The sequence below is a fragment of the Paenibacillus radicis (ex Gao et al. 2016) genome (genome assembly GCF_014641555.1).
GTDB classification, from domain to species: Bacteria; Bacillota; Bacilli; order Paenibacillales; family Paenibacillaceae; genus Pristimantibacillus; species Pristimantibacillus radicis.
Map to the genome: position 1 here is coordinate 1 of NZ_BMHY01000004.1, position 230686 is coordinate 230686.

At 46.7% G+C, this 230686-nt stretch carries 209 protein-coding genes, 5 pseudogenes and 1 other annotated feature (1 of these 215 cut by a window edge); of the genes and pseudogenes, 168 read left to right on the forward strand and 46 right to left on the reverse strand.

Annotation, left to right across the window (positions count from 1 at the left end; genetic code table 11):
* Window positions 1-317: 317 nt before the first annotated feature.
* On the reverse strand, window positions 318-1202 hold the full coding sequence (locus IEX98_RS11565) for an AraC family transcriptional regulator (RefSeq protein WP_194458313.1): 885 nt from the start codon (window positions 1200-1202) through the stop codon (window positions 318-320).
* Between the two features lie 141 nt (window positions 1203-1343).
* Between IEX98_RS11565 and IEX98_RS11570 the strand changes: the two genes are divergently transcribed.
* On the forward strand, window positions 1344-1892 hold the full coding sequence (locus tag IEX98_RS11570) for a hypothetical protein (RefSeq protein ID WP_188889372.1): 549 nt from the start codon (window positions 1344-1346) through the stop codon (window positions 1890-1892).
* A 7-nt stretch (window positions 1893-1899) separates the two neighbouring features.
* On the opposite strand, the gene IEX98_RS11575 is transcribed toward IEX98_RS11570, so the two are convergent.
* The gene (locus tag IEX98_RS11575) at window positions 1900-2604 is read right to left on the reverse strand and encodes a TioE family transcriptional regulator (protein ID WP_188889373.1); all 705 of its coding nucleotides are present in this window, start codon (window positions 2602-2604) and stop codon (window positions 1900-1902) included.
* 289 nt (window positions 2605-2893) lie between these two features.
* Between IEX98_RS11575 and IEX98_RS11580 the strand changes: the two are divergent.
* The 5 genes and pseudogenes from IEX98_RS11580 to IEX98_RS11600 all read left to right on the forward strand — a co-directional run.
* Window positions 2894-3226: pseudogene (locus tag IEX98_RS11580) on the forward strand (GNAT family N-acetyltransferase); the annotation flags it as partial.
* Between the two features lie 332 nt (window positions 3227-3558).
* Entirely contained in the window at window positions 3559-5091 is a 1533-nt protein-coding gene (locus IEX98_RS11585) for an ABC-F family ATP-binding cassette domain-containing protein (protein WP_188889374.1), read from the forward strand.
* A gap of 49 nt (window positions 5092-5140) precedes the next feature.
* Window positions 5141-5989 carry a class I SAM-dependent methyltransferase gene (locus IEX98_RS11590; RefSeq protein ID WP_229692109.1) on the forward strand — a complete coding sequence of 283 codons (849 nt, stop codon included), beginning with the start codon at window positions 5141-5143 and terminating at the stop codon, window positions 5987-5989.
* 125 nt (window positions 5990-6114) lie between these two features.
* Window positions 6115-7002, forward strand: coding sequence for an SDR family oxidoreductase (locus tag IEX98_RS11595; protein ID WP_188889375.1), 888 nt, complete (start codon window positions 6115-6117; stop codon window positions 7000-7002).
* 32 nt (window positions 7003-7034) lie between these two features.
* The gene (locus IEX98_RS11600) at window positions 7035-7544 is read left to right on the forward strand and encodes a GNAT family N-acetyltransferase (protein WP_188889376.1); all 510 of its coding nucleotides are present in this window, start codon (window positions 7035-7037) and stop codon (window positions 7542-7544) included.
* Here the strand turns inward: IEX98_RS11600 and IEX98_RS11605 are convergent, their stop codons facing one another.
* Window positions 7545-8816: a hypothetical protein gene (locus IEX98_RS11605; RefSeq protein ID WP_188889377.1), complete on the reverse strand. Its 1272-nt coding sequence runs from the start codon at window positions 8814-8816 to the stop codon at window positions 7545-7547. It lies immediately after the preceding gene.
* A 281-nt stretch (window positions 8817-9097) separates the two neighbouring features.
* Between IEX98_RS11605 and IEX98_RS11610 the strand changes: the two genes are divergently transcribed.
* From IEX98_RS11610 to IEX98_RS11620, 3 genes are read left to right on the forward strand one after another with little or no spacing between them, the layout of a single operon-like run.
* Window positions 9098-10270 carry a hypothetical protein gene (locus IEX98_RS11610; protein WP_188889378.1) on the forward strand — a complete coding sequence of 391 codons (1173 nt, stop codon included), beginning with the start codon at window positions 9098-9100 and terminating at the stop codon, window positions 10268-10270.
* Between the two features lie 26 nt (window positions 10271-10296).
* Complete coding sequence (locus IEX98_RS11615; protein ID WP_229692110.1) at window positions 10297-11175, forward strand: ABC transporter ATP-binding protein; 879 nt, start codon at window positions 10297-10299, stop codon at window positions 11173-11175.
* Window positions 11172-13577, forward strand: coding sequence for an ABC transporter permease (locus IEX98_RS11620; protein WP_188889379.1), 2406 nt, complete (start codon window positions 11172-11174; stop codon window positions 13575-13577). Before IEX98_RS11615 ends, IEX98_RS11620 begins: the two co-directional genes overlap by 4 nt.
* Window positions 13578-13659: 82 nt before the next feature.
* On the opposite strand, the gene IEX98_RS11625 is transcribed toward IEX98_RS11620, so the two are convergent.
* The gene (locus IEX98_RS11625) at window positions 13660-14199 is read right to left on the reverse strand and encodes an NADPH-dependent FMN reductase (RefSeq protein ID WP_188889380.1); all 540 of its coding nucleotides are present in this window, start codon (window positions 14197-14199) and stop codon (window positions 13660-13662) included.
* A 219-nt stretch (window positions 14200-14418) separates the two neighbouring features.
* Between IEX98_RS11625 and IEX98_RS11630 the strand changes: the two genes are divergently transcribed.
* A complete protein-coding gene (locus IEX98_RS11630) occupies window positions 14419-14634 on the forward strand; it encodes a DNA-directed RNA polymerase subunit alpha C-terminal domain-containing protein (protein ID WP_229692111.1) in 216 nt (71 codons plus the stop codon).
* A 73-nt stretch (window positions 14635-14707) separates the two neighbouring features.
* Here IEX98_RS11630 and IEX98_RS11635 read toward each other — a convergent pair whose 3' ends face one another.
* Window positions 14708-15661: a helix-turn-helix transcriptional regulator gene (locus IEX98_RS11635; protein WP_188889381.1), complete on the reverse strand. Its 954-nt coding sequence runs from the start codon at window positions 15659-15661 to the stop codon at window positions 14708-14710.
* Window positions 15662-15796: 135 nt separating this feature from the next.
* On the opposite strand from IEX98_RS11635, the gene IEX98_RS11640 reads away from it, so the two are divergent.
* On the forward strand, window positions 15797-16690 hold the full coding sequence (locus IEX98_RS11640) for an SDR family oxidoreductase (protein WP_188889382.1): 894 nt from the start codon (window positions 15797-15799) through the stop codon (window positions 16688-16690).
* Window positions 16691-16706: 16 nt separating this feature from the next.
* On the opposite strand, the gene IEX98_RS11645 is transcribed toward IEX98_RS11640, so the two are convergent.
* Window positions 16707-17594, reverse strand: a complete 888-nt coding sequence (locus IEX98_RS11645) for a pentapeptide repeat-containing protein (protein ID WP_188889383.1) — start codon at window positions 17592-17594, stop codon at window positions 16707-16709.
* A 305-nt stretch (window positions 17595-17899) separates the two neighbouring features.
* On the opposite strand from IEX98_RS11645, the gene IEX98_RS11650 reads away from it, so the two are divergent.
* The 3 genes from IEX98_RS11650 to IEX98_RS11660 all read left to right on the forward strand — a co-directional run bounded on the left by IEX98_RS11650 (window position 17900) and on the right by IEX98_RS11660 (window position 20420).
* The gene (locus tag IEX98_RS11650) at window positions 17900-18568 is read left to right on the forward strand and encodes a FusB/FusC family EF-G-binding protein (protein ID WP_188889384.1); all 669 of its coding nucleotides are present in this window, start codon (window positions 17900-17902) and stop codon (window positions 18566-18568) included.
* A gap of 186 nt (window positions 18569-18754) precedes the next feature.
* Window positions 18755-19300 carry an RNA polymerase sigma factor gene (locus tag IEX98_RS11655; protein ID WP_188889385.1) on the forward strand — a complete coding sequence of 182 codons (546 nt, stop codon included), beginning with the start codon at window positions 18755-18757 and terminating at the stop codon, window positions 19298-19300.
* Window positions 19287-20420: a hypothetical protein gene (locus tag IEX98_RS11660; RefSeq protein WP_188889386.1), complete on the forward strand. Its 1134-nt coding sequence runs from the start codon at window positions 19287-19289 to the stop codon at window positions 20418-20420. The genes IEX98_RS11655 and IEX98_RS11660 overlap by 14 nt, the downstream gene beginning before the upstream one ends.
* 51 nt (window positions 20421-20471) lie before the next feature.
* On the opposite strand, the gene IEX98_RS11665 is transcribed toward IEX98_RS11660, so the two are convergent.
* Window positions 20472-21356 carry an SDR family oxidoreductase gene (locus tag IEX98_RS11665; protein ID WP_188889387.1) on the reverse strand — a complete coding sequence of 295 codons (885 nt, stop codon included), beginning with the start codon at window positions 21354-21356 and terminating at the stop codon, window positions 20472-20474.
* Between the two features lie 153 nt (window positions 21357-21509).
* Between IEX98_RS11665 and IEX98_RS11670 the strand changes: the two genes are divergently transcribed.
* The 3 genes from IEX98_RS11670 to IEX98_RS11680 all read left to right on the forward strand — a co-directional run bounded on the left by IEX98_RS11670 (window position 21510) and on the right by IEX98_RS11680 (window position 23349).
* The gene (locus IEX98_RS11670) at window positions 21510-21842 is read left to right on the forward strand and encodes a winged helix-turn-helix transcriptional regulator (RefSeq protein ID WP_188889388.1); all 333 of its coding nucleotides are present in this window, start codon (window positions 21510-21512) and stop codon (window positions 21840-21842) included.
* Between the two features lie 54 nt (window positions 21843-21896).
* On the forward strand, window positions 21897-22475 hold the full coding sequence (locus IEX98_RS11675; protein ID WP_188889389.1) for a TetR/AcrR family transcriptional regulator: 579 nt from the start codon (window positions 21897-21899) through the stop codon (window positions 22473-22475).
* Between the two features lie 106 nt (window positions 22476-22581).
* Complete coding sequence (locus IEX98_RS11680; RefSeq protein ID WP_229692112.1) at window positions 22582-23349, forward strand: SDR family oxidoreductase; 768 nt, start codon at window positions 22582-22584, stop codon at window positions 23347-23349.
* A 135-nt stretch (window positions 23350-23484) separates the two neighbouring features.
* Here IEX98_RS11680 and IEX98_RS11685 read toward each other — a convergent pair whose 3' ends face one another.
* Window positions 23485-24822 carry an alpha-L-fucosidase gene (locus IEX98_RS11685; protein ID WP_188889391.1) on the reverse strand — a complete coding sequence of 446 codons (1338 nt, stop codon included), beginning with the start codon at window positions 24820-24822 and terminating at the stop codon, window positions 23485-23487.
* A gap of 117 nt (window positions 24823-24939) precedes the next feature.
* On the opposite strand from IEX98_RS11685, the gene IEX98_RS11690 reads away from it, so the two are divergent.
* Window positions 24940-25761 carry an AraC family transcriptional regulator gene (locus IEX98_RS11690; protein ID WP_188889392.1) on the forward strand — a complete coding sequence of 274 codons (822 nt, stop codon included), beginning with the start codon at window positions 24940-24942 and terminating at the stop codon, window positions 25759-25761.
* 88 nt (window positions 25762-25849) lie between these two features.
* On the opposite strand, the gene IEX98_RS11695 is transcribed toward IEX98_RS11690, so the two are convergent.
* Window positions 25850-26524 carry a haloacid dehalogenase type II gene (locus IEX98_RS11695; protein WP_188889393.1) on the reverse strand — a complete coding sequence of 225 codons (675 nt, stop codon included), beginning with the start codon at window positions 26522-26524 and terminating at the stop codon, window positions 25850-25852.
* A 146-nt stretch (window positions 26525-26670) separates the two neighbouring features.
* Between IEX98_RS11695 and IEX98_RS11700 the strand changes: the two genes are divergently transcribed.
* The 3 genes from IEX98_RS11700 to IEX98_RS11710 all read left to right on the forward strand — a co-directional run bounded on the left by IEX98_RS11700 (window position 26671) and on the right by IEX98_RS11710 (window position 30539).
* Window positions 26671-27792, forward strand: a complete 1122-nt coding sequence (locus IEX98_RS11700; RefSeq protein WP_188889394.1) for a stalk domain-containing protein — start codon at window positions 26671-26673, stop codon at window positions 27790-27792.
* 126 nt (window positions 27793-27918) lie between these two features.
* Window positions 27919-28169: a binding site (T-box leader), on the forward strand.
* A 66-nt stretch (window positions 28170-28235) separates the two neighbouring features.
* On the forward strand, window positions 28236-29909 hold the full coding sequence (locus tag IEX98_RS11705) for a glutamine--tRNA ligase/YqeY domain fusion protein (protein WP_188889395.1): 1674 nt from the start codon (window positions 28236-28238) through the stop codon (window positions 29907-29909).
* Between the two features lie 351 nt (window positions 29910-30260).
* Complete coding sequence (locus IEX98_RS11710; RefSeq protein WP_188889396.1) at window positions 30261-30539, forward strand: DUF6881 domain-containing protein; 279 nt, start codon at window positions 30261-30263, stop codon at window positions 30537-30539.
* 119 nt (window positions 30540-30658) lie between these two features.
* Here IEX98_RS11710 and IEX98_RS11715 read toward each other — a convergent pair whose 3' ends face one another.
* Both IEX98_RS11715 and IEX98_RS11720 read right to left on the reverse strand, forming a co-directional pair.
* Entirely contained in the window at window positions 30659-31660 is a 1002-nt protein-coding gene (locus tag IEX98_RS11715; RefSeq protein ID WP_188889397.1) for a TIGR03943 family putative permease subunit, read from the reverse strand.
* Window positions 31661-31677: 17 nt separating this feature from the next.
* Window positions 31678-32748: a permease gene (locus tag IEX98_RS11720; protein WP_374705338.1), complete on the reverse strand. Its 1071-nt coding sequence runs from the start codon at window positions 32746-32748 to the stop codon at window positions 31678-31680.
* A gap of 173 nt (window positions 32749-32921) precedes the next feature.
* Between IEX98_RS11720 and IEX98_RS11725 the strand changes: the two genes are divergently transcribed.
* The gene (locus tag IEX98_RS11725; protein WP_188889398.1) at window positions 32922-33269 is read left to right on the forward strand and encodes a hypothetical protein; all 348 of its coding nucleotides are present in this window, start codon (window positions 32922-32924) and stop codon (window positions 33267-33269) included.
* A 97-nt stretch (window positions 33270-33366) separates the two neighbouring features.
* Here IEX98_RS11725 and IEX98_RS11730 read toward each other — a convergent pair whose 3' ends face one another.
* The 3 genes from IEX98_RS11730 to IEX98_RS11740 form a co-directional block, all read right to left on the reverse strand.
* Window positions 33367-34356, reverse strand: a complete 990-nt coding sequence (locus IEX98_RS11730; protein ID WP_188889399.1) for an ABC transporter substrate-binding protein — start codon at window positions 34354-34356, stop codon at window positions 33367-33369.
* Window positions 34357-34464: 108 nt separating this feature from the next.
* Window positions 34465-36054, reverse strand: coding sequence for a helix-turn-helix domain-containing protein (locus IEX98_RS11735; protein ID WP_188889400.1), 1590 nt, complete (start codon window positions 36052-36054; stop codon window positions 34465-34467).
* A 104-nt stretch (window positions 36055-36158) separates the two neighbouring features.
* Window positions 36159-37037, reverse strand: coding sequence for a LysR family transcriptional regulator (locus tag IEX98_RS11740; protein ID WP_188889401.1), 879 nt, complete (start codon window positions 37035-37037; stop codon window positions 36159-36161).
* A 111-nt stretch (window positions 37038-37148) separates the two neighbouring features.
* Here IEX98_RS11740 and IEX98_RS11745 point away from each other — a divergent pair, with 111 nt between their 5' ends.
* Together IEX98_RS11745 and IEX98_RS11750 are read left to right on the forward strand one after the other, a co-directional pair.
* Complete coding sequence (locus IEX98_RS11745) at window positions 37149-37478, forward strand: nuclear transport factor 2 family protein (RefSeq protein ID WP_188889402.1); 330 nt, start codon at window positions 37149-37151, stop codon at window positions 37476-37478.
* Between the two features lie 20 nt (window positions 37479-37498).
* Window positions 37499-38299: an SDR family oxidoreductase gene (locus tag IEX98_RS11750; RefSeq protein ID WP_188889403.1), complete on the forward strand. Its 801-nt coding sequence runs from the start codon at window positions 37499-37501 to the stop codon at window positions 38297-38299.
* 128 nt (window positions 38300-38427) lie between these two features.
* On the opposite strand, the gene IEX98_RS11755 is transcribed toward IEX98_RS11750, so the two are convergent.
* On the reverse strand, window positions 38428-38700 hold the full coding sequence (locus tag IEX98_RS11755; protein WP_188889866.1) for a hypothetical protein: 273 nt from the start codon (window positions 38698-38700) through the stop codon (window positions 38428-38430).
* 166 nt (window positions 38701-38866) lie between these two features.
* Complete coding sequence (msrA, locus tag IEX98_RS11760) at window positions 38867-39385, reverse strand: peptide-methionine (S)-S-oxide reductase MsrA (RefSeq protein WP_188889820.1); 519 nt, start codon at window positions 39383-39385, stop codon at window positions 38867-38869.
* Between the two features lie 132 nt (window positions 39386-39517).
* Here msrA and IEX98_RS11765 point away from each other — a divergent pair, with 132 nt between their 5' ends.
* The 7 genes from IEX98_RS11765 to IEX98_RS11795 all read left to right on the forward strand — a co-directional run bounded on the left by IEX98_RS11765 (window position 39518) and on the right by IEX98_RS11795 (window position 48033).
* Window positions 39518-40144 carry a TetR/AcrR family transcriptional regulator gene (locus tag IEX98_RS11765; RefSeq protein ID WP_188889404.1) on the forward strand — a complete coding sequence of 209 codons (627 nt, stop codon included), beginning with the start codon at window positions 39518-39520 and terminating at the stop codon, window positions 40142-40144.
* Window positions 40145-40511: 367 nt separating this feature from the next.
* The gene (locus IEX98_RS11770; protein WP_229692114.1) at window positions 40512-42176 is read left to right on the forward strand and encodes an ABC transporter substrate-binding protein; all 1665 of its coding nucleotides are present in this window, start codon (window positions 40512-40514) and stop codon (window positions 42174-42176) included.
* Between the two features lie 23 nt (window positions 42177-42199).
* Window positions 42200-43123, forward strand: coding sequence for an ABC transporter permease (locus IEX98_RS11775; protein WP_188889405.1), 924 nt, complete (start codon window positions 42200-42202; stop codon window positions 43121-43123).
* Window positions 43124-43185: 62 nt separating this feature from the next.
* Window positions 43186-44103 carry an ABC transporter permease gene (locus IEX98_RS11780; RefSeq protein ID WP_229692118.1) on the forward strand — a complete coding sequence of 306 codons (918 nt, stop codon included), beginning with the start codon at window positions 43186-43188 and terminating at the stop codon, window positions 44101-44103.
* Complete coding sequence (locus IEX98_RS11785; RefSeq protein ID WP_188889406.1) at window positions 44100-46124, forward strand: ABC transporter ATP-binding protein; 2025 nt, start codon at window positions 44100-44102, stop codon at window positions 46122-46124. The genes IEX98_RS11780 and IEX98_RS11785 overlap by 4 nt, the downstream gene beginning before the upstream one ends.
* Window positions 46125-46169: 45 nt before the next feature.
* Window positions 46170-46721: a GNAT family N-acetyltransferase gene (locus tag IEX98_RS11790; RefSeq protein WP_188889407.1), complete on the forward strand. Its 552-nt coding sequence runs from the start codon at window positions 46170-46172 to the stop codon at window positions 46719-46721.
* Between the two features lies 1 nt (window position 46722).
* Window positions 46723-48033 (forward strand): LLM class flavin-dependent oxidoreductase, encoded by a 1311-nt coding sequence (locus IEX98_RS11795; protein WP_188889408.1) that lies wholly within the window; start codon window positions 46723-46725, stop codon window positions 48031-48033.
* A gap of 211 nt (window positions 48034-48244) precedes the next feature.
* Here the strand turns inward: IEX98_RS11795 and IEX98_RS11800 are convergent, their stop codons facing one another.
* Window positions 48245-48712 (reverse strand): VOC family protein, encoded by a 468-nt coding sequence (locus IEX98_RS11800; protein ID WP_188889409.1) that lies wholly within the window; start codon window positions 48710-48712, stop codon window positions 48245-48247.
* 119 nt (window positions 48713-48831) lie between these two features.
* On the opposite strand from IEX98_RS11800, the gene IEX98_RS11805 reads away from it, so the two are divergent.
* Together IEX98_RS11805 and IEX98_RS11810 are read left to right on the forward strand one after the other, a co-directional pair.
* On the forward strand, window positions 48832-49743 hold the full coding sequence (locus IEX98_RS11805; protein ID WP_188889410.1) for a helix-turn-helix transcriptional regulator: 912 nt from the start codon (window positions 48832-48834) through the stop codon (window positions 49741-49743).
* A 45-nt stretch (window positions 49744-49788) separates the two neighbouring features.
* Entirely contained in the window at window positions 49789-50205 is a 417-nt protein-coding gene (locus tag IEX98_RS11810) for a MerR family transcriptional regulator (protein ID WP_188889411.1), read from the forward strand.
* 79 nt (window positions 50206-50284) lie between these two features.
* Here the strand turns inward: IEX98_RS11810 and IEX98_RS11815 are convergent, their stop codons facing one another.
* Window positions 50285-51094 carry an SDR family NAD(P)-dependent oxidoreductase gene (locus tag IEX98_RS11815; protein ID WP_188889412.1) on the reverse strand — a complete coding sequence of 270 codons (810 nt, stop codon included), beginning with the start codon at window positions 51092-51094 and terminating at the stop codon, window positions 50285-50287.
* 155 nt (window positions 51095-51249) lie between these two features.
* On the opposite strand from IEX98_RS11815, the gene IEX98_RS11820 reads away from it, so the two are divergent.
* Window positions 51250-51630 (forward strand): hypothetical protein, encoded by a 381-nt coding sequence (locus IEX98_RS11820; protein ID WP_229692120.1) that lies wholly within the window; start codon window positions 51250-51252, stop codon window positions 51628-51630.
* Here IEX98_RS11820 and arsC read toward each other — a convergent pair.
* The 4 genes from arsC to IEX98_RS11840 all read right to left on the reverse strand — a co-directional run bounded on the left by arsC (window position 51621) and on the right by IEX98_RS11840 (window position 54785).
* Window positions 51621-52055 carry an arsenate reductase (thioredoxin) gene (gene arsC, locus IEX98_RS11825; RefSeq protein WP_188889413.1) on the reverse strand — a complete coding sequence of 145 codons (435 nt, stop codon included), beginning with the start codon at window positions 52053-52055 and terminating at the stop codon, window positions 51621-51623. The two genes, IEX98_RS11820 and arsC, sit on opposite strands and share 10 nt — an antisense overlap.
* A gap of 24 nt (window positions 52056-52079) precedes the next feature.
* Window positions 52080-53369 carry an arsenic transporter gene (locus tag IEX98_RS11830; protein ID WP_188889414.1) on the reverse strand — a complete coding sequence of 430 codons (1290 nt, stop codon included), beginning with the start codon at window positions 53367-53369 and terminating at the stop codon, window positions 52080-52082.
* A 16-nt stretch (window positions 53370-53385) separates the two neighbouring features.
* Window positions 53386-53670, reverse strand: coding sequence for an ArsR/SmtB family transcription factor (locus IEX98_RS11835; protein ID WP_188889824.1), 285 nt, complete (start codon window positions 53668-53670; stop codon window positions 53386-53388).
* A 236-nt stretch (window positions 53671-53906) separates the two neighbouring features.
* Window positions 53907-54785, reverse strand: a complete 879-nt coding sequence (locus tag IEX98_RS11840; protein ID WP_188889415.1) for a LysR family transcriptional regulator — start codon at window positions 54783-54785, stop codon at window positions 53907-53909.
* Between the two features lie 138 nt (window positions 54786-54923).
* Here IEX98_RS11840 and zwf point away from each other — a divergent pair, with 138 nt between their 5' ends.
* Genes zwf through gndA form a run of 4 tightly spaced genes read left to right on the forward strand, consistent with a single transcriptional unit; the run spans window position 54924 to window position 60591 of the window.
* On the forward strand, window positions 54924-56456 hold the full coding sequence (gene zwf, locus IEX98_RS11845) for a glucose-6-phosphate dehydrogenase (RefSeq protein ID WP_188889416.1): 1533 nt from the start codon (window positions 54924-54926) through the stop codon (window positions 56454-56456).
* The gene (gene tkt, locus IEX98_RS11850; RefSeq protein ID WP_188889417.1) at window positions 56434-58425 is read left to right on the forward strand and encodes a transketolase; all 1992 of its coding nucleotides are present in this window, start codon (window positions 56434-56436) and stop codon (window positions 58423-58425) included. The genes zwf and tkt overlap by 23 nt, the downstream gene beginning before the upstream one ends.
* Window positions 58426-58470: 45 nt before the next feature.
* Window positions 58471-59139: a fructose-6-phosphate aldolase gene (gene fsa, locus IEX98_RS11855; protein WP_188889418.1), complete on the forward strand. Its 669-nt coding sequence runs from the start codon at window positions 58471-58473 to the stop codon at window positions 59137-59139.
* Window positions 59140-59175: 36 nt separating this feature from the next.
* Window positions 59176-60591 carry an NADP-dependent phosphogluconate dehydrogenase gene (gndA, locus tag IEX98_RS11860; protein ID WP_188889419.1) on the forward strand — a complete coding sequence of 472 codons (1416 nt, stop codon included), beginning with the start codon at window positions 59176-59178 and terminating at the stop codon, window positions 60589-60591.
* Between the two features lie 69 nt (window positions 60592-60660).
* Here gndA and IEX98_RS11865 read toward each other — a convergent pair whose 3' ends face one another.
* The 4 genes from IEX98_RS11865 to IEX98_RS11880 form a co-directional block, all read right to left on the reverse strand.
* On the reverse strand, window positions 60661-61557 hold the full coding sequence (locus tag IEX98_RS11865; protein WP_188889420.1) for a sigma-70 family RNA polymerase sigma factor: 897 nt from the start codon (window positions 61555-61557) through the stop codon (window positions 60661-60663).
* A gap of 141 nt (window positions 61558-61698) precedes the next feature.
* Entirely contained in the window at window positions 61699-62148 is a 450-nt protein-coding gene (locus IEX98_RS11870; protein WP_188889421.1) for a carboxymuconolactone decarboxylase family protein, read from the reverse strand.
* Window positions 62149-62756: 608 nt separating this feature from the next.
* A complete protein-coding gene (locus IEX98_RS11875) occupies window positions 62757-63299 on the reverse strand; it encodes a GNAT family N-acetyltransferase (RefSeq protein ID WP_188889422.1) in 543 nt (180 codons plus the stop codon).
* Between the two features lie 108 nt (window positions 63300-63407).
* Window positions 63408-63737: a winged helix-turn-helix transcriptional regulator gene (locus IEX98_RS11880; RefSeq protein ID WP_229692121.1), complete on the reverse strand. Its 330-nt coding sequence runs from the start codon at window positions 63735-63737 to the stop codon at window positions 63408-63410.
* Between the two features lie 198 nt (window positions 63738-63935).
* Between IEX98_RS11880 and IEX98_RS11885 the strand changes: the two genes are divergently transcribed.
* Window positions 63936-65063: a Gfo/Idh/MocA family protein gene (locus tag IEX98_RS11885; RefSeq protein WP_188889423.1), complete on the forward strand. Its 1128-nt coding sequence runs from the start codon at window positions 63936-63938 to the stop codon at window positions 65061-65063.
* A gap of 71 nt (window positions 65064-65134) precedes the next feature.
* On the opposite strand, the gene IEX98_RS11890 is transcribed toward IEX98_RS11885, so the two are convergent.
* Entirely contained in the window at window positions 65135-66916 is a 1782-nt protein-coding gene (locus IEX98_RS11890; RefSeq protein ID WP_188889424.1) for an IucA/IucC family protein, read from the reverse strand.
* A gap of 21 nt (window positions 66917-66937) precedes the next feature.
* Window positions 66938-68173 (reverse strand): MFS transporter, encoded by a 1236-nt coding sequence (locus IEX98_RS11895; protein ID WP_188889425.1) that lies wholly within the window; start codon window positions 68171-68173, stop codon window positions 66938-66940.
* Between the two features lie 234 nt (window positions 68174-68407).
* Here IEX98_RS11895 and sbnA point away from each other — a divergent pair, with 234 nt between their 5' ends.
* From sbnA to IEX98_RS11960, 13 genes are all read left to right on the forward strand, one after another.
* The gene (gene sbnA / locus IEX98_RS11900; protein ID WP_229692122.1) at window positions 68408-69409 is read left to right on the forward strand and encodes a 2,3-diaminopropionate biosynthesis protein SbnA; all 1002 of its coding nucleotides are present in this window, start codon (window positions 68408-68410) and stop codon (window positions 69407-69409) included.
* Between the two features lie 40 nt (window positions 69410-69449).
* Complete coding sequence (sbnB, locus tag IEX98_RS11905) at window positions 69450-70457, forward strand: 2,3-diaminopropionate biosynthesis protein SbnB (protein ID WP_188889827.1); 1008 nt, start codon at window positions 69450-69452, stop codon at window positions 70455-70457.
* A gap of 38 nt (window positions 70458-70495) precedes the next feature.
* On the forward strand, window positions 70496-71701 hold the full coding sequence (locus tag IEX98_RS11910; protein ID WP_229692126.1) for a type III PLP-dependent enzyme: 1206 nt from the start codon (window positions 70496-70498) through the stop codon (window positions 71699-71701).
* Complete coding sequence (locus tag IEX98_RS11915) at window positions 71698-73521, forward strand: IucA/IucC family protein (RefSeq protein ID WP_188889427.1); 1824 nt, start codon at window positions 71698-71700, stop codon at window positions 73519-73521. The genes IEX98_RS11910 and IEX98_RS11915 overlap by 4 nt, the downstream gene beginning before the upstream one ends.
* Window positions 73522-73532: 11 nt before the next feature.
* Complete coding sequence (locus IEX98_RS11920; RefSeq protein ID WP_229692175.1) at window positions 73533-75392, forward strand: IucA/IucC family protein; 1860 nt, start codon at window positions 73533-73535, stop codon at window positions 75390-75392.
* A gap of 133 nt (window positions 75393-75525) precedes the next feature.
* A complete protein-coding gene (locus IEX98_RS11925) occupies window positions 75526-76518 on the forward strand; it encodes an ABC transporter substrate-binding protein (RefSeq protein ID WP_188889428.1) in 993 nt (330 codons plus the stop codon).
* 70 nt (window positions 76519-76588) lie between these two features.
* The gene (locus tag IEX98_RS11930; RefSeq protein WP_229692127.1) at window positions 76589-77578 is read left to right on the forward strand and encodes a FecCD family ABC transporter permease; all 990 of its coding nucleotides are present in this window, start codon (window positions 76589-76591) and stop codon (window positions 77576-77578) included.
* Window positions 77579-77604: 26 nt separating this feature from the next.
* Window positions 77605-78576, forward strand: a complete 972-nt coding sequence (locus tag IEX98_RS11935) for a FecCD family ABC transporter permease (protein ID WP_229692128.1) — start codon at window positions 77605-77607, stop codon at window positions 78574-78576.
* A 25-nt stretch (window positions 78577-78601) separates the two neighbouring features.
* A complete protein-coding gene (locus IEX98_RS11940; protein WP_188889430.1) occupies window positions 78602-80206 on the forward strand; it encodes a helix-turn-helix domain-containing protein in 1605 nt (534 codons plus the stop codon).
* A 356-nt stretch (window positions 80207-80562) separates the two neighbouring features.
* Window positions 80563-81372, forward strand: a complete 810-nt coding sequence (locus tag IEX98_RS11945; RefSeq protein ID WP_188889431.1) for an RNA polymerase sigma factor — start codon at window positions 80563-80565, stop codon at window positions 81370-81372.
* 5 nt (window positions 81373-81377) lie between these two features.
* Window positions 81378-82376: a hypothetical protein gene (locus IEX98_RS11950; protein WP_188889432.1), complete on the forward strand. Its 999-nt coding sequence runs from the start codon at window positions 81378-81380 to the stop codon at window positions 82374-82376.
* Between the two features lie 94 nt (window positions 82377-82470).
* Window positions 82471-82962 carry a GNAT family N-acetyltransferase gene (locus IEX98_RS11955; protein ID WP_229692129.1) on the forward strand — a complete coding sequence of 164 codons (492 nt, stop codon included), beginning with the start codon at window positions 82471-82473 and terminating at the stop codon, window positions 82960-82962.
* Window positions 82963-83195: 233 nt separating this feature from the next.
* Window positions 83196-84635, forward strand: a complete 1440-nt coding sequence (locus IEX98_RS11960) for a hypothetical protein (RefSeq protein ID WP_188889433.1) — start codon at window positions 83196-83198, stop codon at window positions 84633-84635.
* Between the two features lie 20 nt (window positions 84636-84655).
* Here IEX98_RS11960 and IEX98_RS11965 read toward each other — a convergent pair whose 3' ends face one another.
* Window positions 84656-85018: a winged helix-turn-helix transcriptional regulator gene (locus IEX98_RS11965; protein ID WP_188889434.1), complete on the reverse strand. Its 363-nt coding sequence runs from the start codon at window positions 85016-85018 to the stop codon at window positions 84656-84658.
* A gap of 507 nt (window positions 85019-85525) precedes the next feature.
* Here IEX98_RS11965 and IEX98_RS11970 point away from each other — a divergent pair.
* From IEX98_RS11970 to IEX98_RS29130, 4 genes are all read left to right on the forward strand, one after another.
* Window positions 85526-85900, forward strand: coding sequence for a hypothetical protein (locus IEX98_RS11970; RefSeq protein ID WP_188889435.1), 375 nt, complete (start codon window positions 85526-85528; stop codon window positions 85898-85900).
* A complete protein-coding gene (locus tag IEX98_RS11975) occupies window positions 85866-86072 on the forward strand; it encodes a hypothetical protein (protein ID WP_188889436.1) in 207 nt (68 codons plus the stop codon). The genes IEX98_RS11970 and IEX98_RS11975 overlap by 35 nt, the downstream gene beginning before the upstream one ends.
* Window positions 86073-86573: 501 nt before the next feature.
* On the forward strand, window positions 86574-88157 hold the full coding sequence (locus IEX98_RS11980) for a hypothetical protein (RefSeq protein ID WP_188889437.1): 1584 nt from the start codon (window positions 86574-86576) through the stop codon (window positions 88155-88157).
* Window positions 88158-88203: 46 nt separating this feature from the next.
* Complete coding sequence (locus tag IEX98_RS29130; RefSeq protein ID WP_229692131.1) at window positions 88204-88812, forward strand: hypothetical protein; 609 nt, start codon at window positions 88204-88206, stop codon at window positions 88810-88812.
* A 144-nt stretch (window positions 88813-88956) separates the two neighbouring features.
* On the opposite strand, the pseudogene IEX98_RS29135 reads toward IEX98_RS29130, so the two are convergent.
* Window positions 88957-89279, reverse strand: a pseudogene (locus IEX98_RS29135) (endonuclease V); the annotation flags it as partial.
* Between the two features lie 297 nt (window positions 89280-89576).
* Here IEX98_RS29135 and IEX98_RS11990 point away from each other — a divergent pair.
* From IEX98_RS11990 to IEX98_RS12000, 3 genes are read left to right on the forward strand one after another with little or no spacing between them, the layout of a single operon-like run.
* Window positions 89577-91250 (forward strand): Hsp70 family protein, encoded by a 1674-nt coding sequence (locus IEX98_RS11990; protein WP_188889438.1) that lies wholly within the window; start codon window positions 89577-89579, stop codon window positions 91248-91250.
* A complete protein-coding gene (locus IEX98_RS11995) occupies window positions 91247-92611 on the forward strand; it encodes a J domain-containing protein (protein WP_188889439.1) in 1365 nt (454 codons plus the stop codon). Before IEX98_RS11990 ends, IEX98_RS11995 begins: the two co-directional genes overlap by 4 nt.
* A gap of 41 nt (window positions 92612-92652) precedes the next feature.
* Window positions 92653-93324: a DUF1266 domain-containing protein gene (locus tag IEX98_RS12000; protein ID WP_188889440.1), complete on the forward strand. Its 672-nt coding sequence runs from the start codon at window positions 92653-92655 to the stop codon at window positions 93322-93324.
* A 206-nt stretch (window positions 93325-93530) separates the two neighbouring features.
* On the opposite strand, the gene IEX98_RS12005 is transcribed toward IEX98_RS12000, so the two are convergent.
* Window positions 93531-94409: an MBL fold metallo-hydrolase gene (locus IEX98_RS12005; protein WP_188889441.1), complete on the reverse strand. Its 879-nt coding sequence runs from the start codon at window positions 94407-94409 to the stop codon at window positions 93531-93533.
* A 250-nt stretch (window positions 94410-94659) separates the two neighbouring features.
* Here IEX98_RS12005 and IEX98_RS12010 point away from each other — a divergent pair, with 250 nt between their 5' ends.
* The 18 genes and pseudogenes from IEX98_RS12010 (at window position 94660) to IEX98_RS12095 (ending at window position 114247) form a co-directional block, all read left to right on the forward strand.
* Window positions 94660-95232: a TetR/AcrR family transcriptional regulator gene (locus tag IEX98_RS12010; RefSeq protein ID WP_188889442.1), complete on the forward strand. Its 573-nt coding sequence runs from the start codon at window positions 94660-94662 to the stop codon at window positions 95230-95232.
* A 336-nt stretch (window positions 95233-95568) separates the two neighbouring features.
* On the forward strand, window positions 95569-96753 hold the full coding sequence (locus IEX98_RS12015) for a Gfo/Idh/MocA family protein (protein ID WP_229692133.1): 1185 nt from the start codon (window positions 95569-95571) through the stop codon (window positions 96751-96753).
* A gap of 78 nt (window positions 96754-96831) precedes the next feature.
* On the forward strand, window positions 96832-97872 hold the full coding sequence (locus tag IEX98_RS12020) for a TIM barrel protein (protein ID WP_188889443.1): 1041 nt from the start codon (window positions 96832-96834) through the stop codon (window positions 97870-97872).
* Between the two features lie 34 nt (window positions 97873-97906).
* Window positions 97907-99616: an alpha-1,3-galactosidase-related protein gene (locus IEX98_RS12025; RefSeq protein ID WP_188889444.1), complete on the forward strand. Its 1710-nt coding sequence runs from the start codon at window positions 97907-97909 to the stop codon at window positions 99614-99616.
* 53 nt (window positions 99617-99669) lie between these two features.
* Window positions 99670-102003: a glycoside hydrolase family 95 protein gene (locus tag IEX98_RS12030; protein WP_188889445.1), complete on the forward strand. Its 2334-nt coding sequence runs from the start codon at window positions 99670-99672 to the stop codon at window positions 102001-102003.
* A 224-nt stretch (window positions 102004-102227) separates the two neighbouring features.
* Complete coding sequence (locus IEX98_RS12035; RefSeq protein WP_188889446.1) at window positions 102228-103448, forward strand: hypothetical protein; 1221 nt, start codon at window positions 102228-102230, stop codon at window positions 103446-103448.
* A gap of 194 nt (window positions 103449-103642) precedes the next feature.
* Entirely contained in the window at window positions 103643-104188 is a 546-nt protein-coding gene (locus IEX98_RS12040) for an OsmC family protein (protein ID WP_188889447.1), read from the forward strand.
* Window positions 104189-104285: 97 nt separating this feature from the next.
* On the forward strand, window positions 104286-105515 hold the full coding sequence (locus tag IEX98_RS12045; protein ID WP_188889448.1) for an MFS transporter: 1230 nt from the start codon (window positions 104286-104288) through the stop codon (window positions 105513-105515).
* 206 nt (window positions 105516-105721) lie between these two features.
* A pseudogene (locus IEX98_RS12050) lies at window positions 105722-105826 on the forward strand (aldo/keto reductase); the annotation flags it as partial.
* A 596-nt stretch (window positions 105827-106422) separates the two neighbouring features.
* Window positions 106423-107631 (forward strand): aminotransferase-like domain-containing protein, encoded by a 1209-nt coding sequence (locus tag IEX98_RS12055; RefSeq protein WP_188889449.1) that lies wholly within the window; start codon window positions 106423-106425, stop codon window positions 107629-107631.
* A gap of 146 nt (window positions 107632-107777) precedes the next feature.
* Window positions 107778-108887, forward strand: coding sequence for an iron-containing alcohol dehydrogenase family protein (locus IEX98_RS12060; RefSeq protein ID WP_188889450.1), 1110 nt, complete (start codon window positions 107778-107780; stop codon window positions 108885-108887).
* A gap of 24 nt (window positions 108888-108911) precedes the next feature.
* Window positions 108912-109994 (forward strand): ABC transporter substrate-binding protein, encoded by a 1083-nt coding sequence (locus IEX98_RS12065; protein ID WP_229692135.1) that lies wholly within the window; start codon window positions 108912-108914, stop codon window positions 109992-109994.
* 25 nt (window positions 109995-110019) lie between these two features.
* On the forward strand, window positions 110020-110805 hold the full coding sequence (locus IEX98_RS12070) for an ABC transporter permease subunit (RefSeq protein ID WP_229692140.1): 786 nt from the start codon (window positions 110020-110022) through the stop codon (window positions 110803-110805).
* A gap of 15 nt (window positions 110806-110820) precedes the next feature.
* Window positions 110821-111600, forward strand: coding sequence for an ATP-binding cassette domain-containing protein (locus IEX98_RS12075; RefSeq protein ID WP_188889452.1), 780 nt, complete (start codon window positions 110821-110823; stop codon window positions 111598-111600).
* 201 nt (window positions 111601-111801) lie between these two features.
* Window positions 111802-112485, forward strand: a complete 684-nt coding sequence (locus IEX98_RS12080; RefSeq protein ID WP_229692141.1) for a bZIP transcription factor — start codon at window positions 111802-111804, stop codon at window positions 112483-112485.
* Window positions 112486-112656: 171 nt separating this feature from the next.
* Entirely contained in the window at window positions 112657-112998 is a 342-nt protein-coding gene (locus tag IEX98_RS12085; protein ID WP_188889453.1) for a hypothetical protein, read from the forward strand.
* On the forward strand, window positions 112985-113470 hold the full coding sequence (locus IEX98_RS12090; protein ID WP_188889454.1) for a nitroreductase family protein: 486 nt from the start codon (window positions 112985-112987) through the stop codon (window positions 113468-113470). The genes IEX98_RS12085 and IEX98_RS12090 overlap by 14 nt, the downstream gene beginning before the upstream one ends.
* Window positions 113471-113620: 150 nt before the next feature.
* Window positions 113621-114247: a hypothetical protein gene (locus tag IEX98_RS12095; protein WP_188889455.1), complete on the forward strand. Its 627-nt coding sequence runs from the start codon at window positions 113621-113623 to the stop codon at window positions 114245-114247.
* Window positions 114248-114318: 71 nt separating this feature from the next.
* On the opposite strand, the gene IEX98_RS12100 is transcribed toward IEX98_RS12095, so the two are convergent.
* Complete coding sequence (locus IEX98_RS12100; protein WP_188889456.1) at window positions 114319-115206, reverse strand: LysR family transcriptional regulator; 888 nt, start codon at window positions 115204-115206, stop codon at window positions 114319-114321.
* A gap of 197 nt (window positions 115207-115403) precedes the next feature.
* Between IEX98_RS12100 and IEX98_RS12105 the strand changes: the two genes are divergently transcribed.
* From IEX98_RS12105 to IEX98_RS12150, 10 genes are all read left to right on the forward strand, one after another.
* Window positions 115404-116840 (forward strand): DHA2 family efflux MFS transporter permease subunit, encoded by a 1437-nt coding sequence (locus tag IEX98_RS12105; protein ID WP_374705343.1) that lies wholly within the window; start codon window positions 115404-115406, stop codon window positions 116838-116840.
* A gap of 60 nt (window positions 116841-116900) precedes the next feature.
* Entirely contained in the window at window positions 116901-117653 is a 753-nt protein-coding gene (locus IEX98_RS12110) for an SDR family NAD(P)-dependent oxidoreductase (protein ID WP_188889834.1), read from the forward strand.
* Between the two features lie 83 nt (window positions 117654-117736).
* Window positions 117737-118363, forward strand: coding sequence for a YqaA family protein (locus tag IEX98_RS12115; protein WP_188889458.1), 627 nt, complete (start codon window positions 117737-117739; stop codon window positions 118361-118363).
* A 144-nt stretch (window positions 118364-118507) separates the two neighbouring features.
* Window positions 118508-119557 (forward strand): selenide, water dikinase SelD, encoded by a 1050-nt coding sequence (gene selD / locus IEX98_RS12120; protein WP_188889459.1) that lies wholly within the window; start codon window positions 118508-118510, stop codon window positions 119555-119557.
* A gap of 26 nt (window positions 119558-119583) precedes the next feature.
* Window positions 119584-120624 carry a tRNA 2-selenouridine(34) synthase MnmH gene (gene mnmH, locus IEX98_RS12125; RefSeq protein WP_188889460.1) on the forward strand — a complete coding sequence of 347 codons (1041 nt, stop codon included), beginning with the start codon at window positions 119584-119586 and terminating at the stop codon, window positions 120622-120624.
* Between the two features lie 141 nt (window positions 120625-120765).
* Complete coding sequence (locus IEX98_RS12130; protein ID WP_188889461.1) at window positions 120766-121440, forward strand: ArsR/SmtB family transcription factor; 675 nt, start codon at window positions 120766-120768, stop codon at window positions 121438-121440.
* Window positions 121437-122561, forward strand: a complete 1125-nt coding sequence (locus IEX98_RS12135) for a cysteine desulfurase family protein (RefSeq protein ID WP_188889462.1) — start codon at window positions 121437-121439, stop codon at window positions 122559-122561. The genes IEX98_RS12130 and IEX98_RS12135 overlap by 4 nt, the downstream gene beginning before the upstream one ends.
* A gap of 180 nt (window positions 122562-122741) precedes the next feature.
* Window positions 122742-123494 carry an MBL fold metallo-hydrolase gene (locus tag IEX98_RS12140; RefSeq protein WP_188889463.1) on the forward strand — a complete coding sequence of 251 codons (753 nt, stop codon included), beginning with the start codon at window positions 122742-122744 and terminating at the stop codon, window positions 123492-123494.
* Between the two features lies 1 nt (window position 123495).
* Window positions 123496-124737: an MFS transporter gene (locus IEX98_RS12145; RefSeq protein ID WP_188889464.1), complete on the forward strand. Its 1242-nt coding sequence runs from the start codon at window positions 123496-123498 to the stop codon at window positions 124735-124737.
* Window positions 124738-124986: 249 nt separating this feature from the next.
* Entirely contained in the window at window positions 124987-126168 is a 1182-nt protein-coding gene (locus IEX98_RS12150) for a multidrug effflux MFS transporter (RefSeq protein WP_188889465.1), read from the forward strand.
* 98 nt (window positions 126169-126266) lie between these two features.
* On the opposite strand, the gene IEX98_RS12155 is transcribed toward IEX98_RS12150, so the two are convergent.
* Window positions 126267-127175, reverse strand: a complete 909-nt coding sequence (locus IEX98_RS12155) for a LysR family transcriptional regulator (RefSeq protein ID WP_188889466.1) — start codon at window positions 127173-127175, stop codon at window positions 126267-126269.
* Window positions 127176-127324: 149 nt separating this feature from the next.
* Between IEX98_RS12155 and IEX98_RS12160 the strand changes: the two genes are divergently transcribed.
* Window positions 127325-127804 (forward strand): GNAT family N-acetyltransferase, encoded by a 480-nt coding sequence (locus IEX98_RS12160; RefSeq protein ID WP_188889467.1) that lies wholly within the window; start codon window positions 127325-127327, stop codon window positions 127802-127804.
* Window positions 127805-127869: 65 nt separating this feature from the next.
* Here the strand turns inward: IEX98_RS12160 and IEX98_RS12165 are convergent, their stop codons facing one another.
* Entirely contained in the window at window positions 127870-128346 is a 477-nt protein-coding gene (locus IEX98_RS12165) for a small multi-drug export protein (RefSeq protein WP_188889468.1), read from the reverse strand.
* A 447-nt stretch (window positions 128347-128793) separates the two neighbouring features.
* Here IEX98_RS12165 and IEX98_RS12170 point away from each other — a divergent pair, with 447 nt between their 5' ends.
* From IEX98_RS12170 to IEX98_RS12195, 6 genes are all read left to right on the forward strand, one after another.
* On the forward strand, window positions 128794-130272 hold the full coding sequence (locus IEX98_RS12170) for an Lsa family ABC-F type ribosomal protection protein (protein ID WP_188889469.1): 1479 nt from the start codon (window positions 128794-128796) through the stop codon (window positions 130270-130272).
* A 277-nt stretch (window positions 130273-130549) separates the two neighbouring features.
* Window positions 130550-131587 (forward strand): Cfr family 23S rRNA (adenine(2503)-C(8))-methyltransferase, encoded by a 1038-nt coding sequence (locus tag IEX98_RS12175; protein ID WP_188889470.1) that lies wholly within the window; start codon window positions 130550-130552, stop codon window positions 131585-131587.
* A gap of 270 nt (window positions 131588-131857) precedes the next feature.
* Window positions 131858-132124: a CD3324 family protein gene (locus IEX98_RS12180; RefSeq protein ID WP_188889471.1), complete on the forward strand. Its 267-nt coding sequence runs from the start codon at window positions 131858-131860 to the stop codon at window positions 132122-132124.
* Window positions 132125-132274: 150 nt separating this feature from the next.
* A complete protein-coding gene (locus IEX98_RS12185) occupies window positions 132275-133240 on the forward strand; it encodes an SDR family NAD(P)-dependent oxidoreductase (RefSeq protein ID WP_188889472.1) in 966 nt (321 codons plus the stop codon).
* Window positions 133241-133352: 112 nt separating this feature from the next.
* A complete protein-coding gene (locus tag IEX98_RS12190) occupies window positions 133353-133910 on the forward strand; it encodes a TetR/AcrR family transcriptional regulator (protein ID WP_188889835.1) in 558 nt (185 codons plus the stop codon).
* Entirely contained in the window at window positions 133911-134678 is a 768-nt protein-coding gene (locus IEX98_RS12195; protein ID WP_188889473.1) for a (S)-benzoin forming benzil reductase, read from the forward strand. It abuts the gene before it with no gap.
* A 259-nt stretch (window positions 134679-134937) separates the two neighbouring features.
* On the opposite strand, the gene IEX98_RS12200 is transcribed toward IEX98_RS12195, so the two are convergent.
* A complete protein-coding gene (locus IEX98_RS12200) occupies window positions 134938-135318 on the reverse strand; it encodes a VOC family protein (RefSeq protein ID WP_188889474.1) in 381 nt (126 codons plus the stop codon).
* 333 nt (window positions 135319-135651) lie between these two features.
* Between IEX98_RS12200 and IEX98_RS12205 the strand changes: the two genes are divergently transcribed.
* From IEX98_RS12205 to IEX98_RS12260, 12 genes are all read left to right on the forward strand, one after another.
* Complete coding sequence (locus IEX98_RS12205; RefSeq protein ID WP_188889475.1) at window positions 135652-137595, forward strand: AraC family transcriptional regulator; 1944 nt, start codon at window positions 135652-135654, stop codon at window positions 137593-137595.
* A gap of 47 nt (window positions 137596-137642) precedes the next feature.
* Window positions 137643-138668 (forward strand): FecCD family ABC transporter permease, encoded by a 1026-nt coding sequence (locus IEX98_RS12210; RefSeq protein ID WP_188889476.1) that lies wholly within the window; start codon window positions 137643-137645, stop codon window positions 138666-138668.
* On the forward strand, window positions 138665-139678 hold the full coding sequence (locus tag IEX98_RS12215; protein ID WP_188889477.1) for a FecCD family ABC transporter permease: 1014 nt from the start codon (window positions 138665-138667) through the stop codon (window positions 139676-139678). Before IEX98_RS12210 ends, IEX98_RS12215 begins: the two co-directional genes overlap by 4 nt.
* A 107-nt stretch (window positions 139679-139785) precedes the next feature.
* Entirely contained in the window at window positions 139786-141510 is a 1725-nt protein-coding gene (locus IEX98_RS12220) for an ABC transporter ATP-binding protein (RefSeq protein WP_188889478.1), read from the forward strand.
* Window positions 141511-141862: 352 nt separating this feature from the next.
* Window positions 141863-143638: a sensor histidine kinase gene (locus tag IEX98_RS12225; protein WP_188889479.1), complete on the forward strand. Its 1776-nt coding sequence runs from the start codon at window positions 141863-141865 to the stop codon at window positions 143636-143638.
* Window positions 143631-145313 (forward strand): response regulator transcription factor, encoded by a 1683-nt coding sequence (locus IEX98_RS12230; RefSeq protein WP_188889480.1) that lies wholly within the window; start codon window positions 143631-143633, stop codon window positions 145311-145313. The genes IEX98_RS12225 and IEX98_RS12230 overlap by 8 nt, the downstream gene beginning before the upstream one ends.
* Before the next feature lie 137 nt (window positions 145314-145450).
* On the forward strand, window positions 145451-147160 hold the full coding sequence (locus tag IEX98_RS12235) for an extracellular solute-binding protein (protein ID WP_188889481.1): 1710 nt from the start codon (window positions 145451-145453) through the stop codon (window positions 147158-147160).
* 168 nt (window positions 147161-147328) lie between these two features.
* Window positions 147329-148183 carry an ABC transporter permease gene (locus IEX98_RS12240; RefSeq protein ID WP_188889836.1) on the forward strand — a complete coding sequence of 285 codons (855 nt, stop codon included), beginning with the start codon at window positions 147329-147331 and terminating at the stop codon, window positions 148181-148183.
* Between the two features lie 19 nt (window positions 148184-148202).
* Window positions 148203-149093, forward strand: a complete 891-nt coding sequence (locus IEX98_RS12245; RefSeq protein ID WP_188889482.1) for a carbohydrate ABC transporter permease — start codon at window positions 148203-148205, stop codon at window positions 149091-149093.
* A 240-nt stretch (window positions 149094-149333) separates the two neighbouring features.
* Window positions 149334-150074, forward strand: a complete 741-nt coding sequence (locus tag IEX98_RS12250) for a MerR family transcriptional regulator (protein WP_268237831.1) — start codon at window positions 149334-149336, stop codon at window positions 150072-150074.
* 164 nt (window positions 150075-150238) lie between these two features.
* Window positions 150239-151048 (forward strand): CPBP family intramembrane glutamic endopeptidase, encoded by an 810-nt coding sequence (locus IEX98_RS12255; protein WP_188889483.1) that lies wholly within the window; start codon window positions 150239-150241, stop codon window positions 151046-151048.
* A gap of 205 nt (window positions 151049-151253) precedes the next feature.
* Window positions 151254-151490: a DUF3977 family protein gene (locus tag IEX98_RS12260; protein WP_188889484.1), complete on the forward strand. Its 237-nt coding sequence runs from the start codon at window positions 151254-151256 to the stop codon at window positions 151488-151490.
* A gap of 242 nt (window positions 151491-151732) precedes the next feature.
* Here the strand turns inward: IEX98_RS12260 and IEX98_RS12265 are convergent, their stop codons facing one another.
* Window positions 151733-154123 carry a glycosyl hydrolase family 95 catalytic domain-containing protein gene (locus tag IEX98_RS12265; protein ID WP_188889485.1) on the reverse strand — a complete coding sequence of 797 codons (2391 nt, stop codon included), beginning with the start codon at window positions 154121-154123 and terminating at the stop codon, window positions 151733-151735.
* Between the two features lie 425 nt (window positions 154124-154548).
* Here IEX98_RS12265 and IEX98_RS12270 point away from each other — a divergent pair, with 425 nt between their 5' ends.
* The 7 genes from IEX98_RS12270 (at window position 154549) to IEX98_RS12300 (ending at window position 161552) form a co-directional block, all read left to right on the forward strand.
* Complete coding sequence (locus tag IEX98_RS12270; RefSeq protein WP_229692144.1) at window positions 154549-155190, forward strand: helix-turn-helix domain-containing protein; 642 nt, start codon at window positions 154549-154551, stop codon at window positions 155188-155190.
* A gap of 239 nt (window positions 155191-155429) precedes the next feature.
* On the forward strand, window positions 155430-156641 hold the full coding sequence (locus IEX98_RS12275; RefSeq protein WP_188889486.1) for a GNAT family N-acetyltransferase: 1212 nt from the start codon (window positions 155430-155432) through the stop codon (window positions 156639-156641).
* Window positions 156642-156831: 190 nt separating this feature from the next.
* Window positions 156832-157527, forward strand: a complete 696-nt coding sequence (locus tag IEX98_RS12280; protein ID WP_229692146.1) for a FadR/GntR family transcriptional regulator — start codon at window positions 156832-156834, stop codon at window positions 157525-157527.
* 47 nt (window positions 157528-157574) lie between these two features.
* Complete coding sequence (locus IEX98_RS12285) at window positions 157575-158795, forward strand: CynX/NimT family MFS transporter (RefSeq protein ID WP_188889488.1); 1221 nt, start codon at window positions 157575-157577, stop codon at window positions 158793-158795.
* 154 nt (window positions 158796-158949) lie between these two features.
* The gene (locus tag IEX98_RS12290; protein ID WP_188889489.1) at window positions 158950-159513 is read left to right on the forward strand and encodes a TetR/AcrR family transcriptional regulator; all 564 of its coding nucleotides are present in this window, start codon (window positions 158950-158952) and stop codon (window positions 159511-159513) included.
* Window positions 159514-159587: 74 nt separating this feature from the next.
* Entirely contained in the window at window positions 159588-160040 is a 453-nt protein-coding gene (locus tag IEX98_RS12295; RefSeq protein ID WP_188889490.1) for a MarR family winged helix-turn-helix transcriptional regulator, read from the forward strand.
* Between the two features lie 72 nt (window positions 160041-160112).
* Entirely contained in the window at window positions 160113-161552 is a 1440-nt protein-coding gene (locus IEX98_RS12300; protein WP_188889491.1) for an FAD-dependent oxidoreductase, read from the forward strand.
* A 59-nt stretch (window positions 161553-161611) separates the two neighbouring features.
* On the opposite strand, the gene IEX98_RS12305 is transcribed toward IEX98_RS12300, so the two are convergent.
* Window positions 161612-162898, reverse strand: a complete 1287-nt coding sequence (locus IEX98_RS12305; RefSeq protein ID WP_188889492.1) for a DHHW family protein — start codon at window positions 162896-162898, stop codon at window positions 161612-161614.
* A gap of 20 nt (window positions 162899-162918) precedes the next feature.
* Window positions 162919-164328, reverse strand: a complete 1410-nt coding sequence (locus IEX98_RS12310) for an MBOAT family O-acyltransferase (protein ID WP_188889493.1) — start codon at window positions 164326-164328, stop codon at window positions 162919-162921.
* 433 nt (window positions 164329-164761) lie between these two features.
* On the opposite strand from IEX98_RS12310, the gene IEX98_RS12315 reads away from it, so the two are divergent.
* From IEX98_RS12315 to IEX98_RS12325, 3 genes are all read left to right on the forward strand, one after another.
* On the forward strand, window positions 164762-165031 hold the full coding sequence (locus IEX98_RS12315; RefSeq protein WP_188889494.1) for a CD3324 family protein: 270 nt from the start codon (window positions 164762-164764) through the stop codon (window positions 165029-165031).
* A gap of 151 nt (window positions 165032-165182) precedes the next feature.
* The gene (cysC, locus tag IEX98_RS12320) at window positions 165183-165737 is read left to right on the forward strand and encodes an adenylyl-sulfate kinase (protein WP_229692176.1); all 555 of its coding nucleotides are present in this window, start codon (window positions 165183-165185) and stop codon (window positions 165735-165737) included.
* Window positions 165738-165762: 25 nt separating this feature from the next.
* Window positions 165763-166491, forward strand: coding sequence for a Stf0 family sulfotransferase (locus IEX98_RS12325; protein WP_188889496.1), 729 nt, complete (start codon window positions 165763-165765; stop codon window positions 166489-166491).
* 138 nt (window positions 166492-166629) lie between these two features.
* On the opposite strand, the gene IEX98_RS12330 is transcribed toward IEX98_RS12325, so the two are convergent.
* Window positions 166630-167217: a sugar O-acetyltransferase gene (locus tag IEX98_RS12330; protein ID WP_188889497.1), complete on the reverse strand. Its 588-nt coding sequence runs from the start codon at window positions 167215-167217 to the stop codon at window positions 166630-166632.
* Between the two features lie 183 nt (window positions 167218-167400).
* Between IEX98_RS12330 and IEX98_RS12335 the strand changes: the two genes are divergently transcribed.
* From IEX98_RS12335 to IEX98_RS12350, 4 genes are read left to right on the forward strand one after another with little or no spacing between them, the layout of a single operon-like run.
* Window positions 167401-168018, forward strand: coding sequence for a DUF1349 domain-containing protein (locus IEX98_RS12335; RefSeq protein WP_188889498.1), 618 nt, complete (start codon window positions 167401-167403; stop codon window positions 168016-168018).
* Window positions 168015-168581: a flavin reductase family protein gene (locus IEX98_RS12340; RefSeq protein WP_188889499.1), complete on the forward strand. Its 567-nt coding sequence runs from the start codon at window positions 168015-168017 to the stop codon at window positions 168579-168581. Before IEX98_RS12335 ends, IEX98_RS12340 begins: the two co-directional genes overlap by 4 nt.
* 14 nt (window positions 168582-168595) lie before the next feature.
* The gene (locus tag IEX98_RS12345) at window positions 168596-169627 is read left to right on the forward strand and encodes an ROK family protein (RefSeq protein ID WP_188889500.1); all 1032 of its coding nucleotides are present in this window, start codon (window positions 168596-168598) and stop codon (window positions 169625-169627) included.
* 22 nt (window positions 169628-169649) lie between these two features.
* Window positions 169650-170888: an MFS transporter gene (locus IEX98_RS12350; protein WP_188889501.1), complete on the forward strand. Its 1239-nt coding sequence runs from the start codon at window positions 169650-169652 to the stop codon at window positions 170886-170888.
* Between the two features lie 264 nt (window positions 170889-171152).
* Here the strand turns inward: IEX98_RS12350 and IEX98_RS12355 are convergent, their stop codons facing one another.
* Window positions 171153-172655 carry a phytoene desaturase family protein gene (locus tag IEX98_RS12355; protein WP_188889502.1) on the reverse strand — a complete coding sequence of 501 codons (1503 nt, stop codon included), beginning with the start codon at window positions 172653-172655 and terminating at the stop codon, window positions 171153-171155.
* 333 nt (window positions 172656-172988) lie between these two features.
* Between IEX98_RS12355 and IEX98_RS12360 the strand changes: the two genes are divergently transcribed.
* The 15 genes from IEX98_RS12360 to IEX98_RS12430 all read left to right on the forward strand — a co-directional run bounded on the left by IEX98_RS12360 (window position 172989) and on the right by IEX98_RS12430 (window position 191317).
* Window positions 172989-174086 carry a glycosyltransferase gene (locus IEX98_RS12360; protein WP_188889503.1) on the forward strand — a complete coding sequence of 366 codons (1098 nt, stop codon included), beginning with the start codon at window positions 172989-172991 and terminating at the stop codon, window positions 174084-174086.
* Window positions 174083-174577: a glycosyl-4,4'-diaponeurosporenoate acyltransferase CrtO family protein gene (locus tag IEX98_RS12365; RefSeq protein WP_188889504.1), complete on the forward strand. Its 495-nt coding sequence runs from the start codon at window positions 174083-174085 to the stop codon at window positions 174575-174577. Before IEX98_RS12360 ends, IEX98_RS12365 begins: the two co-directional genes overlap by 4 nt.
* Before the next feature lie 66 nt (window positions 174578-174643).
* Window positions 174644-176230: a phytoene desaturase family protein gene (locus IEX98_RS12370; RefSeq protein ID WP_188889505.1), complete on the forward strand. Its 1587-nt coding sequence runs from the start codon at window positions 174644-174646 to the stop codon at window positions 176228-176230.
* A complete protein-coding gene (locus tag IEX98_RS12375; protein ID WP_188889506.1) occupies window positions 176218-177690 on the forward strand; it encodes a phytoene desaturase family protein in 1473 nt (490 codons plus the stop codon). The genes IEX98_RS12370 and IEX98_RS12375 overlap by 13 nt, the downstream gene beginning before the upstream one ends.
* On the forward strand, window positions 177669-178547 hold the full coding sequence (locus IEX98_RS12380) for a phytoene/squalene synthase family protein (RefSeq protein WP_229692148.1): 879 nt from the start codon (window positions 177669-177671) through the stop codon (window positions 178545-178547). The genes IEX98_RS12375 and IEX98_RS12380 overlap by 22 nt, the downstream gene beginning before the upstream one ends.
* Window positions 178544-179266 carry a carotenoid biosynthesis protein gene (locus IEX98_RS12385; protein ID WP_188889507.1) on the forward strand — a complete coding sequence of 241 codons (723 nt, stop codon included), beginning with the start codon at window positions 178544-178546 and terminating at the stop codon, window positions 179264-179266. Before IEX98_RS12380 ends, IEX98_RS12385 begins: the two co-directional genes overlap by 4 nt.
* Window positions 179235-179990: a lysophospholipid acyltransferase family protein gene (locus IEX98_RS12390; protein ID WP_188889508.1), complete on the forward strand. Its 756-nt coding sequence runs from the start codon at window positions 179235-179237 to the stop codon at window positions 179988-179990. Before IEX98_RS12385 ends, IEX98_RS12390 begins: the two co-directional genes overlap by 32 nt.
* The gene (locus IEX98_RS12395) at window positions 179966-181162 is read left to right on the forward strand and encodes a glycosyltransferase (RefSeq protein ID WP_188889509.1); all 1197 of its coding nucleotides are present in this window, start codon (window positions 179966-179968) and stop codon (window positions 181160-181162) included. The genes IEX98_RS12390 and IEX98_RS12395 overlap by 25 nt, the downstream gene beginning before the upstream one ends.
* On the forward strand, window positions 181163-182650 hold the full coding sequence (locus tag IEX98_RS12400; RefSeq protein ID WP_188889510.1) for a phytoene desaturase family protein: 1488 nt from the start codon (window positions 181163-181165) through the stop codon (window positions 182648-182650). It abuts the gene before it with no gap.
* 47 nt (window positions 182651-182697) lie between these two features.
* Window positions 182698-183054, forward strand: coding sequence for a hypothetical protein (locus IEX98_RS12405; protein ID WP_188889511.1), 357 nt, complete (start codon window positions 182698-182700; stop codon window positions 183052-183054).
* A gap of 116 nt (window positions 183055-183170) precedes the next feature.
* The gene (locus tag IEX98_RS12410; protein ID WP_229692149.1) at window positions 183171-187694 is read left to right on the forward strand and encodes an eCIS core domain-containing protein; all 4524 of its coding nucleotides are present in this window, start codon (window positions 183171-183173) and stop codon (window positions 187692-187694) included.
* Window positions 187695-188116: 422 nt separating this feature from the next.
* Window positions 188117-189037, forward strand: coding sequence for a methyl-accepting chemotaxis protein (locus IEX98_RS12415; protein ID WP_374705339.1), 921 nt, complete (start codon window positions 188117-188119; stop codon window positions 189035-189037).
* 65 nt (window positions 189038-189102) lie between these two features.
* Complete coding sequence (locus tag IEX98_RS12420; protein WP_188889512.1) at window positions 189103-189468, forward strand: MerR family transcriptional regulator; 366 nt, start codon at window positions 189103-189105, stop codon at window positions 189466-189468.
* Window positions 189469-189589: 121 nt separating this feature from the next.
* On the forward strand, window positions 189590-190222 hold the full coding sequence (locus tag IEX98_RS12425) for a hypothetical protein (protein WP_188889513.1): 633 nt from the start codon (window positions 189590-189592) through the stop codon (window positions 190220-190222).
* Between the two features lie 114 nt (window positions 190223-190336).
* Window positions 190337-191317: an aldo/keto reductase gene (locus IEX98_RS12430; RefSeq protein ID WP_188889514.1), complete on the forward strand. Its 981-nt coding sequence runs from the start codon at window positions 190337-190339 to the stop codon at window positions 191315-191317.
* 67 nt (window positions 191318-191384) lie between these two features.
* Here the strand turns inward: IEX98_RS12430 and IEX98_RS12435 are convergent, their stop codons facing one another.
* Window positions 191385-192344: a serine hydrolase domain-containing protein gene (locus IEX98_RS12435; protein ID WP_188889515.1), complete on the reverse strand. Its 960-nt coding sequence runs from the start codon at window positions 192342-192344 to the stop codon at window positions 191385-191387.
* Between the two features lie 176 nt (window positions 192345-192520).
* Between IEX98_RS12435 and IEX98_RS12440 the strand changes: the two genes are divergently transcribed.
* A complete protein-coding gene (locus IEX98_RS12440) occupies window positions 192521-193018 on the forward strand; it encodes a 2,4'-dihydroxyacetophenone dioxygenase family protein (protein ID WP_188889516.1) in 498 nt (165 codons plus the stop codon).
* An 82-nt stretch (window positions 193019-193100) separates the two neighbouring features.
* On the opposite strand, the gene IEX98_RS12445 is transcribed toward IEX98_RS12440, so the two are convergent.
* Window positions 193101-195260 (reverse strand): heavy metal translocating P-type ATPase, encoded by a 2160-nt coding sequence (locus IEX98_RS12445; protein WP_188889517.1) that lies wholly within the window; start codon window positions 195258-195260, stop codon window positions 193101-193103.
* Window positions 195261-195679: 419 nt separating this feature from the next.
* Here IEX98_RS12445 and IEX98_RS12450 point away from each other — a divergent pair, with 419 nt between their 5' ends.
* The 9 genes from IEX98_RS12450 to IEX98_RS12490 all read left to right on the forward strand — a co-directional run bounded on the left by IEX98_RS12450 (window position 195680) and on the right by IEX98_RS12490 (window position 206450).
* Window positions 195680-197203 (forward strand): NAD(P)/FAD-dependent oxidoreductase, encoded by a 1524-nt coding sequence (locus tag IEX98_RS12450; protein WP_188889518.1) that lies wholly within the window; start codon window positions 195680-195682, stop codon window positions 197201-197203.
* A gap of 152 nt (window positions 197204-197355) precedes the next feature.
* Window positions 197356-198399 carry a LacI family DNA-binding transcriptional regulator gene (locus tag IEX98_RS12455; protein WP_229692150.1) on the forward strand — a complete coding sequence of 348 codons (1044 nt, stop codon included), beginning with the start codon at window positions 197356-197358 and terminating at the stop codon, window positions 198397-198399.
* Between the two features lie 134 nt (window positions 198400-198533).
* Window positions 198534-199493, forward strand: coding sequence for a carbohydrate kinase family protein (locus IEX98_RS12460; RefSeq protein WP_188889519.1), 960 nt, complete (start codon window positions 198534-198536; stop codon window positions 199491-199493).
* A gap of 32 nt (window positions 199494-199525) precedes the next feature.
* Window positions 199526-200896: a family 4 glycosyl hydrolase gene (locus IEX98_RS12465; RefSeq protein ID WP_188889520.1), complete on the forward strand. Its 1371-nt coding sequence runs from the start codon at window positions 199526-199528 to the stop codon at window positions 200894-200896.
* A 29-nt stretch (window positions 200897-200925) separates the two neighbouring features.
* The gene (locus tag IEX98_RS12470; protein ID WP_188889521.1) at window positions 200926-201858 is read left to right on the forward strand and encodes a sugar phosphate isomerase/epimerase family protein; all 933 of its coding nucleotides are present in this window, start codon (window positions 200926-200928) and stop codon (window positions 201856-201858) included.
* 185 nt (window positions 201859-202043) lie between these two features.
* Entirely contained in the window at window positions 202044-202865 is an 822-nt protein-coding gene (locus IEX98_RS12475; RefSeq protein WP_188889842.1) for a MerR family transcriptional regulator, read from the forward strand.
* Between the two features lie 35 nt (window positions 202866-202900).
* Window positions 202901-203881 carry a serine hydrolase domain-containing protein gene (locus IEX98_RS12480; RefSeq protein ID WP_188889522.1) on the forward strand — a complete coding sequence of 327 codons (981 nt, stop codon included), beginning with the start codon at window positions 202901-202903 and terminating at the stop codon, window positions 203879-203881.
* Between the two features lie 391 nt (window positions 203882-204272).
* Window positions 204273-205769, forward strand: a complete 1497-nt coding sequence (locus tag IEX98_RS12485; RefSeq protein ID WP_188889523.1) for a malate:quinone oxidoreductase — start codon at window positions 204273-204275, stop codon at window positions 205767-205769.
* A 168-nt stretch (window positions 205770-205937) separates the two neighbouring features.
* Window positions 205938-206450, forward strand: a complete 513-nt coding sequence (locus tag IEX98_RS12490; protein WP_188889524.1) for a GNAT family N-acetyltransferase — start codon at window positions 205938-205940, stop codon at window positions 206448-206450.
* A 7-nt stretch (window positions 206451-206457) separates the two neighbouring features.
* Here IEX98_RS12490 and IEX98_RS12495 read toward each other — a convergent pair.
* Window positions 206458-206544 (reverse strand): annotated as a pseudogene (locus IEX98_RS12495) (DUF2332 family protein); the annotation flags it as partial.
* Between the two features lie 374 nt (window positions 206545-206918).
* On the opposite strand from IEX98_RS12495, the gene IEX98_RS12500 reads away from it, so the two are divergent.
* Window positions 206919-208961, forward strand: a complete 2043-nt coding sequence (locus IEX98_RS12500; RefSeq protein WP_374705340.1) for a serine hydrolase domain-containing protein — start codon at window positions 206919-206921, stop codon at window positions 208959-208961.
* 65 nt (window positions 208962-209026) lie between these two features.
* On the opposite strand, the gene IEX98_RS12505 is transcribed toward IEX98_RS12500, so the two are convergent.
* Window positions 209027-210619 (reverse strand): PucR family transcriptional regulator, encoded by a 1593-nt coding sequence (locus IEX98_RS12505; RefSeq protein ID WP_188889525.1) that lies wholly within the window; start codon window positions 210617-210619, stop codon window positions 209027-209029.
* 286 nt (window positions 210620-210905) lie between these two features.
* On the opposite strand from IEX98_RS12505, the gene IEX98_RS12510 reads away from it, so the two are divergent.
* The 9 genes from IEX98_RS12510 to IEX98_RS12550 all read left to right on the forward strand — a co-directional run bounded on the left by IEX98_RS12510 (window position 210906) and on the right by IEX98_RS12550 (window position 218508).
* On the forward strand, window positions 210906-211697 hold the full coding sequence (locus IEX98_RS12510; RefSeq protein ID WP_188889526.1) for an ABC transporter ATP-binding protein: 792 nt from the start codon (window positions 210906-210908) through the stop codon (window positions 211695-211697).
* Between the two features lie 29 nt (window positions 211698-211726).
* Complete coding sequence (locus IEX98_RS12515) at window positions 211727-212605, forward strand: ABC transporter permease (RefSeq protein WP_188889527.1); 879 nt, start codon at window positions 211727-211729, stop codon at window positions 212603-212605.
* A gap of 24 nt (window positions 212606-212629) precedes the next feature.
* Window positions 212630-213658, forward strand: a complete 1029-nt coding sequence (locus IEX98_RS12520) for an ABC transporter substrate-binding protein (protein WP_188889528.1) — start codon at window positions 212630-212632, stop codon at window positions 213656-213658.
* Window positions 213659-213732: 74 nt separating this feature from the next.
* Window positions 213733-214548: a cysteine hydrolase family protein gene (locus IEX98_RS12525; protein ID WP_188889529.1), complete on the forward strand. Its 816-nt coding sequence runs from the start codon at window positions 213733-213735 to the stop codon at window positions 214546-214548.
* A 25-nt stretch (window positions 214549-214573) separates the two neighbouring features.
* Window positions 214574-215752: an amidase gene (locus IEX98_RS12530; RefSeq protein ID WP_188889530.1), complete on the forward strand. Its 1179-nt coding sequence runs from the start codon at window positions 214574-214576 to the stop codon at window positions 215750-215752.
* 68 nt (window positions 215753-215820) lie between these two features.
* Complete coding sequence (locus tag IEX98_RS12535) at window positions 215821-216663, forward strand: creatininase family protein (RefSeq protein WP_188889531.1); 843 nt, start codon at window positions 215821-215823, stop codon at window positions 216661-216663.
* Window positions 216660-217529, forward strand: a complete 870-nt coding sequence (locus tag IEX98_RS12540) for a fumarylacetoacetate hydrolase family protein (RefSeq protein ID WP_188889532.1) — start codon at window positions 216660-216662, stop codon at window positions 217527-217529. Before IEX98_RS12535 ends, IEX98_RS12540 begins: the two co-directional genes overlap by 4 nt.
* A gap of 45 nt (window positions 217530-217574) precedes the next feature.
* Window positions 217575-218018 carry a cupin domain-containing protein gene (locus tag IEX98_RS12545; protein WP_188889533.1) on the forward strand — a complete coding sequence of 148 codons (444 nt, stop codon included), beginning with the start codon at window positions 217575-217577 and terminating at the stop codon, window positions 218016-218018.
* A 238-nt stretch (window positions 218019-218256) separates the two neighbouring features.
* Window positions 218257-218508 carry a YolD-like family protein gene (locus tag IEX98_RS12550; protein ID WP_188889534.1) on the forward strand — a complete coding sequence of 84 codons (252 nt, stop codon included), beginning with the start codon at window positions 218257-218259 and terminating at the stop codon, window positions 218506-218508.
* Here IEX98_RS12550 and IEX98_RS29535 read toward each other — a convergent pair.
* Window positions 218489-218830, reverse strand: a complete 342-nt coding sequence (locus IEX98_RS29535; RefSeq protein WP_374705341.1) for a DUF4177 domain-containing protein — start codon at window positions 218828-218830, stop codon at window positions 218489-218491. The two genes, IEX98_RS12550 and IEX98_RS29535, sit on opposite strands and share 20 nt — an antisense overlap.
* Window positions 218831-219062: 232 nt before the next feature.
* Here IEX98_RS29535 and IEX98_RS12560 point away from each other — a divergent pair, with 232 nt between their 5' ends.
* Window positions 219063-219806: an SDR family NAD(P)-dependent oxidoreductase gene (locus tag IEX98_RS12560; protein WP_188889535.1), complete on the forward strand. Its 744-nt coding sequence runs from the start codon at window positions 219063-219065 to the stop codon at window positions 219804-219806.
* 68 nt (window positions 219807-219874) lie between these two features.
* A complete protein-coding gene (locus IEX98_RS12565; RefSeq protein WP_188889536.1) occupies window positions 219875-220198 on the forward strand; it encodes an NIPSNAP family protein in 324 nt (107 codons plus the stop codon).
* Window positions 220199-220275: 77 nt separating this feature from the next.
* Here IEX98_RS12565 and IEX98_RS12570 read toward each other — a convergent pair.
* Window positions 220276-221135, reverse strand: a pseudogene (locus IEX98_RS12570) (LysR family transcriptional regulator).
* Window positions 221136-221381: 246 nt separating this feature from the next.
* Between IEX98_RS12570 and IEX98_RS12575 the strand changes: the two are divergent.
* From IEX98_RS12575 to IEX98_RS12625, 11 genes are all read left to right on the forward strand, one after another.
* Window positions 221382-221978 carry a hypothetical protein gene (locus IEX98_RS12575; protein ID WP_188889537.1) on the forward strand — a complete coding sequence of 199 codons (597 nt, stop codon included), beginning with the start codon at window positions 221382-221384 and terminating at the stop codon, window positions 221976-221978.
* Between the two features lie 96 nt (window positions 221979-222074).
* The gene (locus IEX98_RS12580) at window positions 222075-222584 is read left to right on the forward strand and encodes a GNAT family N-acetyltransferase (protein WP_188889538.1); all 510 of its coding nucleotides are present in this window, start codon (window positions 222075-222077) and stop codon (window positions 222582-222584) included.
* Between the two features lie 594 nt (window positions 222585-223178).
* Window positions 223179-223607 carry an NUDIX hydrolase gene (locus IEX98_RS12585; RefSeq protein WP_188889539.1) on the forward strand — a complete coding sequence of 143 codons (429 nt, stop codon included), beginning with the start codon at window positions 223179-223181 and terminating at the stop codon, window positions 223605-223607.
* 34 nt (window positions 223608-223641) lie between these two features.
* Window positions 223642-224619 carry an aldo/keto reductase gene (locus tag IEX98_RS12590; protein WP_188889540.1) on the forward strand — a complete coding sequence of 326 codons (978 nt, stop codon included), beginning with the start codon at window positions 223642-223644 and terminating at the stop codon, window positions 224617-224619.
* A gap of 166 nt (window positions 224620-224785) precedes the next feature.
* Window positions 224786-225835: a serine hydrolase domain-containing protein gene (locus tag IEX98_RS12595; protein WP_188889541.1), complete on the forward strand. Its 1050-nt coding sequence runs from the start codon at window positions 224786-224788 to the stop codon at window positions 225833-225835.
* Between the two features lie 172 nt (window positions 225836-226007).
* Window positions 226008-226538, forward strand: coding sequence for a GNAT family N-acetyltransferase (locus tag IEX98_RS12600; RefSeq protein ID WP_188889542.1), 531 nt, complete (start codon window positions 226008-226010; stop codon window positions 226536-226538).
* A 150-nt stretch (window positions 226539-226688) separates the two neighbouring features.
* Window positions 226689-227705 carry an AraC family transcriptional regulator gene (locus IEX98_RS12605; protein ID WP_188889543.1) on the forward strand — a complete coding sequence of 339 codons (1017 nt, stop codon included), beginning with the start codon at window positions 226689-226691 and terminating at the stop codon, window positions 227703-227705.
* Window positions 227706-227851: 146 nt separating this feature from the next.
* On the forward strand, window positions 227852-228643 hold the full coding sequence (locus IEX98_RS12610) for an SDR family NAD(P)-dependent oxidoreductase (protein WP_188889544.1): 792 nt from the start codon (window positions 227852-227854) through the stop codon (window positions 228641-228643).
* A gap of 353 nt (window positions 228644-228996) precedes the next feature.
* Entirely contained in the window at window positions 228997-229767 is a 771-nt protein-coding gene (locus IEX98_RS12615; RefSeq protein ID WP_188889545.1) for an SDR family NAD(P)-dependent oxidoreductase, read from the forward strand.
* Between the two features lie 283 nt (window positions 229768-230050).
* Complete coding sequence (locus tag IEX98_RS12620) at window positions 230051-230614, forward strand: sigma-70 family RNA polymerase sigma factor (RefSeq protein ID WP_188889546.1); 564 nt, start codon at window positions 230051-230053, stop codon at window positions 230612-230614.
* A protein-coding gene (locus IEX98_RS12625; RefSeq protein WP_188889547.1) for a DUF4179 domain-containing protein crosses the window boundary here: on the forward strand, window positions 230580-230686 show its 5' portion. The gene runs 1198 nt beyond the window's last position; the window shows 107 of its 1305 coding nt (coding positions 1-107); the start codon lies at window positions 230580-230582; its stop codon lies off the right edge, out of view. The genes IEX98_RS12620 and IEX98_RS12625 overlap by 35 nt, the downstream gene beginning before the upstream one ends.

The following is a 230686-nucleotide window of genomic DNA, read 5'->3' on the forward strand; positions in this document are numbered from 1 at the left end:
TTCAGTCTTTTGCCACCCATACCGAATCATCTCCCTTTTCTTTATTTTAATTCATTTGGATAGGGAGACTCTAGTTTGTTTAGGGGGCCTTGGAGAAAGTGCAGTTTGAGCAGGCTAAAAAGACTCTTTGGAGTGAAATCGAGCGATTTCAACTGCACTTTTGCATTTTGATCGCTATTTTAGACCATTTGGGACTAAACAAAATGCACTTTTGCATTTTGTTTCCAATTTTGCGCGGGTAGCTAGCATATGTGGATGTTTTCGCATTTGGGTGGCGATCGCTGTACGATGAAATCGGACAGCCCTCCGATGGAGGGCTATTTTTTATGCTGTTTGCGGTATTCAGTTGGCGAGCATTTCATATACCTTCTGAAAATTTCGGCGTAGTAGCTGACGCTGGCAAATCCGACTTGCTCGGAAACCTCGGTAATGTTTGCATCTGGGTCGAGCAGCAGCGGGAGGCTTTTTTGAATGCGATAATGAAGCAAATATTCAAACGGAGATTGCCGGATCATCTTTTTGAAAAAACGGCTGCATTCGCTTTTACTCAAGTTGCAGGCCGCCGCGATCTCCTCTAGGGTCAGCTTGTTTTCGTAATGGCTGTGAATGAATTGAAGCGCTTGTTTCACGCGAAGCACAGAACGGGTAGCTCCCGGCTGAATACGAGGGGAAGAATCTTGAAAGCCTTGGAAAAGAAGCGCCCACAGTTCGCATAATTTGCTTTTAATCAGCAGTTCATAGCAAACCCCGCGCTGTTCGTTTTGTTGATGAATCTCCATTAAAAGCCGGATCGCTTGCTTTTGCCACGCGCTTTCCGGAGTGAGCAGCATAGAAGCAAGGTGCGGCGCCTCCGTAATGGTTTTCACATACTTCTCCTCTATAGCGCTGCGCTCATGGCCAAATACGAGCACGGGATTGAAAATGACTGCAATATAGGTGCAGTCCCGTCCGTTATCATAGGCTCTAGCCGAATGCAGACTGTTCGCATTGGCGAAAAGCCCGCTGCCTTCGCTCAATTCATAAACCGTGTCGTTAACCTGATAAAGCATAGCCCCCTTAAGAACAACAGTAAATTCCACCTCGGGATGCCAGTGGCATTCAAAGAAACCTTGCTCGTATTCGGAAAGTGAATCTTTCGACACCTCGAAGGGAAAACGGTAATCGCCGTGAAGCCGTTCTTCAAACCCTTGATCATTAATCATGATAGACTTTCGCATGAATTCACCAACTTGCGCAATATTGTTATTGAAAAAGGTGTTTTATTGATAGTTTGTTGCAGTTGTTGTATTTATACTTATAGTATAAACAAAGGTTGTGCAGCAAGGCAACGAAAGGGGGGGCACATGACAGCGTCTCAAATGGAATCGATGCTCTATCGTATCGAGGGTGATCAGACCTATGCGGAGAAGAGCATCGTCGACTTTAATGTGTTCAACGCCGAGTATCGGATTTTGCAGGCCAAATGGCTGATGGATTCGGTGGCCTCCGCTGTGGAGGAGCACCGCTATTGTTCACTCATGAAAAGATTGCTTGCCTCCGCTAATGGCGGCAGCGCCTATGATATCGAGCTTGAATTATTGTTTCAGACGATAAAGGATAAGGAAGCCGTACCACCTGAACCCGGTGAGGCAATTGTGCCTATGACCTTTATAGCCTATAAATCCGTATCCAAGCAGATCTATTGCAGCATTGAAAAATTGCTGATTGGCAGCAAGCCTGGAACTGCCGAAGGGATTTGTGCAGGAAGGAATCTCTATATGTCCAATGCGGTGCAAAAACTCCGAAAGCTTAGGGAAGCGAATTACAACGCCGTTGGCGTAATTGGCAAGGGAGATTTTACAGAACCGCTTAAACGAGTTTTTGCCGAAAAGTTTAATTATCAAGTCATGTAAGGAAGAATTAGAGAAGCTTCAGCAGCTGGCATAGCTCAACAAGGCGATGAACGCCGCGAAATTGATGGCGGATGCGCTCATGAATGCTTTGAATGGCGTTCTCCGTCACTTTGCGGGCTTGCTCCAGGTTATGATTATCAAGGGCATCGACGATGTCCTTCATGTTTTGCAGGAAGTAAACCGTTTTTCGCAACGTGCTGATGAGCAGTATTTTTCGTATATGGAGGGGAGTGAACTGCCGGTAGCCATTGTCCTGGTCGCGATCGGGTATCAGCAGCCCTTCTTTCTCCCAGTGACGGATGGCGGATGTTGTCACGCCCGTAAAATCCGCGGCTTCACCAATGGACATGTGTGATTTAAGCTTTTTGCTGGACATGGCCGGAATTTCAAGGTTTTGCAGCAGCTCTAGCGTCTGATCTGCGGCGATTTTCTCCTGCTGCAGAACGGCTTGCTCGCGGTTCACGAGCCAGAAGGCGGTATCCGGCTCTTCGTTTTGGATTTTACGAAGCACCTCACAGGTCAACGCAACTCCGTAGCCGGGGAACATCGCTCGCAGACAGCGGAAATAGGCGAAATGTACTTCCGTATATAAGCGATAGCCGTTATTTCCTCGTTCTGGAGCGGGCACGACGCCCCATGATTCATAATGACGCAAAGCACTTGTACTAATGCCGAGCTCTGTAGCAATTTCGATAGGCTTGAAATAGGCCATTGGCAACTCTCCTTGTACCGATTCGACGCTACTATAACAGATCGGTAGAAGGGTGGCAAATACTATTGTAGAACCTTAAAGCAGCATGATGATGTTAATGATCCATTTCTCTTTTTATTAGAGCCCCATGTTCGATAAACCTTAGCACTTGCATCTATGTAGTAAAGTAGAAGAAAAAGCTGCTGAAGGGACGGGAAATTATGATGAGGATCCATTATGAGGCGCCAAATGAACAAAGCTACATCGAACTGAGAAAAAGGCAGGCCAAGCGGCTGTAGATGAGTCCGTTGCCCGGAGAGCCCTTAGTCGCTCGGACTTCACGGTAGGGGTATGGGACGAGCAAGCCGATCAGCTGGCCGGTATGGGCCGTGTTGTGGGGGATGGTGCTTGTTACTTTCAAGTTGCCGATCTGCTTGTGGACCCGACCTATGCGAACCAGGGCATTGATAAGCTGGTGATGGACGAACTGATTCAGTATTTGAATGAAAATGCCGGCGTCGACGCTTTTGTTGTTGTCATTACGGAGTTAACCCAGATACCGCTATATAAAGCTTATGGCTTCGAATTGACTTATCCGAATGCGTATAGCATGAAGTGGACTCGGAACGAGGGAATCGCCTGATTTCTTCGATAGAAATTGACATCGATCCGGCGGTATGTATACTAGGAAGAGTATCACAAATTTACTTATAAAAGGTGGCTAGGTGTATGTTCTTTTTATCAACTGTTCTTGTTCGGGAATTGGCGTAAACGGGATAAGTCTGCCCATTTACAAGGTTATGCCAACCGAAAGACAGTGATAAAGAACATCATTCCTTTCTTACCTTTTCCCAAAGGGTAAGGCGAGTGTGTTCGCCTTACTCTTTTTTTTGTGCACAAAGAATAGAATAACGTTTCGGAATCAGTCACTGTGCTCTCGGTTGGCTTCATAAGAAGTCAAAGGAGAGATACCAGATGAGTTTATTAATTGTAGATCAAATTTCGCATATGTACACAGATAAAATGATTTTTAATGGGGTAAGCTTCCGGTTGAACCGCGGGGAGCATGCCGGACTAGTAGGGAGCAATGGTAGCGGAAAATCAACGTTGCTGCGGCTATTAGCGGGACAACTGATTGCCGATAGGGGCAATGTTAATTGGCTCCCGGCTATTGCCGTCGGATATTTGCAGCAGCATGCGGTATTAGAGCCTGGAGCAACCATGCTGCAGCTCCTGCAAGGGGCATTCTCCGGACTGTACGCAGTTGAGAGGGAAATGCAGCATATTGCTGAACAGTTAGCAACGGCTTCGGATCATTCGGACCGTTTGCTTGCGAAATACGGCGAGCTCCAGCAGCAGCTTGAACGGTCTGGCTTTTACGAGCTGGATGCGAAAGTGGAGGAGGTTGCGGCAGGCTTAGGCTTGCGCGAGATCGGCCTGCACCGGCACGTTGACCGATTGAGCGGCGGGCAGCGAACGAAGCTGCTGTTAGGCAGGCTGCTGTTAGAGGAGCCTGACGTACTGCTGCTTGACGAGCCAACGAACTTTTTGGATGAGATTCATATCGACTGGCTGATCGGGTATTTGAAGCGCTACGAGAATGCCTATATCGTCGTATCCCACGACGAGTGTTTTCTTCAAGAGGTTACGAGCACGATCTTTCATCTGGAGCATGGCCAGTTAAAACGCTACGCAGGTGATTACCGCTCCTTTCTGCGATTATCCGATCAGAGCAAGCAGCAACAGTTAGTTGCCTATGAGCGGCAAAGCAAGGAAGTCGAGCGGCTGGAAGCCTTTATTCAGAAAAACCGGATTCGCAAAGCGAAGCAAGCGAAAAGCCGGGAAAAAATGCTGGAGCGGTTAGAGCGGATCGACAGGCCAACTTCCGGCCCCAAGCCGAGATTCAAATTCCGGCTTCATTCGGAGCCAGTGCCGCGTATAGTTGAAGCTAGGGGTGTGCAGTTCGGTTACTCGCAGCCGTTGTTTTCGCCGGCGGATTTCGTTATTCACCGAGGTGATAAAATCGCCATCGTAGGAAGCAATGGCATCGGTAAGTCGACGCTACTGCGGACGCTGATGGGGCAGCTCCCGCCTTTGCAAGGAGTGTTAAGCATTGGGGAGCGGGTGCTGCCGGGGTACTATGCGCAGGAGGATCAGCCTTCAGAGGAAACGCCGCTTGATCAATTATGTGCGGCAAGGCCGGACTTGACACAGAAGGATATTCGCTCCTACTTAGCCTTGGCCGGGTTGAAGGAGGAGCATATCCGGCGTCCGCTTCGCTCCTTAAGCGGGGGTGAACAAGCAAAAGTCCGGCTATGTCATTTAATGCTGGGCCGAAGTAATTTTCTTGTGCTTGACGAGCCAACCAATCATTTGGATGTTATCGCCAAGCAAGCATTGGCCGGCGCCCTTGCCGCTTATGAAGGCACAGTACTGATGGTTTCCCATGAGCCTGAGTTTTACGAGAGCTGGGCTTCAGCCGTATGGCAGATGGAAGAGTGGAATTAAGCTTTATTAGGAATAGAGCTTTAATACATGCAGCACAGGAGGGATTATTTTGAATCAAGCCCAACAAGATCTACTTACAGCTTGCATGGCTGTATATGGAGATAGCAGCGACGGCATTCAGCGCGTACAAACGGAGCATCGCTGCAAGCTCGCACAGTTCTGGCAGATACAGAAAGGCGAACGGGTATTGGAAATCGGATGCGGTCAAGGCGATACGACAGTTGTGCTTGCCCAACTGGTAGGGGAAGACGGCTTTGTACACGGCATAGATATCGCTTCGCCGGATTATGGAGCGCCGATGACGTTAGGAGAAGCAGCCGCCGGATTGAGGGCATCGGCTATCGGCAGCTGGATTCAACTGGATTTTGAAATCGATGTATTAGGTATGGAGTTTCCGAATCAATCCTTCGATACGATTGTCATGTCTCATTGCTCATGGTACTTCGCTTCCCGGGAGCAATTGCTGCAGGTGTTGACGAAGGTCCGGAAATGGGGCAAACGGCTCTGCTTCGCTGAATGGGATGCCCGCATAGCGAGCATCGAGCAGTATTCTCATCTATTGGCCGCACTGATACAGGCGCAATATGAGGCATATAAGCGTGTGAGCCAGTCCAACATCCGGACGCTGTTTGCACCTGGAGATTTACTGGAAATTGCTGAAGCAGCAGGCTGGTCAGTGAATAGCGAGGGGACGATCTATTCCCCGGATCTTCAGGATGGCGGCTGGGAGGTCGATTATACCCTTCAATGCTATGAGGAAGAGATGAAGGCGGCAATCGATATTCCGGCAAAATTAACGGCACTTATTGCTTCACAGATCGCAATGCTTACTGAAGCGAAGAGGACTCACGGCATCAAGCCGCTGTCTACCTTTGCTTTTATTGCGGCCAGCGAGTAGTGCTAGCATTCATAACGTTACAATAGAATAATAGAAGCCGTTCTACTGCGGTTTCTATTATTTTCATATGGATTGCCGTTCTTGTATAATAGTAGGAAATAGAAGCAGAAAGAGGTGCAACGAAAATGACCAATGACCAGTTGAACGAGTCACAGCGTATAGCCGTCGTTACAGGGGCGAGTGCAGGGATGGGCAAACAAACGGCAATATTGCTTGCTGCCGAGCACGGAATGAAGGTATATCTGCTCGCGAGAAGCGAAGAAAGAGGGCTTGCTGCAGTTCGGGAAGTGAACGAGAAGAGCGGCCGGACGGATGCCGAGCTAGTGCTTTGTGATTTGGCTTCGATGGCAAGCATACGGGAAGCTTCTGCCAGCCTGTCAGAGCGCTGCGACAAAATTGATGTTCTGGTCAACAATGCGGGCGTTGTGACGACGAAGCGTGAAGTGACGGAAGACGGCTTCGAACGACAGCTTGGCGTCAATCATCTGGGTCATTTTCTGCTGACGGGCTTGCTGCTGCCTTTATTAGAACGAAGCGGTGAAGGCAGAATCGTCGTCGTATCCTCCGGCGCTCATAAAATCGGACGTATGCGTTACGATGATCCGAACATGGAGAAGAGCTTTACGATCTGGGCGGCTTACGGGCGCTCCAAGGTGGCGAATATCTGGTTTGCCAGAGAATTGGCCGAGCGGCTCAAAAAAGCGGGTTCGACGGTTACCGTCAACGCCCTGCACCCTGGTGCGGTAGCTACTCAAATCGGCGTAAACCGGAATACGGGCTTTGGTACGATGCTGCATAAGCTGCTGAAGCCATTTTTCCTGTCAGCGGCGGAAGGCTCCGCTACGGCTGTTTATCTGGCTGCTTCCGATAGTACGGAAGTTAAGAAGACTAGCGGGCAATACTATTATCGCAAGGCACCAGCTCCCATATCCAAGCTTGCGGCTGATCCAAGTGAAGCGAAACGCTTCTGGGAATGGAGCGAGCAGTCTACAAAGTTTCATTATCCAGTTTGAAGGTTTGACGGAGCAGGGGGAGGAGAGAATCGATGACATCGTTGACGATAGAGGAAATAACGTCGATCGTGCAGGATGAGGAAGAACTATCCTCGTTGCTAATCAAGGTTGTAGAGGATGGCGCCTCGATCGGTTTTTTACCGCCGCTTGATCGCGCAGCTGCCTTGCATTATTGGAGAGGAGTACTTGGCGGGGATGACGTCATTTTATTTACAGCGAAGCTGCAAGGCCGTATCGTCGGCAGTATTCAGCTTCAGCTCAGCACAAAGCCTAACGGATCGCACCGGGCAGAAATTGCGAAGCTAATGACGAATCCCGATTATCGGCGCCAAGGAATAGGGCGAGCGTTGATGCAAGCCGCTGAACAGAGGGCAGCGCAAGAGAACCGGACGCTGCTCGTGCTCGACACAAGAGAAGGGGATCCGTCCAATCTCCTTTACTCATCGCTTGAATACATTCAGGCTGGCCGAATACCAGGCTACGCAAGGTCGGCGGACGGCCAGCTGCATGCTACCATCTTTTATTACAAAAAGCTGGGCTAATCATTTCCTCAGTAAAGCATCTTGGCTATTGCCTGTATCTTTACCATCAGCTTTGCCAAACTTGAAATCAGGATCGTAACCATTAACCGTCTTCTTCTTATGCTTCTCAATGGCTTCACGGTCCTCTTTGGGCAAATCGTCCAAGCTGACAGTCGAGCCGTCAGTTGTAATCAGCTTGCCCTCCGAGGTATATGGGAAGGCGCTGATACGGCCGATTGACATGCGGCGGACTTGACTGCTCATTATAGATAGACGGCGAGTAAGTTTAGGCTGTGATGGCGATTTATCGTCTTTCGCATCACCCATCGCTGAAGTATCCGGCTGAGGTTCGCTTACCGTCTCGACATGCATATGCGCATTTTCTTGTACAGGATTGTTGACACCGAAGTGAGGTCCCACATCAGGCACGTTGGCGTGGAAGCTGTTGGCCTGCTTGATGAAGGCTTCAAACTCAGATTTATTGGTCGGACTAGACGCAAACTTGTCCCTTGCTGTAATAAACTGCTGCTGGGATTTTTCCATATCGGCGATTAGCTGCTTAAGCTGGCCGTCGGACTCTTTGCTAATCTGCTCTTTTTTGCGTAGATCGATTTTTTCTTTGCCTGCGGTGATGAAACGGTCCGTCCATCTAATAAAGTCTGAGGCCGTATCCTTACCTTCCTTCAGCTTCAGAGCATTGTTCCGGATATCATTGTATGACATGCGGTGCGGCATGGCACCGTTAATTTCAGTGAGTTCCGGTTTGCGATAATCAGGGATAGTGACGCCGTAACTAGGGTCACGACTTGTTGAGATGAAGGCGGCTCGTTTGGCGACAGTTGTAAAGCTGGGACGTTTGACTTCCCATACAGGAGCCGACACATCTTTAGACACCTCGTCTTTATTGCCTGCTTGTTCATCTGTTCCGAGTTGCACCCATTCAGAACCTGTGGATATGTCAGCTGAGGTTTTTAACTTCTTGATTGGCTGTTCGATCTTCTCTTCTACATCTTTAGCTTGAACTTCTTCCTGAAGACGTTCCTCTTCGTCTATTTCCATATGCTGTTCTTCTTCTTGTTCCTCGCTATCATCCTCTAGTTGTTCGTATATCTCGCGGCCTCTTTTGACGGCTGGTTTAGGTCCCATAAGCTGAAGTACAAATTGATTCCCAACTTGCTGCTGCAGGGAGAGCAGGGAAGGGAGCGAGGTCTGGGAGCCTGCGTTCGTGACAGGCCGAGATGATCCGATTGCAGGCCGCTTTGCGTCTCGCTGTTGTATGTTTTGCTGCTTCAAAGTTTAAAACTCCTTATGTCATTCAGTTACATTAAGTATAACGTGAATGGTTTGGGATCAACAACCATATCATTCCAATATTGAAATTCATATTCCTTCTTACTAACACACAGTAGAAATACACCTAATATTCGTTTGACCACACATGATTCTTAAGGGGGCAAATCTATACATATCTCATTAACAGCCATATAGTAGTAAATATATAAAATAAATCTTGTTCGGAGCAAATCAAGAACTTAGGAAGCCGGGTTGGATCAGGTAATGACGGGGGGAATTCGATGCGGAATAGTCAAACGGGAGTTTTACGCTGCGTGATGATGGTTGTACTAGTCATCATGACAGCATTTCTCGCTTCTTGTTCCGGTGAACGAAGCACATCTGCAACTGCCGTTACGTCTATGTATGCTGGCGGAATGAGCGATCAAGGTTTCGTCCAAGTCATTGACGAGACGGTATGGTACTACGATCTTAAGAGCGGGAATTCGGCAGCACTGTTATGTCAGAACAAATCGGCCTGCAAGGACAATCCATACTATAAATACGACACGGATGGTTATCAAATTGCTGCAACGACCATCTATAAAGATAGCCTTTATACATTTGTTACGACCAGTGTAAACGAAACGGCTTTGTATCGAATGAAGCCGCAAGTAGATGGAAGGGAAACAATTGCTTCTATCCCTTGGCAAATTGCATCCGGAAATGTTCTCATTCAAAATGGAAAAGCCTATTTCTCCGGGGTACAGTACATCGTGGATGAGAATGGAGCAGCCGGGAGCGATAATCAAATTTTGACTATCATTTGTGTAGATTTAGATACCGGCAAGGTTAGTGAATTAGGCGAGAAGCATCATTATGAAGGCGGTTCTTCAATCGATTCCATATCGGTTGCAGAGAATAAGCTGCGCTACCGGTATGTATATGCAGAAATGACGGATGAACAAAGAGAGGCGCTCATAAATGGGCAATTGAAATTCGAAGAAAGCGTACATTTGCTGAAAGCACAGTTTTACGAGATTGAGCTGCCAACGGGTGAAAGCAAGATGATACTGGAAGGGAAGGATTATCCGGGAATTTCTATGGAGGGCGATGAATCCTATGCCTATTTCATAAATGAACAACAAACGAAGGTGTTCCGGATTAGTTTTGAAGACTTTGGGCAGACCGAATTATTTGAAGGTGAAAAAATTAATGCTTTGAATAACGGTCTGTTGCCGGGAGCGGGCTTGTTTTTCTCGCAAGGGTTTACGAATGAAATGAAATATTATTATGATTTTAATAAGAACAAAGTGATCGAAATTGACCTGCAGGATACTTCTTTCCCGATTCTAGCCTTCAACAATTGGCTGGCAGTAGGCAAAATGATAGACGGCCAGTATCAACAAGTATATATGACGATTGAGGATTATGCAGCAGGCAATAATCAGTATATTTCGATGAAAAGGTCCTAACTATAGCGTGTCGGAGGGGGCGTTGAGTGTTGCAACTACAAGTCGATCAGCTGACGAAAACGTATGGATCGAATCTCGCCTTGAACGGCTTTTCGTATACCTTTACCGAGGGAGTCTATGGATTACTAGGGCCAAATGGTGCAGGCAAATCGACGCTCATGAATTTGTTGACGGACAACCTGCTGCCAAGCAGCGGAGTGGTGCGCTATAACGGACAGCCTATAAACAAGCTTGGAAAAAAGTTTTTGAAAGTGTTAGGCTACATGCCTCAGCAGCAAGGGATATATGATACGTTCACAGCGGAACGGTTTCTATATTATATAGCAGCGCTCAAAGGGCTAAAGAAGAAGGAAGCGGATGTGCAAATTCCTCATCTGCTCTCTCTAGTCAATTTGCAGGCAGAGCGATATAAAAAGCTCGGTAATTTCTCTGGCGGAATGAAGCAAAGAATTCTTATTGCCCAGGCGCTCATTGGTGATCCGGAAGTGCTTATATTGGACGAGCCGACCGCAGGCCTTGATCCGAAGGAACGGATTCGCATTCGAAATTTGATCTCCGAAATTAGTTTCAATAAGATCGTTCTCGTTGCGACGCATGTTGTAACCGATATCGAGTATATTGCCAAAGAAGTGCTGCTGCTCAAAAAAGGCAAGTTAATCGATAGCGGTTCGCCTTACAGGCTATCCAATGCATTGCAAGGCGTCGTTTTCGAGCTGCAAACGACTTCGGATCAATTACCTGAGGTGGCTCAGCATTATAAAATAGGCAATATCGCGAAAGATGTCGGCCATATAACGATAAGAATCGTGTCGGACGAGAAGCCGGAGCTTTATACATATAACGAAGTGAAGCCGACGCTTGAGGATCTATATTTATATAGATTTGATACGGAGGATTTGGAGTGAACATTTTCAGATATGAATGGATGAAAATTTTTTACTCTCGAGCGCTCCTGCTTCTCGCTGCGGGTTTGGTCGTACTAAATGGCGTTATACTCTATCTGGACGAATATAATAATCGTCAAGCGGTTCCTTATACTCCAACTGCTTATAATCAACTCTATGAAAGCTATGAAAGATTACCCGGCAAGCAGATCGAATCCATGCTGGAGCGTGCATGCGCGGAATTGCTTGCAATTATAGATCTGGAATCTATGTTAAGCAATTCGGCATATACAAATGAAAGCGTGATTCAAGAGCAACTGGCCGAGCGCTATCCCCATATTGAAATAGAAGCTTTAATCTCCTCTTATACAAGCGGCAGCTATTTGAAGTATACCGATCATTTATATGAAGAGCTCCTGATCACGAAGGATGCACTCGAACAAATAAAAACAATCAATCGCTATGAATCCTTTTTGCAGCAAATAGAAGAGGATGCGAAGGTATTGTCTTCGATCTCTATTTTCGCCAAGGAAGGCTCCTACTCTTCGAAAAATCTTCTAAAAGCAGCAAACGACTATGCCGGGTTAACGGGTGTCGAGCTTTCATTTGAGCGTTCCAAGGGCGTGACGATGGCAACCCAGTTTCTGCCGACGGATCTCATTGCTGTCTTATTTATTCTGGTGGCGGTTGTTGTTATAGTGACAAGGGAAAAGGAACAACAGCTCCTTAGCTTAGTGAAAACGACCTATCAGGGCAGAGCGCCTTTAATTGTAGCCAAGCTGCTAGTACTCGTGACTATATGCGTTGTTATCGAGTTATTGCTGTACGCAACTAATTTTATGATGGCCTTTCAAACCTACGGCTTCGGACAATTAAGCCGAACGATTCAATCGGTGCAGGGCTTCTATGAATCGACGTGGAAACTATCGGTAGGCCAGTATTTTCTACTATTTCTGCTAGCTAAGCTATTCGTTTATATTGTTGTATCTTTTGTCATGATGCTTGTTGCTGTCATTTGCAAAAAATCGGTAACGGTCTATATGACAATTGTTGCGATATTCGGCCTTAGCGCATTCTTTTATTATCTTGTGCCGCCAAGCTCTTTAATGGCCTTCTTGAAGCATATCAATCTCATCAGTTTTTTAAATACGTACACGTTATTCAGCACTTATGTAAATCTGAATATATTCGGACAAGTTATCAATTATCAGGATGGATTTGCAATTGCGGTCGTTACGGCTATTGTTGCCTTGTGTATCATCACTGTTCGTACGTTTTGCAGACAAAAGTCGCATCTGTCCAGATCGGATTGGAGCATGTCCGTTCAAGAGAAATGGGGCAGGATTTTCGGAAAAAGCGCACATGTAAGTCTCTTCCGGCATGAGGCGTATAAAATAGCGATTGCCAATAAAGTGTTAATTATAGTAATCGTATTTATCGGTTTTCAATTCTATAGTTATGAACCGGTAGTCGAACGAATTCAAAGCAAAGATGACTTATACTATAAGCAATATATGCTCAAGCTGGAAGGCGAGCTGACCCCGGATAAGGAACTTTTTCTGCTAGAGGAGCAACAGAAATTCGATTCTGCCATAGCGGAGCTCTCTCAGACCTCCGGCGAGCCTCGAAACACAATGAACGCTATCAAATGGTTGGATAAAAAGAATGCATTCGATAAAGTGATGGCACAGGCTGACTATTTGAGGGATATGAAAAACCAATATGAGATAAACGGCTGGTTCCTTTATGACGCTGGGTATCTTCTGCTAACGGACGGCTCTCAGCAAATTGTAAGCCATGATTTGTATTTAGCGCTGCTGCTCGTCCTTGTGCTGATCGCATCGATTTCACCGATATTTACGTATGATCTTCAAACGAGGATGAATCGCATCGTTTCGCTCACACCGCATGGAAGAGGGAAGCTATTTTCTATTAAAATGACGTTAGCTCTGCTGATTGGAGCTTTCGTATACGCAGTTATATATGGAACGAGGATTGCCAGCGTGCTTAACGGCTACGGAAGCCGGGCGCTGCAAGCACCTGCCTTCAGCATGCAGCATCTTTCGCATATAACGCTGGATATGTCTATTTTGCAATATATAATATGGATTAGCGTTATCCGTTTCGCTGGTATCATCTTGGTCATATTCGCAGTAGGGATGCTTTCTGTCCAATTAAAAAGCCTGATCGCCGTCATGCTCGCTTCAACAGGAGTGCTGGTGCTGCCTATTCTTTTAGGTATCATTGGGGTTAAGCAATTTGATTATTTATTCGTTACGCCATTACTGACGGGGAATGTTTTGTTCAAATCCTATTCATACGTTATGCTTGAAGAGAACCGCACCCTTTATTTGATCGCTCTGACAGCTGCTGTTATGATTATGGCAGTGGTGTCATTTAGGCAAATTCGTAAAAAGGCTTAATGATTAACGTGCTTTGGCGCAGAGAAAAACCCCGCGTTTATTACAACGCAGGGTTTCTTCGCAATCATTTGCTAAGCCTTGATTAACGCAATACTTTCAAAGCGCCGCTCCAGGCAAGCACTTGGTCAAGCATTCCGTTAACGTTCGTCAAATGCAGATCAGCCGGCTTGAATACCGATCCGTTCTCGAAATCTGTGAACAGCGATAGGGCAGGATGAACGCGGACGTCAGCTACGGAGAGCTCGCCCAGAATGCCGCGCAGATGCTCAGCAGCTCGAGCGCCGCCAACGGAGCCGTAGCTCACGATACCCGCTGCTTTGTTGTTCCATGCTTCGCGTGCGAAGTCGAGCGCATTTTTCAATACGCCAGTAATACTATGGTTATATTCTTGAACGATAAATACGAAGCCGTCGAGGCTGTTCAGCTTTTCATTCCAAGCGGCAGCTTGTGCAGTTGCATCTTCTTCACCGAAAAACGGAAGTTTGAAATCCGCGATATCTACGATTTCATAGTTGGCGTCGCCGCGTTTATCCGCCACGCTTTTTACCCATTCGCCAACTTGCGGGCTTACGCGCCCTTGACGTGTGCTGCCCAGAATAATCCCGATATTTAATTTCGACATTCGTATTTCCTCCTTATTTGTCTACCCTTATTTTCCCGATCATCATGCTTTCTTATTCGCTGCGATGAGATGTAGCATTGGGAATATGAGTCAATAATAAGGGAATTGATTAATTAAGTCAAGAAACTTACATAAAGTTTGTAATTTACGAATTAACTAATCGATTGAGAGCAGGATAGGAGTTATTCATCCACTACAATATGAAAGGGTGGTTTTAAAATGGCGGATAAGCAAATCGAGCATACCGAGCTGGATAAACTCGTAAAAATCAGTCAGCCAGCCAGGCGCGCATTACGCGGAGCCGGTATTATGACGCTGGAGCAATTGGCAAAGTGGAGCGAGAAGGAGCTTCTTGGCTTGCATGGTTTGGGACCAAAGGCGATGCCGGAGCTAAGCGCCGCGTTGTCCGCTCAGGGAATGGCCTTCAAGCAATAGCTTGCATATGTAATAAGAAGAGGACAACCTGCATGAGCATTGTTGTCCTCTTTGTTATGTCCCTGCGGCGGCGCTAACGCAAAGTATAAGCAACCCGCATTGCTTCAATCGTTTCGATGAGCTTCGAACGCAGCTCATGGGGAGCAACGGCTGTCACATGCGGTCCAAAGCTAAGCATAATTTGACACGCCGATTCCAGCGTATTAAATTGCACCTCTGCTGAGATAATGCCTTTATGCGGGGGAGAGTGGCTGATCACTTGCAAATAGCGGCGCTGCTTGAATGCATCAAACGCCGTTTCCGCGATTTCAATTGTTGCATGATAACGGGGGAGCTCTCTTATGAACCGCATGGTAGATTGCTCCCAGAAGCGATCCAGCTCAAAGTTGTCCGGAGCCGAGAAGTGCTCATCCAGCTTATCCGCTGTCAACAGCCGGGAAATGCGGTAGCTCTTAACGATATCCTCAGAGGCAGCAACGACATACCAGATGCTCTGTTTGGAAACAAGTCCAAGAGGGTCGATCGTACGGCTTACCGTTTCCGTATCCTTATTGTACGTAATGAGAAGTTTTCTTTCTTCCCAGACCGCCTCCTGAATCGCAGGCAGCAGCGGGAATGTTTCAATTGACTGATGCCAGCCAGCACCGTCGATATGAATTTTTTGCCTAACTGTCTGTGCGTTTAGACGAATGGAATCGGGAGAAGCAGCCAGAAGCTTCTCGAATGCCAGCTCATAATGTTTATGCATCCCCAAATCTTGCAGCAGACCGCCCTGGGAGCTGAAAAACAACGCGGCGAGCTCTTCCGCCTTCATCCCGGTTAATTGTGTCCGATACTGCGGAGAAAGCGTCCAGCCGCCTTGCGGCCCGCGCTCTGCATAAACGGGGACTCCGGCCGCGCTGAGTGCATCCATATCTCTAATAATCGTACGTTTCGTAACCTCTAGCTTCTCAGCTAGCTGACCTGTTGTGAGCTTGCCGTAATTTTGCAGCTGCAGCAAGATGGACAGCAATCTATCGCTTTTCATCGCTTGTTCAAGCCCTTTCTCGAAAAAAAACTATTTATTTCATTGTAGCAAATAATGATGACAGAGGTTGTCATATATGCAGCGGTATGATTAGAACGTGGGCAACAGAATACGACGATGGAAAAGAGGGCTTATATGAAAACATTAGAAGGCAAAATTGCAGTCGTAGCTGGAGCAACCAGGGGAGCAGGCAGAGCGATTGCCGTTGCGCTTGGCGAGGCTGGAGCAACCGTATATTGTACAGGACGAAGCGTGAAAGGGAAGCGTTCGGACCTGAACCGGCCGGAGACCATTGATGAAACGGCGGAAATGGTAACAGCCGCAGGCGGAATTGGCATCGCTGTTCAGGTCGATCATACGGTGGAATCACAGGTGCAAGAACTGTTCAAGCGGATTGGAGAAGAGCAGCAGGGCAGACTTGATATTCTTGTGAACGACATATGGGGCGGAGATCAGCTTATCGATTGGAAAAAGCCGTTCTGGGAGCATTCGCTGGATAAAGGGTTGCTAGTGCAAGACCGGGCGGTCCGCTCCCATATGTATAACAGCTACTATGCGGCTCCGTTGATGGTAGAGAGAGGGAGCGGTCTCATTATCGAAGTGACGGACGGGACCGGTTATAACTACCGGGGAAATCTGTACTATAGCTTGGCGAAAGTATCGGCCATTCATTTGGCAGCGGCGATGGCAACCGATCTGCAAGCTACAGGAGTGACAGCACTATGTGTTACGCCGGGCTTTTTGCGGTCGGAGGAGATGCTGGAGCATTTTAAGGTGACCGAGGCGAACTGGCAGGATGCGGTGCATAGCGGAATTCCCGATGCCGAGCACTTTGGAGAATCGGAAACGCCCTACCTTTTGGCGCGAGGTGTTGCCAAGCTGGCGGCTGACCCGAAGGTCGGTGATAATGCAGGTAAAACACTGGCAAGCTGGGATCTGTCGGAAACCTACGGCTATACCGATGTGGACGGGCGTTCGCCGCATTGGGGCAGATATGCCAAGAAGTTAGGCATCTATCAGGGAGAATAAATAAAGAAAACTACTGTCATCTGGCGACAGTAGTCCAATGGGCAGGCCGCGTTAACGAAGGCGGCAGTTTCGTAGCATGATTTCCTTTGGCAGCGTTAAGCTGGGATTGCGTTAGAAAAATACTGTCGGTCAGGTCGGCACCGCCAAGATCCGTATCCCGGAAATCGGCTCCGATCAGATCGGCGCCGCGCAGATCGGCATTGGCGAAATTAGCGGCGATCAGCAAAGCACCCCGCAAGTTAGCGCCCCGCAAGTCGGCGCCTTTCATATTTGCTCCGATGAGATCGGCCCCGCGGCCGATCTTTTTAGTGCGTTTCCCGCCCTTTGTTTGCGGTGCAGCCTTGGAAGCAGCGGCGCTGCGAACCCCTTCGCTAATCTGAAGCAGCAGCTCATTGACTTCCATTCGATGGGTAATGATGTCGAGCTTCATAACCTCTTCCGGACGTAACAGAGTTAGACGCTCGATCTGATCATACATGTCGCCCAGTTTTTCATGCAGCGAGCGGGCTGCCGGGTAAGTTAACGCTTCGTTGATATACCAGAGCAGCTCCTGCAGCTGCCGCATGACAGGCAGGACATCGAACATCAGCTTCGCTGTATCCGGCGCTTCACGCCAGCTTTTTCCTTTGAAGGTTAAATGGCTAATTTTTTGCCCGGCGCCAAAGCAATCATAGACCGTACAGCCGCGAAAACCCTGGGGGCGAAGACGGTCATGAATACCGCAGCGGAAATTTTGCTGCAAATGATTGCAGGCTTGTCCCGCATGTTTGTCCACGGCGAAGTCGCTCGACGCTCCGAAAGGCAATGCGACGCAGCATAAGCCGAAGCAGTTCTCGCAGTCGCCCTGCAGCACGGCACGACGCTGATCTGTTAGTGTTGAATCGTAACGATTAATGTCAGACATGTTCTAAACTCCCTTTTATGCTCATTCTTACATCCTATTACGGTTGTTCAAGTTCGTCAAATCCATTGGTCGCGGCCTTGCTAGGAAAATGATTGTATTTTATAATGAGGGGTGACAAGGGAGGTCGATAGGGATGGAAAATCTATTTGCTAGTCGAAACTCATGCAGAGCCGAATATTAGGGCGAATACTTTGCATGGGGACCACAATTAAATAGTTGAAATGGTCGCCCTTTGATCGATTCGTTTCTAATAATGGGCTTTGCACCTTATTTGGCAAGTACCTATAAATAAGGAGCTGAAAAGCATGAATACACCATTCATTAGAAACCATCAATTTAATTTTATTAAAAAACAGATTAAAACGCTTCAAAACGCTTGCACGACCGTGTCGGATCCGAAAATCGTAGAGTCTGTTCGTACTGGTGTTTTGACTGCCATTACAGAACTGTTTCCACAAGCAAACGAGCACCAAAGACAACTGCTGGAGCAGTGCTCGACAGCCAAAACGGCAGTCGAATTTCAGTTGTATATACAATCTTTGGAGCCTTATCTTGAGGAATTTACTCCGGTAACGGATCAGCAATTGAAGAAGCTGTTTCCCAAAATAAAGAAGCTTAAGCTTCCGGATTTAAGCCAAGCGGATTACCGTTATACGACGTATCTGGGCTGGAGCGATATCGCGAGCAGCAGACGCTTTCTCGCTTATCATTTGAACGGCAAGCTGGTTGGCGTCGAGGGAAGAATAACGCCGGCAAATAAAAAAACGATTTGCTTCGTTTGCAATCGCTTGGAAGAGGTTGCATTGTTCACGGCAATAACCAAATCCAAACCGGCTAATGCATCTCCAGATTATTACAAAGCTATTGGCCAGTATATGTGCTTAAACAGCGAAACCTGCAACGGCAATGTTACGGATACCACTAAACTTGAGAAGTTTATTGAAGATGTAACGTCTACTGTATATAAAAATTAACTCAAATGGCGGTGCTCAGGATCATACTCCTGGCACCGCCATTTTATGTTGTACGAAACATTTTCCTCACATAACCTTCGCTTCAATAGTACCACATCTTAACTTCTCTTCATGCTTTTCACACTTTTTTTCTTACAGATGGAACAAAATTAGGAAATGATTTGTCTAATCCATGGAGGTGGAATTGTGGAGGAGCAATACTGGAAATACCTGAACGGCATGGATGCCGATCTGCTTCGAGAGCTTATGGAGCAATTCGGCCAGGAAGTTTGGAATTTGGCTTACATTTTAACGAAACGTCATGATCTGGCTGATGATATTACACAAGACGTATTTTTTAATGCCTACCGCAATATCCGATTCTTCAGAGGAGAGTCTTCCATACAAACGTGGTTGCTGTCCATCACACGCAATACATCCATCAATTATTTACGAACGGCTTTTATACGCAAAGTGACGCTGATGGAATGGGTAAGTGACCTTGGAAACAGTCCTTCTGCTGAGAAAGAAGTGTTGGAGCAAACCTTCTCCGACGATATATGGCGGATGGTTATGGAACTCCCTCTTAAATATAGAGAGGTGCTTATTCTATTTGGCAAATACGAGTTATCCATTAAAGAAATTGCAAAGACGCTCAATATTTCGGAAGGGACTGTGAAGTCCAGAATGTCGCGGGCGCGCAAGAAAATGAACAATTGGAATGAAGGGGTGGGAACTTATGAGCGATCCTAATACCGAATGGATGCGAAAGCTGAAGGAAACCGATCCATTGCGGGAAAAAACCTTCACTCCTGAGAAAATGGAGGCCATAGTGATGAAAACGGTTCATTCCAGAAGAAAATCGCCAAGAAACAAGCAAAAGCCGCGGGTGTTTGCCTATACAGCAGCAATAGCAGTCGCCGCTGTGCTCCTCGTTGGAATTTTGCCCTCTGGTCCCTATACGGGATGGCTCCTGAACGCATTCGGCGGGGGTTGGAACGTAGGGGAACAAGCAATGCCGCCTATCTCTTCCGTACCTCCAACTGAAACCGGTCAGCCGGAGACGGAGCCGCCTAGCGAAACCGCATCTCCAACGTTAACCGGTAAACTGAGAGAGCATTTGCCGTTTAGTACGGAGAGCGAGATGACGATTTCGATTCACGACAATCAAAGCGGGGGCGACTATCAAGTACCGGCCGGCCGAAATTATGTGATTTTGCAAAGTCTCAATTGGGTAGATTTAACCTTTGCTAAAGCTCCGAAAGCCGATTCGGAAACAAGCGTATTCCTCCGTTTCACGGTGGATAATCAAAGCTATGAAATTCCGTATCGTCTAGAGACAAATACGGTGGAATGGATGGGGCAGTCGTTTTATATGGATGACGGCACGATGCTGCTCATGCACCGCCTGCTGCAGCCGCAGTCCAAGCTGGGCATCATCGCTCAATTGTTCGAACAGGCGCAGCAGGAGCAGGAGAACGATCAAGTAGAACGGAGCAATGATGTTTACGCATCGGACCGTCTTGAAGTGAACGGGAGAGATTATAACGGTTGGGAGAAGGAGCTTGAGAAGCTTATACCGAAGAGCGAGCAGAACTATTATAATATCCAGACCGAGAAGATGGACAATATTCGGCAATATGAGTCTGGCATCTTGACCTTGAATTTATCCGTCGTATTCGAGGACTCGACCTTCCAGACGAAAGACAACATTCGGGTCGGATCAACAGAAGCGGAAGTCCTCAAAGCGCTTGGCAAGCCAAACCTTAAATCGGCATCGAAATGGAGCTATCAAATCGGCGACTTCAATCGATTCCATCTCTATTTCCAAGACGGAAAGGTCGCATATGTCGTCTTAACCTTGCCGCTGTAATAGAAGAAAGGGTCAGCCCTAAAGGCTGGCCCTCTCTTTAAGTCATTGTTATTACTTGAAAATTCCTTGTTTCACAGCATTCGCAAACCAGGAGGAGGTTGAGGTAAGCTTCAATCCGGCCGCTAGAACAGATTGGCCGGGCTCAGGCAGAAGACGGCTGTTAGCCCCAATCCATTCGTATAATCCCGCCAAACCCGCACTTGTTTCCTCACCAAGCAGCGGACGAAGCGCAGCTTCAAAATCTGTAGTGGCAAGTGAATGGAACGCGACTGGACGGCCGAGTGTTTCACCAAGCTGAGCCGCCAATTGTTGACCGGTTAAGTAATCAGGGCCAATAACCGGTATGGTTTGCCCAGCAAGCTCAGGATGCTGAATCGCATATACGGCATATTGCGCAGCATCATCGATGCTGACCCAAGCAAGCGGCTCTTGCGCCGGAACGGGATAAGCGAGCACTTGATCGTTAAACACGCCGGGAACGAACAGGTTTTCCAAATATAGCGTAGGCTGCAGGAACACAACCGGCAAGCCGCTTTCTTGTGCATCGTTCATTAATTCACGTTTAAATTCAATAGCAACCGCTTCTGTAGTCTGATCTGGAACAAAAACGTTCGTGTTAAGAACCAGCAGCTCAATTTGCGCCGATTTCGCGGCAGCAATGGCATTTCTCAAGTAACCTCTTGCAAGTTCAGGCCGATAATCAACCGGAAGCTGCAAGTAAACGATATCTGCATGTTGATGAGCTTGCAGTAAGCTTTCATAGTCATTCAAATCCCCTTGCTGCGCTTGAATTCCTTTCGATCGCAGCAGTTCTGCTTTTTCTTCCGTTCTGGCGAATGCATGAACCTCGAAGCCTGCTTGCAGCAATTTCTCCGCTACTGCGCCGCCTTGTACGCCCGCTGCTCCATATACTAGAACCCTTTTTGTTGTTGTCATGATGATCATTCCTCCCGATTGTTGTATGGTTATAACCTTGTTAAAGCGCGTTTCTGTATGCTATAACCATAGTAGTGGATAGCCAGCAATTGTGTAAGTACGCACATTTTTTATAGGTAGTATCTTTTTTTATACCGGAGGGAGAAATGCAGGATGGAGAAGTCAGCTGGAGGTTGTCCGGTTGAAGCGGCAGTCAAGCTTATTGGCGGCAAGTGGAAAATCGTCATATTGTATCAATTGGTAACGAATGGGCCGAAGCGCTTCAACGAGCTCAGAAGAATTTTTCCCGAGGTGACGCAGCGTATGCTGACTCTGCAACTGCGTGAGTTGGAGGAAGACGGTTTAATTAACCGCAAGGTGTACCATGAGGTGCCGCCTAAGGTTGAATATTCAGTATCGGAGCTTGGGCAAAGCCTGCATCAGGTTCTGCTGCATATCCAGGATTGGGGATTGTATTATCTGGATCAGAAAGCTGCTAAAAATTAATTATTTACCGATCGTTCTAGTAATGGTATGATGTTTCTGCGGGAGGGAAGACTAATGGCGCGAAGCAAACAATTCGATGAGAGTGAAGTACTGCATAAAGCGATGCAGCTCTTCTGGGAACAAGGCTATGAAAAAACGTCGATGAATGATCTTGTTGAGCATATGGGAATTCATCGCCGAAGCTTATACGATACTTTTGGCGATAAGCGTACATTGTTCCTGAAGGCGCTGGAGCGATACTCGGATATCATGGAAGCCAGACTTAGCAGCGGCGTTGCCCGCAGTGAAAGCGCCATGCAGGCGATCCGATTTTTGTTCGACTTTATGATCGAGGGTTATGATGATAAGCCCTCTGGCTGTCTATTCGTTAATACTGCTGTAGAATTGGGTCCCCGCGATGCGGAAATAGGGGAGAAAGCAGTTCAGGGATTTACGGATACGGAGCAGTTGCTAACCGATATTATTGGCAAAGGCCAACAATCCGGTGAATTTAAAACGAAGCTGGATGCCAGTGAGCTTGCCGAGCATTTGCATAATACACTGCTTGGGTTACGGGTACAGGGGCGTGCTTCTGTGGACAAAGAGAAGCTACATCGTATCGCCCGGTTGTCGCTAACAAGTTTGAATCAATGAGAGCGGCAGCCTCTTTTTTACCCATAATAGAATGATCATTCCCGATAAAAATGTGGCTTCCCCGCATTCCTTCCCTTACTTTAACAATAAAAAGGAGTCGATATACTTGACAGCATTTACTCAGGATTTGACAGGAAAAGTTGCACTCATTACCGGTGCTACGCGAGGAATTGGTTTGGAAACGGCACGCGGTTTAAGCAAGCTAGGCGCCCACGTTATTATTGGCGGCCGAGATCAGCAAAAAGCGGATAATGCTGTAAAGCTGCTGGCTCAAGAAGGTTTGAAAGCTGAAGGCCTGAAGATTGATGTAAATGAGCATGCGGATCATGAGGAAGCTTATGCTTACCTGGAGAAAAAATACGGCAAATTGGATATTCTGATCAACAACGCCGGTATTTTGCGGGATGCAGAGAGTGCTTCGCATCAAATCATTAACCGGACTAGCACGATTTCGGAGGGCGAGCTTCGCGAGACTTTTGATGTGAACTTTTTTGCCCCAATCGTACTGACTCAAACGCTGCTGCCGCTCATCCGCAAATCGGATGCAGGAAGAATCGTCAATTTGTCAAGCGCATTGGGATCACTTCAGCTTCAGGCAGATCCGGCATCACCGTTCTATCCTATGAAAACATTTGCTTACAACGCTTCGAAAGCAGCGCTTAACGCTTTTACAATTCATCTGGCAGCCGAACTGAAGGATACTCCGATTAAAGTGAACTCTATTCATCCAGGGTGGGTTCAAACTGAAATGGGCGGTCAGAATGCGAATGTCGACATTGTAGAAGGAAGCCGCACAAGCATCATCATGGCAACTCTGCCGGCAGACGGACCAACAGGCGGATTCTTCCATCTGGAAAATCCATTGCCTTGGTAATAACCAGCTTATCGGCAATCATTTGTGTGAAAAATGGTTCTTCGCTTTCTCCATTTTATCCGGAGAGAACAGAGAACCATTTTTCTTTTATGCAGAGATATATGTCTAGATCATTAATGAATGATGAATTGCCTATTATTCGGATTTCGTTTCGAGCAGCTCCAGTTCAATAACCGTGTTCCGTGGATCCGGCAATGGGAAAGAAAGAGAATCTTGTCTGGTGAAATTGACGTACGCGTCGTTCACAAATTCTGCTGTATTCCAAGGGCGGCTTAAGATGAGCTCCGAACCGTCAGAGAGCAAACGCGCTGTACGGAGCTTACCTGCAAGTCCAGCGAGATTGATCGGCCCAATACTCTCTTCAAACACATGGGCATACAGCTTGTTTCCGCGCTGCGTATAGCGTCCCCATTCCGGCTTCGGCAATTCGGAGGCGCCGCATCCATAGATGCTGCTGCCGTTGCGGCTCATCCAGTCGCCCACTTCGGATAAAATGTCGAGCGATTCCTTCGGGATGTTGCCTTTCGCATCGGGACCAACATTGAGCAGCATATTGCCGTTTTTACTTACGCATTCGACTAATTTGCGGATGATCGTAGCTGGTTTTTTATAATAATGATCGGCTGCTGCATAGCCCCAGTTGTTGTTGAGCGTAACGCAGGCTTCCCATGGAAGCGGTGTGCCGTCATGCGCCACAATGCCGCCTGGCGGAATAATTTGCTCAGGGGAGGCAAAGTCGCCGGCATAAGTAGTTGGATCATTCGTATACATCGTACCGCCGCCTTCGCTGCTGCCTTCCAAGCGGTTGTCAATGACAATATGCGGCTGCAGCTCACGCATCATCTCCATCAGCTCTGTTGCCCGCCACTTCTCGCCGCGCATCGTATCGTAGGAAAAGTCGAACCACATAATATCGAGCTTGCCGTAATTCGTCAGCAGCTCGCGTATTTGGCCGTGCATATAATCGACATAGCGGCCGAAGTTTTGCGGATCGCGTTTGAAGTTTTCATTGTTCTTCATCGGATGGAACTTGTCGCCGTATGCCGGGTAATCCTCATGATACCAGTCAATGATGGAGTAGTACAAACCAACCTTTAGGCCCTCAGCGCGGAAAGCCTCCAGAAACTCGCTTACAAGATCCCGGCCGGCTTTCGTATTGGTTGATTTATATTCGGTCAGCTTGCTGTCGAAGAGACAGAAGCCTTCATGATGCTTTGCTGTAAGAACGACATATTTCATGCCAGCCTTCTTAGCGGCTTTTGCCCATTCTCTGGGGTTATAGTCTACCGGATCGAACTCGTCGAAATACTTCTGATAATCTTCCACACTAATGTTTTCATTGGAACGAATCCATTCTCCCCGTGCCGGGATTGCGTACAGTCCCCAGTGGATAAACATCCCGAAGCGTTCGTTCAAAAACCATTTGGTCCGTTCCGTTCTTTCTTGAATCAGATCTGCTTTTTGTGTGCTCATTGTATCAACCTCCGTTAGCTGGAATGACTTTGATTTTAGCAAGGTTATGATAGAATAGACAGATAGATGCCTAACCTGTACGGGTACAAAACTAACTATAATCGAGGTTCAGCCGCAATGACCGATAACCGGAATATGGCCATCCAGCAAATGGTCGCGAACATGCAGGTTCACATATGGGAGGCCAGAAAGCAGCAATGCTGGCCCGAATGGCGAGACATCGACTACACCCCTTCCTATAACAAGCTCTATTATATTTTGGAAGGAGAGGGCTGGCTAAAAATCGGAGACCATGAGCTGTATCCGACGCCAGGACAGCTTATTTTAATGCCGGCTCATATTCAGCAATCTTATTCAACGATCAGCGATAAGCCTTTTCTAAAGCATTGGTGCCATTTCTCCGCGACAGTCGGCAACTCGGACGTCTTCCAGTGGCTGGATGTCCCGTATTGCTATGACTCGCTTGACCCGGCAATTATGAAAGAGCTGTTCGGACAGTTGTCGGAGGCGAACATGCAAAGCTCCGTTACAGCGCGGCTAAAAGAAAAATCAGTGCTGCTCGACATTTTATCGCGTATTATCGAATTAGAGCCTATTCATATTTTGCAGAATAAGACGGATGAAATGGAGCGCTTGTCCGTTATTCAGCAGTACATCGAGAATCATCTGCATGAAGAGGTGACGGTTGAACGGATGGCAGCCGTGCTGCATCTGCATCCTAACTATTTTATTAAGTATTTCAAGCGGCATTTTGGCATTCCGCCACTCCGGTATATGAATCTGAAACGGATGGACAAGGCCAAGCTTATGCTGCAGACGACTTCCTCGAGCATTAAGGAAATTGCCCTGTCGACGGGCTTTGACGATGCGAACTATTTCTCGAAAATTTTCAGAAAAGAAGTCGGCTACAGCCCTTCGGAATACCGGTCTCAGCTTTAGGGCGGAAGGGTAAATTGCATATAGAAAAAGAATCGCCTTGCAGAGCTGCTGCAAGGCGATTCTTTATTTTTTGATTGTTTAGAGCTGCTTAATTAGGCGGTGTTGTCGCTGGCAGTACCGCTGCCAGGCTGGGCAGCTCATAATTTGGCGGCTGCTGAAGCTCTTCCTGCGGCTGGCCGTTACGGTTGATCCAAGCGGTACGAAACCCAAAGCTGGCAGCTCCAGAGGTATCCCAGCCATGCGCGGCTATGAATAATACATCTTCACGCCTTAAGCCAGTATGGTCCAGTACTAAACTGTAGGCGGCAGGGGCGGGTTTGTATTGCCTGATTTCGTCCACGCTAATCGCAAGATCGATATAAGGCTCCAGACCGCTGTTGCGGAGCAGGGGAGTGATCATATCGGCAGAGCCGTTCGACAGTATGATTGTTTTGTATCCCTTTTGCTTCAGTTCTTGAAGCAAATAGGCAGAATCGGCAAAGGGAGGGAGATGATTGTAGCCTTCCATCAGCCAGCGTTCGGCATCGGGAGAAAGCTTGATCTGCGCGGCGCCAGCCGCATAACGAAGTGAATCAAGCGCGATTTCGTTAAAGGGCCGATACCGGCCCATGATTTGTCTTAACAGCGTGTATTCATTTTGTTTATCCCGCCAAATGCTTCCAAGCAGCACGCCTCTCCCCGGATACAATTTTTCCGCTGCCCGGTCGATATCATTCTCATTAATAAGTGTTCCGTATAAGTCAAATACGTAAGCTTTGAACATTCGTCTGTTCCTTTCTGCGAGCGTAATCATCTTCACATTCGTATTCGGCTAAAGCCCTTAATAGAACATTTACATTGCCCTTGCTGCAACTTTAAGAGGAGAGCTGCCGTTTAGTAGACATCCCCGAAGAAAAGGATGATGCAACTATGAATAACAAGAAGAAAAAAATAGCGTTAGCCGGATTTGCTGTTGTCATCGGTTTGGTGCCTTTGCTCCATACGGTACCGGTTCAAGCCGCAGGACAGAAAACAGAAGTCAAATTCCAGTTGAATGCGAAATCCTATACGAATAATTCCGGCGTCCATACGCTTGCTGCTGCACCTTACAAATTGCATAATACGACGATGGTGCCTTTAAGGGCGTTGACGGAGTCTTTAGGCGGAACGATTCAATGGAATGAAGCGACCAAAACGGCAACGCTGTCCGGCGGAACATACGGCAAGCTCACGTTCAAGGTGAATGATAGCTGGCTTATCGATAAGCAGGGAAATAAGCAGAAGCTTCCGGAGAAGGTTGTCCAAACGAAAGGAATGATTTTCGTTCCGGTACGGAATTTGGCGCAAGCGATGGGAGCACAAGTGACGTGGAACGAGGCGGCTAAGACGATCGCAATTTCCAGCACGCTGCCGGAAACCGGTTCTAAAACCTACCGTTATGCATTTGATAAAGACCTTGAAGGCTGGTCGGGTAATTTTGCCGATTTACCGGTCAAATATGATCAATCGATTTATGAATTGGCCTTTGCCAGAGAAGCAATTCCGGGTGCAGGAGGCAGCGCAGCGAATTACGGCTTGAAGCTCAAGGGCATGAATCGCAGCGATGATTTGTTTATGTTTTTAACGAAAAAAGTAGACGGACTTGCTAAAAACACGACGTATAACGCTAAGCTGGAGTTCGCGATGTATACGAATGAAGCGGGCGAAATGATGGGCGTCGGGGGAGCTCCTGGCGAATCGGTCTTCATCAAGGCCGGTGTCGTGACAACCGAGCCGAAAGTAGTGCAGATCAATGATACCGGTGATTTATATTACCGGATGAATGTGGATAAAGGCAATCAAGGAACAGAGGGCAAGGATATGAAGCTTGTCGGCAATGCCGTTAAGCCTGATTCCGGCAAAGAAGGCTATCAGCGCAAGACATTCACTTACAATGTCAAAGTGAAATCCGACAGCAATGGGCAGTTGTATATTATTATCGGCAGCGACTCCGGTTACGAGGGCTTGTCCACCCTGTATTTTGACGATATTTCGTTGACGTTGACTCCTTAATCTGCAACTGTGAAATAAAGATGAGCTTGTTCCTATTGAGGACAAGCTCTTTCTTTTTGCAAAGGATCAATATGCGTATAACGGTTTACAAAGGAGGGGAGGATTTGTTAATATGGTTGAAATATTATAAACGCGATGATGAGAAGAGTAAGGCGGACATGTCCTGCACAGAGAGCTCCGGATGCTGAAAAGGAGCCAGGAAGGTTAGTCTGAAACAAGCCTCTGAGCAGCACGCCGGAACTTGAAGGGATGGCGCGACGGGAGCTCCCGTTACAGAGCTAGAGTATAACCATGGCTGAGCCATGCCGTACTTGAAGAGGTTAATATGGCGACATATTAATGAACCTGGGGTGGCACCACGAAATTTCGTCCCCAAGACTTGAAGTCTTGGAGGTGGGATTTTTTTTTGTGTCAAAAAATGCGTTCATTAGGAGGAGTCAGCTATGAATACCGAACAAGATCCACGATCAGACCATTTTTTATATAAAGAAATTCGCGCAGAGCTTCAGACGCTGCCTTTCGGAAGGGTGATGTGCACGCGTTTCCCGCCTGAGCCTAACGGTTATCTTCACATCGGCAGCGCATATGCGATTCATACAAATTATAGGATGGCCCAAAGGTTTAACGGAACCTTTCATTTGCGCTTCGATGATACGAATCCGCTTAAGGAGGACATCCGCTACGTTCAGGCTATTATAGAGGATATGAAGTGGCTGGGCTATGATCCGGAGTCGCATATCTATTACGGCTCGGATTACTCCGAAACCATTTACGATGCGGCCGTTCAATTGATCCGGAAGGGCAAAGCGTATGTCTGCGACTTAACGCCTGAGGAAATGAAGCTGCACCGGGGCACGCTGACGGAGCCAGGTACGGACAGCCCATACCGCAACCGCTCAATAGAGGAAAACCTGGCTTTGTTCCGTAAAATGAAGGAAGGCGAATTTCCCGCCTCATCCAAGGTTCTCCGTGCCAAAATCGATATGAAATCGCCGAATATGACGCTGCGCGATCCTGTTCTTTATCGCATTTTATACGCCGAGCATTACAGAACGGGAACCGAATGGTGCATCTTTCCGATGTATGATTTCGCTCATCCGATTCAGGATGCCATCGAAGGTATTACGTATTCGCTATGCTCGATCGAATTCAAGGAGCATAGACCGCTGTATGAATGGGTTCTAAACGAGCTGGAAACGCCGGAGCCTCCCCGTCAACGGGAGTTTGGCCGGCTTAGTCTGACAGGCGTCGTGACGAGCAAGCGTTTTTTGCGGCAGCTAGTCGAAGGCGGTTATGTAGACGGATGGGATGATCCGAGGCTGCCGACGCTGCGAGGGTTAAGGAGAAGAGGGTATACGCCGGAGAGCATACAGAGCTTCGTAGAAGAGGTAGGCAATATCCGGGCTCATAGCACCGTTGATATATCGCTTCTGGATCAGTTGCTCAGGCAGGATTTGAAGGCGAAGACCGTTAGTGTGATGGCAGTATTGCAGCCATTGAAGGTCGTCATTACAAATTATCCGGAAGGGGAGACCGAGCTGCTTTCTCTGGAGAACAATAGTGAGAATGGAGCACTTGGCACTAGAGAGGTGCCATTCTCCAGTACGATATATATCGAGCGGGAAGACTTTATGGAGCATCCGGTTAAAGGGTTTCATCGCTTGATGCCTCAAGGTGAAGTAAGGCTGAAGGGTGCTTATTTTATCCGTTGCGAGGAAGTAATTAAGGACCCCGTTAGCGGTGAAGTGACCGAGCTTCGCTGTACGTATGATCCGCTTACGAAAAGCGGCAGCGGCTTTGAGGGCCGCAAGGTCAAAGGGACGATTCATTGGGTCTCGGCCAGCCATGCTGTAGAGGCTGATATTCATCTATACGAGCGGCTGCTTCTTGATGACAAACTGCCGGAGGGGGATAACTGGGCGGAAGTCTTGAACCCTAACTCCCGTGTAATCGTATCGAAGGCTTTAATAGAGCCTTATATCGAGACTGCTGCTCCAGAGCAAAAGTTTCAGTTTTTCCGGCATGGTTATTTCGCCGTCGATACCCGTTTGACAACCGATCATCAGCTCGTCTTCAATCGGATCGTTCCGTTAAAGGATAGCTGGAATAAGCGGTGAGCCTTTGAACGATTGATTGCTGGTCCCTTCAGAAGCGAGAAAACGGAAAGGTATAATCCCGGCCCTTTGCGGAAGGAGCAACAAAATGCAAAAGTGCATGCTGATGAGCGTCAAAAGGTCCAAAACAGCGTTCAAAATGTAAAAGTGCATTTGAAATCGCTCGATTTTACTCTATAGGGCTGTTTTGGGCCGATCAAAATGTACATTTGCATTTTGATGCGATAAATCGTCGATAAAACGGCTGACAACATGCAGATTTACATTTTGATCTATATTCGCTGGAGTTTTTAGTACACGCTTCGCAAGAGATTGGTTGAAAATAATCAAATCTTTTGAATAGGAGGGATGTTCTTGCGATATATTTGCTGGGAAATTATAAGTTATGAAGAGAGAGTTCCTCAGACCATTTACTCTGAAATTGATGATTTTGGATATGAAGTTAGGAAAATTGAAAAATATTTCGATGGAACAGTTGGCTATGCCTCTCATGATAGAGAAGAAGGAAAGACACTCTTAGCAGATCAGATGATTCCAACTGTTGATGAATTAAATATGGAAAATGGTATAAGAGCTCGACATTTGACAAGTGATGAATTCAAGAAACTCTGGTTTGAATATACTCAAAAATAAATTAATTGCTTAATGATGGAAGTGGAGTATACGAATGGTTTTTCGCTACGGAAAAACGGTTCCCTGGCGGGGAACCGTTTTTTTATCGCCCATGAAGGAGATAGGGGCATTTCTTCAAATCAAGGATGCTCCTTCTCCTTCTCTGCAAGCATCGCGTCAAAAAACGCGTCATCGGGATAGACGTAAGGCGACTTCGGTTGTTTGATCGTTTTAAGCTCATCGATTTTCAGCTCCATCACTTCATTGCCGAGGTAATGGGTTAAACCGATTGTACCGGTTGCCTGAACCCAAGTGTCATCGGCTAGCTTATTGCCGTCAGGTACAGCCGCCAGAATACCATATGGCTCCGTGTCTGCGGAGCAGCATAACATCGCTAGTCGGGAAATGACGAATTGCCCGTCCTTCATCGTATCCTCACGATACACAAAGCCGCTTATTTCCACCGTTTTGCCGATAAAATTGTCTCTGTACAAATCTAAAGTTGTCAACGTCTCCATAAAGCCGAATTCATTCACGGCGATGGCATCATCGCTCTGATACCACTTCATCCCAAGCCTCGCATGAAGCTCTGTATAGGTGTCAGAAGGAAACAAGGCTTGCAGCGGATCTGTTGCCGGAGGCGGCGGGGTTGTTGTGACCGGCATCATTTCCGCAAGATCCACTTCCTTGATTTTATCCGGTTGAATGCTGGATTCCGGGATAACAGCCGGGCTTGCAACCGCTGAATCCGTTCCTATAACCAGCGCGCTGCTTGTTAGATTCATGCCTTTCAAGGAAGCCATACCGCTTCCGAGCAACGTATCCTGCGTGAACAGTCCAAGCGCTAGCGGCAGTATAAACAAGCTGTATGCTGCAGCATTTTTCCATAAGGAGTTGGAGATCGGATGGTTGCAGCTGCAAGACTCTTTTCTCTTGGCATCATAGGTTTGAAAAGCAATAAAAGCTTGGCAAACTGCGACCAGAAAGAGACCTAAGGCCGCGAGCTTCACGTATAACTCTGTTCGGGGTGCTATGTAGTAATGAAGCCGGCCTTCCTGCACAAGGCGAACGATGAGGCAGGAGAAGCTGCCGAGGATTATGGATCGCAGTAAATAATGAAACAGCATCGTTCGTTGCGGCATGTTAATTGCTCCTCTCTTTATGAAGGCGATAGATAAAAATGTCCGACGATGATGGAACCTGCAAGTACACTCACCGCAATGAGGATGGTAAGCAGCAGTACAAATCGGCTTTTAAAAATGGACAGCAGCATTAGCGTGCTTTTGAAGTCCAGCATCGGTCCAAACACTAGGAAGGTAAGCAGTGACGCTGACGAGAAGGTCGTGACGAAGGAAGACGCGACAAAAGCATCCGATGTCGAACAGAGCGATAATAAATAAGCAAAGCCCATCATGAACAAATGAGAGCTCAACTCTCCTTGTCCAATGCTTGCTAGGCTGGCTCTAGGCAGAAACGTTTGAATAGCTGCGGTTAGAATGGAGCCGATCATAACATATTTGCCCATATCAAAAAATTCGCTGCCCGCATGATCCATCATAGCCAGAAATTTGCCGCCTTCATGCCGGTGCTGGTGACTATGGTGGTGGTGATTGTGATGATGATCGTGGTGATGGCCAATGTGCTGTTCATGATCGGATATAGCCTGGCCTTCTGTTTTCAACGGATTGTAACGGACAAATTTATAAACGATCATACCGATCGTAATTCCAACTAGCAGGGCAAGTCCCAACCGGGAGTAGACCAGTTCAGGCCGGGTGCGGAAAGCCGTATAGGTCGCGGCTATGACGACAGGGTTTACGATGGGGCCAGCCAAAATAAATACGATGCCGATATACAGCGGCATACCTTTGGCGATTAAACGTCTGACGATCGGAATTAATCCGCATTCACACACCGGAAACAGAAAGCCTAGCAAGCAGGCAACCAAAATGCCAAGCAGCGGATTGCGCGGGATCATTTTTCGAATGAGCGACTCTGAAATAAACAGCTGCATGAATGAGGAAACGAATACGCCTAACAGAAGGAACGGAAGCGTTTCGAGTAAAATGCCGAGTAGGATGGTCTTGAATGTTGAGAAAGACTGTACCGAAGGCAAATCCGGCATGGAGATGCGGGTGAATAGACCGGGATCAAAGGCTAGGATAAGGAAGAGTCCGATGATTGCAAGGAAAATGGCATGGATGCCGTAACGATAAAAAAGGGCGCGCAAAGGGAATTCCTCCGTGACCTATTGAAATATGCATTATTAATCGTAATTATTACACATAGATCGTACACAGTGGCAACTTATCTGTCAAGCCTTTCCACTGCCGAAGTATGCCCGAGGATAAAAAAGTTGGCGCCGGTAAACATTAAGTCTAATCAGCAAATATGGAGGATGCCATGTCTTACGTAACGAGTGCGGGGCTGCTGCTCGGTGGATTGTCTATCATAAATATGATTCTGTCGTATCAAAGCAAGCATATCGACCCGCATTTCTGGACTACAGTTAAGTTCCAATTGCTGATGTTGCCGCTTTTTCTGGTCGCGAACATATGTATCGGCTATGGGATTCGAATCGGCTACAAGGCGTCGGGAAATTTAAGCTATATGCTTGTAGCAGCGAAATGTCTCGAAATCTTGATCTCTTTGGCGATGGGCTATTTGTTTATGAAGGAGCTTCCCAATTGGAAAACGTGGGCGGGTATCGTTGTGATCGTCATTGGCGTTCTGTTAGTGAAGCAAAAATAAGAAGAGTATTGGCGGATGCAGTCACAGACGTGCAATTAAACGAACAGCCTGAAGGTTTTAATCCAGGCTGAGCTTGTTATAGGGGCATAGGAAATTATTATTTCACTAGCGCTTTAAGCGTATCTTCCAAGTTCAATTGGTTGGCGATTAGGCCGTTGTTCATCCAGTGATTCCAGCTTATTTCAGTGATACGGCCTTCTTTGACAGCGGGGAGCCCTTGCCATACCGATTTGTTTTGCAGCTCTTTTGCTTCCGTGTCATTATATTGCGTGATGAGAAAAATATGGGCGCTTCCGAGCTCCGGCAATTTTTCCAACGACAAACTTTGGAAGCTTTGACCATGAGCGAGGGATGGCTCGGTTATGCCGAGCTCTTCATACAGCAGCTTGCCGCTGTAATCGAGAGCGCTGAGAAGAAACAAATTTTTTCCGCTTGGCCATAGCAATACGACCTCTTCATCGCCAATGGACTGTTGGATTTGCTGCTTCGCTTCCGCTACTTTAGCGTCGTAATCTTGAATGGATTTTTCTGCCTGATCCGTTTGGCCGAGCAAATCACCCAATGTTCGAAGCGTCTTCCGCCAATCGCTCATCCCGTCTACGAATACATAAGTGGGAGCAATTTTCGAATAGGCCTCGTACATTCCTTTTTCCGCCCAAGATTCAAAGATAAGAATGATTAGGTCAGGGTTATGGGAGGCTGCTTGCTCCGGATCAAGACCGCCGCTTGAAAAGTCGACCTTCGGAATGCCGGCCAGATCAGTTTGAAGATATTGCTGCACAATATCACCGTTCGACCATTGTGCAACCGGCTTGACGCCCAAAACCGTCAGCGGATCTTCCAAATAAGGCGCGAGCACTCTTTGCGGATGGGTTGGAATTTGAAGCACATGTCCAAGGTCGTCGGTTACCGTTCGCAGCTTTTCCTCCGTCGCAGCGCTTGCTTCAGAAGCATTGTCAGCCTGTTGAGAGGCGGGACTATTTTGCGGTTTTTGGCTTGCTTCGTTAGAATTAACCCCGCCGCATGCCGATAGCATAATCGTGCAGAGCAGCACGCTTACCATTGCAACTATTTTGTTTGTTCTCATTTCTGTAAACCGCTCCTTCAATGATATTTATTCTCAATGAAAATCATAAACGTCCTCCTTGTCCGAGAGAATGGACTGTATATCGATTTGTACTTCCGTACGATCAAATTATGAGGATTGCCGGGATTGGATCAGATTTACGGCTTCCTTCAGCTGCTCTGTAATGGCCCGTGGCTCATAAAACTTCCAAAGTGTATCCGATATCCGGCATACGTTTCCGTTCCGCACAGCTTGCAGCTCTTGCCAAGCCGGTTCTGTCATCAGACGCTCTAAATAGGCAAGGGAAGCAGGGTCCTCAGGTACGGATATGAACATCAAGTCCCCCGCAAATGATTTCATTTCTTCGGGACGCAGGTTTAGGGGATTGAAGCTTTTCTGTTCGTCCATCAGTTTTGCTACCGCGGCCGGAGGCTTGAGTCCTAGTGTTTGATAGAGGACATGTCCGAACTCGCGACCACCCCACAGCCCGATTGTTTCACCGGAAATGCGGAACAGCGAGACGCTTTCCTCTTTCCCCATATAAGGCATAACCGCCTCCCGGGCCTGCTCGGCCTGCTCGAAATGCGTGCTAATCCACTTCTCCGCTTCTTTTTCCTTATCGACAATTCCGGCAATGTGTTTGAGATGGCCGAATACATCGTATTGATCCCATGGAATGACGGCAACAGGGGCAATTCGCTTCAATTGCTTATGATATTGCTCAAATTGGGGGACATCTTGCGCTGTCACGATCAAGTCTGGGGCAAGGCTTGCGATAGAGGCCAAGTTCATATGGTAAAAATCTCCTACATCAACAATTCCCGTTTTCAACGGATCAACTGTTTGATTCGCCAAGTGTTGACGGAGTGCGCCCAGCGGCTTTAGCCCAACAGCTAATAGCTGTCCGGTGTAGGTAAGTGAGATTGTTTTCATCGCGCTTTTTCTTATTTGCACATAGGCTGCAGGAGAAACACCGACACGCTGCTTAAAGCGGCGGCTAAAATAATATTCATCCGCAAACCCGACCCTTTGTGCGGTCTCTTTCACATTCAGCCCGTCCGTATGGAGAAATTGCTTGGCTCTGCCGATTCGCAAGTCGGTCAAATAGTCCATTGGCCGATGGCCTGTACGTTTTCGGAAAGCAAAAGAGAAATGAGAGGAGGTCATTCCGGCAATCGTTGACAGCTCGCGATGTTGAATGTTTGCTGAATAAGTTTGCTCCATATAATCGATTACACGGTTAATAGCGGTTGGCATTCCTTTATGATTCCTCTTGCCGTTATCCAATAAGAGCATCAGCCATGCGCGAAGCATCGCTTCTTGCTGCTGTCGGTCTTCGTTCGAAGGAATGCACCACTGCTCGTATAGCGCATTGGCGAAGGCAACCGATTGTTCGTCAGCGGCAGGTACTGCGGGGGACGACTCATCATTCTCGTTTCTGGAGTGAACAACGGAACGATAATGAATTTGCATCCATTGAATACGCTGCATAGAATCTTGCACGTATTCCGCAGTATCGCAGGGCAAACGAAGCCATTTTACGCCAGGCTCCAAAGGATATGTACCTCTCGAAGCATGCAGTGTACCGCTTCCTTCGAGTACGACAAACAGTGTACGTTCCGATATATGCGTAGAATGTTCCAAGAGCTGCCGGGGGGATGAAATGGCGCTCTTGATGACGTTCGTAACGATCCAACCGCTAGGTTCCGATAAATTCATGCTGCACCTCAACTGTCAATAATGATAATTATTATCAATTATATTATATGCAGACGGGCATGTGGTTGCAATCAATCAATTAATTAATCGCGAGCTGCAGTTGATCAAAGGATGGAGGATGAGGAAACAAATTCCATAAACCGTTTAGCTGCCGGGGAGATAAAGCCGTCTTTGCGCCATTTTAAACCGATCTCCCAATTCCAGCCTTCATCGGAGATTGGTATCCATACGAGATCTTCCAGCATAAGGCCTAATGTTTGAGGTAAAACAGAAACGCCGAGTCCGGCTTTAATAAATCCAGCGACAGTGATCAGATCTTCGGCATCGTAAGTGGAAGCCAAATGAAATCCGGTTTCATGAAATCGGGATAGGATAGTCGCCTTTAATCCGCAATTGTTTTTTAAACCAATAAAGGGCTCTCCCGAAAGCTCGATCATCTTAAGAGAACTGCGGCCGGAGTAACGATGGCCGGCAGATACGACAATATATAGCGGCATTCGCTTGATGCAAATCCATTCCTGATCGTCGCTTACCGATTCCTTCGAGGTAATCATGATATCCGCAAAGCCTTGCTCCAGCTGTTCATTAATATCGCCGATATTTCCCTGCGTCAGTTCAAACCGTGCTTTAGGATTGCTCGCCTGATAACATTTCACAAGATTGGGGATCATATCGACGCCGAGAATATTGAGATAGGCAAGTGATATGACGCCAGTCTCCGGGTTAGACCATTCTGCAATTTCCTGCAAGCCGTTCTCAATATTTTGCAAAGCCTGGACGATCCATGAAGAGAACATCGTGCCATAACGATTCAGCTTAATGTTGCGGCCATTACGGTCAAATAAGGGAACACCGATTTCGGTCTCGAGCTTAGCAATGGCATGACTTAAAGCAGGCTGAGTAATACGAAGTGATTCCGAGGCGCGGGTCATATGTTGAAGTCTTGCAACTGCAAGAAAGTATTCTAATTGTGTGAGTTCCATTGCGTACACCTTCTTTATATGAATATTATTCATTGATTTTATTATTTTAATCAATTATACATATCAGAACTACGCGTGTAAAATTCAACCTAAGAAAGGAGTGATCAACTCATGTTGCCTAATAAATGGCCTGAAGCTATTGCCAATTTCGTATCTGCCAGCAATGCGCATCAAACGGATGCCATGCTCGCCGCTTTTGCTGACGATGCGGTTCTGACCGACGATGATCGGATTTTTGAAGGGAAAGCGGCTATTAGAAAATGGAGCGACGACGAGTATATCGGTTCACGGGTAAGCTTGACGATTCTAGACTTCAGTCTTGAAGGCGAAGAAGCAAGTTTAAGGGTTGAAATTAACGGGGATTACCCGAATGGTCCCTATATCTTTAATTTTTCATTCAGGCTCGAAAACGATCACATCAAAAGTCTGTTCATTTCATAAACTTAAGGAGACTAGCTCACATGAATCAATTCCATCATTCGTTTATAAATGCTTCCGAGTTTGAGGGTAAAAAGGTGCTCGTCACTGGCGGTACCAAGGGAATGGGACAAGCTGTCGTTAACAGGCTTGTGCAAGCTGGCGCTGCCGTCATGACGGCAGCAAGATCATTGTCTTCGGATATTCCGGAATCGGTGTTGTTCATTCAGGCGGATCTGGCAGCAAGAGAGGGCGCCGATAAAGTTATTCAAGCTGTAAAGGATGAGTGGGGGAGCATCGACATTGTCGTTCATTGCGTTGGCGGTTCATCTACACCTCCGGGAGGTGCACTCGCTTTGTCGGATGAAGATTGGCTTCATGCATTGAACTGGAATTTGCTGTCTGCTGTCCGGTTGGATTATGGACTAATTCCTCTTATGCTTAAGGGAGGAGCCGGAGCCATTCTCCACTTTACTTCCATTCAACGCAAGCTGCCGTTATACGAGACGACGCTTGCTTATGCCGCTGCGAAAGCGGCACTTGCCAATTACAGCAAAGGCTTGTCCAACGAGTTTTCTCCTCGCGGAATTCGTGTAAACGCGCTTTCTCCAGGTTTCATTCAAACGGAAGCGGCAGATGCTTTGATTGATCGGATTGCGACTTCAACCGGCAGCAGGGACAGTGCGTTGCAGCAATTGATGAATTCACTGGGAGGTATTCCGCTTGGCCGTCCGGGGCTGCCGGAAGAAGTTGCGGAACTGGCTGCTTTTCTTGTATCCGATCGTGCATCTGCAATTACGGGAAGTGAATTCGTCATTGATGGAGGAACGATTCCGACGATTTAACTTCACGTTTGCTGTCGTGAATAGGCCACCTCATAACAGAAGATAAAAAACAAAAGGCCCATCGAGATGGGCCTTTTGCATATTTGTTGAATTACTTTAGAAGTTAATGGCGTGGAGGAAGGTGTGAATTAGTAGTTTTTACCGTAATTTCCAGTACCTACGCCGCCAACATTGTTGCCGTAACCGCCAGTGCTTGCACCAGCGACATTGTTGCCATAACCAGTGCCTACACCGCCGACATTACCGCCGTAGCCGTAACCGCCCGTACCGACGCCGCCAACGTTTCCGTAGCCGCCGCCATAGCCGCCGCCGAAGATTCCACAGCTACAAGCGATAATCACCAATAAAATAAAAAGAACCAAAATGATTCCAACATTATGAGTACCACCAAATCCGGACATTGATTAAAGCACCTCCTGAGTTTTGAGTACTCTTTAAGTTATGTAGCGTTATTCGTCTATGACTGGGTATTTATCTCGCAGGCATTCGTCTATTTCTAGTGGTTAAGCCCCCATATGCATGAAAAAAGCTGCCCATGCATGTTCATGCATAGGCAGCCTTGTTGGTTTATTTGCTCCAGTACTTTTCAATAATGGCATCGCGGCCGGAATAAATTCTGGATTCTTTATAGAACTCCGGATTTTTACGGTGATAGTTCTGATGATACTCTTCCGCCGGATAGAAAACTTCGGCTTCGCGAATGACAGTTGCGATAGGTTTATCGAAACGGCCGCTTTGTCCCAAAGCCTCTTTAGACGCTTCTGCAAGCTGGAGCTGTTCCTCATTATGGTAAAAAATAGCGGTACGGTATTGGCTTTTGCGATCATTGCCTTGGCCTTCGGCATCCGTAGGGTCGATTTGCGGCCAATAAAGCTCGAGCAGCTTCTCATAAGGGAAGATTGAGGAGTCAAACGTAATTTGTACGACTTCCAAATGTCCTGTTTCTCCCGTCAGCACTTGCTCGTAAGTCGGATTTTCCAGCGATCCGCCCATATATCCGGAAATAATGCCGTGAATGCCTGGCTGCTCCTCGAACGGAGTTACCATGCACCAGAAGCATCCTCCAGCGAATGTTGCTTTTTGTATCATATTAATTCCCCATTTCTCGATCAGTAAAGTTGCTCATGTAGTTTCTAATTATAATAGGCATTGGACGAGAAGTCTATCTTGGTTCGTTGTATAATTAACGGTATAGAATGCAATTGAGGGAGATTTAGCATGCCAAGAAATCATGAGAAAGACATGCAGTTTCGCGAGGATAAGAAAAAACATATTTTGAAATCAGCATTGCCGCTTTTTGTAGCGAATGGTCCTCAAGCTACAACGATCAGCGAGATCGCTAAAGCGGCAGGGATGAGTAAAGGTCTTATTTATAACTATTTTGAGTCCAAAGAAGAGTTATACAGTATTCTGGCAGCAGACATATTAGGTATCTCGGAAAAAGACGCACATGACCTCTTGCATGTGACGGAAGGGACGCCATGGGATAGATTGTGTAAAGTAGCTAAAGATGTCGTCATTCGGCGTGTTTCGAAGTTAGCTGGAGATGAAGGAATTGGGATGCAATTCAATTTGGCCTTTTCCATGCAATTTTTAAGCTTTGAACAATTGCCTGAACCTTATAAGAGCAATGTGAATAAGGCCTATGACTTCAACAGACATACAATAGCCCAATTAATTGAACAAGGACAAGCGTGCGGCCAATTGATTGAAGGGCCTTCTTACCAGCTTGCCATTCATTATTCATCTGTCGTTAACGGCATGTTTATGGAGAACATAAGACATGAGGGGCTTTTTGATGAGATAGCTGTAGAAAATGCACTCAAGCTGTTTCTTCGTCAATAAGCTGGGAAAATGTGAAAAACCCGCGGAAACCTTCCTTGTACAAGGCTTGCGCGGGTTCAAGAAAACAATGTCATCGTATAACGATTGCTCGGTAGTGACAGTCCGAGAATCCCTCTAAGCGTATCGCTCTCATACTCCCCCATAGCCCCTTTGTTACTTCCGAAAATTCATCAGCAAATCCATACTTTCTCCAACTGACAATTAGTATGAATACTCCATAAAAAATAAAATTGACAGCAGAGGAGGGACTTAATATAATTGACTACAAGTTGAACGCGCGGTCAACTTGTGGAATAATTCCTTGTATTCCTATGCGATAAAATTATTATGCAAATAGCTTGTGCAAATAAAATGATGAGGTGCAGTAATGAAACGTTCATTTATTAAATGGAAAATGCTCGTTGTGATGACCATCGGGCTTACAGTAATTCTATCGGGGTGCAGCGCTGGGAACACAACTTCCTCCACAGACAAGCCAACAACTAGTGAAGCTGCAAATGCTTCTAAAGAAAACGGCGGGGAGTTAACATTCGCGCTTGCAGGCTCGCCTAATACATTGGACGTAGGGTTAACATCTTCCGATATTGAATTCCGGATTGGCCGCAATATATTTGATAGCTTAGTAGGCGAATTGCCTGATCATACGATTAAGCCTTGGCTTGCACAATCGTGGGAAATTTCGCCGGATCAGAAGAGCTATACGTTCAAGCTCCGGCAAGATGTAACGTTTCATGACGGTACACCATTTAATGCGGCTGCGGTAAAAGCCAATTTCGACCGGAGTGCTGATCCGAAAGGCCAATCCGTCTATGCCAAGCAGCTGCTTGGACCGTATGAATCATCCGAAGTAATCGACGAATTCACGGTGAAAGTGAATTTTAAAGAGGCGTTTACTCCTTTTCTGAGCAATGCTGCAAAATCCACACTGGGGATCCAGTCGCCTGAATCCTTTAAGAAATACGGTGACAAAGTCGGTCAGAATCCGGTAGGAACAGGGCCCTTTAAGTTTGTTTCCTGGGCGCCAAATGCTGAAATCGTGCTGGAGAAAAATGCCGGCTACAATTGGCCTTCACCCGCAGCAGAGCATAGCGGTCCGGCGTATTTGGATAAGCTCGTGCTGAAGCTCATTTCGGAAGAAGCAACACGCGTCAGCAGCTTGCAAAGCGGGCAGGTTCTCGCGGCTGAATCCATACCCGCACAAAATGTTGTGGCATTGAGCAAAGACTCCCGCTACCAAGTGCAGCAAGTTCTGCTCCCTGGCGGTACGTTTGCACTGACCTTCAACAACGAGAAGGCGCCATGGAGTGACGTGCATTTGCGTAAAGCTGTGCAATCGGCAATTGATGTAGATTCCATTGTGAATTCGCTCTATCTGGGTACATTCCCGCGGGCATGGAGCGCATTGTCTCCCTCGACTCTAGGCTATGATTCTTCCCTAGAAAATGGTTATAAAGTGGACGTGGAGAAGGCCAATCAATTACTGGAGGAGGCCGGCTGGAAGGTTGGTGCTGACAGCATTCGAGAGAAAGACGGCAAGCCGCTCACACTCAATTATATTGACCTGACAGGGAACAGAGAAAAGCGTGAGGATATTATTAAGATGGTTCAGCAGCAGCTAAAAGCGATAGGCGTTAAAATGAATATTTCGATTACAGCAGCCGGCCCATATGTAGATGCTCTGAAATCTGGCGGCTATGATCTGGCAGGCTTGAGCTTTGCGGGAGGCGACCCTGACATTCTCAGAACACTATTTTCCAAAGCAAACTGGTCTACGAATGAATTTGCGAACTCCAACTTTGCCCGTTTCTACGATCCTGAGATTGAGAAGCTGTTGAAGGATGCCTATCAGGAAGCCGACCAAGAGAAACGGATAGGAATCTATAAAGAGTTACAGCAATATTTCGTGCAAAATGCAGTGACTATTCCGATGTATGTATATCCCTACACCGTCGCTTCAAGCAAGAATGTAAGCGGGATTGCATTTGACTTTCCGGGGTATCCCGTTTTCTATGATGCAGCGATTTCGAATTAGCAAGCAGGAGGGGGGAGGCAGGTATGCTTAAAGTTATCGTAAACCGGTTGTTGATTTCCATTGTGGTGCTGCTTGGTACGTTAACGCTTGTATTCTCCCTTCTTCATTTACTGCCGGGTGATCCTGTCAATATCAAGGTCGCTGGCAATCCCGTATCCGCTGAGGTTATAGCGAACTTAAGACATGAGTTTGGACTGGACCAGCCGCTGTACAAACAGTACTTTCAGTACATCGGGAAGGTGCTTCACGGGGATTTTGGGAAGTCACTGATTGATAATGAAGACGTTATGGTCAAGCTAATGGCACAGTTCCCTGCAACCATCTCGCTAACTCTGCTCAGTATGGTTATTGCAATAGTATTAGGTGTGCTGCTGGGCGTCTTGTCCGCTGTCTATCGGTATCGCAGCCTTGATCACTTGATTCGGTTAATTAGTTTATTCGGTATTTCGATGCCTACGTTCTGGGTGGCCATCTTATTGGTGCTCATCTTCTCCGTTCATTGGCAGTGGCTTCCGGCCTCAGGTGTTGGCGGCTTCCAGTATGTGATTCTCCCTGCAGCATCGATGGGGATTGTTGGGGCTGGACTTATTGCCCGTATGGTCCGGGGCAGTATGCTAGAGGCCATTCACGAACCGTTTGTCCGCACGCTGCGGGCTAAAGGGCTGCCAGAGCGAACGGTCATTTATCAACATGTGCTGCGGAATGCACTGATTCCGGCGGTGACGATGATTGGCATGCTGCTCGGTGAGCTGTTGGCCGGCGCGGTTGTCATTGAGTCTGTCTTCGCAAGACAAGGCATAGGAAGAGTCATTCTTGATGCAATTATGGCAAAAGATTTGCCTGTTGTTCAAGGCGCGATCCTTCTAACCGCTTCACTCTATATTATCGTTAATCTTCTTGTTGATCTTTCTTATACGATCATTGATCCGAGAGTTCGTGAATCTTAACTAATATCGGAAAAAGCAGTGAAGGCGGGACGCTTTCGGGTCTGCTGTTTTGGAGGCATACAATGACACAAATGGAATCGCCTGCAGTCCCATCCATGTGGCGTGGCAGAAAGCGAAAGACTGTTCGCATGGTAAACGGCAGAAGAAGTTTATTCTCGCGCCTATTGATTGCGGCTTCAGGTCTTCTTCTTGCTTGTCTCATCCTGTTCGCCATTGCGCCGCAATGGTTTGCTCCCTATTCTCCGACCGAAATGAATACATCAGCCATTCTTCAGGCGCCTGGGGAGAGCTATTGGCTCGGAACCGACTATTTCGGCCGCGATATTTTCAGCTTGATTGTATTTGGCAGCAGGGATGCTTTATTGGTCGGAATTTCGGCTGTCCTATTGGGCGGCAGCATTGGCGCATTAATTGGTGCAACTGCTGGATATGCGGGGCGTATGCTCGATTCACTTCTTATGAGGCTGATTGATACGCTGATGACGATACCGGGTATTTTGCTGGCACTTACGATCTCCGCTGTTCTGGGACCAAGCAAATTCAATTTGATTATAGCGGTCAGTGTATCAAGCATACCAGGGTTTGCCCGCGTACTGCGGGGACAAGTGCTTGCGATTAAGAGCCGTCCGTTCATTGAAGCTGCCAGGGCGAACGGAACTTCACATTTCAGCATATTATTTCGCCATATTGCGCCGCACGCATTATCCCCGTTTCTTATTATGGGCACTATGGGCGTTGGCAGCGCAATCTTGATGGGTTCTGGCCTGAGCTTTCTTGGGCTCGGAAGCATCAGTGAAATTCCCGATTGGGGGAGCCTTCTTTCGCAGGGACGAAGCTATATCTCCGTTGCTTGGTGGATTGCCACCTTTCCCGGTCTTGCCATTACGTTATTGGTCGTATCGGTGAATCTGCTTGGGGACGAGCTGCAAGCTGCAGTTGGCCCTCGGAAAGGCTCAACGAAAGGAGGGGATAGCAAATGAACAATGTATTGGATATTGAACAACTGTCTGTCGATTTCATGACGCCCCAAGGACCGCGAAATACGGTCAATGATGTGAATCTGACGATAGCCCCCGGGGAAACTCTATGTCTAGTTGGAGAGTCAGGTAGCGGGAAAACGATTACCTCTCTGTCGGTGATGAGGCTCATTGAATACGATAACGGGCATATCACCAAAGGATCCGTCAATCTGAACGGACTCAACTTGGCAGAGCTGAGTCTCGGCGAGCTTCGAAAGCTGCGGGGCAGAAAAATAGCGATGATCTTTCAGGAGCCCATGACGGCTCTGGACCCTGTATTTACGATCGGACATCAGATGATGGAAATTCTTATTCATCATGGCCTTGCCAAGAAGGAGGAGGCCTGGAACCGGTCGGTGAAACTGCTTGATCGAGTAGGGATCGCCGATGCAGCCATGCGGATGAAGCAGCATCCGCATGAGTTGTCCGGGGGAATGAGGCAGCGCGTCATGATTGCTATGGCACTGGCTTGCGGCCCGGAATTGCTTATTGCAGATGAGCCGACGACAGCACTTGATGTGACGATTCAAGCCCAGATTTTACAGCTTCTAAGAGAGCTGAAAGCGGAGTTCAATATGTCCCTCTTGCTGATTACACATGATTTGGGTGTTGCAGCCGAGATGGCTGACCGGGTAGCCGTGATGTATGCAGGTAAAGTAGTCGAGGTAGCGGAGGTCGGTTCGTTATATGCGAAGCCGCTGCATCCATATACACGCGGCTTGCTGCAATCGATTACGACGTTAGAAAGTGATCGCAGTAAGCCGTTGCATCACATTCCGGGATCTATCCCGAGTCTAGCAGATTTGCCGAAGGGCTGCCGGTTTCATCCGCGCTGTGCCTTTGCGACAGATCGCTGCCGGACGGAGGAACCGCCCGCTGTCCGCATAGACAACGGCATGGTTGCATGCTGGCATGCCGATCAGATGGCGGAGCTTCCACTAGTGAATGAAGAGCGTCTCCATAAGCCGGATAAGGAAGCTTTTGCAGGCTTGAATCAAACGGATGGTAATCCTGAAGTGCTAGTAGAAGCAATAAACGTAACTAAGCATTTCTCGATGAATAACGGCGGATTTCTTGCAAGAAATAAGCGTTCCGTTTACGCCGTGAATGGGGTTTCTCTGCAAATTTATAAAGGGGAAACGATTGGTCTGGTCGGAGAGTCGGGCAGCGGTAAATCTACACTCGGACGCGTGCTTCTTCAATTGGAGAAGGCAACGTCAGGTGAGATCAGATGGGGAGAAATCGATCTGGTTCAGGCAAAGCCAGAGCAAATAAAGAGCTTGCGCCGTGAGATGCAAATGGTGTTTCAAGATCCGCATAGCTCGGTCAATTCGCGTTGGAAAGTTATCGATATCATAGGGGAGCCGCTGCGAGTCCATCTCTCGTTATCTGCGAAAGAGCGGAGAGAGAAGGTCGAAGAGCTTATGCTTCTAGTTGGACTTGATCCTTCCTGGGCCAATCGGTATCCGCATGAATTTTCCGGAGGGCAGCGTCAACGGATTGGCATTGCCCGGGCGATTGCCTTAAATCCGAAATTCATCGTGCTGGACGAAGCAGTGTCTGCCTTGGATGTATCCGTACAAGCTCAAATCATCAATTTGCTCCAGGACCTGCAGCGCAGACTTGGGCTTACTTATTTGTTTATTGCCCATGGTCTGCACGTCGTCCGTCATTTGTCGGACCGAGTCGGAGTGATGTATTTGGGGCAGCTTGTCGAGCTGGCTTCAACAGAAACGTTGTTTGCTTCGCCCGCCCATCCCTATACGCATGCGTTAATGTCTGCTATCCCTAATCCTGATCCTGCTAGAAAAAAAGCATATATGCCGCTGCAAGGTGAAATGCCATCTCAGACACATCGAGCGTCTGGCTGTTCCTTTCATCCGAGATGCCCAGCTGCTACTGAAAAATGCAAAGCAGAAGCACCAGTGTGGCGGAAGATTGGTGCACAGCATTATGTCGCTTGTCACCATCCTAGAGTGTAGTAAAAAGATTGAAGTTGATGTAGTAGAACTAGAGGAGGCCTATTGATGCGTTTATCCAATTATTCGGAGCCGGAGCATCCTATCCGAATTCGCGATGCGGTTATGGATGACTATGATTCCGTCATTCAAGTACTGCAGCATGCATGGGAGAAGTATGCCTTGCTGCACCCGGAAACGAGTGATTTGCTCAAGCAATCCCTGCTTACTTATCTAGAGCCTGGTCCGCAGGAGCGCATTGTTGCGGAGCTGGAAGGCCAAATCGTCGGCACAGCGGAGCTATTTCACACCTCTGCTGGGGCATACGATGGCTACGACGAGGCTATGGCAACGCCAATACTGCGAAGACTAGCTGTATCGCCACAGTGGCAAGGAAAAGGAATTGCGACACGACTGATTCAAGAAAGTGCAAACCGGGCATTACATGCCGGAGCAAGCAGCCTATATCTTCATACCTCGGCGGAAAGCAATCCATCAGCGGTAAGGCTGTATGAACAGTTGGGCTTCACACGCTCAACCGATCAGGACATCCGGCACGGTGTCTATTCGATCGAAGGATATCGGCTTGATTTATCAGTATTCGTACAAGGGGGAAGATGAGATGAGTCACAGAAAAATGAAGCTTGCCGTCAATTTGCGCGGAGCCGGAGGAAGCATGTCGGAATGGAGGCATCCCGATACTCAGGCGGATGCTAGCGTGAATTTTGAGCTTTATAAGCAGTGGGCGCAAAAGGCTGAGGCTGCATTACTCGACGTTATTTTCATCGCGGATGGCTTGTATATTACAGAACAGTCTATGCCGCATTTTCTAAACCGGTTTGAACCTATCTCTTTATTAAGTGCTTTAGCGGCAGTAACTTCTAATATTGGCCTTGTAGGAACATTATCCTCGACCTATAGCGAGCCTTTTACAGTAGCACGTCAATTCGCAACGCTTGATAAAATTAGTGGCGGACGGGCCGGCTGGAATGTCGTCACATCAGGGCTGCTGGATGAAGCTGCAAACAATTATAATGGCAAAAGCATCGAACATGATGCGAAATACAAAATGGCCACCGAATATTTAGAAGTAACGAAGGGACTATGGGATTCATGGGAAGACGATGCTTTTGTGAGGGACAAGCAAACCGGTGTGTTCTTTGATCCAGCGAAGCTTCACACGCTTAATCATAAAGGGGACTATTTCTCCGTCAAAGGTCCGCTCAACATTGATCGTTCTCCGCAAGGGCAGCCTGTTATTTTCCAAGCTGGATTGTCTGAGACTGGCCGAAACTTTGCTGCGCAAGTTGCAGATGCGATCTACGCCATTCCGCAAACCGTGGAAGAGGGTGTTGCATTTAGGGAAGATTTGCGTAGAAGGGCCGTTTCGTTTGGCCGATCAGCCGATGATATACTTGTATTCCCTAACATATCACCAGTAGTGGGGAAAACCGCTGAAGAGGCGGAACAAAAATATCAGTCGATTGCGAGTCTCGTCACGATCGAACATGCCCTAAAATATACAAGCCGCTTCTTTAACCATCATGACCTAATGCAGTATCCGCTGGATGAACCCGCGCTGAATTTGATTGATCTGATACCAGACCAGCAAGGGACATTCAAAAACTTTACAGCTGATCTGCTAAGCGGGAAGACGCTGCGCCAGCTTGCTTTGGAAGCGACAACTCCGCGTAGTCCGTTTATGGGAACGGCTGAACAAGTTGCAGATACGATGCAGCAATGGTTTGAAGCGGGAGCTGCCGACGGTTTTATGCTGGTGCAGTTCGGACCGTTTGGCCTCGACGACTTCTTGGATGGAGTGGTTCCGATTTTGCAAGAACGCGGTTTGTTCCGAACGGAATATGAAAGTTCGACGCTTCGTGGTAATCTTGGCTTGAAGTTTCCAGAAAACCGTTATGTTAAAAAAGCGTAATTTCATGAAAAATTGATTCTAAGAAAAACTGTTACATGCCTAGCTTCTGCTTTGTATGTAACAGTTTTTTGTTGTGGTCTTGAATTATTGGGCCGGTTTAAAATCAGACGGTACGGTGATGGTTGCCAGTGATAATAAATTTGGTCAATGTGAAAGTGACAACGTTAACTTTCCGTTGCCACTTCTCATCAGTCAATACGGTGTGAATTTCTTACTGTTGGCTGTTCGAAGCTATACGATCAAGGAATGTATCGGCGTCACGATTAAACTTCCATGCGACACCAAATTTATCAACCAACATTCCGAAGCACGAGGACCAAGGCGTTTCTGATAATGGCATGATCACATAACCGCCTGCAGACAAATTAGAAAAGTAATTTTCCAATGCCTGTTTATCATCAATTACGATACTAACTAATATATTATTGCCTTTAACCAACTCACCCGTTACTTTCTTCATCGACGGCAGAATATCGGACATCATTAATTTCCCACCGGCGAATTCTAACGACGACTCCATAATCATATTCAACTCATTTTCTGGCAATGGGTAGTTTGGATCCTGCGATAAATCTTTGAATTTCACTTTTTTCACCTTACTTGAATGCAAAGCTTCTGAATAAAACGCTAATACCTGTTCTGTGTTGCCATCAAAGTTTAAATATGCAATAACTGACATGATAAAACCTCCTTCTTGTAATACTTGAAGTATAGGCTATAATAGGTGACAGCTATGTTGTCACCTATTATAGCTTTATTTAAGTTTTTTTTTCATCGGTTCAGGCCGGGAGGGATAAAATGAATAAAATTGAAAGATTAATAGCTATCGTAATGATCTTGCTGCAAAAGAATGTGGTTTCCGCAACCGAATTCGCGCAATTATTCAACGTATCCAAAAGAACGATTTTACGGGATATGGAAACGCTCGGCTTATCTAACATACCTATTTATTCTATAAATGGAGTGCACGGCGGATACGGGATTATGGATGAATACAAATTAGACAAAAGACTTTTAAGCAGTAAAGACTTGGAAAATATTTTAACGGCACTGGGCGGATTGGGACAGGTTATGTTCAGTGATGAGGTAGAACTAACGCTTAAAAAAATTGAATCGATGATAGGCTCAGCAACTTCGAGGGGCTCTATTCAGCTTTCTTTTTATAATTGGGACGGTCGCTCTGAAATTGCCCAAATCTTAAAAACTTGTCAAGAAGCAATCATGCAAGGAAGGTTGCTTACCTTCGATTATATAGATGGAAGTGGAGTCAGGACGACAAGAATGGTGGAGCCATACCAGCTTCATTTCAGTGAAATGAGTTGGTATTTAAAGGGGTATTGTTTAAGTCGAATGGAATATCGAACGTTTAAGTTGTCTAGAACGGATCATCTTAATATCGATAGTAAATCATTTGTTGCTAGAGATTTTATGGCGGAACAACAAACAGAACAACATTACCAGCCGGAATTAACTGCAATTAAAGTATTGATCTCACACCGAATTAAAGATCACTTTATTGAAAGATACGGTCAAAAAAAGATTGAAGCTTATAATTCTGATTTTCTAATAGCCCAAATAGATGTGCCTCAAAACGATTTTGGATTCAAGTTTTTAGTCAGCTTTGGAACGGATTTAGAAATCTTGGAACCTCAAGCCTATGTTGAAGATTTTCGAACGTTTCTTCATGCCATGATAAAGAAATATGTTTAAGTATGATGATATAATAGTAGAGTATGGTGAATTGGAGATGATGGAATGAAAATATCGATAGGTGAAGCTGCTGAACGTTTAGGTTGTCCCGCTCATACGATTCGTTATTATGAGAAGGAGGGCTTGCTTCCTTTTATACAGAGGGACGAGCAGGGTAATCGTATATTTGCCCAATCCGATTTGGATTGGATCAAGTTATTGACTTGTTTTCGGGCTACAGGGATGAAGCTAATCGACCTGAAGAAGATTGTAGATTTAGCTTTAGAGGGGGATGAGACGATCCCGGAGCGGAAATTGATTCTAATGGAGCATCAAAAAGAGCTGCAGAAGAAGCAAAAAGAGCTGGATCAGGCGTTCGCGGCCATTACGCATAAGATAAATTCTTATGATGATATTGAAAGGGAGCGGACAACAACGGTTCAGGGCATCTATATGGAACCAGATTGTGTAAGTAATAATTAATCGGTATTTTCATTATAAAAGAGAGAGGAGCGGCTGAAGGAGCCGCTCCTCTCTTTTTGCTAGAGCTTTTGCTAATGCATTAGTCAGCGCTCGCTGTAACAGATTCCCACTTGTCATATTCCTCAAGCATGGAGTTGAGCTGGGTACGGGCCATAACTAAGCCCATGCTGCCGAGTGCTAGACGTCTTGGGGGATTGTCCGTTCCTGCAATATCGGCAACTGCGGACATCGCCTTGCGCACATTCCCGAAAGGAGCCGTCTGTGCAAGTTCATTCATCCAATCATAGCTGGCTTGATAATCGGCAATCGTACTTGTGATTTCTTGCGTATTCCCTTGGAAACCAGTATGGAAGCCTGCAGGCTCAACCAGTGTAACGTCTATGCCCAGTTGTTTGACCTCGCCGGCAAGGCCGTCACTCAAGTTCTCCAGCGCAGCTTTGGAGCTGCAATAGACGGGAATAGTTGGTAGGCTTTGAACGCCTCCCATGGATGAGATATTGATAATGTGTCCGGAGCGATGCTGTCTCATTTGCGGAAGAACAGCTTGCATAGTACGGATGACTCCAAAAACATTGGTCTCGAATTGCTCTCTTGCCTGAGCGATCGATACTTCTTCTACAGTTCCCATCTGACAGTATCCTGCATTGTTGAGCAGGACATCGATACGGCCATACTGCTGCGTGACTTGTTCAACGACCTCAGTAACCATTGTCTCATGTGTAACATCTAATGCCATTACTTTTATGTTGCTGTACGTGTCGAATTCTGGAATGGCCTTTGATACATTACGCATAGTGGCAATAACGTTCCAGCCTCGCTGGGCGAATTGAAGGGCCAATTCTTTGCCGAAGCCAGTTGACGTCCCTGTGATCAAAATCGTTTTATTCATGTGTATTACCTCCTGTTAGTGGATGGAGCATCGCTCAAGGAGATGATACGACTTAAAGTCGACTTTAAGTCAAATGTTATTTTATTATCGATGATGATTGGGGAATATAACACCAAGTAATTAAGGAAGATTGATATTGCCCAAGAGGAGCGCCAATGATGTCGAATGACTTAGGGGCTAAAGCCCAAAAACCTGCGGCAATCTTGATCACGCAAGTACTGCTGTATCTTGCCGCCATAGTGAATATCGTCAACGGAATATACGCCATTGGCAATGTTGAGAAGGTAAAGGTAGTGTTAGCCGTTGTTATGATCGTTTTCGGCGCTGCAGCCGCTTGGGTCGCTTACCGGTTAAGCCAGCCCGAGGCAAGCAGCCGAAACTATGCTGTTGCGCTTGCCTGGATATTAATCGTATTGCGGTTGATCGAGTATTCCGTCTGGCATAATATCGGGTTTCTGCTGGGCGTCATTTTGCCGATACTCGTCTTATGGCGGTTATATAAAAGGGAGACGAAAGCCTGGTACAATCATTCTTGAGCTTCATGCTCCAGCTTAATAAATTGCTGAATACGGGCTTTAATCGCATCCCGTACGCTGCGGAATTGCGCCATGATTTCCTCTTCCGTACCGGTAGCTTGAGCCGGATCCTCGAAGCCCCAATGCTGCTTGATGACGTTGGGGTTCTGGATGACGGGACAATGTTCATCTGCATGTCCGCATAACGTAATCACATAGTCCGTGCGGTTTAAAATAGCGGGATCAATTACGTTGGAGGTATGACCGCTAATATCGATACCTGCTTCTGTCATCACTTGAATTGCTCTTGGATTTAAGCCGTGCGCCTCCAGACCTGCGCTCTCCACCTCATAGCGCTCACCGCCTAGCTCCTTTAAGAATCCATCCGCTATTTGACTGCGGCAGGAGTTTCCTGTACATAGGAAATATACGCGTATCTTTTCCATTCCATCATCTCTCCTTTAACGATTTCAATGAATAATGGTTAACCATATATAAAGTCCGAATAACGTAATGAACAGAACAGGGAGCGTCAGAACGATTCCCACTTTGAAATAGTAGCCCCAGCTGATTTTCACATCTTTTTTAGCCAAAACATGCAGCCAAAGCAAGGTAGCGAGCGAACCGATTGGCGTAATTTTCGGACCCAAATCGGACCCGATAACGTTGGCGTAAATAAGAGCCTCTCTAATCACCCCGGTCGTATTGGTGCTGTGAATCGCTAAGGCGTCTATCATGACGGTAGGCAAGTTATTCATGATGGAGGATAGAATTGCAGCGATAAAGCCGGTACCGACAGCTGCAACAAACAAGCCTTGATCTGCTGTCCATTGGAATACGTCACTCAATTGATCGGTAAGACCCGCATTTCTTAATCCATAGACAACGACATACATGCCGATGGAGAAAATAACGACGGACCACGGCGCTTCTTTGATAATCGCCCGCGTATGAATGACTGAGCTTTTTCTGGCGGCTAGCATGAAGACGAGGGCAGCGACACCTGCAACAATCGATACCGGAATATGGAGAAACTCGCTGAATAAATAAGCGACAAGCAAAGCCCCTAGAATGATCCATGACAGTTTGAATAAACGCAGGTCCTTAATGGCTTCCTTCGGCTGCTTGAGCGAGTGGACATCATACTGCCGAGGAATTTTTTTGCGAAAAACTAGAAAAAGAACAAGCAAACTGGCTCCGACGGAAAATAGAGTGGGAACGATCATCCTGCCGGCATATTCGGCAAATCCGATTCCAAAAAAGTCGGCGGAGACGATGTTGACTAGATTGCTTATGACAAACGGAAGCGAAGCCGTATCGGATATAAATCCGCTTGCCATAATAAACGGCAAAATCATTCGTACATCGAATTTCAATGCCCGGACCATCGCGAGCACGATGGGGGTTAAGATTAAAGCGGCGCCATCATTGGCGAAAAAGGCAGATACAACTGCGCCCAGCAATATAACGCAGCCAAACATCCGGTAGCCGTTGCCTTTGGCGAAACGGGCTGTATGCAGGGCGGCCCATTCGAAAAATCCAATTTCATCCAAAATTAATGAGATAAGGATAATCGCGACAAAAGCCAGCGTTGCATTCCAGACAATGCCGGTCACGTCCCAGACGTCCTGGAAGCTGACGACGCCCAGCAACAGCGCAATAACTGCTCCGCCCATTGCTGAATAGCCAATGTTTAACCGCTTTGGCTGCCAGATGACAAGAATAATGGTAAAGATAAAAATAAGCGCAGCGACGAGCATGATTTCCTCCTGTTGTTTATTTGCAGCAATCCGGGTTAAGTTTGCCAAGCTTATCTTTCATGGAAGGAAGCTCTTCCAATATGCTGTTTAAGTAAGGTTTATCTGCAACATTCAAAGCATAATAAATCCACTGGCTTTTTCTCGTTTCTTTCACCAAGCCGCCTGTTTTCAGCTTTCTTAAGTGCTGGCTTACATTCGGCTGTGTGGTCTCCAAAACATCTACAATATCGCAAACGCACATTTCTTTTTCTTTCAACAGCGCGATGATCGTCAGTCTTGTCCGGTCGGCAAGCAGCTTCATCGTCTCTGCCAATAGCTCAACAGATTGGTTCAATCCATCACCTCCACAAATGATCCCGATGTCTGAAATCTATAGTACACCCTCAAGGCATATAAGTAAATAATTATATTAGCATTTGATTATATATTAAATGTGAATATCGTAAATTTATAGGACTTAAAAGGAGTGCCATACGTGATATGGCGCTCCTTCTAGGTCATCTTGTCTGTTTGCTTGATAGACTGATAAACGGCCGATTAGCGCACAAGCTCAATGAATTTGCTTGCTGCATTGGTAAGCGGCATATTGCGCATGATCATAATTCCGACATGGGAGGGAGGCAGCGGCACGTCCAGATGGATTTCGAAGAGTGAGCCTTCCTCCAGCTCCTTCGAGACAAATTCTCTCGTTACATAGGAGATGCCGAGTCCTCTGCGAGCAAATTCAATCAGCAGATCCACGCTTCCTACTTCGATTTCAGGCTTCAGCGTATAGCCATAGCTTTGGAACAGCTCTGTAATTGCCATCCTTGCCCGGCTGTTCCGGGAGAACAATATAACGGGATGCTCCAGCAATGAGTCCAGCGATAAGACAGTATCTTTAAGCTCGGCATAGCGGGCGCCTGCCACAAAACAATCCTGCAGCTGAATGCTTTCGCGCACTTCAAGCTGGGAGTCGACAATGGGCATCCGAACGACGCCCAAATCGATGCGGCCTTCTTTCAGAAACGAGATAATTTCCGGTGTCGTTCCGTGATTCAAATGCAGCTTAATGCCGGGATACTTCTGATGAAATTCTTCTAAATACGGCAGCAAATAATGCTTGAACAACGAATCGCTGCCGCCAATGCGCAGTTCGCCGCTGTCCAGATTTTTCAGCGCAGCCATTTTCTCTTCCGCAAGTGAAATGAGAATTTGTGATTTCTCAATGTAGGAATAGAGGACGACGCCTTCTTGTGTGAGCGAAACGCCTTTGGAATTGCGGTAAAACAACGTGATCCCAAAGCTTTCTTCAAGCTGCTTGATGGCATGACTGACGCTTGGCTGAGTGAGATACAGCGCTTTGGCCGCTTGCGTTAAACTGCCTGTTTTGGCTGCCCAATAAAAAACTTTGTATAGCTCATAATTGTTGTTCATAGACGTGGTCTATAGCTCCTGTGAAATATATTAATTACTTGTATAGCTTATAAACGTATTATAGTGGAATTAAGAAAAAGAAACCAGAGCTTGTCACAGCAAGAAATCTATATTTGCTCTGTTGAAAGGAGATTGAACATGGAAGCAACTACATTTGTATTGTTTGGTGCAACAGGGGATTTAGCGAAACGAAAAATTTACCCTGCTCTATATAATTTATTTCTCGATGGAAAGCTGCCGCAATCCTTCACCGTGTTTGGTCTCGGAAGAAGAACATTGACGGACGAAACGTTTCAGGCGAACGTCGAGCAGTCACTTCGTGATTTCTCTAGACGGGAAGCGAGCGACGAGCTGTTAATCAAACGTTTCTCAAGCGCATTCCGCTACAATGTGCTGGATATCGGACATGTAGACGATTATGAGAAGCTGCTGAACCGGATCGAGCAAAGGGAAGCCGAGCTTCAGGCAGCGCCAAACCGCTTGTTCTATTTGTCGGTTGGTCCTGAGTTTTTCGAGACGATCGCCGAACGGATTCAGCAAAGCGGTTTAGGCTCGGCAGACGGCTGGAAGCGCCTCGTCATCGAGAAGCCTTTTGGACATGATTTGCAGTCTGCCCGCGACTTAAATGAGAAGCTCAGCAAATCCTTTGCCGAAGAAGAAGTGTTCCGTATCGACCATTATCTCGGCAAGCCGATGGTACAGCGCCTTGAGGCTTTGCAGCAGGAAAACCCGGTTATTCAAGCCTTGTGGAGCAATCGTTATATTGCCAATGTGCAGATTACAGCGAGTGAAACGGTGGGTGTTGAAGAACGGGCGGGTTATTATGATCAAGCCGGTGCTGTCCGGGATATGTTCCAGAACCATATGCTGCAAATGCTGATGGTGCTTGCCGTTCAACTCCCGCATATCAGTACGTCCGAGAAAGTGCGCTTTAAGAAGAAAATGGTAATGGAGGCGGTGGAGACGCTGCAGAAGCAGGATGTCGCAACCAGCGTCGTTCGCGGCCAGTACAGAGCAGGCAGCATTAATGGTCAACCGGTTGTCGGCTATACGTCGGAGCCTGGAATTGATGCGAGCTCCATGAATGATACGTTTATTGCGGCTCGACTGCAAATTGATGATTTCTTCTGGCGCGGCGTTCCTTTCTATATCCGGACCGGCAAAAGAATGAAGGAAAAGACGACGCGGATCGTCATTGAATTCAAAGAACCGCTGCAGCATCCTTCCTCGGAGCATAAGAAAGGGACGGTACCGAATCTTCTCATCTTCGAGATTAGTCCTAATGAAGGCATTACGCTGCAAATCAATACGAAGGACGCGAAAAATAAAGGCCAGTTCAAGCCTGTTCAAATTGATCTGTTTGCAGGGCAGGAGGATGCTCCAGAAGCTTACGAGAACCTGATATTCGACTCTTTGCACGGAGATCCCACCTTCTTCGCGCATTGGGACGAAGTAGAGCTCGCTTGGCAATGGGTGCAGCCGGTGCTGGAAGCTTTCGAAGAAAACTTAGTTCCTCTTCGTCCTTACGAAGCCGGTTCTTACGGACCTGCCGAAGCTGATGCACTGCTTGCAGCGGATGGCTACCATTGGTGGTTCGATACCAAGCCTGAAACTGAAGTCGAAACTCAACAGAAAGAAGGAGAACAATATGCCTACAACACAAACCATTGATCAATTAGCGATCGATACGATTCGTACATTGTCGATCGACTCCATCAACGCGGCGAACTCCGGTCACCCGGGACTGCCAATGGGAGCTGCGCCGATGGCTTACGCGCTGTGGTCCCAATTTTTGAACCATAATCCGGGCCACTCCACTTGGTTTAACCGCGATCGTTTCGTTTTATCCGCAGGTCACGGATCTGCACTGCTGTACAGTCTGCTGCATTTGTCAGGCTATCAAGTATCACTTGACGATCTGAAGCAATTCCGCAAGCTGAACAGCAAGACGCCGGGTCATCCGGAATACGGTCATACAGATGGCGTTGACGCAACTACGGGGCCGCTTGGCCAAGGACTTGCAATGGCGGTCGGTATGGCAATGGCGGAGGCTCATCTGGCTTCGAAGTACAATCAGGATGGATTCCCGGTTGTGGATCACTATACGTACGCTTTAGTCGGAGACGGCTGCTTAATGGAAGGCATTTCATACGAAGCGATGTCGATGGCAGGGCATATGAAGCTGGGCAAATTAGTTGTGCTTTATGATTCCAACGATATTTCGCTGGATGGCGATCTGAACCTTTCCTTTGGTGAAAATATTCAGAAGCGGGCAGAATCGGCGAATTGGCACTATTTGCGGGTGGAAGACGGCAATGATGTCGCACAAATCGCCAAGGCTATTGCCGCTGCTAAGCAGCATGATTCACAGCCGACGCTTATCGAGGTTCGTACGATCATCGGCTACGGCAGCAAGGCAGCGGGAACGAACAAGGTGCATGGCAATCCGCTGGGCAAGGAAGAAGCAAAAGCAACAAAGGACGTATACGGCTGGAAGTTTGAAGAAGAGTTTACTGTTCCGGGTGAGGTAAAAGCACATTTCGAGCAGCTCAAGCAAAAAGGTGCAGCCAAAGAGGCGGAGTGGAATGGCTTGGTTGCTGCCTATACGGCGCAACATCCGGCCCAGGGCGAGGAACTGAAGCAAGTCATTGAAGGAACCGTAACGATTGACGCTTCGGACATTCTGACTTTCGATAGCTCCAAAACGATTTCTACACGGGTTGCCAGCGGCGAAGCCATCAACCATTATGTGAAAACTGTTCCTTCGATTTTCGGAGGCAGCGCCGATCTGTCGCATTCTACAATGACGGATATTAAAGGCGAGTCAACCTTTGCTGTGGAATCCTACTCCGGGCGAAATGTATACTTCGGCGTTCGCGAGCATGCGATGGGTGCGGCTGGCAACGGCATGGCGCTTCATGGCGGAGTCAAACCATTCGTCAGCACATTCTTCGTATTCAGCGACTACTTGCGCCCGTCGATTCGTCTTGCAGCTCTGCAAAAACTGCCTGTCACATACGTCTTTACGCATGATTCCATCGCGGTGGGCGAAGATGGACCTACGCATGAGCCGGTTGAGCATTTGGCCGCACTTCGTACGATTCCAGGACTGACGGTCATTCGGCCAACTGACGCGAATGAAACGGCAAGTGCATGGGCTTACGCGCTGCAGCAGAAGGAAGGCCCGGTAGCACTGGTGCTTAGCAGACAGAACCTGCCTATTTATGAAGAAACGAAGGGCAATGTCGATACTGTCGCCAAAGGTGCATATATTTTGACCGAAACGAATGATAAACCAGACCTCATCCTGATCGGAACAGGCTCGGAAGTATCACTGGCAGTGACTGCCAAAGCGGTGTTGGAACAAGAGAACCTTTCCGTACGTGTCGTAGCGATGCCAAGCCGGGAACGGTTTGATCGTCAAGATGCTGCCTACAAGCAAAGCGTACTTCCTGACTCCGTAACGAAACGGATTGCAATCGAAGCCGGCATCTCGCTAGGCTGGGACCGTTATGCGGGGCCAACTGGCAAAGTGCTGTCGATCGATACGTTTGGCGCTTCCGGTCCGGGTAACCAAGTGTTGGAATACTTTGGATTCTCCACGGAAAATGTTGTTCGTCTGGCAAAAGAACTGCTGTAATCAAGTTAAGCAATTATATCAACCAATAAATGGAGGTAATGAATCATGAAATTCTTTATCGATACCGCAAATGTGGAAGATATTAAAAAGGCTTATAAAATCGGCGTACTGTCTGGTGTAACGACCAATCCTTCTCTGGTTGCCAAGGAAGGCGTGAAATTCGAGGACCGCATTGAGGAGATTTTGAAGTTAGTACCTGAGGTCGAGTCCGTATCTGCAGAAGTCACGCCAGATGCGATTACGGCTGAAGAGATGATCGCCCAAGCGAATGAGCTGATCAAAATCAACAATTACGATAAAAATATTACGATCAAGCTGCCGATGACACTCGCTGGTTTGGAGGCTTGCCGTTACCTGACTGAAAAAGGCGTGAAAACGAACGTAACGCTTATTTTCACCGTCAATCAGGCATTGCTGGCTGCTCGCGCAGGCGCCACTTACGTATCGCCGTTCCTAGGCCGTCTGGATGATATTTCGGAGGATGGCGTTCAATTGATCGTGAAGGTTGCGGAATTGTTCCGTACGCATAAGCTGGACGCACAAATTATTGCTGCTTCGGTCCGTCACCCGGATCATGTAACTCGTGTTGCAATGGCTGGCGCTCATATTGCGACGATTCCGTTCACCGTCATTGAGCAGATCTCCAAGCATCCGCTGACTGATCAAGGTCTGGAGAAATTCGCTGCCGATTGGAAAAAAACAGCTCAGAACTAATCATAAATGTTCAATTGAGAAAGGGAGGCCGTTACAATGGCAAAACAACAAATCGGCGTGGTAGGCTTGGCCGTCATGGGCAAAAACCTCGCTTTAAATATCGAGAGCAAAGGCTTTTCAGTTGCGCTTTACAATCGTTCCCCGGAGAAAACGAATGAGCTTCTGGAGGAAGCCAAGGGTAAAAACTTTATCGGAGCGTACAGCGTAGAGGAATTCGTTCAATCGCTGGAAGCGCCGCGGAAAATCCTCATTATGGTCAAAGCCGGTCAAGCGACGGATGACACGATCAATCAGCTTGTTCCATACCTTAGCCAAGGCGATATTCTGATCGACGGCGGCAACGCGTACTTCCCGGATACGCAAAGAAGAAACGAAGAGCTGTCAGCCAAAGGCTTCCGCTTTATCGGCGCAGGCGTATCGGGCGGCGAAGAGGGCGCTTTGAAAGGACCTGCGATTATGCCAGGCGGTCAAAGAAGCGCTTATGAGCTAGTCGAGCCTATCCTTACTGCTATATCCGCAAAAGTAAACGGCGATGCTTGCTCCACTTATATCGGCGAAGGCGGAGCCGGGCACTATGTGAAAATGGTGCATAACGGCATCGAGTACGGCGATATGCAGCTGATTGGCGAGGCCTATCATTTGCTCAAGGATGTGCTGAATGTAAGCACGGAAGAGCTGCATTCGATTTTCACCGAATGGAATAATGGCGAGCTGGACAGCTATTTGATCGAGATTACAGCTGATATTTTCTCGAAAACCGATCCGGAGACCGGCAAACCGATGGTGGACGTCATTCTCGATTCCGCTGGGCAAAAAGGAACGGGCAAATGGACGAGCCAAAGCGCCCTCGATCTGGGCGTGCCGCTGTCAATTATTACGGAGTCCGTATTCGCACGGTTTATCTCCGCAATGAAGGAAGAGCGGGTAGCGGCCAGCAAGAAGCTGAGCGGACCAGAAGCAGCCGGCTATGACGGTGACAAACAAGCCTTCATCGAAGCCGTTCGCAAAGCGCTCTTCGCCAGCAAAATCGCTTCCTATGCACAAGGCTTTGCGCAAATGCGCGCCGCTTCGGACGCGTACAACTGGAATTTGAACTATGGCAGCATTGCGATGATTTTCCGCGGCGGATGTATTATCCGCGCCGGTTTCCTGCAAAATATTAAAGACGCCTATGACCGTGATCCAGAACTGAAAAACCTGTTCCTGGACGATTACTTCGGCGGCATCGTGCAGCAATATCAGGATGCATGGAGAAATGTCATTTCCGTTGCCGTTACCCGCGGTATTCCGGTTCCTGCATTTGCTTCTGCGCTGGCGTATTACGACAGCTATCGTACGGAGAGACTGCCGGCTAACTTGCTGCAAGCACAGCGTGATTACTTCGGAGCGCATACGTTCCAGCGTCTGGACCGTGAAGGAAGCTTCCATTTTCAATGGATGGATCAAGCTTAATATAGTTTTATAACAGGATAGACGAAAGGAGCAGCTGCATGTGCAGACTGCTCCTTTTTTTGCGTTCGTTTATGGAGTAATGCGGGTAAGCTTCTCCGGATTTGCGATTAAATAGATGTTTTGAATGGAAGTGAATTCGGCATCCGGCTCCATAACGAGAGCGAGCGTTGGAGCTCCTTCACGTCGAAGCAGCAGCCCGCGCTGGCCGCTAACCGATATGGGAATCCATTCTCCGGCCAGCGAGCCTTTTCCGGCGATTCCTGTAAGGAAGGCTGCAACCCGCTGGCGCCCTTCGATCGGATTGATTGCTGCACGAACGACGCCTCCGCCATCGCTCAGCAGAACTGCATCGTCAGTCAGCAAATGGATAAAGGGCTCGAATCGTCCGCTATCGATCGCTTGGGAAAATGATTGCACGAATTTTTCCATGGATTCGTTCAACGCGATCTTCTCCCCATGCTGAGACTGGCCGATTTTTGCAGAGGCCCGGCTAAATATTTTCCGGCAGGCTGCTTCGGACTTATCCAGCATGGCAGCAATATCGGCATATTCATAACCGAAGGATTCTCGCAGAACGAATACGGCACGTTCCGGTGGCGTACAGGTTTGCAGCAGGACGAGCAGGGCATAGCCGAGCTGTTCATGCTGGATGACCCGCTCAAGCGGAGCATCCTCCCAGCCAAGCTCGATAACGGGCTCCGGAAGCCACTCTCCGGGGTAGCTTTCCCTTTTGCGCGGAGCAGCCTTCATGACGTTGAGAACGCGATTCGTAACGAGCTTCACGAGATAGGCTTTCGGATGCGAGATCGTATTGGCGCCGTTCTTGCTGATCGTGACGAACACGTCTTGAACCGCATCCTCGGCTTCTGCCATCGAACCGAGCATTTTATAAGCAATAGAAGTAAGCAGCGGCTTGAACTCCCGGTATAGCTGTTCGACTTCCTGCGTCATTTCATTCGACGTCACAGGCATATCAACCTCCGTAGTAAGATACATTCATCCTATCAATTCACAGACAAGAAAGCCACCAGTAGGCCCATGTCTTTAAGTGAAAGTACACTTATTGACATGGACCGTCAGGGGTGGTTTTATTGCGCCGCGAACGTATTATTTATCGTAGCAGCCGGGGAACATACCGGTAGAGATTGCGATGCGATTCCAGCTGTTGATGACATTAATCGCCATAATAAGCGAGATAAATTCCGTTTCGCTAAAATGGTTGCGCACTTCGTCGTACAGCTCTTGCGGTACGCCGTCTTTGGAAATTTGAGTAACGGCTTCGGTCAACGCCAATGCCGCACGTTCCTTCTCTGTAAATAACGGTGTTTCACGCCACACGACAATCAGGCTCATCCGCTCTTCGCTTTCACCTAATTTGCGCAAATCTTTCGTGTGCATATCTACGCAAAACGCACAGCCGTTTATTTGTGAGGCACGAATTTTAACCAATTCAAACAATATCGGGTCACCGTTCATTTGTTTGATTGTCTCTTCCAGCTTCATCATCGTTTGATAGGCAGCCGGATTCGCTTTGTGTGCATGCATTCGCAGGTTCATATCGATTCCTCCAAGTGATGTAATGACTTAATGTTATCTAAGACAATTGAGCGGATGTTTTTGTGACAGAGGAATAACTGATTTCATAAAAAAAGACAATAGCGCCCAAATGGAGCTAGAGTGGCTTGAGGGGAGAGAAACTGCGGATTTCTCAACTGGATTTCAATCTATTTGAAATTAAAATGTGGCTGCTGCGATTGCATTGCGCTTTGCCGTTGAGATGTTGTATCGGCTCTTTGGGATAGCTAGCCTCACTGCGCAAAACATGAAACGAAATGCAAAAGTGCAGGCTGATAAGTATCAAAAGCTCCAAAACCTCGCTCAAAATGCAAAAGTACATTTCAAATCGGCTGCTTTCGCTCTAAGGGAGCGATTTAAGCCAACCAACATGCACATTTGCATTTTGATGCGACAAATCGTCGATTTCACGACTTACAACCTGTATGTTTACATTTTGATTAGTTCGGGTACAACCATCAGGGCTAAAAGTGTTAAAAAGCTGCCGAGATTTTCTCGACAGCTTGAGGGACAATAGCATCCAAATAGAGCCTTGTTCTGTATGTTGCTTAGTAGGGGAGAGTAGCAACGCGAGGTTATCAATCAGCGCTTCAAAGAGGCTGCTTGTAGTCCTGTTCCAAAATAGAATATTGATGCGAGTCCACCCATCTGTTGTCTTTGTTGTGCCACATATGCTCTCTAAGATGTCCTTCGTATCGCATGCCAATTTTTTGCATCACTTTGGCAGACCCGATATTGTCTGGACGGCAGGTTGCGAAGATCCGATGAAGCTTAAGCTCGCCGAAGCCGAATGATAGCAGGGCGCTTGCAGCTTCTGAGGCAAAACCTCGTCCCCAGTGATGATCCTGAAAGCAATAACCCAATTCTCCGATTCCAGGGCTGTAGATGTGAATGCCGCTGCCGCCAATCAATTGGCCGCTTTCTTTCAGAATAACGGCTAACTCAAAGCCTTGGCGGGGCGTCTTTTCTTGCATCTCTATGACCGTATTCAAGTAACTCTGGGTCTCGTCTATGGAGTTGGGTCCCCATAGCATGTGCTTTACGACTAATGGATTGGATGCGTACTCATGTATAGCTTCTGAATCCTTGGTTATAAATTCTCTCAGCCGCAATCTCTCTGTTTCAATTACCATGGGAGCCCCCCTTATGAATCGAAGTTTGATATATTTTACCATGACAGATGATTTATCACTACATCCCGTTTATTTCGTATTTGGGGAATATCTCGCAGCGGCCGGTGCCTAACTTAGCCACTTCTGTCCCCACTGTTTCATGGCAGCCAAAACAACCAGCATTTCCAGTCCCTTTGGGGTTAGAGAGTATTGTACAGAAACAGGAACAGTAGGGAAAACTTCACGGTCGATAATTTCATTCTTTTCTAGATGCCTCAACGTATCTGTTAATCCTTTTGTATTCATGTTACCCAGCTGCCTTCTAAGCTCGTTGAAGCGCAGCGGCTGTTTCTTGGACAATTGTGCAAGAACGTGAAAGGTCCATTTGCCTTCCAAAATTTTTAGAACCGACCTTGCCAAAGCTGTATTATCCCCGCACGATGCCATTGTCGAATCCATAGATAGCGCCATCCTCCCTGGAGCATTTCTTTTTTGATCTATGCTACCATAACGGGCCAGAGAGGGACAAATGATTGCATCCATCGTCCAACGCTTTACAATTATAAAGCAGCTGTAGAAAAACTGCCTTCTTACATTTGGGCAAAGGGTGGGCTATAGTTTTAGTTGCTTACACTATATAGAAGGAAGGGTTTCATAATGAGCAGCGTACCCGGCAAACAAATCGGTGTTGGCATCATAGGAGGGTCTGTCAATAATGGATGGGCCAAGCAAACGCATATTCCTGCTATTCAGGAGCTTAAGGAGCTGCAACTAGTTGCAGTAAGCACAAGCAGGAAAGAGAGCGCGGAGCAGAGCGCATTGGAATTCGGTATACCTCACGCGTTTGCAGATGCAAACGAAATGGCGCAGCATCCCGAGGTGGATATGGTAGTCGTAAGTGTCAAGGTTGGCGAACACTACGATGCAGTACATGCCGCTATATCGGCAGGCAAAGCGGTGTATTGTGAATGGCCGTTGGGGAGCAGCACCGCAGAAGCGATTGCGATGCAGCAGCTTGCGGAGGCTAGAGATGTACAAACCGCTATTGGCTTGCAAGCAAGACAGGCCTCTGAAGTTCTATATATGAAGCAATTAATTGAAGATGGATATATCGGTAAAATACGGTCTGTTCATCTGAAGGCATATACCGAGGTAATGGGCGGATTTGGCTATGGCTCTAGTAAATATGTATTTGATAAAACAGCAGGCGGCAATTTGCTAGCCATCTACGGCGGACATTCACTGGATGCGCTCACCTATATTGCAGGCCAATTCATAGAGCTATCCGCTATGATGGAGAATCAATATAAACAAGCAAAGATTATCGGTACGGATGAAATAGTGGAAAAAACATCGGATGATCAAATTTTAATACAGGGCAAGCTGGAGGGGGGAACTGTCGCTAGCGTCCATATTCAAGGGGGCGCACAGCATCCGGGATTGTACTTGGAGGTTAGCGGGGAGAAGGGGACTCTTGTGCTTCAAAATCAGAAAGGCAGCATTCAGATGGGGCCTTACAGCTTGAAAGGCGGCCGCCGGATTGAGGGAGAGCCGCTGGCAGCATTGGATGAGCTCCATGTTCCGGAAAGTTTCGTCCGGGTACCGGCAAGCATCTCTCAACAGGGCGGACCTCTAGTAAATGTAGCCGCGGCCCACCAGCGATTTGCCCAAGATATTCAGAACGGTACTGCTCAAATGCCAGATTTCAAGGCTGCCGTGGACATTCATCATTTATTGGATGCGGTAGCGAAAGCAGCTGATACAGGCGAAAGACAATATTTATAACAGGCATGTCGAAAAGAGGTCTCAGGGAGCAATGTCATTGCTCCTTGGAGATCTCTTTTTTGACTAGCTTTTCAGCAGCTTTTAATCGGATTGGGAATGTTGACATAGAGCGGTGTCTCGCCACGCTTGTGAAAGCGGCTAAGCAAATTCGCTTTGGCAGGAAGATAGTCACTGTTCAACAAATCGTCCAGCAAATTCTGCATAGTTGAACGATCGGATTCTTGTTTCATTTGCTCCAGCGTGAGCTTCACCGTGTGCCAGAATGGCTGTTCGGCTTGACCTGAATGGAAGGCGAGCCGCTGGATCAGATGGCAAAGATGATTCACGAAAAAATAATACTTAAGACGATGGCGGGATTCCGCCTCACTATACAGCACAGGGCTATCCTCTTCAATGAGATGCTGCATCCAATTCTCACGCCTTGCGATCTCTTCATTCACACTAATTCCCTCAAGATCCCGCACATAAAAGACGGCCGGCGTCCCTTTGTCCAAGCTCAGCATCGCGTTCTGAACATGAGCTTCAAGGCTGATTCCGGTTTCTGTATAGAGACGAAGAATCGGCAGCATCGACAATTGCAAATAGCGTTGCAGCCATGCGATCCAATCTGGATCTGGCCCTCCCTCAGGCAGACTTTCACGGACAGCCCGGAACAGCAGCGGCTCTTCTTCGCCGGGAAGCACTTCAAGCAGTGAAGCGAGCACATAGGGAGGCTGATCGGAGGAGCTGCATGCCTTCGGTGCTTCTCTCACAATCATCGAGAAGCTGGCCAACAGATCTTCATTAAGAGAGCTTACGCCAGGAATGCCAACGGTCCGGTAGCCTTCCTCCAGCAGCAACTGAAACTGCTCAGTTGTATACCGCTCTCTCACCGCATGAACGACTTTAGCCGCATCCAGAGTGCGCCGCAGCTGCTCGTAGTTGTTCTCACGAATGAAATTCGTAATTCGGATATGGAGCGACAGCTTGAAGAAGCATTGCTGTTCGGGGCTCCAGACGGTTCGCACCGAGGAGGTGGGATAAACAGTCGGACCAGTCAAGCCCAAATCTATGAGCTGCTTATTATGGATTAACTGCTGCACGGATTCTAGCGAAAGCAAGTAGTTTGCTTGCCACGGATGGCAAGGAAGGATGACGTAGTCCGCATATTCGTCCGAGAGCTTGCTGCGCGCAGCGGCTTTCATCGGCTCGGGAATCCAATTCGCATCTGCTTCGCTGAAGGAATCCATTAGCCAATCCTCGACCACGCAATCCTGCGCCACAGCAAAGCCGTAAAGCGAGAACGCAGTTCCGTATTCGGGAGAATAGACGCGGCTGTCCGTTTCACTAAAGCCCTCCAGACTCTTGGGCGTTGGGTGAAACGGGTGTCCGCTTAAGAGTGATTGCTCGCAAGATCGGAAATCAAGTGCAGGCAAGGGCTGCTGGCTTGCATGACGGAAATACCCTTCCATCCGGCGCGTACTGTTCAGTAACAGTGTTTGCAGCTCCAGCTTTTTCAGCTCCCGAGATTCGGGATCTTTCTCTGCGAAGGACACTTCATCCAGCAACAGGTTAACAATCGTTTCAAAGCCAACCTCTTCTGCATGTGCATGTTCCTCGGTGAAAAACGAATCCCCAAACACATGATGCCCCCCAGCGGAATGATGCCGCAAAGAGCCGTATAGCGTCTTCTGCAATTGCGGCAGAACAACTTTGAGCGTAAGTTCGGGACGCAAGGGACTGCTGTAGCCCGGAAAATGCTGACCGTTCTCCCGAAGGTACGTGTTTAATAACCGGCTTAAACTTTCCTGCTGCGATCTGACGACAGCATCTGCAGCCGGGGATGATGAATCTAGCTTGGTATTTAATTGCATAGCGGGACTCCTTTCAAATTGTCACTCAGACGACAGCTGAACATTTGACCTTTGCGCATGAACAGGAAGCTGCCAGAACAGCAATGAAGCTGCAATCATGACGCCGCACATGACGAAGAAAACGGATGACATCCCCAAGTGAGCACCCAGATACAGTCCAATCGTAGGGCCAGATATTTGGCCAATCATCAGCAGGCTGTTCGTTGCCCCGACCCTGACTCCCCGGTCAGAGCTGGAGGAGGAGCGGAGTACGGCAAGCATTACGGTTTGTAATAAAGCGCTGTAGAAAAAGCCCTGCAGGAAGCGAATGAGAAGCAGCCATACGATGCCTAACGGAACGGTCTGTGCCGCCAAGCATAGAGCGCAAAGCACGCCTGCGATGACGAGATTTCGTTCAAGCCGGTTCCGGTCATTTCTTCTGCCCCACCACGGAGCACCGATGAGTTCGCCAAGAGACGACACGGCGAGCAGCAATCCGACAATCGTTGCACTGCTGGCAGGGGAGTGGAACAGTTCCCTGATAAACGGTGTGAAAATAGCGAATATGGAGAAATCGACCAGCTTGAACAGCATGCCTGCAGCGACAAACCGTCTTACGAGCGGCTGCCGGACAAGGGATAGAAAGGCCGGTATAACGCCGGTGCTTTTGATTGCCGAAGCTTTTGTTCGCTTCTCGTCTTTATCCGTCAGAATGGATGCGGCGATCACGCCAAGCAGTCCCGTCAATGCTGCCGTAATAAACAGCAGAGGACGGCTGCCCCAAGTGCTGACGCATAGACTGCCAAGCAACGGGCCGGCAAGCAGACCGAGGGCCGACGCCCGCTCCAGCCTGCCTAATGCAACCCCTTGCTCTTTATGCGGAGCATGGGTTCCGACAAAGGCGCTGCTGGCGTCCGAGATGCCGCCGAAGGCTCCCTGGCAAAGCCGGAATAGAAAAAACTGAAACGGAGTTTGCGCAACAGCCATTAGAAACATGCTTAAGGCTAGGCCAAGCAAGGCGCGAACGACCATCCACTTCCGGCTCCAACGATCGCCAAGCTTGCCCCAGAAGGGGGTGAGCAAAGCGTAGGACACTGCCGGAGCGGAGAGGGAGAGGCCGGTCCAGAGCAGGATATCTGCAGTCGTTCCGGCCTTCATATTCTCCAGATAGAAGGGGATAAAAGGGCTGATTCCCGTTAATCCCATACTCGTTAAAAATCGGCCTCCCCACAAAATTCGAGCATTTTTTTGCCAGGATGCTAGTTGTGTAATCGTCATGTCACCTGCCTTTGAACCAAATGGAAAGCGATTGCGTGATACAGATTATCAACAATAATAATCATTGTCAATTAGAAAAAAAGAAAAAATATCCACAAAAAAAAGAGCTTGACAGGAAGAAGTTGGGAGTTCCATAATGGGCATGTATTTTGCTCATGAAAACAATAATCATTATCAATTAGCGAAAAAAGCGGCAAAATACCCATTTATCAGGAAGAAAGCTGGTGTGTTCACATGGAAAAATTGCATCTCGCGAAAAAAATGCCCGAAGCGGTGGATGGCATTATCGATTGTATCGGTCAAACGCCATTGGTCCGCTTGAATGCCCTCTTCGCCGCGCCTGGACCTGCGGTATATGCCAAGCTCGAAATGATGAACCCTGGCGGAAGCATGAAAGATCGTCCCGCCCGGTATATCATCGAGCAGGGCTTAAAGGACGGAACGATTACGCCGAACACGCACTTGATCGAAAGTACCTCGGGTAATCTGGGAATTGGGCTTGCGATGGCTGCAAAACGGTACGGATTGAAGTTTACTTGTGTTGTCGATCCGAAGATAACGTCTACCAATCTCCGGCTGATCCGGTATTTGGGTGCTAACGTGGACATGGTGAAAACACCCGATGAGCAAGGGAGTTATTTAAAAAGCCGCATCAGCAGAGTAAAGGAACTAGCGGAGCAGGACCCTAACGCCTATTGGATCAACCAGTATGCGAATCCGTTGAACTGGCAGGCCCATTACCATGGTGCGGGCGAGGAAATCGTCCAGCAGATGGGGGATAAGCTGGATTATCTCGTCTGTGCCGTAAGCACGACGGGCAGCATACTTGGCGTTTCCAGAAGAGTGAAGGAAGCGCATCCGAATGTGAAGGTTATTGCAGTTGACGCCGTAGGCTCTATCATTTTCGGGACACCGTCACGCCAGCGTGAGCTGCCGGGCATTGGTGCGAACCGGGTGCCGGAATTGTTCATGCCGGATGAAATCGATCAAGTGATCCATGTCGACGACCGGGATTCTGTGGCCGGATGCCTGATGCTGATGGAGCGGGAAGGAATATTTGCTGGCGGTTCCTCGGGTTCAATTATTGCCGCGCTGCAAAGGCTGCTGCCGACGATCCCGGCCTCTTCCTCCGTCGTCACGATATTGCCAGACCGCGGAGAACGCTATTTGGACAGCGTTTACGACGAGAAATGGGTTAATGCTTTGCCGCAGCACCATGTTGAAGTCATTCAATAGCCAATCTGAAAAGGGAGTGAATCGTAAATTGGAAACGACGATGGAGCATCAAATTTTATATTTAAGCAAGCAGGATCTTATCGAGCTGGGAGGGGCTCATTCCGATCCTTATGTTGCTGCAGTTAGCCGTGCGCTTGAACTGCATAGCGCGGGAGATTATGTGCAGCCGCTTAAGCCATACTTGCGGGCAGCGGGAGAGAACGGCCATATTGCCGACCGGATTATTGCAATGCCCGCCTATGTCGGAGGGGAAACCGCGATCAGCGGACTGAAATGGATCGGCAGCAAGCATGATAACCCGGCGAAACGGAATAAAGAGCGGGCAAGCGCATTAATCATTTTGAACGATCCCGAGACGAATTACCCCGTTGCCGTCATGGAGGGAAGTCTGATCAGCAGTATGCGCACTGCTGCGGTTACGGTTATCGGAGCGCGTCATTTGGCCAAGGAGGGTTTCGAAGCTGTCTCTGTCATTGGCTGCGGCTTGATTGCAAAGATGCAGATTATATCCCTGTTGGAGCAGTTCGGCACTATCAAGACGGTTCGCTTATTCGACTTGAATCCGGAAGCCGCCGGACGGCTGGCGGAAGAGATACAGCTTCGTTATGTTCACATCGAGGTCATCGTAGAAGAGACTTCGGAGCAAGCGGTCCGTCAGGCAGAGGTGCTCGTTACAGCTACGGTCGCATCTGCTCCGCATATTCCGTACGAATGGCTAGCTAAGGGGACGTTTGTCAGCAATATTTCGATTATGGATTTGCATAAAGATGTATTCATTCAGGCGGACAAAGTGATAGTGGATGATTGGGACCAATCGAACCGGGAGAAGAAAATTATTAACCAGCTGGTGCTGGAGGGCAAGTTCTCACGGGAGCAGCTGCATGCCGAGCTAGGCGAAATTCTAATCGGACGCAAGCCCGGCCGGGAGTCGGACGATGAAATCATCGTCTTGAATCCGATGGGCATGGCGGTGGAGGATATCGCTAGTGCGGCCGAGCTGTACCGCCGGGCACTGTCGGCAGGAAAGGGAACGGTACTATGGCTGTAGTGCTTACGGGACAGCATTTACACAAGGAGCTCCACCGCATGGCGGAGGTCGTTCAGGAGCGGAAGCAGCGGCAAAACGAACCGTTTTGCGCCTATCTGCATGATCTAGACGCTTTGAAAGTGCAGACGGCAAGCCGGGCGAGCTCCTTACCCGAGTTTTTCAAGCTGTTTTATGCGATTAAAGCGAACTCGGAAGAAGCAATTTTACGGGCGCTTGCCCCTGTCGTGCACGGCTTTGAAGTAGCATCGCTAGGGGAAATCAAGAAGGTTCGCCAAGTATCGGCCGATATTCCAATTCTGTTCGGAGGGCCTGGTAAAACAGAGGCGGAGCTGGAAGGCGCTTTGCAGCATAACGTGCATCTGATCCATGTCGAAAGCGTTCATGAGATGAACAAGCTGAATGCTATAGCGGGCCGGCATAACAAAAAAGTGTCCGTCCTGCTGCGGATTAACTTGAAAGGTCCGCTGCCCCAAGCCAAATTAGCGATGGGCGGCCGCCCTACACAGTTTGGCATTGAGGAGGAGCAGCTGCCTCAAGCGATGGAGCAGCTTCAACAGCTGCCGAATTTACAGGTGGAGGGTTTTCATTTTCATTCCTTGTCCAACAATCTGGACGCCGAGGCACATGCTCAATTAGTGCGCTACTATTGCTCCTTGGCAAGGCGTTGGGCAGAGACTTACGGCTTATCGCTCCGTTATCTGAATGCCGGCGGCGGCTTAGGTGTGAACTACGCGGAATTGGAGCAGCAATTCGACTGGAATCATTTTGTGAATCAATTAGGCAGCTTGGTAAAGGAAGCGGCTAGCCCGGACATGATGATCTACTTCGAGTGCGGCCGTTATATAACGGCATCGACGGGTTATTATGCGGCGGAGGTGCTCGACATTAAGCGCAATCACGGCAAGTATTATGCCGTAGTTCGAGGAGGAACGCATCATTTCCGTCTGCCGTCGTCATGGCAGCACAGCCATCCGTTTCAGGTTATTACCGTTGATGAATGGCCTCATCCTTACGAGCGGCCTTCGCTCGATGATGAAAAGGTTTCCGTCGTCGGCCAATTATGTACGCCAAAGGATGTTCTGGCTCAGGACGTGCAGATTGACCAGGTGCGGGTGGGGGATATTTTGTTATTCCCTTATGCGGGAGCGTACGGCTGGGCGATCTCGCATCATGATTTTTTAAGTCATCCTCATCCTGAGCACATCTATTTGGAGTCCAATGCAGAAATTGGAGGTGGCGTATGAGCGAGTCCGTATGGTCCATCGTACAGTCCAAGGAGTTAGCTATCGTGAGAAGGCGCATCTTCCGGCAATTAATCGAGTCCTTCTTGTATGAGCGGATATTAACAGAGCCTATTGTTCAGGGGGAGTCCGAAGCTGAATATAGTCTGCACGGTCAAAGCGAAACCGGAGAAGCCGTTCAATACCGGTTCACTGCTTCCCAGAAATGGAGTTTTGGACGAATCCGTCTTTCGGAAAAGCCTGTTGTGCGTATCGCGGAGGGAGAAATCCGAGAAGCGGAATCGCTTCCCCAGTTTATACTGGAAATCTCGTCTTCGCTTAACGCGAAAGTAGAGAGAATATCATCGTTCATCGATGAGATTCAACAGACGCTCCTGAAGGATACGATGTCGGTGCTGCATCACCGGAAGCAAGCATCGGCTTCATCCGCTTCAATGACGGCAGTTTACGATGAGTGGGAGGGTGATCTCATCGAGGGACATCCCTATCATCCTTGCTATAAATCGCGAATCGGATTCACGCTCCGCGACAATGAAGCGTATGGGCCGGAATTCAAGCCGGATCTCCGTCTGATCTGGGTAGCCGTTCATCGTTCTTCTGCAAAGCTGTCCATATCCCGCGACTTGGATGATACCGCTTTTATGCGGCAAGAGCTGGGTGAGGACTACGGCAGATTTGCCGCCATCCTTGAACAATACGGCAAACAGCCGGGAGACTATATTCTAATGCCTGTACATCCTTGGCAGTGGGATCGGGTTATTGCGCCGGAGTTCGCCGAGCAGTTACGCACAGATGAGTTGATCTATCTCGGTTGCGGATCGGAAGTTTACCGGCCTCAGCAATCCATCCGGACGCTGGCGAATACGAGCGATCGCAGCAAAGCCTATGTCAAGCTGCCTATGAATATCACGAATACATCATCAGGACGAATTCTAGCGCAGCATACGATTATGAACGCAGCTCGCATCTCGGACTGGCTTGGCAGCATCGTAGCGGAGGATACTTTTTTACACAAGCAGGTTATCTTGCTGAAAGAGGTGCTGGGGGTATCCTATCACCATCAGAAGCTTCCCAATGTGCTGGAGCAAAAGGTATACGGCTCGCTTGGTGCGATATGGAGAGAGAGTCTGCATGGTTTCCTTCTCGAGGGTGAAGAAGCTTATCCGTTTAACGCATTGGTTCATACAGGCGACGACGGACAGCCGCTTATTCATCCATGGATTGAAGAGTACGGCTTGGAGGAATGGCTGCAAACGCTGCTTCGGGTGTCGCTTGTCCCCTTGGTCCATCTCTTGTATGCACATGGCGCGGCGCTGGAATCGCATGGGCAAAATATGATTATCGTGATGGAGCGGGGCAGGCCACGGCGCATTGCCTTGAAGGACTTTCACGATGGCGTCCGTTATTCGCTTAGCGTGGAGCAGCCCCGGGAATATCCGAATATCGAATATCCGCCGGCGAATCATCAGCGCCCCAATCGGAATTCGTTTATCGAGAAGGAGAAGGCGGGGGAGTTAACCGATTTCTTGCTGGACGCACTGCTGCTTATCAATCTGGCGGAGCTCGCCTTCTTTCTGGAAAAGCATTACGGCTTATCGGAACGCCGCTTTTGGCAAATAACGGCCAGCGTCATTCAGAATTATCAAAAACAATTCCCGGAGCTGCAAAGCCGATTTGACCTCTTTGACGTGTTTAAGGCAGAAGTCGAGGTCGAGCAGTTAACGAAGCGCCGGATTGATGATGGAACAATAGACTGTGTGCACTGGGTAAGCAATCCGCTCCATGCTTACGCACCGGAGCGCTATTCATACTACGGGGAGTGAGCCATGTGCGTATGGTGAAGGTGAACGGGAAGGCAGAATCCGGTGCAAAGCCGGATGGAATGCAATCATTTGAATTTTATCGCGAAGCTATGCAGTCCCCGCATTATGTTGCCGTAAGGAGAAGAATTTTTCGCCAATTGGTGGAGTCCATGCTGTTTGAGGGACTGATCTCGTATCACACGGAGGGTGAAGAAACCCGCATTGACGGGGTTGGCCTGGACGGACTACCGATTGCTTATCTGTTCGGAAGCGAACGCCGCTATACCTTTGGGCGAATCCGGCTAAGCCAAGAGCCGGTCAGAAGAAGAGCCGGAACTAGCGAATCGGAGGCCGATTCTATCGCGCTTTTTTTGCTGGAGGTTGCTGCTGGAGCTGGAGCGGAGGAAAAGAAGGTGCTTCATTTCATTCAGGAACTGGAGCAGACGTTAATCAACGATACTCTAGCGCAATATAAGCGACACAAGGACAATAATGATCTGCATGACTTGTCCGACGAGGATTGGGAGAATGGCATAATGGACGGTCATCCCTATCATCCGAGCTACAAGTCGCGCATTGGCTTCGATATTGCGGATCAGCAGCAGTACGGTCCCGAATTCGCCGAATCGATTCATCCTGTTTGGGTTGCCGTTCATCGCAGCCGGGCAAAGCTCAGTCATTCCGCTCTGCTTCCTGAACCAGGTTCATCCAATTGGCTGAAGGAGCAGCTAGGGGAGAAGGAGCTGAAGCGGTTTGTGAATGGTATTCGGGATGCCGGAGCTAATCCTAGTGATTATGTTATGCTGCCCGTCCATCCTTGGCAATGGCGAACGACGATATCGTCGGTGCTTGCTGCCGATATACGAAGCAAGCATATTTTGCCGCTTGGCAGTACAGAAGAGGCGTACACGGCGCAGCAGTCTATTCGCACGCTGGTGAACCGCACACGTCCAAGCAAACCTTATCTCAAACTGTCGCTGAGCATTTTGAATACTTCGACTGGCCGCATACTAGCTCCCCATACGGTAGAAAATGCGCCCGTCATTTCGGATTGGCTCAAACGGATCGCTGCAGGGGATACCTACCTGCGCGATGAGCTGCGACTGATCCTGCTTGGTGAAGTTGCAGGTATCGCTTACGAGAATAGTCACATGCTTGCTCCCTTGCAGTCCAAATCCTATGGCACGCTGTCATGCATCTGGAGAGAAAGCTTGCCGATGCATTTGGATAAGAGCGAGACAGCTGTTCCGTTTAATGCGTTATGCGCCGTAGATCCCGCTGGCAAGCCATATGTTGGGCCATGGATCGAGCGGTTTGGTCTGGAGTATTGGCTGAATGAGCTCCTGAAGACAAGCGTGAACCCGATTATTCATTTCCTGTATGCGCATGGCATCGCGCTGGAGTCCCATGCTCAAAATATGGTGCTTGTGCTGCGCGAAGGGCTCCCGGTCCGAATTGCATTAAAGGATTTTCACGACGGCATCCGGTTTGCCAGGGAAGGGCTAGCGAATCCGGAGGATTGTCCAGATTTGGCGCAAACGCCGGCGTATCATCAGCGGGTGAACCGGAATTCGTTTCTGGAGACCAGCGATCTCGAAGCGGTGCGGGATTTTGTACATGATGCCTTTTTCTTTATTAACCTCGGGGAGCTGGCGATCTTCCTTCAAGATCATTTTGGCATGGAGGAGAGGATGTTTTGGAGCAAGGTACGCGGTGTGATCGAACAGTATCAACAACGATTCCCTGAGCATAGAGAGAGGTTCCGACAGTTTTCCCTATTTGAGCCCCTTATCGGAGTGGAGCAATTGACGGCGAGACGGTTATTTCCGGATACGGAGCTGCGTATGCATCAAGTCTTTAATCCGTTATCTCATGATGATAAATTGGATTAATTTGGATATTTATGCTGAGTGTTAAAAAAAGTACATGAGATGAATAAGTTTCTGCATGGACACTTTTTGAGGTTATACGTTATCTTATTAATAATGGTTATCATTCTTAATTAGACACAGGAGGAATTTAGGCATGTTGGCAAGCAAACGGGTAAGCGGTTTGAAACGATGGGGATCATTATCTCTTATCGCATTGGTGATTCTGATCCTCTCCGCTTGCGGAAATACGGGATCGAACAAAGAAAATACAGAAGCTGCGGGGGCAGTCAAAGAAAATCCGCCTGCGGCGACGACGGAGACGAGCGCGGAGCGGACGGTAAAAGACGCGTACGGAGACGTGAAGATTCCGGCTAATCCTTCCAAAATCGTCGTGCTGGATATCGGCGCACTGGATAACTTGCTGGAGCTCGGCATTAAACCAATCGGCGCGCCATCGATTTTGGCTGCGGGCGATCCTTATCCGGCTTACTTGAAGGGGACGGAAGGCATTCAGAATATCGGTTCTGTCAATGAACCGAATCTGGAAGCGATCGATGCCTTGAAGCCCGATCTGATTATCGGCAACAAAGATACGCATGATGCGATATACAGCCAGCTGGGGCAAATTGCTCCAACAGTGTTTGTTGAAACATTAGGCGTTACGTGGAAAAACAATCTTCAGCTTCATGCCGAAGCGGTAAACAAATCGGAGGAAGGGAAACAACTGCTGGATGCTTATCAAGCGCGCATCGATCAGTTTAAAACCGATTTGGCAGCCCAAGACGTGAAGAAGGTATCGCTGTTCCGGCCGCGTGCGGATAAGATTCAAATTTATTTGAAGGATACGTTCGCTGGCACGATTATGACAGACGCTGGCGTACAGCGTGTTGATTCGCAAAATGTGGAAGGCTTCTCGAAGGATGTAACGGAAGAGCAGATGACAGAGCTGGACGGCGATGTTATTCTCTGGTTCAACAGAGAGCCGGATGCTTTCGCCAAGCTGGAGAAAAGTCCGCTGTGGACTTCCTTGCCGGGCGTTCAGAACAAGCAGGTTAAACCTGTCGACTGGGAATATTGGATGAGCGGACTCGGAATTCAAGCAGTAAATAAAGTGGTTTACGATCTGCACTCCTTTTTGCTGAAATAATGATAAGATTGGGTCGTCCTATCGACGGCCCAATCTTTCTTCATTTCTTTTACAATTAGGAGGTATGGGTGTGACGTATAGATGGACCGGATTCATCTTTCTATTTGTCTTAGTCGGCTTTGCGTTGATCGCAAGTATTGCCTTTGGTGTCGTTCAAATTTCTGTTTCTTCTATTATAAATGCGATCTGGTCGTTTGACGGAGCTTACGATCAATTGATTATCCGTTCCGTCCGGCTGCCTCGGGCTTTGATCGCTGCAGCAGTAGGCGGATCACTGGCAGTCGCCGGTTGTCTCATGCAAGCACTTAGCAGGAACGGTCTTGCCGGACCGGAAATATTCGGTGTTAACAACGGGGCGGCTTTGGCGGTAGTTATCGTCTCGATCGTATTGCATTCCACCTCGCTTGCCGTTTTTACATGGGCGGCGATGGCAGGTGCTGCAATAGCGGGTGCAACAGTATTTCTGTTAGGTTCAATAGGGAGACAGTCCTTGACCTCGATTAAGCTTATTTTAGCCGGAGCAACCATTAATCTGTTATTCGCATCCCTTACGCAAGGGATACTCATTCTAAACGAACAGTCTTTGGACACGATGCGCTTTTGGCTTGCCGGATCGCTTACAGGCAGAGATTTGCAGCTGTTTCTCCAAGTAGTTCCTTATATGATCGCAGGTTTGGCTGCGGCGTTCGTTCTAAGCCATCATATGAATGTGATTGGCTTGGGGGAGGAAATGGCTCAAGGATTAGGCCAACGCATAGTTTTGATTAAAGTGCTTTGCATTGTGGTCAGTGTATTGCTTGCCGGCAGCGCTGTTGCGATCGCGGGTCCTATCGCGTTTATTGGCCTTGCTATTCCGCATATTGCGCGTGCCCTCGTTGGGAGTGACTACCGTTGGGTTATCCCTTATTCCGCTTTGCTTGGTGCGTTGCTATTACTAATTGCAGACATTGGTGCACGATTCGTGCTTCCGGCGCAAGAGGTCCCCGCGGGTATCGTAACAGCCTTCTTTGGTGCGCCGTTTCTTATCTATTTGGCACAGCGAAGGGGGAGGACGAAATAATTCCTTCTATTATAAAGGACCGCTGGTTGAGGGTCGTAATTGGCTTGCTTCTATTAAATATACTTGTACTGTTGCTGAGCATCGTTATCGGCGAAAGAACGGTCCCAATAGGGGAAGCTCTTCGAACGGCCATTGAACTCGGCGGCAACGAATATGCTTTCACTGTCCGCCAAGTGCGGATGCCGCGCGTACTGGTCGGTTTTTTGGCAGGCTGCGGGCTGGCATTGTCCGGAAGTATTCTGCAAATCATCACCCGCAACCCGCTGGCTTCTCCTGGCGTCATCGGTCTAAACTCGGGAGCCGCTGCCGCTGTGGTGGCCGTGCTCGTTCTGACGCCAGGTTTATCGATGAGTCATTTGCCTTGGATTGCTTTTGCTGGCGCATTGGTTACGGCTTTAGCGATCTATCAGCTATCCTGGAAAAAGGGCAGCTCAACCGAACGAATGCTTTTGGTCGGGATTGGGATATCCGCTATGGCAGGTGCACTCATAACTTATTTATTGACAGTGGGTAAAATCTTTAGAGTATCCCAAGCGTTTACTTGGATGGCCGGAAGTTTGTACGGAAGAACCTGGGAACATTTCTGGCCGCTTTTGCCGTGGATTATTGTTCTGTTCATCGTGCTGCTATTTTTTAATCGTCACCTTGATTTAATGCAGTTGAGCGACGGATCGGCAGTTGGGATGGGCCTTCGGTTGGAATGGACGAGATTTGCCCTAATATTGTTAAGTGTAGGATTGGCAGGGTCCGCCGTAGCGATGGCCGGCACGATTGCATTTGTCGGATTGATGGCGCCGCATATGGCTTCCCACCTGGCTGGTACCCGGAGTATAAAACGATTGCCTGTTGCGGCGTTAATAGGCGGGTTGATCGTGATGCTGGCTGATTTGCTTGGACGAACGATTTTTACGCCGTATGAAATTCCAGTAGGGTTAATTACGGCATTGATCGGGGCGCCATATATGATTGCTTTGCTCATTCGCCGGAGAGCTATATAATTAGAAGAAACACGATGATTGTTCTATGAAAGGCAGGTGCCTGATGCTGTCTCACGTTAGCCAGACGCACGCTCATTCGCTATACCTGTTCTCGTCCGTGCGAAAAAGAAGGTTTACAGGCAGGTCCGGGGTCCGAACCTACCGTATTCCTGCTTATGTACTGTGCTTTATTACAGAAGGCGAAGGTGTCGTTCTCATGGACGGCATGCTTTGTGATATTAAACCGTTCGAGCTCTATTTGCTTGTGCCTGGCATGATTGTCGAGCTATCAGAACGAACGGGCGGATTTTCCTATTACGGTGTATTTTTTCGCCCTGTAACATTAACGAAGACAAAAGGTGGGATGAGCTCGTCGAGCTCACTTGCTTTGTCAGGTCCGTTTCGTCCGGGACGCATACCGGTTGTTCATCCGCAGCAGATTTTACAGCGGATTCTTCAGATGTACGAAGACAGCAGAAATGAAGGGGAATATGACCAGTTGTCACTTCGGCTGCAGTTGGAGCAATTCATTCACGGGATTATGATGAGCACGCCAGAATCAGGTCAGCAGAAAGACGAGAGGCTGGACCGGAGCATTGCCTTTATGGAGCAGCATTATATCGATAAGATTAGCATCGGGAGATTGGCAGAGGAAGCGGGGATGACTCCCGCGGCATACTCCCGTCTTTTTCTGAAAGTAACGGGGTCGACACCTGTTGAGTACTTGGGCATGATCCGGATGAATAAAGCGAAGGAACTGTTGAATAAAAGCCACAGCCGCGTTAAAGAGGTGGCGGCAAGCGTCGGCTTTCGAAGCGAGTTTTATTTCAGTCGAATGTTTCAACGTACCGTTGGCGTTCCTCCTACTATATATATGAAGCGCCAATCCTTGCGGGTCGCGGTGGCCTCATCGCTTGGGTTTCAGCAATATTTGCAATCCATCGGAATTGAGCCTGCCTACTCGCTTGATCTGTTTCATTATCCCGGAGTCAATGAAAGTGAATATGCACAGCGGTTTCACTGCCAGATGGAGGAACTGAAGCAGTCCGCTCCCGATCTTATTATTGCGGATCATTATCATACCGATTTTAAGGATAACTTTAAAGAAATTGCCCTTCCGGTTATTCTCGATTTGTCATTATGGGATTGGAAATTGAATTTCATCAAAATTGCGGAGCTGCTCGGCCGGGAGAGCGAGGCAGATCAAGCGATTGCCCGTCTAGAATTACGTGCTTCAGAAGTAAAGCGGGCTTTGCAGATAAAGTTGGGCAAAAGACGTGTAACTCTTATGCAGGCCAGCCATCGCACCGTCGGTATTCAGGGTACCGGAGGACATCCTTTAAATGAATTGCTCTATCGTGATCTTGGACTCGAGCCGGGTATTCCGGTAATCGGTGATATTTGGAGACAAGAGATGCCGCCTGAAGCGTTACCAATGTTAGAAACCGAGCATCTCTTCATACATAAGCATCATGTATTGGCCGGCAGCGAACTGATGTACCAGCGATTGATTCACAACGATGTCTGGCATCGGATTCCTGCGGTAAAAAAAGACAAGGTCACCCTCATCGATAATTGGTTTGCGATGAGCTGGACGCCTATAGGCAGGCGGTCGATTATGGATCATTTGCTGAAGTATGAGCCGGAATAATTGGGTTTTAATATTCCTTCCGTGGTATATTGTTTGCAGAGCAGTTCATCCTTAAATAGAAAAACAGAGGAATCAAGTTTGCTCAAAGGCGATTTAGCCGAGGAGAGAAGGACGGCCAGTGATGGTTCGTCCTTTTTCGTGTTCGGAATACCGATCTATTAGCGATATAGAATAGGATTTTACTAACGCTTGCAGCGCTGGAAGCACATCGGGTACGATAGTGACAGGACTTTCCATTCTTATATATAACCGTCTCATGAAGATTAAATGGCTTATCATAATTTTTTTCTGAATAGATGATAGATTCGTTAGCGCTTTGGCATCAATAGAGATGGAGAGGCGAAGGGAGCTTAGCGATGAGGGGAAAGGCTGATGAGGCTGCGGGTATGAATGAATATGCGGATTCTTATATCGATTTAAGTGTCGAGTCCAAAAGCATGGCGACAGAAAATAGACTTGAATCGATGTCGGAAGAGCAGCTCACAGCGATGGCTACAGAAGGGAATAATCAAGCTTTCGGGGAGCTTGTCCGGAGAAATCGGGCAAATATGTATAAATGGGCTCGCTCGTTAACGCAAGATCATCATGTCGCAGAGGATGTCGTCCAAGAAGCGCTGGTCCAGGCGTTTCTGCAGGTAGGCCGATTGGCCGACCAGAACCGGTTTGCTGCTTGGCTCGCGCGAATCGTTCGCAATCAAGCTTATATGAAGCTTCGAAGAGGCGGGCTGTATGCGAAAGAGCAACCGTTCACCGGAATTACTTCAGCCGGAACGATTAGTCATGGGCAAGATATCGACCGCGTCTTATTCCAGCTTAGCCGCCGTTATGAGGAGGATGCCTCAAGGCATACGAGTGATCCTGCTGCCAATTTGCTCCGGAAGGAGCTCGTGGATGGCATACGGCAACTCTTTTCTTGCTTGAGTCCGAGGGAGAAGGATATATTCGAAGCGCATTTTTTCCGTCAGGTCTCACCGCATGAAATTGCCATCGTCCTCGATACTTCGGTAGCGAACGTCTATAACAGCATCTCCCGCGCACGCGGCAAGCTTCAACGCGAACGGCTTCGGCTTCAGATCAGTTTGTATGTGAAGCAGCGGCGAGATACCGGCAAGCCGAAGGCAAAGCTTCTTGCACCTCCGATACTTTATAATCCGAAGGAGTGTTAGTTTTTATGGGGAATCGTCCTGATTACACAAGCAACTATACGCATACGAATCTGACCGATACAGGCTCTATTTACTCGATTTTGCAATATACAGAGCGCAAAAATCTTTCGTTAGTCGAGGTTGCCGGCTATACAGCCAACGCATTCCGCATTATTATCGATAGGGAGCGGGTTAATGTTGCGGGATATTCAGCCTTCGAGTGGCCGCTTCATCATCAAGAGCAGTTTGCCAACTTAGGTTTTCAAACTCGCTATGCAGGCGGTCCAACTGAAATTCCTCCAACACCGGAAGAGCTGGAGCAAGCTCTTGAACTGGTACAATGGAGCTTGGACAGAGGCATTCCCGTTCTTGCCTGGGATTTATTCGTACCGGAGTTTGGTGTAATCTACGGATATGACGATGATTCACGTATGCTGCGCTGCCGCGATATTACACAGGACGGCGAATTGCCTTACGAGAAGCTCGGGCGCGGTCAGGTGCATGAGCTGTATGTGATGGCAGTGACGGCTTTCACTCCGGTGGCTAAAACAGAAATGCTGCGGGGGGCGCTTCAATTAGCCGTTATTCATGCGCGCACGCAGGGCTATAAGAGGGAAGATTCGCAATACCGCAACGGACTTGAAGGTTATGACGCATGGATTGAAGCACTTGGCAGAGGTGAAGTAGATGTGTACGGAAATGCCTTGCACGGCTTGTATGTATACGACCAGCGGCTGTTTGCTGCACAGTTTTTGAAGCATATCGCAGAGGAGCAGCAGTCGCTGCCGGATGCCAATGAACGGCTGGTTACCGCAGCCAAGCAAGCGGCTATTCATTATGACAAAGTTGCCGATGCGCTTGCTGAATACTGCCTGCTGTTTCCTTTTCCAAAGGGTGGTGACCCTAATGCATCCGATCAAGCAGAGACGGGGATCCGGTACTTATCGGAAGCCAGAGCTGCAGAGGCGCAGGGTGTAACTTATCTGGAGGAAATGCTGGCGGTGCTGGAAGAACAGCTGGTATAACAGGGAGGCTGGACATTGGAGAGCTATGACTCCCTGTATAGGAGACAATGAAGCATGACATAAGGGAGGTCATCTTATCCAAATCAGAAAAGCAGTGTTAGCGGATGCAGCAGGAATTGCCCGCGTTCATGTCGATAGCTGGCGAACCACATACGCCAACATCATTCCGGATGACTATATGAAAGCCCGATCGTATGAAAGTAGAGAACAGTTATGGATAGAAGTGATCCCCCGGAATATCGTAATTGTTGCGGAAAATGAGGAAGGAAATATAGTCGGCTTCTCCGATGGCGGAGAAGAAAGAAGCGGTAAGTATCCGCAATACGACGGCCAGCTAAACGCAATCTATCTTTTGAAGGCGTATCAAGGGCAAGGTTTGGGGAAGAGGCTCGTACAATCCGTTGTTCATGAGATGAAGCAGCTCGGAATGAATTCGATGCTTGTTCACGTATTGGAAGCAAATCCTTCCCGTTTGTTCTATGAGGGGCTTGGCGGGAAGCTAATCGATTCGTTTGAAGCAGAGTTTGCTGGAGAGAAATTAACAGAGCTCGTGTTAGGCTGGGATGATATTGATTCCATACAATAAACGTACGCAATAAAATTATAGCGAAATAGTTGACGGCAAAGCCTATGATGATGGCTTTGTCGTCATTTTTTTGCCGTATCAAAAATGATCCTATGGCACAAAAGTAATCTTAAGCTACAAAAAAGTGCGTACTATTCAGTCACTTAATTACTTGATATTCTACATACACGGTACCGTTGATACCATGAAATTGCCGCTTTGAAAGATAGAAACTTAGAAACGAGGTGTGATGGATGTCGGAATATCAGCTTACTTTGAATGACAAGCGTATTGCTTGGGGAGCTTTGCTAGATGTTGAGCCGCTGATCGGCAGCTTTAATGATGATGAGGACGCAATTAGAAAAGGAACGAGCACAGTACTGGATTGGAATCTGCCGAGTGGTATATACCGGGCTAAAGATGCAGTTATTGGGTTAGATAAGTTATTGGAGGCCATGCTTGTACAGCTTGGCGAACCGATAAATAGCGATCCGACTGTGCTACTGGACAGCCTGCAGGCTAATCTTGCAGTCTCGGGACGCGAATCATCCTTACCGCTTGGTCCCTTGGCTTTCGAGGATTGGCCCGGCAAGGAGCTTACCGGTCAGGCTAAACGCATAGGTGAGCAATTAGTCAACTGGGCACGAGAGATCAACTCACAAAAAAGAGCTCTGTCACAATATGGCGAAGAGACGCTTGAAGAACTGGAATTTAGAAGCCACTGCTATCATCATAAATTAACACCAGATGCTGTTGCGCAGGTTTTTGGACCATCAGGCGGCTCGCGAGTTATGCAGCTATACAACGAATATATCCATCAATTTGTTTTGCTAAGGGATGCTTTGCTTCCGTTCTCTAATTGGGAGGAAGTTCCATTTGAGATCAAGGAGCATACTGAGTATAAAGGACTGAGGTTCATAGAAGCTGCCCGCAAAGCCTTTTTAACTCAGTTGCTTGGAAGGGATCTGTCACACAAATCGATTGTTCAATATGCACAGCATGTTGTCTGTTCAGATCTGTCCAAAGCGGGGTATGGCTTTCAATACCGTTTGGGAACTATTTTGCCAGCAAGCTTGGGAGTCTCTGCTCTGGACGCACCACGTTATCTCTTGAAGTGGCATCCGGTACAAACCATCAAGCTTGATGAAGCAGCCGAGCTGACCGCTGTTTCATTCGAATATGCATATGAAGATTACTATGCAGCACCTCGCAGCGAAGCAGGGAGTGGTACAACGGAGAAGGCTGACGTTCTTGTTCTTTCGGATTCGAGCGGGCTTTATGCTTGGCAGCCTTCAAAAGCGCGTTTGTCTCCACATACAGATGCGGACCGGACAAAGCTGAATTTCATTATAGAAAAGGATGGCCGTGAGTATGCAGTAGATCTTGGGCAAATGTTTAGAGGTCATCGCTTTTCATATCGGCCTCTAGGAAGCGAGAATAGGGAGATCTCTTCTGATAAGCTGCCAAGGTTAAGCTATCATCATGCTATAGACATTTTGTCACATCCTGGATTAGTTACGAATACCGAAGGGGTTCATTTCATTCATACAGGGACCAATGAGCTTGTCTCATGGGCGGTCTTAGGCAAGCTGTACCCGGAAAATGTAATTCTATTGGATAAGGCTGATCGTGAGGAACTATCGGCAGCTCATGCCGCAGGTAAAGGATATGGTGCCAAGTTCTTCGTCCTATAAATTTTTCTCAACTATCTTATTCAGGCATGCTTGTTACTCGATTGCGATGATTCATTGGTGAAGTTATTTATGTAGGTGGTGCCGAATTGACATAACATATTGAGCATAGGGGTCATTTCTTCGCCTAGTTCGGATAAGTAATATTCTACTTTCGGCGGAGCAACGGGATAAACTTTTCGAACAACAAGACCGTCACCTTCAAGCATCCTTAATTGCATGGTCAGCATGCGTTGGGTTGCCTCAGGGAGAAGCCGCTGCAGCTCATTAAAACGCAACGACCCCTTCGATAAATGATTTAAAATCGATATTTTCCATTTGCCGCTAACCAAGTTCAATACAATTTCCGAGGTACATCGATAGCTTTTGTCTCTAAAATTTATCATGAATGACACATCGCTTTCGTTGGATAGTGAGAATAAGTTACTTCCTTGATCAATTCCGTGTAAATCAATGAAATTAGTGGTTAAAACTATTATCTTCTATATGATATGTTGAAGTCAAAAATAAAAGATAGGAGCAGCGATAAGCTGCTCTTTTTTTATGACCTGGGAATTTTGGCATATGTAAAAAGTCTCATTTTATATCCTTTTAATTGAAATTAAGGATTATATATTAATATTAGAGGTGAAAGTGGTAACCCATTCTCATGCGATGGATCTCCGCAGCGAGACGCGTTCCTATCAGAATGTAGATTTATCAATCCCGGATGTCATGCAGAGAGATACAATTCGCGGCTCGTTGGCGCATCGATCACCGGAACGATAATGGGTGTTGTGAGGGATGAGGTTCAGCTTCAGCTGAATTGCGACCAGAAATGGAGCATTGGGACATCTCATCTGTTTCCTTATTCAACTATGTATGCTTCAGATGATCAGACCGGATGGTACTGCATGCCTGAAAAGGATGACAGCGCCCGTCTTTACTTTCCTAATGCCAAGGAAGCAGAAGGTATCGCGTTAAGCTCTGTTCGTAAAAAATTACCCGAGGCGGCACGATCAGCCCCACCGGCATCTTCAAATGGTACCGTCGCTGGAGGGACTACTACGGTTGTACAGCAGGAGCAGCTTCAGCCGATTATAAATTACGATAAGGACTTGAAGGAAGAACTGATGGCGAATCCCAATACGAAGTTATTGCTTACGCCAACCGGGCAAAAGATTACCTTCGAGGAGGACAAGATTACGATTACCGGAGCAACCGGGGGGAGCTACGGCAACGGAGGTCTGACGATTGTATCAAACGAAGCTGTGGCAGCAGTTTCTTGAGCATGAAGTGCTGCCGCTTCGCAATGCCAAAATACGTGAGCTGCCTTCTTTCTATACCAGTAATACGAGGGAGATAGCAGACGGTATTGTCTCCTTGTTTGATGTTTTATGTAAACAGATCAAGCTAGAACAGGAACGGGGAGAGCTTTCGGCATACAGTTCAATGTACTAGTCCTTGATGCGTACAAGACTAATGCAAGATGACCCTGCTTATTTGCTGCATTTGAGTGACCAGCACAAAAGAACTAATTCTCCTATCAACGGCAACATGTATGATGCGGGCTGGATTTTTCAATATATGGATCAGTGGTTTGAGGAATGTAAGATTGGCCGAAGGCGATACATGAACAGGATTGATCGTGCAGAACTTCAGGTATGGTTAACCAGTTAGCTGTATCCTTTTCATGTCTACATGGTTCATTTTATTTGTCGAATTTGATAGAATTATATTAATTCGCTACTTACTAGTTAATTAAACTTATCCCTAAATAATAATTTAGTTTCGAGCAGTGAACGGAAAATAATTAATAATATACTCCATGGAACGGAAATCAACATGCAAAGATATGATATATTATGGAAGCATGAAAGTTATTGCAGTACGGATTCGCAGTTGTACATACCCAGACAGACAAATTTGAATCATTATCAGAAACTTCAGGAGGCTATTATCATGAAAGTAATAAAAATTATTATGCTGGTCCTAATAATGAGCTCACTAATTCCATCAGTTTCTTACAGTAATGTTGAATCAAATCAAGAGAACAATTCATTAGATATTAATCAAAATAATAATTTGAATTTATTACATAATCCTAGTTTTGAGATGGCTGGAACTAATGGAGTTGGAGAGGGATGGCAATATTGGAGAGGAGAAGAAGCTGAAGCCGATATTACACTCGTTAATAGTCTGGTTTCAAGCGGATTACAAGCACAGAGAATATCGGCTTCAATTTTAAAGAAAGATAGTTTCGTTGCCTTGACCCAACTCATACCAGTAAGCCCGAATAAGCCATTTTATTTAGGCGGAAGATTTAATATTGAACAACTGAATAATGCTAAAATCCAATTATATGCAGATTTTTTAACCGCAGATTCGTCATTTATTACATCAGTAATATTTGAATTAAGAAATGATCTAAAGGGGACTTATATCACTCTCTCTGGAAATAATATTGTCCCTCAAGAAGCAGCATCGGTGAGGATATTTGCACTAATTCGAGCTACTTCAGATATTGGTTCAGGAATCATATACGTTGATGATCTTAATTTCAAGTATACCTCGGAATCTAATTTAGTTATGAATGCAGATTTTGACCAAGTTGAAAATCAAAACGCAATAGCAGATTCATGGTTCCCGATTGTAGGTGGCAAAACTAGTTTGTCCGTAGTTACTTCCCCAATTTCTAGTGGAGGAACTGTACAACGAGTTACGTCTTCAGAATTGCCGTTACATCAAATCGGAGGAATTTATCAAATATTGAAAGTTGATCCCAATAGGGAATTTCGAATAAGTGTAAGGGTTAGAGTGGATAGCTTGAAGGATTCAAAAATTCAGTTATATGCTGACTTTTCTGATGCTACTTCACTCCTCCAAACTAACATAGTTGATATATCGACAGTAACCAATGGTGATTTTATTACTATCAGTGGGAAAGGTAAGACCCCCGACAAAGCAAAACATCTTGCCTTATACACATTGATAAGAAGCTTAAGTGATTCTGGAGCTGGAGATATTTATGTTGATTCTATGAGTTTTAGCTATCAATTGGAAGAGGAATCATTTGATAACGCAAGCTTTGAATCATTTGAGGGATCCGGTATTGCGAAAGGATGGAGTTATACAGGTATTAGTAGTTTTATTCAAAAAGAAAATATAAGAGTTTCCGATGGAAAATATGCTCAAAAAATAAATACGTCTAACCTCCTGAAAAACCAATTTACAGGAATAAGTCAAAGCATCATAGTTCAACCAAATAAAGATTACACAATAAGCGGAAGAATACTAGTTGATTCTCTACAAAATGCAAATATGTACTTGCAAACAGATTTTTATGGACAAAACGGTATTATTGCTAACAAATCCAATATAGTAGAATTATCACGAACAACTTTTGGAGGTTACATTACCATTTCAGGCATGGGAACTGTTCCAGAGGATGCGCATTATGCTAAAGTTCAAGTTATTATTAAAGCTAAAGAAAATAGTGGTGCAGGTGTTTTCTTTATTGATGATATGAGTTTCCAATATAACTAATTTATTGAAGAATGCCGGCTTCGAGAAAAGTGACAATAATTCTAAAGTGGCTCAAGACTGGGTGTTGTCACAGCCGGTAGGAAGTATCTCCGAAACTATAATCGATAGTAACAATAACAAAACAGAAAATGATAATGAGGCTGTTTATTCTTATTCCAATAAAGGGTTACTAGACAAAGTGACTGTTATTAAGAATGGAGAGATAATCAATATACTCTACAAATATGATCCGAATGGAAATCTACTGAAGAAGACGACTATTAAATCATTATTAAGTGGAAATAAGGTTTATGAAGGGATTTACTCACAAAAGGTTGCCGGATACCAAATTCCTAAGAATAGTTTCTTTAGTATTTATCAAACGTTTGTAGTGGAACCTGAGAAGGCATATCAAGTTAGCGGATATATTAATGTACAAATGCTGAAGCATTCAAAATTTCAAATGTATATTGATTTTTATGACAGTAACGGCAGTATAGTAGGAAGCAACATTGCGGATTACAAAAAAGTAGATGGAACTTTTGAGAAATTCGAGAATACTGGTGTTACCCCCTCCAGTGCTGTTATCGCAACTCTCCATTTTCTGATCAGGGCTGAAGAGGAAGAGGCAGCTGGAGGATTTCATGTTGATAACACGGCGTTTTATTATAAATAAATACGCACGGTATTTCAAACAAATAGAATGAAGATCTCGCTTCGATCTCATTCGTTTATTAATTAGATGAAATGCGAAAAGACGGTACAGGATCATCCTGTACCGTTCATCCTCTATTATTTTCCAAGTGAGATAAATGTTTAATACCAATTGATCTGCTTGGCGAGTTGTCTCTGGCAAGCGGAAAAGTGGGGCTATTCGTAAAATCCATTTACAAGCCGTAGGTAATGAGATTCTGTGTACAATGGAGACATAGATGGGCTTTATATTATCTTTTGTTCTTAGTGTGGTACCGACAGCCTCAGATTGATCAATTAGAATTGCATGTTCTCCTCTTATTTGACCAGGTTCATCAGATTCCCCAATTAAGTGTTAAACAGTACACCCAAATGACTTGCTAACCCGAATCGTCTCGGATGAGCAACCTCTTGTCCATCACACACTATCAAATCTGGTTTAATCGATTTTTACTGAAAGCTTTAACAACCTTAATAATGCTTGATAATTTATATCCTATACAACGCTAAAGCGTTATATAAAACAGGTCGATTATGGTCAGACACCACCATGATTGCCCTGTTTTTTTATTATCTTCACTTTCTTTAGTTCGTGTGGCAAGGGTAAAGAACAATTAGCGGACAGGTGATCAATTAATAATAGCCATTTAAATCGTATGATAGGGCTAGCGGAAATTTAAACAATTAGATCCTGTTTTCCGATATACATTAAATAAGTAACTTTTTAACAATGATGGAGTTGAGTGTATGCCAATAATCGGGATCGATTTAGGAACGACCAATAGTCTTGTAACTTGTTATTTGAATGATGAATGTGTCATTATCCCTAATGCATTAGGGGAGAAGCTGACTCCTTCGGTCGTAAGTGTGCTAGACACGGGTGAGATCATTACGGGAAGTCCTGCGAAGGAGCGACTTGTGACGAACCCGGAGAGGTCTGTCGCAGTGTTTAAACGGCATATGGGAATGGAAAAACGGTATGAATTAGGAAACTATCTATTTTCACCTACTGAGCTATCCGCTTTATTATTGAAGGCGCTGAAGGCTGACGCCGAAAGCTATCTTGGCATGGAAGTGACGGAGGCTGTCATTAGCGTCCCCGCCTATTTCAATGACAAACAAAGGCGTGCCACGAAAGAAGCAGGTCATCTTGCAGGCTTAAAGGTGGATCGGCTCATTAATGAACCATCAGCGGCAGCGGTAGCTTACGGTTTGAACCAAGATGGGGAAGAAAAGAAGCTGCTGATCTTCGACCTTGGTGGCGGAACTTTCGACGTATCGGTACTCGATATGTATGACCAGGTGATGGAAATACGTGCTGTGGCCGGGGATAATTTTATGGGTGGCGAAGATTTCGATGAAATCTTGATTCAATATTTCTTGGAACAGCATCACTTGAAGCTCGAGGATAATCGCGGTAAATGGTATGCAATACTTAAGAAACAAGCGGAAGCTTGTAAAATGGCTTTAACCAAAGCGGAAAGCGCAGAAATGACTTGCATCATTAATTCGCAGTGCTATACGACACAGATTACCGCTGTCGAATTCGAGAAGCTTGCATTGAACTTGCTTGCCAAACTTAAGAAACCGCTGCAACGAGCGTTGAAGGATGCAGATATCTCACCTGAAGAATTAGATCATGTTATTTTGGTTGGCGGATCTACTAAGATGCCTGTTATTCGATCATTTGTTGCCCGATTATTCGGAAAGCTGCCGCTAAGTCATTTGAACCCTGACGAGGTTGTCGGTGTTGGAGCAGGTATAATTGCGGCTATGAAAGAACGTAATGAAAGCTTGCGCGAAAAGGTATTGACAGACGTTTGCCCGTATACACTTGGGATTAGTGTTATTGGCGACCGATTTGTTCCCATTATTGAGCGAAATACCATTATTCCATATAGCAAAGTGGATCAATTCTGCAATGTTTATGACGATCAAACAAGTATAACAACCCCCATTTTTCAAGGGGAGAGCAGAAAAGCGAGTGAAAATTTGAAGCTTGGAGAAATAACTGTAGATTTTCCTCCCGCTCGTGAAGGTGAAGCTGTTATCGATGTAAGGTTTACATATGATATTAATGGAATATTGGAAGTTGAAGTTTTCTCTCATACAACGAAGGAGAAGAAAGCAATCATCATTAAGAACAGCGACACAGATTTGACGGAGGAAGAAATTAAGCGAAGGTTAAAGGAAATTGAAAATCTTAAAATTCATCCCCGTGAGGATAGCAAAAATCAATTGCTGCTTGCCAGAGGGGAGCGATTATTCGAAGAAGCATTGTCAGATCAAAGAATGAAAATAGCTCGTGAGTTAGAAGAATTTGAGAAAGTATTGGATAAGCAGAATCCGCAGGATATTAAAAAGGCAGCATTCGTTTTCGAACGGTTTATTCGGAGCATTGAAGATTGGACTGATCTATGAGTATATGGGACATATTGGGCATAGAATCAACGTTAGATAAAAAGGTCATTCGTCGTGCGTATACCGCTCTTCTTAAAATCTATCATCCGGAAGATGACCCGGAAGGATTTATGCGGCTTCGAACGGCCTACGAACAGGCGCTTAAGGGGGCAGAAAAAGGAAGAGGGCAGGAAAAACAGTACAAGATAGATAATCCCCAAGTGGAACAGGCTACATTTTACGAAACAGTGCTAGCAGAAAATCCAGAGATTCCAGAAAATAAAGAAACCAGAGCTGAATACGTAATCCTTAATGAAGCAGCGCAATCAGAGAATCCTGGAAACAAAGAATCCGGATTTGAATATATACATCTAAATGAAGAGTGGCAACGTTCTGAAACGAATGAATCTAGCATATCTGAACAACTGCTAATTCTCTACTCCGACGTGTTCAAGCGAAGAGAGGTTTACGAGTGGAGAAAGTTGTTTTTGCATCTTTCGCTTTTTGAAAAGGAGCGATTAACGGATGAAGTGATACGTTTCTTAACGGAGCATGGTGACTTACCGTTTGATGTGTGGAATTATCTCAATGATGAATTTGCTTTAAGCGAGCTGCCGGATTTTCAGTGGAAAGAATTAATGCAGTATGATTTCGGACTATCGTTTGAATATTTGAACCCTGAAAATTTTTGTGATTACTCCCAATATGTGAATTTAAGGTTTCAAGCGTTTCTATTGTTAAGGGATTTTAAATGTAGTGAATGTATCGAGGCAGGACTGCGGGCAATCTCGATCTATGCAGATGATCCCGTGCTGCATCGCTTGTTGGGCATCGCATACTATCAAATTGCTGATTATGATCAATCAATTCTATGGTTAAGTAAACTGCTAAAGGCAACAGATGCTGATTGTGACGGATTCGTTTATCGCGGCTACGCTTACTATAGAACTGGAGATTATGAACAAGCTTCTGCAGATTTCGAACGAGCTATTGCAATTGATCCCGAGCACTACGACGCGCAAAAAGGCTACACTCTAACGGTACACGCACTGAAAAAGTTGAAGCAGGGTCAAGTAAATGAAATGCCACTTAGTGGAATAAGTAAGATGGACTTGGAATTGGATCGCATCATCCATTGCACAGATGAGATGTTGAAGTGGCCAGAGCCGTCAATGAAACACACTTTTAAGACCTATTGGGAATTAAATAATACGGTCCTCCCCAAAATAATCACTTTTGGAATAGGTAATCTAATTTGTATTTACGCCATCATAAGATTGTTCATTACGATTGATTTTATGCCGTCAATTTTAGTGTTGCTCCTGCCCATAAGTTTGTTTAGTTTATATTTACTCAAATTAATTGGTGACTTAGAAAGGTAAACAGGATGATTATACAACGTTTATGGGATCTCTCACTTAGTATGACAGCAGCCTATGGCTCTTCAAAAGATATAGAAGGGTTATGCAGTGTGAAGGACTTGTGGAAGAGGGTGGGAAGTACTGAATTTCAGCTCACACCTCAGCTTCTGTACGGGATGCCGGTGTACAATCGGTTGGAGCAAGCAGGAGTGAAAGAAGAAGTAGAAATATATTTGCGTTCATCCTTTCAGGTGCATAATGCGGCCAATCTGCATGAGAAGCTTGAATCGCTGCTGATTGGCAGTGAGTATGTTTTACGTTTTATCGAAATGAGAAAAACGATCTCTGCAATGCCTTATAGGGAGAGAGTGCGGAAGCTTCAGGCAATGAAAGATGATGAACAGGAGGCTGCTCTCTACGAGATAGTGATGCAATACGACCTAGCCTTGCCTGAAGCAGGCATTCTAGCCTTCGATATTGCAACCTACGTAAGCTTATGCCGTTTAGGTGCATTTATGGGATTTATCGAAGAAACTGATGTTTATAAGCGGTTAGAACAATCGACATCCTTGGCTCGTCAACACTTCTCTAGTTTCGAGCAGTATGCTTTGTCTAGTGCGGTAGGCGTACTGTTTAGCAATGGCAATGTGAATAAAGAAGAAGTGCTGAACAACTATTATTCTTCTCTCCATCATCCTTATAGCTATTGGCGTCATTTAGAATGGGCGCAGTAGTGCTGTCCCAAAGCAGATTATCTGCCGTTGGACAATGCTTAGTTTTTCAAAAAAAGCGAGTCAGTGGGTTAATTGACCCCTACGACTCGCTTTTATTGATTTAAACTCAACCACCTGAGCAAGTATTAAAACAATATGCCATTTATTCCTCCATATGATTCGATTCATTTATCATTCATGATGAGGGCGAATACTCTTTTAAATTGTTATAGCTCCGGCGACCATTTTTCTGGAACATGAACATAGTGATCGGCTTCCTTCCGAATACGGCCAAAGCCCGGGAAATTCAGATGCATGCCAGACACGAGCAATTTTTCCTCTGCCGCTAAATCCAAGATACGTTTTCTTGTCTCCACGCCCAATTCGGGTAAAACATCCATTACAATTTTTTCTTCCGGTCTCAACAATTGAATGGCTGCGTTATGAATAATATCTCCCCAAATCAGCAGCTTCTCGCCATTGGATTCAATAAGATAAGCCGTATGGCCGGGGGTGTGGCCAGGTGCCTCAATCGCTTGAATGCCTGCAACAGGCTCTGTTTCGGTGACGGCAAACGTGCGAATTCTTCCTTCATAAGGCGCAAAAGCAGCTTCTGCCATTTGAAAATTGGCCGTTTCAATTTCATCGGATGGATCTTTAATATTCCGCTTGTCCAGCCAATACGCATATTCGGTTTCCTGTACGACGACTTCTGCATTTGGAAAAGCTTTCGTCCCGTCCGTATGAATAAGACCATAGGAATGATCGGGATGGATATGCGTTAGCAAGACGGTTTCAATATCGTTAACATCTACGCCCGCTGCTTTGATATTGTCGAGTACAACGCCAACACCCATGCCAAGACCTGCATCGATTAAGGTCAAGCGGCCATTCACATTGACGATAAAACAGTTCGTATTGAGAACAAGGGGACTGCTCTCGAAATTGGAATGGAGCATTTCTTTTCCTTTGTCCTCCATCAGTTCATAATAAGGCCAGAATGGCAGTGTTGAATTTCCATCGGACACGACAGTAACGAGCACTTCACCAATCTTTTTATGATAAACTGCAGGAACTTGAGTAACGGATGGATAGCTGTAAGTCATTGTATGAAAACTCCTTCCTATGGGAATTATTCGCTTGAGTTCGCTTCTGCATGAGAAGCAACTGGGCGTATGTGTAATATTAAATACTCGGTGAGACGGCATCAACCAACAATAAGCCGGATTTGTTGCTTAAGCGAAGCTCTAAAAATATTGTTGGGTAAACTAGAAAGAAATCGAACAGTTGTCGGAAAAGCTGCGGTTGTCTATAATATGAAGATATTAAAAGTAGTAGAAAAGAGGGGAAGAAATCATGTTAACCACGGAGGTTAATCTGAAGGATCCGCGGGTCATTCGAACGCGTCAGCTTATTATAGATGCATTTGTACTTTTGCTTGGTAAACAGGACTTCCACTCTATTACAGTCAGTGATATTTCGAAGCAGGCTACGATCAATCGAGCGACATTTTATGCTCATTTTCCAGATAAGTACGCGCTTATTGAAGAGTATTTATCCAGCAGCTTTATCGAGTTTATCTACCGGCGAGTAGATAAACAGGCTGACCTTACGGAAGAAACCGTTACGTCGATCATTATTGGTTTATGTGAATATCATGAGGCATCCAATAAACGGTGCATGAAGAACTATGATACGGTAGCTTCACTTGTAGAAAAGAGCATCATCGCACAATTGGAAATTTTCATTTTGCAAATGATGGGCAATAATTGTGAAGAAACGCAAAAAGATATACTGGAGTTAGCGGCTAACATGCTGACCTGGTCCATTTATGGCAGTACGTATCGTTGGAGCCGGGATCGGAGAACAGAAACGCCACAGCAATTTGCGATCAAGATTATGCCAATGATTAAGGGTTATATTAAATGATTATGGGGTACAAATCGGAGAAGCCAACTACCAGTCATGTGACAGGGGTTGGCTTTTTTGTCGATAGATGACGAAATGAAACGAAAGAAACAGTTATCTTCACAATCAAATCTCATTATCCGAGTTTTAGATAAATAATAAGCGTCTTCGATAAAGAATTCCTCTGTAAAATTCATTATATTTAATGATAAGCCGAAAGTGAGCGCTTTCAAAGTCAACGACTCGTTAACATTCATCATTGTTCTTACACAGCCAGATTACGCATAGGGATGACAATTGGAAGCTTTATAGGCTGACTTCACCTTGTTTAATCCTAAGTTAAATGGAGGGGAATTTATGAGTGAATATTCAGGCGGCAAACGAGACATGAAGAAGGTACGTATCGGCATGATCGGTTACAAATTTATGGGCAAAGCACATAGCCATGCCTACAGAGATGTCCCCTTTTACTTCGATCTGGATACGGAGCCCGTATTGCAGACAATGGTAGGGAGGGACGAGCAGGCGGTTAAGCTCGCATCGGAAAAGCTGGGCTGGCAATCTTATGAGACAGATTGGCGCCGGCTGCTGGAGAGAGATGATATCGATGTCATCGATATTGGAACTCCCAATCATATGCATGCGGAAATCGCAATCGCAGCCGCTAAGGCGGGAAAACACATACTGTGCGAGAAACCTCTCGCCCTGAACGTTCAAGAGGCCAAAGAAATACTGGATGCGGTTCAGAAGGCTGGCGTCATTCACATGGTGTCGTACAATTATCGGTTTGCACCCGCCATTCAATATGCCAAGCATTTAATTTCGACAGGCGCGCTTGGTTCTATCTATCACTTTCGGGCACAGTATTTGCAGGATTGGATCATGGACCCGGGCTTCCCGCTCGTCTGGCGTCTTCGCAAGGAAATTGGCGGATCGGGAGCGCTTGGAGACTTAATGGCGCATTCTATCGATCTAGCACGTTTTTTGGTCGGAGAGATCAGCGAAGTATCGGGCATGATGGAGACATTTATTAAGCAAAGACCAATTGGAGAAATGACTGGCGGGTTAAGCGCAACAGTAGATAGCGATAGTAAGGGCGATGTAACCGTTGATGATGCAACGGCGGCATTGGCAAGGTTTGAGAATGGAGCGCTAGGCGTATTCGAAGCGACCCGGTTCGGAAGAGGAAATCGCAACGGCAACCGGATGGAGATCAATGGTTCAAAGGGATCGATCCGGTGGGATATGGAAAATATGAATCAGCTCGAGCTGTATTTAGAGGATGATCCGCGGGGGATGCAGGGGTTCCGCACGATCGATTGCACGGAAGTCGAACATCCTTTTGCTAAAGCCTACTGGCCGGCAGGACACGGAATTGGTTATGAACATACCTTTATTAATCTCATACATGAGCTGATGAGAAGTATATCAACGGGAACCGTACCTTCTCCGAACTTCGAAGATGGTTACCGCAATCAAGTTATTCTGGAGACGATAGAGCGGTCAAACATCGAACGAAGATGGCTTAACGTTTCCTATTAGAAAATTTGCATTAGTACGCAGCTATGACGACAGGTTATTTTTCAAATAAATGATTGGAAAAAAAGGAGTCGATTAGATATGTCATTATTCAAATTTTCGGTAGGTCCTTGGAATGTTCATGAAGGTGCGGACGCATTTGGTCCGGATGTCAGACCGTCTTTATCGTTTGATACTAAACTCAAGAAGTTCAAGGAAATGGGATTCGAAGGCATTCAATTTCATGATGATGACGCGGTTCCAGACATGAACGACCTTTCGGAGAAGCAGATTATCTCTCGTGCAGCCGAGGTCAAGGCCTTTCTAGATGAACAGGGGCTGGAAGCGGAATTTGTCGCGCCAAGGCTTTGGATCGACCCGCGGACGGTTGATGGCGGCTTTACGTCCAATTCCCAAAGCGATAGAGAGTTCGCGTTATGGCGGGCGTTTCGATCGATCGATATTGCCAAGGAGCTGGGAACCAATCGGATCGTGTTATGGCTGGCACGGGAAGGAACGTTATGTCTGGAAAGTAAAGATCCAGTAGAGAGCATGGTGAGATTGCGGGAGGCCGTTAATGCGATGCTGGCGTACGATCCTAACGTGCGTATCCTGATTGAGCCAAAGCCTAATGAACCGATCGACCGCAGCTTCCTGCCAACTGTTGGACATGTTCTCGGGTTCGCGGCGGGTACGAATGACTCATCCAGAGTTGGCGCTTTGCTTGAATCCGCGCACGCTGTATTGGCGGGGCTGGAGCCTGCGATCGAGATGGGGTTTGGTCTGGCGCACGGTAAATTATGGGGTGTCCATCTGAATGATCAGAACGGTCTTCGATATGATCAGGATAAAGCGTTTGGCGTGGAAAATCTTCGTTCCGCGTTCAATCAAGTGAAGGTATTGACCGATCATCAATACGGCAAAAACGGGGAGTTCGTCGGGCTGGATGTGAAAGCGATGAGAACCCAATCTGTAGATCAATCGTTCCGTCACTTGGAGAATAGTCTGCGAATGACCAAGCTGCTGGAAAACAAAGTGCGGCGGCTGAACCGGGAAAAGGTGGATCAGTTCCGCGCAGCCCGAGATTATGAGGCGCTTGAGATGTATATTATGGAACTGCTGCTGGGCGAGGAATCGGCCTGAAGCATAAAGTTAGGCAGCAAGAGGAGTAGAGGCAATGTCTGCTAATCAAAATGAACAAGCAGTAGAAGCAGATTTATGGTTCAGGGACTTTGGCGGCAGACCGGATTCCGGCGAAGATGCCGGACCAGCTATGCGCAGAGCCATTGAAGCGGCTGCTGCAATGAAGTCAGCTGTGCGGCTCATTTTGGAGCCGGGCCGTTATGATTTCTACGCAGAAACGGCTGACAAAGCGATTTATTACATTACGAATACAGCGAGTGAAGAGGAGAATCCCAATCCTCTCAAGACGATTGCAATCTTCATGAAGGAACTGCGTAATTTCACGTTGGACGGCAATGGTGCTTTATTTATGTTTCACGGAAAAGTGACGATGTTTGCAATGGACCATTGCGAAGCAATCGTCATTCAGAACCTGAGAACGGATTTTGCGCGCCCTACAGTTGTCGAGATGAAGATTGAAGACTTGGGAAAGGACTTCATCGATGTCGTCGTCCATCCGGATTCTCATTACTTCTTTCGAGAAGGCAAGCTTACCTGGGTGGGCGAAAACTGGCAGTTTTTCGAAGGGTTGATGCAAGCTTGCGATCTGTCAACGAATACGACCTGGCGGATGGATAATGTGCTTGAACAAGCATCCCGTATCGAAGAGCTGTCTCCGCGACGGCTTCGCTTTCATTATGAACAGTTTCCAAAAGAGCCTTTGTCGAAAAAGTGGCGGCTGCAGATTCGTGACGGAATCCGGGATCAGGTCGGGATGTTTATTCACCGGAGCAAGGACGTCCAGCTCATGAATGTCAGTCTTCATTTCATGCATGGGCTCGGAATCGTCGGTCAATACAGTGAGAATCTGAGCTTTAGCCAGCTGGATCTATCGCCGCGCATGGAAACATGCCGCTCAGTGGCTGCTTTTGCCGACTTTGTCCATTTGTCGGGCTGCAGAGGGAAGATTGAAATTAAGAACAGCCGATTCGTTGGCTCTCATGATGATGTCGTAAATGTTCACGGTACACATCTTAGAATTGTCGCTCAACCTTCTCCGAACCAGGTTGTTGTTCGTTTCATGCATGCTCAAACCTATGGATTTGAAGCATTCTATGCAGGAGATGAGATTGAATTCGTCCGCAGACGCTCATTGAAGCCGTTTGCTAGCAGCAAAGTCATACATGCGGAAATGTTAAATAGGCGAGAGCTGTTACTGACTTTGGAGCATCCCGTTCCTGGCGGAGTTGAGGAAGGGGATGTTCTAGAGAATGTAACGTGGACGCCAGAGGTCGAAATTCGTGACAATTATTTCGCCCGCATTCCTACGAGGGGTATTCTCGTAACAACGCGACGGAAGGTGGTCATTGCCGGCAACGTATTTGACCGGCTGAAAATGAGTGCTGTCCTGATAGCAGATGATGCGGCTTACTGGTACGAATCCGGCCGGGTTGAAAACCTCATGATACGTGAAAATCAGTTTATCGAATGCGGTGGTCCTGGACTTCCCATCATTGCTATAGCACCAGAAAACGAAGAAACAGAACAAAGCGAGCCGGTCCATGAGAATGTAATGATTTTATACAATATATTCGTTCTGCCGACGCAGGAGACGCTCGTACTGGAGGCCAAAAGCACACGATCATTGGCTTTCAAACGGAATACAGTTCGCGCAGGAGCTTCTCTCGTTACTATTGAAGATGCGATACACCTTGTCGCTTGCAGCGATGTGAGCATGGAAGAGAACAGGCTTGAGAATTTATAATTTATGTCGTTAATATTTCATGGCAATAATCTTCATCTGGGAGGAAACAACAAGTGAGTGAATTGAAGTTATGGTATGACAAACCGGCAGTCAAATGGTCGGAAGGGCTCCCCGTCGGGAACGGAAGAGCAGCGGCAATGGTTTATGGCGGCGCTCAACGAGAGATTTGGAACATTACAGAATTGACTTACTGGTCAGGGAAACAGGAGCCGATACCTAGTGGTTCTACGGGTAAAGAAGATTTGACACGCCTCCGGCAATATTTTTTCGAAGATGACTACCAGGAAGGAGAGAAGGCTGCCCAGCAGCTGTTGCAGCCATCCAAAGGCAACTTCGGCACGAACTTGCCGGTATGCGATGTTGTGCTGGAGTTTGCGAATGAAGGGGAAAAAGTTGTTCGCGAGCTTAATCTGGAGTCCGCCATTGCAACGACCACTTATGAGCATAAGGGGACGGCAATTCATCGTGAACTATTCGCTTCTCATGCGGACGGCGTGATCGTATGCCGGCTATGGAGCGACCTGCCTGAGGGCATCTCATTCTCGGTTCGGTTGAACGGGAAAACGGATTTTTTCCAGAGCTGGAACGAGCCGGAAGGAGAAGTGCTGAACTTCAAGGGACAAGCACTTGAGCGGATTCACAGCGATGGCGAATGCGGCGTGAGCTGTCAGGGCGGAATTCGTGTGCAGGCTATCGGCGGTGGAACTATCCGAGGCGATTCCGGGACAATAGAAGTTGTGAATGCGAGAGAAGCGGTTCTTTATTTTGCCATCGAAACCGATTATGGCTTTATTGGTGAAGATTGGAGATATGCCGCTAGCAATAGAATCAGCCTTGCGCAAGCGAAAGGTTATGACAAGCTTAGAGCGGATCATATTGCAGACTACTACAGCTTATATAGCCGTGTGAAGCTTGAGCTTGGCGAGTCGGAGCAGCGTCTTCTGCCGACTGATGAGCGAGTACGTCTGCTGGCAGAAGGTCATGACGAAGACCCGGCACTGTATGCCTTGTTTTTCCAATATGGACGCTATTTGACGATTTGTGGTGCGAGGGAGGATTCTCCTCTTCCGTTGAACCTCCAAGGCTTCTTGAATGATGATCAAGCATGCCGAATGGATTGGACGTGCGACTACCATCTGGATATTAATATTGAGATGAATTACTATCCGACGGAAACGACACATTTGTCCGAATCTCATCTTCCTTTGATGCGCTATATTAAGATGCTGTCGGAGAACGGGAAATCGGCGGCAAAGGACTTTTACGGTTGTGAGGGCTGGGTAGCGCATACGGTTTCGAATGCCTGGGGCTTCTCGGCACCGGCCTGGCAAACGACTTGGGGATTGAATGTGACAGGCGGATTGTGGATTGCACTCCATCTTCGGGATCATTATGAATTTACATTGGACGAGAAATTTCTGAGCGAGACGGCTTATCCGATTTTGAAAGAAGCCGCTGCATTTTTCCTCGATTACATGGTGCTTCATCCTAAGCTCGATTGGCTGGTAACAGGACCTTCGATCTCACCGGAAAATAGTTTCCACGCAGCAGTAGGCAGCAAGCTGCATAATCACTTATCGATGGGAACGACGCTCGATCAGGTGCTGGTGAGCGATTTGTTCGAATTTTGTCTGGAAACGGCTGAAAAGCTCGGACTCGATGAGGCGTTACAACAGCAATTGAGACAGGCAATTGGGAAGCTCCCGCCGCTGCAGATCGGAAGGAATGGCCAATTGCAAGAGTGGCTGGAGGATTATGAAGAGGCACAGCCTGAGCATCGTCATTTGTCGCATTTGCATAGCTTGTGTCCGGCCTATCGGATCACGCCACAGCTTACACCTGAGCTCAGTGAAGCTGCAAGGGTTACTTTGGACAATCGTCAATCGAGCAACAATCATGAGGATGTTGAGTTCACTGTAGCGGCATTCGCTGGCTGTTTCTCCCGGCTGCATGACGGGGAGCGGGCGTATGAGCAAATCTCGCATCTAGTTGGGCAATTATGCTTTGATAATTTGTTATCCTTCTCCAAGCCGGGCATTGGAGGGGCTGAGGCTGCTATTTATGTGGCCGACGGCAACTACGGCGGAACGGCCGCCATTGCAGATATGCTGCTTCAGAGCCATGCAGGAGAACTGCACCTGCTGCCCGCGCTGCCGGTAAAATGGTCTTCGGGCCAATACAGCGGCCTTCGGGCGAGAGGCGCGTTAGAGGTTGATCTCATCTGGTCAGAAGGCCGTATGGCAGGAGCAGTAGTACATGCGTTTGCTTCCGGAAGTACTGTGCTGAGACAAGCCGGTCGTATTGCGCCGTTCGAATATGAAGCTGGATGCAGCTACAGCATTGATAGTGAACTTCGCATATCGCAGCAGGTTTTCGTAGAAAATTAATTTGCTTTTCCGAGAGGGAGCAGGGTGTCCGGTTTGACGACATCATGCTCCCTCTGTGTATGTGTACGGTCGTTCTGGCAGTGCTTCTGATTGCCAGCTTAACACATGTTCCAGCAAGGCTGTTTGTCGGAATTTAAATGGTTCAAAGCTCCCTATTATTTTTACATTTTCTAGCTTATTATGTAAGGGGTTTCATAATCTAGTTCTCGAAGGAGAGTTAAATAATGAAGGGATTAAGAAGAGCATTTATATTCCTTGCTTTGCTGACCGGGTTAAGCTCGATTCCGCTGGGTGCGTTTGCCTTGCCCGGACAGATCGCCTGGTACAGCGGCGGGACCTTGATGGTTCAGAACGGACGAGAGACGATTTACGCCACTTATCCGACAGGGCATTCACCGATTCGTTATGCGAACAATGAGCGGCGCTATAAGGTGCATTTCGACAATTACCGCTATAAAATCCGCAACTCCGGAAGTACGAATTACCGGTTCGCGATCTCCAAGATTACGCCATCTTCCCCGGATGGCCAGTCGATGTACGACATGATTTTTAATACTTATTCCAGCTACTCCAATTATTTAGACGGAGACTATTATCTCTATATGTACGATTATACTGGGAGTACAAGCAATATTTCGCTGTCACAGATGGAGATTGTTGCGGAGACACCGGGGCTTGTATATGCTGGCGGGCCAGGGGCATTTTACTATACGAACGGATATGAAAGCGGACCAGGCTCAGCTTATATATTAAGGGGCAGTACACATCAATTAACGGCATGGGCAGAAGGCAACCCGATTTCAGTAGTAGCCACTGTCACAACGAGCAGCGGTACGACAACGCTGGGCACGCTCTCGCCTACGGGGTGGGGCGGCAATTATTCGATGAACTATACATTTAACGACTTCTATGATCCAAGAGGAACGCAGAAGCCAACGCTTAATATTACGGTCACTTATCCGAATAGCTATGCGGGACCCTCTAAGGTTGTTGTCTCTGAGCAAATTTACGTGACGCTAAATACGCTCAGCGAATACCAGCAAGAGGATTCAACCTTCTATTACAATTCCCTCACCGATAACAGCTTTGTTGGCCCAGCGAATGATGATCTGATGTGTTACGATTATATTGTGGACAATAGAACTCTTCATGCATTTGCCCAACCTAGTCAAGGATATGACAATGATATTATCGATTTCATGAAACGCCAGGGAAGGTTTGCATCGAGGCCCGGGGGTACCTTTAGCAAGTCATCAACAACAATAATGCCTTATGTGGACGCCATTTATTATCCAGGTTATCACTTTGCGAAAGTGACGAAATGGGATGCATCGGGAAATCCTATTGAAATTATATCCAAATGGGGCCCTCGAGAGCTGATAAGAAGTCAATCGGCTTATTCACTCGGTTACGGTGCTCCGAGTCTCTACTTTAAACGCTACTAGCTGAACGTTGTTCCTTGCAATCGGAAACCGGCGAATCTCCAGTGGAGAATTCGCCGGTTTCTTTGTCATATAAGATGTTAAATACGCTTATCAATCTTTTCTATTATACAGTGTACACAGCTTAGCCTATATTTAGATTAATAACACACTTTAACCATGGGAATAATTATGTTTAATTTGAAAGGGGCAAGCATATGGGAACTTTAAATGAATATTTGGAGCAGAAGAGAAAGGCTATATACGCACGAAAGGCGTATTTCGAGCAAAAAGGGGATCAAGCGGTTTCCAAGATTAGCGCTAGCGTAAAAGCAGCAGGACGTAGCGGTGTCCGGGAAATCCGAATTCGCGATTTTCAAGTCATTAGTGACAGCCCGCCCGACTTTGCAGGCTATAATCTGGGTCCATCTTCGCCAGAGCTTCAGCTTGGCGTACTTGGAAGCTGCCTGACGCATATCGCCTTAATTCAAGCTGCCGAGAGAGAAGTTTCTCTTCACTCCCTTGAGGTGACGGTTGAAGGCGAGATGAACCCGCTAGCTGGCAAGCCTGGCTATGAGGATGTGCCGATCTATCCTCACAACATTCGTTATAAGTTGTTCATACAATCCGATGAATCGGAGGAGAAGCTACAGGCGCTCCACGAAGCGATCGAACAGGTATGCCCGATATTTAACCTGCTTAAAAATCCGCAACAAATCGAGGGAGATCTGATAATCAGCCGTTCGGCTGCTCAAACGGTTTAGCCTAAGTGTAGCAATGACGGAATAGGCAGGTTCATACGATCGGACGTCTTAAGGCGCTGAACATCAGGATGCAGCGTATGAATGGGGGACAGGCAATATGCTGCATTGGAAGCGCAATTTATATATTCTATGGCTGGGACTGTTTCTCAATCATATGTCGTACACGCTCTCCGTACCGTTTTTTCCTTTGTTTCTGCAACAGGATTTAGGGGTTAAAAGCGGGTTGGAAGCTTGGTCCGGCATTTCCATTTCCATTAGTTTTCTGATTAGCGGTCTCTGTGCGCCTTTTTGGGGTTCGCTGGCTGACAGATATGGCAGCAAGCTGATGCTGGTTCGCTCAGGCGTGGGGCTGGGTGTTGCCCATCTGGCTAACTTTTTTGTTCAAGATCCTATCATGTTCATTGTGGTGCGCATATTCCAAGGGCTGATGGCGGGCTTCACTCCTGCATCAATAGCGTTAGTAGGTACCAATACACCAGAAAAGCATGTCGGTTATGCACTCGGTGTTATCTCGACATCGACGGCTGCCGGCGGTATTCTGGGTCCGCTTATGGGCGGCATACTGAGCCAATGGATCGGATTGCGCGGATGTTTCATTGCATCAGGCATCATTACACTGATCTCCGCTGTTATCGTTCTGGGGGTCAAGGAAGTTCACGAACGTAAAATGGACTCCCAAAGCAGTATTAGGCAGGATTTGAAAAGAGCGGCTGCTAATCCGCGTTTATTGCAAGTTTACGGACTAATTATGCTCGTCTCCACCTCTGTATTGATTATTGAGCCGTTATTGACGATCTACGTGGTGCAAATAGGAGGATCAATCGAGAAGGCGACGCTGAGCTCAGGAATTGTTTTTTCAGCAATTGGGATCGCTACCGTCATCATGGGGCCGTGGTGGGGAAAAATCGGCGGCCGGATCGGTTACGGTAAAACGTTGTTTATCGGATTGGTTGGCGGCGGTATCGGAAATCTGCTGCAGCTCGTGACGCAAAGCTTGGTTCCGTTCGGCTTCTTGCGGTTTGGGTACGGCCTCTTTTTTGCGGCGGTATATCCAGCCTTGAATGCCTTGATCATCCACTATGCGGATCGCGATTTCCGCGGCAGGGCGGTCAGTCTTAGTCAATCTGCCAGTCAATTCGGCATTGTGGTAGGCCCGCTGCTAGGCGGTTTTCTTGGCGGCTGGATGGATATCCCTTACGTTTTTCTGCTGACGGGAATTGCGCTGCTCGGAGCTGCTTGGGGATCAAGGACGTTAATGACTGCGGGGAAACCAAGCGGCACTAACATCAATCAAGTCGGGGAGCCGAAGAGTGATACGATTCGGTGACCAGCTAAAAAACCGCAATTGCGGTTTTTTTTGGTTTTAATCTAGATATAAGATTGCATGATTAGGCAATTTCTTTGCAGAAATGGTTAAGAACTTTTCGTTCGGTCAAGATAAAATGATGAGTATGAAAGATATGCGGTGCATCCCGTATCAGCGCTGCAGAGTGAATATTCCTTATGGGAGCGGAATGTGGAGCCGGAGTTGGTCAAATTGCATTGGCCTGGCTGCTTCATAAAGGCGATAATATCGTGCCAATCCCCGGTACAAAGCGCGAGAAATATTTGGAGGAAAATATCGCCGCGGCTGACATAAGAGAAGTGGAAGGGCTGTGACGGCTTGCCAAAAAGCAGGCAGTCACGGCTCTTTTTTTGTTAGAATCGTGGAGGACTTGCGTACGGGATCCATATCCAATTTTAGCTATCGATCAGGTTGAATCGGCGGTCTACGGACAGATTATTGAGCTTTGTTAATCTGGGAAGCCCCTTGGAAGGAATCTTTGATAAGCTTTTTTTAGATTTTGCAAAACTCGTTGTACACCGCATCTACATCTGTAACACTCACATAGGACATGCTGTAAGAGCTGGCTGGGTCTAATTGTAATAGAAATTCCGTCAAGAGCTTTAGGTTTCTAATTGAAGCTTGAGTCATTAATGATCGAAAGCTGTGCTATTCTACCCGTCTTCATGAAATTTGTAATCAGCCAGAACGTTATTAGTTTAAGCAGTGAGCTGAGTAGGAGGCAAGCTCTCTTGTACAAAGATCAAAAATGGAAATTATTAAGAAATATTGAAACCATTAATAGAAATACTCTATAAGGAGGGTTATTGACTAAGATTGGAAGCGGTGATAAGTTAATCATGACAAAAAACATTGGTTTAATTGGAATTGTTGAAGGGGGAACCATACATTGAGCAAGTCAATAGAGGCCTCATTATTCTCGCGTCATCTTCCGGCGCCCTCCATAGGAGGAACAAGGATTTCGAATCCTGGACATATTCATTTGTCTTACGGTTTTCCAGCCACAGATTTGCTGCCCGTCCAAGAGCTGCAAGCTGCTGCGGGTAATGCGCTGCAGCGGGAACGATCAGATGCCCTTCATTATACGGGGGCGATCGGCCCCGGGCGTGTGCGCGACTGGGTCTTGAACCGGGTGAAAAAGGTAGGAATTGAAGCATCAGCCGCTAACTTCCTGCCAGTCTTCGGAGCGATTCAAGGGATTGATCTGACTTCTCGCATACTGCTGACTGCTGGCGACGAGGTCTGGGTGGAACGTCCGACATTCTTCAATGCGCTTCAATCCTTCCGAGCTGCTGGGGCTTCGATTCGTTCCTTTCCAGTCGATGAAGAAGGACTTCGTGTGGATGAGCTTGAAGCTGCATTATTAGCAGCTGTGGCTGCCGGCGAAGCATTGCCTAAGCTCGTTTATATCATGCCGAATTACCATAATCCAACGGGAGCGACGTTGTCAACGCCAAGAAGACAACAGCTAGCTAAGCTTGCAGTGGATTACAACTTCTTCATTCTTGAGGATGATGCTTATGTTGAGCTCAACATAAGCGGCGAATCTCGCCCCGCGGTCTACACCTTTGCTCCTGAACGAGTGATTTATGTCAGCACCTTTTCCAAGACGTTGGGGCCAGGTCTGCGCTTAGGCTGGATCATTGCCTCCACCGAAGCAATTGGATATCTAGCGACGTTATCGCTTGGCAGTCAGTTGAATCCCTTTACGCAAGAAATTGTTGGAGAGCTGCTTGAAGAATACGATTTCGACGAGCAGGTTAATCGCCTGACTGACAGGTATCGGGAGCAGCGAGATCTGATGATTGGGGAACTGGAAGCCGCTTTAGGAAGCGATATCGAAGTCAATGTTCCAGACGGCGGTTTTTTTATCTGGGTAAAGTTCGGGGAATCGATTAATGTCAATGATTTCTATCAGCTGGCCATCACAAAAGGAGTCAGCTTTGTAGCAGGCAATGCCTTTTTCCATGATGGGCAAGGTTCAAATTATCTAAGACTTTGCTTCAGCTATTGCTCTATGGAGCAAATTGCTCGAGGAGTCAGGGCGCTGGCCGATTCATACTACGAAAGCGTACAGTCTGAGCATTGGACAGGATAAATTTTCAGCCATTCTACAGTAATCAACAACTGAATACCACCAGCTAACTGGATCACCAGAGGCCATGATTAAACCGTTTATTTCACACGGATATGTCATTGGCTTTTTTTAGTTAAACGAAATGAAATGTTTATGGAGGGATAACCATGCTTCATGTAAAAGCTCCCAATCACTATTGGAATGAGAGTGGAATTGTCAGAAAAAGCGGTTCGAAGCTAAAAGAATTAGGAGTGCAGGCGTTCATCATTAGCGGAAAGACGGCTTGGAATCAGCTTTCCGAGCAAGTGACAGCTGTACTGCACGAACAGGAAATCCGTTATACGCATCAGGAGTTCAGCGGAAGCTGCACGCAAGCGAAAATCAATACTTTGGCAGAAAAAGCGAAGGGAACGGCTTCCTTTATTATAGGTATCGGCGGAGGAAGCGCGCTTGATACCGCCAAGGCTGCAGCGGAGCAAGCCGGAATTCCGGTCGTTACGATTCCGACAATTGCTGCGACCTGTGCAGGCTGGTCAGCGTTAACCGTTCTGTACGATGAGGAGGGCCGATCTTCCGGTTATTTGCCGCTCAAGCAATCACCGCAGTTCGTACTCGCTGATTCAGAGATTCTAGCCGCTGCGCCTGCGAGATTTCTAGCAGCCGGACTGGCGGATACGATTGTTAAATGGTATGAAACCGCTATTCATATTACACCTGGTGCAACGGGCGCTTTGGATGCCCGGATCGGGGTACGTACTGCAGAGCTTGCCCTTGAAATTATTCGAGAGTATGGCGTTGCAGTCTATGAAGCGGTGCTGCAAGGCGAAAAACATTCTGCGTTTATTGATGTTACAGATGCTATTCTAGCGCTTGCCGGGCTTGTTGGAAGTGTTGCAGGTGAAGGAGGCCGCGGCGGATTTGCTCATATCATTCATGACAGCCTGACCTGGGTCCCGGAGACGCATCATTCCTTGCATGGAGAGAAGGTAGGCTTTGGTCTGATCGCGCAGTTGTTCCTTGAAGGCAAGAGAGAAGAGGCGGAAAGCTTATCTGCCTTCCTGAACCGCTTGAACCTTCCAATAACGTTAGAGCAACTGGGTATTTGGGATAATGCAGGAGAACAGATTGAACGGATAGCAGCAAAAATTCAATTGCAGGAAGCCTTTTTGGCCAAGCTCAGCTTTCCTGTAAATAAGGAATTGCTGGCACAGGCGATTCATGATGCGGACCAGTTGGGCCAGCAAGTACGAGAAGCTGCATTCCATTTGAATGAATAGACAGGATAGAGAGGGAGAGTTTATATGACAAAGCTTTTTCGCTATAAAAAACGTGCAATGACGATTGTACTTCTGACGGCTATTCTTCTGATTAGTGCGTGCGGGAATGAAGCAAAAACTACAAATACTAAAAGTAATTCTAATGATAAGGCTGCGACAACAGTTCCTGCGGATGCGGAAAAGACGGCATCGGCAGGTGGTACAGAGCTGGATTTAACGAAAGTAACGCTAGTTATCGGCCAGACAGGCTGGGGCAGCTATGAGGAAGGGTTCAAAGCAGCAGGCGTAGACGATACGCCTTATAAAGTGGAGTATCAAGTATTCCAAGGCGGCAATCTGCAACTAGAGGCGATGGCTGCAAAACATTTGGATCTCGCGCTAACGAGTGAAATTCCGCCTATCTTCGCTTCACAAGCGGCAAATGGCGGCAATTTCAAAATCATTGCGGTGTCCCAGGGAACTACTCTACAGCAGGAAGTTGTCATTCCGAAAGATTCTCCAATCAAGACGGTTGCAGACTTGAAAGGAAAAAAAGTGGCGTACGTCAAAGCGACAACCGCCCATTACTTTTTATTGAAAATATTGGAGAATGCCGGCTTAACCTGGAATGATATTGAACCAGTCGAATTGTCCACGGCAGACGGTCTTAGCGCTTTGATAAGCGGGAGCGTCGATGCGTTAGCCAGCTACGGAAATGCGATTATTACCTCGCATCAGAAGGGGGCCACTACGCTTGCGTCTGCCAAAGACATTTTATCAGGCAACTTCCCGGTCGCGACTACTCCGGCCAACATTGAAGATCCGCTGAAGCATGCCGCGATCGTAGACTACCTCAAGCGAATTAACCGATATCACGAGTGGGCGCGTGCACATGAGCAAGACTGGGCAGAAATTGTAGCCAAAGCAACAAAGCAGGACGTAACCCAGGCGCTGGAAACCTACCATAACGGGGAACAGCAACGGCCAACTAAAATTATTCCAACCTCGCCTGAAGCTATTGCTTCTCAGCAGGATGTAGCGGATGCATTAACGAGTGTTGGTCTATTAACGAGTAAAATTGATGTCAGTCAGATTTGGTCGAACGCGTTCGACGACGAGTTGAAATAGCGAACAGTGAAGGAGAATGAGCACGATGTCATCAACGAAGGCAGGTAACAAAATACGGAGGAGAGCATTGCCGCTCCTGCTGCCTATTATTATTCTGCTGCTGTGGCAGTTATTGACTGGTTTCGAATTGATCGATAGCAATGTGATGCCTATGCCAATTGAGGTATTCAAAGTGTTGATTGAGACAATCCGCAGCGGTGAATTGCTGGATAACCTCGGCATTAGTGCACTTCGTGCGATTAGCGGCTTTCTAATAGGGGGCGGACTTGGCTTTGTGCTTGGTTTGCTGAACGGCTTTTGGAGGGTATCGGAGGAAGTAACCGATTCTACCATCCAAATGATTCGGAACATCCCCTTATTTGCCTTAATTCCGCTTGTCATCGTCTGGTTCGGAATTGGGGAGGAGGCAAAGCTCTTTCTGGTTTCTGCTGGGGTGTTTTTTCCAATTTATCTAAATACCTTCCATGGCATCCGTTCTATTGATCCGGGTCTCGTAGAGATGGGGAGAGTATACGGTCTTGGACGTCTGTCCCTGTATAAAAATATTATTTTGCCGGGAGCGATGCCTTCTATTCTTATAGGGGTCAGATATTCACTTGGCATTATGTGGCTTACGTTAATTGTGGCGGAGACGGTAGCAGCCAAATCGGGTATCGGCTATATGGCGATGAATGCCAGGGAATTTATGCAGCTGGATGTTATCATCTTGAGCGTTGTCATTTACGCCCTGTTGGGCAAGCTGTCGGACAGCTTGGCGAAAACGCTAGAGAAGCGGCTGCTGCGCTGGAACCCGAATTATGTCGCACGTTAAGAAGGGTGGAGCATAATGAGTGAAGCTAAAAGAGGCGCACGCTTTGAACTGCGGGGATTGACGAAGCAATTCAAAGAGAAGCAAGTATTGAAAGATATTAATTTGACGGTTAATCAAGGCGAATTTATCGCTATAGTTGGAAGAAGCGGCTGTGGTAAAAGCACGCTGCTCCGTCTGATCGCTGGGCTGGAGTCGCCTTCATCCGGCGGAATTATTTGGGGAGATGCCGACGGGCAGATTGGCAAGCCGGGCGAACATACTCGTTTTCTGTTTCAGGAGCACCGTCTGCTGCCGTGGAAGACCGTTCTTGATAATGTGCGAATTGGAGCGAAAAATGACCGCAATCGTGCGGCTGAAGTGCTGGAGCAGGTTGGGCTGGCAGATCGGGGAGCGGAATGGCCAAGCGTATTGTCCGGCGGTCAAAAGCAGCGCGTGGCACTGGCAAGAGCGCTCGCCAGCCGCCCGAAGCTGCTGTTGCTCGATGAGCCGCTTGGCGCGTTAGATGCTTTGACAAGAATCGAAATGCAGCAATTGATCGAATGGTTATGGCAGGAGGAAGGGTTTACGGTTATTCTCGTTACCCATGACGTGAGCGAGGCGGTTACATTGGCTGATCGTGTACTCCTTATTGAAGAGGGTCAGATTGCACTGGATGTACGCATCGAATTGGCACGGCAGAGGGAGCGGGACAACGGTTTTACGTATTATGAGAACCTTGTACTGCAGCGAGTGCTCGGCAAGCCGGCGCTTTCAGATATAAGTGCAGCTGGTCGCAAAGTAAGCTATTCGATTTAAGCGTTGGCGGCAAAGTGTGACCGTATGAATCGGATCGAAGAAAGTTCCCTTGAAAAAGGGAGCTTTTTTCTCTTTACTTGAACTCTATTTGATTTGACATAAGAGAGTTAATCGTATAGCAACTCGAATTAAGAGTTAATTTGTAGAATATAGAAATGTTATGGTGTATACTGGTAATATTATACTAGATTGAGGTGCTAGATGGGAAAGAAGACATTGCAATTTATCGTGACACTAGGGCTTTTGGGCAGCTTATTGGCTGGCTGTTCATCCGGGAATAACGGCTCTAATGAAGAAATCAAACAGCTTAAGCAAGAAATAGCAGCGTTAAAAGAAGAGAATGAGAAGCTGAAACAAGCGAACGGACCTGAGAGTGAAGAGCATGAGGCTGCTGAAAAGGAAGCCCTAGCAGAAGAGCCGGAACAGACTCCAGAGCCGGATAGCGGCTTGGCCGCTGAATTGAATAAAGCAGTCACTATAGCGGATTTTGCTGAATTTACGGTTACTGGAACAAAGTTTGCTAAAATAGTGAAGCCCTCCAAGCCTGGAACCTTCTACACGTATTACGAGGCTAAAGAGCCTGATACGACATATTTGGCAATAACGATTAAGCTTAAAAGCTTGTTAGAGAGTGGTAAAAGTGCTGACAGGTTTGCCGACGTTACGGTTAAATATAATGACAAGTATGAGTACAATACATTCTCAACCATTGAAGATCAAGGCGGAGCAGATTTCACTTACACGAATATTACATCAATTGAACCTCTCAAAACCGCGACATTGCTCTATCTGGCAGAGGTGCCGACTGAGGTAGAGACGGGAACGTCACCGCTTAAAGCTGTCATCTCCATGAACGACAAAGAATATGAACTTATCATTCGTTAATAGGATTCAAGGCTAACCGATCTTTTTCTCGGTTAGCCTTTTTTTGTATAGGTGATATTGTCTCTAATCGTTTTCTAAATAAAAGTTGACAGGAATGATTCACTTCGTATACATTTGTATACATAAACATTGGCGTATACAAATGTATACGATCTTAAAGGAGGAACACATATGCGTGAAGGACAGGGACACAGAGGCAATCGCGGGCACAGAGATCACGGGGAGCACCGGGATCATGGACGCCATCATCACAAAAGCGCTCAAACGTTTCGCCGAGGCAGAGCTATCGCATTTTTGGATACGCTCGTGGTTAAACGTACGACTTTACAGCGTCAATTGAATGATCCGCAGTTTGAATCGATTAAACCGGTTATTAGCGGGGAGTTAAAAGCAACAGAAACGATTATGGAGGAGTTTATCCATCTGTTTCAATTGCAAGAGGCATCTTCAGAGGAGTCAGATGAGAACGAAGGCGAGAACGGGAAAGGGGTATTAGCTAATGATGATAATTAATGCAATTAAGAAACGCAGAAGTATTAAGCAGTTTAAGTCTGATCCCGTTAGTGAAGACGACGTCATGAGCTGGCTGGAAGCTGCCAGTTATGCTCCCAACCATCGGTTGAATGAGCCTTGGGAGCTGCTGTTCGTCGGAGTAGAGACGCGGGCGAAATTAAATCACAAAACGAATTTTGGAGGGGCGCCTGTCGTTCTTACAGTATTGTCGAAACCTGCGAACAGTTCATTCGAACGCGACGAGAATGTTATGGCTGCTGCTTGTTTCGTTCAGAATTTCTTATTAGCTGCGCATGAAGCGGGTGCCGGCGTATATTGGGCATCATTAGGCGCATTGCCACATAATCGCAGCATTCTAGGCGTCCAGGATGGATATGATGTAATCGGCATATTGGGAGTCGGCTACCCTGAGGATGTTCCCATGGCAAAGCAGAGAACAGCGATTGCTTCTAAAATTACGTATTTAGCTTAGAAAGCCGCATAATGCGGCTTTTTATTATGGATATTTTAATTTTATATATGTTTTTTGATGGGAAATATCCAATGGAAATGTCTTACATAAATACCTTGAATGCTTTATAATAACAGTTAATACGAAACCACTTTGTAGGAGGTAATCCTATTGGAAACTGCTCAAATTATCACTCATGATAATCGTAAGATTTATCCCGATATTTACTCTGTGAAACCTGGACCCGTTCAAATTTTGCGTGTTCCTAAGATGCAATATGTAACCCAGGAAATGAGCACAACTTTTCATATGAACTGGGCTGGACGCCCAGAACCATTAGATGAACAGTGGATTGTATGGAAAATAGTGAACCAGTTAAAACAAATTACAAAAAAATCAATTGGATATAAGTTTAAGTTAATGCCGACTGAGATTATTTGGCATAGTATTAATGATGATGATAAATATAACATTACTCATATGATGCAAGTTCCAGATTGTATCACTTCGGAAATTTACGAAGAGGCAAGGGCAAATGTTGAGAAGAATTTACGTGGACAAACAGTACCTAAGACCAAGTTTGTAGTAGAAGATTCCACGATCAGTGCTCAGAAACTTCATGTTGGACATTACCAGGATACACTGTTAACTCTACAAGAAATAGAAAATTATACGGAAGAGCAAGGATATCGAATCAAAGGCAACCGAAGAGAAATTTATTTGACACCCGCTATGCAGTGTCATCTGCCTGAAACATGGAAAACGATTGTAAGGGTGGAAATCGATAAACTTGACTGAACAAATCAAGGAGAGGAAATGTATACTTCGATAACCTCTAAAAGCCGCATAACGCGGCTTTTTATTATGGTTTACGAAAATTGCTTCACCACATCTACAAATTGCTCGACCTGTGCGGTCTGGTTGCTATGGAGCCAGCAGATCGCCAATTCGATTTCAAACATTGGCTCTGCGAGCGGGACATAGCTGATATCATTCTCGAATAGTTTGCTCATGCAGTTCAGTACAAACGCAACGCCAACTCCGGCGGCAACGAGTCCAATGACAGCTTGGTCGCTGGCTGCTTCCTGAACGATATTGGGACTGAAGCCAGCTTGCCGGCAAAACAGAACGAAGGAGTCAAACAGCATCGGTGAATCGTTCCGGTTCAACACGATAAAAGGCTCCTTGGCCAAATCGGATAGATGTATTTCGCTTTTCGCTGCCAAATGATGATGTTTCGGCAAGGCGATAACGATAGGCTCTAAGGAGTAGGGGAGCCAGTTCATACTTTGCTCGCTATGCTTATCATTTAAGTAGACGGAAAAACCGATATCGATTTCCCCTTGAAGCAGCTTTTCCTCCAGCAGAAGTGAATCCATCTCCTGCATAACGATTTCAACATCAGGATATCGCTCGCGATAGAGACGAACCACACTTGGTAAAATGCTGTACAACATAATTCCGAAATATCCGATCGTCAATTTACCTCTTCTTCCGCCTTCCGCCCGAATCGCCTCGTCCACACCTCGCTGCAGATGCTTGAAGACAAGCAGAACTTCTTCCAGCAGCGCTTCACCCGCCAGCGTTAACTCCACTTTGCGCGTTGTACGTTTGAATAATTTAAGATTGAGCTCGGCCTCCAGCAATCCAATCTGATGGCTGACCGTCTGCTGGGAAGCATGAAGACGCTCGGCAGCGCGGCCGAAATGCAATTGATTAGCGACTTCGGCAAAATATTTCAACTGCTGTAGCTCCATAATTGTTTTCTCCTATACAAGTGGGATAAGTGAATCTGTTATTCCGATTATACAATTTGAATTGTTAATCCACAAATAATTAGCTCTTTTTATGAGTAAATAAACATTTGTATACTAGGGGTGCAGGGAAGACATCAGGTGGGAGGTAAAAAGTGATCGCAGCAGAGAGTAAACAAAGTAATGCAGATTTAAGCACCATCAAACGAGGGCCCATCATTACCGCTTTAATTATCGGTGCTTTTGTCGCGATTTTGAACGAGACGTTGCTAGGCATCGCATTTCCTGATTTAATGAATCAATTTGGCGTCGAGACGTCTACCATTCAATGGCTGTCAACCGTCTATATGCTGGTCATTGGCATACTCGTGCCGGTAACGGCTTTGCTGCAGCAATGGTTCACGACAAGGCAGATGTTCTTATCTGCTATGCTGCTGTTTCTGGTCGGCACCATAATATGCGGCTTTTCCAATTCTTTCGAGCTTTTATTAGTAGGACGAATTGTACAAGCAGCGGGTACCGGATTGCTGATCCCCGTAATGATGAATACGATTCTAATTATTTTTCCGCCGAATAATCGGGGAGCGGCAATGGGCATGATTGGACTCGTGTTAATGTTCGGACCCGCTATCGGACCAACCTTGTCCGGACTCATTATTGATTCATTAAGCTGGCATTGGCTGTTTTTCCTCGTCATACCGTTGGTTGTCGTATCGCTTGTGTTCGGATTTCTCTATTTAAGAAACGTATCGGACATAACTAAGCCGAAGGTTGATGTGCTATCGATTCTTTTATCAACCATCGGGTTCGGCGGAATCGTCTATGGCTTCAGTAAAGCCGGCGAGGTTTCCTGGTCGGAGCATGATGTGCTTTGGTCCATTGCTGCGGGTGGAGCAGCGCTTTTGCTATTCGTTTGGCGCCAGCTGAGTTCCAAACAACCGATGATGGATTTGCGAGTGTTCAAATATCCGATGTTCGCGCTGACGGCGATTCTTATGATCGTCATGACGATGACCCTGTTCTCGACGACACTGATTTTGCCGCTGTATATGCAAAAGGCTTTGATGCTAACCGCATTCTCAGCAGGACTGACGTTGATGCCAGGAGGTATCGTGAACGGCATTATGTCGCCTATTTCGGGCAAGCTTTTCGACAAATTTGGTCCAAGAGTGCTTATCGTACCGGGACTCATCATTACTGCTATTTCCCTTTATCTGATCTCCGGGATAGGGCTTGAGACGAGCAAAGGGACATTAATTGCGCTGCACGTTATTCTGATGATTGGGATTTCCATGATAATGATGCCTGCTCAGACGACAGGGCTGAACCAGCTGCCAAGGCATCTTTATCCGCACGGGAAAGCGATTATGAACACGATGCAGCAGGTTTCAGGAGCAATTGGGATGGCCTTATTCATTAGTATTTTCTCAAACGGCACCAAATCTTATTTAGAAGCTTCATCGAATCCAACAGCACCTGAAGAAGCGGTGCAAGGGCTGGTAGCCGGAATGCAAGGGGCATTCCAAGTCGCTTTTTATATCGCGCTTATTGCACTCGTACTAGGCATATTCGTAAAACGGACCAAAGCGCCGGAAGAGGGCGCAGAAGACGGGCAAACCCGGCCTGTTATGCATTAATAGCGGATCGGAATTTCATATAGGGTTAGATTTACAAAAATATAGGTTGAGGTGATTATGATGACAAAACTAGCAAATAAAGTAGCCATCATTACAGGCGGAGCATCAGGCGTGGGAAATGGCATTGCAAAAGCATTTGTTAAAGAAGGCGCGAAGGTTGTAATCGTGGATTACAACAAAGAGGCAGGGGAAAGAGCTATAGCAGAATTGCAAGAGATCTCGCCAGATTCCATTTTCATTCACGCAGATTTAGCTGATTTTCAAACCCTTTCTCCAATTATAAGTCATACGGCATTTACATTTGGCCAAATCGATATTCTCGTCAACAATGCACAAGCTTCAAGAGTAAAGCCATTTGAAGAATTGACTCCTGAAGATTTGGAAATGCCTTTTAAAACAGGGTTTTTCCCAACCTTTTACTTGATGCAACATGCACTCCCTTATTTGAAAAAAACAAAGGGACATATTATTAACTTTGCATCGGGAGCCGGCATCACTGGTGATTTGAATCAGGCAGCCTATGCAGCAGCCAAGGAAGCAGTTCGTGGTCTATCGCGGGTCGCAGCTAATGAGTTTGGTCCATATGGCGTGAAAGTGAATGTCATTTGTCCGTTTGCCAATTCGCCGGGCGTTCAAATGTGGGCAGAGCATATGCCCGAACATTTCCAAGAGACGTTGTCTAAAATTCCGATGCGCCGGGTAGGGGACGTCGAACAAGATATTGGACGGGCAGTCGTGTTTTTCGCCAGCCAAGATTCTGACTATATAACGGGACAAACGTTAATGGTTGATGGAGGCGGCTGCAGACTGTAAGCAAGCTAAATCTAGAATAACACCCGCAGGGACTGGCTTGTACATGCTCCTTGCGGGTAAAGTCATCATGAAGAGAGGCGTATATGTTACAAAAAATAATCGATTATCTAGCAGAGTTTGGAACACTAGGACTGTTCATTCATTCTTTCATGGATGCTATAATCTTCCCGATTCCTGCCCTTTTTTTGCAGCTCCCGCTCAGCATGCTTAACCCATCTAATGCGCTTTGGATTGCAACAGCAGGTTTTTTTGCATGTTTGTTAGGTACACCGGTTGGCTACTTCATCGGGCGAATGATCGGAAGCTCTGTGCTGAACAAATTGCTCAAGAAGGACTGGGTCGACAAAGCAATGAATCTGTTTCAAAAGAATGGGGAGGCCGCCATCCTGATCGGTTCCTTCACGCCAATTCCGTTTAAAGTATTCACGATCATCTCGGGCTCGCTCCGATTTCCGCTATGGAAGCTGCTGGCTTTTGCCTCTATAGGCAGAGCCGTTAAGTTTTATTCGATTGGTATATTGTTCTATGTTTACGGCCGTTCGGCTGAACATATGGTGAAGAATGTATCCTTATATTTGCTCGTAATCGGCGTTCCGCTCATCCTTCTCTTTCTGTTTATACGTAAAAAGCTAAGACAGCGGAAGCTTAAACAGATCGAATCGCTTGATTTCAAAGAAGAGACTGCGGAGCATTCATCCGTTAATCCATAGATAGGTACAATAAAGCTATCGTCCAGCAGCGGCCGCATCCCGTTATTTTCCCGGTGATCGGCCGTTTTGTTTGCGTTCCCAGCGTGCATCAGGTACGATTTCGATATAGAGTACAATAGCTAGGTGAGAGAGGGATGGACAAAGATGAATGCTAATCATTCCATTAAATTAACGTCATTATCCAGCAAGGGAGGCTGCGGCTGTAAAATCGGTCCTGCCGATCTTAAACAGGTAATAGCAGGTCTGCCGCCAGTAGAGCGAAATCCCGATTTGCTTGTCGGTATTGAAACGAGCGATGATGCAGGTGTTTTTCGCATAAGCGACGATACGGCTCTCGTTCAAACGGTCGATTTTTTTACGCCAATTGTGGATGACCCGTATTCTTTCGGACAAATTGCGGCGGCAAACGCGATCAGCGACATCTATGCGATGGGAGGAAAGCCATTAACGGTGTTAAATATTGTGGCATTCCCGATTGCTACATTGGATAAAAGCATCTTGACCGACATTTTACGCGGTGCCGCCGATAAAGTGAAAGAAGCTGGCGCCACTCTTGTAGGCGGCCATTCGATTGATGATAAAGAGCCAAAGTTTGGTCTGGCTGTTACAGGCCTTATTCATCCGGATCGAGTGAAAACCAATGCAGGTGCTCAACCGGGAGACAAGCTCATTCTGACAAAACCAATCGGCGTTGGCATTATGACGACCTCTATCAAGAAAGAGTTGTTGAGTGAGGAAGAAGTGAAGAGGGTTACCAATGTAATGGCTGCTTTGAATAAAACCTCAGCTGAAATTATGAACCGGTATGACGCTCATGCTTGTACGGATGTGACCGGTTTTGGTTTGATGGGACATGCTCTGGAAATGGCAAAAGGAAGCGGAGTCGGAATCGTCATAGTCAATGAGTCCGTGCCAAAGCTGCCGCGTGTCCGAGAGCTTGCGGAGTCCGGATGCGTACCGGGCGGGACAAAAAATAACTTTAAACATATTGAGCAAGATGTAACTTTTCCTGCCGCAATGGATCAGATCGATCAATGGATTCTTTGTGATGCTGTAACCTCTGGCGGTTTGTTAATTGCCGTTGCTGCGGAACAGGCTGAATCGATGCTTGGCGAGCTTCAACAAGCCGGAGTCGAGGCGAATATTATCGGAGAAGCAACCTCGGCGCATGCAGGACAGATTAGAGTCGTGTAACTTCATCTATTAAGGAGCATAAGAATATGTTTCAAGATATTACAGTCGAAGAATGCTCGGAGCTTCGAAGCCGGAAGGAGCTTGTCCTGATCGACGTTAGATCTCCTTCTGAGTATGCAGAAGCATCGATCCCGGGCAGTCTCAATATTCCCATATTCAATGATCAGGAGAGAGCGGAGATTGGGACGCTTTATAAGCAAGTTAGCGTGTCAGCTGCAAAAGAGAGAGGTTTGGAGATTGTATCTGCCAAGCTTCCTGCTTTCATTAAAAAATTTGCTGAAATAGCCGATAATAAGGCGGTTTTTTGTTGGCGCGGGGGTATGCGAAGCAAAACGACAGCGACAGTATTATCGCTGATGGGCATACGTGTTTACCGGATATCCGGCGGGTATCGGGCTTACCGGCAATATGTTGTGGAGCAATTGCAACAGCTGCATTTTGAACCGCAAGCATTTGTGCTCCATGGAAATACGGGAAGCGGTAAAACCGCAATTTTGCGGAAAATGAAAGATAACGGCCATCCGGTATTGGATTTGGAAGGCTATGCCGGCCACAGGGGTTCGATTTTTGGCGGAATTGGTTTGAACGCCCATAACCAGAAAATGTTTGATGCGCTGCTGCTTCAAGATTTGCAGGCAAGTAGCCGCTCTCCTTATGTTATGTTTGAAGCTGAAGGCCGCCGAATAGGTAAAATTACGGTTCCTGAGCTTATGATGAATGTACGTGCGAAAGCGCATCACATTCGTCTGGATTTGCCTCTCGAAGCTCGAATCGTACAGATTATAGAGGACTATAAGCCATGGGAGCATATCGATGAATGTATCGATTCGTTTCGGCTTATTAAATCTCGCATCCATACGCCGATTGCGGCAGAGATTGAATCATGTCTATTAAGCGAAAAATATCATGCTGCTGTGGAAATGCTGCTTAACTATTACTATGATCCCAAGTACACGCATTCTTCTGGGGAACATAATGAAGAGGTTAGCTCAGTTATTCAGGCATCCAGCGTGGATGATGCCATCAAGCAGCTTGAGAAGCTAGTGCTGCACCAGTTGACTCTGTAGTCATGCAGATTCTCAGTTTGATCACTCTAGAAGGTTGCCTCGCAGGAGGCAGCCTTTTTTTGTTTTACGGTGAAATAGATTGACTTTTATATCTCACTGTTTTACTATTCAACTAATAAGTTGAATAGAGGTGCTGGCTTTATGACGGATCTACAACAACTAAGCCGTGAATTTAAAGACAGTTTATACCGTCAGTTCGCACGAATCGGTAAAAGCATGTCTAGTGAGAAACGACTCGAAATTCTTCATCTACTGTCTCAAGGACCTAAAGCGGTGGAGCGTCTGGCATCCAGTACGAATACAAGCATCGCGAACGTGTCCAAACATCTTCAAGTGCTTTCGGAATCGCGATTAGTGAAATATCATAAGCAGGGAAATTATGTGTTCTACGAGCTTGCGAATCCCCAAATCGCAGAGTTCTTACTCTCATTATGGAACATAGGTGAAGTGCAATTAACGGACGTGCAGCAAATTAAAAAGGAATATCAGCAAAACTTCTCTGACATTCAAACGCTGACGATAGAGGAGCTTGTCTCCAAAATGAACAGCAACGAAGTTGTTCTGCTGGACGTTCGTCCGAAAGATGAGTTTCAAACGGCTCATATTCCAGGAGCGCTATCGATTCCAATCGATGAATTGGAAGCTCAATTTGCTGCTCTGCCCAAAGAAAGAGAAATCGTAGCCTATTGCAGAGGACCGTATTGTATATACGCGACGCAGGCCGTCCAGTTTTTACAGGAATATGGCTATCATGCATTTCGCATTGAAGAGGGAATTCTGGAGTGGGAGCAGTATAAGGGAGGCAGAACGGAATGAGGCAAATCTATTTGGACTACAACGCAAGCACGCCGATTGCACCTGAGGTTGTCGATGCGATGTATCCCTATTTGAAAGGAAGCTACGGCAATCCTTCCTCCAGCCATTGGGCTTCAGCAGGTGTTAAGGAAGCGATCCAAACGGCGCGAGCCAACGTTGCTGCATTGCTGAATTGTGATCCAGACGAGATTGTTTTTACAAGCGGGGGCAGTGAATCCAACAATCATGCTTTGAAGGGCGTTTATTATGCTCTAAAAGAAAAAGGAAATCACATCATCACAACAACCGTAGAGCATCCGGCTATCCTCAATCCTTGTTCCTTTCTAGAGCGTTTGGGAGCGGAAGTTACCTATGTAGAAGTGGACGAGACGGGATGCGTGTCGCCTGAAGCGATCGAAGCTGCCATTACCGATCAGACCATTCTCATAACGGTCATGCATGCGAACAATGAAGTAGGCTCTATTCAACCGCTTCGTGATATCGCTCAAATTGCTGCCAAGCACAATATTGTATTCCACACGGATGCAGCACAATCTGCGGGGAAAATTCCGGTTCATGTCGATGAGCTTGGTGTAGATTTGTTGTCAGTAGCCGGACATAAATTGTATGCACCGAAAGGAATTGGCGCTTTATATGTACGCAGAGGCACTCTGATAGAGTCATTTACTCACGGAGCTGGTCATGAACGCGGTATGCGAGCAGGAACGGAGAATGTGCCCTACATAGTGGCGCTGGGGAAAGCGGCCGAACTGGCCATGCAAGCTCAGGAGGGTCAAAGCCTTCAAATCTTAGGGCAATATTTGCTGGAGCAGTTGTATGCCCGATTCGGAAGCTTGGTACAGTTGAACGGCTCGCCGGTCAATCGATTGCCGAACACCGTGAATGTAAGCTTCGTCGGATATGACGGCAATAATATATTGAGCAAAATCCCTCAAGTAGCCGCGTCCACCGGATCAGCCTGCCATGCCGGACTGACAACTATATCACCTGTGCTCAAGGCGATGCAGGTTGACGAGTCGACGGCCCGCGGAGCAATCCGTTTCAGCGTGGGACGTTACACGAAGAAAGAAGAGCTGGACGAAGCTTTGCTGCTACTAGAAAAGGCCATCTCGGAGAATTGAGTAGTGTTGATGCTTTCGAAGTAATTTTTGCTTCACAAAAATTAAGTTGATGCTTTCGAAGTAATTTTTGCTTCGCAAAACTTAGGCATATGCTTTCGAAGTGATTTTTGCTTCGCAAAAATTAAGTTGATGCTTTCGAAGCAAGTTTTGCTTCGCAAAACTTTTTAGGAGGGTCCCTTCATGATATTCCGACAGTATTTACACCGCGATCCTATCGCGATTTCTTATTTTTTTGGCTGCGGGGGTCAATCGCAAGGCGTAGTTGTTGATCCTATGGAGGATCAAGTAGACTTCTATATTCAAGAGTCCAAACGACTGCAAATGGATATCCGTTATGTCATCGATACGCATCTCCACGCCGATCATATTTCCGGAGCAAGAGAGCTGGCTAAGAAGACAGGTGCAGCGTATCTGCTGCATCGTTCGGTTGAGGTTGATTTTACGTATACACCGGTAGATGATGGCGATAAGATTGTGCTTGGCAACACAGTTCTTACGATCTTGCACACACCAGGCCATACACCCGAACATATCTCAATCGTTGTAGCGGATCTAACAAGGGGAGAGGGTCCATGGTTCGTTGCGACAGGCCATACGCTAATGATTGGCGATGTTGGCCGAACGGAGCTAGCCAATGATGTGAGGCAAGGTGCAGCGCAGCTCTATAGGAGTCTGCATGATAAGCTGCTTGTATTGCCGGACCATGTAGAGATATATCCGGGCGCATATTCAGGCTCACTATGCGGCCGAAGCTTGAGCGGGAAGCCGGCCTCGACGATCGGCTACGAGAAGCTGTATAATCAAGCGCTTCAATTGAAGACGGAAAACGCCTTCGTTGATCATATGACACTTGAAATTCCTGAACCGCCTGCAGGATTCCAGCAGATTCGCGCTTATAACATGGGGCATAGCGATATAAGGCCTGGCAATTAAGATGGCAAGTGCTCCTGCGAAAGCTATTGTTAAGCATGGGATAAAAGAAAATATCGGCACGTTTTCACTGCTCCTGATTATCAATTTATTCGTTGGCTCCATGGTTGGTTTAGAGCGAACTGTCCTGCCGTTGGTTGGGGAAAAGCAATTTGCTTTGGCCTCGACCAGCGCCGCGCTTTCCTTTATCGTTTCGTTTGGATTATCCAAAGGCATCGTCAATTACTTTGCCGGACAAATCGCAGACCGGTTAGGCCGGAAAAAAGTGCTTATCTTGGGCTGGATCATCGGCTTCTTTGTTCCGCTATTAGTTATCGTGGCGCATGAATGGTGGGTGATCGTAGCGGCTAATGTATTCCTTGGCATCAATCAAGCGTTAACCTGGTCGATGACCGTTAATATGAAGATCGATTTGGTCAAAGCCAATCAACGCGGACTTGCAATTGGTTTAAATGAAGCAGCCGGGTATGTCGGGCTTTCGCTGGCCGCGATGTTATCCGGTTATGTAGCCGCTTCTTACTCCTTGCGGCCCGAACCATTTCTGCTCGGATTTGTCTTTATTGCAATCGGACTCGTCTTATCGTTAACGGTTCGCAGCACAGAGGAGCATCTTCGGCTGCAATCGGTGCAGCAGGGGAAGACTTCGCTATCGGCACGTGAAATTTTTTGGCTGGCATCATGGAAAGACCGTAATTTGTCCAGCAGTACATTAGCGGGCATTGCGACCAATTTGAAAGATGGTATGGCTTGGGGATTGTTTCCGCTATTTTTGCTCATGCAAGGATTGAGCGTAGGGAAGAGCGGTCTAATTATTGCGGCTTATCCGGTCGCATGGGGCTGCTGTCAATTATTCACCGGCTATTTGAGCGATCGGGTTGGACGTAAGAAATTGATTGTCAGCGGTATGATTCTGCAGGGGGCTGCCATCTGGTGGATTCTGCTCTCTCATTCATTCCCAATGTGGTTTACCGGATCGATCTTGCTCGGGTTGGGAACCGCTCTAGTCTATCCGACGCTTCAAGCAGCGATAAGCGATGTTGCACAGCCGCATATGCGCGCGTCTATTATGGGCGTATATCGTTTTTGGCGGGATATCGGTTATGCGCTTGGTGCCATACTTGCCGGACTGCTCACCGATTTCATCAACATTTATTGGGCGATGGGATTGGTCGCGTTGCTGCCCTTATTAGCAGGGATAGGCGCGTCAGTGCGGATGAAAGAAACGCTGCTTCAAAAAGCCCGCTGACCCTTATAGTTATTGGTGCTAGCGGTTTTCTAGTTTTTTACTGCCAGTTTCGTCAGATGTGAGCTATAATAAGTTTTTTATCACAAGCCTCTAACAAGCAAGCCCTCCTACTCCTACATCCAAATTGAGAAAGGCCATGATCATCATGATGATTTATAATCGTCTTGCCATAATGATGCCCCCGTTTCCCTAGCTAGGCTATATTCTATTTATTTCTAGAATGTAAGCCTTTAGGAGGGCGAATATATAATGAAAAAATATGGTGTGCCATCTTTACTGTTAATGATTGTTCTTGTTGCGTTTCCACAAATTAGTGAGACGATCTATACACCTTCTTTACCCGATATTTCTAAAGCGCTAGGCGCGTCAAACCGCTCGGTACAATTGACCTTAAGCATTTATTTCATCGGATTTGCAATAGGCGTTTTTTGCTGGGGATGGTTATCTGATTATATCGGACGAAGAAATGCGATGCTGGGCGGCCTGCTGATCTATGGCATCGGAAGCGTAATGTGTTATTACGCGGATTCGATTCAACTATTGCTGGCGAGCCGGTTCATTCAAGCGTTTGGAGCGGCAACAGGCTCCATTATTACGCAGACGATTCTTCGGGAAAGCGTATCGGGAGCGAAGCGCCATGCGATGTTTGCTCAAATTTCCGCTGTCATCGCTTTTACTCCGGCCGTAGGTCCGCTTCTTGGCGGATGGGTGGATCAAGCATTTGGCTTTAGGGCCGTTTTCATGACGTTGGTCATGATGAGCGCCTTATTGTTTATTTATGCTTATATTAAACTGCCCGAGACGACGGAAGTTTCCAAACGGCAGAAGGCAGCTATTTTACCCATTGTTCGAAAAATGGCTTCACTGCCGCGTGTGCTCGTATTTGGATTGCTGATCGGCGGTATTAACGGAATTCTGTTCAGCTATTATGCGGAGGCTCCGTTTATATTTATCGAACACTTTCAATTATCGCCGGGCGTTTATGGTTTCATGGGTATAGTTGTAGCAGCAGCTTCGGTTATCGGAGCCATGTTTTCAAGAAAACTGCTGCCTATTCATACACCGGAAAAGATAATTCATATTGGTTGTTTGGTCATGACCATTGGAGCCTTATTATTAACGATTGCGAGTGGTCTCTTCGTATTGCCCCCTGTAATTATCATGGGATGTATGTTAATGAGTGTTTTCGTAATGCTGATGGGTGCGGGCATCGCTTTGCCCAATTGCTTGAGCCTCGCGCTTGTCCGTTTCCATGATGTTGCGGGGACAGCGGGCGCCATTTTCAGCTTAGGCTATTACTTGCTCGTTAGCCTGACGACATGGGGGATGAGCACTCTTCATAACGGGTCATTAATGACGATGCCTCTCTATTTCTTCGTCTTAAGCAGCGCAATGTGGCTGCTCGGCAAACGATTTATTACAGAAGAATAATGGAATCCGATTTATTTGGAAATGAACCTATATTTGAATAGGAGAAGGGCACAACAAAAGGCCGCGTCATGGGACGCGGCCTTTTGCTATGTTCTTACTTAATCCATGCTGGTGGTCGCCCAGGTCTGAGCATGCTTCTTGGTCAATTGAATAAAACCGGAGAGCGCCGGTGAAAGCCATTTATTCTTGTGATGAACCATATGTGAGTAAATTTTAGGAATCGTTCCTTCATAAGCAATTGTTTTTAATTGATTGTTCTTTAGTTCCTCCTCCACACAAATGAGGGGCAAATAAGCAATACCTAGTCCGCTGCTTACGCAGCGTTTAATCGCTTCAATGCTCCACAGCTCCATAATGTGTGTTGGATGCAGATTTCTTTGCCTTAGATAAGCCTCAAACAACGTTCGATAGCTGCAATCCTTCTCATTTGCAATCAAGCAATCGTCCAGACGGTTAGGGTGGCTGCGCTCCGTTAACAAGTTCAAAGGATGCTCAATGCTCCCCACTAATACAATGGGTTCTTCCGACAAGGGAGTAACGATAAGATCCTCCTCCGTCAGTTCCGGCCACATCATAAAGGCGATATCGGCTTCACCGCTTAGAAGCGCTTTTTTGTTATCGCCGCAAGTCGCATTGCTTAATTTAACGCGAACATGAGGGAAGGCTGAGCGGTATTCTTTCAGGATGGGCTCTAATCGATAGACGGTTAGCGACTCCGGCGCTGCAATTTTAAGCTCGCCTGTAACAGTGCCATTTGACTCTGTAATATGTTCTATTTTCTCATAGGTTTTCAATATTTCATCCGCGTACTGAAGAAGCTTCTTTCCCGCTTCGGTTAACTGAACCCTGCGTCCGATGCGGTCGAACACCGGCGTATTCAAATGCGATTCAAGCGCCTGAATATGCGAAGTAACAGTTGATTGGGTGTAGCCCATATGTTCTGCGGCAAGGCTAAAACTGCCGTATTCAATAATTTTTTTCAACGTGATGAAATGACGAATTTCCATGCTTCCACCGCTTTCTTCGTGATCATCTCCATAATATCATAAAAATCGATACATCATTTCGAATATTTCAATTTTACGAATAGATAATTGTTTTGTATCGTTGAATGAGTAATTACACTGAACAAAAAACAAGCGGGAGGAAGATTGGAATGATACAAAGCTACGACGAACAATATAAGTCAGAAGTGATTCAATTTATTCTGAGTGTTCAGAATGGCGAGCAAGGGCTGGGAATAACGATTGAGGAACAGATCGATATTGTCGATATCAGAGAGCATTATTTGAATGCAGGTGGCGGTTTCTGGATAGCGTTAGCGGATCAACAGCTTGTCGGTTCAATTGGACTGATGAAGAAAACAGATGAGGTGTACGTATTGAAGAAGTTTTTCGTACACGAGGACTATCGCGGCAAGGAGATCGGAATCGGCAAAGCGTTATATGATACTTTGCTTCAATTTGCGGCAGATCACGGGGCAAGGACGATCCTGCTGGATTCGCCGTCGGTAGCCGCAAGGTCACACCGGTTTTACAAGAAAAATGGTTTTAAGGAAATAGCGAAAGAGGAGCTTCCTGTTAGCTATGCTTATCCGGATAGAGACTCTCTGCTGTTTCAGCTTGATCTAGATTGAATAAAAAAAGAGACCGAGCAACCCGCATGCGGATGATTCGATCTCACATTCTGTCCTCGTTTATATTAGATCCATTTCATATAACTAAACCCGTATACAGAGCCAAGAGTCATCACAATGGTCCATACGGCAAGGCTAACCGCCATCCATTGAATGACGCGAACTCGCGATGAGCCGAAAGACAGCGCCAATAACGTTGCGATATCGGTACCGAGAATAACGGGCGCCAGCAAGGCCAAGCCGGGAAGACCGTAACGTTCCCATACTTGGCGGGCACGGGTTTCTTTTTTCGATGGGGCCTTAATGCCTTTCTTCAATTTCCGCTTTTCTCTCCAGCTTAGAAAATGTTTAAAGAAAATGCCAATCAGTAAAGTCATCAGAAAATTGCCCGCAAAACCAGTAACTGCCACGGCAACAGGCGGCATTTTCGCAACGATTCCTAACGGTACAACGACAAAAACATCGAGCCATGGTGCTGCTGCTAATAAGAATAATACAATGTACTGCCATATGCCTTCCGCTTGCTGAATCCATTCGACCATAACGAGTCCCCCAGTTCATTCATGCAGCCTTTTATGAATAGTATAGCAGCGGAATATTATCTGCGATCGAATTCTATCTTAACGTTATCTTACTTTTGCTTACCGCAGCGATGATCGTTTCGTACAGAGTAACGGGTTGAATTCATAAAAAACATATGATATGATACCTCTAATTTAAAACTGAGGAGTTGAATGGAATAATGTAGGATTTCTTGCTATCGATATTAAACAATAAAACAGTTAAAGCGGAAGCATTCTTCGCGCTTGTTTCACGCTTGTTTTATTCTTTATTGACATATGCAAGAAAGTTACTTATTCTTTTCACTCAAACGGGATAGCCTTACTTTACTCTGTCCACACCAGGGTAGGGTTTGCTGTATTTATTTGAGCCACGGGAAGGTAACTTTCTTGTGGCTCTTATTTTTTTGATACAGGAGGTTATGTTCCATGTCATTAATCAATGTAACGAATTTGACGTTTGCTTATGACGGCAGCTACGATAACATTTTTGAAAAGGTTAGTTTCCAAATCGATACCGATTGGAAGCTTGGTTTTACAGGCCGTAACGGCAGAGGGAAAACGACATTCCTGAATCTGCTCTTAGGCAAATATGAATACAGCGGTTCGATTTCGGCGAAGGTCAGCTTCGAGTATTTTCCTTTCCAGGTGGAGAACAAGGAAGAGAATACGATAGACATCGTTGATGCCATTTATCCCGATTATGTGCATTGGGAGCTGATGCGGGAGCTTTCGCTGCTTAAGGTATCGGAGGATGTGCTCTATCGGCCCTTCGGTTCTTTATCCAACGGGGAGCAGACGAAAGTATTGTTGGCGGCCCTCTTTCTCAAGGAAAATAGCTTTCTGCTGATTGATGAGCCAACGAATCATCTGGACATGGAAGCGAGGCAGTTGGTCAGCGAGTATCTGAACAGCAAAAGCGGATTTATTCTTGTGTCCCATGACCGGGCGTTTCTCGACAACTGCGTCGACCACATTTTGTCCATCAATAAAACGAATGTAGAAATTCAAAGCGGAAATTTCTCCGAGTGGTGGGAAAACAAACAGCGGCAGGACGACTTCGAGCTCGCAGAAAACGAGAAGCTTCGGAAAGATGTGAAGCGGTTGTCGGAAGCGTCCAAACGAACGAACAGCTGGTCGCATGAAGTGGAGAAAACGAAAAACGGAACGAGAAACTCCGGTTCCAAGGTGGATAAAGGATACATCGGCCATAAGGCTGCAAAAATGATGAAACGCTCCAAATCGATTGAGCAAAGGCAACATTCTGCGATGGAGGAGAAGTCTGCACTTCTCAAAAATATTGAAAGCGCCGAGAGCTTGAAAATCTCCCAGCTTGTTTATCATAAACATCAGCTTGCAGAGCTCGAGAATGTATCGATCTATTACGGTGAGAAGCAGGTTTGCCCGCCGGTTAGCTTCACGATTGAACAGGGCGATCGTATTGCGCTCTCGGGTAAAAACGGATCCGGGAAATCAAGCCTCATCAAATTGATATGCGGAGAGAATATCGACTATACGGGCACTTTCCGAAAGGGCAGCCAGCTTAAAATTTCCTATGTCTCACAAGATACATCACATTTACAAGGAAATCTTACGGACTACGCGAGAGAGAACGACATTGACGAAAGTCTTTTTAAATCGATCTTGAGGAAGCTGGATTTTTCCAGAGTTCAATTCGAAAAGGACATTTCCGCTTATAGCGGCGGTCAAAAGAAGAAAGTGCTGCTTGCAAAAAGTCTATGCGAGAAGGTTCATTTGCAAATTTGGGATGAGCCGCTTAATTTCATTGATGTGATCTCACGGATGCAGATTGAAGAGCTATTACTTGAATATAAGCCAACGATTCTATTTGTCGAGCATGACCGGGAGTTTTGCCAGAACGTCGCTACAAAGATTATTGAGCTTTAATTAAAAATTCGCGGAAGTTGAAGGAGGGTGTACGGGATGCTTGAGGTTGTAGATGTTAATGTGGACCTGTCATTGCACTTGAATACCGGCATGGTTCACAAAAATAACAACGAAGCAGCTACCGGAACGTTATCCTCCTATAGATTAAACTCACTTTGCGGTATATCAATTATCGTGTAGTGTAGTTCAATATAGCTTGGTTAACGTAAAGCGCGAAAAAGCACCGGCGGCCTGGGTGCTTTTTTGCGTTTTTCTCCGTGCTTAAAAGGAGAAAAGAATGAAACAAACTTCGAAATATGAGAAGATTCAACAAATCATATTAGGAATGAAACAGCCAAGCTATAGATATCGTCAGATCACGACCGCGATCTTTCAGCATAGAATTCGTGAATTTGAACAAATGAAGATGCTGCCCCAATCGCTGCGAGATAAGCTGATTCAAGAACTCGGAAATTCAGTAAGCAGCGTCACACCTGTATTGGAGAAACAATCCTCGCAAGTAAGCAAAATTCTGTTTGCTGTAGCAGGCGGAGAACGGGTGGAGGCCGTTCGATTGCGCTATAAGCGAGGTTGGGAATCGTATTGTATTTCGTCTCAATGCGGCTGTGGCTTTCGCTGCCGTTTTTGCGCAACAGGTACAATTGGCTTGAAACGAAATTTAACAGCAGACGAAATAACGGATCAGCTGCTTCATTTTCACATGAAAGGTCATGCTTTAGACAGTGTCTCTTTCATGGGAATGGGCGAGGCGCTTGCAAATCCTCATTTATTCGATGCATTGTCCCTATTGACCGACCCCCAGCTATTCGGATTGGGGCATCGAAGAATAACGGTTTCTACCATCGGCATACTGCCCGGAATGTATAGGCTGATGGAAGAGTATCCGCAAGTGAATCTAACCTTTTCGTTACATTCTCCATTTGACGAACAGAGAAGCGAATTGATGCCAATCAATGACCGTTTCCCGCTGCAAGAGGTCATGAAGGCGTTAGATCGTCATATCCAGCATACGGGGAGGAAGGTGTATATTGCTTATATTATGCTTAGAGGAACTAATGATTCGCTAGAACATGCCGAAGCGGTTGCCGCTTTGTTGCGGGGTAGAGGCTTGTGGGAGCATCTGTATCATGTGAACTTGATTCCTTATAATTCGACCGATGAGACCTCTGAGCGATATGAACAATCGGATCGGAACCGACTGATGACTTTCGTTCAAGTGCTGAAGTCCAAAGGAATCAATGTGACAGTTCGAACGCAATTCGGATCGGATATTGGAGCCGCTTGCGGTCAATTGTATGGGGAAGTTGAAAGATGAGAAGGTATTTGGAATAAAGTAGCGAATATACGAATAACATCACCTAATAACTGGGTATAGCAACTAGAGAAGGGGGGAAGTTCCCATGAAAAAAGTTGAGAATAGATTAGAAAGCCGCTCTATGCAAAGTCTTTACTATAAACAACGGCGGTTGTTTGCATAGAGCTTAATTGATTTTTTTCCGCCATAACATGACAGGATCATTGAATTGTTTATAGCAAAGGCTTTGCTCCCTTAAAAAGAACTATTATTTTAAGGAGCGGAGCAAATATGAAATATGTAAAAGCTGATCTTGTTTTCCCGGAAGCGTTGTTGAAAGAAATGCAGAAGTATGTACACGGTGAGATGGTGTATATTCCGAAGCCTAAAGGGATACGCAAAAAATGGGGAGAAGCGTCTGGAGGCAGAATGAATCTGATTCGACGCAATGAGGAGATCCGTCATCGATTTTCTGCTGGGGAGACCATTGACCAGCTCTCGGATTGCTTTTTTCTCTCTTCCTGCAGTATTAAAAAAATTGTATACTCCAAAAAATAGCAATCTTCAAAGAGTCGTATCGGCAGTTATCCGATGCGGCTCTTTTTGCAATGTAAGTGATCGATCATCAAATTAGTTATTGACCAATCAATAACTTGTGAGTATAGTTTAGTTATTGATCAATCACTAATTGTTCGGGAGATGGTAATAATGAAAAACGCAATAGTTGTTGGAGCGACGGGTGGAACTGGAGCGGCGATTACGGAGGAGTTAGTGAAAAGAGGAATTGCTACGATTGCTTTTGGACGTTCGCGGCAGAAGCTGGAGAAACTGGCGGCAAAGTTAGGAAACCCTAGCCTCTTGTCAATTGCTATAGGGGATGCTTTTCGGCCGGATGACATTGTAGCAGCAGCGAAGGATACGGAGGTTTTATTCCATTGTGCCAATGTTCTATACCATGAAATGGAGAGCAAACTGATCCCTTTAGGCGAATCCGTTATGGAGGCAGCCCGCCAGCTCCGAATCAAAGTGGTAGCGATCGACGGTATTTATCCATACGGTAAGGCACAGACAGATCGGGTGAGCGAAGATCATCCAAAACAGCCGCATACGAGAAAGGGGAAGACGAGACTCGCTTTTGAGCATATGTTGTTTGCGGACAAATGGAATAACACGAAAGTGAGTATTGTCAGGTTGCCGGATTATTATGGTCCCACTGCAAACGATGCATCATATCTGGGTTCTACATTAGAAGCAATCGCTGCTGGAAAGTTGGCCTTTTTCGTAGGCAATATGCATGTCCCTCGGGAATATATCTATCTGCCGGATGCGGCAGTAATGATTGTGGAGCTGGCCGATCACGATGAGGCCTATGGTCAAAACTGGAACATCCCAGGCACTGGACTAATCTCTGGCAAAGAAATAGTACGTCTGGCTCAGAAAGCAAGCGGCAGATCCAAACCCGTTATCTCGCTCGGAAAGATAGGTTTATCCTTAATTGGCATGGGTGTTCCGGTTATGAAAGAGATCGTTGAGATGCTTTATTTAACGACAGAGCCGGTCGTGCTCAGTGGAGAGAAGTTCATTCGGCACATTGGGAAGATTAAGATCACACCATTTGAAGAAGGTATTCGTTCCACGATTCGCGAGTTGCAGCAACACAAGTTAAATGAATAATATTTTAACTACCGATCGTTAAATTATTGACAGTTTTTTAACCTGCAATTTATAATGAACAGGAAAGGAGTGGATTTTCATCTCAAAAAAGGAATTAACATCATCGCATTTGATGCAAGCTGCATTTGAGTTGTTTGCGGAATATGGAATCGAAAAAACCAGTTTAGGCATGATCGCTAAGAAGGTGGGGATGACCAAGCCTTCTATTTACTATCATTTTGATTCAAAAGAACAATTAATAAGCCGAACATTTGATTACTTATTTAAAGATCATTTTTTCGCGACTTACTTTACATGTCATTCGGTTAGCAAAGAAGATTTTGTAGCGTGTATGTATGAAGGCGGTTTGAAAATGTTGCCCGGCGATGATAAGGAACACCATTCTACATTACGGGTATTGAATGAATTTATGATGCTTGCCGAACGTGAAGAGCAATTCAGAGCACCTTTACTCCAAATTCAACATGATTTTTTAAATGGTTTTCATGAACTGTTAGAAAAGGGAGCCAACTTTGGGCTGGTATCGCTCGATCAACTCGACTCCAAAGCACATATTCTTGCTCTCGTCATAGACAATCTATCCCGATGCAAGATGATGAAATTTGAGATGGATTACCCGGGTATATGGAGAGCAACTGTTGATAGTGTTCTTAGAAAGGAGGATATATAGATGAAATACTTCATCCTAACAGGAACTTCCAGAGGGATTGGAGAAGCTTTAGCGGAACAACTATTGGATGAAAATCATCATTTGCTTTGTATCTCTAGAACAGCCAACCAACAACTGATAGAGCATGCGAACGCAATAAATTGCCGATTGGATTATTTTCCTTTTGATTTAAGTCATGTAAATGGAATTGACGGACTTATTGAAGCTGTTTTCGAAGTTATTCATTCTGCAGTGCCACAGGCAGAAGTAGAGGCGATCTATTTGATCAACAATGCCGGAATGTTGGCGCCAGTCGCTCCAATCGAGCTCAGTTCTGCTGAACAAATGACGGAGAACGTTCACATCAATTTATTGGCTCCAATGATCATGTCTTCAAATTTTATTAAACGAACACATAACATGAATGTAGATAAACGGATTATGAACATATCATCAGCATCCGCCAAATACTTATTGCCATCACAAAGCTGTTATAGTACAGCCAAATCAGGTTTAGATACATTTTCTAAAAGCGTCAGTCTCGAACAGCAGGGCAAAACATATCCCGTTAAAGTGGCGTCTGTCTACCCAGGTATGATAGATACGGACATGCAGGCGCAAATTCGTTCTGCCAGCAAGGAAAACTTTCCTTTCGTTGATCAATTTGTTCAAATTGCAGAAGAAGGGAAGCTGCAGACACCCGAATATACAGCAAGGAAGCTGCTTGATCTATTATTCAGCGAGAACTTCGGGGATACAGCCGTTGTGGAGACGCTTGGTCAAGGATAGCAGAACAGCAGATAGAGGATAATTGCGGATACTTTTTAAAAATGGCTATGTTATATCTCATTGTTGATTTTAAACCAAAAGAATAACCGCCCTTATTTAAGGCGGTTTAATTAAGCTAAAGTACCAGTTAGCTTAAACATCAATTATTATTCTCTTTAATTGTTTGAATATCAGTTTCCTTCTAATTAAGTAAAATCAAACTCCAGACCACAGCCCCCGTTATCGCGCAGGTCAGAACCTGTATTCAGCCAATTTCTTCTTAAAGTATAGGTTGCCAAACGTCAAAGCTATTGCCGTATAAATCATAAAATCTAAAATTTTTACGATTCTGATCATACGTTTTGAGTTCCGATACTGAAACTCCTCGCTCTTTTAAGGTTTCATATGCTTCTTCAATGTTATCGGACTTAAATGACAGCAAATGCTGATTATAGTCCTTACCTTCAAAGTCTGATTTATAAGTGAGTTTTACCTCTTCTTCGTTATTAACGGTAACGAGCATAATGGCTGGTCCCTGATCGAGAGCGAAGCAAATGCCGTTCCAATAAAAGCCGAGCTTCTCTTCATACCACTTTATAGCTTCTTCAAAATTCAATACTGGCAAATAAAAAATGTCAATATAACCAACAACGTTCTTCAATAGTGATTTTTTCAGTTATGCATGCTCCGTGCATTTCGTTAATGATAGAGAGCAGGGCTATACTGGCATAAGTTCTTTCCTGAAAGCATAAAAACCCGCGAAAAACCTTGATTTTACAAGGATTTTCGCGGGTTTTGAAGTTCTCTTTTTAAACTTAACTTCAGTAATCTTCTGAGGCTATATCTCTAAAAAGATGATGAAAAGCATAATGTCCGCTTCCTGCTCCCCAATGTCACTTAATGATGATATACTTACGTAATATGTTATGATATTGATAATCAAAATCAATTCATAGGTGATATATAAATTGATAAGTGAGATCAGGGAGCGCGGATGATGCAGGAAGAAGAAGTAAGCCAGATATTTACACCGGAGATGATTGATACGATGGCCCGTATTTGGACACGTTCGATCATTACATTAATAGATGTGCGCTTTCAGAATGTAGCGCCCCAACACCCGTTGGAACAATATAAAATGCCTAGCAGCATGTTTATCTATACATATGGAGGAGAAGCACAAATTCAACTGAATGAAACCTCTTTTGGAATGGAACGCTTTGGTTTGGTTCACGGCGGGAAGGGGAGTCTGCTCAGTATTTCACCTAAAGGCGATAGTGTGAAAACCTTTATGGTGCTTTATAAAGCAGAATTACCTTTTTTATTCAAGAAGCACCTGCAGCAATTATTGGAGCATGTGAATCCATTTGTTCAACAGTTTGGATATACGCCAAGCAATCCGATCCTGCTGTTCGATTGGTTTCAACAGATGATGAATGGCTGGAACCGCGGCAAGGCGATGGATCAGCTGCAGGCTAAAAGTTTTCTCTATCAATTGATTCATGGGGTGTATAGAGATTTTGCGGGTGGTGAAATACGGTATCTCCAGCCTGATCCAGCTTGTTCAGCCAAGATATATCTCGACAAACATTACAGGGAGTCGATAATGTTTCAAGAAATTGCAGATATGTTTGGGATTAGTGGCGGGCAATTGACACGGCTGTTTAAGAAGAAGGAAGGGATGAGTTTACAGGAGTACCTCATTCAGAGAAGGATTGAAGCTGCTTGTCATGACTTGAAGCACACAGAAGCAACCATTAAAGAGATCGCAATAGGATCTGGTTTTGCCGATGAGAAGAACCTGTTCCGGATGTTTAAGAAGTATTACAAGATGACGCCAAGTGATTATCGGAAAATAAACGCACTATCCATGCAGGTTGATGGTATTGATAACGATTCTCACCATCTTTACAATGAGAGGGAACTAGTGAGTCTAGTCAGATCTTATAGAGATGGGGAATCAACCATGTTTGGACAAGTAAGAAGGAAAGAAATGATCTTGGCGGCGGCGATGAGCTTGATGCTATTGTTGTCGGCATGTACGTCGGGGGCACCAGCGAATAACGGGGGAACGGTGAATCCAATACCTGAACAGACACAACAGACGACACAACCGGAAGTCTCGCAGACCAGAACGATATCTACTATAAAAGGAGACGTTCAGGTGCCTAACAACCCTCAGCGTGTTGTCGTTGATTATTTGATTGGTGATGTGGTAGCCCTAGGTGTAACTCCTCTAGGTGTGGCGAGAGTGTCAAGGGGTGAGACGGAGGCTGTTTTTGCTAATCAGATTACAGACTCCATTAAAATAGCTATGGAGCCGGAAGATGTGATGACTCTTGAGCCTGATCTGATCATTTTAGCATGGGGTGATGAAAATTATGAAAATTTATCCAAAATTGCCCCGACCATTTATGTCCCTTATGGTGATATGACTACAGAAGAGCGGATCCAGTTTATTGGCGGTGTTTTGAACAAGCAGGAAGAGGCTGAGGCCGTTCTGAATGCTTATGCCAAAAAAATCGAGGAAGCGAAGCTGGCCCTTCAGAATGAAGGTCTTTCAGACGTGACAATTACGATGGGAGAATTCAGTGACAAAAGTAACTACATCGCTGGAGCCAAGCATGCGGTTGGCGAGCTTGTTTATAATCAACTACAAATGCAGGCACCGTCAAAAGTTAAAACTGATATTATTGACACCGATAAATATTGGGGAGATATCTCAATGGAGGTCTTGGGAGCTTACATAGGGGATTATCTGCTCTCCATAGGAGATACGGTAGTTCCTGTTGATAATGAAGTTTGGAAATCGCTTCCTGCTGTGCAAAACAACCGGATTGTAACGGTGGGAACATCGCTATCTTGGTCTACGGATATAATGACTTCCAGTGCATTGATTGATCATATTGTCAATAAATTGGTGGAATTAGCTAAATAAGCACATTCGATTGGGTTTTGTGATGAATAAGAGGAAAGGAAAATGAGATGAAAAACAAGCCTGAACAAAGACGCCGCGGGGCGACGAACTTCACCATATATATGGCGGTAGGGCTTGGATTAACGGTTCTCATGTCGGCGGCATCGATTAGCTTCGGTGCCGCCGACATGAGGTTAGCGACTGCATGGGAGGCTATTTTCCGATTTGATCCAAAACTTACTGAGCATCAAGTTATTCAAACTCTGCGTCTTCCGCGAACCGCAGCCGATCTGATCGTAGGGTGCAGCCTTGCGGTATGTGGTGCTATCATGCAGGGGACGACGCGCAATCCGCTTGCGGACTCAGGACTGATGGGAATCAGCTCGGGCGCAGCATTCGCGATTGCCCTTTGCCTGGCTTTTCTGCCGGGTTATTCGTATGGGCACATGATGCTGTTTGCTTGTTTAGGGGCAGCTCTTGCGACGGGGATGACTTATTTCTTCGCGTCATTGGGCAAGCGCGGAATGACGCCTCAGCGGCTGGTACTGGCAGGATTGTCCATCTCCATGCTGTTTGGCGCACTCAGTCAGTATTTGGCGATCAATTACAACCTGGGCCGAGCATTGGCATTCTGGACGGCAGGCAGTACAGCGGGGGTCAAGTGGGGGGAACTGCTAATAATCTCACCGCTATTTGTTGGGGGTGTATTGCTGGCACTAGCGTTATCTCCTTCTGTTACCCTGCTTAGTTTGGGGGATGATGTGGCAAGCGGACTCGGTATTCGCAGCGGACTGGTCAAGGGTGTAGCAACAATTATCGTGCTCGTGCTGACAGGATTGGCTGTTGTCGTGGTTGGTCCGGTCGGTTTTGTTGGTCTGATTACCCCGCATATTGTGCGATATATGGTCGGTCTCGATTATCGGTACATTATTCCGGCGGCTGCACTATATGGTGCGTTGCTGACCGTATCAGCAGATCTTGCAGGCCGCATGATCAATAAGCCGTTCGAAACACCGATTGGCATTATATTTTCTATCATTGGTGTGCCGTACTTTCTCTTCCTCGCTCGCAGGCAAAGGAGGGAGTTGGAATGATCAAGCAGCGTTATACGGTTCAACGAGGCATCATCGTCAATGTAATGCTTTTGATGCTCATCCTTATGTTTGCTGTCATTAGCATGAATTCTGGCAAGATGAATCTTTCACCGCTAGAAGTACTGAACGTTCTCCTAGGAAACGGTACCGCCAAGCAGAATCTAATCGTGTTCGATTTTCGCCTGCCGCGAGTCGTATTGTCGATTTTGGTAGGTCTGGGAATGGGGGCTGCTGGAGTTGTGATGCAGAGTTTGCTGCGCAATGACATGGCTAGTCCGGGGACACTGGGGATTAGTTCGGGATCGGGTTTGTTTGTCCTGATCTTCGTCGTATTCATCGCAACGACAGGAAAGAGCTCCTTTATTGCTCTGCCGCTGCTGGCCTTTGTAGGCGGACTACTGGCAGCGGGATTGATTTTCTTATTATCGTATCGCCGCGGGCGAGACATCTCGCCAATTGGTTTGATCTTAACCGGGGTTGCGCTCGGAAGCGGGTATGGAGCGCTGACCACCTTCCTGACTATCAAGCTGGATGATTCGCAGATGAACTTCATGCTGAACTGGCTGGCGGGGAGCTTGTGGGGCGATGATTGGCGGTATATTTCCGTACTGGCACCTTGGGTCTTAATTTTACTCGGCTATATTTTCTACAAGTCTCGCATGTTGAATACCCTCCATCTGGGCAATCAGACGGCACAAGGGCTGGGTCTTGCCGTGAAACAGCAGTTTTTGGGGTTATCGATAGCAGCTGTTGCTTTAGCCTCTGGCAGTGTGGCAGTGGGTGGAAGCTTTTTCTTCGTTGGCTTGATCGCTCCGCATATGGCAAGAAAACTGGTTGGGCCCGATCACAAATTTCTCGTTCCGGCTGCCAGCTTGACAGGAGGATTAGTCGTGGTGCTGGCTGACACGATTACGCGTACGGTTAGTCTAGGGGGAGATGTGCCGACGGGAATCGTCATTACGGTCATCAGTGTACCGTACTTTCTTTATTTACTAGCGAAGGCCAATTAGGAGGACCTCTGGCATGTATGAAAACGCAATAAGCGTGGAGAACAATGGACGGATCAAGCAAGGATAAGGATTGCTAAGAGCTATAGACAGAAGGAGGCGGTTGTTATATGAAAATTGCATGGCGTGTCCTGCTGGGCGCACGGAAATACTGGTTACAGTTAGGTATTGGATTTGTTGGTGTCGTGATGGCCACGATTGCCGGGTTTTATTTGCCCTGGGCGATTCGCTCGCTGACACAATTGGCGACCGAAGGCAGCAGTCAGTTTGCCGCAGAAGCGTTGAAGATTGGTTTGTTGCTGCTTGGAGCCACCTGTGTGCAAGCGATGGGAACATCTTTGGCAGGCTATATGAACCATTATGCCGCACTTCACTATGTGGCGGATTTACGAACAAGATTGTATAGTAAATATCAGCAGATGAGCTTGCGCTATTTCCATCGAAGCCGGACGGGTGACTTGACCGGGCGCGTTGTGAATGATGCAATGGAAGCGGAAATCTTCATTGCCCATGCCATTCCTGACTTTATTGTCAACGGACTAACCTTTATCGGTGTCGGCATCCTGCTCTTGACGATCAATGTGAAGCTGGCACTGATCAGTCTGATCACGATTCCATTGCTGCTTGCAATCACGATATGGCAAAGCAAGCGCTTGTCACCGCTTTGGGGGGAGAATTCCAAGGCACGGGGAGAAATCGCTGGCAAGGTGCAGGAAAACTTGTCGGGCATGAAGGAAATTCAAATTTTTAATCGGCAGGAGGAGGAGCGGGGCAACGTTTCTCGTCTGGCTACGAAACATACGAATACCTATTTGCGCGCCAGTCTGTTCTATGAAACCTCTGTGCCGTTGTTGGCATTTGTAACCGCGCTGGGTACCGTGCTTGTCGTGATATTGGGCGGCAGATTGCTGGCAGCAGGGGAGTTAAGCATTGCTGATATCATCGGATTCATCGCCTACCTGGGTATGTTCTATCAACCAGTTAAGTCCTTTTCCGGCTTGGTGGAAATGGGCGGGCGAGCCGCCGCTGGACTTAAACGGGTATATGATGTGCTGGAAGAAGAGGAAGACATACAGGAGAAGCGAAACGCAGTCCGTTTGCCGCGTGTACAAGGACAGATATCCTTTCAAGATGTCACATTCGCTTATCAAGATGGTGCGCCTGTACTAGAAAGGTTGAACCTGACCATTGATCCCGGAAAGACGGTGGCGCTTGTAGGCACGACCGGTGTAGGAAAGTCGACATTAGCCAGTCTCGTTAACCGATTCTACGACCCGCAGGCGGGGTCTATTCGCGTAGATGGCATCGATCTTCGTGATGTGACGATCTCCAGCCTGCGTGACAATATCTCGATGGTGCTGCAGGATACCTTCCTGTTTGACGGCTCGGTGTATGACAATATAGCTTACGGATGGAAGGACGCGACCCGGAAAGATGTGATTGCCGCAGCGAACGCGGCAAAAGCGCATGATTTTATAGCACAGATGGAGCAAGGCTACGATACATTGATTGGCGAACGCGGTGTGCGTCTGTCCGGAGGACAGAAACAGCGGCTCTCGATAGCACGGGCGATTCTGCGCAATGCACCGATCCTCATTCTGGATGAAGCGACATCGGCGCTTGATACCAAGACGGAGCAAGAGATCCAGCAGGAGCTGGACGACATATCCAAGGATCGCACAACACTGGTGATTGCCCATCGGCTATCGACGATTCGTCATGCCGACCAGATTGTTGTATTGGATGGCACAGAGGTTGCCGAAATGGGTACGCATGAGGAACTGCTGCGCAGCGGCGGTATTTATTCACGATTGTATGAGTCACAAGCCTCTTGATCGTAAGCCCAAGCATATCGATAGATTGCCTTGAGGGTCGAAAGCGAGCGAAGTGAAAACTAGACTGTAGGCAATAATGGTTGTACAATGTTCGGATTGTTGCCGCGAGCCCTCACGGGGCTTGGGAGAACAAGTGCATAACTCATGGTTTATTTTTCCTTATCTCCCCCAAGAAGACCGTCAGGTTCCCTGACGGTCTTTTTATGCATGGCACGCCCAGCCAAACTAGGCTTTGCGACAACTAAGAAGCCACTTTCGGCAAGCTATCTGTTGGTCCGGGATATCCACATACTCGTCATTCATGTTAAACTCAGAAACAAAAGTAAACGGTTTCAAGGTGAGGAGACTTTGTATGAATGATACAGGGGTATTTTGGAAGCAATCTATTTTTACGAGGCTGATTGTTACGTTCCTGGTCAGCATGATACCCATTTTCGTGCTTGGGATATGGAGTTACAAGTGGAGCAGCCAGCAGTTGTCCGAAGAAATCTTCAATTCGATGAAGCTGCAGGTCTCTTACTATATGGACAACCTTGACCATGACATCCAACGCATTCAAAAGCTGCAGCTTGATATGACACAGGATGAGGACTTGAACCAAATCGCCAACTCATCGCAATATCTGGATAATTTCGAGAAAACGAAAGCGATTCTTAGAATCCATCAACGGCTGTCCTCCATTAAGAGCAGCAGCGGTTATATTCAGGGAGTGAGAGTGCTCATACCTTCTTTAAAATGGTCTATTAACGCGGATGGCTACCCCAGTGGCTTATACAGCGAGTTAAAGCTGGAGGAATTCGATGGTTTGAAGGCACTTGAAAGCGATTCCGCCTCGCAAATCGTTCATTGGCAGGATCGTCTGCTGATGCTGGCTGGCTTCCCGAATTACGCGCAAGGCGGCAAGCCGCCGCTATTCATCATCGAGATCGAGCTGTCCAAGATGGCCCTAGAGTCGGCACAATTGCAATTGGAAGGCTATAAGGACAGCAGATTTATTATAAGAAAGCCTTCGCAGCAGTTCATGATAGAAAACGTAAACGATGCAGACTCGTTAGCTAGGCTCTCCGAACGTCTGGATGCTGCCCTGCAAGACAGCAATAGCGGTTCGATCCCCGTCGATCTGAATGGCAAGCCGTATTTGCTTGTTTACAAGATGTCAGACTATACCGGGATTATGCTTTCTTACGTTTTACCGAACGAAGGCATTCTGACGTCGTTGAAAAAGCTGGTCACGTGGAACTGGAGTTTCTTCTTGATCGCTATCTTGATTACAGCGGCGTATTCTTACTCCTTGTATATGTTAATCAAAAAGCCCCTCGTCAAGCTGATCCGATCGTTCAGAATGGTGGAGAGCGGCAATCTTCAGATTCGAATCGATTATGCCAGCCGCGATGAATTCGGTTATTTATACAGGCGTTACAACGCCATGGTAGAAAATTTGCAAAACCTGATCGAGCAAGTGTACGAGCAAAAAATACTAAGTCAGAAAGCCGAGTTGAAGCAGCTTCAAACGCAAATCAATCCGCATTTTTTATATAACAGTTACTTTCTGCTGCACCGCATTATCAAAAAAGAAGATTACGAGAACGCACTGCGATTCTCGAAGGAGATTGGCCGGTATTTCCAGTTCATTACGAGAAACGGCGCAGAGACGGTCACGCTCGATAAGGAAGTCGAGCATGCCCGAATTTACACGGAAATTCAGGCGATGCGCTTCGCGGGGAGAATCGCCGTCGATTTCGCTGATTTTCCACCAGATCTTGGACAGTTAGAGGTGCCGCGACTTATTCTGCAGCCCGTTATTGAGAACGCTTTTGAGCACGGACTGGAGAATAAGCAGGATCACGGCTTGCTCGCTATCCGTTTCGCCCGGGTTTCGGGCGGGCTCGTTATAACCGTTGAAGACAACGGGGAAGAGCTGACGGATGCGGATTTGGAGAAGCTGACGCGGAGCTGGCATAAGGACAACGATTATACAGAAATAACCGGTCTTGCGAATATTCATCGGCGCGTCAAGCTGTTCTGTAAAGAGGGAAGCGGATTGACGGTTGCCCGATCGGATTTCGGCGGGTTGCAAGTCTGTCTTACGATTATACCGAAGGATGCGGGGGAGAGCAGCCATGCATAGATTGATGATTGTGGATGACGAGAGGCACATTGTAGATTGGCTTTACGAACTGTTTATGGATAAATCGGAAATGGATTTAGACATCGTCAAGGCTTATTCGGGCAAAGAAGCTTTACAAAGGCTGGAAGCTGCCAAAATCGATATTGTGCTTTCGGACATTCGCATGCCTGGCATGAGCGGGCTTGAGTTAATGGGACAAATAAAACACAGCTGGCCGGGATGCAAAATCGTTTTCCTGACGGGCTTCAACGATTTCGAATACATCTACAGCGCGTTGAAGCAAAACGGGGTAAGCTACCTGTTGAAAACAGAAGACGACGATGAGATCGTCGATGCAGTCAAGCAAGCAATTTCCGAGATGGAGCAGGAGTTAGGCAACCAGCAATTGCGGAGCCGCGTTCTGGAAAGAGAAGAGCTTGTCGTCCACCTGATGCGCAAGGAATTGTTGCTTGACGTCATAAGCGGCAAGGTACGTTTGGCGGATGCGGAGCGGGGATGGCTGGACAAGCTCGCTATCCCTTTTGACGAGAACCGGCCGATACTGCTGCTGTTCGGACGAGTGCATGGCGGAATGGTCAGCCAGGACTACTCGGAGAGATTCCTGAGTTTGAGGGGGCTTTCCTCTTTGACTGGACAATATGTATCTCCGTTCGCCTCACATGCGCTGATTGACATCGGAAAATATGATCTTTTATGGCTAATACAGCCCGTGATACGAATCGATACCGATACCGATGCCGTATCCGAAAGTTATGAACAGCTCTGGAAGAGAACGGTGCTATTCGTCAAAGGCAATCTGGAAACGCTGCAAGCCGCGAGCGAAGAAGCATTGGAGACGAAGATATCGTTCCTGTTGTACGATGAGCCCGTTCCTTGGTCATCGGTACAAGAAAGCTGGGATTTATTGAAAGCAATGGCCGACACCCGGTTTCATTCTCCTATGGGCATGCCTGTCGTTTGTTCGATAAACTCCGAAGAGGTATCCGCGTTCGATACAGCCAACAAGGCTGCCTTGGACGGAAGCGCCTACGCTAGAAAAGCAGAGGCTTTACAGGATTGCTTGGAGCAAGGACTGCGCAAGGAATTTTTCGAAAAGCTGGACGAGGTGGATGAGGGCTTGAGCGCCGTTTCCCGCATGCGCGATCTTTCGGCAGCCCAAGTATACGGTACGATATCGCTGCTGTTTCTGACCTACATCAACAAAAACCGTCTTGCAGACAAGCTGACCGACCGCATCGCTTTAGGCAGGCTCATCCCAGCGAACGGGTTCGATTCCTGGCGTGAGTCGTTCGACTATTTGCGCGAGCTGGGGCACGCTGTTTTCGCTTTGAAGGAAGACGAGCGGACCAGCAGGGAGGGTGAATTGATCGAGCGGATTATCGCTTTCGTCAGAAGCAACTTGCACGGTGAATTAACGCTTGTCCGTATCTCGGAAAAGGTGAACTACAATCCCTCCTACGTGTCGAGATTATTCAAGCAGGCAACGGGAACGAATTTATTCGACTTTATCAATAAAGCACGAATCGGCAAAGCCAAAGAGCTGCTTGAAGACGGCACGCGCCCGATTCAGGACATCGCCAGAGCTGTCGGGTTTGATTCTCCGCAGTATTTCGCGACGGCGTTCAAAAAAATGACGGGCAAGACGCCGAACGAATACCGTAACCAGATTATCTGACTATCGTCTCAGCTGGTCAACGGATCAAACGAAAGTAAACAGATTGAACTATAAATCGTCGATGGTGGCGCTTACAATCATGTATAGGGGCCCCTCCCAGAAAGATGATGACGAACCGTATTCAAGGAGGGTTTAAGTTGAGTCAAACGAAGAAAACTCGCGCAACCGCAATCGTAATGTTTATGCTGGTTCTCGTTCTGCTTGTAACCGCTTGCAGCCAAAAAGAAAATGCAGGCCAGCCAAGCGAAAACACGGGTACTCCCGCTAATGAAACATCCACCGCTTCGCCTGAGGCAAGCGCAGCAAACGAAGAAGGACCCTGGTCGAAATATGAAAAGCCGCTTACCGTGACGACGGCGCTGAAGACTAATACGGGCATTACCCAACTCGGCAATGATACGTATGACGACAACCTCTGGACGAGAGCGATTGAGAGCACGTTTAACATTAAGATGAAAAACCTGTGGACAGCGGACGCGACGCAGTATACAACCAAACTGAACGTCAGCATCGCGTCTGGCAATCTGCCCGACGTATATACGGTCGACAACGTTCAATTCGCTCAGGTCACCGCATCCGGTCTCAACATGGATTTGACGGAAGCTTACGAGAAGTTCGCTTCCCCGGAGCTAAGAAAGATTATGGAGGCTGACAAAGCCGGTTTTGAATCCGGTATCATCGACGGGAAGCTGATGGGAATTTCCACCCAGCATTTCGGAATGATCAGCATTCCAAGCGTCGTTTGGATTCGGGATGATTGGATGAAAAAATTCAACCTTTCTCCTCCAAAGACGATGGATGAGCTTCTCCACATCGCGGAAGTGTTTATGACGGAAAATCCGGACGGCAACAAAAAGAACGACACTTATGGCATTGCCATCAATAAAAATCTTTATGACACCTCCATTTCGGCAACTGGAGTCGCGCTCGCCGATGGCATTTTCAATGCTTATCATGCTTACCCGGCCGCATGGATCAAGGACGCTTCCGGCAAAATCGTTTACGGCTCGGTACAGCCGGAGATGAAAGCGGGCTTGGCGGTTCTGCAGGATATGTTCAAAAAAGGCTTGATCAGCAAGGAGTTCGGCCTGAAGGATACGGCTAAAATCGCCGAAGATCTGACGAACGGCAAAGTCGGCATCGAGATCGGCTCGAACTGGAACGGCTATTATCCGGGACCGGATATCATTAAGAAAAACGGCAACGGCGCGATTCTGATGCCTTACGCGATACCTTCCGGGGACGGTCAACCGGTGAAGCAGCCGGGCAATTGGCCGGTAGGCAGCTATATTGTTGTCAACAAGAAGTTCGCGAATCCGGAAGCCGCGATTAAGCTTATCAACCTGTATGTAAAAATTAACCTGACAAACGATGCGGACGAGTACATCAACTACACGGCAGGCGGCAGAATGTGGAATGCTCCGATCGGAGTCAGCGATCCGGAGCAGAGCACGCGGGAATATACGCAAATCTCGGAGGCATTAGAAACGAAAGACATTTCGAAGCTGTCTGGTTCGTCTGTCGGCAAATATAGCGCAGCCCTTAAATGGGTGGAGTCGCAAGACCCTGATTCCTCCGGCGCTTGGCTGCAAAACTCTTCGGTGGGCTCGTTCTCGATTTTGCAGAAGCTGTTCGACAACGGCAACGTGTTGCCGACGGAATATCGCGGTGTGGATACGCCTACAATGGCCGAGAAGAAAGCGACTTTGGAGAAGCTCGAGAAAGAAGCCATTACGAAGATCATTATGGGCGCTTCATTGGACGAATTCGACAAGATGGTCAGCAACTGGTATAAGCTCGGCGGCGAAGCCATTACGAAAGAAATGAACGATAAATACAACAAATAAGAAAATAGGGCGGTCGGGAAGTTTTCTGAATTCCTTTCCCGCGGCATAAACGCTGGACGCCGTGAAAGAACGGCGTCAGCGGTTTATGCTCGTTCGCCTGTGCTTGTATAGGAAGGAGACAAGGCGTTGCTAAGAATCGGAAGAAGCCGGACCACACCGCTGCACTTGATGCTGCTTCCCTCGGTGATTGTTGTACTCATTTATAGTTATCTTCCCATGGTTGGACTCGTCATAGCCTTTCAGAAGTTTAATCCGGCACATTTATTCAGCTCGCCGTGGGTCGGTTTTGACAACTTCAAATACGTCTATTATATGCCCGGCTCGATGCAAATCTTATGGAATACGCTGACCATCGCATTGTTCAAAATCGTAGGCATGATCGTCGTGCCGGTCACTTTCGCCCTGCTATTGAACGAAGTGGGGAAATCACTGTTTAAGAAATCGTTCCAGACGCTCATCTATCTCCCTAATTTTCTGTCTTGGATCATTATGGGAGGCGTGCTGATCGATATTCTGTCTCCTTCGGACGGAATCGTTAACCAGGGACTCGGTTTGTTCGGTATTGAGCCCATTTACTTTCTAGGCGATCCTTTCTGGTTTCCGATCACGATGATAGTATCCGATATATGGAAAGGGTTCGGATTCGGAACAGTCATCTACCTGGCTGCGCTGACCAGCATTGATCCGTCGCTGTACGAATCAGCCCGCGTCGATGGGGCTAACCGATGGAAGCAGACGATCTACATTACATTGCCAGGAATGATGCCCATCATCATCCTAATGTCCGTATTGAGTCTCGGAAACGTACTGAATGCAGGTTTTGACCAAATTTTCAATTTATACAGCGCTTCCGTGTATGAGACGGGTGATATCATCGACACGTTCGTGTACCGGCTCGGCATCGAACAGACCCAGTATTCGCCGGCTACGGCGATTGGATTGTTCAAATCCGTTGTCTCATTCACTTTGATCTCGATCTCTTACTATTTGGCTTCAAGGTTTGCGGACTATCGCATATTCTAATAGAAGGAATGAATTCCCCATGAATCGCTACGACACTTTCGGAAGAAGACTGTTTGTTGTAGGCAATTACATTTTTCTGGCGCTGACGGCGATACTCTGCCTGCTGCCGTTCATTAATCTTCTGGCAACCTCGTTAAGCGGAAGCACTGCTGTTGCGGCCGGGGATGTGAAATTTTTGCCTATTGATTTTAATTTGAAATCTTACGAGTTCGTCATGAAGTCTGAACAGTTTTCTCGTGCTCTTTGGGTGTCTGTGGAAAGGGTCGTGCTCGGTGTTAGCGTCAATATGTTCCTTACGATTCTTGCCGCCTATTCGTTGTCCAAGGAGAAAAGGAACTTCAAGTGGCGCGGCATGTACGCTTGGTTCTTTTTCGTGACGATCTTGTTCAGCGGGGGCTTGATCCCGTGGTATGTGGTCATCAGCAAAACCGGTTTGATCGATTCCATCTGGGCATTGATCCTGCCCGGCGCCCTGCCCGTGTTTAACGTCATCGTGCTGCTCAACTTTTTCCGAGGTTTGCCTAAAGAACTGGAGGAAGCGGCTTTTATGGATGGCGCAACCCATTGGACGGTGCTTTGGCGAATTTTTGTGCCACTATCGAAGCCGGCATTAGCCACGTTAGCGCTGTTCTGTATCGTCAATCATTGGAATTCCTGGTTTGAAGGTCTTATCTTAATGAACCGTACAGAAAATTATCCGCTGCAAAGCTACTTGCAGACGATCATTATCAATCCTGAGAATTTTATCAGTATGGCCAGAGGAGAATACTCCGATTTGCTCAATTTCGTAAATGCCAGAACGTCCCGCGCAGCTCAGCTTTTCGTGGGCACACTGCCAATACTTCTCGTATATCCTTTCCTGCAAAAATACTTCACTTCGGGGCTCGTGCTTGGAAGTGTCAAGGGTTGAACCTATGCAGGTCACGATAATAGGTGTAACTACAATAAGGCATGCCTCTGGGCCAAAGTCGTGAAGTTAAGCCCAACGACAAGAAGAAAAATAAAATGGAATCTTAAACGGTATGGGGAGAATCCCTGTGCCGTTTTCTTTTTGAGCATGAAAATAGCCGGAGCTAACAGCTGACTAAAAAAAGCTTGCCTATAACGTAACGTTATCCCCTATACTGACGCTAGAAAGGAGCTGAGAGAGATCAGCAAGAGGTACTACACGGTAGGACAGTTTGCTAAACTGACCTCGACGACGAAACGTACGCTGCACTTTTATGATCAGAAGGGACTGCTTAAGCCAAGCTGCAATGAACAAGGCTATCGAATTTATTCGGATGAGGATTTGTTTCGTCTCCAGCAAATATTGGCTTTGAAATATTTAGACTACTCCCTGGATGAAATTGAACAATATTTGGAGCAGGACGGTAGCGATTTTAAAGCTTCTCTGGAGAAGCAGTATGAGCTGCTGCTTCAGAAGCAGCAGCACATCCAACACGTTGTGGCAACAATGGAACGGGTCAGCACAATCGTTCAGGACAACCATACGCTGGATCCCGAACTCATTATGACGATGATTCATTCCATCCAACACGAAGGTGAAGTTAAGAAGTGGTTTTCCGAGGTGCTTCCGGATGCATTCGTACAATCGATGTTTGAGAGGGGAGTCAGCATGGAACCTGAGATCATGATTGCGTTTAATGATCTGTTCCTGATTTCCAAGCAAGGGCTGCTGCCGAACGACCCTCTTGTGCAGGAGTGTGCACGAAGTCTGAAGCAGTTAATCGATCAATTGCTCGGACAACCGCTGGAGGAGCTGGGGATGAGCGAAATGGGGAAAAAGCTTATAGGAGTGGAGTTACCAAGTCACATTCAGCCGGAGCTTATCAATTACCTGTTCGAAGCGCTGCGGCACCTGATTCTAAAAGAGGGCGAGGAACGATAGAGGCATATCCAAAGTGAGTTCAAAGCAAAGCAATCAAAGATTGGGATTTAACGCCCAACCTTTGTTTCCCCCTGCGCTTTTTTCCGATACGTATCACTACAACATGTTTGCTCAATATTTGAGTAGTTGAAATAAACTGTAAATAAATAGTAGGAGTGTTGATAATGTCTGAAAAAAGTTCCATGCTGCAACAATCTTCGAATCCCGTCCTTCGGGTTCGCCCCCGGGTAGCATGGGGGGTTCTCACCTATTTCCTATACAGTGCAGTCTTCTATGCGATCTTCGTGCTTAACGGTGTTGACTACAAGCGAGTGGGCGAAAGTGATCAGACCCTTCTTCTCTGGTATGTAATACCGCTGTCTGGAGGTGCCTTGCTGACTATCATAATGGCCACGGTTTACGGATGGTGGCGCCTCAGCTTGTTTGAAAAGCGGAGTCTTTCACGATGGACGATGACGCTCCCTATCCTGATGATGGTCATCGCGATCGTGAACATGCTGATCGGCGATTTCGCCCATGTCACACCCCTAATGTGGCTGTATCTCATTGTCGGCAGCATCCTGGTCGGCTTCAATGAGGAGATGATCAACCGAGGCCAGTTGTTAGTCGCGCTGCGCAGCCGGTTCGGAGAAACCGGGGTCTGGCTGCTATCAACAGCGATGTTCGCAGTATTCCACTTGCCGAACATCTTCCTAGGCATCGGGGCTGGAGCTCTGTTCCAGGTATTGATCGCTTTTGGCCTCGGTTCAATCTTCTACCTTGCCCGGCGGTCTACGGGAACACTCGTGTTCTCTATGATCCTGCATGGGCTTTGGGATTTCAGCAACTTCTCTATAAATATTTCGACGTCGTTTCCTATCGCTGGTGCGCTAGCTCCGCTGTTGGCGATCGCTGCAGCGATCACGGTTCCAATCATTCTCCGTCGTGAAAAACGTCGCGACATCGCTCAAAGCGTATTACGAACCAGGATTTAGCAGGGGGGAGATAGAAAGCAGAGCCGGATCATAATGAATATGATGATGCAATGAGCCACACTAGGGGGCTCGTTGCTTTTTTACGCGGGTATCCCTATTCCTTAGATAAAAAAAGAGAACAGCTATGGAGCTGCCGCTCAATAAAGTTCCAATAAGCGGTATTATAAAGTAGATTGATAGTCTGTGATGAAAGAGGTCGTCCAGCTTGAAATATATCGAGGTTGGCATAGGGAACACTTGGTTAGTTCGAACGGAAACCGAACTTGCGGATGGGACAGAATTTGAGCAAAAAGGAATCGTTAGGCCAATTGTGTTTCATTCCGTTTATTTTAGAGTTTGGTTCGGAAAGACAGTATTCATCTGGGATTCTAAAGAGGGCTTAAAAAGAATGAACAAAACGCGGAGTGCGTTTAAATTAATTTTCGGAGTTACAAGTCATTAGTGAATTTTGCTATTTAAGCGGAGCTGCTTTTGCCTGTACCGTCAATACGATTCGCAATTGTGATCATCATTGTATAAGTTATTTCAACCTTGTCTGAAGCAGTCACTTCATTTGGTTTGTCAATGACAGGGGGCGGGCCGCTTGGAAGCTGTACGGAACTTAGAAAAATGAAAACCCGCGATCTTCTCAAGGTTTTTCGCGGGTTTTAAATTCTTAATGGCCTATCCCCATTTTCTAGTGAATTATTTATTCTGTCTTCTTACTATTGTAATTCTTTCACCGGGTGTTGTTGAAATTGTCCCCATTGCGCCGGTAGCTATGTGGTGTTGACCGGAAGATGAGGAACATAACGCACCATCAGCCCAAGGAATATAGAAGGATAGAGCGGACCCCGCCTCGCTGAAAATTTCAATCCACGCCGTCTCGCCGTCCTTGAATTCCGCACTTACAAGGAAGCCGCCCACCGCCCGTAGCGTGTGGAATTCTGCTTGTTGCCCATTCCAATTCGTAAAGAAACGAAGATGCCCATTATAGCTTTGCAGCAGGCACTCGTTAATTACTGCAGGCAGGGCGAAGTTTTCAAACCAGATCCCCATCCTTGACATAAAGTCGAAATTCTCTGTATCCGAGTAACGCCCTCCGCTCATCAAAACACGATCCGTACAAGTCCCGTTGGGGAGCAGACAGTATCGAACCTGCCTCTTAAAGCGTTCCAGATCTAGAATTCCAAGCCGGGCACCTGCTAGATTATAGAATACCAATTCATTGCCGCCTTCGTTCCGGTGATTCAAATAGGAATTCACTGCCGTCTGGTATTCATCCTCAGTTGAGTGCAAGCCATGGTGCTCTCCCGGAAAAACGGTTGTCACTGGAATAGGCACATTATAGACAACTTCTGGATCTTCACCCTCAACCGATACGAACACTCGCCCGCGCTGAGATTCTGCTGTAGGATATTCCGGGAAGTGGTTCAGGATTTCTCTTACTTCAATCAGCAATTGCTGCTCAGAATTTTCCTCATTCAACACCTCACATGCTTCAGTAAAAGCACGGAACAGAAAACGGGTGAGTGTCAGATCGATCAGACAATCGCTGTTTTTAGCGAATCCTGGAGTAATCTCATATAGCTCCGGGACAACAGTAGGGAAGATGTGGAAGTTATCGTCACCCCATTGTTCTCCGCGGGCTTCCAAGCGTTTCATGTAATCCACCATGAACAGAACAGCCTCCTTGATAGGTTGAAAAGCACGATCCCGGAGGAAATCTTTATCCATGGAGTAGAGATAGTGCCACCAGAGGCTTTGCACCGTCCAGGGGGTTTCACAAATTTCCCAGCCCCAGTGAGGCACAGGATAAGGCATCATCGTCATCTCCACCGGATAGGCGGAATGAGGGAAATAAGCACCGCGCAGTTCATAGTACTGCTGAGCCCAGCTGCGGCTAACGGGCAGCACATGATCGACCATATCGACATAGGGAAGGTGCTTATCTAGATGATTACTGGAAAATGCCAGCCAGAACGGCTGTTGCGTGTTATAGTTCATGTGGTAGTCACCATGCCAATCCGCACCGATGGTACGATAGCTCCAGTTGGCGAAGAGGCCTGGGCAGGTTACGCCTTCTTTCACTGAGCAATTGAAGAAGTATAAATTCCGGTACCAAATTTCTTCCAAAAAAATGTCGCTTAGAATAACAGCCGATTTATTCCAGTAGTCGCACCACCATTCAGCCGTCTCTAATTGAGCCGCTTTGTAGCCATCAAGACTAGGCGGTACTTTCTCCGACACAGCTTGAACATCCGTATAAAGTCCTTCCCATAATTCAGCACAAGCGAAAGCGCCAGCCGCTGTTGCAGTCTGATTTATCGCAGCAAGATCAGATGTTCTTACTGCCAGTCGAAAGGCTTTGTCTTTCTCATGGGGTGTATATGGAACAGCTGGCAGTTCCATAGAAGGCAGTACTTGTGTGAATGATATAACACCTGCTGCATCTTTTGTGATTTCTGCTTGAGGGAATTCCAGTGGTGTTTCTGGATCGGGAAGCAATTTGATTTCTGTAAATAATGGAACCGCAGCGCCGCTAATTGTATCGGTAACCTTCATCCAAACCCGGTCATAGTTCCCCTCAACAAATAATTCTAAGACAGCCCGCTTGTCATTAATCAGAAAATCAATTGTGCATCGGCCATCCTTAATATGGACGGTATGTCCCAGCACTTCAGCTGCCCGGCGGTCATACCGGAGAAGCAATGTGCCACAAGGCATGGGCTTCGGATACGCTTTGCTGTAATTCTTCCCAGTCATCTCGCAATATTCCTTATACCATGGATTGTCTGTCAGTTGGGGCAGGTCAGCAGGCAAAGCAGAGATCCGGTCATACACTTCTTGAAAAGTCATGATTTCGTCCCGGTGCTCCTCAGCGATGCGGATGTCCCAGACATTATTATGGCCAAAATGCAGCAGTACCGCATCTGGTCGTGTGGTGACGACAACTCCTAAGCCCCCATTGCCTAATAGAGCGCCTTCAAAAAAATCCGTTGCTGGACCGTTAAAATGAATACGATGTTGTCCTGCTCGTTCATATCCAACGTTGTTGTTATATAAATCGCTGTTTTGCACATTTGTCTTCAGCATTTTCCATCCTCCTCCTTCAATTAGGCTAAATTCTTGTTCCAAATGTATCAGAGAGAGATGGCAATAGTATTTAGCAGTTCGTCTATAAGTTGCACAATTGTCGGACAAATTTGCTTCCGCACAGGACTGCTTTGCAAATTTTCAATACCAAGGTTTATTATAAAAGAAACCGTAACAGCCAAAAGGGGAGCTCCCGCATGAACTTTACTTCTTTACATCCCTATGTGTATCTAGCGACTCGATATCCGTTTTACAAAGGACAGTCCAGCTCACCGCGGATCTGCTACACCAGCTCCATTTATTTAATCAGCGAAGGATATGGGACGTTGATTAGCCGTGGACAAAGCAAGAGATTAGGCCCAGGAGCACTCGTATATATGCCGGCTGGTCAATTACATGAGTAGCTGGCTGATTCGCAGGAGCCAATGGTGCATTTATGTTGTTACTTTGACTGGCATTACATAGACCGGGAGCATAAATTTGATACAGCTTGTCCCGTATGCTACCCGCCCCAGCCGTTATTGGAGGAGCTTATTGGGCCGTCGTTCCCGTACCCGCTTCCCGAAATTACCATGTTAGAATCATTGCGAGTCTGGGAAGATCTGTTTCAGGACTTTTATAAAAATGCGAATTTTACCAATGAACAGACCTTCATGCGCAGCCTGACGATTCAGCGGAACTTTCAAGTCTTTATTGATTATTTTCTGAACAGCCAGTTGAAAGAACAGCAGATTCCAGACCGGAGAATTACTCACATACTAGAAATTATGGAACATGATCTTTTGCACGACATCCCTAAAAAAATTGAAGTTTATTACAAGAGTTTGAGGATGAGCCGCGCACATTTCTTTGAACTGTTCCGTCAATCGACAGCTTGCTCCCCTGTCCAATATATGCAACGTTTTCGAATAGGGAGGGCAAAGGAAGATTTGTTACATACCACGCTAACCATTACGGAAATTGCAGAGAAATATCATTTTAGCTCCGTCCATTATTTTTCGCGACTTTTCCATAAGGTAACAGGCCAATCTCCGGCTCATTACCGATCGCAACATACAGAGAAATAGCTGTCAGGTTTTCATCCAACAGGTTAAGCTAATGCCCATAAAAGAACAGCGATTTCCGGTCAATTGGATTTGCCGCATTATAATCGGTTACAATTGAATTAGGTCACGGAATTAATTTTGTCTTAATAAATCCAACTTATAATAGAAGCAAGGAATAAATTGGAACTAAGGTCTTGTTTGAGATAAGGCGATGAATTTGAATGTATGCCAAATAGCGAAACTACAGAAAGGGATAGGATATGAGCAGGAAAAAACAGTTAAAGATAAAGAAGGTCGGCGTAGAGCATCTTAAGCAATATAATCAATTATTGCGTTACGTGTTTCAAGTGACATATCGTGACTTGCATCAAATCGGCTGGGAAGAGGATGAAATTATTCGTGCCAAATCGCCAGCCTTGGAGCAAGCCGATGTGCTGGGCTGGTTTGACGAGGACAAGCTTATCTCGCAAGCTGCCGTTTATCCGCTGCAAGTGCGTATTTTTAATCAAACCTACGAGATGGGCGGACTTACTGGGGTTGGTACATATCCGGAATATGCAAACCAAGGATTGATGCATAAATTGCTGTATCAGGCTTTGGAAAATATGAAAAATCGGGGACAATCGATATCGTTTCTTTTTCCATACTCCATTCCTTATTATCGCCGCAAGGGCTGGGAGATCATTTCCGATAAAATTACGTATGAGATTAATGATTATCAGCTTCCTAAAAACAAGCAGGTTGCCGGGGAAATCGTGCGTGTCACGGTAGAGAGTGATCAGGTGAAAAAGGCGTATGAACGGTTTGCGATTCGTACACATGGTGCCTTACTACGAAATGACGTATTGTGGAATGAGTATTGGCTATGGGAGTCGGATGATATTATGGCTGCCATTTATTATAATGAAGATGATGAGCCGGACGGGTATGTGCTTTACCGCATAGCGGATGAAGTATTTCATATCAAGGATATGATATTCGTTAGTGAAGAGGCGCGCAGTGGTCTGTGGAATTTCATTAGTGCTCACTTTTCCATGATCTCTAAAGTCATCGGGAATACCTATACAGATGAACCCTTAGCATTCTTATTAGAGGATGCGGATATTAAGGAAACGATCTCGCCTTATTACATGGCCCGTATTGTGGATCTGGAGCAGTTCATTGTGCAATATCCATTCAAAACAGATACGACGGATCGTGAATGGACGTTTATGCTTGATGACCCTATGCTGACCTGGAATCAAGGGGTTTTCAAGTTAAGCATTACGGCCGAAGGCAAAGGTGAGGTCGTTCGAACATCAGAGAAATGTAATGACCGAATTGATATTCAAACCTTGACTACGATGCTCATGGGCTATAAAAGACCAGACTATCTTCATAAAATCGGGCGTATTTCCTGCTCTCCTGAGACGGTAGATATGCTGGAGGATGCAATAGAGCAGCAGACTCCTTATTTTTCGGATTATTTTTAATGGCTGGTAATTGCTGAATCAGAATAACGCATGAAGAAAATAAATGAAGGACATCCTTTACGAGCAGTTATCGTAAGGGAAGTCCTTTATTTTTTTATATGCTGTATTTAGTCCAACTGCTCACAATGGTTTACAAATGCTGATTTCTATGATATTGTACCAATAAACCAAACATCCTACGTTTAAGAAGGTGAGATTATTGTTAAAGCAGACCAATCGTATGACCTTGGTCGAACAGGCAGCCGAGCAAATGGAGAAGTTAATTGAATCAGGCACATGGCCTGTAGGGCAAAAAATTGCTGCAGAGCAAGAACTGATGGAGCAGCTGCAAATCAGCCGTAATACGCTGCGGGAGGCCGTGCGCGCGCTTGTTCATGCCGGGCTCTTAAAAACAAGGCAGGGAGATGGGACCTACGTTGTATCTTCCAGCAAACTCGGCGTCGTTCTGCAACAGCGGATTGAACAGACGGAGCTGCTCAAAACGTTAGAAGTCAGGTATGCATTGGAGCGGGAAGCGGCCAGACTGGCTGCCATACGCCGCGATGATGATGATATTGAGATTCTGCAGCAGCGGATTCAGGATTATGAGCGCGAGGCAGCGGGTGGCGATCATGATGCTTTTGTTGCTGCTGATATTAAGCTGCATATCGCGATCGTAGCAGCAGCACATAATGATTTGCTGAATGAATTATACATGCATGTGATTGATGCGATTACCCTTACGATTCAGAAATCAGGGTGCTATCCGGATCAGAATGAGGATTTCCTGCTTTCGCATAAAAAGACGGTTCAAGCCATTATTGAAGGGAACATCAGCGCTGCTGGTGAGGCTGTCACACAGTATATTGAAGTGTCAAAGTCTTCACTGGGCTATGAAGAATCATAAAAAAATATAGATAAACCCGGCCGTCCAATGCCGGTATTGGAGGAGTTATGAGTACAACTGCACAACAAGCCATCGCACACAAAAAACTTGAACAGCAAAAAGCAAGCTGGCTGAATTGGCCGCTGCTTATCAGCTTAATTATATTAGCAGCCAATATGCGTGCACCCATTACAGGTGTCGGCTCGCTGATTGGCGACATTAAGGGTGATTTGAGCATTTCTAACGGATTGGCTGGCGTTATCACCGCTATGCCGCTCATTGCTTTTGCGCTGCTGTCGCCTTTTGCCCCTAAGCTGTCTCAACGGTTTGGATTAGAGCGGGTGCTGGCACTTTCAGCTTTAACGATTACGGTTGGTATTATTGTCCGCTCCTTAGGCGGAGTTTTCCTATTAATGCTCGGAACGATACTGTTCGGTATGGCGATCGCCGTATGTAATGTATTGCTGCCAAGCTTGGTTAAGACGGCATTTCCAAGTCAGCTTGGATTAGTTACTGGTTTTTATACAGTGGCGATGAACCTATGCGGCGCACTTGCTTCCGGGGTCAGCGTTCCCCTTGCTCATTCCATTGGCCTTGGATGGCGGGGCTCGCTCATGATATGGGCAGTACTAGCCGGTACAGCAACTATTTTGTGGCTGCTAAGATCCAAGGAAGCTGCAGGCGCACAAGCTGGAATCTCAGCGATGAAAAAAGGAAAGTCGCTTTGGCGCAATAAGCTTGCCTGGAGCATTACACTGTATATGGGCCTGCAATCGATGGTTTTTTACGTCATTGCAGCATGGCTGCCTGAAATTTTGCAGGAACGCGGAATAGGAGCAGAGCAGGCGGGCTGGATGTTGTCCTTTATGCAATTTGCCATTATGCCAGTCACCTTTATCGTACCGATTATTGCAGGCAAGTTGAAGGATCAGCGGGGGATTGTCGGGATCATTTTTGTCCTGCTGCTTGGAGGGCTTATCGGATTGATTTATGGCAGTAATACGATTGCCTCATTCAGTACGATCATACTTGGCATAGGCAGCGGAGCAGCATTCAGTCTGGCCATGATGTTCTTCACGCTTCGCTCCAACCATGTGCAGGAAGCAGCGGAGCTGTCAGGAATGGCGCAGTCTGTCGGCTATATGCTGGCAGCGTTAGGACCAATTGCGTTTGGGGTGCTGCATGACATTACTCATTCTTGGACTACCCCGCTGTATACTCTAATTGTTGTTATTGTGTTTATATTAAGCTTTGGACTTATAGCAGCTAAAAATCGTACTGTTCAATAAGCGAAGCCGAACATGCTAGTCATTCCAGGCAGGGAGAGGATCAATGGTTCAATTGATTCGTCTCCCTGCCTTTGTTAAAATGAATAAGGTTGACGTTTGCAACAATTAAATATATTATGAATAGACCAGTCTATATAATATTGAGGGTGATACGATGAAAAAAGATTCGAGAGATACCATTCTATCGACAGCCACCCGTTTATTTCAACTTCAAGGTTACAGCGCTACGGGGCTCAATCAGATCATTAAAGAAAGCAATGCTCCTAAAGGCTCTTTATATTATCATTTTCCTGGCGGGAAAGAGCAGCTGGCTGTCGAGTCAATAAACAAAATGGCTGGAGTTATTGCTGACCTAATTACAAGCGATTTTGCTGAATACGGTAACGTGGTGGAAGCCATTCAGATTCATATTCGAAAGATCGGAGAAGGCTTTGACGATATTGAGCATATTGAAGGCATCCATATTGGTCTAATTGCGGCAGAGACAGCATTGAAAAGCGAACCGTTAAGGCAGGCATCGAAGAATGCTTTTGACCTATGGATATCCATTTATGAACAAAAATTGATCGAAGATGGCTATGGGGAAGAGAGAGCTGTCCAATTATCTGTTCTCATTAACTCCCTGATTGAAGGCTCGATTACGCATGCACTCACTTATAAGAATGGAGATGCCTTACGTAATGCTGCAGACTTCATCCCGGTATTGCTGAAGAAATAGTTTTACTGTTTCTTTCGGAAATAACTTGCAATATGCAAGTTAAAATTGTATAACAATAACAGGAGGTGAAGGCGGTGGACAACAGTAATCCCAGAGAATTGCTTCAGGTCACAGCCCGGCGCTTTGGCTTGTTGAATAAAAACTGCTGTACAGTTGGCGACAACGAGGTTTCACTCATTCAAAGCCATATTTTATATGAAATTGACCGGCAGCATGAACCGTCGATGCAGCAAATTGCGGATTCTCTAGGAATGGATATTACGACATTTAGCCGGCAAGTTCAGACACTGGTGAAAAAAAACTTAGTCAAAAAAATGGCATTGCCGGAAGACCGCAGAGTTTATATTTTGCATTTAACGGAAGAAGGCCAGTTTGTTACCGCGTCAATTGATCATATGATGGATGATTATTTGAACGAGGTATTCTCATTTATGAATGATTTTGAGAAAGAGACGGTTATCCGGTCTCTGAAGCTGTTGAATGAAAGCATGCTTAAGTCAAAGATGTGCTGTACGCCGATGGGGTGAGAAAGTCACCTCATTATTATGAGTTAATAGTTGCATTATGCAAATAAATATAAACAAAATGGAGGATATGCTATGAAATCCATTCACATCACGCAAACGCAATCCAATTCTTGTTGCACACCTGCTCCGGTGAAACAGGTCGAGCGCGAGAGGGAGAGTCATACTAGCAATAAATCGCTGCCGGTACTCGTCATAGGCGCGGGTCCTATAGGATTGGCTGCAGCAGCCCACTTGGTAGAACGCGGAGAGGATTTTATTTTGCTGGAAGCTGGAAAACAAATTGGTCAGCATGTAACAGAATGGGGTCATGTCCGGTTGTTTTCCCCATGGCAGTATAACGTGGATAAAGCAGCTGTTAAATTATTGTTTGCACGGGGCTGGAGCGCTCCGCCGAAAGAGGAGCTCCCCACTGGCCAGCAATTAGTGGACCTATACTTAAAACCGCTATCACAACTGCCTGCCATCCAGTCCCGGCTCTATCTGAACATGAAAGTCGTCGCCGTCAGCAAAAAAGATACGGACAAAATGAAATCGGCCAACCGCGAGCAGTTGTCTTTTGAGGTGTATGCGGAGGAGGCAGGGGGCAATCTCATCCGTTACGAAGCTAGGGCGGTCATCGATGCGACAGGAACTTGGGGTCATTCCAATCCGTTGTACGCAAGCGGTGTTTGGACGAATGAAGAAAGGTCGTTGTCCGAGAACATCTATTATGGCATCCCCGATGTGAAAGGGGCGGAACGAGATCAAGTGATCGGCAAGCGTATTGCGGTTGTCGGCGGCGGGCATTCCGCGCTAAACACATTGCTGGATCTCGCCGATTTGAAGGCATCTAATTCAGCGACCGAAATCATCTGGATTATGCGAAAGAACAGCTTAGAGGAAGCCTATGGCGGTGAACAGAACGATCAGCTTGCGGCAAGGGGGGAGCTTGGCAATCGCATTCATCAACTGGTGGACGCCAAACGAGTAGAAGTGATTACCCCATTTCGAATTCAATCAGCATCTAAGCTAAACGGGAAAATTAGTTTAACTGGTGTGCGGAAGGAGGAAGCTCTAGTAATCTCCGATTTGGATAAAATAATCGTGAACACGGGCAGTCGGCCAGATTTCTCTTTCTTAAGAGAGCTGCGGCTCAGCATGGATCAAGCGACGGAAAGTATAGATACGCTCGCACCGCTCATTGATCCGAATGTTCACAGCTGCGGTACAGTCCGGCCTCATGGGGAACTAGAATTACGGCATGCTGAAAAAGGTTTTTATATTGTAGGAATGAAAAGCTATGGACGTGCCCCGACATTTTTGATGGCGACTGGCTATGAGCAAGTCAGGTCTGTAGTAGCCTATCTGGCAGGCGATCTGGAAGCAGCATTGAAAGTGGAGCTGGATTTACCGGAAACGGGCGTGTGCAGTCTTGCTAATGCTTCTATTAAAGGCGAGGAGAGCTGCTGCACGGCAACTCCAAGCGTTGCAGATGAACAGCTAACTAATAAGACGAATAAATGCTGCAGTTAATTGAAAAGCCAGGCTTCATCTCACAGGAGAAGAAGCCTGGCTTTTTATCGATTGGCATCTTACTGCCCATTCGTCTTTTCGAAATCATACGTCCCGCTGAACAGATTATCGTCATGGAAAGCGATGATTAACATATCGTAATGCCGGCTTGTTAATATCTTCTTCAGGCTGAACTCTGAATAATAGCGGTTGTCGAGAACCGTTAAATGATTAAAGCTTTGAGCAAAATAGGGAGTTAGCGGATTCATAAAAGAATCTTTGAGTAAGAGGACATTAAGGCTGTTGTTAGCCTTATCGTTCTCGTAAATGATTTTTTGTCTATCCCCGCCATATATGGTGCCGTAAGAATAAGTGCTTCTTCCCGGTTTGAAGCCATAAAAATCCTGGAAGCTTGCGACCGTTTGTTTGCCGTCTTTATTAAACACTTCGAAATGTTTAAACGTAAAAGGTGTCTTGGGCTCATAAATAATGGTGCGGTCAGCTTTTTTAGCATTGACGGCAAAATTAACCTGTGAGTTATAGCTGCCTTCGAAGCTGCCTGATGTTAATTGCGAGGTGCGGATTTCATTGAGAGACATCGGCTTGCCTTCGAATTGAGCAGACTTGTTCGAGATTTGAGTGATCATTTCCTGATAGGCGGTAAAGGCGCCTTTCATATTCCAATGATGATCGGTTTCCAAGTACAGCTCTTCCAACTGGGCATTCGAGAACGTATCGAATACATCTCCAATATTAATGACATTAATGGTCGGGTCGAGTTTAGACAAGAAGTACTGTTTGGATTGCGCGTAAGCGTCGGTCTGCATATATTCCGGATAAAGATGCATCAGTGCCTTGGTTCTCGAAGGATTAAAGACGAAGAACGTTTCGGTACCTTGCTCCTCCGCGAATGCAACGGCATCGTTTAACTTGGCGGTCGAGGTATCGATATGATCCGTATGAACGACTTTGTCCGTTGACGGCAAAATCCACTTGTTGTTGGTGATGACGAGCTTGGACACAATTCTCGAATCTTTAATTTTAGTTCCATCCCCGGGCGTTTGCATTTTATTGGTGTGCAGCAGATTCTCGAATAACATAGCATTGAACATTTTTGCGTTTTGTTGATCTTGGTAAAGACGAACCATATCGTCTCGCAAAACCAATTGATCATTGACGTATAGATTCATATCTTCGAAGAAAGTCCGGGTTGTAAAGGCTGCGAGACTAATCGACGGAAAATGGCTTAAACTTCTATTTTCGCTAACCGAAACGCCTTTATCGGGCGATAGGATGCTAGCCATTCCGAAACCAAAAATAACAGTTGAAAAGACAATGATATATACGATAGATAGTTTTTTATTCACAGCGTTACTCCTTCTAGCCATTAGAACCTAAAGTACAAGAATGGGTTGTAAGTCGAATTGATCAAATATAAAATCACTTCTGCGAACAGGAAAAAGTAGAACAGCAAAGCTCCGATATTTCGGAATCCCATGATCGATTTACTAAACGTCAGCTTTCGCAGTTTTGGGAATACCGGTGTGGCCACCACTATCGCAATTGCAAAATAGAACCAATTCAAGGACAACAAAGACAATGCTTGTGAATCGAATAGCTCCAGGCCGCGGGTAGCGAACATGGTATGAATGTACGAAGCTGCGTAGCCAAAGTTATCGGCCCGGAAGAACACCCATCCAATCATGACGAGCAGCAGCACAATGACATGGTTTAATGGATAGATTCGGGCAAGCAGCCGTTCAAGCCCTGCTTTTTCCAGCGCGATTAGTATGCCGTAATAGAGTCCCCAAGCGATAAATGTCCAGCTGGCGCCATGCCAGAATCCGGTCAATGCCCATACGATAAATAAATTGCGATAGATTTTCCATGGTGTAACTCTGCTTCCGCCCAGTGGAATGTATACATAATCTCGGAACCAGCTGCCGAGCGAGATATGCCAGCGTCTCCAAAATTCAGAAATGCTCTTTGATATATAAGGGTAATTGAAGTTTTCGGCAAATTCGAAGCCAAACATTTTAGCTAGTCCAATAGCCATATCGCTATAGCCGGAGAAATCAAAATAGATTTGCAATGTATAAGCAAGGATGCCAATCCAAGCGCTTCCGGTGGAAAGATCCATCGTTGAAGTAGCGAACACCGTATCTGCGGCAAGCCCGAGAGGATTGGCCAGCAGTATCTTTTTCGATAAGCCTAGAATAAAGCGTTTAATTCCTTCGGCGAATTGAATGGAAGAAAAGACGCGTTTACGAAGCTGCTCGGCGACAGCGTTGTAACGAATAATCGGACCTGCGACCAGCTGCGGGAAAAAGGTAATGTACAGCGCCAGACGGAATAGATTGCGCTGCGCCTTCTCTTTATTTCGATAGACATCTATTAAATAACTAAGTGCATGAAACGTGTAAAACGAAATGCCGATCGGTAAGGGCACCGGTTCCAAATGAACATTCGTGTGCAGTGCCGCATTCATTACATCAACAAAGAAGTTTGCATATTTAAAGAAGCCGAGAAGTCCAATGTTGATTATGATTGCAGAGGTTAATACGGCGATTCGCTTCTTCTTATTGTCATGCTCAGCTCTATCGACCCAAAGGCCAAAACCATAGTTCATGAGAATGGAAACGATCATTAGCACGACATACCGAGGCTCGCCCCAGGCATAGAAAACTAAACTGAAAATCAATAGAATCGTATTTTTGAATTTGAACGGCACAGCAAAATAGAGTGCAAGAACAAGAGGCAGAAAGAAAAATAAAAAAATAACCGAGCTAAAAACCAAAATAAACTTCTCCTTATGCAGCAATTATAGTAGTAGGGGGCGTAATCTTCATTACACGGCAAAAAAACCGAAAGCAGAGGACATTGTCCTTATCTTTCGGGTCAAAGTCTCAAATATTCCAATAATAGGGTTGGTTGGTCATTGCAGTATATCAATAATATACACACTTGTAAAACGTATTGAAACATTTGGAAAGGAATTGAGGTGCTGGGAATCGAATACACATTTGAAGCACGCAGGGAGAGGTGGGGAATTTCAATGTCTGAGGATAAAGAGAACAAGCTCTATGCAAAGTCTACACGATAAACAACGGCGGTTGTTTGTATAGAGCTGAAGAGTAGAAGACCGCCATCTCATCCAGAAGGATGGAACCGGTTTATATGGAGACTTTGCTACCTTAAAATTCATCTTATTTTTAAGGAGTAGAGTAATCATGAAATATGTAAATGCAGATATGATCTTGCCTGAACCATTGCTGAAGGAAATCCAAAAGTATATACATGGTGCCGCGATTTATGTGCCTAGACCTGAAGGGGAAAAGACGGGCTGGGGCGTAAAATCAGGCAGTAGACAATATATCCAGCAAAGAAATCAATCCATTCGCCGGACTTTTACGGAAGGCGCAACGATTGATCAACTGGCAGACCAATATTTTCTGTCCTGTGATAGTATTAAAAAAATTGTGTACCGTAAGTCGAATTGAATCGTGTACAGGAACTAAAGACCGCATTGGATGCAAATCCATTGCGGTCTTTTTTAGGCAAAGAACTAATCATACTTGTTTATTGCATAGGATTGCTTCGTATGGGTTGGTACAATTAACCTCACATTCCAGGAAAGGAGGGATGTGTGTGATGCAGAGAGAGATTATAGAGAGCTTGAACGGGCATAAGGGCGGGGTCGTCTGGTTCACGGGGTTGCCCGGCTCCGGGAAAACTACGATCGCAAATCGGGTTCAAGAAAGATTGCTGCAATCGGGCATTCGATGCGTTGTGCTGGACGGTGATCAATTAAGGAAGGGACTTAATCGTGACCTTGGTTTCTCAGAAACGGATCGGCTGGAAAATCTTCGCCGGGCAGCAGAGATTGCCCAATTGTTCGTAGAAGCGGGAATGTTCGTGCTGGCTCCATTTATTACGCCAACGGATTCTTGCAGGGCAGTGGTCAAATCGTATGTCAAGGAAGAGGATTACTCGGAGCTGTATGTAAAGTGCTCGTTGGATTCTTGTGTACAGCGAGATCCGAAGGGCATGTACAGTCTGGCGATAGCGGGAAAATTGCCTCAGTTTACAGGGATATCTGCACCTTATGAGCCACCGGTTAATTCGGATCTAGTAATCGATACGGAATGCTGTGAATTACAGCAGTGCGTCGACATACTTGTCCAATTTGTACAATCCAAACTGTAATGAAAGTGAAAGAGGAGGAAGATCTATGAAGCCTGAATTAAGCTATACGATCTGGTTCTCGCAACGAACCGGAAGCACTTTGCTGAATAAAGCGCTGGCATCAACAGGAATAGCAGGTGATCCATGCGAATGGCTGCATTTCCAGCACCGGGACCCGGCAACATTTAAACGTGAGGATCTTGAACTGATTTGGAAGCAAGGAACGACGCCAAACGGCATATTTGGCATCAAAATCAATTATGAACAGAGATGGGTGGACGCATTTCGCACGATGTTCGAGCTCCCTAATGAAACGCCAAATGCTGAGGTTTGGGGGACCGCATTTCCGAATTGCACGAAGCATATTTATATGACTCGCCGCAACAAGGTAAGAATGGCCGTATCCTGGTGGCGCGCCATCGTTTCTGGGGAATGGCACCGCGGCTACGGAGAGAAGCCGATGGACTATGACTTTAATGATCAATATAATTTTGACGCTATCAATCATCTGCTCGTCGACGGTTCAATGTGCGAGGCTGCTATTGAAGACTTCTTTACAGAGTCCGGTATCGTGCCATTAACAATTGTATATGAAGATTTTATTCTCGACTATGAGGGAACGGTCTTGCGTGTATTGGAGTATCTGGGGCTTCCGACGGATGGAGTGAACATCGCTCCGCCATCCTTCGACCGGCTGGCTGACGAAGTATCAGAGCAGTGGGTGCAAAGGTTTCGCGAAGAGCGGCAGAAGGATTGGGAATTTGTGAAATGGTAACGACTCGCTGCAATGTCGCTGTTGTTGCCAGAGTGATCATCTGCGTTACGTTATATGATTCTGCTTAGCTAATAGAGAAGAGGCTGCCGGTACACTCGGCAGCCTCTTTTCTCATTACAACAAATATAGAAGCCTGCATTAATCTCTCCAATATTTCTTCTTATCTTCCTCAGTAATCGGCCGGATAACGCGGCACGGATTTCCTGCAGCGATAACGCCGGAAGGAATGTCCCGGTTAACGACGCTGCCTGCACCAATGACGGTGTTGTCACCGATCGTCACTCCAGGCAATACTACGACGTTGCCGCCGATCCATACATTGTCACCGACAGTAATAGGGTAGGCGTATTCTAAGCCTTCATTTCGCTGCTCCACATCGAGAGGATGACCAGCGGTGTAAAAACCGCAGTTCGGGGCAATAAAGACGTTATTCCCGAACGTGACTTTGGCTCCGTCCAATATTGTGCAGTGATGGTTGGCGTAAAAATTGTCGCCAATCTCGATATTGTATCCGTAATCGCACCAGAACGGCTGTTCAATAAGAAAGCTGTCACTCGTCTTCCCAATCAGCTTCGCAATAAGCGCTTTACGTTCTAGCATATTGGAGGGACGCAATTGATTATAATCGTAGCAGTTGTCTTTCGCCCAGTTTCGTTCGGCAATCAGTGAAGCATCATAGTTCGCATCATAGAGCAAGCCTTTGCTTGCCTTTTCCTTCTCGTTCATGAAGAGACCTCCAGTTGTGTCTAGTTCCTCTTGAAAATATTGCTTGACAATTCATCCGGCAATCCTTATATTCCTCTTATCCTAACCATTTTTAAAAACCTTTTAAAAAGTATTCAGTTTCTATCATACCGAGATTTGAACGTAAACCGCAAGTGAAAAATATGAAACCTGGAGGACGCAACGATGACGCAGATAAGAACGGATTGGGATAAAGGAACATGGATGAACTCGCCTTTGTCGGCGCGAGTAGAGGGCGATCATTTGAAGGTTATAGCCGAGAAGGGCAGAGACTTTTGGAAAAAGACGCTTTACGGTTTTGAATTTGAGGACGGTCCCGCGTTATTGGCAGAATGGGATCCCAACTCCGCGGTAGAAGTGTCGTTTCAGTTAAACACCTTCAATGAGCTCTATGATCAGGCTGGCATTATGATGTATCACGGGCCGGAGCAATGGATCAAGACGGGTATTGAGTTTAATGATGGCATTCCCCAGCTTGCCGTAGTCGTTACGGATGGCTATTCCGACTGGTCGCTTTGTCCTGTGCCGGATTGGGCCGGGGAAGAGGTTACGCTCCGTGCCTCGATTATGAAGGATGCGGTTATCATCAGAGCACGTACGGAGAACCATCCATGGCGGACGCTTCGTGTCGCTCGTTTTCCATACGAAAGCGGCAACCAAGCTGGCCCTTACACCTGTGCGCCGAAGCGGGATGGATTTGAGGTTACTTTTACACGCTGGAGCTTTACGGAACCGGATCAAGATCTGCATGTCGATCCTCCAGTAAAAGGGGCTTTCGTATGAGAGTCCCGATAGATGACGAGGTTATGCATACGTACCCGGGTATGGTTGCGGTCGTGACGTCACGATTCAACGGAAAGCAGAACGTTATGGCTTCTGGTTGGCATACGTACATTGGGTCATCACCCGGGATATACGGGATATCGCTTCGCAAGGAGACGTATAGCTATTCGTTAATTGAACAAAGCGGTGTATTTGGCGTTCATTTTTTGCCGGCCAGCTCCTCGGAAGTGATTCAAGCCGTCGGAACGTTCAGCGGACGGGATACCGATAAATTCGACAAGTTCAACATCCGCTATGAAGAGGGGCTCAAAGTGGATATTCCCGTGCTGTCAGATGCTTACTTTGCTTATGAATGCAAGGTGATGAATATCACAACCTATGGTGACCATGAATGGATTGCAGGTGAAATCTTGCAGCGCTATCAGGACAAAGATTGTTTTCTGGAGGACGGGTTGCCTGACTTTAGCCGGGTAGAAATTCCGCTTTACTTGGGACGTTCTACGTATCGGACGCTGGACCAGCGCACCGAGGTGAAAACGCATCCGCTCTATGTCAATAAATAGAGGGAGAGGATGGCATGAGCCAAATCACGAATAACTCGATCCGGGTCAAAAAAATTAATCAGGAACTGATCAAGCAGGCGCTGAAGCTGATGAAGGAAGGCACGAAGTCGATGATTGCAAGCGCCACTGGCTTAAGCGTAGCGACCTGCGGCACGATTCTTAATGAATTTCTTGAAACCGGAGAAGTTATTGAAACAGAGATGGAGCAGCCGAACGGAGGCAGGCCGGCAAAACGTTTTATTTATAACGCCAACTTTGCCTATATCGCTTGTATTTACTTGAGTTCGGAAGGCGGTCAGCATTCTTTGACCTATACGGTAGCGAACCTGTACGGCGAAGCGGTAGATACCGGTTTTATTGAGGTGGAGCTCGCAGACGCTAACGCGATTGAGCAGCAAGTCGAGGAGCTTATTGCCAAGCATACTGAAATTAAAGCGGTCGGAATTGGCATTCCGGGTCTCGTTCATCAAGGGGTTATTAACGTTTGTGATATCGCCGAGCTGATTGATATTCCTCTTGAGGCAAGGCTGCGAGAGCTATTTGAGGTTGAAGTTACCGTCGACAACGATATGAATTTAACGGTATACGGTTTTTTCAAACAGCAAAACTATGGTGAAGACAAGACGATTGCTGTGGTCACGTTCCCAAGGAATAACTTCCCGGGGGCGGGCATGATGATTGACGGTCATATTCACAAAGGGACGACTCAATTTGCGGGAGAGGTTTCTTTCTTGCCCTTCGGTATTTCACGCGAGGAGCAGTGGAGGCAATTCCATGATGCAGAGGCTTTCGTTCCGTTAGCAGCCAAGACGATTATGTCGATCATTGCCGTTATTAACCCGGAGACCGTCGCAATGACGGGAGAGCTGGTGAACGAGACGCATATCGAAGGAATTCTCAAGCTATGCAAGGGAGTTATTCCTGATGAGCATATGCCGCAATTGATCGTCTTGGAACATCCGCATGATGACTATATGAATGGATTAATTGCTGTCACCCTTGAAAGCTTGAGCTACAATCTTCAGCTAGTAGAGAAACGGCGTTAAGATGTAAGGAGAACTTAGCGTAATGGCACATTCGCTCAACACGAGACAAATACATTTATGGCGTATTGCCATCTATTTCTTTTTCGCGCTTCCTGGATTCTCGACAGCGACATGGATATCGAGGACACCTACGATCCGGGATGCATTAGGCGCTTCTACGAATGAGATGGGCTGGATTATTTTTGGTTTAGCAACAGGCTCTATTATCGGACTGCTTGGCGCGAGCCACTTCATTGCCCGCTTTGGCGGACGCTTCGTTATGGTAAGCGGCTTGGCCATTGGTTCAATCGGACTGATTACAGTAGGCTTAGGCGGCTCATGGCTGGCACAAGGAGTCATGGTATTCATCGGCTTGGCTATATTCGGTTTCGGCAATGGCATATGCGACGTTGCGATGAACGTCGAGGGAACCGAAGTCGAGCATGCGGCTAAGAAATCGCTGCTAACTGGTTTTCATGCCGCCTTTAGCGCCGGTACGTTGATTGGTGCGATTACCGGAGCCGTTGCGATTAAAGCCGGTATACCTATTCATATCCATCTTGCCTTCGCTGCGATTATCGTCGTGCTCGCAATTATTTATCTCTATCGTATGGTTCCTGCTGGCACGGCACAGGACAACAAGACCGATTCTGGCGAACCGCCAATGACAACAAGAGAGCGTATGGCGGTATGGAAAGAGCCTCGTACGATATTAATCGGTATCGTCGTTCTAGGCATGGCCTTTGCCGAAGGCTCGGCAAATGACTGGCTGCCGCTCGTCATCGTGGACGGCTATAACGTGACACCGGCTACCGGATCTTTCGCTTTCGGCATATTTGTAGCGGCGATGACCATTGGACGTGCACTGGGAGGCAAACTGCTTGACCGGTTCGGCAGAGTTGCCGTTCTGCGGACTTCCGCGCTGCTTGCCGTTGCGGGATTGCTCATCGTTATTTTTGGAAAAAGCTTCGGGTTTGCTGCCATTGGCGTCGTTCTTTGGGGCTTTGGGTCCGCATTTGGATTTCCTGTAGGTCTGTCAGCGGCAGGAGACAATCCTCGCGGAGTCGCCGCTCGAGTAGGGGCAGTGACCACACTCGCTTATTTCGCTTTCTTGGTCGGTCCGCCCGTCTTAGGAATTATCGGGGAGTCGGTGGGGCTGCTTCGTGCTTTGCTTGTTGTCCTCGTAGGGGTGACGATTGCCGGTTTATTGTCACATGCTGCTAAACCGATTGGTCAACAGGAGTTGCGCGAAAAGCCGAGTGACGTTTCTCTACATTCGTAAAACAAGAACAAAATGTAAAAGTACAGGTTGATAAGCCCAAAATGATCTAAAGAAGCGTTCAAAATGCAAAAGTGCTTGAAATCGCTCGATTTTAATCTGTGGAGCCGGTTTAGGCCAACTAAAATGCACTTTAGCATTTTGATACGATAAATCGTCGAAAAAACAGCTGACAACCTGCAGATTTACATTTTGATTGGTAGCTGAACCACTGCCATTAGCAAGTTTAAAGAAGGGGCAAGCCATAGGCTTGCCCCTTCTTTATCGTTACAGAGCTTCCTTCACGGTTGACGCTCTGTCCTTGATCAGATCGGCCGTCAATTGGCCGGATAATACGACCATCGGCACGCCGCCGCCGGGATGTGTCGAGCCGCCTACGAAATACAAATTGTCGAGAAACTCGCTTTGGCTAGGCACCTTAAAGCCGCCGTTCAGCTTGCGGTCGGTAACGACACCGTAGATCGAGCCGCCATTGGAACCATACAATCGCTCCAGATCATCGGGAATAAAGCGGTACTCGAACTCGATATGCGCCCGTATGTCCTGTAAGCCCATCCGCTCCAGCTTGTTCAGCACGATCTCGCGGTATTGCTCCTGCATGTGCTGGAAGCTTTCACCCGGTCGAAGCGGAGGGACATGCGTCAGCACGAACAAGTTTTCTTTGCCCGTCGGCGCTTGTGTAGGATCTGATTTGCTGGAGACGCCGATATAAACGGTCGGATCGTCTGAAGCGATGCCCTTCACGAAGATATCGTCAAACTCTTTGTCGGGATTTTCCGAGAAGAAGAAATTATGGTGCAGCAGCTGCTCATATTGCTTGTCTACACCTAGCAGCAGGACAAGCCCAGAGACGCTAGGCGCATACTTGTCTAGTTTCTTCAATATCGTATCCGCTTTGGGATGCTGATTCAACAGCTTGCGATGAACAGGGATCGCTTCCATATTGGAGACGACCAGATCGGCAGGGATGACGGTGCCGTCCAGCAGCGTGACACCGGCAGCTTTCGCCCCTTTGACATTAATTTGCACAACCTCTGACTGGGTGCGCACTTCCACGTTCAGCTCGTCCAGCAGCTTCAACATGCCCGATGCGATATGATGCATGCCGCCTTCGACATAATAGATGCCGAGCCCCATCTGCACATGAACCAATTGAGAGAGCACTGCAGGGGCAGCGTAAGGCGAAGAGCCGATATACATAATGAAGAAATCGAACAATTGACGCAAATGCTTGTCGGTAAAAAACTTGCTCGTGCTATGGTGCATGGAACGCAGCGGGTCCATCGCCAAGAGTTCCTTCAGGCTATGAAGGTTGCGCAGGTCATTCAAGCCGGAGAGGCTTTTATCGAAGAAGCTCTTCGTACTCAGTTCATACATCTGCTGACAGTAATGCAAGTAGTTGAAGAAGCCGGCGGCATCCTTAGGAGAAATACGGTTCAAGTGCTCCAGCATCGTCGGTATGTCCCCTGAAATATCCAGTGATACGCCGTCCTCGAAAAAAGTACGCCACTGCGGTTCGACGCGAACCAAGGTCATATAATCCTCCAGCTTGCGGCCCGCATCGGCGAATAGCTTCTCCAATACCCATGGCATCGTCAGGATCGAAGGTCCTGTATCAAAGCTGTATCCTTTGCCGGTTCGAAGATTTAACTTGCCGCCGGCCCGTTCGTTTTTCTCCAGCACCGTCACATGATTGCCGTCCGATGCCAGCCGGATAGCTGCGGACAACCCGCCGAGCCCGCCGCCAATAACGACGATTTGTTGACTCATTCTATACCCTTCCTTTCTTCATCTAAAAGTACTTTTGCTAAAAAACCGCATTTGAGTAAATTAGCTCGTCTGCTTTGCATATGATTGCACAAAGTGTTGCGAGCATGATGCGATCTGGATGCCAGCTTAGCCGATACCGAGAACGAGCAATTAATTTGTGATTCAGGAAATTTTTTACTTTAAAATTATAACCAGTGGGGAATAATTGAAACATGAGATATCCATACTCTGGAAAAAAGGAGGAAGTCAGATGCTGCAAGGCTATGTACGTTATTCCTCATGACGCTGACTTTACTATGGATTGCCGCCGGTTGGTTGAGCGGTTGGTTTCTTATGAAGCACATGAAGGAGCTGGATGCTTCCCGGCTAACTGGAAGGATCAACAAGTCTGGAGGAACGAATAAGCGAAGCGGATTTAATCTAGCAGTTTCGCTCCCGAGCGTATCCGTCATTATTCCTGCACGTAACGAGGCGTTCAATCTAGGCGCATTGCTTCACTCGCTCGCCGTACAAGACTATCGCGCGTTAGAGGTAATCGTCGTAGACGACGGTTCTGAGGACAATACAGCGGAAATTGCCTTACAGGCCGGTGCAAGGGTGATAACGCCCGGCCCGCTGCCGTTAGGCTGGTTCGGCAAAAGCTGGGCTTGCTGGAATGGAGCGAACCATGCCAACGGCGAGCTGCTGGTGTTTATCGATGCCGATGCCATATTGGACAGCAGGGCTCTAGGACGATTGGCTGCTGTATATAGGAGTGAAGCGGACAGCGGATTGCTCACGGTACAGCCCTATCATCGCATGATAAAGAGCTATGAGAAGCTATCAGCCTTTTGCAATCTGGTTGTTCTTGCCTCCATTCATGCGAACGACGGCCGGGCCGGCGGATTTGGCCCTTGTGTCGTATGCACGAAGGAAGCCTATTTCCAAGCCGGTGGTCATCGTATAGTAAGCGGCAAAGTGCTTGAGAACCACGCGCTGGCTCAACGATTTCAAGCGATGGGCATGCCGGTACATAATTACGGAGGCAAGGGGCTAATCTCCTTCCGGATGTACCCGGACGGGATTCGAAGTTTCCTTGCAGGCTGGTGCAAAAGCTTCTCGTCAGGAGCAGCCGCTACTCCGCCGCTACGCCTAACCGTTATTGCGCTTTGGATTGCGGGAGCTGTATCTGCTGTCCTGCTATGGTTCAAGGTAGCCAGTTATTTAGAAGCTATAATCGCAGCAGCCATTTACCTGGCCTATGCCATTCAGCTATATCTCCTTCTTCGAAGGGCGGGTTCCTTTGGACTAGCGACGGCGATATGGTTTCCGCTGCCGCTGCTGGTATTTCTGTATATTTTTATCCGGTCATGGGTGCAGACGTTTGTAGGCGGGCGAGTGCAGTGGAAAGGGCGTACGTTATCGACGAAAAAGGAGCGCAGCCGATTGTGAGATTGTGGATGTTAACACCCGCATGGACATTGTTCGTCAATATCGGCGCATGGCTTGTGATTCACCTGGGCGTATCTTATTTATGTCTAAAGCTGCCAGACTGCTGGTTTGCAAGAACGGGCAAGGACTCATCATCCCGGCGAGAAATGGAATCGCGCGAGCTGCGCGCCTACAACCGCATCGGTATCCGGTTATGGAAGGATTGGCTTCCGGAAGGCAGCGTTCTATTAAAAGAAGCATTTTCCAAACGAAGCTTAAGCTCTCGTCATCCGCACTATTACGATAAATTTGCTCTGGAAGCTTATCGGGGCGAATGGACGCATTGGTTGTGCATGGTGCCTGCTCCGCTATTCTTCTTATGGAACGAGCCGTTGTATGGCTGGGCTATGGTGGGCTATGCAGTTGCTGCGAATCTCCCTTTCATAATGGTACAGCGCTATAACCGGTTCAGGCTGGAGCGAATTATTGTTCATTATAGAAGCAGAGAGTGATGCAGCAGGTCATCATAAAGGGCTGTGAAGCAAGCAGTCATAAATTAGAGAGGCGGAGGAAGAGCGATGAGCGAAGGAAACGTAGCGATCATAGGCGCCGGACCCGGGGGCTTGGCGGCAGGAATGCTGCTAAGCAGTCAAGGATATAAAGTGACCGTCTATGAGAAGCAACCTTATCTTGGAGGTCGTACTTCACGATTGCAGGTTGGCGATTATAAATTTGACCGGGGTCCGACCTTTCTAATGATGCCTGCTTTACTGGAAGAACTGTTCGCAGCAGCAGGACGATCCATGCATGATTATCTGGAGCTGATTGAGCTTGATCCGCTGTATCGGCTGCAATTCGGGGATGTCCGCTTTACCCCGACTACGCAAACCGAGGAGATGGTGAACCGGATTGAAGAGCGCTTCCCCGGCAATGGAAAAGGCTATTTGCGTTTTATGAGAGATGAAGAGAAGAAGTTCAATGCTGTTTCTCCGCTCTTGAAGCGTCCGTTCGGCAAAGCGGCGGACTTTATGGCGCGCGATCTGTTTGCGGCGCTGCCTCGTCTGCATTTGACGGATAGTGTGTATGGGCGGCTATCGAAATATTTCAATGACGAACGCTTGAAGTTCGCCTTTTCCTTTCAAGCCAAATATTTGGGCATGTCGCCGTGGGAATGTCCAGGCACGTTTACAATCTTGTCCTATCTGGAGCATAAGTTCGGATTATTCCATCCCATCGGCGGCGTAAACCGAATATGCAAAGCGATGGGCGAAGTGATCGAAGAATTTGGGGGCTCCATTGCATTGTCCACTGGCGTCTCGCGGGTGCTGACACGAGGAGGCAAGGCGGTTGGCGTTCAATTGGACAGCGGAGACAAGTTTGACGCGGATCACGTCATTATTAACGCAGATTTCGCCACTGCGATGAACCGGTTGTTTGCACCCGGCGAACTGAAGAAGTATACACCGGATCGGCTGGCCAAAAAGAAGTATTCCTGCTCCACCTACATGCTGTACTTAGGTGTTAACAAAGACCTACAGATGCCGCACCATACGGTGATGTTCTCCGACGACTATAGCCGTAATGTAAGAGAGATCATGACGGACAAAAGGCTGTCCAAGGATGCTTCGATTTATATCCATAATCCAAGCGCTATCGATCCTACTCTTGCTCCGAAAGGGAAAAGCGCACTTTACGCCTTGATGCCTGTTCCCAACTTGACGGGAGCTGTCGATTGGCAGGAGCAAGGAAAGCTCGTTCGCGATACGATGCTTCGCCGTATGGAGCAGGAGCCGGAAATGCGCGGAATCAGCTCCCATATCGACACCGAGATGTCGATCACGCCGCTCGATTGGCAAAATCAACACGATATCTATCAGGGCGCAACGTTTAATCTTGCTCACACGCTGGATCAAATGATGATTCTTCGACCGCATAACCGCTTCGAGGAATTTGATAATTGCTGGCTCGTTGGCGGCGGTACGCATCCCGGCAGCGGCTTGCCGACGATCATCGAGTCGGCCCGAATCAGCGTCCGCCTCTTGATGGAGCAGGACGATCGCAGCAAGATTCGGGTAGCGGGATCAGTGGTTGACCGGAAGCGAAAAAGAGCTGCAATCGGTGTTCATAAGCAAAAGGGAAGGGGTGCTGCTTTATGGAGGAAATAGCGATCGTCGGAGGCGGCGTGGGTGCGCTGACGACAGCATTGCTGCTTAGCCGTCATGGCGGCAAGGTCACGATTTACGAGAAAAGCGATAAGTTAGGCGGCCGGCTGGCCTTTGAATCAAACGGCCGTTATCAGATCGATCAAGGGCCTACAATCGTGCTTCTGCCGGAAATGATTCTGGGCATTATGGAGGAAGCGGGCATCGAGAGGTCGCGCATTCCGCTGGTGGAATGTCATCCTTTGTATCGTATCCATTATGCAGATGGTACCGTTCTGCACAAGTGGCGGGATACAGAGAAACAGGTTGAAGAAATCGAGAGGCTGTTTCCCGGTGAGGGAGCCGGATACCGCCGTTACCTTCGCGATATGGAGGGAAACTTCAAGCAAGGAAAGAAAGCTTTTCTCGACCGTCCCTTTTTACGTAAAAAAGAGTTTTACACCTTTCGAAACCTGAGCCTGCTCACTAAATTGAAGGCGTATACAAGCGTTCGTCAGCTCGCGCGCCAATATTTCCGCAACGAGCGTCTGGCAGATGCTTTCTCGCTGCAGACGTTATACATCGGCGGAGCACCGTTTGAATCTCCGGCTCTTTATTCTTTGCTGCCCTATGCCGAGCATGCCTTTGGCGTGTGGTATGTAAAGGGAGGTTATGCGTCGCTCGTATCCATCATGGAGGAGGAGCTGAAGTTGCGGGGCGTTGCGATTAATCTAAATACTTCGGTTCAGGAACTCGTCATTGAAGGGAAGAGCTGCCGCGGCGTAAAAACAGATAAAGGAATAACCTATCACGATGCAGTCGTGTATAACGGCGACTTTCCGGGCTTGGCGCCCTTGCTGCCGGAGGACAAGCGGCCGGCTTCCAAGACGTACAAGCCATCCTCCGGCTGTCTGCTCGTTTATCTCGGCTTGAAGCAGAGATGGCCGGAAGCGGCCGCTCACCAGTTTTTTCTGCCGGAATCGTTGCAGAAAGGGCTTCAGCAAATTTTTCTCGAGGATCGCATTCCTTCCGATCCCTCGTTCTATCTATTTAATCCCGTTGCCATCGATGAATCTGCGGCGCCAGAGGGGGAAAGCGTCATGTATGTACTCATTCCCGTTCCGCCAGTCGGGCAAGTGAATTGGCAGGAGGAGCAGCAGGATGTAGTAAACCATGTGCTGGCGGAAGCCGAGCGCCGAGGTTTTCCAGGTTTGCGGGATGCCATATCATGGATGCGCATCCGTACACCGCAGGATGCGCAAGCCGATGGTCTCTATCTTGGCGGAAGCTTTGGCATTGCACCAACGCTTGGACAATCGGCTGTCTACCGTCCCCAGATTGTTCCCTATGCTATAAATCGATTGTATGCCGTAGGAGCATCGGTTCATCCGGGCGCTGGAATCCCGATCGTCATGCAAGGAGCCAAGCTACTGGCTGACCACCTACTGAAGGAGGAATCACTGTGGACCTCTCAACCTGTCTAGCAAGCTGCGAAACGATGATTCGCAAAGGCTCTTCCAGCTTTCATAGCGCATTCTCTTTGCTGCCGAGCCCGCGTAAAGAGGCTGTGTTCGTCATCTACGCCTTTTGCCGGATGATCGATGATTCCGTCGATGAGCCTGAGCGCAGCCGCTATACAATCGATGAGCTGGAACGGCATTTGATCGGACTGGATGAAGCGGCTGGACATTTTATCTGGCCTTCCTTGCGCTGGCTGTTTGACCATTTTCCGCTTAGCAAAGATCCGTTCTTCAAACAAATGGAAGGGCAGCGCCGCGATTTGGTCGTTACTCGTTACACGAGTATGGAGCAGTTGGAGGAATATTGTTACTTGGTAGCCGGTACGGTCGGCGAAATGCTGCTGCCCGTGCTGCACGATCATCCGCGTGCGCCATCTGTCATTGAATCAGGCATTTATTTGGGTAAAGCGATGCAAATTGTCAATATTGTCCGTGACATCGGTGAGGACAAGGGCCGCGGCCGGCGATATTTGCCTGAACAGCTGATGCTCCGTCACGGCTACAGCGAAGCCGCATTTATGGAAGGGAAAGTGGATGCCGCTTTTCAAGGCATGATTCAGGAGCTGGATGAGCTGGCTCATCGCTGGTTCCGTTATGGACTTCGGGATTTGAATACGTATGCCAAAGAGAGCGCATTCTCGGTTGAGCTCGCCGCGCGCTTTTACATGGAAATTTTGAATGTGGTTAAGGTGGAGCGCTATCAGGTATATGCGCGGCGCACCTTCGTCGGACCCATTGCCAAAATGCGTATTTATGCGGAAGTAAAGCGTAAGCATTCTTGGCTGAGCAAGCCAAGTGCAAGCGCGGCGATCTCCCAATGATCCGGATTCTCTTTTTGTTCTGGTATGGAGTAGGGTTAATCCTGATGCTGACGATCGGGGTGCCGAAGGCGTTGTCCTTCTCTAACGGAATGTTTCTCGTTCTATTCGCTGTCTATGCAGCTAGCATTGAAGGCAAGCTTGGCGAGCAGGCTGCTGTAAGATGGCGGCGCATAGCGCTCGTCGGCTTGCTGACATTCGGCATAGAGTGGGCAGGCGTTCAGACGGGATGGCCGTTTGGCGAGTATGCCTATACATCGGTATTAGGTTTTAAAGTGGGAGGCGTACCTTTCACAATTGCCTGCGCTTGGGTCGGCGTGCTGCTGACCGCAATATTGCTTGCGCGTGGACGTTCGAAATGGGGCAGGGCGCTGCAGGCCGGGATGTGGACCGTGATCTTTGATTTAGTGTTGGATCCTGTAGCATATGCGCGCCAATTTTGGATTTGGCAAGGGGAAGGCGGTTACTATGGCGTACCTGCAAGCAATTTCATCAGCTGGTTTCTCATCTCCGCTAGCTTATCTTTGTTCTTCCCGGTTCGGGATATCTCTGTGCCTGTCTATCGGGAGGCGGTGCGACTGACGCAGCTCATGCTGTTTATGTTCGGGCTGCTTGGACTGAAAGAAGGCTTGTATGTGCCCATGCAAGTAGCATTAGCGGGAGCGTTGCTGGCAGAAGGAGTGCTCCGATATGATCTCAGCTCGGAAAAGCAAATGGTTTGAAAAACTGCTCGGCCGGTATAACGAGAATTATTTACTGCGGCGTCATTTTCACCGGCTTGCGATACGGGGAAATATCGAAGCGGCCGATCTAGAGCGGCCGGTCGTTTTTATAATGAACCATAGCTCGTGGTGGGATGGGCTGCTCGTTTATCAGGCTGCTCGGATGGCAGGGCAGCAGCGGCATTATTTCATGATGGATGAGAAGCAGCTCTCGCGATACCGGTTTTTCAGCAGAGCTGGTGCATTCTCAATAGACAAGGAGAGCTTGCGAGGCATACAGCAGTCCCTTCGATATGCTGTTGATTTACTGAAGAGCGGGAATAGCGTGTGGGTCTATCCCCAAGGGGATATTTATCATCTGGAGACGCGGCCAATTGTCTTCCAGAGCGGGATCGGCTACATGCTGGAAGGCTGCCCGCATGCGTTGGTGCAGCCGGTAACCGCTTATTATACGATGGGCCAGAACCAAAAGCCCGACGTTACACTATGGTTCGGCGAGCCGGTGCATCGCGACTGGCGGGCGATTGGACGCAAAGAAATTGCGAGCGAGCTGCGGGAGCTGTTGGAGAAGCAACTGAATGACCATCGCTCGCAATCCATCGCTGCGATTGACCGTCCGCTGGAGGGCTTCAGGACGCTTATTAACGGGACTCGTTCGACGAGTGAAGCGTTTGACACGTTTAAGAGGAGGGCGGCACGATGGTTCTCTTTCTCTGGGCAATAGCTCTCGCGCTTGTAATTCAGCTCATGTTCGTGCTGTGGAACCTGGCCCAGCTTCCTGGCTTGGGCGGAGATAGAAGCGGAAGCGGTCATCGCTGGCTGAACGGCGACGACTCTGGCAATGCGGAGAAGCAACCGGGCAGCACTCCTCGTTTGTCCATACTCATTCCGGCTCGCGATGAAGCCGGCAATATTGGCCCTTGCCTGCGATCGGTGCTGGCAGAGTCGTCCCCCAATATCGAAGTTCTCGTATGCGACGATCATTCGACGGACGGTACGACGGAAGCTGCACAGGCTGCAGCAGCTGACGATCCCCGCCTGCAGATATTGCACAGTGTAACGGCTCCGGCAGGCTGGACGGGCAAGTCTCATGCCTGTCATCAGCTTGCTCAGAAAGCGCGGGGCGAGTGGTGGCTGTTTCTCGATGCAGACGCCAGACTTGGACCAGGCGCATTGGAAGCTGCGATGGATACGGCATTAGCCCAGAAACGAGGCTTAATTACCGGCTTTCCGCGTCAAGAAACAGGCACTTGGCTGGAGCGTTTAATGGTGCCGCTAATGACGTTCACCATTGCATGCCATCTGCCAATCCGGCTGGTTCGTCATTCGGCTAATCCGATTTTTGTCGCCGCTCATGGCGCGTTCATGCTCATCCATGCCGATAGCTACCGCGCAACCGGCGGCCACGAGGCATTCAAATCACATTTGGTCGATGACATGCAGCTGGCCCGGGCGGTGAAACAAGCGGGATTGCCGGTTACGCTTGCTAATATTCATCCGTATGTATCGATGAGAATGTATCAGGATGCGTCGGGCGTATGGAACGGCTATAAGAAGAATATTTTTGCAGGCATGGGCAGAAACAGCCTGCTGCTTGCGGCGGTGCTGGCGCTCTATAGCTTTATGTATATTTTGCCCCCGATGATGCTGCTTCTCGTCTTGCTCATGGTTGGCTTTGCCTCAGCTTCCGTACCTGGACTGCTGCTTCCGTCTCTGGCAGGCACACTGATCGGTGCGGCTATTAAGCTTGCGGTTGACCGCAGCAGCGGACAGCCGCTTCGGATGGCTATGCTGCTGCCCGCGGGGATCATGGCGCTGATTGCGATCGCGACAGCTTCTTGGCATGCCTCGTTCAGCGGCAAGGGCTATTGGTGGAAAGGACGGCGATACTCCTAAATGGGATTCAGAACGAATAAGCAAGTTATAGTCATCGGTGCCGGACTTGGAGGCTTATCAGCGGCCATCCGGCTAGCAGCTGCCGGTTATTATGTTACGGTAATCGAGCAGCAGGATAGCGTTGGCGGCAAGCTGCAGCGGATCAAGCTTGGGGATTATAGCTTTGATCGCGGGCCGAGTACGATTACGATGCGGCATGCGTTTGAGCGGGTTTTCCGTGCTGCGGGGAAACAGATTGAAGATTATGTTACCTTCTACCGGCTGGACGAAGGGACTCGTAATATTTTCGCTGATGGAAATACGGTTGATTTTACGAGCAATATAGAAAAGGTAGAGAGTCAGATAGCGGCATACAGCCCGTCCGATGCGCGGCAATACCGCTTATTTATGAAGGAGTCGGCACTCTTATACGAATGTGCGGAGAAGCATTTCATGAATCGGCTGCTGCTTGGCTGGAGAGATAAAGCAGACCCCAGGCTGCTGAAGGCGCTGCTTCGCGTCCGGCCATTCACGACATTGAACAGCTTGCTCCTGCGTTACTTCAAGCATCCTAATACGCTCGCGCTCTTCGGACGTTACGCGACTTATGTAGGCTCGGAGCCGATGCGGGCACCTGCAATCTTTGGCATGCTGCCGCATCTGGAGTCGGCGTTAGGCGTATATGGCGTGCGCGGAGGCACCTACGCCATCGTTGAAGGTTTCAAGCGACTTGCTGTTGAATTGGGAGTTGATATCCGTACCTCGGTTAAAGTGAAGCGCATTGTTACGCATGGCGGCCGTGTCTCTGGTGTGGAAACCGATCAAGGTGATTTGGCAGCGGAGTTTGTACTTGCGAATGGCGATGTTCTTGCGATGAATCGGGAGCTGTTGCAGGAACAAGCACGCCCTAATATGAGAGATGCCAAAATTAATTCCTATGAGCCCTCGCTATCCGGTTTTGTCCTATTAGCCGGTATTCGTCAGCAGTATGAGCAATTGCTGCATCATACCGTCTTTTTTCCAGAGCACTATGGCAGCGAGTTTGACGATATCTTTCGGAACCATAGAGCGGCGCTCGATCCTGCTATCTATATTTGCAATTCTAGTCGTTCCGAACCGGGCATGTCACCCTCAGGGGCTAGCAATCTATTTATTTTGGCAAATGCGCCTTATCTCTCGAATAGCTGGGAGTGGGGGGAGCAGCAGGATGCCTATAGTGAATTATTGATGGAAAAGCTGGAGCAGCGGGGGATGACAGGATTAAAGTCAAACGTAGAGGCACACACCATTTACACGCCGGAGCAGCTTCGCAGAGATACTTCCACTTACCGGGGAGCCATCTATGGCATTTCCTCCAATTCGGCTGGCCAAACCTTTTTCCGTCCTTCCAATCGTTCCAGAATTAAAGGTCTATGGTTCGTAGGCGGTACGACGCATCCTGGAGGCGGTACGCCAATGGTTACGCTGTCGGGCCAACTCGTAGCTGAAGCAATTATTGACGCTTTATGAAAGGGATGGTTAAATATTGAGATAATCTGTAAAAAGAGGGTGCGAGTTTGGAGCAGCATGAACACAACAAGGGTACACAACAGAATACAGGACAAGAGGGAGAGGGGGCATTAGTTGTTAGACCTTCCATTGAGGCACTATGTACCGTATATGGAGGCTCCATCGTATTACGCAGATGGCTGGCTGCAATTATAGATTTCATTATTATGCTGCTATTTGCTTCCTTTTGGAATGCGATATTAAAAGTATTTTTTCAAATCCATACGTTAAACATAAGTACGAATGTGACGAGTATGCTGTTAGATATGTTCCGTTTGAAAAGCGCGCTGCCAACGATGGCATTGCGTTTTCAAACGGATGTCCGGGGAACGTATCGAGATTGGGATGGCATTGGTCTCACGTAAGATCGCATCGTGTTTAAGTATATATTATATGGTAATATTTACTTAAAAATAACAATTTCTCTTAATCACTAGAGAATACACAACATTAAGTTTATTGCCATTTGGGGGTTACATAGATGCCTAAGCAAGTCGAGGTACGGTCGCAGGTTACTTCAAAGAATGAACCAGTAGTGACTGGGGAGAAACCAGAATCTACGATGGATCCGATGAAGCCGTTTGCGATCCCAGGCAACATTAATATGACATCTGAGCAATTGCTTCAGTTGCAAAGGAGCATAGGCAACCGAGCGGTTTCTCAGCTGATTCAGCAGTCGGTGCAGCATCCTGGAAGGACAAATCCAAGGGAAACACCAGTACAATTACGTTCGGAGCCAGAACCTATAAAGCATGAAGAGCAGTCAGCCAAAGAAAATGCCGCCGGTTTGCCCGATTCGCTCAAGATTGGGCTCGAGAATATGTCAGGTATGGATTTATCGGATGTTAGGGTGCATCGCAACTCGAGCAAACCGGAACAGGTAGGCGCACATGCTTATGCTCAGGGTAGCGATATTTATCTAGCGCCGGGTCAGGAGAAGCATCTTCCGCATGAAGGCTGGCATATTGTGCAGCAGAAGCAGGGACGGGTAAAGTCAACGCGAACGCTCATTTCCGGCGTCAATGTGAACGATGACAACTTTCTAGAACAAGAAGCGACTCAGAAGGGACAGGAGGCATTGCGTTTAAGAAGCACTAATGGAATCCCTTTGCAGCAGGTTTCAGCTAACAATACACATGGCGGTAATGACATGATCCCGATCCAACGCGTCAAATACAACGAGTTGTCGGATTCTCAGAAAGAAATGATCGATGAAAAGGCAAAGCAAGAATATATTAAGGAAGCTGAGAAATTCGAGCAAAAGATCGGCATGACTGCGGCAACGGATTCCAGATCTCATCATGCAGCCGATGAGCTGCTGGAGAGAACGGTTATTCTTGCTGAATCGATTTACTTTAATAAGAAGAAAACCGAGAACGAAACGATGGAGAAATATTATCAGACCGTTTTTGGAATTGAGAATCGTCCGGATATTACAGGCAGCATCGGCTCAGACCCCGAAATGATTCAAGAAGTGTTTAAAGCCGGATCGTTCCGTGAGAAAATGTCGCTGTATTATGTAGCGATGGCAGAAAAGCAGACACTCAATACAATGCTGAGCGATTATATGAAGCTGCTCAATCAGGATATTGAGAAATACGGTTCCTCGCAGGAGCCGGAGGATAAGAGCTATGTAGAAATGCTTAAAAACAACAGTAATCCGTATACGACAAAAAGACAGAAAATGGAGCAGTTAAGGCGAGCTGTGGATTGGGTTTTGCTGGAGATCGGATTGGAGCGAAGAGCGATTGAGAGCGCTATGAATCCCGAGGAAAGAACAATGCTTACCAGCGAGGAGCAGCAGTTGCGCAGGGAACAGGATGAGAATCTGGCGGCTCAGATTCTGCATACAGTCAATACAGGGCTTGTCACGGGGGACGAAACGACCAATGAGCAGAAGCAGCCTGAAATCCAAAAACTTGTGGAAATTGCCATGCGAAAGCATCTTCAGGATGGCGACAGGGTGACACGAATTAAGGCCATTGAGCAGCAAAAAGAGAAACTTCTTGAAGAGGTAGCTGTTCACAATGATAACTATATGAATGGATATGGATGGATGAAAGAGTTGGCTAATCGAGTATTCGCTGACAATGAGCGCTCGCTGAAAAAGAAGATTTTGACGGAAGCGAGTGCTAACGACATTGAACCGGCTGATCTGGTGATGGGTATTAAGAAAAGCATGGTTGATCTTGCGTTTAAGAATAAGGATAAGAAAATTAAGCAATCTGATGATGTGCTGACAGAAATGCTGAGGACAGCGCTTCATGCTACAATAAACAATTTGAATTCGGTCACGAACTCTATTACGCAAGAAAACAAAAATATCGAAAATGGAAATCCTACCGACCATACAGCGGATCACACTGCTGAAAAGCGGTTTATGATGAATTACGTTTACAAGCCAACTTTGTTCGGGACGAAGCTGACCCTGGAAGAGAGCCGCAAAGGCAGCGACCGCACTATGGCGCCCCCGATGGAACAGACAAGCGACCAGACGCCTGCGATGCTGGAAAACACGCCTTTAAAGCTGACCTATCGCGAGCTTGGGCAGGCATTCTTTGACAACCAGTTAACCTTTAGAGAAGAAATGGAGAAATTCAAATCCGAGCATGGAGGGGAATGGAACGAAGAACAATTTCGTCAGAAAATTTTTGAAGAACATAAGGATAAGAAATTGCCGTGGAAGCCGGGAATTAAATATTGGCGGCTGGAGCAGAAGAGTGCGCTTGTACAAGCATCTGAACTGCTCGGAGTGAAGGTAGGTGCGGCACTGTCTGGAACGACGGATCGGGTCATGAGAGGCGCCAAATACTTGCATTTTGACCAAAAGGGGCTTGAAGAAGTGTTGTTGGCTTGCTTAGGATGGATGCTTCCGGCACATGACCATACCTATTTTGAAATAATGAAGGCTGCAGAGCCGTACCTTCATTTATCGCCAGCAAAGCAGCCTTTCCCTGAGATGATTATCGATATGGACTATGCATACGGGAGAGGCTATAACAAAATTTTGAAGCTGCTTCCAGATATTAAGCAAGATCAGATGCCCGATTATTATTTGAGTATGACATACAAGGACGAGCTTGCGAAAACGATGAGAGCGCCGGAAAAAGCGGATGATACACTACGCATTGAATCAGACCAGGAAGGAAAGATCGTCTTTATTGGCACTCGCACTAAGTACCAGGTACGCAATTTGCAAGAAGAGAAGGTACGTTACGAATGGTACTGGTTGCGGCATGAAAGCGGCGAAGCACGCGGCAACTCGGGCGGCAGCGAGCTTGCCTTTGAGAACGCATGGATGTACAAGGGTATTTATAAAATCTATTGTCTCGTCTACCCGCTTGAAGGACAGCATAAGGATATGCCAGTAGCTTCTCTAAGATTTGACCAAGCGGTATTTGACCCCGAAAAGCAGGACAAGAAGGAAGGGGACAGCTCGAAGACGCCGAGAGGGCAGATGGAAGAAGCTTCAGGTATATCGGTTCGCGCACGTTTTACCGGATGGAACGAATCCTGCCAAGATCTTGTGGTTGCTAGTGAATTTATAGAGAATAACGGTACCATTATTTGCAACCTGACGGTTCCGGAAAGTCTTTCTGAAGAGGGCACAAAAGTATTTACAGGATCGGCTAGACAAATGCAAAAGCTTGAAGAGACAGGCGAGCTTGCAGATTTGTATAACTCCGTCTATCGCAAGGAGAAGGACATTCAGCTGATGAAAGCGGAGGCTATGCTGGAAGCGGCGAAGAAATGGGGCGAGGGGCAGCAATACGAAACAACAGGATCAATTAATGTTGATATCTTTAATCTTTCGAATCAGGTGGTGCTGAAGGAGCATTATTTCTACGTGGATAGGGAAGGTGAAGCTCTAAAGGATAGGGTGGATGTACCTGCTTATCGAGTGCAAGGCGGAGACTATAAAGGCGGGGTCAAAAGCTCGGTGCGTCTTGTGAACACGAAAACCGGTGAGCTGGATGTGTCTGGTGATGCGATGGTATGGATCAATTTTGCCGATAAAGCCAGGATGGTCTGGTGGTTAAATAATCGGACGGACCGGTCGTACAGCGTATTTTTTAAGGTGCAATCGGATTACTTAAAGCAAGTGGTAACGCATGCCGTACCTGAAGCTGAAGCGAACCAGCAAAATGAGTCTGGCGTTTTTATGAACAAGGGCAAGCCCATCATCTCGCAGGATAAGGCGACACATCAATACGCAATTGTAAAAGGATCCGAGAAATATCCGAATTTGGCCGGTTTGAAGAAGCATGCGCTGAATTATATGATTAAGCTGTTTCAATGGAAAACATTCAGCATTCAAAGTGCCGGAGACAATGAGATTACGCCTGGGGGTCAAGGAATACTCGCACAGCCGTTCAACGAAAGTTTGCGAAGGGCGAAGGAGCTTGAGCTGAAGATTCGGTTCCTGACGGAACAGGGAGCGTCTCAGGAGCAGTTAAGGGAGTTTCGTGTGCAGCAGGAGCAGTTTCAGAAGGAAGGCCAGCAGGCTTGGGAACAAGACTACAATACGAATTTGCGGAAACCAGGCGAAGGAGAGCTTTCTTCAACGGATCGGCGGTTAGCGTCAGAGCTTGGGGAAGAGGGAGTATACGCTAAGCGATTAATGTATGCTGTTAACCTGGTCAAAAACATTCAGAGTGATCTGAACAAAATTATTGGACCGATGATTCCGAATATCAATAAGGTTCAGCTGTCTCAACCTGGAACGATGTCGAAAAGGGAGTGGCTAGAGGTACGTAAAGTGCTATTGCCTGAATATCGAAAAATCCGTACGCTTGTACACGATGCCTTTGATAAACATTATACCGATCTGCCGAAAGCGTTTAAACAGAAAGCTTTTACCTTAGGAATTAATCGGGCTATTCGCGACAAGCTGCAAACAAGTAAACTGTATGGGGCGCTGAATAAGGAAGAACAGCTAAAGTTGCTGGAAAAAGTAAAATTTACCGACAACAAGAACACGGATTTCGAAGTGTTTAAAGAATAGAACAATTAATTATTAACTGATTAGCAGTAGCTTGGTTAGGTAGTACGTTTCCTGAAATTCTTGCTATAATTTCCTTCACTTTATTGCTTCGGTCTCATATGAAATAAAAACTTGTCAACGGATAATGGACTTCAATCGTTCATTATCCGTTTCTATTTCTATGTTTCGGCAGAGTCTGGATTTTTCTGAATGTCATTTGGCTAGGGGGACTAAGAAAACTATAAAGGTTAGATAGGACTCATTTGCCTTGCAATGGGTCTTTTTGTCTTTAGTGTCACCATGTCGTTAAAATTTTTCTACACAGTTTCAGAAATGTTTCAAATCGATCATGTATAATGATTTAAGACTAACAATCCATGATGAATAGAGCTCCGATTGGAGTGCAAAGAGAAGATGGTTTACCCAGATACGGAGGGAAAAGCTTGGAAGCGGTAGATGCAGCTATTAACAATGCAGCGATTAATGAATTTGTTCTAAGAGCGATGGAAAAAAATGTAGCCCTTATCCGGTTTGATCTTCAACGCCGTGTTACGTATGTTAATGACATGTTTGCCAGCACAATGGGCTATACGGCAGAAGAAATGTACGGAATGCTGCATCAGCAATTTTGTTTTCCCGAATTTGTGAACAGTCCTGATTATGAACAGTTCTGGCAAAGTATTTTAGAAGGGAGAAGCTTTCAGGATAAAATAGAACGTAAGGATGCAAAAGGCAATGTCGTATGGCTAGAAGCTACCTACATGCCCATTTATGACGAGCTGAACCAGAACATCATCGCAGTGACCAAGATTGCGACGAACATTACGAATCGCCAAAACCATATTACCGCGGTAGTCGATGAATTGAAGGAAATGTCGGCTCATTTGAATCAACGTGCTGAAGTGGGAATTGAGCGAAGCCAACAATTGTTGGCAAGCATCTCCTTAATAGCTGAGGTGTCTGCCCATAATACTGCGACGCTGGCAGATTTGCAGAAGCAGGCTCAAGCGATACAAGGCATTGTGCAAACGATACGGGACATCGCTTCACAGACGCAATTACTTGCCCTTAATGCAGCCATCGAAGCTGCACATGCAGGCGAATACGGCCGCGGGTTCGACGTTGTAGCCAAAGAAGTGAAAAAGCTGTCAGTGATGGTAACCAATTCGATTACAGAAATTAGAGACAGTATCCAAGGCATTACGAAGGAGATCGGAAATATTTCGAAAGGAACCAAGGAAATTCAGGATCATGTCCGGCAAAGCCAAAAGCAAACTGAAGTGGCTATGGATGACTTCGCCAGTGTAATGTCCTCTGCGAAGCAGCTGGATTCAAAAGCGGAGCATGTCATTCAATTACTTTAGAGCAGAAGGACAGCTTCCGCATGATCTTTATAGCTGACTCTAAGGTACGGTGATATAAACACATTATGGACTATTCAATTGCCGAAATATCGAAGATTACAGGGCTTAGCGCATACACGTTGCGCTATTACGAGAACATTGGCCTATTAAGCGACATTGAAAGGGACGAGAATGGGTACCGAAGATATGCCGATAAGGATATCTTATGGATCGATTTTCTTATTCGACTGCGCAACACCGGGATGCCTATAGGTCAAATGCAGAAGTTTGCTCAATTGCGGCGTCAAGGCAACTCTACGGCTGGAGCACGACGCGCGTTATTAGAAACTCATCAAGACCATGTTCTCAACGAAATAAAAGAGCTGGAGCAGCATGCGGCTGTTATACGAGAGAAAATTGTTTATTATAAGCAGCTTGAAGAAGAGAGCTGAGTTAATGGTGAAGGCCTTTATTTGAAGGTCTTTTTTGTTTTCTAAATGTAGTAAAGCGGCTGGATGGGTATATTTGGTATAATTGATTCCAAATCAAATCAATGATCGATGGAGGTTTTTAGTGAGCCACATAAGAGGAGTTATTCTAGAGGGGTATTCAAACGCTGGGAAAACATCTGTTTTAAAAGCACTCAAGCTGCTTCAAGCTCAAGATGAAGCATCGGAGCGCAGCTTAATTGTGCTTAGTGAACATTACTCCCAAGTATTAAACAATGTTCATGGAGAGTTTATACGATTAAATCGGAATGAACATCTTCAATTATTGAAAGAACGGGTCAGCATGCTGCGACAGTTGAACGAATGGGCAACTTATCTGGGGCCAGATGCATCCCGAGGATCAAGAGGCTTGTTTTTTATACTGGAAAGATTTCATTTGAATCATAGAGCAGCCTTTCCAACAGAATCTTTATATGAAATCGAATCTTTGGAAAATGACTTGCTCGATCTTGGAGCCAAATGTGTACTATTAACTGTATCTTCTGAAAAAGTAGAACAAAGAATGCAAAGCCGAACCCCTCAAGAATGGACGAACAAAACGGAGGAAGAAATAAAAATGTCAGCTGATGAATTTAGACAAACCCAATCCGAACTGCGTAAACTATTCAGTTTGTCGGTTCTGCCCGGCATAGAAATAAATACGGATAATAAGGATTGGAATGTCTACGCCAATAAAATAATGGATTTATTCCGCTGACAAGAATTATAAGTTCAATTGACCAACATTGCTGGCAGAATAAAAAATGACGCTTGCCTTACAGTGCGCTCTAATCGATATACTCTTATCTAGATTGGCAGGAGGAGGAGTAAAATGAAATTTCGATCGATTGGTTCTATGAAAGTATCAGCATTGGGCTTGGGCTGCATGGGGATGTCGGAGTACTATGGTGATCAAAAGGAGGAGGATTCGATTGCAACTCTTCAGCATGCTCTGTCGCTTGGCGTTAATTTCTTCGATACCGCTGACCAGTATGGCTTGGGTAAAAATGAAGCTCTAGTCGGCCGCGCTTTATCTAGCGTCAGACCGAACGTTCACATCGCCACTAAATTTGGTTTCGTTAGAAATGATGCTGGAGAGGTAGTCGAAATTAACGGCAGCCCCAGCTATGTCAAACAGGCTTGCGAAGCGAGCTTGAAGCGCTTAAATACGGATTATATTGATCTTTACTATCTGCATCGCGTTGATGCCAGAGTGCCAATTGAAGAAACAATTGGTGCGATGAAGATGTTAGTCGACGAGGGGAAGGTTCGATATATTGGACTTTCTGAAGCCTCTCCCCAAACGATCGAGCGCGCACATGCCATACATCCAATAGCAGCGCTGCAAACCGAATATTCCATATGGAGCAGGGACATCGAAAGTGAGGTTTTACCTCTTTGCCGGGATTTAAATATAGCTGTCGTTCCTTATAGTCCGCTGGGACGCGGGTTTCTGTCCGGAACAATCAAATCCACGGATACGCTGGCGGAAAATGATTACAGAAGAAAGACGCCACGTCTGCAAGGAGATAATTTGCAGCATAACCTTTCCTTGCTTCAGCACTTAGAAGAGATTGCACAACAATTGAAGATTAGCACATCCCAGCTCGCATTAGCCTGGCTGTTAGCGAATGGGGAGGATCTGATTCCAATACCGGGAACTAAGAAAATTTCCTATTTGGAAGAAAATATGGCTGCCGTAGACATTAAGCTGCCTGAGGATGTTAAACGTTTTATCGATACTATAGCTCCAATAGGCGCAGCGGCAGGCGACCGCTACCCGGAGCATTCGATGAAGTTATTGAATAAGTAATGGAACGAGCAAAGAGAGCCGCAGAAATGCGGCTTTTTTTTGTGTCATCCTATACCCACGGTGCTAACTATGCCTTTAACAGTATTGGGGCGATGTAATCTAAGAACACATTTGCCGGATGCCGCTCTTTTTTACGCTTATCGTCAGTCGTGACGGCAACGATCTTCAAAGATGGAACGATGTAAATATATTGTCCGGCATATCCCCTGGCGTAATAGTAGTGGAAAGCAGGAGACGGGGCGGTATTTAATTGTTGTTCCACGCTTTCCTCACGGTATGTATGCGTCCACCAATGCCACCCGTATAAGCCGAAGTTTGGCGGACTTGCAGGAATGGCCGGCTGCACGGAACGGAGCAATCGTTCTGCGGAAATGAGCTGCGCCTGTCCCCAGCGTCCTTGCTGCAGGTAGAGCTGTCCGAATTTGTGCATATCCGCAGGACGCATCCGCATCCCATACCCTCCGGTATGAATGCCTTGCGGATCGGCTTCCCAGGTGTAGTCTTCGATGCCGAGCGGGCCAAATACCTCCTCTTCGGCAAATCGGGCAGTTGTTTTGCCGCTAGCTTGTACCAGAATGGCCGATAACAGCTGCGATACGCCAGAGCTGTACTCCATTCGAGTACCTGGATCCTCGGATAGCGGCTGCTCCAATACAAAATCAATCCAATTACTCGATCGCGTCATACGCGGAAATGACTTTTGTCCGCCGAATTCAGTCCACGAGAATCCGGCTGTCATCGTTAAAAGATGCTCGATCGTAATTTCCCGTTTCCGGGGATCAGGGTCGTCAAGCAGCCGAGGGAAAAACGTTGCGATTGGCGTGTTTGCCTCTGGAATGATGCCTCGGTCCATTGCGATGCAAATGAGAGCCGACAGAATGCTTTTAGTGCAAGAGTTTACTTTGGCAATTTCTTGCGGGATCTGTTGATTTCGATAATACTCATACAGCATTTGGCCGTCTTGGCTAATTAGGCAGCTTCTTAAGTCGACAGGCTTTATGGCAGATGTTAGTTCAGCAAAGTTCATGGCATTCATTCTTCCTTTATGGTTGTTAGGCTCATCAAAGAGCAGCACGCATTGTGATTAAACAGCGGCATGTTACGTTAAAGTGAATAGTAGCATAAAACCGAATTGGAAATAAAGGAGATTGGAGCTGTATTACGAATAGAAGTACAAACAAGAGTGAAGGGAGTTTATTGATAATGAGTGAGCTTATTAATGAATCCGTCATATTGTTGGCGGAAAAATTGCAATTGCCGGAACGCGTATTTAACATAGATGAACTGCCATGGGTACCATTCACAGAAAATCATTCCTGCCATTTTAAACCTTTGCGGTTTGACCTTAATACGGGTACATGGATTTATTTGTTCAAGATTAAGAGTAATCAAGTATTGGGCAAGCATAGACATACAGGCGGATCAGTTATTGGTTATAACATTCAAGGGAAATGGAGATATGAGGGACGTAATTGGGCGGCTGTGCCAGGCACTTTTGTGTTTGAACCGCCTGGAGATATTCATACACTCTTTACAGAAGATGAAGAAGTAGTGACGCTTTTCATATTAAGCGGGGCACTTCAATATTTTGATGAGGATAATAAGATTGTGGGACAAGACGATATTTATACGGTTTTACAAAAGTATAGGGAGTTTTGTGAGCGTAATGGAGTCGAACTACGAGAAGATCTGGTTTATTGAAATGAATTCTCCTGCACAAGAAAGGGCAATGCACACATTCGTACATTACCCTTGTTCGGTTAGTCCGATTCAAATGGGGTCGTTATGATTTGTTACGCTCAATGAGAATCGTTAAGCTCACCAGCGTTACGAATATGGTAGCTCCCATATCGGACAAAATGGCAATCCATAAAGTGAGCCAGCCAGGGATCGTCAGCAGCAACGCAATAACTTTCAAACCAAGCGAGACGATGATGTTGAATCGAATGACGCGATTAACGCGCTTGGCGAGGGAGACGGCCTCTGGAAGTTTGCCTAAGTGATCTTGCATTAACACAATATCCGCAGTCTCTATTGCGCTGTCCGTGCCTTTGCCCATCGCAATGCCAAGTTGCGCGGTAGCCAGAGCAGGGGCGTCGTTAATGCCGTCGCCAATCATAGCTACAATGCCTCTGGAAGAAAGTTCTTTTACCCGGTTTACTTTATCCTCCGGCAATAAACCTCCGTAGTATTCAGAGACACCAACAGCAGTTGCAACCTTCTCAGCAGTCTTCTGATGATCCCCCGTTAGCATAACGGTGTTTTTGATCCCGAGCTTGTGCAGGGATGCTATGACAGAACGGCTTTCCTTGCGAATTTCGTCCGAGATACCGAATATACCGAGTACTTGTTGTTCGTCCGCTACAAGAACGATTGTCAGTCCATCTTCCTTAAGCTGTTTGATCCGCTCTTGAATGGTTGAAGGTATATTTATATGCGCAATGCTTTTTTCGTTGCCTAACCAGTAAGGCTGACTATTTATCCGTGCTTTAATGCCGCTTCCGGAAAGCGTCTGAATTTCCTCAGGTTCGAAGATCGTCAGGTCTCTGCGGTCGATTTCCTTCATGATCGCTTTGGCTAACGGGTGCGATGAGGATTTTTCAATCGCGCCAGCAACTTGAAGGAATCGATTGTCGTCATAGATTTCAAGCTGCTCAACATGTGGTTCACCTTTAGTCAAAGTGCCTGTTTTATCAAAAGCAAGCGTATCGATTTTGCCCAGCTGCTCTAAGAACACGCCGCCTTTGATAAGTATTCCGTTTCTCGCTGTACGGGTGATCCCGGAAACAATCGCAATCGGTGAAGATAGAATTAATGCGCAAGGGCAGCCGACGATGAGCACGGACAATCCCTGATACAGCCAAGTCTTCCAGTCTCCTTGGAGGAAGAGCGGAGGGACGACCGTCACAAGAGCAGCAATAATCATAATGAGCGGCGTATAGTACTTCGCAAATTTATTGATAAAGAGCTCTGTTGGCGTCTTCGTTTCTTGAGCCTCTTGTACCAGATGGAGAATCTTGGCTAACGACGAGTCGCTATAGGCTTTCTCGATACGAATAATAAGCAGGCCCTCGTTATTAATACTTCCGCCGAAGACAGGCTCACCGGATTCTTTCTCAACCGGAAGCGACTCGCCAGTGATGGCAGCTTCATTGACGGAGCTTTTTCCTTCGGTAATGACACCATCAGAGGGAATCTTCTCGCCGGGCTTGATTTTGACGAGGTCACCGACCTGCAAGGAGGAGATAGGGACAATGAATTCTTGGTCATTGACGATTTTCAATGCTTCTTTGGGAGCAACTTGCAGTAAGGCTTCCATTGAACGCCGCGCTTTTTCCATGCCGAAGCCTTCCAGCAATTCATTAAGTCCAAACAAAATGGCGACTAAGGTAGCTTCTTTCCATTCTCCAATGGCTACGGCTCCAATTAACGCAATGGTCATTAACGTGTCGATATTAAACTTAAGTTTAATTAAGTTTTTCAAGCCGCGAAAGAAGGTCGTGTAGCCGCTGATAACAGTGGCCAGCAAATAGAGGGTAATAAGGATTGGCTTACCGAGTACGCCGTCTAGAAGCAGGGCAGCAGCGTATAAGACTCCAGATGTAATTAGCAATTTTAACATTTTATGATTGCCGTCAGCGTGACTGTGATCATGATCGCCGTGTTCGTGGCTGTGTTCGTGGCCGTGTTCATGGTCATGAGTACCATGGGTATGAGAATGGGAGGAAGAACCAGGTTCTTCATGTAATGGATTAGCGATGTAAGCACCATCTGATTTCAAAATGCGATTGACGTCCTTCATGGAAATGTCCGGGCTAATTGTCAGTTTGCCTGAATTATAACTGAGCGTGGCGCCGTCTCCATGATCCAATTGTTTAATTTCATCTTCTATTCTTTGGGCACAACCGGCGCAAGAAAGACCTTTAATGCGGTATTCATTCATGGGACAACCTCTTTTCAAACATTATATGAGCACTTGATCATATGATATGCGAGCGACCGGAATATGTCAAATTTTAATCACAGTAATCCTTGAATATTAAACGCAGGCTTGACGGAATACGTTCATCATTTCCCTTATTTTATCCAGAAGAAGCAAAATGATTATTAGAAACCAAAAAGCCCTTTATTCGGTTAAACGGATTAGATGACGAGCTCGTGCATATATTCAAATAAGTTACAAAAAAACCTTAAATGTGTAACTTTATTCATGTTAGTTGAATGTCTGTTTCGCGCGCGGGTATAATCAAATTCTGGAAGTTGAACAGATGAGAGAGGGAAGAAAGGAGAAGGGCGCTGCCGATATTCCTAACATAGAGAGCAGTAAGAATTCACAAATGACAACCGAAAGGAATGATATAGATGGCAGAATTAAAGGCTAAAGGCAAAGCTGTAGTCATCGGTGCAGGAATAGCCGGTCTCGTGACCGCTCGTGTTTTATCAGATTATTTTGAGGCTGTCGTTATAGTGGAAAGGGATGAATTGCCGGCTGACCCCGTCATGCGATCAGGTGTTCCTCAAGCCTATCATCCGCATCGGATACTGCCTCGGGGCCATATAATACTTGAACGTTATTTTCCCGGTTATATTGATGATTTGCTGAAGATGGGAGCGGACCCTTCGGATGAGGATTCAGTAGAACTTGCCAATAGTTACGGGAGCTTTCGCATACAACCGCCGAAGAACACGGCGTCCTGCAGCAGAGCTTTGTTAGAATGGGGAATCCGACAACGGGTTCAACAGGTAGAAAACGTTCGCTTTGTTTCAAATACAGAGGCAACAGAGTTAATCGCTTCGGATAATCAGAAGACGATTACAGGTATTTACATAAGGGAACGCAACGAACAAAAAACAGTAAGCGCGGTGACAGCTGATCTGGTTGTGGATACAGCGGGACGTTCCTCGAAAGCGGCCAAATGGCTTGAATCTCTAGGTTATTCAGTGCCAGAACCAGAATTATTGAAAGTTTCATTAGGCTATAGCACCCGCTATTATAAAATTCCTGAGCACTTGAATAAAGAGTGGCATTCTATCTTATCGGACCCGCATCCCGAAAAAGGAATTTATTCCAGCTATCTGTTTAGAATTGAAAATAACGTTGCCGGATCTCTCCTTTTTAGCGCAGGCGATGAACCCTATCCTTCAACCGATATTGAAGCTTATCAAAAAGAATTAAAAACGGTAGCTGCAGCCGGGGTGGCTGAACTGACAAGTAAATTGGAGCCGATTCAAGGACCAAGGGGCTATCGTGTGCAGGAGTCGGTTCGTCAACACTACGAACAGATGGAAGATTGGCCAGAAGGGCTGCTTGTGCTTGGAGATGCTTTCTGCAGCTTCGACCCCATTTATGGACAAGGGATGACGGTAGCCGCGATTGAAGCGGAGACTCTCGGTGATTGCTTGAAAGAGCAGCGCAGCAATCCTCAGCCTCAGTTCGAACGTCGGGTACTTGAGCGGATGCAGCAAGCCGTTGAACCGGCCTGGTGGATTAGTTCCGTATCGGATCTGCGGTGGAAGGGCGTCGAGCACACCGGTGCGGAGGCATTGAAAGGCGTTGCATTTGCTCATAAGTATATTGATTTATACACCAAAAAGGCCACTAAACTGGCAATAGAAAAGGATTTCTCGATGTATGGAGCCATGTTCATGATGAATTCGCTAGTTCTCCCGCCGAATGAGTTTTTTAATGCAAAGATACTCACTATGCTGCTTGACGATGACGGTTCCTATGAAGAGCAGCAGCTTCGAGCTCAGCTAGCGGAATCCGATCCGCAGAGGTTTCAAGCAAGGATAGAAGAACTTATTCCGTCCTTTAATGGAGCTTATGATAAAGTATTGCGAAATCTGTCAGCCGTGTTGCATGGGGGAACAGGATTCGGGTCATAGTATACATAAATTAAAGCTGTCATTCTCAAGATGAATGGCAGCTTTTTTATAAGCAGAAATAAATGCCAAAGCCAAATTTGCGAATCGATTGAAAAAAGGGTTGACGACTCTGAAAACGTTTTGATATATTTTGTTTATCCAATCAGCAGTCGATGGAACATCACAGGAAAGAGGAGGGGAACGTTCTGGCTGTCAATATTAAAGATGTCGCAGAGAAAGCCGGCGTTTCGATCTCAACCGTGTCCAGAGTGCTGAACAACGGGAAGTACGTCAAGCAGGAAGTGAGATTGGCGGTTCAACAAGCGATTAAAGACCTCAACTTCGTGCCTAACAGTATCGCCCGTAGTTTGGTTCGCAAGAAGACGAACCTGATTGGCGTCATTGCATCCGATATCTCAACCAGCTTTTTCTCCTCCACGCTCAGTTATATTGAAGAAGCGGCAAGTCAGAATCGTTACAACATACTTGTCGGCAACATCAAAGATAATCTGGACAAGGAATTGAAGTATTTGCATGTGTTTAAGGAAATGCAGGTAGACGGCATTATTGTTATGCACGAGAAGATGAACAAGCACATCGAGCGTTTTCTTCAAACTCTTACAACGCCTACCGTGTTCTGCAGCGCAAAGCCAAGAACAACGGTGGATTGCCCTTCGGTCAACATCGACGATATGCAGGCATCGTATGATACGGTAAAGCATCTAATCGCTTTAGGACACCGGCGTATTGCTTTCATCGGGGGAGATACGAAAGAGATTTCGACGGGACGGAATCGTTATGACGGTTACTTGAAAGCACTTGTAGAATCGGGCATTTCCGTTAACCCGGAATGGGTTCGGTTCGGCAATTTCAAGATGAAGGACGGCTATGAGATTATGCAATCCTTTCTTCAAGGCGAGTATTTGCCGACGGTTGTCTTTGCTGTCAGTGATGATATGGCAGTGGGGGCGCTCAATTGCATTGTAGACCATGGTCTGAAAGTGCCGGATGACATTTCGGTCGTCGGATTCGACGACTCCAGTATTACAGAAACCGTTCGTCCGAAGCTAACCTCATTGCATCAGCCGATTCAACAAATCGGGCAGATGAGCGTCGATATATTGATTAAGATGATTGAAGGGAACTCGCCGGGCGTTAAGGAAGTTGTGCTTAGTCATAAATTGGTCGAGAGAGACAGCTTGAGAAGTTTACTTTAAAGGTTCAAGCTTCTTTTTTGCCCAAGTCTGATAACGTTGCCAGAAATGAATCGTAATAGTTGTTATGGCCTCTTTCTTATAAGTCTGGTAACGTTCTCAGAAAACATTACAATTGAAGCGTGGGGGTCATCCTATTGAAAGCTGAAAAACCATACGATGTACTGCTCCTGGGAGCAGGAAACATTGATATTGTCGTTAGCGGCTGCAACGCCATTCCGGATGCTGGTCAGGAGATTAGGGTTCCGAATATTTCTTTCCACATTGGAGGCGGAACGGCGCTGAGCGGATTGGGCATAGCCAAGCTGGGCATGCATCCAATCATTACGGGACTTGTCGGCGATGATTATTGCGGAAGGTTCATTATTGATGAGCTTCATCGCAATGGAGTAGCTACGGATATCGGATTTAGTCAAAAACAAAGCACCGGTATCAGCATTGCATTTAACCCGGAGACGGATCGGTCCTTTGTCACTTATGACGGCACCGTCACAGAGTTTACGTTAAACGATGTGCCGGAGCAGCTGTTCACCAAGGTCCGGCATGTCCACATTACCGGCTATAACGGACGTTCCAATCACGAGGAGTATTTGTCCTTTGTGACAAAGGCCAAGCAGTCCGGCCTTACGGTATCGATGGATGTAGGCTGGGACGAGACAGGCGAATGGTATGAAGGCATTTTCGACATTATCCCGTCTGTTGATGTGTTTTTTGCGAATGAACTGGAAGCCCTCCATTATTCGCGGAAGTCTGATGTCAAAGCCGCGCTTTCCGTCTTTGCAAAACATACGCCTTCAGCCGTCATCAAGCTTGGAGAGGGGGGAGTAATCGCTGCACGTAACGGGAAAATGATGCATCATCCTTCTTTCCAAGTAACAGTTGTGGATACAACAGGCGCCGGTGATTCATTCAATGCCGGGTATCTCTATGGCTATTTGAAAGGAGATGACTTGGAAAATTGCTTGAAATACGGCACCGCCTGCGGCTCGCTTTCCGTTACAAAGCGTGGAGGCAGCACGGGGTCCCCGACCCTAGCTGAATTAACCGCGTTTTTGTCCAATCATTCGCCGCGAGAAGCTGTCACTTTATTATCCTAATTCGATAACCAAATTATGAGGAGGAATTTCAAATGAAATTGGTACTAATTGGAGGCGCGGGTGTTCGCGCTGTATTTTTCACAAAAAGCTTAACGATGCTGGCTAAAGATATCGGCATTACAAAATTCGTGATGTATGACGTTAACCGGGAGAAGCTGGAAATCATCGGGAAGCTGTGCAAGCATGTCGTGAAGGAAAGCGGCCTTAACATGGAACTCGAATTCAGCGACGATATCGAGGAAGCCTTGGTTGGAGCGGACTATGTCATTACGACGATCCGCGTAGGCAATGATCATTCCCGTGTCATCGATGAGCAAATTGCTTTGAAGCATGGCGTTATCGGCCAAGAAACAACAGGCCCTGGCGGCTTCTCGATGGCAATTCGTACGATTCCCGTATTGCTCGATTATTGTGAGAAAATTAAACGTATTGCGCCAAACGCATGGGTATTTAACTTTACGAATCCATCTGGCCTCGTATCTCAAGCGCTTCATACTGCAGGTTACGACCGTGTTATCGGCATTTGCGATACGCCAAGCTCGACGAAGATCCGTATTGCCGAAGCGATTGGTGCCAATCCGGATGAGCTGTATGTTGAATTTGTCGGACTGAACCATCTCTCCTGGATTACAAGCATTGTGCAGGATGGTAAAGAATTGCTGCCTGAGCTTGTGTCGGACAAAGCGTTCATCGCGAAGGTTGGCGAATTCAAAATGTTCGATCCGGAATTGATCGATACGCTTAAACTGCTGCCGAATGAGTATCTGTACTACTATTACAACCGCGAACAAGCGGTTCAGAACATTGTTGAGAATGGCGATACACGTGCTAAGTTCGTCGAAGCGAACAATGCCGAGATGCTGCGTGTGCTTGGGGAAATGGACATTGATGCGGATCCGGAAGCAGCGCTTCAAACCTACCTGCGGTTCATGCACAAACGCGAGTCCTCCTACATGGCGATTGAGACGAGCAAAGGGCCTATCGAACAACCTTCTGAGGATGAGAAGCTCGAAATGCCAAATACGCTCGGTTATGCCGGCGTCATGCTGGATTTCGCACGGGCGATGAACCAAGGCATTGAGAAGCATATCGTACTGAACATTCCTGCAGGAGACCGTGTTGAAGGATTTGACAAAAACGACGTGCTAGAAATTACATGCCGCATGACCGCTCAAGGTGCGGTTCCTGTTACACCAAAGAAGCTGCCTGAGCATGCTTACCAACTGATGAAGAATGTGAAGCTGTTCGAAAGCTATACAGTAGAAGCCGTGTTGAACAAATCGAAGGATTCTGCAATCAAAGCATTGATGGTTCACCCGCTTGTCAATTCGTACTCGATGGCCAAAAGCCTCGTTCATGATTATCTCGAAGCGTATGCAGATATTCTTGGAGAGTGGAACTAAGAAGGCTGGTTTAAGCAGGAGGCGACTGCATGAAAGCAAAGGGAATTGGGATCAGTCTGAACGCAGATATGGTAAACGGAGATCTGGAAACGCTGGAGCGCCATCTCGGCTATATTGCTGACGCTGGGTGCGATTACGCAGAGCTGATTCTTCACGGACTGGATGTCGTGATCGGAGGCCGTGTTCACCCGAAACGTCTGGAAAGAGTGCGTGAGGTGCTTGGGAAATTCAAGCTGGGTTACACGATGCATCTGCCTTATGAATTGAACTTGTTGTCTTGGGCGAAAGGCCAGGAATATGAGGCCGTCTTCGAGACGGGGATTGAGCTGTCCGCAGCGATTGGCGCCGATACGATCATTTATCATAGCTCCTACGCTGAGTTGACGGATCAAAATCTGGAACAGCATTATTTTCCGAAATATGGCCGTATGAAACGGGAAGAGCTGTTCAAGCTGCTGCTTGAAGAGGATGTAGCGATGCTGCACAGACTGGGGCGTATCGCTGAGAGTGCAGGAATATCGATCGGGGTCGAGAACAATATCTGGTACGATCTGAAAAATGATTATACCTATGGCGTTCGTCCGCAGACGGTAGCAGAGCACATACGCAAGGTTGGTCTGGACAATGTGGGCATTACGCTCGATATCGGCCATTGCTATTTAACATCCATTGCGTACGGCTATGACTTCAAAGAGGCGATTGAAGCTGTACTTCCTTACACGAAGCACTTGCATGTGCATGACAATTTCGGCAAACTGTACGATGCTAAGGCCTATATGAGCAATTTGCCTTATGGCTATGGTGATTTGCATCTGCCTGTCGGCTGGGGCTCGATTCCTTATTCGGAAGTGTTCGAGTGGCTGGCTGCGTATGAGGGCATCGTCAACATGGAGATTGAATTCCGGTTATATCCTCATTTTCAGGAGTCGGTAGAAGAGATGAGGGAGCTTTTAGCCAGGTAAATGAACAAATTTGGGAGCTGACGCTGCATGAGCGTTAGCTCCCTTTTATTTTCCACCCAAGCCGAAAGCCGGAAGAGAATGGGGTGGACTTTGCCCTAAGGGGAAGGTGTATAGTGAGAGATAGCAACGGACTGGTTCGATCATCCAACTGTTCCGATAAAAGGCTGAAGAATGGAGGTTACGGCTTGCTGTCGATTGGAGAATTCTCGAAGATATGTGGAGTGTCGGCCAAAACGCTTCGCTATTACGATGAAATTGGCTTAATACATCCTGATGAGATTAATGGTGACAACGGTTATCGGTACTACTCGATTGGCCAGCTAGAGAAAATGCTCTGGATCAACCGGTTGAAAGCTTATCAGTTCTCACTGGAGGAGATCGGAGCCATCCTGGACTGGGAACAGGATCATTTTGAAGCTAACATTTATAATGCGCTTAATCGGAAAAGGAGAGGGCTCCAGGAGAAGCTGGATGCTGCAGCCTACACCCTTAATCAAATAAGTCTCGATATCTCTAATGTAGAAAAGGGCATTCCGATTATGTCCTATCTTCAGCAGATCGAAGTGCAGCTTGTAGAAACGGTTCCGATGAATGTGCTCTCCATCCGTCTGAAGTTAAGCAGTGATCATTACGCAGAAGGGTATGGCGCATATTTCAGCAGGCTGTATGAAAAGATTGCGACTGAGCAATTGACGCTGCGGGGCAGCCCCATGACGATTTATCACAGCCCGGAATATAATCCTGCTGGCAATGATACGGAGTTTGCGATTCCGGTCGAAGAGGCTGTAACGGGTACGCGTGATTTACCGGGAGGCTTATGTGCCAAATCGGTGTTAAAAGGCTCCTATACGCAATTGACATCCGTATATGCGAAGCTGAGCGAATGGATCGACAGGGAAGGGTATGTATTACTGAAATCCCCGTATGAAAGGTATGTATCCGATCCCCATTATACGCTTCCTGAAGACCGAATTACTGAAGTGTATTTTCCAGTGAAGAAAAAATAACAGAAGACTTACAAGTGATAAAGGGAGGACGTTCAATGAATGGAAAGTTCGAAGCGGATACTGATTCAGCACTTGATTCTGTTATCAAATCCGACTACAGCAACATTAATGGCATTGTTGTCTCTAGAAATGGATCAATTGTATATGAGGATTATTACAATGGTTTTGGCCCGGAAGATGCACAGCATGTGGCTTCGGTTACAAAAAGTATCGTGTCTGCCCTCATTGGGATTGCAATCGATGAGAAATATATAGAGAGTGCTGATACGAAAGTGCTGGATTTCTTTCCCGAATATGTTCCAAATGCTAATGCAGGGGTGAAACCTGACATTACCATTCGTCATCTGCTTACGATGACAGCTCCTTATGCTTTCGAAGACTGGCGCGAGCCGCTGGATCAAATGTGCATGAAGCCGGACTGGATCCAGTATGCGTTGGATTTAATGGGACACAACGGCACGATAGGAACCTTCAAATATTCAACGGCCGGGGCACATGTATTATCCGCAATTATTACCCGAGCCACTGGCAAAAGCGCTCGTGAATTTGCGAATGAACGTTTATTCAAACCGATCGGAATGCGAGAAATTCCGGATGATCCCGTTACGTCTTTCGGTTTTGATCAATTGTTTGGGAGTGAGGTGAAGGGGTGGGTTAACGATCCGCACAATTATTCAACAGGTGGTTGGGGGCTAACGTTAACACCACGTGATATGTCGCTTTTTGGCCAGCTCTATTTGAACCGCGGTGAATGGGAGGGCCAGCCAATTATTTCGAAGAGCTGGATTGAGGAGTCGACGGCGATGAATGCGAATCAATACGGCTATCTGTGGTGGGTAAGGGAAGAGAACGGTATTTTTGCCTACTCAGCTGTGGGCGATGGCGGAAATATCATTTGCTGCGTACCCGAGAAAGGTCTAGTCGTAGCTATTGCATCGGCTTTTCTCCTGCATACTCCTGACAGATGGCCACTGATTAGGGATTGGATCATTCCCGCTGTTAATGATAAGTTATAATGATTGGTTGTTTACAAATTAATATACCATATAATGGTGCTCGAATTTCTTGTTGTTTGCTATCGTTATCTCTATTAAATAACGTTTCTGAAGACCCATGCCATAGAGCATGGGTCTTTTTGAATCGGAGAAACCGAACATTCCATAGAGAAGTCCTTCAAATCGACACAAAAAGATCGTCTTGTGGTCGGATTTCTCACTATTCACCAGCAGGTAAATAGCTTATAATTATTTGATGACAGTTTAATCTACAAATGAATAGCAATACATGACGACAGGTTATTATGGAAACGAAATAAGGTGTGTGACTAGGTTGCGCCTTGGCTTGGAGAGGCCTAAGCAGGAGCGACTGGATGCTTTCTGCAAATTTTAGGGTATAAGGATGGTAATAATGAGCAGCAGAGAAACGAAAACAGACGTCATCTTAATTGGTGCCGGAATTATGAGTGCAACGTTAGGGACACTTCTGAAAGAATTGGCGCCAGAATGGGAAATTAAAGTGTTCGAGAAGCTTGAAAGCGCAGGAGAAGAGAGCTCGAACGAATGGAACAATGCAGGAACAGGGCACGCGGCATTATGCGAGCTTAACTACACGGTCGAAAAACCGGACGGCTCGGTTGATATTAGCAAAGCGATTCAGATTAATGAGCAATTCCAGCTTTCCATGCAGTTCTGGTCTTATCTGGTGAACAGCAAGCTGATCCGTAATCCGCAAGACTTTATTATGGCACTGCCTCATATGAGTATGGTATTAGGTGAAAAGAATGTAGCTTTCTTGAAGAAGCGTTTCGAAGCGATGACCAAAAATCCATTGTTTCAAGGCATGGAATTTTCCGATGATCCTAAAAAATTGATGGAATGGATCCCCCTTATTATAAAAGATCGTCAATCGAATGAACCGATAGCAGCAACCAAAATCGACACGGGGACAGATGTCAATTTTGGTGCTTTAACGCGCATTCTATTCGATCACCTGAAGAGCAAGAACGTCAAAATCAACTATAATCATAGCGTTCAGAATATGAACCGCGCGAGCGACGGCTCGTGGGACTTGAAAGTACGCAACGCCAGCGGCAGCGTGGAACACCATCAAGCGAAATTTGTTTTTATCGGCGGCGGCGGCGGAAGTTTGCATCTGCTGCAAAAATCAGGCATCCCTGAAGGAAAGCATATTGGCGGATTCCCGGTTAGCGGTATCTTCATGGTGTGCAACAACCCGGAAGTTGTCGCGCAGCATCATGCTAAAGTGTACGGGAAAGCTAAAGTTGGAGCGCCTCCAATGTCGGTTCCGCATTTGGACACCCGTTTTATCGAAAATAAAAAATCATTGCTGTTTGGACCGTTTGCAGGCTTCTCTCCTAAGTTTTTGAAAACCGGATCGATGTTCGATTTGATCACTTCGGTAAAACCGGATAACTTGGTCACGATGTTGTCTGCTGGCGCGAAGAATATGTCGCTGACGAAATATTTGATCGAGCAAGTCCTGTTATCGAAAGAAAAACGCATGGAAGAGCTGCGCGAGTTTATCCCGAATGCCCGGATCGAGGATTGGGATTTGGTCGTAGCGGGACAGCGTGTACAGGTTATTAAAGATACACAAGCGGGCAGAGGAACCTTGCAGTTTGGTACGGAAGTCATTACTGCAGCAGATGGCTCGATTGCAGCTCTGCTCGGCGCATCTCCTGGTGCTTCGACTGCTGTTCACGTTATGCTTGAGGTTATCAGCAAATGCTTCCCTCAGCACAGTAAAGAGTGGGAGCCGAAGATCAAAGAAATAATTCCTTCCCATGGCGTATCGCTCATGAAAAATCCGGAGCTTCTGCGTGAGGTTCATGCATCAACAGCAGATGCGCTTGGTTTGAGTGAGAAAGAGCGCGTATATAGTTAGTTGTTAAATAAGTATAAAGCAATTATAGATGCTAGTTCATACACAGAAAAACGCGATGTCATTTGAGCATCGCGTTTTTTTGCATGTTTTATAAATTGTTGCTTTATAGATGACAGTAGTCGGGTTTATCCTAAAAATGGTAGGATTGCATCAGTTTAAGATAGCCGTATGACTAAGCAAGAAATTGTAAACGAAAGGGCGTTATTTATGAAGGTTGTAAGTGCAACAATGGATGACCTCAAAGAATGGTTAGAGCTAGCTTCTGAGGTTGAATACCTATTTGGACCAATGGTAAATGATCCAAAGTTTATACAAGCATTAGAGAAGAATATAAATCAAGATAGAGCTTTTTGTGTTAGAGAGAACGATGGATTACCTGGTTCTAAATTGCTCGGTGGAATTTTATTTTCAGCATCAAATGCCCCAAAATATAAAATTGGTTGGTTATCTGTTTCACCGAAAGCGAGAAATAAAGGAATAGCAACAGCTTTGGTAGATCATGTTTTGAGACTTATCACCGTTCCATCAGAAGTAGTAGTTACTACATTTGGTGAGGATATTCCAGATGGGCAGCCCGCAAGGAAGTTTTATCAGAAGTTTGGTTTCATTCCATTAGACGAGTTAATTTCAAATGGTCCAGAAGGCGGTAGTCGTCAGAAATTTAAGTTGGATGTCAACTAACATGCTTGAAATCTTCAGCGGAATTGTAGGAATAACAATACTTATCCCAAAGAAGCTGCAGCCCCGCACTTGTCCCAATTTCTATTAAACCTAATTACCTTTTAATGGTACTGTATCATCACATTTGAATAAATAATATTTAATTGGTTTTGTAAACTTTAAAGAAAATATTTATCGTGTGTATGCAACTTAATCTCCTAGTTACTTGTTTTACCGCTAATATTGTATGAAAATGGTAGGGTAGAGTTAATCCAATAAAGAGGGAATGGTGAATTCAAAAGCAAATGTAACTATTTTCCTCCCTTTGCGTAACAAACTAAGGTGAACAAAATTTCAGTTCAGCGTGTTTACCTATTTTCCAGCTTTATCTTAACGGAAGTGGTTGAGAGAGTTAAGACTTCGTTAATAGGCACGAAAGACTGGGATGTTAACATGAGGAAGAAAAATAAAGAGAGGAAGTGAAGGGATTTGAAGAAAAGAATCATTTGGTCGCTTGCAACTGCCTTGGCATTTGCACCTATTTTACCAACAGCGGCAATGGCGTCCACACAGGAAGTTGCTGCCCCTCTGTCGTTTGAGAAGTTTGCCGCTGAGAAAGCCGCACTGCTAACTGAGCAGTATGGTACGACTAGCGTACAGTATGCTTTAATCGACAATGGCAATATCAAAGTATCGGGTCATACCGGGTTGAATGACAAGGCGGGGAAAGTTCCATTAACGAAGGACACGGTGTATGGCATTGGCTCGACAAGTAAGATGTTTACTGCAGCAGCGGTTATGAAACTGGTCGATCAAGGAAAGATTGATCTCGATACGCCCGTTGTCCAGTATATAACGGACTTCAAGATGAAGGATGAGCGTTACAAGAAGATAACGCCTCGCATGCTGCTGAATCATTCATCGGGTCTGCAAGGCTCGACTCTGATCAGCGGTTTTTTATTCAATGACCCAGACACCTATGTCCATGATACACTGCTCCAGCAGTTGTCTACACAGAAGCTAAAAGCTGATCCCGGCGCGTTTTCCGTGTATTGCAACGATGGATTTACGCTATCAGAGATTTTGGTAGAAAGAGTCAGCAACATGTCTTTCACGGCATTTATCGATCAATATTTCGCTAAGCCACTTGGTTTGGACAATACGCTGACACCGCAAGGTGCACTTGATGCTCATTCCTTTGCAGCTCTTTATTCCCCTTTCTATCAGGGGCAGCTTCCTACGGAAACAACCAATGCGATTGGAACGGGTGGTATCTTTTCTACAGCGGAGGATTTGGTGAAGTTCTCTCAAATCTTCACGGGGCAGAAGAAGGATATTCTCTCCGAGAAATCAGCAAAAGCAATGGAGCAAGAGGAATACAAAAAGGGACTATGGCCTGCAGATGCAGATAGTTCCATTGACTACGGACTTGGCTGGGACAGCGTAAGATTGTATCCGTTTAACGATTATGGAATAAAGGCGCTCGTCAAAGGCGGGGATACAACCTTGTATCATTCTTCGCTCGTGGTGCTGCCTGAGCATAATATGGCTGTAGCCGTTGTCACTTCTGGCGGAAGCAGCTCATTGAATCAGTTGTTTGCAACGCAATTGCTGCTGCAATCCTTGAAAGAGAAGGGTGCTATTAAAGAAATTCAACCGGATAAATCTTTCGGAAAGCCAACCAAGGCCGATATGCCGAAAGAGATTGCCGCTTATGCAGGCTATTACAACACCATGGCCGACCAGTGGAAAGTGGACATTAAAGACGGAGAACTTACTGTACTAGGACAGAAATTTATTTACACAGCGGATGGTTCTTTCCTCGATGAGGAGGGCTCCAATAAGATTCGGTTCGTCAAGGAAAGTAACGGGCGCACTTATCTATGGATGGGCCAATACATTTCGGTTCCCGGATTGGGACAGCTCGCATTGTCTCAGTATAATGGAGAAAAAGTTGAACCTGCAGCGCTAGGTAAAGAGGTAGCAGACGCATGGGCACAAAGAGAAGGAAAGTTGTACTTTGCGGTTAATGAGAAATACAGTTCTGTCGCTTATATGAATCTGCTGGCAGCTCCTATTTCCGTTAAAACCAATGCGGAAGGCTATTTGTTCAATTTGAAAATAACAGGTCCAAATACGGCAGAAAATCAACATCAAATCCCTGCAATTGCTGGCCGGGATACAGCAGAAGTGACATTCTTTAACGAGGCTGGTATTGAGTACTTCGAAATGAGAGGCTACTTATATGTCAGCCAGGATGGCGTAAAACCGCTCTATACAGGTAAAACATCCGTCGCTACGATTCAAGCGAACGGTCATGCAAGATGGTTTACCGTCCCCGCTAATGCTGTGGGCAAGAAACTAACCGTTGCACTCCCGGAAAAAGGCGCCTTCATGGTGTACGATGAAAATGGCACTCTAATTAACAACACAGTCATCAGCGGCAAAAATGAAGTCGTGCTTCCTAAGAATGGATTTATCGTATTTGCCGGAAATGCCGGTTCGGCATTCGGCATTTCGCTCTCCAAATAGCACTCATAATACTTACTGCTCAACATAAATAGAAAAGAAGCCAGCTGCGGCAGCTGGCTTCTTTTCTATTTATCGGATATCATCATGTCCCGGAACATAAGCCCAAGCTTCAACATCAGTAAATGGTCGTTATTTTTCAAATCCAGATTCATTAACCCCGTAATTTTCTCCAGCCGATAAAGCACAGTATTACGATGAATATATAATGCCCTGGCCGTTTCGTTGACCTGACCGTTATTAGCGAAATATGCTTCAAGCGTGCGCATCATCTCGTCTGTGTACTCTTCGTCTTTGTCCAGTAGAGGCTGGAACAGATAAGTGCAAAATCGGCGCATTACCTCCTGCGGAATATGTCTGAAGAGATGCACGAATTCCAAGTCGGCAAACAGCACGACAGATTCGGAAATACCCAGTTCGGTGCTGATTCGTTCGGCATCCATGCATTCCTGGAAGCCATCGATTAACGCGTCGATACCTGCTCTGATTTTGCTGCTAAAACTTGTACATGACTCTGTTCCGTGACTCCATCCATTTATTATCTCCCCATACAATCGAATGGAATGCTCATACAGCTTGCGATCCTTCGCCACGTCCTCTGGAATTTGCAATAGGGAATACAAGCGGTTCAAGACATAGAAATGATGGGATACGAGAGTGGCAGTCTTGGGATGCTCCTGCAGCCGATCCTGGATTTCCCGCAATCTGCGCCGCTGCATGTTTGGATCCCACGCGCTTGTCTCAGCAGCGGACATCATGCATACGAATGGAGTGTTCCAGAATCCGCTGCCCAATGCTTCCGCAAACTCAAGCACCGTCTGCTGGGATACGATGCCTTTCAAATACCGCTCCATTGCAGTGCCAAGCCGCCTGCCGGCAGCTGCCTCTTCCTGATTCTGAATGACCTCCAGATGATAGGCGAGGATGACAGCTGCTTGATGGAAGATTCCCTCTATCTCGTCCTGCAGCTGTTCAGTTTGCACGAGCAGGTGACCGTACGTTTTTCCGTTTTTAAGCAAAGGAATTCTGTAGAACTGATTATGAGCTGCTTTGTAAAACCGGTTATCAGTCTGCCATGGCCACTCGCATAGCAGCTCCGTTTCCGAACATATAGTCACGTTGTAGAGGATTACCCCCTCTGAGGTAAAGACAGCTATAGGATGAGCTAATATGCGATGAATACTTTGAAAATAATTCGTATACTCATCTGCCTGCATTGCAAAATCAACCAGCTTCTTCTGCATTTCAAGCCGTTCATTCAGCTTTCGTGTATCCCGCTGAAACTCAGATTGGAATAGGGCGGTGATCTGTTCAGAGAAGGTGAAGGCAAAAGGCAGTTCGATTAAAGGAAGCTGCAAACGATCAGCCTCTAGCAGAACGGCTTGCGGAATCTCCTTCCAATAACGGCCAAGCTTTATGCCAAGCCCCGATGCTCCGCGCTCGCTTAGCTTTTGCAGCAAGATGACAAACTCCTCAGGAGAATCTCGGATGGCATACGCTGTAGTCAACAGCAGCTCGCCTTCTTTCATCCAATTAATCACATCCGGCGCATCCATCAGATTGATTGAGCTAATGGTCCGATACACGCCTTCACTCCCGGCAACTAAACTCCCCTCTGATAGCGGATAGACAGTCAGAGCATCTTCTACGGTTATATGCACGTCATATCGCTCCTTCGTCCGTATAATACCTGACATGCAGGGGGTGCAGGGGAATCTGCTGTTTTCATGGGTTTCTTCAAATTATATCGTTTTTCCGCTGCTTTCTGCAAATCGTTTCTCGTATTTTATGTTATTTAATATAACATTAAATTATGGAATTTTGGTTTTCGAACAATCAAGCTAGGGTGTTATTAGTTTTGGAACCAAATTGATGTTAGGAATATTTACAACAAATCATTTTGGAGTTATGATTGGTCACAACTTCTAAGAGAAATGGGGGATTGGGATGCTGCTTACTGAACGCCAAGCAACAGAGTCTAATAAGGGTACCATGCTAGTCATCGATGATGTTGGCAAAATCTATCCGAACGGCACGATAGCCGTTCAGCATGCGAATCTGAATGTAGGAGAGGGCGAATTTCTCTGTTTTGTCGGCCCTTCGGGCTGCGGTAAATCGACGATTTTTAATATGATCGCAGGCTTGACGGAGCCAACCTCCGGCAGCCTCTCCGTATTGGGTGATTCGCCTAAAGCTGCGCGCAAGCGGAATGAGATTGCCTTTGTGTTTCAGGAACATACCTTGCTGCCGTGGTCGAAGCTGATTGACAATGTAACGATGCCGCTGACACTGCGCGGCGTTTCTAAGAAAGAGCGCGTCGCTGAAGGGGAAAGGGTGCTGGAGCTGGTGGGCTTGAAGGATTATACGAAAGTGCTGCCCCGCGAGCTTTCAGGAGGTATGAAGATGCGGGTATCCATCGCCAGAGCGCTTATATCCCGGCCCAAGCTGCTTCTCATGGACGAGCCTTTTGGCGCGCTTGATGAAATTACAAGGCAAACACTGCAGGATGAACTGTTGAACATTTGGGAGCAGGACAAGAAAATGTCGGTGCTGTTCATTACGCACAATGTGTTTGAAAGTATCTTTCTATCAACAAGAGTGGTGGTAATGACGCCGCGCCCCGGTAAAATTTCGGATATCATCGATATTCCATCCCTGTATCCAAGAGATGATGAATTCCGGACCCGTCCAGCATTTGGCGATTATGTACGACGCGTCTCCGAGGTCTTAAAGCACTAATGATGAGCGAGGAAAGGAGAGGAATCATCATGGACAAAATGGCAGCAACCCGGATTGTTGAACCTGCTTCAGCTATCCGGACTACTGTGAAGAGGAAAGCCCCGAGCGGCCATTCCGCTGCTCAGCATCCCGTCTTAAAACTGTTGAAGAAAGTTCTGCCTCCGCTTGTTGTCTTTGTTCTATTCGTAGGCGGCTGGGAATTGATCGTGAGACTATATGGCATCGCACCGTACATTTTGCCCAAGCCATCTGATATCGTCACCGCGGCTGCGAATAACAGCACGAATCTGATCGCATCGGTAAGCACAACCATTATTGAGGCGTTGATCGGCTTTGCCATCAGTGTAGTGCTCGGCATTGGCGTAGCTATACTGTTGGCGTTATCCAAGACGGTTGAGAAAAGCGTCTATCCTTACGCTATTATTTTACAGACCATTCCGGTCGTCGCCATCGCTCCGATCATTGTGATCTGGTTTGGGGCGGGAATCAACGCCATTGTCATTATCTCATTCCTAATCAGCTTTTTTCCGATTTTGTCGAATACGCTGATTGGTTTGAACTCAACGGATCAAAATATGAAAAATTTATTTTACCTCTATAATGCGAGCAAGCTGCAGACGATTTGGAAGCTCCGTTTTCCGGCAGCGTTGCCCTACATGATGGCCGGTTTAAAAATCTCCTGCTCCAGCGCGGTAGTTGGCGCAATTGTGGGCGAATATATCGCCGGTATTGGCGGCGGGCAGGGCGGACTTGGTTACGGTATTACCGTCGCAGCAACTCGGCTGCAAACCCCTTATTTATTCGCCTGCGGTTTGGCAGCGGCTATTCTAGGAATTGTCTTTTTCCTGATCATTAATCTGATTTCGAACAAGCTGTTGAAATCCTGGCATGAATCCGCAATGAAATAATAGAAAAAAGGGAGAGAATTCAACATGTCCAAACTTCTTATCCAATCACGGAGCTACAAATATCTATTGTCCGCTGTCTTGTTAATGACGCTTCTCTTGAGCGCATGCTCGAATTCTTCCGCTCCTGCAGCCACTGCCGGAAACGGAGGGGACAGCAGCCCCGAGCTGAAAAAAGTCAGATTGATCGAGGGCTGGTATGCCAAAGGAGAAGACGGGGGTTACTTTGGCGCTTTGCAGCAGAACTACTATAAGGACAAGGGAATTGATATGACGATTCAGCCAGGCGGACCTGAGGTGTCCGGCTTGCAGCTTGTAGCTGCGGGTAAGGCAGAATTCGGTATTTCCTATGCGGATGAGATTTTGAAAGCAAGAGAGCAAGGCATTCCAGTTGTCGGCATTCTTGCCGGGATGCAATATACCCCGCAGGTGCTTATGTATCATAAAGAGGCAAATGTCACCGACTTCTCTGATTTGAATGGTAAAACGGTATACGTCACACCGGCGATTCCTTATTGGGAATATATTAAAAGCCAATATAAGCTGACAGATGTGAAAGAAATGAAGTACAACGGTCAGCTGGTCAACTTCATTAATGATCCTAACTCGCTGAACCAGGGCTACGTGACCAATGAACCGTATGTGCTGTCTCAGCAAGGCGTTGATGTTGGTTATCTGAAGATTGCTGATTCCGGGTATGCGAATTATGCGAATGTACTATTTACTACGGAAGATTATTTGAAAAAACATCCGGACATCGTAGAGGCTGTCGTGCAAGCAAGCCAAAAGGGCTGGAGCTACTATTTGGACAATTACAAAACAGTGAACCCGCTCATACAGACCTATAACCCGGACATGACGCTCGAAGCGATGAACTATGAGGCAGAACAAGAGAAATCGTTCGTTCTGAATGAGGAAACGAAGACCAATGGAATCGGTTATATGACGAAAGAGCGCTGGGATACGTTGCAGAAGCAAATGCTTCAAGTTGGGGGACTGTCGAAGGAGCAAGATGTTTCGAAGGCATTCACTGGGGAGTTTTTAGCTAAATCTTAAAGATAAACGTTTCTCAAGCATGGTCAACAAGCATGAACGGCAACATACAATTTGCAGAAAAATGAGGGACCTAAATGATCAAATTAGGAAACCTAAAGAACTATTGGAAAGTATCTGACAAGATAGTGGATTTAAGACGGACGCAGCCTTCCGTGCAATCTGTAACTTTACCAGCTCAGCCGCAAAAGGTGATGCTCGATCTGGAGCATACAGCAATAATTGTGATCGATATGCAAAATGATTTCTGTACGCCTGGAGGCTGGCTGGATTCGATTGGAGTGGATACAAGTCCGCTGCTTAATCCAGTTGACCGGCTAAATCAGGTGCTGCCGGAGCTGCGCAAAGCGGGTGTGCCCGTCATCTGGGTGAACTGGGGCAACCGGCAGGACCGGATGAATGTACCGCCATCTGTTCTTCATGTTTATAACTCAGACGGTCATGGCGTCGGAATTGGCGAGCCGCTGCCGGAGAATGGCTCTAAAGTGCTGGAGAAAGGCAGTTGGGGGGCAGCGATTATCGATCAGTTAACGATTGCGGCCGATGATATTCATGTCGATAAATACCGGATGAGCGGGTTTTGGGATACACCGCTGGACAGCATCCTTCGTAATCTGAACATTCGGACGCTTCTGTTCGCCGGCGTAAACTTGGATCAATGCGTAATGCACACTTTACAGGACGCAGCATGCCTCGGCTATGACAGTATTCTTCTGGAGGACTGTTCGGCTACGAGTTCACCGTCATACTGTACGGAAGCTGCCCTATATAATATTAAACAATGCTACGGTTTCGTTGCCGAATCAGCCGGGTTGATGGAAGAGTTAACCGGTTCGGCAGTAAGCCAAATCGAGTACGCGCAACCCGAAGGAATGACTGCAGTGAAAGGTTAATTAGAAAGAGAGGAGGGTCGGCGGTATGGAGGATCAATGGAATGCTGTGGTCAGTCGTATGGCGGTCGAAAGGACAGGGCAAGGAATGCTGAACGGGCTTAGCTTTATGGCCAAAGATGTGTTTGCTATTCGCGGCTATACGAATGGAGCGGGGAACCCGCGCTGGCTGGAAACCCATGAAAGAGCGCAAGAGCATGCGGCAGCGGTTGATATGCTGCTGAATGAAGGCGCAACGCTTACTGGCACCACACAAACAGATGAGCTCATGTACAGTCTGAACGGTGAAAACTTCCATTACGGAACACCTCGAAATCCGAAAGCGCCTGACCGGATACCAGGCGGTTCATCCAGCGGATCGGCCGTTGCCGTCGCCGCTGGTCTCGCCGACTTCGCACTTGGAACGGATACGGGCGGATCGATTCGCGTACCGGCCTCGTATTGCGGTGTCTATGGCATGCGGCCAACCCATGGCAGCGTCTCCGAGAAAGGAGTTATCCCGCTGGCCGCCAGCTTTGATACCGTTGGCTGGATGGCTCGCGATCTTCGTTTGCTTCGTCAGGCGGGGGGAGCGCTTTTGCCGGAGACTTCAGCGCCAAGTTCAGGTTTTAGCCGGATTATCATTGGTGAAGACGCTTGGGAGCTGGCGGATTCAGAGAGCTTAGAGGCTCTTGCTCCTTATCTGAATGAGATGCGAACTGCCGGTGCGAGCCACTCATCTATTCGCATTGCTTCTCAGGGACTAGCGGAATGGATGACGATGTTCAGAACCATTCAGGGTTATGAAATCTGGAAGGAGCATGGCGAATGGATTACGCGCGAGAAGCCTGTCTTTGGACCGGGCATTGCTGAACGGTTCTCCTGGGCTCGCAGTATTGAACGTGCTGACATGGAGTTACAAGCGAAACGCCGATTGGAAGTTCGTCAATCTATCAGCGATCTGCTTGGGACGGACGCTCTGCTTATCATTCCCACTACGACCGGAGCGGCTCCTCTACTTGGAATGAATGGGCCGATAATGGAAGACCGCAGGGCGAAGACGATGCAGCTGACTTGTATTGCCGGGTTAACGGGATTGCCGCAGCTCTCGATTCCCGCTGGTGAAGTACAAGGTTGTCCGGTCGGGATATCGGTAATCGCTGGGCTGGGTCAGGATTTACGGTTGCTGGATTGGGCAGCCGCATTGCTGGAATCGACACCCAAATAAGCTTCACTAGAGTAAGCAATTCATGCCAGCATGATAAGAAGCTGAGCTCCATAAGAGAGGTGTTTGACATGTTTCAACGATATGAAGGCACGGCATGGGAGCAGCGTTTTTTGCCTCGCCTGACAAGCAAGCAAGTGCGGGAGCTGCCCAAGGAGAAGGCGTTGGTCATTCTGCCAGTAGGAGCAGTGGAGCAGCATGGACCTCACCTTCCAATATACACAGATACGCTAATTGGGGAAGTGACATTGACGCAGACACTGGAACGCGTAAGCGGGGACAGTGAAGTATGGCTGCTCCCGCCAGTCTCCTATGGAAAGAGCAATGAGCATACGGGTCTTCCCGGCACGATCTCCCTGTCAGCGAACACGCTAAAGGGCGTTATAATGGACATTGCCGACAGCCTGCACGCCAGCGGTTTCCGTAAACTGCTGCTATTCAATACGCATGGCGGAAATATCGATCTGCTCAATCTGGTATCGCGTGAAATCCGCATTCGCACAGGGATGATGGTCTTTTACTTGAGCCCGGGCAGCTTGGATGTAGCGGAGGATCTGATGACAGCGAAGGAGCTGGAGTATGGCATTCATGGCGGTGATTATGAGACATCTATCGTCATGTCCGTAAAACCGGATTGGGTTCAAACCGAGTTTCTAGTTAAAGAGTTTCCTGATATGTCCAAATACCGCTTTCTTACGCTGGAGGGGAAAATCCGCTTTGGCTGGAAGATGGCCGATATATCCGTGAGTGGCATTACCGGTGATGCCACCGTTGCAACGCCTGAGAAAGGCTGGATTATTCAAGAGAGAATTGCAGAGCTGCTTTCCGAGGCGCTGAATGAGCTTTGTCAGTTTGAAATAACGGATGTTCTGGGTGGCAGGCCGCCACAGCGGGCTAATGGAGATCAATCATGAAGCTTGTTAGTCTGAACGATAGCGGGGAAGAGCAAGCAGCTATTGAGCATGAGGGAAGCCTTTATTTAATAAAATCCATCAATGAATTAGAAGGAAGCGCGTGGTGCTCCTCCATAGCAGATATTTTACAGCAGGGCCAGTTGGAGAAGCTCAATCATTGGTATCAGGAGAGCGGGCAACTAAGGCTGCAGTCGATTCCTTTTCTGGAAACGAAACAAGTTCATCCTGCTCCAATCCTCCGCCAGCCTCGTAAAATATGGGGAATCGGCATGAATTACGTTCAGAAAGCGATCGATTTAGCTTCGACACCTCCAGCGTTCGAACCGGTCTGTTTCATGAAACCCGACACCAGTCTAATTGGACCGGAAGAAATGATTCGGATACCTGCTTCTCCGGCAGCGGATGTCACAGCCGAAGCAGAACTAGGCATTATTATCGGCCGAACTTGCAAAAATATACCGGAAGAGCAAGCGGAGAGCGTCGTTGCCGGGTTTGCGGCCACTCTGGATATGACTCGTCAGGACATTCATGCGCGAAATCCTAGATTCCTGCAGCGTTCTAAAGTATTTGATACGTTCTTCAGTCTCGGGTCACAATTGATAACGGCTGATGAAATAACTGACTTGCAGAGCTTAACTGTGGAAACGATACGAAACGGCGAGGTGATTCACAGCAACACGGTAGCCCATATGATGTATCATCCTTGGTTCATCGTCTCGTATTTCTCACAAATGATGACCCTCTATCCGGGCGATGTCATTATGACAGGCACACCGGGCTCCGTTCGGATTCAGCATGGAGATACTGCCGAATGCAGAATTAGCGGTTTCGCAGCGCTGTGCAATCCGGTAGCGAATGAGGATTAATCGTATTAAACATACAAAATCCACTCAAAGCGAGGTAGATTATATATGGTAAACATTCCGGGACTGGTAGCTGGCAACTTTGAGGATTGTCCTGTTCATAAAATATCGGCAACGGATACGAATAAATTTCTGCTGCTGTGCGACAGGAAGCAAGTACCGTTCACTTCCTTTGTCGAAATATTCGAAGTAGGAGGCAGGACACCATCTAATGAGCATGTGGAAGCTTATGAATATTTCTATGTATTGAAAGGGGAAGGGCTTGCTAAAGTAGGCAGCGAATATGAAATGCCGATTCGCCAAGGCTCGTTCATTATTATTCCTCCTGGCAATCATCATGACATCATTAATACGGGCAGCTCGCGCCTGTATTGCCTGACGACGATGATACCGGATGAGAAATTCTCGGATATGATTAAAGCAGGACCTGTAGCTGAACTGGATGACGAGGATTTAGCTGTGCTCAAGGCGATGATTCCCTCGAAACAATAGTGGCGTAAGCAGCAGATAAGAACATCATACCTGGTTGAAGTCACGCATTGCGTGGCTTTTTTTATTTTAAGCGGGCATGTCGGTTATGATTGGTTGATCTCCAAACACCTGTTATAATATATAGTGATGTTTATTTTTGCGGGTTTACCGTTATCGTACATATTTACAAAATAAATGGATGATTCATTACGCGGAGTCGTAACGACAACTCCAAGATCAGATAGGAGATCATAGGCACATGGCTAAAGCAAAAGTTCCAAAACGACCAACACGAGACGAATTTGTATTAGAGGAAATAGGGAATCAGCTTTCAGAGGCCTATCAAGAAAAATCGGTTATTTTGCTGTCCGTATGGGGCAGAGAAGAGCCCGTTCAAGGACATATTTCGAAAATGGATTCCAGAACAGGCAAGGTTCATGTGGAAACAGCTGAAGGAACCGATAAAGTACCATTCATGGATATTATGAGCGTTAATTATCCGAGATATTAAGGGCAAAGGTGAAATAAGAAATTATTCGAATAGGGCTCTTCCGGCGTTCGCCGGAAGAGCTTTTATTTATGTTGTTGAACTCGCATATGGTCAGAAGTTGATGTGCTAGTGTGAATATTGAAGAACATGGGAAAAGCCCTTCATCAATTGAAGGGCTTTTCGAAAATAATTTCAAAATATGAGGAAAATCCAGTTCCTTTAGTAACTGGGGCAAATATTTGGACAATCTCCATCCATCCTTTGCATGGTTAGCGATAATGTCTTGGTAATCCTCTTTTGGTTTATTGTTCCAATTACTAAGGTCATATAGTGATAGTTTCAAAAAAACGCAACCCTAGAGAGTAGGCGAGACAATAACGGCTTCAACTTAGATATCTGAGAATGAGATGGCAGATATCTAAACTGCGTATTATGCAAGATAGCAGCATGCGTTATATGATGACTTCACGGCAAACGCCGCTGGATGAATAACCGCTATCGTTTCGAAATGAAGCGGATATCGTTCTAAATAAAAATAAACTATCTGCGGATAGTAAATAAGGAGACTGAACAAAATGACTTTTCAGCATAAAGTGGCAGTAATTACAGGTGGAAGCAGCGGTATTGGAAAAGCGGCAGCTATAGACTGGGTGAAACGGGGAGGAAATGTCGTCATCAATGGCCGTCGTGAAGAAGCGTTGGAAGAGGCAGCAAAAGATATTGATCCGTCAGGTGAACATGTCGCTTATGTTGCTGGTGACATCTCAAATCCTAAAATCGCTGAAAGCTTGATCCAAGAGGCGCTGGCACGGTTTGGCCATATCGATACACTGGTGAACAATGCGGGCGTATTCATCTCTAAACCATTCACAGATTACACAATTGAAGAATTTGAGTCGGTGCTTTCCATTAATGTTGCTGGATTTTTCCACATTACTCAGTTGGCCATAACCGAGATGCTTAAGTCGGGTTCCGGCCATGTTGTCAATATTACGGCAAGCGGAGTAGCAGAACAACCCATCAAAGCAGTTCCGGCCGTATTAGCTGCATTGACCAAAGGCGGTTTGGCAGCGGCAACGAAATCGTTGGCGATTGAATATGCAGACAAAGGCATCCGAGTGAACGCTGTAGCACCGGGTATTATCAAAACACCAATGCATGGGGTTGAAACGCATGACTTCTTGGGCAAATTACATCCGGTAGGCCGAATGGGCGAGGTTCAGGATGTTGTTAATGCCATTAATTATCTGGAGTCCGCTCCGTTCGTGACGGGAGACATCCTTCATGTTGATGGAGGCCAAAGCGCAGGCCAGTGGTAAGAAGGACAAGTCATTAAAACTATTTAATGATATTAAATACTTGCAGCCAGAAAGGGCGGGAGACGTTCATGCTTTATGAATTGCGGACTTACTATGTGATTCCCGGTCGTATGCAAGCCATGTTAAATCGCTTTCGGGATAATACGATAACGATATTCGCCAAGCATGGAATGAAGGTAACGAATTTCTGGGTAGATGCTGACGAATCGAACAATCGGTTGTATTATGTGCTTGAGCATGCGGATAAGGCTGCGCGCGAACGTAATTTCGAGGCTTTTCTTGAAGATCCAGAATGGCTGGAGCTTAGGCGCAGAACTGAACAAGAAGGTCCTATGTATGAGAAGATCGATATTGCCTTTATGAAAGTTGCGCCATTCTTCAAAACGGAGTAGAGAAAAACAGTACGTTGTAATCCCCTTTTCATAAAGGGGATTTTTTTATTTAGGTGCTAAAACGATCCTATGATAGCTCAGCTGAATTCGGCTCTTATTCCCGATAAGAAAGCGGACATAGCGGGCGTAATTAAGGCGTCTTTGCGCCTGATGAACACCGTTTTGACGATGGCATCCTTGCCGGCTATCTCATGACATTGAATACGTCCTTGCTGCTCGGACTCGGCTACGATAGAGCGCGGCAGCAAAGAAATGCCAAGGCCGGCTCCGACACAGCCAAGAATGGTTTCCAGCGAACCAAACTCCATTACCTTAACGGGCAAGATGCCTTCTTCCTGAAGCAGTTGATTTAATCTCGTCCGATAGGAGCAGCCGTCAAAGAAAACAAGAAACGTACGAAGCTTCACATCTGAAATGGAATGTATTCGTGGATGAGAGACAGAGGTGACCAGGACCAGCTCTTCATCAACGACGTCTTCTGATACCAAATCCGGATGCTCTACGGGACCAGCAACAAAAGCACCATTTAATTCATAATGAAGAACGGCATTCATATGTTTATCGGAAGGACCGGTTATTAATGAGAAATCTACTGCCGGATAATCGGTGTGATACTTCGTAAGAAGGTTAGGGAGACGAACGGCTGCAGTGGTTTCTACAGAGCCGATCAAAAGCGGTCCTGCCGGTACGGAGGAATTACCGACGGCTGATCTTGCTTCTTGAATAACATGCAAAATTTGCTCAGCAGGATATGTCCTGTTGGCGTAAGCGTAATTCCCCGATTGTGCCTGTAAAACAATTGCGTCTGTAAATCAGCCTCCAGCTGTTGAATCTTATGTGTCACGTTGGATTGGGCAAAGGTTAGTTTTTGAGCCGCTTTCGATATGCTGCCCTCTTGAGCAGTCGTATAAAACACTTTCAGTAACTGAATATCCATGGAAGCCTCCAGCATGCTTAGAATTAGATATCTGGATTCAAGATATCTTACGTCTGTATTCCGCATTATACATGATAGCAGGTTGCGCAGTCATCTGAATTGTTTTGCTGGGAAGTAATATTTTCAGCAAGAAGCAGGGTTTTGATACCAGAAAGTCAAACATGTAGAGTGAATAATTTCAACATTTTACCAGAAAAATTCGGGAGTTAAAGAGATAACCATTCATAAATGAAAAGGGGGTCAGCTATGCGATTGTTTCAACCTTTGATTTATTTGGTAATAAGTTGTTTGATGAGTTTTTGTTTCCTTATCGGCTGCACGGCAAATTTAGTCACGGAGGATGGCGGACCCGCCTCGTTGGTTAAATCCTATCGTACAGTCTCTGAACTTGCTCAAGATGCGGACGAAATCGTAGAGATCAAGGTGAATGTCCAAAAAACTATCCTGTATCAGGAGGTTCCCTTTACGGTCTCCACGGTATCGGTCTTGAATTCGTTCAAAGGCGATCACGAAAAAGGCGATACCATTCGTATTATTGAAACCGGAGGAGAATATACGCCGCTTGATAAGCAAGGAAATGCTCTGCCTAAAACGACAATGAATTTCAATGGCATATCGGTGCTTCAACCGAATAATCATGAGGTTATCTTTTTGAGTACATTTGAAGGTCCTCAGATTTCCGGGGAAGTTTATGTCCCGCTAGGCGTGTATCAAGGACGGTTCAAAGTGGATGCATCGGGAGATTTGATCCAGCAGGCACCGGATGAAGAAAAGGTGAATGATGCTGCAAACATGAATGTCGAGAGGCTTTCCGATACGCTTCATAAGCTTCTGAGACAATGAGGGAAAAGCAATAAATTTGTAATTATAGAACAGAGGCCATACAATAAATGTAGAAACGTAATAAATTGAAACTATTGAAAAGGAATGATATAGGTCATGAAAATAACTTTCAAGCGGGTAGAGACTGAAGCAGAAGTAACCGCCGTGGCACAATTGGCATCAGAAATTTGGCTTGATTATTATATACGTCTTATATCTCGTGAGCAGATTGAATATATGCTGGAAAATTTTCAATCCGTTCATGCCATTAGCGATCAGCTTCAAGAAGAGGGCTACGAGTACTATCTGATGCAGTTGAATGGCCAAAACGTGGGCTATATTGGCGTCAAGCCAGAAGAAGACAAGCTGTTCCTCAGTAAATTTTATATTCTCAAAGAATACCGTGGCAAAGGCTATGCCAGTGTAGGTATGGCGTTCCTATTGCAGGTATGTAACGCACACAAATTAAGTGCAATATGGCTGACCGTTAATCGGAATAATGATGCTGCGATTGCGGTATATGAGAAGAAGGGCTTCAAAAAAGTTCAAACTCAAGTGGCCGATATCGGAAACGGGTACGTGATGGACGATTACATTATGGAAAAAGAAATCGCGTTAGCCTATTAATCGTTATATATTTTGAAGCCGCATATTTTTGCGGCTTTTTTTAGAATTAGGAACCTAATCGCCTAGAATGAATGTGCCGGGAACATTTTCCACTTATTGTCGTCTGTATATATGAACATAACTGATGTGCTTTTTTTCAATCGTACATAAAGGAGTGATTCATATTAGATGGAAAATGCTTTGTATGGGGATCTGTTCAATCTTAGTAACAATCTTTTATATTCCTCAATTAAAAGAAACAATTGGAATTGAAATCATGCAGTTCTTAGGATCAGAGGTTGGTTCTGAAAGTAAAGCAGTTAATATATGGTATCCCATTTCACTCTTGTTTGGTGTCATTGCCGTGGCATTGAGTTTTTTGCGAATTAGCGAGAGAATTCTATCTATTTATTTACTTAGTATTTTGTTAATTGCAGTCGTTCAGTTCCTTCCATTTAGTTTATGGATGTTGGTAATCATCCTGAACATGTCATATCTCCCAGGAGTATTCATGTTCTTATTACATAGTACAATGTTGGTTTTATCAACGGTTTTTTGCCTCCAGCTATTAAAGCAAGGAAAAAAGATACAAATTGACGAATAGGGGGCATTATTTTGCCAAAATTAATCGGAGCAGCGGCAGTCATCTTGGATGATGAAGGAAGAGTATTATTAGTAAAGCACAGCTATGGCAAAAACAATTGGGATCTGCCAGGCGGAAAAGCCGAGGACGATGAGTCTGCGGAAGAAACGGCAAGCAGAGAGACGCTTGAAGAAGTCGGGCTGGAGGTTCGAATGGGAACATTAACGGGTATATACTACGATCCGGACTATGACATGCATCATTTTGTGTTTATTGCATATAACGATGCGCATCGAGTACCTCAGCCGAGCTCGCCTGAGATTTTGGAATGCAGATTTTGCTCTATCGATGAACTGCCTAGACCCATTAGTGATTTTACATATAAACGAATTAAAGATGCCTTAAATCCGGAAAGGGGACAATTGTTCCATACAGTTGGCCCAAGACAGTGGATTGAATAGTACGATAACGCAGCGGAAAGTGAGGCAACATCAGATGGAGTATGTGAAATTTGGAAATACGGGCATGGACGTCTCCCGCATTTGTCTGGGTTGTATGGGCTTTGGTGACGCGCAGCTGGGCCATCATCAATGGGTGCTTAATGAAGAGCAATCCCGTGTCGTCATCAAAAAAGCTTTAGAGCTGGGCATTAATTTTTTTGACACTGCAAACGTGTATGCAGGAGGGACAAGCGAGGAGTTTGTTGGCCGGACTCTGAAAGAATACGCCAATCGCGATGAAATTGTTTTGGCGACGAAAGTTCATTTCCGCATGCATGAAGGTCCTAATGGTGCAGGGCTTTCTCGAAAGGCGATTATGAGTGAAATGGATAAAAGTTTGAAGCGATTGGGAACTGATTATGTGGATCTTTACCAAATTCACCGATGGGATCATGCTACGCCAATAGAAGAGACGATGGAGGCTTTGCATGATGTGGTGAAGGCAGGTAAAGCCAGATACATCGGGGCATCTGCTATGTATGCATGGCAGTTTTCGAAGGCGCTGCATATAGCAGAGAAAAACGGCTGGACCCGGTTTGTATCGATGCAGAATCATTATAACCTCATTTATCGTGAAGAAGAGAGAGAAATGCTCCCGCTTTGTCATGCTGAAAAAATAGCGGTGATTCCGTATAGTCCCCTTGCAGGGGGAAGGTTGACGAGAGATCCGCAGGAGACAACACATCGTTCTGAAACCGACCAGGTTCAGAAGTCCAAATACGATGCGACGGCAGATACGGATCGATTAATTGTGGATCAGGTTGCGGCAATTGCTGAAAAGCAAGGCGTTTCCCGAGCACAAATCGCGCTAGCTTGGCTGTTGCACAAGGCCCCTGTGACCGCTCCTATAGTTGGGGCTACAAAAATCTCGCATCTGGAAGATGCGGTGGCTGCTCTTTCGATCAAGCTCACGTCTGAAGAAATTGCTTCCTTGGAAGAGCCTTATATCCCTCACCGGATTGTCGGCCATTAGAAATGAATGAATGATTGATAACAGATCACGTAGAAGCCGCATATGTGCGGCTTTTTTGTTTTGTATGCTGCGTTAGGTCAAGTTTTTTTTAAAACATTCTTTCCATATAACTCAGATCAAAAAGGCGATATAGTGGGATCAAATTCTTGTAATTTCGGAGGGCAAAATGTACGAAAACGTAAAGTTGGAATTGCACGCCATGTTAACCGATCTCGTTGAAAATGGCCTTTATACGGGACTTGCCGTTGGCATAGTGAAGGACAATGAAATTCTCTTTACCGGTGAATTTGGAACAGCTAATCTATCAACTGGTGCCCCTGTTGTCCGCAGCACGTTGTTTCACCAAGCCTCTGTCTCCAAAACGTTCGTTGCCACGGGCATTATGCAATTGGTTGAGAATGGAGTAGTGGAGTTGGATCTGCCTGTCTTAAAATATCTGCCGTACTTTAAAATGGAGGATGAGCGGTATCGTCATATTACAATCCGGCAGCTTTTGAACCATACATCCGGCATGCCGGACGAGGAAGATTATGCTTGGGATCGGCCGGAATACGACGAGCAAAGTCTGGAAAGATACGTGAAGAGTATTCGACGTCATAGTCTTCTAAGCGAACCCGGTCATAAGTCTGCTTACAGCAATATAGGCTATGAGATTTTGGGAGATGTGATAGCCAAGGTTAGCGGAATGAGCTTTGAACAGTATATGAAAAACAATATTTTGGAGCCGGCAGGAATGAAATCCAGCTCTTTTTTGAAACAGGCGATTGAAGCGAACCTAGCCGCACCTCATGTACGTAAGGACGATGAGTCTGAAGCTTGCGTCAGTGAAGTATTTCCTTACAACAGGGCGCATGCGCCGAGTTCAACGTTATACACGAATGTTGAAGACATGTGTCACTATATGCGGATGCATCTGAACCAAGGAGCGGAAAATGGCGCCTACAATGCTTTGAAATCAAGCAGCTATGCGGAAATGTGGAAACCTCAAGCATCTATTGGAGAGGAAGAAGGGAGCGGTCATATCGGTTTATGCTGGTTCTTAGGCGAGCATAAAGGCATTCGAACCATCTCGCATTCCGGCTGGGATACCGGTTTTCTCAGTGATTTGGTTATTCTTCCTGATCTAAAAATCGCAATTTCTGTCATGACAAATAGCGATTATAAGGACCTCAGCAGTGTAACCTATCCATTGCTTGATCTGCTGCTTGATCATTGACAAAATGCTAGTAAAGCCGCCACGGCTCGTGGCGGCTTTATTGTTGCAATCAATATGAAATGATAATTTTACATATCGAAAATGTAGCGTTTATATAAAGCCCAAACTCCTTTTATATACTTAGTTAGCTAGTATTATGAAGCGAATCAAAGGGATTAGGGTGATTGATAGAATGTTAAAACAACGTGATTTGCAAGAATGCCAGTCGCTATATCATTTAATGATTGATCCTGCAGTTTTTCCTTACGTTCGTAATAAATCCCAATCCTATGAGGAATATTTATTCACGACCGAGCGGCTGATTGTTGAAGAAGAGCAGGGGACTAGTATCTCTAGAACGATACTGAATGAGACCGGCCATCCTATTGGCACTATTGATTTATATGATATTGGGAATAAGACAGGTTTTCTCGCAACTTGGGTTGGAATTCCTTATTTCGGAAAAGGCTACAACCAGCGAGCGAAAGAAACCTTCTTTTCGGAGCTGTTTCTTAAACATAATATCGAAACGGTCTTTTTGAAAATTCGAGAGCAAAATATTCGTTCGAAAAAAGCGGTACAAAAATTGCCTTATGTCAAATTGGCAAATGATATTAATCCGCCCCTATACCATTTAATCAATTATACGCAGCAGCATTATGACTTGTATCAAGTCGATCGGTTGGATTTTTTAGATACCAGAAATGTTGTACAGGCTTACTAATCTTATATACTGAAAATTTTAAAACGCAGCTATAACCGGCTGCGTTTTTTTGGTTGTCGATTCGGACATGAAGATAAGATCAATCTTAGGTATACTTAGTAATACTGACTGGAATGAGCAGGCACACAACTAAAGGAGATTCGTGCGTAAATGAAACGTGATCGTATAAATTTTCCGCCGGGTTTTTGGACAGGCATCCAACAAATAGGGATTTCCCCGTGCGACGTGGCTGGAAAAGCGCAGCTTCCGCTCACGATTATTACGGAACCAGCGACAGTTACTTCCGCCCAATATTTTAGAATCTGGGAAGCTTATTCCGAATTGGTTGGCGACATTGCTATCGGAATTATTAAGCTTGTCACTATTTTTGAAACGACACATTATCCGCCAACCGTCTTGGCGACTTATCACGCCCGTAACTATCGAGATGCTCTTAAACGAATGGCCAGATATAAACAAATGTGTCCTCCGGAAAGCATGCGTATAACGGAAGAGGGAGAGCAATGTACGATAGAGCTGGAATGGATGGATAGCGAGCAGCCTGAACATCCCGTGTTGGTTGGCACTACACTAGCCTTTCTTTTGGAGCTTGGACGCCGGGGCACGGGGCAATGTTTGACCGCACAGTCTGTGGAATTTGCTCACATGTTGAGCGATGAGCAGGTGAAAACTCTGGAAGCTTACTTTGGATGCCCTATACGTACGGGTGCCGCCGGTAATCGGTTAACGCTGCATCGAAGAGATTTGGAGCGCCCCTTTACTACCTATAACAAAGAGCTGCTGGAAATTCTTACTCCCATACTGGACCGGACATTGGATGAACAGACCAGTCGTTCTATTCCTGAGATGGTGAAATGGATTTTGAAGCGCAGCTTAAGCGGAGGGCATCTTGATATCCGGGCTGTGGCGAGTGAGCTGGGCATGAGTGATCGTACGCTGCAGCGCCGTCTTACAGATGAGGGGACGACTTTCAAGCAGCTGCTGACACAAGCTCGGCATGAACAGGCACGTGAATATTTGGCAGATCCCAAGCTCGATATAAAAGAAGTGGCGTTCTTAATTGGCTATGAAGATCAGAACTCGTTCTACCGCGCTTTCCGCCTGTGGGAAGACGATACGCCATCTAATTGGCGTTCCGAATATTTTAGGGTAAACCCAACGTCTTGATCTGGTCCGCTTCTATTAACACACCAACTTTCAATTTGGCGGGTTAGACAAGAATATTGGCGTGGTACGCTAGTTACCGAACAATCCAGAGCGAGTAATATTATCCCTATCCGGAGCACAGGAATGACAACAAAGGAGACGCGATTATGGATATGGGATTAAAGAACAAAACAGCATTAGTAACGGGATCGACGAAGGGTATAGGGAAAGCAATTGCATTTGAGCTTGCCAGAGAAGGCGTTAACGTCCTCGTTAATGGACGAAATCATGAAGAGGCGGAACAAACGGTACAAGCTTTGAAGTCGGAGTTCCCGAATACTTCTCCTCAGAACGCTGCTGCGGATATTATAGATCGACAGCAAAGAGAGGCATTGTTTGAGAAGTATCCCCATGTCGATATTCTCATTAACAATATGGGGATTTATGAAATTATGGCATATGAGGATGTTGACGATGAGGTGTGGGAAACATACTTCAGAACGAATGTCCTCGCGGCGAATGGATTATCCAAGTATTATTTGTCTAAAATGCTGAAAAATAGTGATGGACGAATCATCTTTATTGCCAGCGAGGAAGCCATGATGCCATCAGGGCAAATGCCTCAGTATGCCATGACGAAATCCATGTTATTATCTCTGTCAAAAAGCTTATCTAAGCTCACCAAAGGAACAGAAGTGACATCCAATACCATCTTGCCAGGACCAACGCTTTCTGAAAATGTACAGCAAATCATTGAAAGTTTATATCCTGCTGATATGACCTTTGCGGAAAAAGAGAAACAATTTATGGCTGCAAACTTGCCGCAATCTGAAATCCAGCGGTTTATTGAGCCTATTGAGATAGGCAGGCTAGCTGCATTTATATGCAGTCCTTACGCATCCGCATTTAAAGGTTCACCGATTCGAATGGATGGGGGAATGGTGCCGACCATTTATTAGAACAGCCTATAATCTGTAGAAAGCCGCATGCGTGCGGCTTTTTTCGTTGTTAGAGAGGTCACTGCGTTACAGTATAACCAAAATGGCTGTTGACAAACTACCAACTAGTAGGTAATATGTGAATAGGTTTTGGCGGTGATCTTCACTGACAGGGAACATTGGTCATTTAAGCGTAAAGCATTACACAACCAGACTACCTATTAGTAGGTTAAACAAGGAGGGATGCCTATTCCAGTGAGCTTACGACAATATAATCTGAGTCCATATATATGTAACGCCAATGCCATTCATTTGAATAGTGAACTAATTGTTGAAGCGTAATAAACCAAACATGATATGAGGAGATGAAGGATATGAAATTTGAGAATAAAACAGTGATCGTTACAGGCGGAGGAACAGGAATTGGTAAAACAACGGCACAGAGATTTTTTGAAGAAGGGGCAAATGTAGTCATTAACGGTCGCCGGCAAGATGTACTGCAGCAAACAGCGCTCGAAATTGACCCGTCAGGAAAGAGAGTTCTGGCCGTGTCAGGAGACATCAGTAAACCAGAAACATCCGCCAAGCTGGTCCATGCGGCCGTTGAAGCGTTTGGCGGCATTGATGTACTTGTAAACAATACGGGTAAGTTCAATCCTACGCCTTTCCTTGACCATACCGAAGAGGATCTGCAATCTTATCTGGATACGATTGTGAAAGGGACGTTCTATCCATCACAAGCCGTTGTTCCTGAATTGAGAAAAAGAGGGGGCGGTGCCATAGTGAACACCGGTTCGATGTGGGCGATTCAGGCCGTGGAAGCAACACCATCATCCGCTTACTCTGCTGCAATGGCAGGCCGGCATGCACTGACTCGAAATTTGGCGGTTGAATTAGCTGGCGACCAGATTCGAGTAAATGCCGTAGCACCTGCTGTGGTGGAAACTCCGATCTACAACACCTTTATGACAGAAGAAGAAGTAGCTAACGTGCTGCCTAGCTTCCATGCCTTCCATCCGATTGGCCGGAATGGAACCACTCACGATGTTGCGGAAGCCATATTGTTCCTTGCGAGTGACTCGGCATCGTGGATAACAGGCGTCATCATGCCGCTTGATGGCGGGGTCACAGCTCGTCTGAGATAAAAGAGAAATAACCATAAATTCAAGGATCGATATTAAGAGCAGCATAACGCTGTTCTTTTTTGTTGTATAATTTTCGATATCTAGCAATAAGGTGAACCGCATAACGCCGTGGTTAGGAAGGAATTACTTTTACCATAACGGTTACAAGTAAAGTATAGTGATTCTAGACTTCCGCAACTTCCGGGGAAACAGAAACTTTTCTGATTTCGCCCTGAAGTTTTTTGATATGGAAATGAACTTTTATACCCTTTGTGGTCTCTTATCTATGAAAAGGGGTGAGAACTTGAATGTAAGCCGTCTTGTCAAACAAGCCAAGAAAGGCAACAAGGAAGCTTTGCTGCAACTAATTCTAGACGATCAGGACGCTTACTATCGTCTTGCCTATACGTACATGGGGAATGAACATGACGCGATGGATGCGATGGAGGATATGATCGTTACACTGTATGAGAAAATCGATCAATTGCAGAAGGGCGAAGCCTTCTACAGCTGGAGCAAGACCATTCTCGTCAACCGGTGTAAAACGTTGCTCCGCAAAAAGGAACGATTCATTCCTCTGGAGGACGAAAGCGAACAATCATCTGTGCCCTTAACCGATGATAACCCGTACCGCCATACAGAATCTGAGATGGACATGCAGATGCTGCTTTCTCATCTGAATGCACAGCAGCGGGAAGCGATTGAGCTTCGTTACGTACATGATCTTCCGTATCAGACGATTGCCGATATGACGGGCGCGCCGCTAGGCACAATCAAATCGAGAATATCGCAAGGGATTCAGAAACTGAAAGCGATGATCGGAGGTGATCGTTATGACAACGATCGAGGAGAAGCTAGAAGAGCATAAACTGAGCTTGAACATGGCGCAAACGCCATCAGATCTTGAGAGCAGACTTCGCAAGGCACTCCAGCATGCTCC

What these genes read in the sequence shown, in the direction of transcription:
- IEX98_RS11635 (WP_188889381.1), bottom strand. Translation starts at nt 15,661, where the DNA reads ATGAAAAGCGATAGATTGCTGTCCATCTTGCTGCAGCTGCAAAATTAC.
- selD (WP_188889459.1), top strand. Translation starts at nt 118,508, where the DNA reads ATGAATGCTAATCATTCCATTAAATTAACGTCATTATCCAGCAAGGGA.
- IEX98_RS12370 (WP_188889505.1), top strand. Translation starts at nt 174,644, where the DNA reads ATGAGCGAAGGAAACGTAGCGATCATAGGCGCCGGACCCGGGGGCTTG.
- zwf (WP_188889416.1), top strand. Translation starts at nt 54,924, where the DNA reads ATGGAAGCAACTACATTTGTATTGTTTGGTGCAACAGGGGATTTAGCG.
- tkt (WP_188889417.1), top strand. Translation starts at nt 56,434, where the DNA reads ATGCCTACAACACAAACCATTGATCAATTAGCGATCGATACGATTCGT.
- IEX98_RS11980 (WP_188889437.1), top strand. Translation starts at nt 86,574, where the DNA reads ATGAAAGTAATAAAAATTATTATGCTGGTCCTAATAATGAGCTCACTA.
- IEX98_RS11960 (WP_188889433.1), top strand. Translation starts at nt 83,196, where the DNA reads ATGTCGGAATATCAGCTTACTTTGAATGACAAGCGTATTGCTTGGGGA.
- IEX98_RS12170 (WP_188889469.1), top strand. Translation starts at nt 128,794, where the DNA reads ATGTCATTAATCAATGTAACGAATTTGACGTTTGCTTATGACGGCAGC.
- IEX98_RS12490 (WP_188889524.1), top strand. Translation starts at nt 205,938, where the DNA reads ATGACTAAGCAAGAAATTGTAAACGAAAGGGCGTTATTTATGAAGGTT.
- IEX98_RS11780 (WP_229692118.1), top strand. Translation starts at nt 43,186, where the DNA reads ATGACACAAATGGAATCGCCTGCAGTCCCATCCATGTGGCGTGGCAGA.
- IEX98_RS12325 (WP_188889496.1), top strand. Translation starts at nt 165,763, where the DNA reads ATGAAGCCTGAATTAAGCTATACGATCTGGTTCTCGCAACGAACCGGA.
- mnmH (WP_188889460.1), top strand. Translation starts at nt 119,584, where the DNA reads ATGTTTCAAGATATTACAGTCGAAGAATGCTCGGAGCTTCGAAGCCGG.
- IEX98_RS12065 (WP_229692135.1), top strand. Translation starts at nt 108,912, where the DNA reads ATGACAAAGCTTTTTCGCTATAAAAAACGTGCAATGACGATTGTACTT.
- IEX98_RS11755 (WP_188889866.1), bottom strand. Translation starts at nt 38,700, where the DNA reads ATGTCCGGATTTGGTGGTACTCATAATGTTGGAATCATTTTGGTTCTT.
- IEX98_RS12345 (WP_188889500.1), top strand. Translation starts at nt 168,596, where the DNA reads ATGAGCCAAATCACGAATAACTCGATCCGGGTCAAAAAAATTAATCAG.
- IEX98_RS11565 (WP_194458313.1), bottom strand. Translation starts at nt 1,202, where the DNA reads ATGATTAATGATCAAGGGTTTGAAGAACGGCTTCACGGCGATTACCGT.
- IEX98_RS11870 (WP_188889421.1), bottom strand. Translation starts at nt 62,148, where the DNA reads ATGAACCTGCGAATGCATGCACACAAAGCGAATCCGGCTGCCTATCAA.
- IEX98_RS12085 (WP_188889453.1), top strand. Translation starts at nt 112,657, where the DNA reads ATGCGTGAAGGACAGGGACACAGAGGCAATCGCGGGCACAGAGATCAC.
- IEX98_RS12510 (WP_188889526.1), top strand. Translation starts at nt 210,906, where the DNA reads ATGCTGCTTACTGAACGCCAAGCAACAGAGTCTAATAAGGGTACCATG.
- IEX98_RS12470 (WP_188889521.1), top strand. Translation starts at nt 200,926, where the DNA reads ATGAAAGCAAAGGGAATTGGGATCAGTCTGAACGCAGATATGGTAAAC.
- IEX98_RS12300 (WP_188889491.1), top strand. Translation starts at nt 160,113, where the DNA reads ATGAAATCCATTCACATCACGCAAACGCAATCCAATTCTTGTTGCACA.
- IEX98_RS12330 (WP_188889497.1), bottom strand. Translation starts at nt 167,217, where the DNA reads ATGAACGAGAAGGAAAAGGCAAGCAAAGGCTTGCTCTATGATGCGAAC.
- IEX98_RS12220 (WP_188889478.1), top strand. Translation starts at nt 139,786, where the DNA reads ATGAAAATTGCATGGCGTGTCCTGCTGGGCGCACGGAAATACTGGTTA.
- IEX98_RS12485 (WP_188889523.1), top strand. Translation starts at nt 204,273, where the DNA reads ATGAGCAGCAGAGAAACGAAAACAGACGTCATCTTAATTGGTGCCGGA.
- IEX98_RS12605 (WP_188889543.1), top strand. Translation starts at nt 226,689, where the DNA reads ATGAAACGTGATCGTATAAATTTTCCGCCGGGTTTTTGGACAGGCATC.
- IEX98_RS12420 (WP_188889512.1), top strand. Translation starts at nt 189,103, where the DNA reads ATGGACTATTCAATTGCCGAAATATCGAAGATTACAGGGCTTAGCGCA.
- IEX98_RS11695 (WP_188889393.1), bottom strand. Translation starts at nt 26,524, where the DNA reads ATGTTCAAAGCTTACGTATTTGACTTATACGGAACACTTATTAATGAG.
- IEX98_RS11570 (WP_188889372.1), top strand. Translation starts at nt 1,344, where the DNA reads ATGACAGCGTCTCAAATGGAATCGATGCTCTATCGTATCGAGGGTGAT.
- IEX98_RS11740 (WP_188889401.1), bottom strand. Translation starts at nt 37,037, where the DNA reads ATGGAACTCACACAATTAGAATACTTTCTTGCAGTTGCAAGACTTCAA.
- IEX98_RS12275 (WP_188889486.1), top strand. Translation starts at nt 155,430, where the DNA reads ATGAGCAGGAAAAAACAGTTAAAGATAAAGAAGGTCGGCGTAGAGCAT.
- IEX98_RS12315 (WP_188889494.1), top strand. Translation starts at nt 164,762, where the DNA reads ATGAAATATGTAAATGCAGATATGATCTTGCCTGAACCATTGCTGAAG.
- IEX98_RS12165 (WP_188889468.1), bottom strand. Translation starts at nt 128,346, where the DNA reads ATGGTCGAATGGATTCAGCAAGCGGAAGGCATATGGCAGTACATTGTA.
- IEX98_RS12435 (WP_188889515.1), bottom strand. Translation starts at nt 192,344, where the DNA reads ATGAACTTTGCTGAACTAACATCTGCCATAAAGCCTGTCGACTTAAGA.
- IEX98_RS12135 (WP_188889462.1), top strand. Translation starts at nt 121,437, where the DNA reads ATGAGGCAAATCTATTTGGACTACAACGCAAGCACGCCGATTGCACCT.
- IEX98_RS11940 (WP_188889430.1), top strand. Translation starts at nt 78,602, where the DNA reads ATGAAAGGCAGGTGCCTGATGCTGTCTCACGTTAGCCAGACGCACGCT.
- IEX98_RS11990 (WP_188889438.1), top strand. Translation starts at nt 89,577, where the DNA reads ATGCCAATAATCGGGATCGATTTAGGAACGACCAATAGTCTTGTAACT.
- IEX98_RS11805 (WP_188889410.1), top strand. Translation starts at nt 48,832, where the DNA reads ATGAATAAAATTGAAAGATTAATAGCTATCGTAATGATCTTGCTGCAA.
- IEX98_RS11810 (WP_188889411.1), top strand. Translation starts at nt 49,789, where the DNA reads ATGAAAATATCGATAGGTGAAGCTGCTGAACGTTTAGGTTGTCCCGCT.
- IEX98_RS12255 (WP_188889483.1), top strand. Translation starts at nt 150,239, where the DNA reads ATGTCTGAAAAAAGTTCCATGCTGCAACAATCTTCGAATCCCGTCCTT.
- IEX98_RS12395 (WP_188889509.1), top strand. Translation starts at nt 179,966, where the DNA reads ATGGTTCTCTTTCTCTGGGCAATAGCTCTCGCGCTTGTAATTCAGCTC.
- IEX98_RS11745 (WP_188889402.1), top strand. Translation starts at nt 37,149, where the DNA reads ATGTTGCCTAATAAATGGCCTGAAGCTATTGCCAATTTCGTATCTGCC.
- IEX98_RS12195 (WP_188889473.1), top strand. Translation starts at nt 133,911, where the DNA reads ATGAAATACTTCATCCTAACAGGAACTTCCAGAGGGATTGGAGAAGCT.
- IEX98_RS12520 (WP_188889528.1), top strand. Translation starts at nt 212,630, where the DNA reads ATGTCCAAACTTCTTATCCAATCACGGAGCTACAAATATCTATTGTCC.
- IEX98_RS12530 (WP_188889530.1), top strand. Translation starts at nt 214,574, where the DNA reads ATGGAGGATCAATGGAATGCTGTGGTCAGTCGTATGGCGGTCGAAAGG.
- IEX98_RS11735 (WP_188889400.1), bottom strand. Translation starts at nt 36,054, where the DNA reads ATGAATTTATCGGAACCTAGCGGTTGGATCGTTACGAACGTCATCAAG.
- IEX98_RS11925 (WP_188889428.1), top strand. Translation starts at nt 75,526, where the DNA reads ATGTTGGCAAGCAAACGGGTAAGCGGTTTGAAACGATGGGGATCATTA.
- IEX98_RS11820 (WP_229692120.1), top strand. Translation starts at nt 51,250, where the DNA reads ATGATGTCGAATGACTTAGGGGCTAAAGCCCAAAAACCTGCGGCAATC.
- IEX98_RS11640 (WP_188889382.1), top strand. Translation starts at nt 15,797, where the DNA reads ATGAAAACATTAGAAGGCAAAATTGCAGTCGTAGCTGGAGCAACCAGG.
- IEX98_RS12240 (WP_188889836.1), top strand. Translation starts at nt 147,329, where the DNA reads ATGCTGCTTCCCTCGGTGATTGTTGTACTCATTTATAGTTATCTTCCC.
- IEX98_RS12525 (WP_188889529.1), top strand. Translation starts at nt 213,733, where the DNA reads ATGATCAAATTAGGAAACCTAAAGAACTATTGGAAAGTATCTGACAAG.
- IEX98_RS12340 (WP_188889499.1), top strand. Translation starts at nt 168,015, where the DNA reads ATGAGAGTCCCGATAGATGACGAGGTTATGCATACGTACCCGGGTATG.
- IEX98_RS12185 (WP_188889472.1), top strand. Translation starts at nt 132,275, where the DNA reads ATGAAAAACGCAATAGTTGTTGGAGCGACGGGTGGAACTGGAGCGGCG.
- IEX98_RS11880 (WP_229692121.1), bottom strand. Translation starts at nt 63,737, where the DNA reads ATGGATTCGACAATGGCATCGTGCGGGGATAATACAGCTTTGGCAAGG.
- IEX98_RS11750 (WP_188889403.1), top strand. Translation starts at nt 37,499, where the DNA reads ATGAATCAATTCCATCATTCGTTTATAAATGCTTCCGAGTTTGAGGGT.
- IEX98_RS12390 (WP_188889508.1), top strand. Translation starts at nt 179,235, where the DNA reads ATGATCTCAGCTCGGAAAAGCAAATGGTTTGAAAAACTGCTCGGCCGG.
- IEX98_RS11895 (WP_188889425.1), bottom strand. Translation starts at nt 68,173, where the DNA reads ATGACGATTACACAACTAGCATCCTGGCAAAAAAATGCTCGAATTTTG.
- IEX98_RS11815 (WP_188889412.1), bottom strand. Translation starts at nt 51,094, where the DNA reads ATGAATAAAACGATTTTGATCACAGGGACGTCAACTGGCTTCGGCAAA.
- IEX98_RS12210 (WP_188889476.1), top strand. Translation starts at nt 137,643, where the DNA reads ATGAAAAACAAGCCTGAACAAAGACGCCGCGGGGCGACGAACTTCACC.
- IEX98_RS11790 (WP_188889407.1), top strand. Translation starts at nt 46,170, where the DNA reads ATGCGTTTATCCAATTATTCGGAGCCGGAGCATCCTATCCGAATTCGC.
- IEX98_RS12615 (WP_188889545.1), top strand. Translation starts at nt 228,997, where the DNA reads ATGAAATTTGAGAATAAAACAGTGATCGTTACAGGCGGAGGAACAGGA.
- IEX98_RS12070 (WP_229692140.1), top strand. Translation starts at nt 110,020, where the DNA reads ATGTCATCAACGAAGGCAGGTAACAAAATACGGAGGAGAGCATTGCCG.
- IEX98_RS11685 (WP_188889391.1), bottom strand. Translation starts at nt 24,822, where the DNA reads ATGAGCACACAAAAAGCAGATCTGATTCAAGAAAGAACGGAACGGACC.
- IEX98_RS12560 (WP_188889535.1), top strand. Translation starts at nt 219,063, where the DNA reads ATGACTTTTCAGCATAAAGTGGCAGTAATTACAGGTGGAAGCAGCGGT.
- IEX98_RS11945 (WP_188889431.1), top strand. Translation starts at nt 80,563, where the DNA reads ATGAGGGGAAAGGCTGATGAGGCTGCGGGTATGAATGAATATGCGGAT.
- IEX98_RS11795 (WP_188889408.1), top strand. Translation starts at nt 46,723, where the DNA reads ATGAGTCACAGAAAAATGAAGCTTGCCGTCAATTTGCGCGGAGCCGGA.
- IEX98_RS11920 (WP_229692175.1), top strand. Translation starts at nt 73,533, where the DNA reads ATGGTGAAGGTGAACGGGAAGGCAGAATCCGGTGCAAAGCCGGATGGA.
- IEX98_RS11705 (WP_188889395.1), top strand. Translation starts at nt 28,236, where the DNA reads ATGAATACCGAACAAGATCCACGATCAGACCATTTTTTATATAAAGAA.
- IEX98_RS12020 (WP_188889443.1), top strand. Translation starts at nt 96,832, where the DNA reads ATGTCATTATTCAAATTTTCGGTAGGTCCTTGGAATGTTCATGAAGGT.
- IEX98_RS11645 (WP_188889383.1), bottom strand. Translation starts at nt 17,594, where the DNA reads ATGTCTGACATTAATCGTTACGATTCAACACTAACAGATCAGCGTCGT.
- IEX98_RS12090 (WP_188889454.1), top strand. Translation starts at nt 112,985, where the DNA reads ATGATGATAATTAATGCAATTAAGAAACGCAGAAGTATTAAGCAGTTT.
- IEX98_RS12385 (WP_188889507.1), top strand. Translation starts at nt 178,544, where the DNA reads ATGATCCGGATTCTCTTTTTGTTCTGGTATGGAGTAGGGTTAATCCTG.
- IEX98_RS12440 (WP_188889516.1), top strand. Translation starts at nt 192,521, where the DNA reads ATGAGTGAGCTTATTAATGAATCCGTCATATTGTTGGCGGAAAAATTG.
- IEX98_RS12595 (WP_188889541.1), top strand. Translation starts at nt 224,786, where the DNA reads ATGTACGAAAACGTAAAGTTGGAATTGCACGCCATGTTAACCGATCTC.
- IEX98_RS12290 (WP_188889489.1), top strand. Translation starts at nt 158,950, where the DNA reads ATGAAAAAAGATTCGAGAGATACCATTCTATCGACAGCCACCCGTTTA.
- IEX98_RS11670 (WP_188889388.1), top strand. Translation starts at nt 21,510, where the DNA reads ATGGAGAAGTCAGCTGGAGGTTGTCCGGTTGAAGCGGCAGTCAAGCTT.
- IEX98_RS12480 (WP_188889522.1), top strand. Translation starts at nt 202,901, where the DNA reads ATGAATGGAAAGTTCGAAGCGGATACTGATTCAGCACTTGATTCTGTT.
- IEX98_RS12010 (WP_188889442.1), top strand. Translation starts at nt 94,660, where the DNA reads ATGTTAACCACGGAGGTTAATCTGAAGGATCCGCGGGTCATTCGAACG.
- IEX98_RS12360 (WP_188889503.1), top strand. Translation starts at nt 172,989, where the DNA reads ATGAAGCACATGAAGGAGCTGGATGCTTCCCGGCTAACTGGAAGGATC.
- IEX98_RS11630 (WP_229692111.1), top strand. Translation starts at nt 14,419, where the DNA reads ATGGCGGATAAGCAAATCGAGCATACCGAGCTGGATAAACTCGTAAAA.
- IEX98_RS11665 (WP_188889387.1), bottom strand. Translation starts at nt 21,356, where the DNA reads ATGACAACAACAAAAAGGGTTCTAGTATATGGAGCAGCGGGCGTACAA.
- IEX98_RS12375 (WP_188889506.1), top strand. Translation starts at nt 176,218, where the DNA reads ATGGAGGAAATAGCGATCGTCGGAGGCGGCGTGGGTGCGCTGACGACA.
- IEX98_RS12110 (WP_188889834.1), top strand. Translation starts at nt 116,901, where the DNA reads ATGACAAAACTAGCAAATAAAGTAGCCATCATTACAGGCGGAGCATCA.
- IEX98_RS11835 (WP_188889824.1), bottom strand. Translation starts at nt 53,670, where the DNA reads ATGAAGCTGCTTGCCGACCGGACAAGACTGACGATCATCGCGCTGTTG.
- IEX98_RS11995 (WP_188889439.1), top strand. Translation starts at nt 91,247, where the DNA reads ATGAGTATATGGGACATATTGGGCATAGAATCAACGTTAGATAAAAAG.
- IEX98_RS11830 (WP_188889414.1), bottom strand. Translation starts at nt 53,369, where the DNA reads ATGCTCGTCGCTGCGCTTATTTTTATCTTTACCATTATTCTTGTCATC.
- IEX98_RS11715 (WP_188889397.1), bottom strand. Translation starts at nt 31,660, where the DNA reads ATGCCGCAACGAACGATGCTGTTTCATTATTTACTGCGATCCATAATC.
- IEX98_RS12540 (WP_188889532.1), top strand. Translation starts at nt 216,660, where the DNA reads ATGAAGCTTGTTAGTCTGAACGATAGCGGGGAAGAGCAAGCAGCTATT.
- IEX98_RS12450 (WP_188889518.1), top strand. Translation starts at nt 195,680, where the DNA reads ATGGCAGAATTAAAGGCTAAAGGCAAAGCTGTAGTCATCGGTGCAGGA.
- IEX98_RS11610 (WP_188889378.1), top strand. Translation starts at nt 9,098, where the DNA reads ATGCGGAATAGTCAAACGGGAGTTTTACGCTGCGTGATGATGGTTGTA.
- IEX98_RS11775 (WP_188889405.1), top strand. Translation starts at nt 42,200, where the DNA reads ATGCTTAAAGTTATCGTAAACCGGTTGTTGATTTCCATTGTGGTGCTG.
- IEX98_RS11910 (WP_229692126.1), top strand. Translation starts at nt 70,496, where the DNA reads ATGGCGGAGGTCGTTCAGGAGCGGAAGCAGCGGCAAAACGAACCGTTT.
- IEX98_RS11875 (WP_188889422.1), bottom strand. Translation starts at nt 63,299, where the DNA reads ATGGTAATTGAAACAGAGAGATTGCGGCTGAGAGAATTTATAACCAAG.
- IEX98_RS12445 (WP_188889517.1), bottom strand. Translation starts at nt 195,260, where the DNA reads ATGAATGAATACCGCATTAAAGGTCTTTCTTGCGCCGGTTGTGCCCAA.
- IEX98_RS12140 (WP_188889463.1), top strand. Translation starts at nt 122,742, where the DNA reads ATGATATTCCGACAGTATTTACACCGCGATCCTATCGCGATTTCTTAT.
- IEX98_RS12115 (WP_188889458.1), top strand. Translation starts at nt 117,737, where the DNA reads ATGTTACAAAAAATAATCGATTATCTAGCAGAGTTTGGAACACTAGGA.
- IEX98_RS11770 (WP_229692114.1), top strand. Translation starts at nt 40,512, where the DNA reads ATGAAACGTTCATTTATTAAATGGAAAATGCTCGTTGTGATGACCATC.
- IEX98_RS11700 (WP_188889394.1), top strand. Translation starts at nt 26,671, where the DNA reads ATGAATAACAAGAAGAAAAAAATAGCGTTAGCCGGATTTGCTGTTGTC.
- IEX98_RS12350 (WP_188889501.1), top strand. Translation starts at nt 169,650, where the DNA reads ATGGCACATTCGCTCAACACGAGACAAATACATTTATGGCGTATTGCC.
- IEX98_RS12040 (WP_188889447.1), top strand. Translation starts at nt 103,643, where the DNA reads ATGGGAACTTTAAATGAATATTTGGAGCAGAAGAGAAAGGCTATATAC.
- IEX98_RS12075 (WP_188889452.1), top strand. Translation starts at nt 110,821, where the DNA reads ATGAGTGAAGCTAAAAGAGGCGCACGCTTTGAACTGCGGGGATTGACG.
- IEX98_RS12610 (WP_188889544.1), top strand. Translation starts at nt 227,852, where the DNA reads ATGGATATGGGATTAAAGAACAAAACAGCATTAGTAACGGGATCGACG.
- IEX98_RS11840 (WP_188889415.1), bottom strand. Translation starts at nt 54,785, where the DNA reads ATGAACAACAATTATGAGCTATACAAAGTTTTTTATTGGGCAGCCAAA.
- sbnB (WP_188889827.1), top strand. Translation starts at nt 69,450, where the DNA reads ATGGAGCATCAAATTTTATATTTAAGCAAGCAGGATCTTATCGAGCTG.
- IEX98_RS12270 (WP_229692144.1), top strand. Translation starts at nt 154,549, where the DNA reads ATGGTGCATTTATGTTGTTACTTTGACTGGCATTACATAGACCGGGAG.
- IEX98_RS11625 (WP_188889380.1), bottom strand. Translation starts at nt 14,199, where the DNA reads ATGTCGAAATTAAATATCGGGATTATTCTGGGCAGCACACGTCAAGGG.
- IEX98_RS12045 (WP_188889448.1), top strand. Translation starts at nt 104,286, where the DNA reads ATGCTGCATTGGAAGCGCAATTTATATATTCTATGGCTGGGACTGTTT.
- IEX98_RS12160 (WP_188889467.1), top strand. Translation starts at nt 127,325, where the DNA reads ATGATACAAAGCTACGACGAACAATATAAGTCAGAAGTGATTCAATTT.
- IEX98_RS12190 (WP_188889835.1), top strand. Translation starts at nt 133,353, where the DNA reads ATGCAAGCTGCATTTGAGTTGTTTGCGGAATATGGAATCGAAAAAACC.
- IEX98_RS12355 (WP_188889502.1), bottom strand. Translation starts at nt 172,655, where the DNA reads ATGAGTCAACAAATCGTCGTTATTGGCGGCGGGCTCGGCGGGTTGTCC.
- IEX98_RS11915 (WP_188889427.1), top strand. Translation starts at nt 71,698, where the DNA reads ATGAGCGAGTCCGTATGGTCCATCGTACAGTCCAAGGAGTTAGCTATC.
- sbnA (WP_229692122.1), top strand. Translation starts at nt 68,408, where the DNA reads ATGGAAAAATTGCATCTCGCGAAAAAAATGCCCGAAGCGGTGGATGGC.
- IEX98_RS12035 (WP_188889446.1), top strand. Translation starts at nt 102,228, where the DNA reads ATGAAGGGATTAAGAAGAGCATTTATATTCCTTGCTTTGCTGACCGGG.
- cysC (WP_229692176.1), top strand. Translation starts at nt 165,183, where the DNA reads ATGCAGAGAGAGATTATAGAGAGCTTGAACGGGCATAAGGGCGGGGTC.
- IEX98_RS11650 (WP_188889384.1), top strand. Translation starts at nt 17,900, where the DNA reads ATGAATACACCATTCATTAGAAACCATCAATTTAATTTTATTAAAAAA.
- IEX98_RS12515 (WP_188889527.1), top strand. Translation starts at nt 211,727, where the DNA reads ATGGACAAAATGGCAGCAACCCGGATTGTTGAACCTGCTTCAGCTATC.
- IEX98_RS12060 (WP_188889450.1), top strand. Translation starts at nt 107,778, where the DNA reads ATGCTTCATGTAAAAGCTCCCAATCACTATTGGAATGAGAGTGGAATT.
- IEX98_RS12000 (WP_188889440.1), top strand. Translation starts at nt 92,653, where the DNA reads ATGACAGCAGCCTATGGCTCTTCAAAAGATATAGAAGGGTTATGCAGT.
- IEX98_RS12335 (WP_188889498.1), top strand. Translation starts at nt 167,401, where the DNA reads ATGACGCAGATAAGAACGGATTGGGATAAAGGAACATGGATGAACTCG.
- IEX98_RS11585 (WP_188889374.1), top strand. Translation starts at nt 3,559, where the DNA reads ATGAGTTTATTAATTGTAGATCAAATTTCGCATATGTACACAGATAAA.
- arsC (WP_188889413.1), bottom strand. Translation starts at nt 52,055, where the DNA reads ATGGAAAAGATACGCGTATATTTCCTATGTACAGGAAACTCCTGCCGC.
- IEX98_RS11965 (WP_188889434.1), bottom strand. Translation starts at nt 85,018, where the DNA reads ATGATAAATTTTAGAGACAAAAGCTATCGATGTACCTCGGAAATTGTA.
- IEX98_RS12455 (WP_229692150.1), top strand. Translation starts at nt 197,356, where the DNA reads ATGGAACATCACAGGAAAGAGGAGGGGAACGTTCTGGCTGTCAATATT.
- IEX98_RS11675 (WP_188889389.1), top strand. Translation starts at nt 21,897, where the DNA reads ATGGCGCGAAGCAAACAATTCGATGAGAGTGAAGTACTGCATAAAGCG.
- IEX98_RS12580 (WP_188889538.1), top strand. Translation starts at nt 222,075, where the DNA reads ATGAAAATAACTTTCAAGCGGGTAGAGACTGAAGCAGAAGTAACCGCC.
- IEX98_RS11785 (WP_188889406.1), top strand. Translation starts at nt 44,100, where the DNA reads ATGAACAATGTATTGGATATTGAACAACTGTCTGTCGATTTCATGACG.
- IEX98_RS12265 (WP_188889485.1), bottom strand. Translation starts at nt 154,123, where the DNA reads ATGCTGAAGACAAATGTGCAAAACAGCGATTTATATAACAACAACGTT.
- IEX98_RS12145 (WP_188889464.1), top strand. Translation starts at nt 123,496, where the DNA reads ATGGCAAGTGCTCCTGCGAAAGCTATTGTTAAGCATGGGATAAAAGAA.
- IEX98_RS12100 (WP_188889456.1), bottom strand. Translation starts at nt 115,206, where the DNA reads ATGGAGCTACAGCAGTTGAAATATTTTGCCGAAGTCGCTAATCAATTG.
- IEX98_RS12175 (WP_188889470.1), top strand. Translation starts at nt 130,550, where the DNA reads ATGAAACAAACTTCGAAATATGAGAAGATTCAACAAATCATATTAGGA.
- IEX98_RS11600 (WP_188889376.1), top strand. Translation starts at nt 7,035, where the DNA reads ATGACATCGTTGACGATAGAGGAAATAACGTCGATCGTGCAGGATGAG.
- IEX98_RS11890 (WP_188889424.1), bottom strand. Translation starts at nt 66,916, where the DNA reads ATGCAATTAAATACCAAGCTAGATTCATCATCCCCGGCTGCAGATGCT.
- IEX98_RS12155 (WP_188889466.1), bottom strand. Translation starts at nt 127,175, where the DNA reads ATGGAAATTCGTCATTTCATCACGTTGAAAAAAATTATTGAATACGGC.
- IEX98_RS12225 (WP_188889479.1), top strand. Translation starts at nt 141,863, where the DNA reads ATGAATGATACAGGGGTATTTTGGAAGCAATCTATTTTTACGAGGCTG.
- IEX98_RS12080 (WP_229692141.1), top strand. Translation starts at nt 111,802, where the DNA reads ATGGGAAAGAAGACATTGCAATTTATCGTGACACTAGGGCTTTTGGGC.
- IEX98_RS12410 (WP_229692149.1), top strand. Translation starts at nt 183,171, where the DNA reads ATGCCTAAGCAAGTCGAGGTACGGTCGCAGGTTACTTCAAAGAATGAA.
- IEX98_RS12230 (WP_188889480.1), top strand. Translation starts at nt 143,631, where the DNA reads ATGCATAGATTGATGATTGTGGATGACGAGAGGCACATTGTAGATTGG.
- IEX98_RS11660 (WP_188889386.1), top strand. Translation starts at nt 19,287, where the DNA reads ATGAGCGATCCTAATACCGAATGGATGCGAAAGCTGAAGGAAACCGAT.
- IEX98_RS11575 (WP_188889373.1), bottom strand. Translation starts at nt 2,604, where the DNA reads ATGGCCTATTTCAAGCCTATCGAAATTGCTACAGAGCTCGGCATTAGT.
- IEX98_RS12150 (WP_188889465.1), top strand. Translation starts at nt 124,987, where the DNA reads ATGAAAAAATATGGTGTGCCATCTTTACTGTTAATGATTGTTCTTGTT.
- IEX98_RS12550 (WP_188889534.1), top strand. Translation starts at nt 218,257, where the DNA reads ATGGCTAAAGCAAAAGTTCCAAAACGACCAACACGAGACGAATTTGTA.
- gndA (WP_188889419.1), top strand. Translation starts at nt 59,176, where the DNA reads ATGGCAAAACAACAAATCGGCGTGGTAGGCTTGGCCGTCATGGGCAAA.
- IEX98_RS11595 (WP_188889375.1), top strand. Translation starts at nt 6,115, where the DNA reads ATGACCAATGACCAGTTGAACGAGTCACAGCGTATAGCCGTCGTTACA.
- IEX98_RS12205 (WP_188889475.1), top strand. Translation starts at nt 135,652, where the DNA reads ATGATGCAGGAAGAAGAAGTAAGCCAGATATTTACACCGGAGATGATT.
- IEX98_RS11765 (WP_188889404.1), top strand. Translation starts at nt 39,518, where the DNA reads ATGCCAAGAAATCATGAGAAAGACATGCAGTTTCGCGAGGATAAGAAA.
- IEX98_RS12005 (WP_188889441.1), bottom strand. Translation starts at nt 94,409, where the DNA reads ATGACTTACAGCTATCCATCCGTTACTCAAGTTCCTGCAGTTTATCAT.
- IEX98_RS11885 (WP_188889423.1), top strand. Translation starts at nt 63,936, where the DNA reads ATGAGCAGCGTACCCGGCAAACAAATCGGTGTTGGCATCATAGGAGGG.
- IEX98_RS12565 (WP_188889536.1), top strand. Translation starts at nt 219,875, where the DNA reads ATGCTTTATGAATTGCGGACTTACTATGTGATTCCCGGTCGTATGCAA.
- fsa (WP_188889418.1), top strand. Translation starts at nt 58,471, where the DNA reads ATGAAATTCTTTATCGATACCGCAAATGTGGAAGATATTAAAAAGGCT.
- IEX98_RS12600 (WP_188889542.1), top strand. Translation starts at nt 226,008, where the DNA reads ATGTTAAAACAACGTGATTTGCAAGAATGCCAGTCGCTATATCATTTA.
- IEX98_RS12025 (WP_188889444.1), top strand. Translation starts at nt 97,907, where the DNA reads ATGTCTGCTAATCAAAATGAACAAGCAGTAGAAGCAGATTTATGGTTC.
- IEX98_RS12590 (WP_188889540.1), top strand. Translation starts at nt 223,642, where the DNA reads ATGGAGTATGTGAAATTTGGAAATACGGGCATGGACGTCTCCCGCATT.
- IEX98_RS12430 (WP_188889514.1), top strand. Translation starts at nt 190,337, where the DNA reads ATGAAATTTCGATCGATTGGTTCTATGAAAGTATCAGCATTGGGCTTG.
- IEX98_RS12575 (WP_188889537.1), top strand. Translation starts at nt 221,382, where the DNA reads ATGCGATTGTTTCAACCTTTGATTTATTTGGTAATAAGTTGTTTGATG.
- IEX98_RS12535 (WP_188889531.1), top strand. Translation starts at nt 215,821, where the DNA reads ATGTTTCAACGATATGAAGGCACGGCATGGGAGCAGCGTTTTTTGCCT.
- IEX98_RS12545 (WP_188889533.1), top strand. Translation starts at nt 217,575, where the DNA reads ATGGTAAACATTCCGGGACTGGTAGCTGGCAACTTTGAGGATTGTCCT.
- IEX98_RS11950 (WP_188889432.1), top strand. Translation starts at nt 81,378, where the DNA reads ATGGGGAATCGTCCTGATTACACAAGCAACTATACGCATACGAATCTG.
- IEX98_RS11800 (WP_188889409.1), bottom strand. Translation starts at nt 48,712, where the DNA reads ATGTCAGTTATTGCATATTTAAACTTTGATGGCAACACAGAACAGGTA.
- IEX98_RS11725 (WP_188889398.1), top strand. Translation starts at nt 32,922, where the DNA reads ATGTCTTACGTAACGAGTGCGGGGCTGCTGCTCGGTGGATTGTCTATC.
- IEX98_RS12245 (WP_188889482.1), top strand. Translation starts at nt 148,203, where the DNA reads ATGAATCGCTACGACACTTTCGGAAGAAGACTGTTTGTTGTAGGCAAT.
- IEX98_RS12180 (WP_188889471.1), top strand. Translation starts at nt 131,858, where the DNA reads ATGAAATATGTAAAAGCTGATCTTGTTTTCCCGGAAGCGTTGTTGAAA.
- IEX98_RS12400 (WP_188889510.1), top strand. Translation starts at nt 181,163, where the DNA reads ATGGGATTCAGAACGAATAAGCAAGTTATAGTCATCGGTGCCGGACTT.
- IEX98_RS11690 (WP_188889392.1), top strand. Translation starts at nt 24,940, where the DNA reads ATGACCGATAACCGGAATATGGCCATCCAGCAAATGGTCGCGAACATG.
- IEX98_RS12130 (WP_188889461.1), top strand. Translation starts at nt 120,766, where the DNA reads ATGACGGATCTACAACAACTAAGCCGTGAATTTAAAGACAGTTTATAC.
- IEX98_RS12015 (WP_229692133.1), top strand. Translation starts at nt 95,569, where the DNA reads ATGAGTGAATATTCAGGCGGCAAACGAGACATGAAGAAGGTACGTATC.
- IEX98_RS12215 (WP_188889477.1), top strand. Translation starts at nt 138,665, where the DNA reads ATGATCAAGCAGCGTTATACGGTTCAACGAGGCATCATCGTCAATGTA.
- IEX98_RS12465 (WP_188889520.1), top strand. Translation starts at nt 199,526, where the DNA reads ATGAAATTGGTACTAATTGGAGGCGCGGGTGTTCGCGCTGTATTTTTC.
- IEX98_RS11970 (WP_188889435.1), top strand. Translation starts at nt 85,526, where the DNA reads ATGCCTGAAAAGGATGACAGCGCCCGTCTTTACTTTCCTAATGCCAAG.
- IEX98_RS11730 (WP_188889399.1), bottom strand. Translation starts at nt 34,356, where the DNA reads ATGAGAACAAACAAAATAGTTGCAATGGTAAGCGTGCTGCTCTGCACG.
- IEX98_RS12285 (WP_188889488.1), top strand. Translation starts at nt 157,575, where the DNA reads ATGAGTACAACTGCACAACAAGCCATCGCACACAAAAAACTTGAACAG.